219 protein-coding genes, 1 tRNA gene and 1 riboswitch (1 of these 221 running past the window's edge) are annotated in these 225636 nt (G+C 60.6%); of the genes, 107 read left to right on the top strand and 113 right to left on the bottom strand.

The genetic code is table 11. The features are described from left to right. Positions 1–559, top strand: the final stretch of a protein-coding gene (locus QO231_RS00270; protein ID WP_316771821.1) for an AAA family ATPase. The gene continues 1931 nt to the left of window position 1, outside the view; only the last 559 of its 2490 coding nucleotides appear in the window; its start codon lies beyond the left edge, outside the window; the stop codon is at positions 557–559. Positions 560–647: 88 nt separating this feature from the next. Here the strand turns inward: QO231_RS00270 and QO231_RS00275 are convergent, their stop codons facing one another. The 4 genes from QO231_RS00275 to QO231_RS00290 all read right to left on the bottom strand — a co-directional run bounded on the left by QO231_RS00275 (position 648) and on the right by QO231_RS00290 (position 5967). Beyond that, positions 648–1715 carry a TAXI family TRAP transporter solute-binding subunit gene (locus QO231_RS00275; protein ID WP_316771826.1) on the bottom strand — a complete coding sequence of 356 codons (1068 nt, stop codon included), beginning with the start codon at positions 1713–1715 and terminating at the stop codon, positions 648–650. 33 nt (positions 1716–1748) lie between these two features. Further along, a complete protein-coding gene (locus QO231_RS00280) occupies positions 1749–3713 on the bottom strand; it encodes a hypothetical protein (protein WP_316771827.1) in 1965 nt (654 codons plus the stop codon). 182 nt (positions 3714–3895) lie between these two features. Next, complete coding sequence (locus tag QO231_RS00285; protein WP_316771830.1) at positions 3896–5299, bottom strand: HAMP domain-containing sensor histidine kinase; 1404 nt, start codon at positions 5297–5299, stop codon at positions 3896–3898. Next, positions 5296–5967: a response regulator transcription factor gene (locus QO231_RS00290; RefSeq protein WP_316771833.1), complete on the bottom strand. Its 672-nt coding sequence runs from the start codon at positions 5965–5967 to the stop codon at positions 5296–5298. The genes QO231_RS00285 and QO231_RS00290 overlap by 4 nt, the downstream gene beginning before the upstream one ends. A 168-nt stretch (positions 5968–6135) precedes the next feature. Between QO231_RS00290 and QO231_RS00295 the strand changes: the two genes are divergently transcribed. The 3 genes from QO231_RS00295 to QO231_RS00305 all read left to right on the top strand — a co-directional run bounded on the left by QO231_RS00295 (position 6136) and on the right by QO231_RS00305 (position 9615). Then, a complete protein-coding gene (locus QO231_RS00295) occupies positions 6136–7242 on the top strand; it encodes a trypsin-like peptidase domain-containing protein (protein ID WP_394356556.1) in 1107 nt (368 codons plus the stop codon). A 289-nt stretch (positions 7243–7531) separates the two neighbouring features. Beyond that, positions 7532–8272 (top strand): porin family protein, encoded by a 741-nt coding sequence (locus QO231_RS00300; protein WP_316771838.1) that lies wholly within the window; start codon positions 7532–7534, stop codon positions 8270–8272. 119 nt (positions 8273–8391) lie between these two features. After that, the gene (locus QO231_RS00305; protein WP_316771841.1) at positions 8392–9615 is read left to right on the top strand and encodes a hypothetical protein; all 1224 of its coding nucleotides are present in this window, start codon (positions 8392–8394) and stop codon (positions 9613–9615) included. 95 nt (positions 9616–9710) lie between these two features. Here QO231_RS00305 and QO231_RS00310 read toward each other — a convergent pair whose 3' ends face one another. Continuing rightward, positions 9711–10463, bottom strand: a complete 753-nt coding sequence (locus QO231_RS00310; protein WP_316771845.1) for an SDR family NAD(P)-dependent oxidoreductase — start codon at positions 10461–10463, stop codon at positions 9711–9713. A gap of 268 nt (positions 10464–10731) precedes the next feature. Between QO231_RS00310 and parA the strand changes: the two genes are divergently transcribed. The 3 genes from parA (at position 10732) to QO231_RS00325 (ending at position 12211) form a co-directional block, all read left to right on the top strand. After that, positions 10732–11364 carry a ParA family partition ATPase gene (gene parA / locus QO231_RS00315; RefSeq protein ID WP_316771848.1) on the top strand — a complete coding sequence of 211 codons (633 nt, stop codon included), beginning with the start codon at positions 10732–10734 and terminating at the stop codon, positions 11362–11364. Positions 11365–11393: 29 nt separating this feature from the next. Beyond that, positions 11394–11714 carry an antibiotic biosynthesis monooxygenase family protein gene (locus QO231_RS00320; RefSeq protein WP_316771850.1) on the top strand — a complete coding sequence of 107 codons (321 nt, stop codon included), beginning with the start codon at positions 11394–11396 and terminating at the stop codon, positions 11712–11714. A gap of 89 nt (positions 11715–11803) precedes the next feature. After that, on the top strand, positions 11804–12211 hold the full coding sequence (locus QO231_RS00325; RefSeq protein ID WP_316771853.1) for a universal stress protein: 408 nt from the start codon (positions 11804–11806) through the stop codon (positions 12209–12211). Between the two features lie 112 nt (positions 12212–12323). Here QO231_RS00325 and QO231_RS00330 read toward each other — a convergent pair whose 3' ends face one another. The 9 genes from QO231_RS00330 to QO231_RS00370 form a co-directional block, all read right to left on the bottom strand. Continuing rightward, positions 12324–12827, bottom strand: coding sequence for a hypothetical protein (locus QO231_RS00330; RefSeq protein WP_316771856.1), 504 nt, complete (start codon positions 12825–12827; stop codon positions 12324–12326). Between the two features lie 62 nt (positions 12828–12889). Further along, entirely contained in the window at positions 12890–13579 is a 690-nt protein-coding gene (rpe, locus tag QO231_RS00335; protein WP_316771859.1) for a ribulose-phosphate 3-epimerase, read from the bottom strand. Positions 13580–13638: 59 nt separating this feature from the next. Beyond that, on the bottom strand, positions 13639–14115 hold the full coding sequence (locus QO231_RS00340) for a class I SAM-dependent methyltransferase (RefSeq protein ID WP_316771862.1): 477 nt from the start codon (positions 14113–14115) through the stop codon (positions 13639–13641). Next, entirely contained in the window at positions 14102–14890 is a 789-nt protein-coding gene (locus tag QO231_RS00345; protein ID WP_316771865.1) for a polysaccharide deacetylase family protein, read from the bottom strand. The genes QO231_RS00340 and QO231_RS00345 overlap by 14 nt, the downstream gene beginning before the upstream one ends. Beyond that, positions 14887–16023, bottom strand: a complete 1137-nt coding sequence (locus QO231_RS00350; RefSeq protein ID WP_316771868.1) for a glycosyltransferase family protein — start codon at positions 16021–16023, stop codon at positions 14887–14889. The genes QO231_RS00345 and QO231_RS00350 overlap by 4 nt, the downstream gene beginning before the upstream one ends. Further along, on the bottom strand, positions 16020–16601 hold the full coding sequence (locus tag QO231_RS00355; protein WP_316771870.1) for a histidine phosphatase family protein: 582 nt from the start codon (positions 16599–16601) through the stop codon (positions 16020–16022). Before QO231_RS00355 ends, QO231_RS00350 begins: the two co-directional genes overlap by 4 nt. Beyond that, a complete protein-coding gene (locus QO231_RS00360; RefSeq protein WP_316771873.1) occupies positions 16598–17689 on the bottom strand; it encodes a glycosyltransferase family 4 protein in 1092 nt (363 codons plus the stop codon). The genes QO231_RS00355 and QO231_RS00360 overlap by 4 nt, the downstream gene beginning before the upstream one ends. 2 nt (positions 17690–17691) lie before the next feature. Then, the gene (locus QO231_RS00365) at positions 17692–18927 is read right to left on the bottom strand and encodes a glycosyltransferase family 4 protein (RefSeq protein WP_316771876.1); all 1236 of its coding nucleotides are present in this window, start codon (positions 18925–18927) and stop codon (positions 17692–17694) included. Continuing rightward, positions 18924–20135: a glycosyltransferase family protein gene (locus QO231_RS00370; RefSeq protein WP_316771878.1), complete on the bottom strand. Its 1212-nt coding sequence runs from the start codon at positions 20133–20135 to the stop codon at positions 18924–18926. Before QO231_RS00370 ends, QO231_RS00365 begins: the two co-directional genes overlap by 4 nt. A 311-nt stretch (positions 20136–20446) precedes the next feature. Here QO231_RS00370 and QO231_RS00375 point away from each other — a divergent pair, with 311 nt between their 5' ends. Both QO231_RS00375 and QO231_RS00380 read left to right on the top strand, forming a co-directional pair. After that, on the top strand, positions 20447–22822 hold the full coding sequence (locus QO231_RS00375; RefSeq protein WP_316771881.1) for a mechanosensitive ion channel family protein: 2376 nt from the start codon (positions 20447–20449) through the stop codon (positions 22820–22822). A 17-nt stretch (positions 22823–22839) separates the two neighbouring features. After that, on the top strand, positions 22840–23529 hold the full coding sequence (locus tag QO231_RS00380; protein ID WP_316771884.1) for a TorF family putative porin: 690 nt from the start codon (positions 22840–22842) through the stop codon (positions 23527–23529). A gap of 15 nt (positions 23530–23544) precedes the next feature. Here QO231_RS00380 and QO231_RS00385 read toward each other — a convergent pair whose 3' ends face one another. The 6 genes from QO231_RS00385 to QO231_RS00410 form a co-directional block, all read right to left on the bottom strand. Further along, the gene (locus QO231_RS00385; protein ID WP_316771887.1) at positions 23545–23898 is read right to left on the bottom strand and encodes a hypothetical protein; all 354 of its coding nucleotides are present in this window, start codon (positions 23896–23898) and stop codon (positions 23545–23547) included. A gap of 147 nt (positions 23899–24045) precedes the next feature. Next, positions 24046–24384, bottom strand: a complete 339-nt coding sequence (locus QO231_RS00390; protein ID WP_316771890.1) for a hypothetical protein — start codon at positions 24382–24384, stop codon at positions 24046–24048. After that, complete coding sequence (locus tag QO231_RS00395; RefSeq protein WP_316771893.1) at positions 24374–25528, bottom strand: ABC transporter permease; 1155 nt, start codon at positions 25526–25528, stop codon at positions 24374–24376. The genes QO231_RS00390 and QO231_RS00395 overlap by 11 nt, the downstream gene beginning before the upstream one ends. Next, positions 25525–26553, bottom strand: a complete 1029-nt coding sequence (locus QO231_RS00400) for an ABC transporter permease (protein ID WP_316771895.1) — start codon at positions 26551–26553, stop codon at positions 25525–25527. The genes QO231_RS00395 and QO231_RS00400 overlap by 4 nt, the downstream gene beginning before the upstream one ends. Then, on the bottom strand, positions 26553–28481 hold the full coding sequence (locus tag QO231_RS00405; protein WP_316771899.1) for an ABC transporter substrate-binding protein: 1929 nt from the start codon (positions 28479–28481) through the stop codon (positions 26553–26555). Before QO231_RS00405 ends, QO231_RS00400 begins: the two co-directional genes overlap by 1 nt. Beyond that, complete coding sequence (locus tag QO231_RS00410) at positions 28474–30246, bottom strand: ABC transporter ATP-binding protein (protein WP_316771902.1); 1773 nt, start codon at positions 30244–30246, stop codon at positions 28474–28476. The genes QO231_RS00405 and QO231_RS00410 overlap by 8 nt, the downstream gene beginning before the upstream one ends. A gap of 208 nt (positions 30247–30454) precedes the next feature. Between QO231_RS00410 and QO231_RS00415 the strand changes: the two genes are divergently transcribed. The 5 genes from QO231_RS00415 to QO231_RS00435 all read left to right on the top strand — a co-directional run bounded on the left by QO231_RS00415 (position 30455) and on the right by QO231_RS00435 (position 35500). Then, positions 30455–30952 carry a class I SAM-dependent methyltransferase gene (locus QO231_RS00415; protein ID WP_316771905.1) on the top strand — a complete coding sequence of 166 codons (498 nt, stop codon included), beginning with the start codon at positions 30455–30457 and terminating at the stop codon, positions 30950–30952. A 150-nt stretch (positions 30953–31102) separates the two neighbouring features. After that, a complete protein-coding gene (locus QO231_RS00420; RefSeq protein WP_316771908.1) occupies positions 31103–32476 on the top strand; it encodes a bifunctional enoyl-CoA hydratase/phosphate acetyltransferase in 1374 nt (457 codons plus the stop codon). Continuing rightward, positions 32473–33615: an acetate/propionate family kinase gene (locus tag QO231_RS00425; protein ID WP_316771910.1), complete on the top strand. Its 1143-nt coding sequence runs from the start codon at positions 32473–32475 to the stop codon at positions 33613–33615. Before QO231_RS00420 ends, QO231_RS00425 begins: the two co-directional genes overlap by 4 nt. A 14-nt stretch (positions 33616–33629) precedes the next feature. Then, positions 33630–34259: a glutathione S-transferase gene (locus QO231_RS00430; protein WP_316771913.1), complete on the top strand. Its 630-nt coding sequence runs from the start codon at positions 33630–33632 to the stop codon at positions 34257–34259. 71 nt (positions 34260–34330) lie between these two features. After that, positions 34331–35500 (top strand): acetyl-CoA C-acetyltransferase, encoded by a 1170-nt coding sequence (locus QO231_RS00435; RefSeq protein ID WP_316771916.1) that lies wholly within the window; start codon positions 34331–34333, stop codon positions 35498–35500. 152 nt (positions 35501–35652) lie between these two features. Here the strand turns inward: QO231_RS00435 and QO231_RS00440 are convergent, their stop codons facing one another. Beyond that, positions 35653–39066 (bottom strand): indolepyruvate ferredoxin oxidoreductase family protein, encoded by a 3414-nt coding sequence (locus tag QO231_RS00440; RefSeq protein WP_316771918.1) that lies wholly within the window; start codon positions 39064–39066, stop codon positions 35653–35655. 138 nt (positions 39067–39204) lie between these two features. Here QO231_RS00440 and QO231_RS00445 point away from each other — a divergent pair, with 138 nt between their 5' ends. The 3 genes from QO231_RS00445 (at position 39205) to QO231_RS00455 (ending at position 42039) form a co-directional block, all read left to right on the top strand. Further along, on the top strand, positions 39205–39666 hold the full coding sequence (locus tag QO231_RS00445) for an Lrp/AsnC family transcriptional regulator (RefSeq protein WP_316771921.1): 462 nt from the start codon (positions 39205–39207) through the stop codon (positions 39664–39666). Between the two features lie 744 nt (positions 39667–40410). Then, a complete protein-coding gene (locus QO231_RS00450) occupies positions 40411–41223 on the top strand; it encodes a phytanoyl-CoA dioxygenase family protein (RefSeq protein ID WP_316771924.1) in 813 nt (270 codons plus the stop codon). Positions 41224–41250: 27 nt separating this feature from the next. Then, positions 41251–42039: a potassium channel family protein gene (locus QO231_RS00455; protein ID WP_394356551.1), complete on the top strand. Its 789-nt coding sequence runs from the start codon at positions 41251–41253 to the stop codon at positions 42037–42039. Between the two features lie 13 nt (positions 42040–42052). Here the strand turns inward: QO231_RS00455 and QO231_RS00460 are convergent, their stop codons facing one another. Beyond that, positions 42053–42922 carry a hypothetical protein gene (locus QO231_RS00460; RefSeq protein WP_316771926.1) on the bottom strand — a complete coding sequence of 290 codons (870 nt, stop codon included), beginning with the start codon at positions 42920–42922 and terminating at the stop codon, positions 42053–42055. Positions 42923–43046: 124 nt separating this feature from the next. On the opposite strand from QO231_RS00460, the gene miaB reads away from it, so the two are divergent. The 10 genes from miaB to QO231_RS00510 all read left to right on the top strand — a co-directional run bounded on the left by miaB (position 43047) and on the right by QO231_RS00510 (position 53210). Further along, positions 43047–44366 (top strand): tRNA (N6-isopentenyl adenosine(37)-C2)-methylthiotransferase MiaB, encoded by a 1320-nt coding sequence (gene miaB, locus QO231_RS00465; RefSeq protein ID WP_316771929.1) that lies wholly within the window; start codon positions 43047–43049, stop codon positions 44364–44366. A gap of 154 nt (positions 44367–44520) precedes the next feature. After that, entirely contained in the window at positions 44521–45528 is a 1008-nt protein-coding gene (locus QO231_RS00470; RefSeq protein ID WP_316771932.1) for a PhoH family protein, read from the top strand. Positions 45529–45914: 386 nt separating this feature from the next. Continuing rightward, a complete protein-coding gene (locus tag QO231_RS00475; RefSeq protein WP_316771935.1) occupies positions 45915–46919 on the top strand; it encodes a Bug family tripartite tricarboxylate transporter substrate binding protein in 1005 nt (334 codons plus the stop codon). 20 nt (positions 46920–46939) lie between these two features. After that, entirely contained in the window at positions 46940–47599 is a 660-nt protein-coding gene (locus QO231_RS00480) for a tripartite tricarboxylate transporter TctB family protein (protein WP_316771938.1), read from the top strand. Continuing rightward, entirely contained in the window at positions 47596–49107 is a 1512-nt protein-coding gene (locus QO231_RS00485; RefSeq protein ID WP_316771941.1) for a tripartite tricarboxylate transporter permease, read from the top strand. The genes QO231_RS00480 and QO231_RS00485 overlap by 4 nt, the downstream gene beginning before the upstream one ends. A 190-nt stretch (positions 49108–49297) precedes the next feature. Further along, positions 49298–50173, top strand: a complete 876-nt coding sequence (locus QO231_RS00490) for a TIGR01459 family HAD-type hydrolase (RefSeq protein ID WP_316771944.1) — start codon at positions 49298–49300, stop codon at positions 50171–50173. A 102-nt stretch (positions 50174–50275) separates the two neighbouring features. After that, positions 50276–50719 (top strand): MaoC family dehydratase, encoded by a 444-nt coding sequence (locus QO231_RS00495; RefSeq protein ID WP_316771947.1) that lies wholly within the window; start codon positions 50276–50278, stop codon positions 50717–50719. A 48-nt stretch (positions 50720–50767) separates the two neighbouring features. Beyond that, on the top strand, positions 50768–51700 hold the full coding sequence (locus tag QO231_RS00500) for a bifunctional riboflavin kinase/FAD synthetase (protein WP_316771950.1): 933 nt from the start codon (positions 50768–50770) through the stop codon (positions 51698–51700). After that, positions 51697–52167, top strand: coding sequence for a YcgN family cysteine cluster protein (locus QO231_RS00505; protein WP_316771954.1), 471 nt, complete (start codon positions 51697–51699; stop codon positions 52165–52167). Before QO231_RS00500 ends, QO231_RS00505 begins: the two co-directional genes overlap by 4 nt. After that, a complete protein-coding gene (locus tag QO231_RS00510) occupies positions 52167–53210 on the top strand; it encodes a threonine aldolase family protein (RefSeq protein ID WP_316771957.1) in 1044 nt (347 codons plus the stop codon). The genes QO231_RS00505 and QO231_RS00510 overlap by 1 nt, the downstream gene beginning before the upstream one ends. Before the next feature lie 8 nt (positions 53211–53218). Here the strand turns inward: QO231_RS00510 and QO231_RS00515 are convergent, their stop codons facing one another. Continuing rightward, positions 53219–54034, bottom strand: a complete 816-nt coding sequence (locus QO231_RS00515; protein ID WP_316771960.1) for an alpha/beta fold hydrolase — start codon at positions 54032–54034, stop codon at positions 53219–53221. After that, a complete protein-coding gene (locus QO231_RS00520) occupies positions 54031–54633 on the bottom strand; it encodes a 2-hydroxychromene-2-carboxylate isomerase (RefSeq protein WP_316771964.1) in 603 nt (200 codons plus the stop codon). The genes QO231_RS00515 and QO231_RS00520 overlap by 4 nt, the downstream gene beginning before the upstream one ends. Before the next feature lie 107 nt (positions 54634–54740). On the opposite strand from QO231_RS00520, the gene QO231_RS00525 reads away from it, so the two are divergent. After that, positions 54741–55760, top strand: coding sequence for a ribose-phosphate pyrophosphokinase (locus tag QO231_RS00525; protein ID WP_316771967.1), 1020 nt, complete (start codon positions 54741–54743; stop codon positions 55758–55760). A gap of 14 nt (positions 55761–55774) precedes the next feature. Here the strand turns inward: QO231_RS00525 and QO231_RS00530 are convergent, their stop codons facing one another. From QO231_RS00530 to QO231_RS00560, 7 genes are all read right to left on the bottom strand, one after another. Then, complete coding sequence (locus tag QO231_RS00530) at positions 55775–56125, bottom strand: H-type lectin domain-containing protein (RefSeq protein WP_316771970.1); 351 nt, start codon at positions 56123–56125, stop codon at positions 55775–55777. Positions 56126–56295: 170 nt separating this feature from the next. Next, positions 56296–56712, bottom strand: coding sequence for a F0F1 ATP synthase subunit epsilon (locus tag QO231_RS00535; protein WP_316771973.1), 417 nt, complete (start codon positions 56710–56712; stop codon positions 56296–56298). An 11-nt stretch (positions 56713–56723) separates the two neighbouring features. Beyond that, positions 56724–58148, bottom strand: a complete 1425-nt coding sequence (gene atpD, locus QO231_RS00540; RefSeq protein ID WP_316771976.1) for a F0F1 ATP synthase subunit beta — start codon at positions 58146–58148, stop codon at positions 56724–56726. 18 nt (positions 58149–58166) lie between these two features. Further along, positions 58167–59042 carry a F0F1 ATP synthase subunit gamma gene (locus QO231_RS00545; RefSeq protein ID WP_316771979.1) on the bottom strand — a complete coding sequence of 292 codons (876 nt, stop codon included), beginning with the start codon at positions 59040–59042 and terminating at the stop codon, positions 58167–58169. An 11-nt stretch (positions 59043–59053) separates the two neighbouring features. After that, a complete protein-coding gene (gene atpA, locus QO231_RS00550; protein ID WP_316771981.1) occupies positions 59054–60592 on the bottom strand; it encodes a F0F1 ATP synthase subunit alpha in 1539 nt (512 codons plus the stop codon). Then, positions 60593–61153: a F0F1 ATP synthase subunit delta gene (locus tag QO231_RS00555; RefSeq protein ID WP_316771983.1), complete on the bottom strand. Its 561-nt coding sequence runs from the start codon at positions 61151–61153 to the stop codon at positions 60593–60595. A gap of 288 nt (positions 61154–61441) precedes the next feature. Then, positions 61442–62209: a class I SAM-dependent methyltransferase gene (locus QO231_RS00560; protein ID WP_316771984.1), complete on the bottom strand. Its 768-nt coding sequence runs from the start codon at positions 62207–62209 to the stop codon at positions 61442–61444. A gap of 62 nt (positions 62210–62271) precedes the next feature. Between QO231_RS00560 and gloB the strand changes: the two genes are divergently transcribed. From gloB to QO231_RS00575, 3 genes are all read left to right on the top strand, one after another. Further along, complete coding sequence (gene gloB / locus QO231_RS00565) at positions 62272–63039, top strand: hydroxyacylglutathione hydrolase (protein ID WP_316771986.1); 768 nt, start codon at positions 62272–62274, stop codon at positions 63037–63039. 172 nt (positions 63040–63211) lie between these two features. Next, complete coding sequence (clpA, locus tag QO231_RS00570) at positions 63212–65533, top strand: ATP-dependent Clp protease ATP-binding subunit ClpA (RefSeq protein ID WP_316771988.1); 2322 nt, start codon at positions 63212–63214, stop codon at positions 65531–65533. Continuing rightward, a complete protein-coding gene (locus QO231_RS00575) occupies positions 65533–66495 on the top strand; it encodes a M23 family metallopeptidase (RefSeq protein ID WP_316771991.1) in 963 nt (320 codons plus the stop codon). Before clpA ends, QO231_RS00575 begins: the two co-directional genes overlap by 1 nt. Before the next feature lie 6 nt (positions 66496–66501). Here the strand turns inward: QO231_RS00575 and QO231_RS00580 are convergent, their stop codons facing one another. From QO231_RS00580 to QO231_RS00590, 3 genes are all read right to left on the bottom strand, one after another. Further along, positions 66502–68823 (bottom strand): peptidoglycan -binding protein, encoded by a 2322-nt coding sequence (locus tag QO231_RS00580; RefSeq protein ID WP_316771994.1) that lies wholly within the window; start codon positions 68821–68823, stop codon positions 66502–66504. Between the two features lie 3 nt (positions 68824–68826). Continuing rightward, on the bottom strand, positions 68827–70005 hold the full coding sequence (locus QO231_RS00585) for a biopolymer transporter ExbB (protein WP_316771997.1): 1179 nt from the start codon (positions 70003–70005) through the stop codon (positions 68827–68829). 69 nt (positions 70006–70074) lie between these two features. Then, on the bottom strand, positions 70075–70605 hold the full coding sequence (locus tag QO231_RS00590) for a gamma-glutamylcyclotransferase (protein ID WP_316771999.1): 531 nt from the start codon (positions 70603–70605) through the stop codon (positions 70075–70077). A 65-nt stretch (positions 70606–70670) separates the two neighbouring features. On the opposite strand from QO231_RS00590, the gene QO231_RS00595 reads away from it, so the two are divergent. Next, positions 70671–71672 carry a DUF2125 domain-containing protein gene (locus tag QO231_RS00595; protein WP_316772001.1) on the top strand — a complete coding sequence of 334 codons (1002 nt, stop codon included), beginning with the start codon at positions 70671–70673 and terminating at the stop codon, positions 71670–71672. A gap of 21 nt (positions 71673–71693) precedes the next feature. Here QO231_RS00595 and QO231_RS00600 read toward each other — a convergent pair whose 3' ends face one another. From QO231_RS00600 to QO231_RS00615, 4 genes are all read right to left on the bottom strand, one after another. After that, the gene (locus QO231_RS00600) at positions 71694–72521 is read right to left on the bottom strand and encodes an extensin-like domain-containing protein (RefSeq protein ID WP_316772004.1); all 828 of its coding nucleotides are present in this window, start codon (positions 72519–72521) and stop codon (positions 71694–71696) included. Beyond that, positions 72518–73441 carry a prephenate/arogenate dehydrogenase family protein gene (locus QO231_RS00605; RefSeq protein WP_316772008.1) on the bottom strand — a complete coding sequence of 308 codons (924 nt, stop codon included), beginning with the start codon at positions 73439–73441 and terminating at the stop codon, positions 72518–72520. The genes QO231_RS00600 and QO231_RS00605 overlap by 4 nt, the downstream gene beginning before the upstream one ends. Then, positions 73438–74523: a histidinol-phosphate transaminase gene (hisC, locus tag QO231_RS00610; protein ID WP_316772011.1), complete on the bottom strand. Its 1086-nt coding sequence runs from the start codon at positions 74521–74523 to the stop codon at positions 73438–73440. The genes QO231_RS00605 and hisC overlap by 4 nt, the downstream gene beginning before the upstream one ends. A 64-nt stretch (positions 74524–74587) precedes the next feature. Next, positions 74588–76018, bottom strand: a complete 1431-nt coding sequence (locus tag QO231_RS00615) for an aminotransferase class V-fold PLP-dependent enzyme (protein WP_316772014.1) — start codon at positions 76016–76018, stop codon at positions 74588–74590. A 101-nt stretch (positions 76019–76119) separates the two neighbouring features. Between QO231_RS00615 and QO231_RS00620 the strand changes: the two genes are divergently transcribed. After that, positions 76120–76581: an Lrp/AsnC family transcriptional regulator gene (locus QO231_RS00620; protein WP_316772017.1), complete on the top strand. Its 462-nt coding sequence runs from the start codon at positions 76120–76122 to the stop codon at positions 76579–76581. Here QO231_RS00620 and QO231_RS00625 read toward each other — a convergent pair. Together QO231_RS00625 and rpsD are read right to left on the bottom strand one after the other, a co-directional pair. Continuing rightward, entirely contained in the window at positions 76578–77999 is a 1422-nt protein-coding gene (locus QO231_RS00625; protein WP_316772020.1) for a homospermidine synthase, read from the bottom strand. The two genes, QO231_RS00620 and QO231_RS00625, sit on opposite strands and share 4 nt — an antisense overlap. Before the next feature lie 91 nt (positions 78000–78090). Beyond that, positions 78091–78711: a 30S ribosomal protein S4 gene (rpsD, locus tag QO231_RS00630; RefSeq protein ID WP_316772022.1), complete on the bottom strand. Its 621-nt coding sequence runs from the start codon at positions 78709–78711 to the stop codon at positions 78091–78093. A 217-nt stretch (positions 78712–78928) separates the two neighbouring features. Here rpsD and QO231_RS00635 point away from each other — a divergent pair, with 217 nt between their 5' ends. Beyond that, positions 78929–79831 carry a ribokinase gene (locus QO231_RS00635; RefSeq protein WP_316772025.1) on the top strand — a complete coding sequence of 301 codons (903 nt, stop codon included), beginning with the start codon at positions 78929–78931 and terminating at the stop codon, positions 79829–79831. Here QO231_RS00635 and QO231_RS00640 read toward each other — a convergent pair. From QO231_RS00640 to QO231_RS00655, 4 genes are all read right to left on the bottom strand, one after another. After that, complete coding sequence (locus QO231_RS00640) at positions 79828–82128, bottom strand: molybdopterin guanine dinucleotide-containing S/N-oxide reductase (RefSeq protein WP_316772028.1); 2301 nt, start codon at positions 82126–82128, stop codon at positions 79828–79830. The genes QO231_RS00635 and QO231_RS00640 overlap by 4 nt on opposite strands. Positions 82129–82205: 77 nt before the next feature. Then, positions 82206–83948, bottom strand: a complete 1743-nt coding sequence (locus QO231_RS00645) for a hydantoinase B/oxoprolinase family protein (protein WP_316772031.1) — start codon at positions 83946–83948, stop codon at positions 82206–82208. Beyond that, positions 83945–86005: a hydantoinase/oxoprolinase family protein gene (locus QO231_RS00650; protein WP_316772034.1), complete on the bottom strand. Its 2061-nt coding sequence runs from the start codon at positions 86003–86005 to the stop codon at positions 83945–83947. The genes QO231_RS00645 and QO231_RS00650 overlap by 4 nt, the downstream gene beginning before the upstream one ends. A gap of 60 nt (positions 86006–86065) precedes the next feature. Next, positions 86066–86857, bottom strand: coding sequence for a copper chaperone PCu(A)C (locus QO231_RS00655; protein ID WP_316772037.1), 792 nt, complete (start codon positions 86855–86857; stop codon positions 86066–86068). A 30-nt stretch (positions 86858–86887) separates the two neighbouring features. Here QO231_RS00655 and QO231_RS00660 point away from each other — a divergent pair, with 30 nt between their 5' ends. Both QO231_RS00660 and QO231_RS00665 read left to right on the top strand, forming a co-directional pair. Then, positions 86888–88303: a hypothetical protein gene (locus QO231_RS00660; RefSeq protein ID WP_316772040.1), complete on the top strand. Its 1416-nt coding sequence runs from the start codon at positions 86888–86890 to the stop codon at positions 88301–88303. A gap of 108 nt (positions 88304–88411) precedes the next feature. Further along, positions 88412–89704 carry an ABC transporter substrate-binding protein gene (locus tag QO231_RS00665; protein WP_316772043.1) on the top strand — a complete coding sequence of 431 codons (1293 nt, stop codon included), beginning with the start codon at positions 88412–88414 and terminating at the stop codon, positions 89702–89704. A gap of 42 nt (positions 89705–89746) precedes the next feature. On the opposite strand, the gene QO231_RS00670 is transcribed toward QO231_RS00665, so the two are convergent. Continuing rightward, entirely contained in the window at positions 89747–90556 is an 810-nt protein-coding gene (locus QO231_RS00670; RefSeq protein WP_316772045.1) for a hypothetical protein, read from the bottom strand. Positions 90557–90741: 185 nt separating this feature from the next. Between QO231_RS00670 and QO231_RS00675 the strand changes: the two genes are divergently transcribed. From QO231_RS00675 to QO231_RS00690, 4 genes are read left to right on the top strand one after another with little or no spacing between them, the layout of a single operon-like run. Next, positions 90742–91668 (top strand): branched-chain amino acid ABC transporter permease, encoded by a 927-nt coding sequence (locus QO231_RS00675; protein WP_316772048.1) that lies wholly within the window; start codon positions 90742–90744, stop codon positions 91666–91668. After that, positions 91665–92609 (top strand): branched-chain amino acid ABC transporter permease, encoded by a 945-nt coding sequence (locus QO231_RS00680; protein ID WP_316772050.1) that lies wholly within the window; start codon positions 91665–91667, stop codon positions 92607–92609. The genes QO231_RS00675 and QO231_RS00680 overlap by 4 nt, the downstream gene beginning before the upstream one ends. Then, on the top strand, positions 92606–93313 hold the full coding sequence (locus QO231_RS00685; RefSeq protein ID WP_316772053.1) for an ABC transporter ATP-binding protein: 708 nt from the start codon (positions 92606–92608) through the stop codon (positions 93311–93313). The genes QO231_RS00680 and QO231_RS00685 overlap by 4 nt, the downstream gene beginning before the upstream one ends. Next, complete coding sequence (locus tag QO231_RS00690) at positions 93313–94008, top strand: ABC transporter ATP-binding protein (protein ID WP_316772056.1); 696 nt, start codon at positions 93313–93315, stop codon at positions 94006–94008. The genes QO231_RS00685 and QO231_RS00690 overlap by 1 nt, the downstream gene beginning before the upstream one ends. 3 nt (positions 94009–94011) lie before the next feature. On the opposite strand, the gene QO231_RS00695 is transcribed toward QO231_RS00690, so the two are convergent. After that, entirely contained in the window at positions 94012–94443 is a 432-nt protein-coding gene (locus QO231_RS00695) for a MarR family winged helix-turn-helix transcriptional regulator (protein ID WP_316772059.1), read from the bottom strand. A gap of 103 nt (positions 94444–94546) precedes the next feature. On the opposite strand from QO231_RS00695, the gene QO231_RS00700 reads away from it, so the two are divergent. The 5 genes from QO231_RS00700 to QO231_RS00720 are packed head-to-tail and all read left to right on the top strand — an operon-like array spanning position 94547 to position 101007. Continuing rightward, complete coding sequence (locus tag QO231_RS00700) at positions 94547–95386, top strand: FAD binding domain-containing protein (protein ID WP_316772062.1); 840 nt, start codon at positions 94547–94549, stop codon at positions 95384–95386. Beyond that, positions 95383–98133, top strand: a complete 2751-nt coding sequence (locus QO231_RS00705; RefSeq protein WP_316772065.1) for a molybdopterin-dependent oxidoreductase — start codon at positions 95383–95385, stop codon at positions 98131–98133. The genes QO231_RS00700 and QO231_RS00705 overlap by 4 nt, the downstream gene beginning before the upstream one ends. Continuing rightward, positions 98126–99577: a 6-hydroxynicotinate reductase gene (locus QO231_RS00710; RefSeq protein ID WP_316772068.1), complete on the top strand. Its 1452-nt coding sequence runs from the start codon at positions 98126–98128 to the stop codon at positions 99575–99577. Before QO231_RS00705 ends, QO231_RS00710 begins: the two co-directional genes overlap by 8 nt. A 1-nt stretch (position 99578) precedes the next feature. Then, complete coding sequence (locus tag QO231_RS00715) at positions 99579–100433, top strand: UPF0280 family protein (protein WP_316772072.1); 855 nt, start codon at positions 99579–99581, stop codon at positions 100431–100433. Beyond that, on the top strand, positions 100426–101007 hold the full coding sequence (locus QO231_RS00720) for an amino acid synthesis family protein (protein ID WP_316772075.1): 582 nt from the start codon (positions 100426–100428) through the stop codon (positions 101005–101007). Before QO231_RS00715 ends, QO231_RS00720 begins: the two co-directional genes overlap by 8 nt. Here the strand turns inward: QO231_RS00720 and QO231_RS00725 are convergent, their stop codons facing one another. Then, positions 101008–102957: a multiheme c-type cytochrome gene (locus tag QO231_RS00725; protein WP_316772078.1), complete on the bottom strand. Its 1950-nt coding sequence runs from the start codon at positions 102955–102957 to the stop codon at positions 101008–101010. It abuts the gene before it with no gap. 89 nt (positions 102958–103046) lie between these two features. Further along, positions 103047–103730: a Crp/Fnr family transcriptional regulator gene (locus QO231_RS00730; RefSeq protein WP_316772081.1), complete on the bottom strand. Its 684-nt coding sequence runs from the start codon at positions 103728–103730 to the stop codon at positions 103047–103049. A gap of 256 nt (positions 103731–103986) precedes the next feature. Between QO231_RS00730 and QO231_RS00735 the strand changes: the two genes are divergently transcribed. Further along, complete coding sequence (locus tag QO231_RS00735) at positions 103987–105588, top strand: arylsulfatase (protein WP_316772083.1); 1602 nt, start codon at positions 103987–103989, stop codon at positions 105586–105588. Between the two features lie 56 nt (positions 105589–105644). On the opposite strand, the gene speB is transcribed toward QO231_RS00735, so the two are convergent. The 21 genes from speB to ffh form a co-directional block, all read right to left on the bottom strand. Continuing rightward, positions 105645–106619 (bottom strand): agmatinase, encoded by a 975-nt coding sequence (speB, locus tag QO231_RS00740; RefSeq protein WP_316772085.1) that lies wholly within the window; start codon positions 106617–106619, stop codon positions 105645–105647. Positions 106620–106809: 190 nt separating this feature from the next. Further along, a complete protein-coding gene (locus QO231_RS00745; protein ID WP_316772088.1) occupies positions 106810–107103 on the bottom strand; it encodes a hypothetical protein in 294 nt (97 codons plus the stop codon). Positions 107104–107117: 14 nt separating this feature from the next. After that, positions 107118–107753: a maleylacetoacetate isomerase gene (gene maiA / locus QO231_RS00750; protein ID WP_316772090.1), complete on the bottom strand. Its 636-nt coding sequence runs from the start codon at positions 107751–107753 to the stop codon at positions 107118–107120. Continuing rightward, entirely contained in the window at positions 107746–107943 is a 198-nt protein-coding gene (locus QO231_RS00755; RefSeq protein WP_316772092.1) for a DUF2783 domain-containing protein, read from the bottom strand. The genes maiA and QO231_RS00755 overlap by 8 nt, the downstream gene beginning before the upstream one ends. After that, entirely contained in the window at positions 107940–109559 is a 1620-nt protein-coding gene (locus tag QO231_RS00760) for an FAD-dependent oxidoreductase (RefSeq protein ID WP_316772094.1), read from the bottom strand. The genes QO231_RS00755 and QO231_RS00760 overlap by 4 nt, the downstream gene beginning before the upstream one ends. A gap of 133 nt (positions 109560–109692) precedes the next feature. Beyond that, positions 109693–110643: an MBL fold metallo-hydrolase gene (locus QO231_RS00765; protein ID WP_316772095.1), complete on the bottom strand. Its 951-nt coding sequence runs from the start codon at positions 110641–110643 to the stop codon at positions 109693–109695. Between the two features lie 78 nt (positions 110644–110721). After that, positions 110722–111978 (bottom strand): fumarylacetoacetase, encoded by a 1257-nt coding sequence (gene fahA / locus QO231_RS00770; RefSeq protein WP_316772096.1) that lies wholly within the window; start codon positions 111976–111978, stop codon positions 110722–110724. Between the two features lie 124 nt (positions 111979–112102). Next, positions 112103–113464: a homogentisate 1,2-dioxygenase gene (gene hmgA / locus QO231_RS00775; protein ID WP_316772097.1), complete on the bottom strand. Its 1362-nt coding sequence runs from the start codon at positions 113462–113464 to the stop codon at positions 112103–112105. A 101-nt stretch (positions 113465–113565) separates the two neighbouring features. Further along, a complete protein-coding gene (locus tag QO231_RS00780; RefSeq protein ID WP_316772099.1) occupies positions 113566–114375 on the bottom strand; it encodes a division plane positioning ATPase MipZ in 810 nt (269 codons plus the stop codon). A gap of 142 nt (positions 114376–114517) precedes the next feature. Beyond that, positions 114518–116149: a tetratricopeptide repeat-containing sulfotransferase family protein gene (locus tag QO231_RS00785; RefSeq protein ID WP_316772101.1), complete on the bottom strand. Its 1632-nt coding sequence runs from the start codon at positions 116147–116149 to the stop codon at positions 114518–114520. 151 nt (positions 116150–116300) lie between these two features. Further along, complete coding sequence (gene rpmE / locus QO231_RS00790; RefSeq protein ID WP_316772105.1) at positions 116301–116522, bottom strand: 50S ribosomal protein L31; 222 nt, start codon at positions 116520–116522, stop codon at positions 116301–116303. A gap of 11 nt (positions 116523–116533) precedes the next feature. Continuing rightward, positions 116534–116917, bottom strand: coding sequence for a 50S ribosomal protein L19 (gene rplS, locus QO231_RS00795; RefSeq protein ID WP_316772107.1), 384 nt, complete (start codon positions 116915–116917; stop codon positions 116534–116536). A 281-nt stretch (positions 116918–117198) separates the two neighbouring features. Continuing rightward, positions 117199–117621, bottom strand: coding sequence for a hypothetical protein (locus QO231_RS00800; RefSeq protein WP_316772110.1), 423 nt, complete (start codon positions 117619–117621; stop codon positions 117199–117201). A gap of 119 nt (positions 117622–117740) precedes the next feature. Further along, complete coding sequence (gene trmD / locus QO231_RS00805) at positions 117741–118568, bottom strand: tRNA (guanosine(37)-N1)-methyltransferase TrmD (protein ID WP_316772113.1); 828 nt, start codon at positions 118566–118568, stop codon at positions 117741–117743. A 51-nt stretch (positions 118569–118619) separates the two neighbouring features. Next, positions 118620–118781 (bottom strand): DUF1328 domain-containing protein, encoded by a 162-nt coding sequence (locus QO231_RS00810; RefSeq protein WP_316772115.1) that lies wholly within the window; start codon positions 118779–118781, stop codon positions 118620–118622. A 113-nt stretch (positions 118782–118894) separates the two neighbouring features. Next, positions 118895–119281: a hypothetical protein gene (locus QO231_RS00815; RefSeq protein ID WP_316772119.1), complete on the bottom strand. Its 387-nt coding sequence runs from the start codon at positions 119279–119281 to the stop codon at positions 118895–118897. Between the two features lie 39 nt (positions 119282–119320). Then, a complete protein-coding gene (locus QO231_RS00820) occupies positions 119321–119533 on the bottom strand; it encodes a hypothetical protein (protein ID WP_316772121.1) in 213 nt (70 codons plus the stop codon). 74 nt (positions 119534–119607) lie between these two features. Then, positions 119608–120114 carry a ribosome maturation factor RimM gene (gene rimM, locus QO231_RS00825; protein WP_316772123.1) on the bottom strand — a complete coding sequence of 169 codons (507 nt, stop codon included), beginning with the start codon at positions 120112–120114 and terminating at the stop codon, positions 119608–119610. A 228-nt stretch (positions 120115–120342) separates the two neighbouring features. Further along, positions 120343–120732: a 30S ribosomal protein S16 gene (gene rpsP / locus QO231_RS00830; protein ID WP_316772124.1), complete on the bottom strand. Its 390-nt coding sequence runs from the start codon at positions 120730–120732 to the stop codon at positions 120343–120345. 48 nt (positions 120733–120780) lie between these two features. Further along, positions 120781–121077, bottom strand: a complete 297-nt coding sequence (locus tag QO231_RS00835) for a chorismate mutase (protein WP_316772125.1) — start codon at positions 121075–121077, stop codon at positions 120781–120783. Positions 121078–121179: 102 nt separating this feature from the next. Next, positions 121180–122673 carry a signal recognition particle protein gene (gene ffh / locus QO231_RS00840; RefSeq protein WP_316772126.1) on the bottom strand — a complete coding sequence of 498 codons (1494 nt, stop codon included), beginning with the start codon at positions 122671–122673 and terminating at the stop codon, positions 121180–121182. A 190-nt stretch (positions 122674–122863) separates the two neighbouring features. Between ffh and QO231_RS00845 the strand changes: the two genes are divergently transcribed. Continuing rightward, a complete protein-coding gene (locus QO231_RS00845) occupies positions 122864–123490 on the top strand; it encodes a class I SAM-dependent methyltransferase (protein ID WP_316772129.1) in 627 nt (208 codons plus the stop codon). Between the two features lie 32 nt (positions 123491–123522). Here QO231_RS00845 and QO231_RS00850 read toward each other — a convergent pair whose 3' ends face one another. Beyond that, positions 123523–124110 (bottom strand): FMN-dependent NADH-azoreductase, encoded by a 588-nt coding sequence (locus tag QO231_RS00850; protein ID WP_316772132.1) that lies wholly within the window; start codon positions 124108–124110, stop codon positions 123523–123525. Between the two features lie 113 nt (positions 124111–124223). Here QO231_RS00850 and QO231_RS00855 point away from each other — a divergent pair, with 113 nt between their 5' ends. The 5 genes from QO231_RS00855 to QO231_RS00875 all read left to right on the top strand — a co-directional run bounded on the left by QO231_RS00855 (position 124224) and on the right by QO231_RS00875 (position 127780). Beyond that, positions 124224–125102: a LysR family transcriptional regulator gene (locus QO231_RS00855; RefSeq protein ID WP_316772135.1), complete on the top strand. Its 879-nt coding sequence runs from the start codon at positions 124224–124226 to the stop codon at positions 125100–125102. Continuing rightward, positions 125099–125980, top strand: coding sequence for a DMT family transporter (locus tag QO231_RS00860; RefSeq protein ID WP_316772138.1), 882 nt, complete (start codon positions 125099–125101; stop codon positions 125978–125980). Before QO231_RS00855 ends, QO231_RS00860 begins: the two co-directional genes overlap by 4 nt. Positions 125981–126154: 174 nt before the next feature. Beyond that, complete coding sequence (locus tag QO231_RS00865) at positions 126155–126412, top strand: ABC transporter permease subunit (RefSeq protein WP_316772141.1); 258 nt, start codon at positions 126155–126157, stop codon at positions 126410–126412. After that, a complete protein-coding gene (locus tag QO231_RS00870) occupies positions 126409–127287 on the top strand; it encodes an ABC transporter permease (RefSeq protein ID WP_316772144.1) in 879 nt (292 codons plus the stop codon). Before QO231_RS00865 ends, QO231_RS00870 begins: the two co-directional genes overlap by 4 nt. A gap of 130 nt (positions 127288–127417) precedes the next feature. After that, a complete protein-coding gene (locus QO231_RS00875) occupies positions 127418–127780 on the top strand; it encodes an ATP-binding cassette domain-containing protein (RefSeq protein WP_316772147.1) in 363 nt (120 codons plus the stop codon). Between the two features lie 97 nt (positions 127781–127877). Here the strand turns inward: QO231_RS00875 and QO231_RS00880 are convergent, their stop codons facing one another. The 3 genes from QO231_RS00880 to QO231_RS00890 all read right to left on the bottom strand — a co-directional run bounded on the left by QO231_RS00880 (position 127878) and on the right by QO231_RS00890 (position 130418). After that, entirely contained in the window at positions 127878–128213 is a 336-nt protein-coding gene (locus QO231_RS00880; RefSeq protein ID WP_316772150.1) for a hypothetical protein, read from the bottom strand. Between the two features lie 138 nt (positions 128214–128351). Continuing rightward, positions 128352–129224, bottom strand: a complete 873-nt coding sequence (locus QO231_RS00885; RefSeq protein ID WP_316772154.1) for a hypothetical protein — start codon at positions 129222–129224, stop codon at positions 128352–128354. Continuing rightward, positions 129225–130418 carry a tyrosine-type recombinase/integrase gene (locus QO231_RS00890; protein ID WP_316772156.1) on the bottom strand — a complete coding sequence of 398 codons (1194 nt, stop codon included), beginning with the start codon at positions 130416–130418 and terminating at the stop codon, positions 129225–129227. Positions 130419–130737: 319 nt separating this feature from the next. Between QO231_RS00890 and QO231_RS00895 the strand changes: the two genes are divergently transcribed. Then, the gene (locus QO231_RS00895; RefSeq protein WP_316772160.1) at positions 130738–131925 is read left to right on the top strand and encodes a tyrosine-type recombinase/integrase; all 1188 of its coding nucleotides are present in this window, start codon (positions 130738–130740) and stop codon (positions 131923–131925) included. Positions 131926–131939: 14 nt separating this feature from the next. Here the strand turns inward: QO231_RS00895 and QO231_RS00900 are convergent, their stop codons facing one another. The 4 genes from QO231_RS00900 to QO231_RS00915 are packed head-to-tail and all read right to left on the bottom strand — an operon-like array spanning position 131940 to position 139321. Beyond that, complete coding sequence (locus QO231_RS00900; RefSeq protein ID WP_316773045.1) at positions 131940–135083, bottom strand: type I restriction endonuclease subunit R; 3144 nt, start codon at positions 135081–135083, stop codon at positions 131940–131942. Next, the gene (locus QO231_RS00905; RefSeq protein WP_316772163.1) at positions 135080–136453 is read right to left on the bottom strand and encodes an FRG domain-containing protein; all 1374 of its coding nucleotides are present in this window, start codon (positions 136451–136453) and stop codon (positions 135080–135082) included. The genes QO231_RS00900 and QO231_RS00905 overlap by 4 nt, the downstream gene beginning before the upstream one ends. Further along, entirely contained in the window at positions 136450–137766 is a 1317-nt protein-coding gene (locus QO231_RS00910) for a restriction endonuclease subunit S (RefSeq protein WP_316772166.1), read from the bottom strand. Before QO231_RS00910 ends, QO231_RS00905 begins: the two co-directional genes overlap by 4 nt. After that, positions 137759–139321, bottom strand: a complete 1563-nt coding sequence (locus tag QO231_RS00915) for a class I SAM-dependent DNA methyltransferase (protein WP_316772170.1) — start codon at positions 139319–139321, stop codon at positions 137759–137761. The genes QO231_RS00910 and QO231_RS00915 overlap by 8 nt, the downstream gene beginning before the upstream one ends. Before the next feature lie 25 nt (positions 139322–139346). On the opposite strand from QO231_RS00915, the gene QO231_RS00920 reads away from it, so the two are divergent. The 5 genes from QO231_RS00920 (at position 139347) to QO231_RS00940 (ending at position 143516) form a co-directional block, all read left to right on the top strand. Then, entirely contained in the window at positions 139347–140711 is a 1365-nt protein-coding gene (locus QO231_RS00920; RefSeq protein ID WP_316772173.1) for a hypothetical protein, read from the top strand. Then, positions 140708–141523 (top strand): hypothetical protein, encoded by an 816-nt coding sequence (locus QO231_RS00925; protein ID WP_316772175.1) that lies wholly within the window; start codon positions 140708–140710, stop codon positions 141521–141523. Before QO231_RS00920 ends, QO231_RS00925 begins: the two co-directional genes overlap by 4 nt. An 81-nt stretch (positions 141524–141604) precedes the next feature. Further along, the gene (locus QO231_RS00930) at positions 141605–141820 is read left to right on the top strand and encodes a helix-turn-helix domain-containing protein (protein WP_316772178.1); all 216 of its coding nucleotides are present in this window, start codon (positions 141605–141607) and stop codon (positions 141818–141820) included. Between the two features lie 9 nt (positions 141821–141829). Next, on the top strand, positions 141830–142243 hold the full coding sequence (locus tag QO231_RS00935; protein WP_316772180.1) for a helix-turn-helix domain-containing protein: 414 nt from the start codon (positions 141830–141832) through the stop codon (positions 142241–142243). A 232-nt stretch (positions 142244–142475) separates the two neighbouring features. After that, positions 142476–143516 carry a tyrosine-type recombinase/integrase gene (locus QO231_RS00940; protein WP_316772183.1) on the top strand — a complete coding sequence of 347 codons (1041 nt, stop codon included), beginning with the start codon at positions 142476–142478 and terminating at the stop codon, positions 143514–143516. 98 nt (positions 143517–143614) lie between these two features. On the opposite strand, the gene QO231_RS00945 is transcribed toward QO231_RS00940, so the two are convergent. Together QO231_RS00945 and QO231_RS00950 are read right to left on the bottom strand one after the other, a co-directional pair. Continuing rightward, positions 143615–143704 (bottom strand) — tRNA-Ser (locus QO231_RS00945). Between the two features lie 173 nt (positions 143705–143877). Next, positions 143878–145071 carry an alpha-D-ribose 1-methylphosphonate 5-triphosphate diphosphatase gene (locus tag QO231_RS00950; protein WP_394356552.1) on the bottom strand — a complete coding sequence of 398 codons (1194 nt, stop codon included), beginning with the start codon at positions 145069–145071 and terminating at the stop codon, positions 143878–143880. Between QO231_RS00950 and QO231_RS00955 the strand changes: the two genes are divergently transcribed. Then, positions 145070–145741, top strand: coding sequence for a DUF1045 domain-containing protein (locus tag QO231_RS00955; protein WP_316772185.1), 672 nt, complete (start codon positions 145070–145072; stop codon positions 145739–145741). The two genes, QO231_RS00950 and QO231_RS00955, sit on opposite strands and share 2 nt — an antisense overlap. On the opposite strand, the gene phnN is transcribed toward QO231_RS00955, so the two are convergent. Together phnN and QO231_RS00965 are read right to left on the bottom strand one after the other, a co-directional pair. Further along, entirely contained in the window at positions 145723–146268 is a 546-nt protein-coding gene (gene phnN / locus QO231_RS00960; RefSeq protein ID WP_316772188.1) for a phosphonate metabolism protein/1,5-bisphosphokinase (PRPP-forming) PhnN, read from the bottom strand. The two genes, QO231_RS00955 and phnN, sit on opposite strands and share 19 nt — an antisense overlap. Further along, the gene (locus tag QO231_RS00965; RefSeq protein WP_316772190.1) at positions 146265–146651 is read right to left on the bottom strand and encodes a hypothetical protein; all 387 of its coding nucleotides are present in this window, start codon (positions 146649–146651) and stop codon (positions 146265–146267) included. The genes phnN and QO231_RS00965 overlap by 4 nt, the downstream gene beginning before the upstream one ends. On the opposite strand from QO231_RS00965, the gene phnF reads away from it, so the two are divergent. The 3 genes from phnF to QO231_RS00980 all read left to right on the top strand — a co-directional run bounded on the left by phnF (position 146640) and on the right by QO231_RS00980 (position 148378). Further along, on the top strand, positions 146640–147362 hold the full coding sequence (gene phnF, locus QO231_RS00970; RefSeq protein WP_316772192.1) for a phosphonate metabolism transcriptional regulator PhnF: 723 nt from the start codon (positions 146640–146642) through the stop codon (positions 147360–147362). The two genes, QO231_RS00965 and phnF, sit on opposite strands and share 12 nt — an antisense overlap. 304 nt (positions 147363–147666) lie before the next feature. Then, on the top strand, positions 147667–148071 hold the full coding sequence (mce, locus tag QO231_RS00975) for a methylmalonyl-CoA epimerase (RefSeq protein ID WP_316772195.1): 405 nt from the start codon (positions 147667–147669) through the stop codon (positions 148069–148071). A 31-nt stretch (positions 148072–148102) separates the two neighbouring features. Then, positions 148103–148378 carry a DUF1467 family protein gene (locus QO231_RS00980; RefSeq protein ID WP_316772197.1) on the top strand — a complete coding sequence of 92 codons (276 nt, stop codon included), beginning with the start codon at positions 148103–148105 and terminating at the stop codon, positions 148376–148378. Between the two features lie 14 nt (positions 148379–148392). Here QO231_RS00980 and QO231_RS00985 read toward each other — a convergent pair whose 3' ends face one another. Continuing rightward, positions 148393–148581, bottom strand: a complete 189-nt coding sequence (locus QO231_RS00985) for a hypothetical protein (RefSeq protein ID WP_316772199.1) — start codon at positions 148579–148581, stop codon at positions 148393–148395. A 121-nt stretch (positions 148582–148702) separates the two neighbouring features. After that, the gene (locus tag QO231_RS00990; RefSeq protein ID WP_316772200.1) at positions 148703–149284 is read right to left on the bottom strand and encodes a hypothetical protein; all 582 of its coding nucleotides are present in this window, start codon (positions 149282–149284) and stop codon (positions 148703–148705) included. Positions 149285–149387: 103 nt separating this feature from the next. Further along, positions 149388–149478, top strand: a riboswitch (glycine riboswitch). A 149-nt stretch (positions 149479–149627) separates the two neighbouring features. Between QO231_RS00990 and gcvT the strand changes: the two genes are divergently transcribed. The 3 genes from gcvT to gcvP all read left to right on the top strand — a co-directional run bounded on the left by gcvT (position 149628) and on the right by gcvP (position 154083). After that, complete coding sequence (gcvT, locus tag QO231_RS00995) at positions 149628–150752, top strand: glycine cleavage system aminomethyltransferase GcvT (protein ID WP_316772201.1); 1125 nt, start codon at positions 149628–149630, stop codon at positions 150750–150752. A 20-nt stretch (positions 150753–150772) separates the two neighbouring features. After that, the gene (gcvH, locus tag QO231_RS01000) at positions 150773–151132 is read left to right on the top strand and encodes a glycine cleavage system protein GcvH (RefSeq protein WP_316772202.1); all 360 of its coding nucleotides are present in this window, start codon (positions 150773–150775) and stop codon (positions 151130–151132) included. Positions 151133–151233: 101 nt separating this feature from the next. Next, the gene (gene gcvP / locus QO231_RS01005) at positions 151234–154083 is read left to right on the top strand and encodes an aminomethyl-transferring glycine dehydrogenase (protein ID WP_316772203.1); all 2850 of its coding nucleotides are present in this window, start codon (positions 151234–151236) and stop codon (positions 154081–154083) included. 206 nt (positions 154084–154289) lie between these two features. Here gcvP and truA read toward each other — a convergent pair whose 3' ends face one another. Further along, positions 154290–155057 (bottom strand): tRNA pseudouridine(38-40) synthase TruA, encoded by a 768-nt coding sequence (truA, locus tag QO231_RS01010; protein ID WP_316772204.1) that lies wholly within the window; start codon positions 155055–155057, stop codon positions 154290–154292. Positions 155058–155153: 96 nt separating this feature from the next. Here truA and QO231_RS01015 point away from each other — a divergent pair, with 96 nt between their 5' ends. The 5 genes from QO231_RS01015 (at position 155154) to QO231_RS01035 (ending at position 159705) form a co-directional block, all read left to right on the top strand. Beyond that, a complete protein-coding gene (locus QO231_RS01015) occupies positions 155154–156569 on the top strand; it encodes a YcjX family GTP-binding protein (RefSeq protein WP_316773051.1) in 1416 nt (471 codons plus the stop codon). Continuing rightward, positions 156566–157012 (top strand): GNAT family N-acetyltransferase, encoded by a 447-nt coding sequence (locus QO231_RS01020; RefSeq protein WP_316772207.1) that lies wholly within the window; start codon positions 156566–156568, stop codon positions 157010–157012. The genes QO231_RS01015 and QO231_RS01020 overlap by 4 nt, the downstream gene beginning before the upstream one ends. After that, positions 157009–158004: a YcjF family protein gene (locus tag QO231_RS01025; RefSeq protein ID WP_316772209.1), complete on the top strand. Its 996-nt coding sequence runs from the start codon at positions 157009–157011 to the stop codon at positions 158002–158004. The genes QO231_RS01020 and QO231_RS01025 overlap by 4 nt, the downstream gene beginning before the upstream one ends. 80 nt (positions 158005–158084) lie before the next feature. Continuing rightward, positions 158085–158915: a class I SAM-dependent methyltransferase gene (locus QO231_RS01030; RefSeq protein WP_316772213.1), complete on the top strand. Its 831-nt coding sequence runs from the start codon at positions 158085–158087 to the stop codon at positions 158913–158915. A 79-nt stretch (positions 158916–158994) separates the two neighbouring features. Then, positions 158995–159705 (top strand): VIT1/CCC1 transporter family protein, encoded by a 711-nt coding sequence (locus QO231_RS01035; protein WP_316772216.1) that lies wholly within the window; start codon positions 158995–158997, stop codon positions 159703–159705. Between the two features lie 11 nt (positions 159706–159716). On the opposite strand, the gene QO231_RS01040 is transcribed toward QO231_RS01035, so the two are convergent. Continuing rightward, a complete protein-coding gene (locus QO231_RS01040) occupies positions 159717–160349 on the bottom strand; it encodes a pyridoxamine 5'-phosphate oxidase family protein (RefSeq protein ID WP_316772218.1) in 633 nt (210 codons plus the stop codon). Positions 160350–160675: 326 nt separating this feature from the next. Between QO231_RS01040 and ileS the strand changes: the two genes are divergently transcribed. The 4 genes from ileS to QO231_RS01060 all read left to right on the top strand — a co-directional run bounded on the left by ileS (position 160676) and on the right by QO231_RS01060 (position 166151). Continuing rightward, positions 160676–163603, top strand: coding sequence for an isoleucine--tRNA ligase (gene ileS / locus QO231_RS01045; RefSeq protein ID WP_316772221.1), 2928 nt, complete (start codon positions 160676–160678; stop codon positions 163601–163603). Between the two features lie 103 nt (positions 163604–163706). Next, the gene (locus tag QO231_RS01050) at positions 163707–164159 is read left to right on the top strand and encodes a methylated-DNA--[protein]-cysteine S-methyltransferase (RefSeq protein ID WP_316772224.1); all 453 of its coding nucleotides are present in this window, start codon (positions 163707–163709) and stop codon (positions 164157–164159) included. A gap of 84 nt (positions 164160–164243) precedes the next feature. Beyond that, positions 164244–164708 carry a hypothetical protein gene (locus QO231_RS01055; protein ID WP_316772226.1) on the top strand — a complete coding sequence of 155 codons (465 nt, stop codon included), beginning with the start codon at positions 164244–164246 and terminating at the stop codon, positions 164706–164708. A 30-nt stretch (positions 164709–164738) separates the two neighbouring features. After that, positions 164739–166151 (top strand): alpha/beta fold hydrolase, encoded by a 1413-nt coding sequence (locus QO231_RS01060; protein WP_316772229.1) that lies wholly within the window; start codon positions 164739–164741, stop codon positions 166149–166151. A 9-nt stretch (positions 166152–166160) separates the two neighbouring features. On the opposite strand, the gene QO231_RS01065 is transcribed toward QO231_RS01060, so the two are convergent. From QO231_RS01065 to QO231_RS01075, 3 genes are all read right to left on the bottom strand, one after another. Further along, positions 166161–166871, bottom strand: a complete 711-nt coding sequence (locus QO231_RS01065; RefSeq protein ID WP_316772232.1) for a CDP-alcohol phosphatidyltransferase family protein — start codon at positions 166869–166871, stop codon at positions 166161–166163. A 76-nt stretch (positions 166872–166947) separates the two neighbouring features. After that, positions 166948–167868 carry a tyrosine recombinase XerC gene (locus QO231_RS01070; protein ID WP_316772234.1) on the bottom strand — a complete coding sequence of 307 codons (921 nt, stop codon included), beginning with the start codon at positions 167866–167868 and terminating at the stop codon, positions 166948–166950. Further along, on the bottom strand, positions 167865–168572 hold the full coding sequence (locus QO231_RS01075; protein ID WP_316772236.1) for a DUF484 family protein: 708 nt from the start codon (positions 168570–168572) through the stop codon (positions 167865–167867). Before QO231_RS01075 ends, QO231_RS01070 begins: the two co-directional genes overlap by 4 nt. 305 nt (positions 168573–168877) lie before the next feature. Here QO231_RS01075 and QO231_RS01080 point away from each other — a divergent pair, with 305 nt between their 5' ends. The 5 genes from QO231_RS01080 to QO231_RS01100 all read left to right on the top strand — a co-directional run bounded on the left by QO231_RS01080 (position 168878) and on the right by QO231_RS01100 (position 175156). After that, positions 168878–171073: a primosomal protein N' gene (locus QO231_RS01080; RefSeq protein ID WP_316772238.1), complete on the top strand. Its 2196-nt coding sequence runs from the start codon at positions 168878–168880 to the stop codon at positions 171071–171073. Between the two features lie 138 nt (positions 171074–171211). Next, positions 171212–172444: an MFS transporter gene (locus QO231_RS01085; RefSeq protein WP_316772240.1), complete on the top strand. Its 1233-nt coding sequence runs from the start codon at positions 171212–171214 to the stop codon at positions 172442–172444. A gap of 9 nt (positions 172445–172453) precedes the next feature. Beyond that, positions 172454–173848, top strand: coding sequence for an MATE family efflux transporter (locus tag QO231_RS01090; RefSeq protein ID WP_316772243.1), 1395 nt, complete (start codon positions 172454–172456; stop codon positions 173846–173848). Continuing rightward, the gene (locus QO231_RS01095) at positions 173848–174720 is read left to right on the top strand and encodes a 50S ribosomal protein L11 methyltransferase (protein WP_316772246.1); all 873 of its coding nucleotides are present in this window, start codon (positions 173848–173850) and stop codon (positions 174718–174720) included. Before QO231_RS01090 ends, QO231_RS01095 begins: the two co-directional genes overlap by 1 nt. Positions 174721–174811: 91 nt before the next feature. Next, positions 174812–175156: a hypothetical protein gene (locus tag QO231_RS01100; RefSeq protein WP_316772249.1), complete on the top strand. Its 345-nt coding sequence runs from the start codon at positions 174812–174814 to the stop codon at positions 175154–175156. Positions 175157–175236: 80 nt separating this feature from the next. Here QO231_RS01100 and QO231_RS01105 read toward each other — a convergent pair whose 3' ends face one another. Then, the gene (locus QO231_RS01105) at positions 175237–175455 is read right to left on the bottom strand and encodes a DUF1127 domain-containing protein (RefSeq protein WP_316772252.1); all 219 of its coding nucleotides are present in this window, start codon (positions 175453–175455) and stop codon (positions 175237–175239) included. Between the two features lie 347 nt (positions 175456–175802). Here QO231_RS01105 and ruvC point away from each other — a divergent pair, with 347 nt between their 5' ends. From ruvC to QO231_RS01185, 16 genes are all read left to right on the top strand, one after another. Next, positions 175803–176300 carry a crossover junction endodeoxyribonuclease RuvC gene (gene ruvC / locus QO231_RS01110; RefSeq protein WP_316772255.1) on the top strand — a complete coding sequence of 166 codons (498 nt, stop codon included), beginning with the start codon at positions 175803–175805 and terminating at the stop codon, positions 176298–176300. After that, the gene (ruvA, locus tag QO231_RS01115; RefSeq protein WP_316772258.1) at positions 176297–176965 is read left to right on the top strand and encodes a Holliday junction branch migration protein RuvA; all 669 of its coding nucleotides are present in this window, start codon (positions 176297–176299) and stop codon (positions 176963–176965) included. The genes ruvC and ruvA overlap by 4 nt, the downstream gene beginning before the upstream one ends. 41 nt (positions 176966–177006) lie before the next feature. After that, positions 177007–178026, top strand: a complete 1020-nt coding sequence (gene ruvB, locus QO231_RS01120; RefSeq protein WP_316772260.1) for a Holliday junction branch migration DNA helicase RuvB — start codon at positions 177007–177009, stop codon at positions 178024–178026. Positions 178027–178076: 50 nt separating this feature from the next. Next, complete coding sequence (locus QO231_RS01125; protein ID WP_316772264.1) at positions 178077–178700, top strand: hypothetical protein; 624 nt, start codon at positions 178077–178079, stop codon at positions 178698–178700. Beyond that, positions 178697–179083 (top strand): tol-pal system-associated acyl-CoA thioesterase, encoded by a 387-nt coding sequence (gene ybgC, locus QO231_RS01130; RefSeq protein ID WP_316772266.1) that lies wholly within the window; start codon positions 178697–178699, stop codon positions 179081–179083. The genes QO231_RS01125 and ybgC overlap by 4 nt, the downstream gene beginning before the upstream one ends. Before the next feature lie 104 nt (positions 179084–179187). Then, positions 179188–179883: a protein TolQ gene (gene tolQ, locus QO231_RS01135; protein ID WP_316772270.1), complete on the top strand. Its 696-nt coding sequence runs from the start codon at positions 179188–179190 to the stop codon at positions 179881–179883. Between the two features lie 3 nt (positions 179884–179886). Then, entirely contained in the window at positions 179887–180357 is a 471-nt protein-coding gene (gene tolR, locus QO231_RS01140; RefSeq protein ID WP_316772272.1) for a protein TolR, read from the top strand. Positions 180358–180369: 12 nt separating this feature from the next. After that, complete coding sequence (locus tag QO231_RS01145) at positions 180370–181386, top strand: energy transducer TonB (RefSeq protein WP_316772276.1); 1017 nt, start codon at positions 180370–180372, stop codon at positions 181384–181386. After that, the gene (gene tolB / locus QO231_RS01150) at positions 181383–182702 is read left to right on the top strand and encodes a Tol-Pal system beta propeller repeat protein TolB (protein WP_316772280.1); all 1320 of its coding nucleotides are present in this window, start codon (positions 181383–181385) and stop codon (positions 182700–182702) included. Before QO231_RS01145 ends, tolB begins: the two co-directional genes overlap by 4 nt. A gap of 78 nt (positions 182703–182780) precedes the next feature. Next, a complete protein-coding gene (pal, locus tag QO231_RS01155; protein WP_316772283.1) occupies positions 182781–183287 on the top strand; it encodes a peptidoglycan-associated lipoprotein Pal in 507 nt (168 codons plus the stop codon). A gap of 19 nt (positions 183288–183306) precedes the next feature. Continuing rightward, positions 183307–184140, top strand: coding sequence for a tetratricopeptide repeat protein (locus tag QO231_RS01160; protein WP_316773054.1), 834 nt, complete (start codon positions 183307–183309; stop codon positions 184138–184140). Then, positions 184137–185390: a tRNA lysidine(34) synthetase TilS gene (gene tilS / locus QO231_RS01165; protein WP_316772285.1), complete on the top strand. Its 1254-nt coding sequence runs from the start codon at positions 184137–184139 to the stop codon at positions 185388–185390. Before QO231_RS01160 ends, tilS begins: the two co-directional genes overlap by 4 nt. 75 nt (positions 185391–185465) lie before the next feature. Next, positions 185466–187382, top strand: a complete 1917-nt coding sequence (gene ftsH, locus QO231_RS01170; RefSeq protein WP_316772288.1) for an ATP-dependent zinc metalloprotease FtsH — start codon at positions 185466–185468, stop codon at positions 187380–187382. 134 nt (positions 187383–187516) lie between these two features. Continuing rightward, positions 187517–188101 carry an MOSC domain-containing protein gene (locus QO231_RS01175; RefSeq protein ID WP_316772291.1) on the top strand — a complete coding sequence of 195 codons (585 nt, stop codon included), beginning with the start codon at positions 187517–187519 and terminating at the stop codon, positions 188099–188101. Between the two features lie 71 nt (positions 188102–188172). Then, entirely contained in the window at positions 188173–188367 is a 195-nt protein-coding gene (locus tag QO231_RS01180; protein ID WP_316772294.1) for a hypothetical protein, read from the top strand. Positions 188368–188664: 297 nt separating this feature from the next. Beyond that, positions 188665–189192: a LytTR family DNA-binding domain-containing protein gene (locus QO231_RS01185; RefSeq protein ID WP_316772297.1), complete on the top strand. Its 528-nt coding sequence runs from the start codon at positions 188665–188667 to the stop codon at positions 189190–189192. 68 nt (positions 189193–189260) lie between these two features. On the opposite strand, the gene pdeM is transcribed toward QO231_RS01185, so the two are convergent. The 16 genes from pdeM to QO231_RS01265 form a co-directional block, all read right to left on the bottom strand. Further along, complete coding sequence (pdeM, locus tag QO231_RS01190; protein WP_316772300.1) at positions 189261–189929, bottom strand: ligase-associated DNA damage response endonuclease PdeM; 669 nt, start codon at positions 189927–189929, stop codon at positions 189261–189263. A gap of 45 nt (positions 189930–189974) precedes the next feature. Further along, positions 189975–192383 (bottom strand): ligase-associated DNA damage response DEXH box helicase, encoded by a 2409-nt coding sequence (locus QO231_RS01195; RefSeq protein WP_316772305.1) that lies wholly within the window; start codon positions 192381–192383, stop codon positions 189975–189977. Between the two features lie 64 nt (positions 192384–192447). After that, a complete protein-coding gene (locus tag QO231_RS01200) occupies positions 192448–193755 on the bottom strand; it encodes a P-loop NTPase family protein (protein WP_316772307.1) in 1308 nt (435 codons plus the stop codon). Between the two features lie 109 nt (positions 193756–193864). Further along, positions 193865–194359, bottom strand: a complete 495-nt coding sequence (locus QO231_RS01205; protein ID WP_316772309.1) for a prepilin peptidase — start codon at positions 194357–194359, stop codon at positions 193865–193867. A gap of 5 nt (positions 194360–194364) precedes the next feature. Next, positions 194365–195213, bottom strand: a complete 849-nt coding sequence (locus tag QO231_RS01210) for a tetratricopeptide repeat protein (RefSeq protein ID WP_316772311.1) — start codon at positions 195211–195213, stop codon at positions 194365–194367. Positions 195214–195245: 32 nt separating this feature from the next. Then, positions 195246–195836, bottom strand: a complete 591-nt coding sequence (locus QO231_RS01215) for a tetratricopeptide repeat protein (RefSeq protein ID WP_316772314.1) — start codon at positions 195834–195836, stop codon at positions 195246–195248. Between the two features lie 3 nt (positions 195837–195839). Next, positions 195840–196823, bottom strand: a complete 984-nt coding sequence (locus QO231_RS01220; protein ID WP_316772317.1) for a type II secretion system F family protein — start codon at positions 196821–196823, stop codon at positions 195840–195842. A gap of 10 nt (positions 196824–196833) precedes the next feature. Then, positions 196834–197802: a type II secretion system F family protein gene (locus QO231_RS01225; RefSeq protein ID WP_316772320.1), complete on the bottom strand. Its 969-nt coding sequence runs from the start codon at positions 197800–197802 to the stop codon at positions 196834–196836. Beyond that, positions 197802–199265 (bottom strand): CpaF family protein, encoded by a 1464-nt coding sequence (locus tag QO231_RS01230; RefSeq protein ID WP_394356553.1) that lies wholly within the window; start codon positions 199263–199265, stop codon positions 197802–197804. Before QO231_RS01230 ends, QO231_RS01225 begins: the two co-directional genes overlap by 1 nt. A gap of 21 nt (positions 199266–199286) precedes the next feature. Continuing rightward, a complete protein-coding gene (locus tag QO231_RS01235) occupies positions 199287–200525 on the bottom strand; it encodes an AAA family ATPase (protein WP_316772322.1) in 1239 nt (412 codons plus the stop codon). A gap of 201 nt (positions 200526–200726) precedes the next feature. Then, positions 200727–201359, bottom strand: coding sequence for an OmpA family protein (locus QO231_RS01240; protein ID WP_316772324.1), 633 nt, complete (start codon positions 201357–201359; stop codon positions 200727–200729). A 16-nt stretch (positions 201360–201375) separates the two neighbouring features. Continuing rightward, positions 201376–202800 (bottom strand): type II and III secretion system protein family protein, encoded by a 1425-nt coding sequence (locus QO231_RS01245; RefSeq protein WP_316773060.1) that lies wholly within the window; start codon positions 202798–202800, stop codon positions 201376–201378. Positions 202801–202993: 193 nt separating this feature from the next. After that, the gene (gene cpaB / locus QO231_RS01250) at positions 202994–203851 is read right to left on the bottom strand and encodes a Flp pilus assembly protein CpaB (protein ID WP_316772328.1); all 858 of its coding nucleotides are present in this window, start codon (positions 203849–203851) and stop codon (positions 202994–202996) included. 151 nt (positions 203852–204002) lie between these two features. Then, positions 204003–204188 carry a hypothetical protein gene (locus QO231_RS01255; RefSeq protein ID WP_316772331.1) on the bottom strand — a complete coding sequence of 62 codons (186 nt, stop codon included), beginning with the start codon at positions 204186–204188 and terminating at the stop codon, positions 204003–204005. 101 nt (positions 204189–204289) lie between these two features. Continuing rightward, positions 204290–204511, bottom strand: a complete 222-nt coding sequence (locus QO231_RS01260) for a hypothetical protein (protein ID WP_316772334.1) — start codon at positions 204509–204511, stop codon at positions 204290–204292. 396 nt (positions 204512–204907) lie between these two features. Beyond that, positions 204908–205099, bottom strand: coding sequence for a hypothetical protein (locus QO231_RS01265; protein WP_316772337.1), 192 nt, complete (start codon positions 205097–205099; stop codon positions 204908–204910). A gap of 350 nt (positions 205100–205449) precedes the next feature. Between QO231_RS01265 and QO231_RS01270 the strand changes: the two genes are divergently transcribed. Next, positions 205450–206373, top strand: coding sequence for a lytic transglycosylase domain-containing protein (locus tag QO231_RS01270; protein ID WP_316772340.1), 924 nt, complete (start codon positions 205450–205452; stop codon positions 206371–206373). A gap of 91 nt (positions 206374–206464) precedes the next feature. Here QO231_RS01270 and QO231_RS01275 read toward each other — a convergent pair whose 3' ends face one another. The 5 genes from QO231_RS01275 to tldD form a co-directional block, all read right to left on the bottom strand. Further along, complete coding sequence (locus tag QO231_RS01275; protein ID WP_316772343.1) at positions 206465–207091, bottom strand: 3-oxoacid CoA-transferase subunit B; 627 nt, start codon at positions 207089–207091, stop codon at positions 206465–206467. After that, on the bottom strand, positions 207091–207795 hold the full coding sequence (locus QO231_RS01280; protein ID WP_316772346.1) for a CoA transferase subunit A: 705 nt from the start codon (positions 207793–207795) through the stop codon (positions 207091–207093). Before QO231_RS01280 ends, QO231_RS01275 begins: the two co-directional genes overlap by 1 nt. Positions 207796–207890: 95 nt before the next feature. Next, entirely contained in the window at positions 207891–210500 is a 2610-nt protein-coding gene (gene topA / locus QO231_RS01285; protein WP_316772349.1) for a type I DNA topoisomerase, read from the bottom strand. Positions 210501–210733: 233 nt separating this feature from the next. Further along, on the bottom strand, positions 210734–211885 hold the full coding sequence (gene dprA, locus QO231_RS01290) for a DNA-processing protein DprA (protein ID WP_316772352.1): 1152 nt from the start codon (positions 211883–211885) through the stop codon (positions 210734–210736). Positions 211886–212144: 259 nt separating this feature from the next. Next, positions 212145–213566 (bottom strand): metalloprotease TldD, encoded by a 1422-nt coding sequence (gene tldD, locus QO231_RS01295; protein ID WP_316772354.1) that lies wholly within the window; start codon positions 213564–213566, stop codon positions 212145–212147. Between the two features lie 179 nt (positions 213567–213745). Between tldD and coxB the strand changes: the two genes are divergently transcribed. The 11 genes from coxB to QO231_RS01350 all read left to right on the top strand — a co-directional run bounded on the left by coxB (position 213746) and on the right by QO231_RS01350 (position 223503). Next, entirely contained in the window at positions 213746–214585 is an 840-nt protein-coding gene (coxB, locus tag QO231_RS01300) for a cytochrome c oxidase subunit II (RefSeq protein ID WP_316772357.1), read from the top strand. A 46-nt stretch (positions 214586–214631) separates the two neighbouring features. Continuing rightward, the gene (cyoE, locus tag QO231_RS01305; protein ID WP_316772359.1) at positions 214632–215573 is read left to right on the top strand and encodes a heme o synthase; all 942 of its coding nucleotides are present in this window, start codon (positions 214632–214634) and stop codon (positions 215571–215573) included. Then, the gene (locus QO231_RS01310; RefSeq protein ID WP_316772362.1) at positions 215570–215734 is read left to right on the top strand and encodes a hypothetical protein; all 165 of its coding nucleotides are present in this window, start codon (positions 215570–215572) and stop codon (positions 215732–215734) included. Before cyoE ends, QO231_RS01310 begins: the two co-directional genes overlap by 4 nt. After that, the gene (locus QO231_RS01315; protein ID WP_316772365.1) at positions 215734–216312 is read left to right on the top strand and encodes a cytochrome c oxidase assembly protein; all 579 of its coding nucleotides are present in this window, start codon (positions 215734–215736) and stop codon (positions 216310–216312) included. Before QO231_RS01310 ends, QO231_RS01315 begins: the two co-directional genes overlap by 1 nt. 23 nt (positions 216313–216335) lie before the next feature. Then, entirely contained in the window at positions 216336–217148 is an 813-nt protein-coding gene (locus tag QO231_RS01320; RefSeq protein ID WP_316772368.1) for a cytochrome c oxidase subunit 3, read from the top strand. A 93-nt stretch (positions 217149–217241) separates the two neighbouring features. After that, on the top strand, positions 217242–217922 hold the full coding sequence (locus QO231_RS01325; RefSeq protein ID WP_316772371.1) for an SURF1 family protein: 681 nt from the start codon (positions 217242–217244) through the stop codon (positions 217920–217922). Then, positions 217919–219307, top strand: coding sequence for a threonine synthase (gene thrC, locus QO231_RS01330; RefSeq protein WP_316772374.1), 1389 nt, complete (start codon positions 217919–217921; stop codon positions 219305–219307). The genes QO231_RS01325 and thrC overlap by 4 nt, the downstream gene beginning before the upstream one ends. Continuing rightward, a complete protein-coding gene (locus QO231_RS01335) occupies positions 219304–220566 on the top strand; it encodes a M16 family metallopeptidase (RefSeq protein WP_316772377.1) in 1263 nt (420 codons plus the stop codon). Before thrC ends, QO231_RS01335 begins: the two co-directional genes overlap by 4 nt. A 10-nt stretch (positions 220567–220576) precedes the next feature. Beyond that, positions 220577–221161 (top strand): GNAT family N-acetyltransferase, encoded by a 585-nt coding sequence (locus QO231_RS01340; RefSeq protein WP_316772380.1) that lies wholly within the window; start codon positions 220577–220579, stop codon positions 221159–221161. 77 nt (positions 221162–221238) lie between these two features. Beyond that, positions 221239–222066, top strand: coding sequence for an MBL fold metallo-hydrolase (locus tag QO231_RS01345; RefSeq protein ID WP_394356557.1), 828 nt, complete (start codon positions 221239–221241; stop codon positions 222064–222066). Between the two features lie 21 nt (positions 222067–222087). Beyond that, positions 222088–223503 (top strand): FAD-binding oxidoreductase, encoded by a 1416-nt coding sequence (locus QO231_RS01350; RefSeq protein ID WP_316772387.1) that lies wholly within the window; start codon positions 222088–222090, stop codon positions 223501–223503. 78 nt (positions 223504–223581) lie between these two features. Here the strand turns inward: QO231_RS01350 and QO231_RS01355 are convergent, their stop codons facing one another. The 3 genes from QO231_RS01355 to QO231_RS01365 all read right to left on the bottom strand — a co-directional run bounded on the left by QO231_RS01355 (position 223582) and on the right by QO231_RS01365 (position 225497). After that, a complete protein-coding gene (locus tag QO231_RS01355; RefSeq protein WP_316772389.1) occupies positions 223582–224061 on the bottom strand; it encodes a fasciclin domain-containing protein in 480 nt (159 codons plus the stop codon). Positions 224062–224259: 198 nt separating this feature from the next. Further along, on the bottom strand, positions 224260–224799 hold the full coding sequence (locus tag QO231_RS01360) for an adenine phosphoribosyltransferase (protein WP_316772391.1): 540 nt from the start codon (positions 224797–224799) through the stop codon (positions 224260–224262). A 68-nt stretch (positions 224800–224867) separates the two neighbouring features. Next, positions 224868–225497, bottom strand: a complete 630-nt coding sequence (locus QO231_RS01365) for a LysE family translocator (protein WP_316772394.1) — start codon at positions 225495–225497, stop codon at positions 224868–224870. Positions 225498–225636: the final 139 nt, after the last annotated feature.

Raw genomic sequence — 225636 nt, forward strand, 5'->3', positions numbered from 1 at the left:
GCCGTTGCTCGGTGGCCAACTTCCTGATGGCACGGCTGAATTCGTGTGGTCAGGTGGCGTCGGTGCGGCCCCGGAGTACTTCGTCGTCGAAATGGCTGCGGCACCCGATGCGCCCATCGTCCGGCTTGCGCCGACAGGGCTGACCGCCGTTTCGATTCCAGATATCGGCGACGAACAGGTCTGGCGCGTGTTGGCGGTCCGGCCTGCGTCGTCGGACTACGTCGTTTCAAACTGGTACGCCATGGGGCAGGCGGGTGAGCCGGTGTCAACAGATGCCGGTCCGGTCCGTCCGGAGGTTTCTGTCGGCGGAACGGAGGCGGATACGATCAATGCCGCCGTCGCTGCCCTCACCGCGGCGGGTATCTCCGTGACCAGCGAAAGTTTCCTTGATGCCGCCAATGAAGGGGGCGTCGTCAGGTATGCCTATGACGCCGATCGACCGGCCGCAGAACAGGTAATATCGCTATTGGGAAATGATCTGGAGCTGGAACAGATTCCAGCGGAGCCTACCGAAAACAGGCTGATATTGCCGGGTCAGTTGTCCGTGGTTCTTAATTGATTTGTTTCGATTTTTGAAACTCTGTCAACGCGGATCAGAGTGTCCCTGGCGTGCGGCGGAGAGATCGCTCTTTCCGCCGCACCATGTTTCAGCAGCCGATGGTGGCGCAGATCTGGCGGCGATAGGCCGAGTTCGCTTCGCTCTCCGATGGGGTCTCGCCGGTTGCGGCCGTTGGCTGATCGCCCTCGCAAACCAGCGGATAGTTTGGATCAAGACCCACATTCACGCAGGAGCCTATATTCCAGCCCGGGGGCAGGGCGGACGGATCAACCTGTTGCCACTTGGGATGGCCATTCGCCTGAAGGTCTCCAAACCGGGTGCTGATCAGGTGCGAAATATCCGAAACCGCCTTGCAGCTTTCGCGGTGATAGGCATTGCGGTTCGGATCGTATTCATAGGTCATCAGCACGGCCTTGACGGCGACGACATCCACCGCATCGCTCTGGAACGGATAGGCCCCTGCGGGGATCGTGGCCGGCTCGTAGACCGCCTGTAGTGTCGGATCGCTGATCGGAACCAGATGGAATCGCGCGGCATCGATTTCGGGAGACTGAAAAATCTTGGTCGGGGCACCCGCGACATAAAAGAAGGCGTCGATCTGACCATCCATCAGCGCCTTGAGCGAGTCATCGGCGTTGATCGTCAAACGATCTGCGGGATTGACCTGCGCAAGGTCCAGAACCAGCGATGCGGTGAGGAACGTGCCGCTGTCCTCGACGCCGACTGCGACGCGCTTGCCATTCAGATCCGCGAGAGAATTGATGTCATTTGTGCCCAGAACGTGCACTTCCTCGTTGTAGAGCGGAAACGCGATCCGCACGCCGAGGATGGCCCGCGCAACACCGGGATCGTCGGCGGCAAAGGTCTTGAGATACTCAAGAACATCCGATTGCACGATGCCAAACTGGGTGAAGCGCCGCTTGCGCACACCCAGGAAATTCTCCAGCGACCCGGCGCTTTCCTGCACTTGCAGATCCACCCCGCACTTGGCGGCGATTTCACTGACGTTGCGACCAAACTGAATGTATGTGCCGCTGGGCCCGCCTGTCAGGATGTTCTTTTCGAATACCTGCGCTTGCGCGGGCAGCGACATTCCGGTCAGCAAGACCGCAAGGGCGACGAACCGCGCCAGAATGGATTTCTTTCTTAACTTCATGTCATCTTCTCCAATTCAAACGATAAATGTTCGTCAGCATCCGCCCAGGGTCTTGATCAGATGCACCAGCGTATGCCGGTTGATTGCGCCAAAGGACTGCTGCAACGCATCGGTCGCGCAGCTGCCCTGAACCAACAGTTCATAAAGCTGGTTGACCTGGGGTGTCCGCTGGGACGGCAGGCCGGGTGCATTGCGGATCGCCGCGTTGACGGCACCGGGGGTGCGTGGGCTGCCTTGCTGCGCGGCGACAGGTTGTGGTGCTGCTGGCGCGGGTGCAGTTGCAGGTGCCTGCGTTGCGCTCCGGGCTGCAGCGACCTGTTCTTGCAATGCCGCGATGTCAGCTTCGCGTTCAGCCCTTGTCTGGTCTAACGCGGCAATTTCGGCCTGCATCTGTTCGCGCTGCTTGAGCAGATCTGCTGCAACAGATCGGTCTCCCTGGATCTGCGCCAGCAGCGCCTCGGCTTCCGTCTGTGCCTGTGACAGCGCGGCCTTTTGTGCCTCTTCCTGACTGTTCAGATCAGCCACACTGGCTTGCAGACGCGATTTTTCCGCATCTGTAGCCTGTCGGGCTTCGACCAGTGCGGCCTCTTGTGCTTTGGCCTGTTTGTTCAACTCTGCCACACGGGCTTCCAGCCGGGTATGTTCCGCTTCGGCTGCTTGCTGTGCCTCGGCCAGCGCAGCGCGGGCCTCGATCCGCTCTTCGAGTGCGGCTTTGCGGGCCTCGGCGTCACTGACCTGGGTCTCCAGATCCGTCAAGCGCGCACGCGCCGCATCGGTCTGTTCCGACAGGGTCTTGTCGGCATTGGCGACCGCAGTGTCCAGTTCAGCGGTTTTGGCGGCCAGCGAGGCGGATACCGTTTCCAATTGCGTAGTCGCGTCCGCCAGTTGCGTTTCCTTCTGCGCAATCTCGCTGCTCAAACCTTCCAGCTTTGCATCCAAGTCCGCTTCGCGCGCTTTGGACTCGGCCAGGGCGGCTTCAAGCGCCTCTTTCTGGGTCGCAAGTTCCGCATTCTGTGCCCGGCTTGCCTCGGCAGCGGTTTCGGCCGCCGCAATCTCTTCGGCCAGCGCCGCCTTGCGCGCTTCTGCCTCGCTCACCTCGGCTTTGGTCTTGTCAAGAGCCGCCTGCGCTTCGGTTTGCGCATTTGCCAGTTCCGCGGCCTTGGTTTCGGCCTGTGCAAGCTCTGTACTTTTGGCTTCCAGCTTGCCTGTGACTTCCGCAAGCTCGGTCTGGGCGGCATCACGTTGAGCCTCGGCGTCGGCACGTGCGGTGTCGGCCTCACGCGTGGCGCTCTGACTGGCGTCCAGGGCTGCCTGTGCTTCGGCTTGCGCGCTCGCCGTTTCGGCGGCCTTGGTTTCGGCCTGTGCAAGTGCTGCGCTCGCGGCCTCCAATTGATCGTTTATCTCTGCAAGCTCGGTCTGGGCGGCATCGCGCCTGGCCTCGGCATCTGCGCGCGCGGCCTCCGCCTCTGATTGTGCGGATTGCGCCTGCGCCAGAGCGGCCTCGGCCTGCGAAAGCTCCGCATCACCTGATTCGCCCTTGGTCGTCTGGGCGGCATCTGCCGTTTTGCTGGCCTCAGCAAGAGCGCCTTGCACGCGTTCCAATTCTGTACGGGCATTGTCGATCTCGGTCGCTAGCGAATCCTGCTGCGCCTGAAGATCGCTTACGGCGGCCTGGGCGGCGTCACGCTCTTGAATCGCGGCATCCCTCTCGGACGTCGCAGTCGCAAATGCCTCATCCAGTTCAGATTGCTTTGCCGCCGAGGAATTTTCGATTTCTGCGAGTGCCGCCTGCGCCTGCGCCAATTCGGCCTTTACCTCTTCGAGCCGCGCGGCTTCGGCATCGCGTTCATCGCCAATCTCGGCGATATCTGCCTCCAGCGCTCCAATGTCCTCTTCGAGCAAGCCTATGATCCGTCGGAAGGATTCTGCCTTTTGCGACAATTCGGCCGCATCGGATGCGGTCTCCTGCGCGTTCCCCGTTTCCGGATCAATACTCACCAGCCCGAAAATCATGGCACTACACACTAATATCCTGATGTGCCGCATGTCCAATTCGCCCCTCACAAATGCATTAGCTTCCAGCATACGCAAAATTTGGCACACTTGTCACGGTCGGTCGATTCCTCAATCGCAAGAGGCGTCGAATCTCTGGGGATTCTCATGGGAAGGCGTGAAAACGGTTAAGTCATGGCACTGGGCGCGATCTGCGCCGGGTCGGGAGTATCCACCGACTTGACCGGTTCAAAGGTGATTTCGATCCGCAATCCCGGTGCGTTGTCACCCAGAACCAGATCCGCCCCGTGCAAGCGGGCCACCACCGACACGAAATTCAGCCCGAGGCCACTGCCAGGGGTCATCCGGCTTCGGTCCAGCCGATACAGCCGCTGCAGGACGTTTTCGGTTTCCCCGTCAGGAATGCCCGGCCCGGTATCCGCGACACTCAGAACCACGCCCCGCGGTTGCCGGTGCAGTTCAACCGTGATCTCGCTTCCCTCGGGCGTATGGCGCAATGCATTTTCAATCAGGTTCGCAAGGAGTTGCAGCAACAGGTTGCGGTCCCCCAGGATCGGGGGCATCTCCGGGTCAATGCGGGTGCTCAGATCGTGACCACTATCGCTTGCCAACGGCTCGTAAAGCTCGGCACAGGTCTCGATCAACTCCGCAAGGTCCAGCGGTGCAAAGGTTGATTTCGGGGTACCGGATTCGATCTGGGCGATTTGCAGCAGCGACCGGAACACCGACACCACCCCATCCAGTTCGGTGCGTGCCCGATCAACCAACTCGCGGGCTGGGGGGGCTAGCTCCTCGCGGTTGGACAGGTCTTCCAGATGCACGGCGACCCGTTGAATCGGCGTTTTCAGGTCATGGGCAATGTCGGACGAGACCTGCCGGATTGCGGCGACAGAGCTTTCCTGCGCGCGTGCCATCTGGTCGATCTTGGTGCCAATTTCAGCGAGATCCTCGGACCAGCCCGGTCCCGGACGCACCCGTGCCTGCAGGTCACCCGAAGTCAGCCGGTCCACGGTCTTGCCAACGGCGGCGACGTTCCGCGCGCTGCGCCGTGCGAGATACAGGCCACCGGACAGCGCGATAAGGATCGTCGGCAGCAGGCTCAACCCGAGAATGTTCAAGAATACCGTTCGCAAGGCATCGATTTCCGACAGGCTGCGCGCGATTGTAAGCTGTCCCCCTTGCAGGGACGTTGTCAGCGCGAGGTAGTCGCCGCTCAGGTCCGGGCTTTCCTGTGACAAGGAGAGAACGTGGTACCCCTCGGCATCGCGGGCGATCACCGCGTTGCCATATTGCCTGCGGTTGGGTGCGAGATAGCTGAGGGCAAGCCGCTCGGGGTCGGTTTCCCGCGCCTCGGCTTCGACCAGCGTTGACAGGGCCGCTGCTGTCGGGGCTGCGCGAAACCCGGCAATGCGTTGGGTCAAATCCGAGCGGATCGCCTGTTCGAATGACCGTTCGGTGATCAGATAGCTCGCGGCAAGGCTGACCAGGCTCACCACGGAGAACAGCACCACCAGCCCGAGGGCCAGACGCAACGGCATGGATCGCCACAGGCCTGACAGGCGGGCGTTCACGTGTCGATCCGGTAACCTGCGCCGCGCACCGTCTTGATCAACTCCCCGTCAAACGGCTTGTCCACCTTGGCGCGCAAGCGGCTGATATGGGTCTCGACCACGTTGGTCATCGGATCGAAATTGATGTCCCAGATCGCTTCGAGCAACATCGTGCGGGTCTGAACGCGCCCCTTGCGCCGCAAAAGGTGTTCGAGAATGGCAAACTCGCGGGGCAAAAGGTCGATCTCGACCCCCTCCCGCGTGACCTTGCGGGCAATCAGATCCATTTCAAGCGATCCGGCACGCAACACCGTTTGCTGCTCGACGGCCGGGGGGCGTCGTGCCAGTGCGTTGACCCGCGCCGACAGTTCGCCAAAGGCGAAAGGCTTGACGAGGTAGTCATCTCCACCCGCGTTCAACCCGCCGATCCGGTCCTCTACGCCTCCCAGCGAGGTCAGAAACAGGACCGGTGTCCGGTTCCCGGCACCGCGCAATGTCTTGACCAGCGTCAGCCCGTCAATCTCGGGCAGCATCCTGTCCACGATCATCACGTCATAGCTGCCGCCGGTCGCCTGGATCAGCGCCTCGCGCCCATCCGCGACCAGATCAACCGAATGGCCCTCTTCACGCAATCCCCGCGTTATGAACGCGCCGGTGGTGGCATCATCTTCAACAGCCAGAATTTTCATCTACCCTCGCAACATCTGCGTCCGACAAGGCATAGTTATGCGATGCGGGAAGGCCCGCCAACCGCCGCGCCGCCCGATGACATATTTGTATAGTAAGCCAAAGACGCCTGTAAGGGCGGGGTCCCATCTGTTGCTCGTCAGTTAAATGAACGGAGCTACTCCATGACCATGACCTATTATGATAGCCGCCTTGCCAGTGTCACGCTGGTTGCGGCGCTCGCCACCACCAGCGTTGTCGCCCTGTCCCCCTCCACCGCGCTTGCGGTCCCTCCGGGTGGCTACGGCGATCTGGTCGAGGCGGTTTCTCCCAGTGTTGTCTTTATCGAAGTGACCGGCAAGGCGTCCGGTACGGGACCTGCCGGCGCGATGCCACAGGGGATGCCCGAAGAACTCCGCAAGCGCTTCGAAAAGATGATCCCGGGTGATCGCGGCGACGCACCGCACAAGGGCGTTGGTTCGGGCTTTATCATTTCCGAGGACGGCCAGATCGTGACCAACCATCACGTCGTCGACGGTGCCGACAGCGTTCTCGTCAAGCTGGCCGATGGGCGCAGTTTCGAAGCGACGGTGATTGGCAGCGACGCAATGACCGATGTTGCCCTGCTGCAGCTTGCGACCGATGAGTCGCTGCCTGTCGTTGCCTTTGGCGAATCCGACAGTATGCGCGCCGGCGACGAAGTGGTTGCGGTTGGCAATCCCTTTGGCCTTGGCGGGACCGTGACCTCCGGCATCATCTCGGCGGTCTCGCGCGACATTCATGCCGGTCCTTATGACGACTTCATCCAGACCGACGCGGCGATCAACCGGGGCAATTCCGGCGGCCCGCTCTTCAACAACGATGGCGAAGTCATCGGCGTGAACACGGCGATCTTTTCGCCCGATGGTGGCTCTGTCGGGATCGGCTTTGCTGTGCCATCTGACCTCGTGCAGACGGTTGTCGCCGATTTGCAGGATGACGGCACGATCACGCGCGGCTGGCTGGGTGTGCAGATCCGTCCGATGTCCGACGAAGTCGCTTCGGTCCTTGGATATGATGGACCAAAGGGCGCGGTTGTCGAAGCCGTCACAGAAGATAGCCCCGCCAACAAGGGTGGGCTTGAGAAGGGCGACATCATCCTGTCGTTCAACGGTACCGAGATCGTGGAACTGCGCGACCTGACCCGCGCCGTTGCCGATACAGCCCCCGACAAGTCTGCCGATGTCGAGATTCTGCGCAAAGGTGACAAGATCACCCGCCAGGTCACGGTAGGCACGCTGGGTCAACAGGACGCCTAGGGCAACTCCGGGTCAGGGTGAGGCAAGTTCATCCTGACCCGGAACGACGCTGACCTCCCAATTCATCGGCGGGCATCCGGCCCTCCGGTGGATAATCCCGTAAGACAAGGGATGTTGCGGTCCGGTGCAGGGGAGGCGCCGGGCCGCAATGCTGTTTGGCGGCATACGTCCGGTTGGCCCCTCGGCGCCGAACATTCAAGTCATATAAAAAAAGTTCCCACTTTTGGCCAAGCTCCCGTTATTAAAGAGATCAGTCGGATTCGCATGGAGTTCGAAATCAGGAGCGGACATGAAACGGACAGCTACGTTCTTCGCTGCACTAGCGCTCCTAGCTGGTCAGGCGAGCGCCCAGAGTTCCGATTGGAATTACACCGCGACTCTCTATGGCTGGTTCGCGGGGCTGGATACCTCCGTGGATACTCCGCGGGGTACGATCAACGCTGAGCTCAGCAGCAAGGATGTGTTAGAGGATCTGGACGCATCGCTTATGGCCGCTTTCGAAGCCCGCCGCGGGCCCTGGGGGTTTGTGGTCGACGGTGTCTACAGCAAGCTCTCTGCGGGAAAAGCCACTCCTTTCGGGCAGTCGTTTTCCGAAGCGGTTGTCGAGACCAAGCTGTCCCAGGTGACCGGGCTTGCCCTCTATCGCTTTCATTCAAGCCCGACGCTGAAATTTGATGCCGGGGCAGGATTTCGCTGGTTTGATGTCGATATGGGTGTGACGCTGACGCCGGGATCGCTGGGCGTCACGCGTACCTCTTCCATCGGAGACAGTTGGGTCGATCCGCTGCTCGCCGCGCGCGTTATCTTGCCGATCAATGATGTGTGGACGGCGACGGCGCTTGTCGATTTTGGCGGAACGGGTTCGGACGACAAGACCTGGCAGGCGCTGGCCAGTGTACAGTATCAGTTCAACGACAATTGGTCCGCCGCATTCGGATACCGCACGATGAATTTGCAGCATGACATTGGCGGGCGTCCGAACGAGATCACGCTTTCTGGCCCGTTCATCGCTGCCGGTTTCCGTTTCTGACCCGACAACGGCCAGATCCGGTGGTGCGGGCGCTTTGCAATTTGAAATTGTTGCAGAACCTCTGCTATTGAGCGACACACGCGATCACGTCCAAAACGAGCCACCCGCGAGGGATCACCATGACCAGCGGCCCGACGCTGTCCCTTAAGACGCCAATCAGGTTTCGCGCTGTCTGGTGGTCTGTGCTGTTGACCGCCCAGTCGATCCTCTTCGTGCAGGCACCGCTTCATGCAGATGAGAGAAAACTCGACCTGACGCCGTTTTCGGACGGAACCGACGACTGGCGAACCCGCCAGCTGTTTACCGGTGCCCTGGTGACTTTCTACGGCCAGTTCTCACCCGCGATCCTGAACTATGATGACGGAGCGCTCGGGCGTACCTATGCGCCGGTCGGAAACTCAAACAAGACGTCGCGCCTTGGTCTGCGATGGCATATCCGACAGCTTGGAAGCTGGAGCCCCATTTTCCGCGCCGAGATCGGTGTCACCCCGCGACCGTCGAACAGCGTGAACCTGAATACGTCGCAAAACGTCGACTGGCTTGCCGATGAAACCAACCTGCGCAAGCTCGAACTGATCCTGAAACACCCGAGGTTGGGCGTCCTGACCTTTGGGCAGGGCAGCATGGCCACGGACAGCATCACCGAGGTAGACTACTCCGGCACCAAGGTCGCGGCCTATTCCGATGTGGCCGCTGTCGCATCCGCACAATTCCTGCGCTTTGCCGATGGCACGCTTTCCATCGCGCAACTGGGTGAATTCATCGACAACTTCGAAGGCTCCAACATCACAGGCACCTACGCAGACGGGGACCGGAAGATGCGCGCGCGCTATGATTCGCCCGAGTTCAATGGGCTGATCTTTTCCGCAGCCATCGGCAACGAAGTGCTTCACGATGACGGAGGAACCAACGCGGACGCGGCGCTGACCTATGAAAGGGATTTGGGCGACTACAAATTTGCATCCGGAATTGGATACAGCTGGAAACCAGACGCAAGGGTTCTGTCCGGGTCGATGTCGGGCTTGCACAAGGCCAGCGGTCTCAACCTGACCGTTGCGGTCGGAGGGCAGGACGACGGCGGTGATTTTAGCTATGTAAAGCTTGGCCTGTTGCGGTCCTATTGGGCGGTTGGTGAAACTGCGCTGTCGATAGATTTCTATCAGGGGAATGATATCTATTCCGCCGGTTCCCGATCCCGTTCTGTCGGTCTTGCCTTCGTGCAATCCTTTGATCGGTTGAACGTTCAGGGTTTTGCCTTGCTGCGCCGGTATTCCTTTGATGCGCGCGATGCTGATTTTCTGGACAGCACCGCTATGATGACCGGTCTCCGTTGGGTCTTTTGACGGCCAGTCGGGCGAAAGAGCCACGAATTCATGCTCGATCCTGACAGATCGGTCACAAACGGTGCCTGATGCACATCCGGTCCATCCCACCGGACTTAGGTCCGCAGGGCGGGCAAACCAACGCCGGTGCTTTCAAATCCACCATCTGAGGCGATAATCTGACCGGTGACATAGCTCGCCTTGTCCGAGCAGAGGAAGGTGATCACCTCGGCAATCTCGCGTTCAGTGCCATAGCGATTGAGCGGGATCGCATCGTGGTAACTGGCGATGATTTCCGGCGAGTGAACCGCCATCGCCAGCTTGGTGCGGACCGGACCGGGGCAAACGCAATTGGCGCGAATGCCATATTCGCCCAGCTCGGCCGCTTGCTGTTTGGTCAACTGGATGACTGCGGCTTTGGAGGTTCCGTAGGCAACTCTCAGAGTCGAGGCTCGCAATCCCGAGATCGACGCGATGTTTACCAGTGCGCCGCGTGTGTCGCGAAGGGCGGAAATGCAGGCTTGCGACACCAGGAAGACACCGTCCAGATTGGTTGCCATAACTTCACGCCAGCGATCAAAGCCGGTGTCTTCGATCGGGCCGAAATCGGCGACGCCTGCATTGTTCACGACAGCATCGATCCGGCCAAAGGTCTGGCGGACACTGTCTACCATCGCGTCAACCTGTGACGGGATCGATACGTCGTACTCGAACGGGCTGACCTTGTTCAGTCCGGTGGACGCGTCGCTCAGAGCGTCTCCATCGCGGTCGACCATCGCGACGCGCCATCCGTGCTCGATGAACAACTGCGTGGTTGCAAGGCCAATCCCACGGGCGGCTCCGGTGACGAGGGCTACTTTTTCCGACATTCTGGACCTTCTTTTGGTTAGGGACTTCCGGTTGGGCTACTTTCGACCGGCAGTCGAGGGAAGCTCAATCCCTTTTTCCAAGTTCCCTGCGGGTCTCGCAATGTGCGATCTGGACGCGAACGATGGTGCGCGCCATTGACCAGCAAAGCCAGCCTTGCGCAGAAACGCGTTGCCGGCCCAAGGCTTGCATAAAATCAGCAACAGTGATTGCCCATTGCGCCCTTGGGGCAAGCGGGTAATCTGCGGCGCAGCACTTTGGGGGGCGTCCATGAGTCATATCATCGCTATCGCACAGCAAAAGGGCGGGTCGGGCAAGACGACGCTGGCTGTGAATCTCGCGGTCGGATTTGCGCGGGAGGGTAAATCGGTGGCCTTGATCGATACCGATCCGCAAGGCAGCGCCGGGCGCTGGTTCATGATGCGTGTGGAGATGATGGAGGAACCCGGAATCGAGTTTTCGACGGCCTCGGCCTGGGGCATTTCCTATGAGTGCCGCAAACTCGCGCAAAGCCATGACATCGTGATTATCGATACACCACCAAAGGCCGACAGCGATCTGCGCCCGGCCTTGCGGGCCGCCGACCTGGTGCTGGTACCGGTCGCAACGTCGCATGTCGATCTATGGGCAGTGGAAGCCGTTCTGGAGTTGGCGGAGCGCGCCGGAAAGCCGGCAATCATGGTGATGACCCGTGCGCGTGCCGGAACACGCCTCTCTGCGGATGTGGGCGAAAAGGCAGCCGCGATGGCGGCCGAAGTCGCCGAATCGCCGATGAACAACCGGGTTGTCTACGCGGAAACGCTGGGACAGGGGCGTGCCGCGCTCGAGGCCCCGAAAGGACCGGCACATGCCGAGGTACAAACACTCGTGCGTGAAATTGCGGCAAGGCTGTCGCAGGTATGATAGGCTGATCCCATAGCAAGGAAGAACCGATGCAAACCATCATCAAAGACAGCGGACACCAGACCGTCATCACCACATTCGAAATGTCACCGGGCACTTGCCAGGACCTGCTGGATGCGCTCGCCGACGCCTACGAGGCGTTTATCAGCAAGCAGCCGGGGTTCATCGCCGCCAGCCTGCATGTCAATGACGCCCAAACCCGGATTGCCAACTATTCCCAATGGCAGAAACGCGAGGATTTTCAGGCCATGCTGCGCAGCGACGAAATGCGCAAGCGCAACCGCAAGATAAACGAGCTGTGTCGATCGTTCGAGCCGGTGATGTACGAAGTGACGGGAACTTTTGGATAAAGGTGGGCGGCGTCCCGTTTCCTGATTTGGGTCAAGGACATATGTGACAAAATAGTGCAGCCTTTCTTTGAACCAATGGAGGGTTTCCCATGTATCAGAACATACTTGTACCGATCGCCTTCGACACCGACCGCGACACGTCCGGCCCACTCAAGCTGGCGCAACTGCTGGCCTCGCCAGAAGCAAAGATCACGCTGTTGCACGTGGTCGAGCACATACCGGGATATGCGATCTCCTATATGCCCCAAGACTATCTCAAAGCGGCCCGTGATGCCATTCAGGAGCAGCTTGATGACATGGCCGCGACAATTCCCAATGCCACGGGCGTGGTGATCGAAGGGCACTCGGGCCGGTCGATACTGGACTGGGCAGAAAGCAACTTACCGGATCTGATCATCATTGCGTCGCATCGTCCGGGAATGCAGGATCTGCTGCTGGGCTCGACCGCCTCGCAGGTGGTGCGCCATGCGGCCTGTGCCGTACATGTGGTGCGCTGAGCGGCAGGTCCAAAGCGTTTCGCGTTAAATTTGAATCGCCTAACGTTGCCTGAAATCGCAGTTTTCAACGCAATAGCCGATGCCAGATGACCCGGGCTTAGCGCGAAACGCTCTAGGACCGCAGGAACACCTTGTCGGAATCCAGAGCGCTGGCGATCCGGGCAAAGTGATCGCCACCGGAGTTGGCCGATCTGAGCAGTTGCGTCGTTGCCTCGTCGAGCGCGGCCGTAAAGGCCGCCTTGGAGCGCGGAACCGCAGCCTCGGATATCGCGGCAAAGCTCTTGCCCCGGCGTCGCATTGGTTTCGCCGCCGGGTCGGCGTTGGCGTTTACCACGTTGGCCAGCGTGTATTCCACATCGCGCAGAGCCTGTTGCGCAGGGGCATAGGCAGGGTTTCCTGCCAGTTGTTTACCGGCGGCCTGATAGTTCTGGCGATAGCAGTCATAGCGATAGACCGATTCCAGCGCACGGCATTGCCGCAACCCCTGCTCCAGCAGGCGTACGACGCGGTTGGTCGTGCGGTCGCTCAGGCCTGACTTGGCTTTCCCATAGCCCTGCGCAAGGACACCGGTTGCGGCGAGAACAAGGATCAGCAGGATAGGAAACAGACGGGTCATCAGTTGGGTCCTCCTCGGGTACGGGCGACAAGGGATAGCACGCCCATGCCGGAACCGTTTGATCAGGCATATACGCCTTCTGCGGCCTCGCGAATGGCGCGGATGTTGGTGCCATAGGGATCGGGGTTGCTGGCGGATCCCCCGCGAAACACCGCCGATCCGGCCACCAGCACATCGGCCCCGGCGCGTGCCACCAGCAGTGCGGTGTTCGGATCAACCCCGCCGTCGATCTCGATATGCACCGGGCGATCCCCGATCAGGGCGCGCAGGGCGCGAATCTTGCCGGTCATGTCGATGAATTTCTGCCCGCCAAAGCCGGGGTTCACCGTCATCACGCAAACCAGATCGATCATGTCGAGCAGCGGTTCAATCGCGCTCGCAGGCGTGCCGGGGTTGAGCGCGATGCCGGCCTTGGCACCGGCCGCCCGGATCGCCTGTAAGGTGCGGTGGATATGCGGGCCGGCTTCGGCATGGGCGGTGATCACATCCGCACCGGCGGCAGCAAAGGCATCGATATAGGGGTCGACCGGCGAAATCATCAGATGCACGTCCATCACACCCTTGATATGCGGGCGAATGGCGGCGCAGGTGGCGGGGCCAAAGGTAATGTTCGGCACGAAATGCCCGTCCATCACATCCACATGCACCCAATCCGCTCCCTGTGCTTCGATCGCCTCACACTCTGCACCGAAATTGGCGAAGTCGGCAGCAAGGATAGAGGGGGCGATCTTGATCTTGCGGTCAAATGACATAGGGCACCTTTAGGCTGAGTTGAGACCCATATAACCGCACGCAAGCGCAGGCGGAAGGGTCAGCTGCGATAGAACAGATAGCGGTCGGGCGCGATCGTGTCGGGGCCGGAGATCTGTTCGAACCCAACCAGTGGCTGTCCGGACACGATCAATCCGCCGGTGCGCATGACCCGCGCGAGCAGTGGACTGAGCCGCGCTGCCTCGGCCACGTCATCTGCCTTGATCCCCATGCCGAAATCATAATGCGCCAGAATGATCCGTGCACCGAGTTCGTTCAGACGGCGCAACATCGGCTCTGCCTCGCCTTCGAGAAAATCTTCGGCAGGCGGGGTGCAGGACGGGTGGCATTGCAGCACCCGGTCGATGACCCGGATGCGCCTTTCGGGCAGTATCTCGCGCAGATGGTCATAGGTGCGGCCATTGCCAAGCCCAAGGTCGAGCACATCGCCGGGCAGGCCAGCGATCTGGTCTGCGGCCCAGTTCAACCCGTCCCGCTGGGCGGTGAAACGGCGCAGCATCGAATCAAGTCGGCTCATGCGTGGTCTCCTTGGGGCGGGGTCGGTCCAGACAGGAATGGGCGGTCCAGATATGGGTGGGCCCTTGAAGGAGCCGCGACAGAAGCGCTTCGGTAAAGTTCCAGATTGCAGTGTCATGAACCAGATGATGGGTCAGGATGCCATAGGGTTCCTCGCGGTCTGCGCGGTTTTTGCGTCGGTCCGACAACTGGGTTGCGATCTGCCGGATCAGTATGTCGGGGTGGTGCAGGGTCTTGCCCACGCGCCAGTTGATCGGGTCCAGATGGGTGTTGATCTGGGTCAGACCCGGTGCGGCAAAGGCGTTGCTGCGCGGGGTGAAGGTCGACAGCATCCCAAAGCCCTGGACCGGCAAGGTGGGCAGCAGACCGGCGGCGACGCGGTTCCAGGGCGGAACGAACATCGGCACAAACGCGTCGCCAAAGAGGGTCCGCAGACAGTTCATGCCCTGCGCGGTTTCGGCGTGCATTTCTTCGATTGGACGGTGTGCACCGAACTCCGCCTTTTTCTCACCGTTTGGTGCGTGGTTGGTATGGGACCAGCCGTGGACCACAGGGATCATAAAGGGGTCAATGCTCTCGGCCAGCGACGTATCTGCTTCTGCCGGGATCACGGCCAGATGCAACGGGATCTCCAGTCGCCGGGCAAGATCCTGCAGGCGGTCCAGGGCAGGTGTCATGGCAATGGCGTCGTCATCGCGCCACCAGAGCGGCAGCGACAGACCCGCCGCACTCCAGCGATCGAGTTCAGTGTCCAGCGGCGTCCAGTTCGGTCTCATTTGCGTGCCTCTGCCATGCCGGTCGCGATTGCCACGGATTGCGCCGCCCCGTCAAACCGCAATCTGCCCTGCGCGCGCCTGGGAGCGTCCAGAACCTGCCGAACCGCAGAGCAGAGCGCGTCAGGGGTCAGGTTCTTGCTATGCAGGGTTGTGATGCCGGCCAGGCTCGACAGGCTGCGCGCGCGCAGGGATTGTTCGACTTCGTTGCCATCGTCAAAGGGTACAAACACAACGGGCGTGCGCGTTTGAAGCACATCCATCGCGGTGTTGTAGCCACACAGGCTGACCGAGGCGGCCGCCCCGGCAAGCATGTTGCGAAAATCCGAGCGGGCCGGCTCGACTATTGTCGCACTGTGATTTGCCAGATCGCGCAGCGTTGCCACGCGGTTACGATCGCCTGCGACCAGGAGCCGCCAGCGCCTCTCTGGCATATGCCGAGCCGCCGCAATCGCGGTTTCAAAGAGGTCGGTCCCGACGTTGCCACCCCCCGCGCTGACCAGAATTTCGCTTGCGCCTGTTCCCTCCGGGTGCGGAGTTGGGGGCGGCTGGGTGACATAACCGGTATAGTGCAGCTTTGCCGAAAGTGCGCCGCTGACCGGCCAGCTCTGATCGAGCGTGGTACTGTGGGGATCCGAGTGCACCAGAACGGCGTCATAAAGGTTGGTGATCAATTCCTGCGCGCGATCCGCCTTGGACGGTTTGGAGGGCGGGGCGAGGATATCGCGGATAGACGACAGGATGACCGGTCGCGGAGCCAGTGCATGCGCGGCGCCTAGCAGGGCGGAAAACTCCGCACTCAGAACACGGCGGCCAAACGGGAAGAGTTCGGTGATCAGGATATCGGGTGCGAAATCCGTCAACGCCTCGCAAAGCAGGGTCCGGCGTCGGGCGAACAGCGCCTCATCGGCGGGTCGACCGGCATCGTCCAGCAGCCGGGAAAAGTTGACCCCGTCGGAACGCAGTGGTGGCAGTTGCAAAATGCGGATTTTGGCGGGCGGGGTCACGTCCAGCGGCATCCCGCCGCTGGCCAGCAACACGCGGTGCCCGGCGGATGAGAATGCATCGGCCAGTACCAGGGCGCGGCGCAGATGACCGGTGCCAAGCAGATGCGTGACCACGATCATCACCTTCATGGCTGTTGTTCCAGCCGGACAGGATCGGGGTCTGCGGTCAGTGTTCCGTCAGACATCGTCAGCAGGAACAGCCGGTTGCGCTTGATACGAAAGGGGGCCGGACCCTCAAAATCCCAACCATAGGCGCGGGCGAGCAGCACCCGCATGACACCGATATGACAAACGACCACGGCATCGCGTTGCAGCCCTGCAAGCCAAGGTCGCAGCCGATGTTCGAGCTCTGCCGGGCTTTCGCCCCCCGGTGCGCGATAATCCCAGCCCCATTCCTCGATGTGCCGAAAGCCCGTGTCCGATTTCGCCAGCAGGTCCGCGCCGCGCAGCCCTTCCCAATCGCCCCAGTTCATTTCGGTCAGGGCGTCAGAAATGCGCGGCGGGCGTTCGGCGACGATCCGGGCGGTTTCGGCGGCACGGGCCAGCGGGCTGGACCAAAGCTCGGCACTATTCCACGGGACAGGCAGTCGAAACTGTTCCAACTCGCGGCGGGCATCGTCATCGACGGGAATGTCGCTGCTCCCCTGTATCCGACCCGCGCGATTCCAATCGGTGTGGCCGTGGCGCAAAAGGGCGATGCGGATCATGATATGCGCTCCATCAAGGGTGTTACAGCAGACCAGAAGGTGTAACGGGCGCTGCCGATAAGGTGGTCGCGGGCAATGGTGTGACGCGCGGTTGCGCCAATCTCGCGGCAAAGGTCGGCATCGCACAAGAGGCGCGTGATCTGCGATGCGAGGGCGGTGGCGCCATCCTCGGGCAAAGGATAGGTGCCGGGGGCGAGCACGTCGCGGACACCGGGGCGATCCTGTGCGACCACCGGTAATCCAGCGGCCTGCGCCTCTAGATAGACCATGCCAAAGCCCTCGTTCACCCCGGGCCAGAAGAACAGGGCGGCGTTAGCGTAGGCGCGGGCCATCTGCTCGGCGTCCAGTTGCCCGAGAAAGCGCACCTGATTGCCAAATGGCTCCATGAGGCGTTCGACCTCGGCCCGGGCCGGGCCGTCTCCTGCGACATCCAGCTGCCAGTCGGTGCCTTGCAGGTTGGCGAGTGTGTCAGCGATGATCTGGTAGGAGCCGAGCTTGTCGCCGTGCCGCATCATCCCTGCGGTCAGCATCTTGGGCAGATGTCGGGCTGGATCGGTGGCAGCGGGCAGGGCGCTACGGGGCAGGAATGGTCTCAGGTTGATCAGGCGCTGCCCCGGTGGCCTGTGCCGTTCGAGAGCTGTCAGATCGTGGTCGGTCAGACAAAAGACCACGTCGGCGGCATCGATGGCGGATTCGGCGGCGGCGGCGAACGCGCCCCACGGGCCAGTCAGACGCTTTTTTGCACGGCTCGCTTCGATCTGGATATAGGGCATCCCGAGGGCCGATGTGACCGCATGGCCGATGAAATCCGGTGCCTTGTAGTAGTTGTGATAGGTCACCCAGAGATCCGGCGGGTCGACTGCAAGCTGGTCAATCAGCCGCGCGGCGTCGGACATCGCTGCGGCGCGCAACTTCGTTTGTCGGGCGGCATTGCCCTTGCTGTCATGCGTCTGGACTGTCGACACCAGACTGACCTCTGTGTCGCCAGTTGCAATCGCGGCCATCAGCGCGCGCGCAAAGGCGCGATCACCCGACGGCACCGGGTGCGACGGCGGTTTCATCGGCGCATAAAAGGCCACGCGAGGCATGGTCAGGTGCCTTCGGTCAGACGGGTCAATCGGCGGGACAGCCGCTCGATGCCCGGTTCCATCACAAATTCGGCGCGCAGGCGGGCGAGCGCGGCATCGGCCATCGCCCGGGTCCGGGCAGGGTCCGCTGCAAGCCTCGTAATGGCGGCGGCGAATGCGGCTGGCGTGTCTTCGGACAAGGTGCCGTGCACGTCGTTTTCGATGAATTCGGGGATCGCGGATACGGCGGTGGTGAGGATCGGCAGGCGCTGGCTGGCGGCCTCCATCAACACGTTTGGCAAGCCATCCCGGTCGCCGTCCTCGGCAATGCGGCTGGGAAGCACAAACAGGTCGGCATTGCGCATCTGGTCGATGACCCGCGGTTGGTCGCAGGGACCACACCACGTGATCCGCCCGGCGATGCCTGCTGTTCGGGCCTGCTCTGCAAGCGGTTCTGACAACGGCCCACCGCCGATATGCGTCCAGTGCCAGTCCAGCGTGTCAGGCAGTTGCGCCAGCGCGGCGATCAGCCGGTCAAATCCCTTCTTTTCCACAAGCCTGCCGACTGAAACAAGGCGCAGCGGATCGCTGGCGTGGCGCGGGGCGTGGTCCGGCGGATCGGGAAAACGGCCGAGGTCGAGACCGTGATAGACCAGGTCGATCCGCGCAGGGTCGGCGGAGAGGCGGCGCAACTGTGCGGCGCCATAGGCCGTGCAGGTGGCCCCGAAAGTGGCCCCGGTGGCGTCATCCGCGAGCTTCTCCGCGATTTCCCAATCGGGCGAGGTCCAGATATCCTTGGCGTGGGCGGAAAAGCTCCAGGGAAGGCCGCGCATGATCGCCGCATAGCGCGCGACAGAGGCGGGAGTATGCAGAAAATGCGCATAGAGACCGCGCGTATCGGCCGGCAACTCGGCGGCCAGCACACAGGCCTGCCCAAACCGGCGGATGCGGTTCTTGTCAAGATCGCGGGCCAGATCGCGTCGCCAGATGGCATAGGCGGCGGCGTATCCGGGCAAGGTTCTGGCCTCGGCGCGGGCCTTCCAGACGCGGTTCGGATCGTGGTGGAGGTACTCCGGCAGATAGCGCACCTGTGCGTTCAGCCGATCATGCAGCGGATGGGTCTTGGTATCGGTCGGATGACGCAGGGACCAGATATCAAAGCTGTGGCCCGCCTCTTCGAGGGCCACCAGTTCCTGCGCAATGAAGGTTTCTGACAGGCGGGGCCAGCCCTTGACCACGACCGCGAGTTTCCGGGTCATTCTGCCGCCTTGTGCGCGTTTCGGGTCAACAATGCGGCAACACGCTCTGTGACATAGTCAAGCCCGTCCAGCAGCCCGTCCGAAGGCGCACTGGAGGGTTTCGGCTGATTGGGCAGGGCGTGAATCGCGTCGATCATCGATTGCGTATCCATTCCTTCGCCCGTGTCGCAGAGCATCCGAACAAGCCCCAGTTCTTCGGCGCGGCTGGCGCGGATGTACTGTTCAAGACGGGGCACCGTGCGCGGCACGATCACGGCACGCTTGTCAAACGAAAGTACCTCGCAAAACGTGTTGTATCCGCCCATGCAGACGACCCCGTCCGCTCCGGCAAACAGGGCTTCGATCTGGGATTCGAACCCGACAGCGGTCACGCGCCCGTCCAGGTTGGCAACACGGGCTTCGAAATCGGCGCGGGTGTCACCCGAGAGGAACGGCCCGTAGACCAGTATCGCACGGGGGCCAAGCGCCGGATCCTGTTCATAGGCGGACAGGACCAGATTGACCATGGATTGCCCGTCGCCACCGCCACCAGGCGTCACCAGGATATAAGGGTCGGTAACCGGGAGGCTGTCCGTGCTCAGTTCTCGGCGCAGATAGCCGGTCCAGTGCATGCGTCGCTTGACGCTGTCGCTCAGCGCGAGGCCGTCGGTCGGGTCATAGATCGAGCGCAGCCCATAGATCCAGAGTTCGTCATAGTAGCGCTCGGTGGCCTCGATCGCCCCTTTTCGGTCCCACTCCGTGGCAAGTACGGCTGGTTCATCCAGGACGTCGCGCAGGCCAAGAACCAATCGCGCGCGGCCTTGTTCGGACAGCAGGTCCAGCGTTGGCAGCAGCTCGCCGCGAAAGCCGTTTGGTTCCTTGTCGACGATCAGGATGTCGGGGTCGTACTGTTCCGCCGTTGCCCTGATCAGCCCGGCGCGCAACTCGGTGGTTTGTTCAATGTCCATGCCCAGCGTCTGGGATTCATAGCTGCCATCCCGCAGTTTGGTCACGCCCGGCAGCCGGACGTGATCGACGCGGGCCGGAAAGGTAAACCTCCCGGCCACCGGAGAGCCGGTGAGAATGAGTGCAGATGCCGTGGAGTTGGCGCGCGTGATTGCCTCGGCCAAGGCTCGCGATCGCCGCAGATGGCCCAGCCCGAAGGTATCGTGGCTGTAGAGCATGATGCGAGGAGGGCGGTTTGCCAGAGACGCGTCGGCTCGGGTCATGATCGCCACCGGTGCATCCGGACGGGCACCACGAGGCGCGCATGTGGGTAAAGTACCATGTCGTGTCTCATGCCTGCCCTTGCGGCCGACACCGGACGGCCACAACCTTGGTTTCGTATTTCCGAGCCGAACGTTGCGAAGAAGCCGGATTGGCTGTGCACGCAAGACCGCCCCGTACCTACTAGTTGACCTGCAGTTGATTGCAAACCACAAATTGCCCAAGAAATGCAGACCGTGATCGAAGCGGTTTGCACAGGGAAGGGCGGTCCTATAGCGTTTGCAGTCAAAACAACATTGGGAAATCATCGCGAATGAGCCGTGTCCTGCTTCAACTGGTGATGATCCTTTGTCTGGTTTGCGGTTTCGCAGTCTCCGGGGGCGCACAATCGCTGCCCGGATTTGGTGCCAGCAGTTCGTCCGGGGACGACAGCGCAGACAGCGGGCTGAGCGCGGCGATACGGCAGGCTGCGGAAAGCGGTGTGAATGTCGTCGTTCTGGATGGCAGCGGCAAGCTTGTGGCTGCGGCGACACCGACGGAACCCGGAACGTCCGCGTCCGCAACTGGTCAGCCGATGGATCATTCCTCCCCGCTGATGAAGGCACAGGCCGAGGTGAACCAGTTCCGCGAGACGTTGGCCAGCCGCCTCGCGGCACTGCCCAATTCGGTGAACGAGGTTGCGTTTATCCTGCGCGCCACCAGCCCGGACGGCCAGATCTCGACCTATCTTCGCGTGCTGTTGATAACGCTGGGACTGTTCGTCGTGGCATGGTTTGCGACGCGCGAGATCTATGGCAAGCGGATCGTGAGAAGTTTCGTGGTTGCGCGGATTTTGGAACACCCGCAGGGGTATCGCGAAAAGATGCCGTTCCTCGTCTTCCGCTTTGTCATGGGGATCGGTGGCACGCTGTTTGGCATGCTGGTCGCCTACCTGCTCGGAATACTGTTCTTCAGAGAGGAACCTGACCAGTCGATTCAGCTGACGGTCGCGGCGATCTTTCTGACGTTTTTCCTGGCCCGCACGTTGGCCGATCTTTGGCGAATGGTGCTGTCCCCGTTTCTGCCGCAATACCGTATTCCGGTTCTGTCGGACAAGGACGCCCTGCGGCTCCACCGCTGGGCGGTGATCCTGGGAAGTTACAGTATTGCCACCATCGTCTTCAGCACGTGGATCGCGGATTTCGGGCTGAACTACAATGTCTACGCCATCCTGTATGGGGCACTCGAACTGGTTGCCGCCTTGGGCAATATCGCAATGATCCTGTTCAACCGGCGCGCGATTTCGAATGCCATCCGGGGCGGGAGGACCATGAACGAGGTGTCCTGGTTGATCCGGACCCTGTCGGTGGCCTGGTCAGCCGTGTTGATCGGATATGTGATTTTCGGCTGGTTCGAACTCGCATTCGATCTCGTGATGGAAAGGAACGAGTCGATCCCGCTGGTTGCCGGCGCCTATGTCGTATTCCTGTCCATCATCGTGGTCTACGGCGGCATCAATTATCTGATCGAGCGACTGTTTGAGCGCATCCGCAACGTTGAAGAGATCAACAGCCAGCACGAAGCGGCCGAGGCGGAAGAGCGGGTTGCAGAGCTCCCGGATGACGATGATGAACCACGACAAGAGCCGGTAAGGCGGCATCTGATGACCTACGAGGCGCTGGCGCGCCGGGTGTCAGGGATACTGGCCTTTGTGGCAGGTGCCTATGCGCTGCTGCGGGTGTGGGACCCTGAAAACCTGTTGCTGCCGGATTCGGTGGTTGGCCGGTTGCTCGACGTCGTGAGCATTCTGTTTATCGGCTACATCGTCTATAATTTCTTTCGCATCTGGATCGACAGCAAGATTGCCGAGGAATCCGTAGACGAGACCGAGGCTGAACTTGGCGATGAAGGCGGGGCCGGAAGCGCCAGCAGGCTGGCAACCCTTTTGCCGCTGTTCAGAGGGGCGATCCTGGCGATTGTGATAGTGACGATCGCGCTGATCGCCTTGCTGGAACTGGGCATCAATGTCAGCCCGCTTTTTGCCGGTGCCGGTGTGGTGGGCCTTGCGGTCGGGTTTGGCGCACAGACGCTGGTGCGCGATATCTTCTCAGGTGCCTTCTTCCTCGTCGACGATGCGTTTCGCAAGGGCGAATACATCGATATTGGCGACGTAAAGGGGACGGTGGAAAAGATCTCTGTCCGCTCCTTTCAACTGCGCCACCACCTTGGGGCGCTGAACACTATTCCGTTTGGCGAAATCAAGGTGCTGACCAATTACTCCCGCGATTGGGTGATCATGAAGCTGCCTCTGCGGGTGACCTATGACACCGACGTGGAACATGTGCGCAAACTGATCAAGAAGCTCGGGCAGGAACTGCTCGAAGACCCTGTGATCGGCGACAACTTCATTCAGCCGCTCAAAAGCCAGGGCGTGATCGAAATGCAGGACAGCGCCATGATCATCCGTGTCAAGTTCATGACCAAGCCGGGCGATCAATGGCTGGTGCGCAAGAAGGTGTACGAAGACATCCGCGCACTGTTTGCGCGTGAAGGCATCCATTTTGCGCATCGGGAGGTGACGGTGCGGCTGGCGGATGCCAACCCGAATGACTTGACCCCGGCACAGAAAGAGGCGGTTGCGGCGGCGGCGCACGGTGCGATTGACGAAGACTATCTGGAAGATATCGGGCCGGGCGGGGACGACCGATAAGCGAGAGGGACACCAAGATGCGATCCAACCTTGCATGGGGCACTGTTGTTGCCTGCACACTCGGAGCGGCGGGGCATGCGCAGGCACAGGATGACGGCGGCGTAAGCTATCTGTTTGGTGTTGATGTTGTTTCCAACTACGTTTCAAACGGCGTTACCCAGTCGGATGGCAAACCGGCGATCCAGCCCTATTTCGAGATCGGTTTGAATGGGTTTTATGCGGGGACGTGGATGTCCAATGTCGACTTTGGAGACAATGACGACTGGGAGATTGACCTCTACGTTGGTTACCGAAACCTGTTCGAGAACGATCTCTTCGTCGATGTTGGCTATGCGCGATACTTCTACGATCATAGCGGCGATTGCTGCGGTGAGGCAAAGCTGACGCTGGGCTATCCGCTTGCGGATCAGTTCGGCGTGACGGGCTATGTCGCGTATGATCCGAAGTCAGAGAACTTTAACCGGAACATGACACTTGTTTATGAGCCGACCCCCGATCTCGGGATTGCAGCCATCTACGGCTACAGCGATTCCTATGCGCATGAGTATTGGAGCGTCGGAGCGTCCTTTAGCTTTGACGAGACATGGTCAGCCGGCCTCAAATACGAAGGCTCCGGATCCGGGGACGAGGGGTTCGTGTTTCGCATCTCGCTCGGCAACCTGCAAACCCCGCTGGTTCGCTTGCTGGGAGCGCCGTTCCAGCGCTAGCCTGACTGTTGTCGTCTATGCGTGAGGCCGCGGCATCAGTCGCGCGGTCGTTGCCGAGACACAGGGCTTGCCAAGACGGTCGGTCAGAGAGGCAAAGCTGTGGCCAAGAAATGCGCAGGTACAGAGATCGATACCCGTTTCTTCGTTCACGAGGATGAGACGGTCGCCCTGAAACACAAGTGCAAAACCCTGATCAGCCAGTTCCCGGATCAGGCTGCTCCAATCCGCAGCGTTCCTGAATGTCGGGCTGAGGTGGCAGGACAGAGACACAGCAGTCTCGCAATCCAACGCGCTTTCGTCATGTCCGCGGTTGAATTCCGTCCAGAGGTTGGGGAGAGGCCGGTCGGTCCGGTTGAAACGTTCACTCATTACAATGCTCATAATAACTTCCAATCGTTACGGTACAAACTGAACTAAAACATGATCATGTTACTACATGGATAAGAATCGGGCAAATTTTAGATGATCGCGTGAAACATTATTACGCGATTGTGATATCCGGGTCGGCTATTGTTCCTAATCCGGGCATCCAAACGGGACAAACGTGCTGGCCATGCCCTCGTTCATCGACAGGATGGTGAGGAGGTTCGCCAACTCGATTTCCTCGGGCGACACCGCGCAAACCCGCATGTCTGCGGGGCAACCCAAAGTTATGAAATTCTGATGTTTTTCCAGAAATTCTTCGCTGACGACCGACGTGTCAAAGGACGCTTGCACATCCTGCCACGCGGCACTGTAGAGATCACATTTCTGGCGGGTCCAGTTGTCGGCAACTGCGTCCTGTCCGGCCACTCCGTCAGCCCATAGGGCAAGCAGGACGGCCATGGTCACAAGGCGGTGCAAGTCAGTCCGCATAGGGATCAAGCGAATCCCTCAACCCGTCGCCAAGGAAATTGAACGCCAGAACGATCACGATGATCGGCAACATGGGAATCGCCGTCCAGGGATAGATTTCGATGCTCGCAAGGTTCTGGGCATCATTCAGCATGACCCCCCAACTCACCGCCGGAGCGCGCAGACCAAGGCCAAGGAAGGATAGCGCGGTTTCGCCAAGGATCATCGCCGGAATGGACAGCGTGGCCGACGCAATCAGATGCGAGGTGAAGTTCGGCAGCAGGTGTTTGCGGATCACCCGTCCCGAGCTGGCGCCCATCATTTCGGCGGCCCTGACATATTCCTCTTCGCGCAGCGACAGGAACTTGGCCCGTACCGCGCGGGCAAGCCCCGGCCAGTCGAGAATGCCCAGGATGATCGATATGATGAAGAACACCGAGACCGGACCCCAGTTCGACGGCACCGCCGCCGACAGCGCCAGCCAGAGCGGCAGTTCCGGCAGCGATCGCAAGATTTCTATGACCCGGTTTATGACCCAGTCGATGCTGCCGCCGAAGTAGCCCGCGATGCTGCCAAAGCCGATGCCAAGGATAAAGGACACGGAAATGCCGATCAGACCCACCGTCAGCGACAGTTGCGCGCCGTAGAGAATGCGCGAGAACACGTCGCGGCCCAGCCGGTCCGAGCCCCAGAGGAACACGGTCGCCCCGTCCGGTGCGCAGAACAGGTGCGTTTTTGACGGGATCAACCCGGCCAGCCTGTATTCGGATGCCTCGCAGAAGAACTCCAGCGGCAGCGGGCGTGTCGTATCAGTCACGAATTTCCATTGGAAGGTCTCGAGATCGGCCTCTGCCACCGTCGGGTAGACGTAGGGACCGATGTACTCGCCCTCGTGGAACCAGTTGACCGATTGCGGCGGGGCATAGAGGAAATCGGAATTGCGCTCGTTCGGGGTGTAGGGCGCGATGAAGCCCGCCACCGGCAGCATCAGATAGCAGATCAGCAGGAAGATGCCCGACACGAGGCCCAGCTTGTGTTTGCGGAACTTGCGCCAGACCAGCAGCCATGCCGGGGCGTCGAGATCCTTGCGCTCGAGCTCCTGTATGTTGGCGACGGGGTCGAACGGTTCATCATCGACATATCGGCCATCGGGCAACTGGGTCATGCTTCGCGCCCCTCGTACCGGATACGCGGATCAAGCAGCACCAGCATCACATCCGAGATCATCGTGCCAATCAGCGTCAAGAGCGCCACGAACATCAGGACGAACCCTGCGAGAAACTGATCCTGCGTCTTGAGCGCGGTCAGCAGTGTCGGCCCGATCGTCTGAAGGCCAAGCACCACCGACACCAGAACCGAACCGGAAATCATCGACGGCAGAAGGTTGCCGATATCGGCGACGAACGGGTTGAAGGCCATGCGCAGCGGGTACTTCGTCAGCATGCGCGGCGGACTCATTCCCTTGGCGATGGCGGTTTCCACATAGGGTTTGCCCAGTTCGTCCAACAAGTTGGCGCGCAGCCGCTGCATCATCGCCGCAGCCCCGGACGTTCCGATCACGAAGGTCGGGACGATCAGGTGTATCAGGATGGATTTAACCTTGTCCCAGGTCATTGGCTGACCTTCAAAAACCGGGTCCATCAGGCCGCCGATGGGCAGGTCAAAGTACTTGTGACCGTAGTAGAACATGATCAGCGCCAAGAGAAAGTTAGGGGTGGCGAGGCCCAGATAGCCGACAAAGGCCGATGTGTAGTCGACCCAGGTCTTGGACTTCGCCGCGGCCAGAACGCCAAGCGGCAAGGCGATCAGGTAAACGAACAGCACCGCCGCGAGGTTGACCAGCACGGTCAGCCAGAGGCTCTCGCCGACGATATCGGCAACCGGGCGGTCAAATTCAAAAGACCAACCGAAATCGCCCTGAACCAGCCCGGAGAACCCATTGGGTCCGGGAATGAAGCCGATCCAGATCAGGTATTGCTGGTAGAGCGGCCGGTCCAATGCGTATTCCTTGCGCAGGAATTCGGCCTTGTCGATGCCTGCGGACTGGCCGGTGGCGCGCAATTCGGCAATCTGGTTGGACAAGTAGTCGCCGGGGGGCAGGTTGATGATCAGAAACACCAGCGCCGACACCACCAGAAGCGTCAGCAGCATTGTGGCAAAGCGATAGAGCGCGTAGCGCAGAATGCTCATCAATCGGTCCCGTCAGGGGCAAAATAGAACTCGTCAGGCCGGTGAATGCCGAAATGCGCGCCCGGATCCCAGGCCCAAAGCGCCTTTTCCGGAACGTTGCGTAGCCGCTTGTTGACCACCACGGGCTGCGGTGCTTCGGAAAGCGTGCCGATGGCAAACACATTGTCGGCGTGGATTTTCAGCATCTCGACCCAGGCCGCGCTGCGTTCTTCGTCGTTGGTGGCAAGCTCCCAGTCATGGAGCAGTTCCATCAGGCGTATCGTGGGTTCCATGTCGGGCGCTTCGCCGGCCTCGTGATTGGTCTGATAGTATTGACCCCATTTCGGCCAGGCGAAAAACACCTGATCTGTGGGCGCGAGATAGGCAGGCGACGTATAGGGCCGCGGGATGCCATTGTCCCATCCGTACCAGACCGACGCCATCGTCTCGCCGGAATAGACGCGGTTGCGCAGAATATCCCGATCCAACGGTCGCATGATCAGCTTGACCCCGATGTCGCGCCAGTCATCGGTGATGATTTGCAAGGCGTTTTCAACCTCTTGGCGTTCGCCTGCGGTTTCGATCACGATTTCCATCTGCCGGCCATCCGGCAAGAGCCGGATGCCATCGCCCCCACGCTGATCCAACCCGGCCTCGTCGAGCAGCGCATTGGCCGCCTCGGGATCATGGGCGGCCCATGCGTCGCGGTTTTCCTGCGTGAAGAACGGACTGGCGGGCAGCACGCTCATCGCGCCGGGTTTGGCCAGGCCGAAGTAGAGCGCCTTGTTGATCGTGTCGCGGTCAATCGCCAGCGACAGGGCCCGGCGTACGTTCACGTTGCGCAGCACGTCGCGCCAGGCAGGATCGTTATAGTTCAGGTCGAGATAGATCGCGATCTGCGACGCTACGGCATTGCCCCAAAGCAACGTGCGGTAATTGCCGCCATCGGCCTCGCCCTTGCGCAGGATCGAAATGTCGCGAAAGTCGAGGCCGCGCGCCTGAAGGTCGGTCTCTCCGGCATTGGCTTTGGCCGCAATCAGACCCGGGCTGACAATTTCCATTTCGACGACGTCAATGTAGGGAAGCTGTATCCCGTTCGGGTCAATGCGGTGGTAATACGGGTTTCGGACAAACAGATGGCGGATTTTCTTGCCCGAGCTCGAGTTTATCCAGGGCTGTAGTGTTGGCAATTCGTGATTGTCGAACTGGTACATGTTGTCCAGCTTGTTGTGCAGCGACGCCCAACTGCGGGCGCGGACATCATCGATCGCCTCGGCGAGAGCTTCGGGATCGGCATAGTCACCGTGATACTGTTTCAGAAAATGCGCCGGGCGAAAAATGAAAGGCGGACGGGCCTGTGCCAGATTGGCGAGGAAACTCGGGTTCGGGCGCTCCCATTCAAAGACGATGGTCGTCTCGTCAGGAAAGGTGACGGTGGGCAGTTCGCCTTCGATGCGCAGGAAATCGGGCGGTCCCGACGGACTGAGCATTTCGTTATTGGCGACATCATTCCACCAGTACTCAAAATCAGCCGAGGTAAACGGCGCGCCGTCGGACCATTTGTGGCCCGGACGCAGGCGCAGGGTAAAGACCCTGTCGTCTTCGACGTCGTAGGACAGCAGCAGATCCGGTTGCAGTTGATAGTTCGCATCATAGCCGACCAGCCGCGAATAGCCGTAAACGACCATCTGGCGGATGTCCTTGCTGCGGCTGACGAGGGTCTTGAGCGTGCCACCCTGAATGCCCGGCGTTCGTCCGCGACTCTCCAGATCGACGATGAGCGGCTCTGACGGGAGGCGCTCGGCAATGGGCGGCAGATCGCCACGATCAACCTCAGCGGACCAGAAGGTGCTTTCGACCAGATCGGGAAGGGCTGGTGCGGCCAACACCGGCGCGGCCAACAGTGAAATCGCAGCCCCCAGCAAAAAGCGACGAGTTGAGTCAAACATGACAACGTACCTTGTGACCGGGTTCCATTTGCGTGAGCGAAGGTATCATGGTGTTCGAAAAACGAAAGGCCTCGGGCCATGACTCCGGCGAGCCGGCCCCTTGCGCCACGAGCTTGAGATTGATCGGCCGGTCTATGTCTGGTTCCGGCTGGGCCGCGATCAACGCTTTGGTATAGGGATGCTGCGGATTGTAGAACAGCGTCTCTGGCGGCGCCTGTTCCACCACCAGCCCCTGTCGCATGACGGCGACTTCGTCCGCGATCCGGGCGACCACCGCGAGATCATGGCTGATGAACAGATAGGACAGGTTCATCTTGTCACGAATATCCTCCAGCAACGTCAGGATCTGTTCCTGAACGCTCACGTCAAGCGCGCTGGTCGGTTCGTCGCATACGAGCAAGGCCGGGTCGAGCATCATCGCCCGCGCAATCGAAAGCCGTTGCCGCTGGCCGCCCGAGAAAGCATGCGGATAGCGTTGCAGCATGTCGGGGTTCATCCCGACCGCGCGCAACCGCTCTTCCGCCATATCGCGACGCTCAGATCGAGTTCCGATGTTGTGAATGTCCATCGGTTCGGTCAGGGCATCGAGAATGCGCATACGCGGGCTGAGTGAGGAATAGGGGTCCTGAAACACCATCTGCGCCTGTTTCTGGAACGCGACCCGTGCGGCCCTGTCCATCTTGTGAACGGCGATTGGCGCACTGTCGGGGCCGGCCCGAAACAGCACCTCGCCGCCCTCGTCGGGCGGTTCCGCCCCAAGCGCAATCCGAGCGGCGGTGGTTTTGCCTGATCCGCTTTCCCCGACAATCGCCAGAGTCTTGCCCCGCGGCAGGTTCAGATCAACCCCGCGGCAGGCATGGATCAGCAGGTCGGGTTTCCACATCGACTGGCTGCGCATTGTATAGGTTTTGGAAACAGAGTTCAGTTGTAGGATCAGATCGCCCTGCTCAAGCGGCGGCGCCAGTTTGGGTTCGCCCGGAATCATCGGCGCCGCGTCAAACAGCTGTTGCGTATAGGGATGAGCCGGGGCGCCCAGCAGGGCTACTGCAGAGCCGGATTCCATCACCCGGCCCTTGTTCATCACGACGACCTGTTCGGCCATGTTGGCGACAACGCCCAGATCATGGGTCACCAGGATCATCGCCATGCCCATTTCCGCCTGAAGCTCTTTCATCAGGCCAAGCACCTGTGCCTGTGTCGTCACGTCAAGCGCCGTGGTCGGTTCATCCGCGATCAGCAGATCCGGCTGGCAGACCATGGCCATTGCAATCATCGCCCGCTGGCGCATGCCGCCGGACATTTCGAACGGATAGGAGTCATAGGCGCGTTCCGGATCGGGAAATCCCACCCTTTCGAATTTTTCGAGCACGATACGTCGGGCCGCGCTTTCGCTGATGCTGTTGTGCAGCCAGAGAACTTCGCTGACCTGATTGCCGATCTTGTGCAACGGAGACAACGAGCGCATCGGTTCCTGAAAGATCATCGACACCGCATCACCACGAATGTCGCGCATCTTGCGCTCTTTCAGACTGGTCAGTTCCAGCCCGCCGCTGCGCCCGTTCAAAGTGATCTGGCCGCTGCGGATCTGGGCGATACGGGGCAGAATGCGGAGGATGGCGCGGCAGGTCACGGTCTTGCCCGATCCCGATTCTCCGACAAGGGCCAACGTCTGACCGGGCATCACGTCAAAGCTGACATTCTTGACGACATCCGGCCCGTTGCCAAAGCCAATGCTGAGATCCTTGACCGACAAGAGCGGCGTCATTCAGGCGTTTCCGTCTGGCTGTATCTGAACCGCATTATGTCCCTGTAAACCTCAACTCTGCTCCCAAGCTACTTTCACTTGGTGGAGTGTCAGTAGTCAAACATGAATTTCCCTCAAGACACCAGAGCGCGGGAAATCGCGGGCCGGGTCTACACATTGACGCTGTTCTTTGTCATGAGGGCAACAGCCGGATCAAAGAGGACATCCCATGACCAGCCGCCTGGACCTTTTCATCGACCGTATGGTGTCGCAACGCGCATGCCTTGACTTTGCGATCGCGGAAACCGCCGTGATGCAGGGACCGGTGTTCGAACTGGGTCTCGGCAACGGGCGGACCTATCATCACATGCGCAACCGCATTCGGTCACGGAATATTTACGTCTTTGAGCGCGCGGTGGCATCGCACCCGGACAGCACGCCGCCGGAAGAATTCACGATTCTCGGTGATGTGAACGCGACATTGCCCGAAACGTTGTCCCGGATGGGCGCGGTCGCAAGCCTGATCCATGCCGACCTGGGCGGGCATAATCGGGAAAAGAACGATATCTTCGCGCGCAAGGTTTCGCCGCTGATCGAGCCGCTGCTCGCACCGGGCGGCATGATGGTGTCCAGCGACAGAATGTACTTTGCCGACCTTGCCGAGGTTCCGTTGCCCGAAGGTGCGGTGCCGGAACGTTGCTTTGTCTATCAGAAACCGCACGGCTGAAGCTGGACCAGTCTGAGTTCCGATCCAGGGTCGTTGTGATGCTACAGAATGCGGCTGAAATGGTCTTGCCGGCTGGTGCTTGCCGCCAGGAGTGGCCTTGCGCGTTCAAACCCGCTAGGCCTTGGTAAAGCCAGTTCTTGCGGGGGGCTCATGAAGAATATTCCATATGACGATCTTGTCATCGGCATGGAGGCAGAGGTTTCGCGCCTGTGCCGTGCCGATGACCTCTATGTGTTTGCGAACGCGTCGGGAAACCTGAACCCGATGCATTTGCCCAAGGCCGATGGCGATGGCGATGGCGAGCCGGAATCCATCGCCCCATCGATGTGGGTCGCGTCTTTGATCTCGGGCGTTCTGGGGTGTCAGTTACCGGGGCCGGGCACGCTGTACCGTCGGCAAACCCTGCGCTTCGTCGGCCGCGCACGGGCGGGCGATACCCTGACGGTCAAGGTGCGTTTGGTGGCCAAGGGGGACGACCGCAGGGTTCGCTTTGACACATGGGTCGAGTCGGCGGATGGGTCGCGCATCGTCGAAGGCGAGGCCGAGGTGATCGCACCCGAAAGGTCCGTCCGGTTCGACGCGACGGATGTGCCGGGACTGACGGTTCAAAGCCACCGGCATTTCGATCGGCTGCTGGAACTGGCGGAACCCTTGCCCGCCATTCCCACCGCCGTGGTGGCGCCGGAGAAGCCTGATGCCTTGGGGGGCGCCATACTGGCCGCTCAACACACGCTGATCGACCCGATCCTGATCGGACATCCCGACCGGATCGCCGAAGCGGCAGAGGCCGAAGGCATAGACCTCGCGCCGTATTGCCTCGTCGAGGCCCGTGATCACCGGCTGGCGGCACAGGCGGCGGTCCGCATGGTGCTCGACAAACAAGCCGCTGCAATCATGAAGGGGCATCTTCATACCGACATCCTTCTGGGTGAAATCGTCAAGCGCGAAGGCGGCCTGCGGCGGGGCGGACGGCGGATCAGCCATGTATTCGTGATGGATGTGCCCGGTCTGGATCATATCTTGATGGTGACGGATGCGGCGATCAACATCGCGCCCGATCTCAGAACCAAGGCGGACATCATTCAGAACGCCATTGATCTGGCGCTGACGCTGGGCATTGAACAACCCAAGGTCGGTGTTCTGTCGGCGGTAGAAACGGTGAACCCCGCAATTCCGTCGACACTGGACGCGGCAATCCTGTCCAAGATGGCGGATCGGGGACAGATTACCGGCGGTTTGGTCGATGGTCCGCTGGCGATGGACAACGCGGTCGATCTGGGCGCGGCTGCGACCAAGGGGATCACCTCGCTGGTGGCGGGCCGCGCCGATATCCTCGTCGCGCCGAACATGGAAACCGGCAACATGCTGGCCAAGCAACTGACCTTTCTGGCCCAGGCCCGCGCCGGCGGTGTCGTCATGGGCGCCAAATGCCCGATCATCCTGACGAGCCGGTCCGACGATGAACAATCGCGCCTCGCATCCTGCGCCATTGCAGCGCTGAATGCATCGGGAGGTGCGGCATGAGCGCGGTCCTGACGTTGAACGCCGGGAGTTCGTCGTTGAAATTCGCACTCTATCGCGCGGCGTCGGAACCCGAGGTTCTGCGATCGGGACAGGTCGAAAATATTGGCCCGGTTGCACGCCTGTCGCTGCGGGGTGGTGCTCCTCGGGAAATCGGCCCGGCCGATCATGTGGTTGCGGTGCGCGCCATCTTCACCGCGCTGGAAGGTGCTCTGAAAGGGCAACAAGTCGAGGGCGTTGGTCATCGGATCGTGCATGGTGGCAAGGCGTTTGGTGCGCCTGTCGAGCTGACTGAAGAGGTGCTTGCCCAGCTTGAAGCACTGATCCCGCTCGCCCCGCTGCATCAGCCAAACAACCTCGCCGCAGTGCGCGCGGCGCAGGCCGCGTTTCCGGACGCACGGCAGATCGGCTGTTTTGACACCGCATTTCACAGAGGCCATCCTTTCGTCAATGATGCCTTTGCACTTCCCCGGCGGTTTTATGATCAGGGCGTGCGCCGCTATGGGTTTCACGGTCTGTCCTATGATTACATCGCAGGGGTTCTGAAACGCGACTGGCCCGAGCTGGCGCAGGGCAGGGTGGTGATCTGCCATCTTGGCAACGGGGCTTCGATGTGCGCCGTGGCGCAGGGACGCAGCCGGGGTTCGACCATGGGGTTTTCGGCTCTGGATGGCCTGCCCATGGGCACGCGCTGTGGCCAGCTTGACCCCGGCGTCCTGCTCTACCTGATGGCGCAGGGGATGACCCACGCCCAGATCGAACACATGCTCTATTCCGAGAGCGGCCTGATGGGCCTGTCCCAGATCAGCAATGACATGCGCATGTTGTTGCAGAGCGAAGATCCGCGCGCCGCAGAGGCGATCGACTACTACGTCTTTCGCATCCGGCGGGAAATGGGCGCGATGGCCGCCGTGCTGAACGGCTTGGACGGCGTTGTCTTTACCGGTGGCATTGGTGAGAACGCCGCCCCAATCCGGGCGCGCGTGGTCGAGGGGATGGACTTTCTGGGCCTGCGGCTGGACGCTGACGCAAACGCGGCGAGTGCCGTGTCTGTCGGCGCCGGGGCGGCCAAGATTCTAGTGATCAAGACCGATGAAGAGCGTGTGATCGCGCGCGCCGTTGCCGCCGCACTTGCCGCCTGAGTGAAAGGAAACACATGCTGTTCTACGACTGTTCGACCGCCCCCAGCCCGCGCCGCGCGCGCATGTTTCTCGCTGAAAAGGGGCTGGAACCAGAGACCCACGATATCAGCATTGCTGAGGGGCAGCAGCTGCAGCCGGAATTCCTCGTCGTCAACCCACGTGCGACACTGCCTGTTCTGGTGACCGATACCGGCACGACCCTGACCGAAAATCTCGGGATCGCCGCCTATCTCGAGGCCCAACATCCGGAACCTCCGCTGATGGGGCGGACGCCCGACGAAAAGGGACTTGTCCTGATGTGGAACGCGATCGCCGAACAACAAGGAGGCCAGCCAATCGCCGAGGCATTGCGCAATTCCAACCCGCATATGAAGGATCGTGCGATTCCGGGTCCGCAGAACTATGAACAGATCCCCGAGCTGGCCGAGCGCGGCAAGGCGCGCGTGGGCACGTTTTTTGATGTCCTTGAAGAGCGACTTCAGGAAAGCCCGTTTCTCGCCGCCAATCACTTTACCCTGGCCGATATCACCGCGTTCGTGTTTGTCGACTTTGCACGGGTCATCAAGATGCGTATTCCCGAGGTCAACACAGCGAGCCGCTCCTGGTTCGACAATATCGCCGCCCGCCCAAGCGCCTTGCAATAGGGTCGAGATGATCACGTCTGCAATCTGTGGGTTTCGGTCCGCAGAGCCACATTCCGGAGGAGAAATCGCTCATGCCCGAAGCCTATATCGTCAGCGCCACCCGCACCGCCGGAGGCAGGCGTGAGGGTCGCGTGTCGGGCTGGCACCCGGTTGATCTTGCCGCCGCCGTACTGGACGAGACCGTCGCCCGCGCAGGCGTTGCGCCCGATGCCGTGGATGACGTGATCATGGGATGCGTCAGCCAGGTCGGCGAACAGGGCCTGCATTTCGGGAGGAACGCGGTGCTCGCCTCGAGCCTGCCCGAAAGCGTGCCCGCCGTCACCATCGACCGGCAATGCGGCTCGTCCCAGCAATCCATCCACTTTGCCGCGCAGGCGGTCCTGTCGGGGACGCAGGACATGGTGATCGCTGCCGGTGCAGAGAGCATGAGCCGCGTGGCCATGGGGTCGACCGGGCGTTGGGCCCGCCGCGCCGCTCCGGGCAGCCCGACCAGCCCTAAACTCGCGCGCAATTACCCCGAGGTGATTTTCAGCCAATTCACCGGGGCCGAAATGATCGCCGGTAAATGGGATCTGTCCCGTGCCGATCTGGATGCCTATGCGTTGCAAAGCCACCAGCGCGCAGCACAAGCAACGGATGCCGGAGCGTTCAAGTCCGAGATCCTGCCGCTCCGGATTCAGACCGAGGGCGGTGCCGATCTGCACGACATTGACGAAGGCATTCGCCGCGATGCCACGCTCGCCAGCATCGGCGCGGTTCGGGCGCTCAGCGACGATGGCGTGATCACCGCCGCCAACGCAAGCCAGATTTGCGATGGTGCGGCTGGCCTGATGATCGCGTCCGAAGCGGCGGTGAATTTCCACAACCTGACGCCACTGGCGCGTATCCATGCGCTCACTGTCACGGCAGGCGATCCCGTGATCATGCTCGAAGAACCGCTCTATGCCACCGACCGTGCCCTGGCCCGTGCAGGGCTCACGATCGACGATATCGACCTCTTCGAGGTCAATGAAGCCTTCGCACCGGTCCCTCTGGCCTGGCTCAGACACACCGGGGCCGACCCCGACCGGCTGAACGTGAACGGTGGTGCCATCGCGCTTGGCCACCCGCTTGGTGCCTCGGGAGCAAAACTGATGACGACACTCATTCATGCCCTGCATGCCCGTGGCAAACGCTATGGGCTGCAAACCATGTGCGAAGGCGGAGGCATCGCCAACGTTACCATTGTCGAGGCGCTTTGAGCCTCCCATTTTCTTGCTGAAAATATCCCGGGGAGCGCGAGGGGCAGCGCCCCTCGCCCGTCGCGTCGCCATAGGCGGCGCAAGTCCTCTCGCCAAGTGATGGGATCCTTGCAAGTATCACATCACTTGGCTTTGAACGGCCGGTCCGGAGATCAGGACAAGGTCGCCATCAGGTCCGCCACTTCCTGTTTCGCAGTGGCGGCCGCTTGTTGGCGGACGGGACCATAACCGCGAATGTCGTCTGGTGCGGATAGAACCTGCATGCAGGCGGCACGCGTTTCGGCTGACCAGGCGGCTGCCACACGCGGCAGCAGGGTGTCGTACCAGGCCAGCAGGTCGCAATGCATACGCGCCTCCTCATGATAGCCAAACGGGTTGAGCACCGTCCCGCGAAGCCCTTTCATCCGTGCCAGCAGCTTCAGGCCGGGCGTCACCCAGGCCCCAAAGGCACGCTTCATCGGGCGACCGCGTGCATCGGTTCTGAGGCTGAGCAGGGGCGGTGCAAAGTGATAGCTGACCTTGAAATCACCCTCGAACTGCGCCTTCAACTCATCTGCAAACCGTGCATCGGTGTGCAGGCGCGCAACCTCGAACTCATCCTTGTACGCCATGAGCTTGAACAGGGATCGTGCGGCCGCGTGCAGGGCCTCCTCGGGCATCGCGGGACGAAGGGCGTCCAGCCGATCACGGTACCGCGCGGCGTAAGCATCATCCTGATAGGCGCTCAGGAACGCGGCGCGTCGTTCGATCACTGCGTCCAGCGTTTCTTCCTCGGGCGACTCTTCGCCGAGATGGGCTGCAAGTTGCTCGGGTGCCGCCGCCAGAACCCGGCCAAGCGCAAAGGCTGTCCGGTTCTGCTCGATCTGGACCCCGTTGAGCAGGATCGCCTGCTGCAAACTGCCATCGCTGACCGGGACCAGCCCTTGCTGCCACGCGTATCCAAGCATCATCACGTTGGCATAAACCGCATCCCCGAGCAGGCGTTCCGCCGCGCGATTGGCGTCGAACGCCGACAGGTTGGCAGTCCCGATGGTGCGCGCGATCAGGTCTTCACGCTCCTGTGTTCGCAACGAGGCATCGCGGTGCAACACCAGGTCGCCGGTCGGCATTTCTGCCCGGTTCAGAACCATGCGGGTCTGCGGCCCATAGTGCAGCGAGGCCTTGGGTGCCGAGCTGACCACGATATCGCAACCTATGACGGCATCCGCCGCACGCGCGTCGATTCGAACCTGATTGACCGCTTCGGGGCGGTCCGCCAGCCGGATATAGGACAACACCGTTCCAAATTTCTGCGCAAACCCGGTAAAATCCAACACCGATGATCCGCGCCCTTCCAGATGCGCCGCCATGGTGATCAGCGCACCGACCGTCACCACGCCGGTGCCGCCAACGCCTGTGACCAGCAAGTCGAAAGGCTCCTTCAGCGATGGCAACCTTGGCGCCAGCAACCCGTTTGTCAGCGCCGGAAGATCAAGATCGACCGCCTCGGGCTTGCGCCGTGTCGCACCGGTGACGGTGACAAAGCTGGGGCAGAACCCGTTGAGACAGGAGAAGTCCTTGTTGCAGGAATTCAGGTTGATCTTGCGCTTGCGCCCCAACGGCGTTTCGCGTGGCTCGACCGAAAGACAATTGGATTCAACCGAGCAATCGCCACAGCCTTCACAGACCAGATCATTGATCCAGGCGAATTTCGGCGGGTCCTCCAGCGTGCCGCGCTTGCGGCGGCGGCGTTTCTCGGTGGCGCAGGTCTGCTCATAGATGATGACGGTAACGCCAGGGATGTCGCGCAACTCCCGCTGCACGATGTCCAGTTCGGCGCGGTCGTGAAACGAGGTCCGGGACGGGAAGTCAGAGCGGTTGAACTTTTCGATGTCATCGCTGACCAACGCGATACGTTCGACCCCCTCGGCGCGACAGGTTTGCGCGATGCCGGTAACCGAAACCGGCCCATCGACAGGTTGCCCGCCGGTCATGGCGACCGCATCGTTATAAAGAATCTTGTAGGTGATATTGGTCTTCGCCGCGACCGCCTGCCGAATGGCAAGACTGCCGGAATGGTACCAGGTGCCCTCGCCGAGATTCTGGAAAATGTGCTTGCCGCCGTTGAACGTGCTGGCGGCAGTCCATGGCACGCCCTCGCCGCCCATCTGGGCATACCCGACGGTGTTTCGGTCCATCCAACTGGCCATGACATGACAGCCGATGCCGCTGGCAGCAGTGGACCCTTCGGGCACCTTGGTGCTGGTGTTATGCGGACATCCCGAACAGAAGTAAGGGGTACGGGTGGCACCCGGCACGTTCAGCAGAACCGGGGGTGTCTCGGTCAGCGCCTTTGCCTTTGCGGGCAGGTTTTCATCGGGAAAGAAGCGATTCAGCCGGGCGGCCACGATGGGCGCGAGCAACTGGGGCGACAGCTCGCCTGTCCACGGGATCAGCGGGTTCATATCGGCATCGTATTTGCCGACCATCTGCTCGGGCTTGGCGCCTGGCCAGTCATAGAAATGTTCCTTGAACTGGCTTTCTATGATGCCGCGCTTTTCCTCGACCACCAGCACCTCCTGTTTGCCGGACACGAAATTCAGCGCGTCGCGATGGGCGAGCGGCCAGACCATGCCCACCTTGTAGATGTCGATCCCAAGGCGGCGGCAGGCCGTTTCGTCCAGCCCCAGCAGACGCAGCGCCTCCATCAGGTCGAGATGCCCCTTGCCCGTCGACACAAAGCCGAACCTCGCATCCTTGATGTCATAGATGGCGCGGTCGATGGGGTTGGCTTCGACAAAGGCTTCGACGGCCTTCAGCTTGTGGCCGATGCGGGTCTCGATCTCCGGGCTGGGCAGATCTGCGCGGCGCACGTGCAGGCCGCCCGGCGGGCCGGTGAAGTCGGGTTGCGCAAAGACGCGGTCCGCCTGCAAGGCAACCGAGCGGGCGGATTCCACGGTTTCGGAGACTGCCTTGAAGCCCACCCACGTGCCGCTGAACCGGGACAGGGCGATGCCGTACTCGCCATATTCGAGGTATTCTTCGACCGAGGCCGGATTCAGCGTGGGCATGAACCACGCCATAAAGGCCACGTCGGACTGGTGCGGCATCGAGGATGACACACAGCCATGATCGTCGCCCGCAACCACCAGGACGCCGCCATTTGGGGCCGACCCATATGCGTTGCCGTGTTTCAGCGCATCACCTGAGCGATCCACGCCCGGCCCTTTGCCATACCACATCGAGAACACACCCTCGACCTCGCAATGGGGATCGAGAGTGGCTTGTTGAGCGCCCAGAACCGCGGTGGCGCCGAGGTCCTCGTTGACGGCGGGCATGAAGGTGATCCGGGCCTCCTGCATCCGCGACTTTGCGCGCCAGAGTTCGAGGTCTAGCGCCCCGAGCGGGGAGCCGCGATAGCCGGAGATGAAACCCGCCGTGTTGCGCCCGGCCGCCTTGTCGCGCCGTGCCTGATCCAGCATGATCCGCGCCAGCGCCTGGGTTCCCGTCAGAAAGACGCGCCCCTGCGTCTGTGCATAGCGGTCGTCGAGTTGGTAGGTAGAGAGATTCGGGTTTGGGTGGGTCACGGCAGCCTCCTGCGGTCTTTGACCCTGTACGATACCGCATTGTGTTTGAAAAATCCTGCCAGACTCGTGTGGAATGGCTTGTGTTTTCGGACAAATCTTTCAGTAGTTGCCGGACATGCGATAAACTGGACCAGAATGATGCAGATTGATGACCGGGATCAGCGAATTCTAACGCTCTTGCAGAAGGATTGCAGACTCTCCAATGCCGAATTGGCCGAAGCAGTCGGCATGTCGGCATCGGCGCTCTGGCGGCGCGTGCGTAGCCTGGAAGAGGCGGGTATCATCGAACGATATGGCGCACAGGTGAACCCGGCACAAATGGGGTTTGGGTTTCACGCCATCGTGCATGTTCATCTGACCCGGCATGATCACGAGGGAACAGAGGCGTTCATTGCCGCCGTACAGAACCGGGCAGAGGTACAGGAATGTTATGCCACAACCGGTCAGAGTGATTATCATCTGCGGGTGCTGTGCCGCGATCTGAATGGGTTCAACCGGTTTCTCGAAGAGTTCCTGTTTCGACAGCCGGCAGTGGCCAGTGCCCAGACAAGCGTGGTGCTGCGGACGGTCAAGCGCAGCGGGCCGGTGACGGCCTGCTGAATGTCTGACGCAACACGAAACCGGGCCCTGTCGGCAATCATCCTGTCAGATGTACTCTGCCGGACCCGGCGATGCACCGAGGGGCGGACAGGGTGGCAGACGGTCCGATTTCCTGCCGGGTCATCAGGTTGTCCTGTTGCAGCAGGCGCAGAATGGCAAGATCAGCGGACTAAACACCTAGAGTGAGGTCATGGCTGATGTACCATTTCTTCGGAAGCGCGAAAGACACCTGATGATGTGCCTGAAGACTGAAATGCGCGCCTGCCAGACGCTTTGCACCTGCGCGATGCATGTGAACGACGTGTGCAGCGTTTTGCCGACACTATCCGATAGGATCGAAGCCGAAATGTAACGCATTGCGGGCGGGCTTTGCGGCATGGGGTGAGGGCAGTGGTCTCCTATGTGCGAGAGTTTGTGCCGCTAATCGACGACGCGGACCTGACCCAAACAGCGGCAAAGGCGATGCGAACGGGTTCAGACGATGTAACAGGCATGTCAGCGACAAGCAGCGCGTCCGAGGATTTGCCCGCTGTTTGGACGATGTGCCGGGTTGTTTCATCTATGCGGACGCTGGCGAGGAATTGGCCCCCTGCACAGTCTGGCCTACGATTTCGACGATGACTCCAGATGCTTGAGATCCGGGTGTATTCGGCGATTGTACGTCATCGGCATGCGCCGAAGGCTTGATATTGCCCGCACGTGCCGCAATGCTGGGTCATGCACTTTCCGAACAGGAGCCCGGTCATGCCGCACCCGATGCTGACAGAAGAGGATATCGAGAGCTATCAGCGTGATGGGGTGGTCTTGATCCGGGGGCTGTTCGCCGATCATGTCGAGACCCTTCGCGCGGGCATCGCCGCCAACATGGCAGAGCCCGGCCCATATGCATCGGAGAACCGCAAGACCGGGCATACTGGTCTATTCTTTGATGATTACTGCAACTGGACCCGCATACCGGAATTTGCCGAGGTAATCCGCATGTCTGAGGCGGCGGCGGTGGCAGCGGATCTGATGGGCTCGGACAGCGTGCAGATGTTTCACGACCATGTTCTGGTGAAAGAGCCGGGAACCTCGATGGCGACGCCGTGGCATCAGGACGGTCCGTATTACTTTGTGCAAGGGCGGCAGACGGTCAGCTTCTGGTCGCCGCTGGACGCGGTCAGCGACGCCTCGCTGCGCTGTGTCGCCGGGTCTCATCACTGGCCCAAGGATGTCCTGCCGACGCGCTGGGTATCTGACGAAGGGTTCTTTGCCGATGAAGGGCAATACATGCCTGTCCCCGATCCTGAGGCCGAGGGGATGCGCATTGTCGAATACGCGATGCAGCCCGGAGATGTGGTTGCCTTCAACTACCGGACCCTGCATGGCGCGCGTGGCAATACCAGCAGTGCGCGTCGGCGGGCCTTTTCGCTGCGCCTGGTCGGGGATGATGCGCGTTACACCGAGCGTCCCGGTCCAACATCGCCACCCTTTCCGGGACATCAGATGAAACCGGGCCAGAAATTGCGAGAAGACTGGTTCCCGGTCATCTGGACGCGGCAGGGAACTGCGGCATGACCGCTTCGCGGTGTGCGGGTGGCATGGGTGTCTGACACGCGAATGGATGACCTGAAACAGTCTTTGACGGCTCTCTATACCGGCTCATCTCGGCGGGCCCAGATTTTTCGCTATTGCCTGATCGCATTTGATGCGGTCACAATCCTCTTCTTTCTCGTTTCTGCGCCCATGCGGCTCTCACCGGGCATGGAGATCTTCAGCGCATTGATCGGCGTTCTGATTCTCGCGGATTTTTCCGCGCGTCTCTGGATCGCGCCGAACCGGCGCCACATGCTGCTTCAGGTCTATGCGATCGCGGATGTGATCGTCATTGCCAGCCTTCTGCTTGCTCCTTTCTTTCACGAAGATCTGGCATTCTTGCGGGTCCTGCGGGCGCTGAGGTTGATCCAGTCCTACCACCTGCTGCATGACCTGCGCAGGGTCAGCACGTTTTTTCGGCGCAACGAGGACATGGTCATCGCCTTGATTAACCTGCTGGTCTTTGTGTTTTTCACCGCCTCGTTGGTCTTTGCCCTGTTCAGTGAGAGAGATGCCGGTTTCGAAGGTTACGTCGATGCGCTCTATTTCACGGTGACCACGCTGACGACGACCGGCTATGGTGACATCTTGCCAACAACAACGGGACAGAAGCTGTTGGCGGTGTTCATCATGGTCGTCGGTGTCGCGTTGTTCGTGCGGCTGGCGCAGGCTCTAATTCAACCGGCGAAGGTCAGCTACAAATGCCCGACCTGTGGCTTGCTCAAGCATGATCCCGACGCTGTCCATTGCAAGCATTGCGGCGAGACGCTGAAGATCGAGACGACCGGGATGAGCTAGGGGCTGACCGGCGCTAGAACCACTGCCCCGGCTCCATCAGCCCCAGATCCATCAACTGGCGAGACCGCCACTGAAACCGCTTGGAGTTGCGCCACTGAAAGCTGTGGATGACAAAGGCTGAACCGGGGTTGCGTTTCAGCGCCTTGGCCGCGCGAAACGAACAGATGGCGGCGGTCAGGTTGTGATGCCAGGGGCAGGAGACGGTGTTGTACTCAGCGTCATTGAACGTGTGATCCGGCAACAACCGCAACCCCTGTTGCGCACGAAACAAGGATACTCTGTCGATCTTGCGACTGCCCCAATCCACGTGTTCCTCAAAGCGCCAGCGCAATCCGCCAAAGAAATCCATTTGTCGCTCAAGCGGCTCACCGGTGTCCGGAGCGCAGCGCGTCAAGGCATAGTACCCCTGTTGATCCAGGCAGGATTCGTCACGCGATACAGCGTCAGGATACTTGCCGAGGTCTTCGGCGTAGAGATCCACCACATAGGTCAACATCGCATCCCGGCGTTCCTCGGCATGAAAGGCGAGCAATTCGCCCACGCTGCGCGATTCACAGAACGGATAGAACAGGTATTCAGCGTTGTAGCAGTAGAAGAACCATGTTCCCGGTGCGGCCGCGGCGATGATCTGGTTGATCGCGTCAAACACGATACCGGGAGTGGTACATTCAAAACTGATGCGCCGCACCCTGTCCTCGATCTCGGGCGGCAACGCAAAGGTATCGGGCATGAGGGCCAACACCGAACGGAACCCCTGGTCAAGATGATGGGACAGGGTGCTGGCCAACTCGGTATCATCCTCGGCAAAGATCAGCGCAATTGGTCCCATTGCCAGCGCATCCCTGTCGCCGGAAACAAACACATCCAGAGAAATATACGGCATGTTGGCAATCCCGGTGCGACCTGCTGGCAGATTTTCGCAGAATCGGTTAATTCCGCGTGCATTGCAAGGCGACAGCAAACCGTCTAATGCAGGCTGCTGAGCAAACCCTCAAAAGGCAACGCGCATGACGGCCCCCAAGAAACTGTTCATCAAGACCTATGGCTGCCAGATGAATGTCTATGACAGCGAGCGCATGGCCGAGGCCCTGGGCGGGCAGGGGTATATTGAGACTCAAAACGCCGATGATGCGGATATGATCCTGCTGAACACCTGTCATATTCGCGAAAAGGCGGCGGAAAAGGTCTATTCGGAATTGGGCCGTTTCAAGGGGCTGAAAGCGGAAAACCCGGATCTGAAGATCGGGGTCGCCGGCTGTGTCGCGCAGGCCGAGGGCGAAGAGATCATGCGCCGCCAGCCGCTGGTCGATCTAGTGGTCGGGCCGCAAAGCTATCATCGCCTGCCCGAGATGGAGGCACGGACCCGCACCGGGGAAAAGGCGCTGGATACGGACTTCCCCGAAGAGGACAAGTTCGAGAAACTGAAATCGTGGCCCAAGGCAGCGCGCGGGCCGACGGCCTTCCTGACCGTTCAGGAAGGTTGCGACAAGTTCTGCGCCTTCTGCGTGGTGCCCTATACGCGCGGGGCCGAGGTGAGCCGCCCCGCAGACCGCATCCTGACCGAGGCCCGCGATCTTGTGGAGCGGGGCGTGCGGGAAATCACCTTGCTGGGCCAGAACGTAAACGCCTATCATGGCGCGGGTCCGGGCGGAGACCTGACGCTGGCACAACTGATCTGGGAGTTGGACAAGATCGACGGGCTTGCGCGCATACGCTTTACCACATCGCATCCCAACGACATGGCCGATGATCTGATCGAAGCGCATGGAACCTGCTCCAAGCTGATGCCCTATCTGCATCTGCCGGTGCAATCGGGCAGTGACCACATTCTGAAACGGATGAACCGCAGCCACACCGCCGACAGCTATCTGCGCCTGATCGAACGCATCCGTACTGCGCGCCCTGATATCCTGTTGTCGGGTGACTTTATTGTTGGATTCCCCGAAGAGACCGAGGCCGATTTTCAGGCCACGCTCGATCTGATCGAAGAGGTTGGGTATGGCTATGCCTATTCCTTCAAGTATTCGACGCGCCCTGGAACACCCGCCGCAGAGCGGCCACAGGTGGAGGAGGACGTCAAATCCGACCGTTTGCAGCGCCTTCAGGCCCTGATCACCCACCAGCAACGCGCAGTTCAGGACAGTATGATCGACAAGGAGATCAGCGTATTGTTTGAGAAACCCGGGCGGCAAGAAGGGCAGATGGGCGGTAAATCCGAGTATCTGCACGCAGTCCATGTTGCCAACGCCAAGGTGAACGTGGGTGATATCCGCAAGGTTCGTGTCATCGGGTCCGGAACCAATTCGCTGAGCGGCAAACTGGTCTGAAAGGTTAACGGAAGTACCTTTTCTGCCCAGGTCGTGTGCGACGCACCGGTCGGATGTTACAATTGCATGAAATTCACGCGCAATCGCTTGCATGGGCGCACGGAACTTGGCACGTTTGAAGAGAACTGCCAGAGCGGCAAACGAGGAGAACTGATTGGCCACAAGTGCCCTGACCCCGCCCACGACCGATACGACACCTCCCGAGGTGCTGATCGAATTTCCGGACAATCGTCTGCTGATCGACCTTTGCGGGGAACATGATCGCAACCTCGTCGATATCGAAGCCAAGACAGGCGTACAGATCGTACGCCGGGGCAACCAGCTCTCGATCCTGGGGGATGCTGACAGCCAGAAACAGGCGTCTGATGTGCTGACATCGCTATACGCGCGGCTCGAGAGCGGGCGCGAGGTGGAAACCGGTGACATTGACCGCGAGTTTCGCATGGGTGGCTCGGACGAAGACACGGGCAGCCGCGACGGTGACCAACTCGAGATGTTTCGCGGTGGCAAGGTCGAAATCAAAACCCGCAAGAAACTGGTCGAGCCGCGCACTGCTGCCCAGAAGGACTATGTTCTTTCGTTGTTTGAAAACGAAATGGCCTTCGGGATCGGCCCTGCGGGCACCGGCAAGACCTATCTCGCGGTTGCGGTGGGCGTGTCGATGTTCATTGGCGGCGAGGTCGATCGGATCATCCTGTCGCGCCCGGCGGTCGAGGCGGGTGAAAAGCTCGGTTATCTGCCCGGTGATATGAAGGACAAGGTCGACCCCTACATGCAGCCGCTTTATGACGCGCTGAATGATTTTCTGCCGGACAAGCAATTGGCCAAGCTGATCGAGGACAAGCGGATCGAGATCGCGCCGCTGGCCTTCATGCGTGGGCGCACGCTGGCCAATGCCTTTGTGGTTCTGGACGAGGCGCAAAACGCCACGGCGATGCAAATGAAGATGTTCCTGACCCGCCTAGGCGAAGGCAGCCGGATGGTCATTACAGGTGATCGCAGCCAGGTGGATCTGCCGCGTGGCGTGCCATCGGGCCTTGCCGATGCAGAACGGTTGCTAAAGACGGTTCCCAAGATCAGTTTCAACTATTTCACGTCAAAGGACGTGGTACGGCATCCGCTCGTCGCTGCGATCATCGAGGCCTACGAGGCCGACACCTGAACAGCACCTCGATGACGCAGGCGGGTAGGAGCGCATCTGGTCAGGGTGCTTTCTTGATGTATCAGTCATTCAGTACCAAGACACCATGACGTCAGTGTGTGAAGAGGCGGTCGCCATAACCTTTCGTGTTGAACCAACATCACCGAACGCGCCCTGAAATCATGGATTTCAATGCGTTAGGGGATGTTGGATACGCCGGGTCAAACGCGAGACGTGCCAGATCGGTACTTTGGCGCCTTCACAATCTCGTCTGTTCGCTTTGCAATCCTGATTCAACCGGAATGAGAGAACGCGAGTATTTGACGTTCCCTCGCCCTCGGGTCACAGTCTTGGCAATGGATGGTTTGATTGCGATGCTGTCCATTTTGTCTTCAGGGAGGGACCAGATGAAGAATGTCGTTCTTGGCGCTATGTCCGCCATTGCGTTTGGCATGACCGGCGCGCTCGCCGATGATTACCCAAGCAAGGAAATCCAGGGTATCATTCAATGGGGTGCGGGAGGCTCTACCGATACCGTAATGCGCTCGGTTACGCCCCATGCCGAAGAGGCTTTGGGCGGCACGATTGTCATGCAGAACATGACCGGAGCGGTCGGAGCGATTGCGCTCAACCACGTCGCGGACAGCGCGGCTGACGGCTATACCCTGATGATGGGCGCGGAAAACCCCATGCTCTACAAGGTCATGGGTCTTGGCGACAAGGACTATGGCGATTTCATTCCTATCAGCATTCTGGCGCGCGGAACACCGATTCTGGTGGCCAACAAGGATGCGCCCTTTGACGATTATGCGGGTATGATGGAACATATCAGGGCCAATCCCGGCGAGGTGCGTTTCGGCGCGACCGGTCCCGGCGGCCTGCCGTCGGTGATCACCGCGATGATCAGCAGCGTTGAAGGCGAACTGGACGTTATTGCGGTTCCCTATGACGGTGATGGCCCGGCGCTGACCGCGCTGCAAGGTGGCGCAGTTGATGTGATGCCGGCTGTTCTGGGCATTGCCATCGAAGGTATCCGCGCCGGGAACATGAAGCCACTTGCGGTGTTTGATACGTCCAAGAGTGAATACCTGCCCGACACCGCAGCGGTCACCACGTTCAACGAAAGCTATGAAACCTACGTGCCTTGGGGGCCATTCTTTGGCGTATTCGTACCCAATGGCACGCCGGATGATGTGGTTGCCAAGCTGTCCGCCGCCTATGCCGAGGGCGCGAAGAACCCGGAATTCGTCGACCTGATGGAAGGCCGGGGTTTCACGTTGATGGGCATTTCGGGGGACGAGGCAACAGCGTTTCTGTCGAAATGGCAGCAGGGAACGGCATGGTTGATGCATGACGCCGGACTGACCAAGGCGTCGCCTGAAGAGTTCGGAATTTCACGCCCGGGCGAATAACACCTGACAGGCGGCCACGCATGCCGCCCTGGACAGGGAACGCCGCGTTTCCGGCCGAAGCGCGGCGTTTTCAATTGGCGGGTGCCGGCGGACGGCGCATCGGGGAATGGATGGACAGGATTGAAACGGAGCACCATGATGGCACGTCCGATGCGGCCCCCGGCGGCTATGGGGACTGTCGCCGCCCCGGCGAACTGGCTTTCGGACTGTTCCTGCTGATCGCAAGCTGCGGCCTTTTTTGGAATGCCTATGGCATAGCCGGTTTCGAGGCCTTGTCGTCACCCGGAGCGATCCCGATGGCGACGACCGTGGTGATGGTGATCACAAGCCTGATCGTGGTCTTGCGCACAGCGCGTCTGCCACTCACGCCGAATGAAACGCTGCGTCGCGATATTCTGCCCCTGACCGTGGTGCTGTTCACGGTCTTGCTGGTGATCTACGGCGTCTTGCTGAAACCGCTTGGCTTCCTGCCGACTTCAGCGCTGTTTCTGGTGGTTGCGATCAAGGTTCTGGCCAGGAGAGGCTGGGGCTGGACCATCCTGATCTCGCTTGGCAGCCTCTTGCTGATCTGGCTGATCTTCCGCATCGTGTTTTCCGTTCTGATGCCCTCGGGCATCGTCCCGGAGGCCGAGTTCATCCAGATTTTTCGCGTCATGTTCAGTGGCGGAGCCACTAAATGACTGTGTTTCTCGATTTTCTGACCGTCTTCACGCATCCACAACTGCTGATGCTGGTGGGGCTTGGGACATTTGCCGGTGTTTATGTGGGCGCGATTCCGGGCCTTTCGGTCACGATGGCCGTGTCGATCCTGATCTCGTTCACCTTTTCCTGGGATGTCTATCCCGCGATTTCGCTGATGATCGGGATCTACATGGGCGGAGTCTACGGCGGTTCGCGCACGGCGATCCTGCTGAACATCCCCGGTGCCCCTTCGGCGATTGCCACGGCGCTTGACGGCTATCCAATGGCCAAACGTGGCGAGGCAGGGACGGCGATCGGCGTCACCACGGTGATGTCGTTCCTTGGCGGATTCGTCGGCATTGGAGTCCTGGCACTCGCGGCACCGTTTGTCTCCGACTTCGCGCTCAGGTTCCAACCGCGTGACTACATGTTGTTGGCAGTGCTCGGTATTCTCCTTGTCGGCTCACTTTCAACGGGCAGTCTGGTCAAGGGCATTTTCGCCGGTGCGCTGGGGATCGCCATCGGTGCCGTGGGTCGCGATCCGCTGACCTTTACAGAGCGGTTCACCTTTGACTTCCAACTGATGCAAGGCGGGATTTCCTTTATTGCGGTGATGATCGGGATGTTTGGTGTGTCCGAGGCGCTGACGCAGCTGCACCATGTGAACAAGGACGCCGTTCGGCAAAAGATTGACCGGATCGTGCCGTCCTTTGCCACGATCAGGAAGTACCTGCCGCTGTCGCTTCAGACCTCGTCCATCGGCGTGATCATCGGTGCGTTGCCCGGCACTGGCGGCGATATCGCGGCGTTGATGGCCTATGACCATGCCAAACGTGTGACAAAAAATCCCGACCGGCCCTTTGGAACCGGCGCGATGGAAGGGCTGGTTGCGCCTGAAACCGCCAACAATGCCGCCGTTGGCGGAGCGTTTATCCCGATGATGACCCTTGGCATTCCCGGTGATGCGGTCACCGCCATCATGATCGGTGCCCTGTTCATCCACGGGCTGAATCCCGGACCGATGCTGATGATCGATCAACCGGACATGTTCTGGTTTATCGTGGGCGCGCTGGTCATGGCCAATTGCTTTATGCTGCTGTTCGGGCTGACGGGCATCAAACTGTTCACCAAGATCGTCGAGATGCCGCGTTCGGTGCTGATCCCGCTGATCTTCCTGTTGTCCATTGTGGGGGCATATGCGGTGAACAACTCGATCACGGACGTTTACTGGATGCTCGGTTTTGGGGTCTTTGGCTACTTCATGCGCCACTATGGCTATCCATTGGGGCCGGTGATTCTGGGGGTGATCCTGTCGCGGCTTCTGGACGACAACTGGCGTCGCGCAATCATTTCAGAGCGCGAGGATCTGGGGCGGTTCTTTGAAGGCATTCTCACCAGCCCGCTGTCGCTGGTGCTGTTCATCGCTGTCATCCTGATCTTTGTATCGCAAACCCCGATTTGGCGATGGGCCAAGGCCCGTGTTCTTGGCAAGCAAGAGAGCATCTGATCATCACGCAGAACCGTGGCCCCATCGGCGGCCATATCCAAACTGCGCGGTCAAATTGCGCCGATGGCGTCAACCAGACGCCTGCCCACAACAGGCGAGTTCATTCAGCCGTGCGACGAGATCGCAGCGGTTTCCGGCTTGCGGTTCCGGCGGCGGGCGGTCACGTTCAACCCAAAGCCATGAGGACACCATGACCCAGATCATTTCGACGCTCAGCGACGTTTCCGACCGTTACAAGGCCTTGTTCGTAGACCTTTGGGGCTGTGTTCATGATGGTGTAACGGCGCTTCCCGAAGCGGTGGCCGCATTGCAGGCCTATCGTCAGTCCGGCGGTGCGGTCGTGCTTGTGACCAATTCGCCCAAACCGCGCGCAGGGGTGCGTGATCAACTCGGGACATTCGGCGTTCCGGACGACGCATGGGACAGCATTGCCTCCTCCGGCGACAGCGCGCGGTCGGCGATGTATCGCGGTATTGTTGGCAACAAGGTCTGGTTCATGGGCGAAGAAGAGCGCGATGCGGGCTTTTTTGAGCCGATCCGTGTAGTGGAAGACCCGATGGATATCACACGCGTGCCGCTGGATCAGGCCGAAGGCATCGTCTGTTGCGGACCGTTCGATCCGCAGGCCGATCCATCGGTGAATCGCCCGGAATTTCTCTATGCCAAGCAAAAGGGGATGAAACTGCTCTGCGCAAATCCGGATATCGTGGTGGATCGCGGAGAGGTGCGCGAATGGTGCGCAGGAGCGCTGGCGCAGTTGTATACCGAGATGGGCGGAGAGAGTCTCTATTTTGGCAAGCCGCATCCGCCGATCTACGATCTCGCCCGGCGGCGGCTGGCCGAACTGGATCGGCTGGTTCCCGATTCGTCGATTCTGGCCATTGGTGATGGAATTCGAACCGATATTCTTGGGGCGATGGGCGAAGATATCGATTCCCTGTTCATTACTGGTGGTCTCGCCGCGGCAGAGACCAAAACGTCGCACCAGCCCGAAAAAGAGGCTTTGGCGACCTATTTGCAAGGGGAACAGGTCACTCCGACCTATGCGATTGGTAAGTTGCGCTGACCTGAATAAGATTTGACTTTCTGCGTCTGCAAAGTAATAAAGTTACGACCTGTGGTCGAATGTTGATCAAAAATTACTGAGCCGATGACGAACGAGGACCCCATGTTAGACAATTTGCCCCGTGGCACGATCTGTATCGAAGATATCGAGATGGGCATGTCGCGCCACCTGCGCAAGGTTGTGACCGATGAAGATATCGAGATGTTCGCACAGGTATCGACCGACCGGAACCCGGTGCATCTGGATGATGACTATGCGCGGGATACCATCTTTGAAGGGCGCATCGCGCACGGGATGCTGACCGCCGGGCTGATTTCAGCGGTGATCGGCGAGCAGCTTCCGGGCCATGGTACGGTGTATATGGGCCAGTCGCTGAAGTTCCTTGCGCCGGTTCGTCCGGGCGACACGGTCTATGCCGAGGTCAAGGTGATTGATATCGACATGGGCAAGCGCCGGGTCAAACTGGATTGCCATTGCGCCGTGGATGGCAAGAAGGTGCTGATCGGCGAGGCGATGGTGATGGCCCCGAGCCGCAAGTTCGACTAGGCCACCGGCCCACTTGCGCGCAGACGCATTGCCCGCTACGCAACGCAAATGCGGATCGTGCGTGACTATCAATTTGTCCAGGCAGCGGATCGCGGCGCAAGCGTCGCGATTGGCAACTTTGACGGTGTCCATCTGGGCCACCAGACGGTGATCGATATTGCCCGGCGGGCTGCCCCGGACGCGCCTTTGGGCGTGCTGACATTTGAACCACATCCCCGCGAATTCTTTGCTCCCGACGCGCCGCCCTTTCGTCTGATGGGGCGCGAGGCACGGACCAGCCGCCTTGCAAAGCTGGGTGTCGAGCGCCTGTATGAGCTGGCCTTCAACGCGTCGTTGGCCGCGCTCAGCCCCGACGCGTTTTCCCGCAATGTGATCCGGGACGGTTTCGGCCTGAAACACGTCGTCGTGGGAGATGATTTCTGCTTTGGCCAAGGCCGGGCAGGGACTGCAGCGGACCTGGTGCGCCATGGCAAGGAAATGGGCTTTGGCGTCACCATCGCCCCACTGCTTGAAAGCGCGGACCGGACTGTTTCGTCCACCGCGATCCGAACCGCGCTAGGCGAAGGTCGCCCACGGGATGCGGCGGCGATGCTGGGGCACTGGCATCGGATCGAGGGCGAGGTGATCACCGGCGAGCAACGCGGCAGGGAGCTTGGTTTTCCGACGGCCAACATGTCGATCGCCGGTATTCACCCGCCCGCCTTCGGGGTCTATGCGGTGCTGGTTGACGTGGTCGATGGTCCGCATGCCGGGAGCTATCACGGTGTGGCGTCGCTGGGCGTGCGGCCGATGTTTGGCAAGAACCAGCCAAACCTTGAAACCTACCTGTTTGATTTTACCGGTGATATTTACGGAGCGACCTTGTCTGTTGGACTGGTCGACTATCTGCGGCCGGAACAGAAATTTGACGGACTTGAGGGTCTGATTGCCCAAATGAAATCCGATTGCACCCGTGCACATGACATCCTGGCGGCCATATGAGCGATCCGATTGACCGCGCGGGCCTCGCGCCTCGATTCTGGGAACGCAAGCCGTTGCGCAAGCTGAACCAGCAGGAATGGGAGGCCTTGTGCGACGGCTGCGGCAAATGCTGTCTGAACAAGCTCGAAGACGAAGACACCGGCGATGTGGCGCTGACCCGCGTGGCGTGCAGGTTGCTGGATGATGCCAACTGCCGGTGTGCGCAATATGAAATCCGGCATCAGTTCGTGCCGGAGTGTATTGTGCTGAAACCCGACAACCTGGACAGCCACGCCTATTGGATGCCGCAGACCTGCGCCTACCGGCTGCTTTGGGAAGGCAAGCCGCTATACGATTGGCATCCGCTGCTTTCCGGCACCGCGCAGTCGGTGCATGACGCCGGTGTATCGGTTCAAGGCTGGACAGTGCCGGAATTCGAGATTCCCGAGGATGATTGGGAAGATCATATTATCGAGGAGCCGATCTGATGTTCTTTGCGTCTGACAATTCCGGCCCTGTCCACCCACAGGTGCTGGCCGCGTTGAGCGAGGCCAATGCCGGTTATGCCATGGGTTATGGGGACGACCCGCTGACGCTTCAGGTGCAGGAGCGGATTCGCGAGCTTTTCGAAGCCCCGCAAGCGGCGGTGTATCTGGTGGCGACAGGAACGGCGGCGAATGCGTTGGCGCTGGCGACCTTGTGCCAACCCTTTCAGACCGTGTTCTGCTCTCCGGTTGCGCATATCCACGAGGACGAATGCAACGCACCCGAGTTCTTTTCCGGCGGAGCCAAGCTGACGCTGGTGCCTGGCGGGGACAAGATGACGTCAGCAGCCTTGGCCGCGACAATTGCCAAGGAAAATACGCGCGGCGTGCATGGGCCGCAATGCGGGCCGGTGTCGATCACCCAGGTGACCGAGCGGGGATCGGTCTATTCACTGGACGAGTTGCGCAGCCTGACCTCTGTTGCGCGAAAGCACGACCTGCCGGTGCATCTGGATGGAGCACGGTTTGCCAATGCGTTGGTTCGGCTGAGCTGTTCGCCTGCCGACATGTCTTGGCGGGCTGGGGTAGATGCGCTTTCCTTCGGGGGGACCAAGAACGGGCTGCTCGGCGTCGAGGCAGTGCTTTTTTTTGACCCCGATAGAGCGTGGGAGTTTGAACTTCGCCGCAAGCGGGGCGGGCATCTGTTTTCCAAGGGTCGCTATCTGGCGGCGCAGATGGCGGCCTATTTGACAGATGATCTGTGGCTGATATCCGCCCGTGCGGCGAACGCCGCCTGCGACCGGCTGGCGGCAGGTCTGCGCGCTGCAGGGGCCGAGTTTGCACATGCGCCGGACGCCAATATGATCTTTGCCGCCATACCCCGTGCCGTGCATCAGCGGTTGCATGATGCCGGTGCGGTCTATCACCTCTGGGATGGCGCTCTGGACGGGGATGATCCTCAAGAGATGCTCACCGCGCGACTGGTCTGTGACTGGTCGATCAGCAATGCCCGGATCGACCAGTTTCTGAATGTGTTGAACAGCTGACGAACGCTCTATTCTGTGACCTGTGCAAAGTGCCGCCGCAGATGGGCCGCGGTTTCGTCTGGATGGGTGATCGGCAACATGTGCCCTGCACCCTGGACGACATCGGACTGCGCGTGCGGTATCCGCCGGGCGAGTCCGTCATTCACGGCAGTGATGATCTCTTCGGTTCGACTTCCACGAATCAAGAGCACGGGCATCTTCAACGCTTGCAGAACGCCGGGACGGAGCAGACCGGGCCGGTCGTCATAGATCGCAGAATTGCTCGCCGGGAGGATATGAATACCCCGTGTCATGGCCGCGCGGGTTTCCTCGCGCAGATCGGGCCATCGCGTTCCGCCATCCCCCCAGGCTCGATTGAACAGGCGCGCAGCAAGGGCCGAATCTCCGGCCTCCAGTGCCTCGAACACCGGGCGAACCCCTTGTGATTGCCGGGCCACGAGATCGGGTGCATCCTGCGCGGCAACGGCAAAAAACACCGGTTCGATCAGAGTCAGCGTCCGCACCAGATGCGGGTGTTCAACGGCAAGGCGCAGACCGATCAGCGCGCCGAAGGAATGGCCGACCACATCCATGGGGCTGTCCAAAAGCCTCGCAACCGCCTGGTTCATGAGGTCGGGAAAATCGCCCTTGCCATCCCAATCTGGACTGCGCCCATGTGAAAACATGTCGGGGGCAACAAAAGTCGCTTCCTTCTCCATCAACTTGGTGACACCCCGCCATGCGCCGGAGTGCGCTATGGTGCAATGCAAGGCCAGCACGCGCCGGGCGCCATGTCCAAAGCATCGGCTGTACACTGTGTCCGGATCGGTGGTTGTGACCGTCACGGGCGACTGGTCGTCAGATGCGCGTCCAGATCGTCAAGCCGGTCCTGTCCCCAGAAGCGCTCTCCATCCGCCGTGACATAGAAGGGCGCTCCGAAAACGCCTTTCTCGACTGCGTCTTCAAGATTGGCGGCATAGGTTTCGGCCCCCTGCAACAATCCGCTATCCGCCAGCGCCGGATCAAACCCGGCACCACTGAGGCAGTCACGAACCACGTCATCCTGGGCGATATCCTTTTCCTCGACCCAACAGGCGCGCAGAACGGATCGGACCAAGGCCCCGACATCACCACCGCCCGCTGCCTGCGCTGCGATGATTGCGTAGGAAGACGGGGCCATGTTGGTCGGAAAATGCGCGGGTTTCAGATTGAACGGCATATTCAGGCGTTTTGCCTGCCGCACAAGGTCCTGGCTGCGATACTGCATGCGCGAGGGGTGCCGGTCCTTCGGGGCGATTCCGCCGGTGCGGCCAAACAATGCCATGAGATCCAGCGGCTTGTAGGTGATGGATGCGCCATGCCGGGCGGCACTCTGTTCAAGCCGATCATCGGCCAGGTAGGTGAACGGCGATATTGTCGCAAAGAAGTAATCAATGTTGGCCATCTGCTGAATTCTCTCCGGCTATTTCTTTGCGGGACGGTAAGGCCATGCTAAGCGGTGTCAACATCACGAATCTGTCACAATTGCCTAACCCTCCGGGAACCCATGATATGCCTCAGTCGACCGAACCAAAGCTGATCGCCGGAAATTCCAACCTCCCCCTGGCCACCGGGATCGCAAAGCGGATGACGATGCACAGGGGAATCCACACCGGACTTGTGGATGCGCGGGTCGAACGGTTCAACGACGGCGAGATCTTTGTCGAAGTCTACGAGAACGTCCGCGGCGAGGATATGTTTATCATCCAGTCGACGTCGAATCCGGCGAATGACAACCTGATGGAACTGTTGATCATGGCGGACGCGCTGCGCCGATCGAGTGCGGCGCGCGTGACGGCGATTTTGCCGTATTTCGGCTATGCCCGTCAGGACCGTCGCACCAAGGCGCGTACGCCTATTTCGGCCAAGCTGGTCGCCAACATGATGGTCGGCACCGGGATCGAGCGGGTTCTGACCATGGATCTGCACGCCGCGCAGATACAGGGATTTTTCGACATTCCGGTGGATAACCTCTATGCGTCGCCGGTCTTTGCGCTGGATATCAAGACCCATTTCAAGGATCAGATGAGTGACCTGATGGTGGTGTCGCCCGATGTCGGCGGCGTGGCGCGGGCGAGGGAATTGGCCAAGCGCATCAACTCACCGCTGGCGATCGTGGACAAGCGGCGTGAAAAGCCCGGTGAAATCGCCGAAATGACGGTGATCGGCAATGTCGAAGACAAGATCTGCCTGATCGTTGACGACATGTGCGATACGGCCGGAACCTTGTGCAAAGCGGCCGAAGTCCTGTTGCAAAACGGCGCGCGCGAGGTGCATTCCTATATTACACATGGGGTGATGAGCGGGCCTGCGGTCGAACGCGTCACCAACTCGGTCATGAAGTCGTTGGTCTTGACCGATACGATTCAGCCGAGCGAAGCCGTACTTGCGGCAAAGAACATCCGCATCGTTCCCACCGCGCCGGTGTTTGCGCAAGCGATCCTGAACATCTGGAACGGCACATCGGTGTCATCGCTGTTTGAGGATGCGACACTGACCCCGATCTATGAGTCGCTCTACTCTGCCGCCTGACCGCGTCTTGCGGGTCAGTAAAGTTCCCAGTCGTCCCCGTGGGGAAGCGCACCGATTGCAGTCCAGGCGGCACGGATGCGGGCAATGCGGGTATCGGCCCAGGTTCTGAACACGATATCAAAGCCTTGTGCCGTCACTTCGCGCGCCACCACCTCGGCACGGAAAGCTGTCGTTGTTTTCACATCCCACAGCGAGACAGACACCTGTACGACTGGGGCTTCGCGGTAGGCCTGGCTGAATTCAACGTGCCTGCGGCATTCGCGGGGGCCGCTACCTGCCCACATTTCGCCATCGTCTTCGAAATCGGAAAACAGCACGACATCGCCCTGATCTATGCCAAGCGGATGTGATTCAAGTCGTTTCATACGGCCAATCTGGGACTCTGGTGTTTGAGACTGCAATAATTATCCGCGAATTCGCTCGATTGCTAGGCGATTGATGGGCGTTTGATGGGCAAAGGCGCGGCAAGAACAGGCAATGAAAAACCGGCCCCAAAAAGGCCGGTTCTAAATCTTCAGGGACTGGCTGAGCCGGATCAGACGTTGATGTGATCACCCAGAGCAACCATGTCCGCCAGCATCTTGGCTGCGTCGTCCACGGGGCCGGGCTCGTTCTTGAAGGTTTCCTTGGCCGCTTCATGCGTGGCGCGGGCTTCTTCGATCATCTCGTCGATCTGGGCCCGGGTCACTTCACCGATCGGCATCGCCTTTTCGGCAAGCACCGACAGGCTGGTCGCGTTGATCTCGGCAAAGCCGCCGGAAACCAGGTATTCCGCCTGCCCGGCGGGTCCGTCGATCCGCAGCACGCCGGGGCGCAGGGTGGTGATGACAGGGGCATGATCCGGCATCGCCGTCAAATCCCCGTCCGCACCCGGGATCAGGACCGAGGTCACCTCGAGCGAAGCGAGGCTTCGCTCGGGGCTGACCAGGTCGAATTGCATTGTATCTGCCATCAGGCTGCTCCTCAGGCTGCGTCTGCGGCCATACGCTCGGCTTTGGCCAGAACTTCATCGATGCCACCGACCATATAGAACGCACCTTCGGGCAGGTGGTCATACTCGCCGGCCACAACCGCCTTGAACGAGGCGATGGTGTCGTCAAGCGGAACCTGCACACCGGGCGAACCGGTGAAGACCTGGGCAACGTCGAACGGCTGCGAGAGGAAACGCTGGATTTTCCGGGCGCGGGCCACGGTCAGCTTGTCCTCTTCGCTGAGTTCATCCATGCCGAGAATGGCGATGATGTCCTGCAGCGATTTGTAGCGCTGAAGCGTTTCCTGCACATCGGTGGCGACCTTGTAGTGCTCTTCGCCAACAACCGACGGGTCTAGCAGACGCGAGGTCGATGCCAGCGGATCCACGGCCGGGTAGATGCCCAGTTCCGAAATCGCACGGTCAAGAACGGTGGTCGCATCGAGGTGCGCAAACGATGTTGCCGGCGCGGGGTCGGTCAAGTCGTCCGCGGGCACGTACACGGCCTGAACCGAGGTGATCGAGCCGGCCTTGGTCGAGGTGATGCGCTCCTGCATCGCGCCCATGTCGGTGGCCAGCGTCGGCTGGTAGCCCACGGCAGAGGGGATACGACCCAGAAGGGCGGACACTTCGGAACCGGCCTGGGTAAAACGGAAGATGTTGTCCACGAAGAACAGAACGTCAGCACCGGTCTCATCGCGGAACTGCTCGGCCAGGGTCAGGCCGGACAGGGCAACCCGCATACGGGCTCCCGGAGGCTCGTTCATCTGGCCGTAGACCAGCGCGATCTTGCTTTCTTCCAGATTGTCCGGGACGATAACGCCCGACTCGATCATCTCGTGGTACAGGTCGTTGCCTTCACGGGTCCGTTCACCCACGCCGGCGAACACAGACACACCCGAGTGCACCTTGGCGATGTTGTTGATCAGTTCCATGATGAGAACCGTCTTGCCAACACCGGCACCGCCGAACAGGCCAATCTTGCCACCCTTGGCGTAGGGCGCCAGCAAGTCGATCACCTTGATACCGGTGGTCAGAACTTCAGACTCTGTGGCCTGGTCCGCAAAATCTGGCGCTTCCTGGTGAATAGAACGGCGGGCGGTCGCATTGACCGGGCCTTTTTCGTCCACGGGTTCGCCGATCACGTTCATGATGCGGCCCAGGGTGGCGGTGCCGACGGGAACCGAAATCGGCTCGCCCAGGTCGGTGACTTCGGCGCCACGAACCAGGCCCTCGGTTGCATCCATAGCAACGGTCCGCACGGTGTTTTCGCCGAGGTGCTGCGCAACCTCGAGGATCAGGCGGTTGCCATTGTTGTCGGTTTCCAGGGCGTTCAGGATTTCGGGCAGCTGGTCGTCGAACTGAACGTCCACGACGGCGCCGATGACCTGGGTCACTTTGCCTTTTGCGTTTGCCATGTGTTTGTCTCCGGTTCTTTAGAGCGCTTCCGCGCCCGAGATAATTTCGATGAGCTCGTTGGTGATCACAGCCTGACGCGAACGGTTGTACTGAATGGTCAGTTTGTCGATCATTTCACCCGCGTTCCGGGTCGCGTTGTCCATCGCGGACATCCGCGCGCCCTGTTCGCTGGCGCCATTTTCGAGCAGAGCCGCAAAGATTTGGGTCGCCACGCCACGTGGCAGCAGATCGGCGAGAATCGACTGTTCGTCCGGTTCATAGTCGTAAACCGTGCCGTTTGCCCCATCTTCGGGCGCGTCGAAATCCGCAGGAATGATCTGTTGCGCGGTCGGGACCTGGGTGACAACGTTGACGAAGCCCGAATAGAAGATCGTTGCAACGTCGAATTCACCCGCATCGAACCGTGCCAGAACATCCTTGGCGATCCCCTGAGCGTCGGAATAGGCAACACGTTTGATCTCGGTCAGGTCCACGTGACCGACGAAGTTGTCCTTCAGGTCACGCTTCAATTGATCCCGGCCCTTTTTGCCGACGGTCAGGATCTTGACGGTTTTACCAGCCCTCTGCAGTTCCTGCGCCTTGGCCCGTGCCAGTTTCGCGATGTTGCCGTTGAAGCCGCCGCACAGACCGCGCTCGGCGGTCATGACGATCAGCAGGTGAACCTGATCACTGCCCGTGCCGCTCAGCAGCTTGGGCGCGGAATCAGATCCGCCAACCGACGCAGCCAGTTGTCCCATGACGGCATTGAACCGCTCCGTGTAGGGACGTGACTGTTCGGCACTCTCCTGCGCGCGGCGAAGCTTCGCCGCGGCAACCATTTGCATGGCCTTGGTGATCTTGCGAGTGCTTTTGACACTCGCGATCCTGTTTTTGAGAACCTTGAGGTTTGCCATCAGTCAGCCCCTCAAGCGAAATCGGCGGCGAATTCGTCGAGAGCTGCTTTGACTTTCTCTTCGGCGTCACCTTTGATCTTGGGATCTTCGTCGGTGATGTACTTCAGCAGTTCTGCCTTCTTGCTGCGCAGATGCGCCAGCAGACCGGCCTCAAAGCGGCCAACGGCGGAAACCGGGTGCTTGTCCAGATAACCCTTGGTGCCTGCATAGATCACGCACACGATTTCGGCGTTGGTCAACGGCGAATACTGGGGCTGTTTCATCAGTTCGGTCAGGCGTGCGCCCCGGTTCAGAAGCTGCTGGGTCGCGGCATCGAGGTCGGAACCAAACTGCGCAAAGGCCGCCATTTCTCGGTACTGCGCCAATTCCAGCTTGACCGGACCAGCGACCGACTTCATCGCGTTGGTCTGAGCGGACGATCCCACACGCGACACCGACAGACCGGTGTTCACCGCAGGACGGATGCCCTGATAGAACAGTTCGGTTTCGAGGAATATCTGGCCGTCGGTGATCGAGATCACGTTGGTCGGAATAAACGCCGAGACGTCGCCGCCTTGGGTTTCGATGACCGGAAGCGCTGTCAGCGACCCTGCGCCATTGTCTTCGTTCAGCTTGGCCGAACGTTCCAGCAGGCGGGAGTGAAGATAGAAAACGTCACCAGGATAGGCTTCACGTCCGGGCGGACGACGCAGCAGCAGGGACATCTGGCGATAGGCAACGGCCTGTTTGGAAAGGTCATCATAGATGATCAATGCGTGACGGCCATTGTCGCGGAAGTGTTCCGCCATCGCGGTCGCGGCATAAGGCGCGAGGAACTGCAGCGGGGCAGGTTCGGACGCGGTTGCGGCAACGACGATCGAATAGTCCATCGCGCCGTTTTCTTCGAGCTTTTTCACCAGCTGGGCCACGGTCGAACGCTTTTGGCCAATCGCGACGTAGACGCAGTATAGCTTCTTGCTCTCGTCATCGCCAGCGGCGTCATTGTAGGTCTTCTGGTTCAGAATGGTGTCCAGCGCCACGGCGGTTTTGCCTGTCTGGCGGTCACCAATGATCAGTTCCCGCTGGCCACGGCCGATCGGGATCATCGCATCCACGGATTTCAGGCCGGTTGCCATCGGTTCGTGCACGGATTTACGCGGGATGATCCCCGGTGCCTTGACGTCAGCAACGCCACGCTTGTCGGTATTGATCGGGCCCTTGCCGTCCAGCGGGTTGCCCAGACCGTCCACAACGCGGCCCAGCAGTTCGTCCCCGATCGGAACGTCCACGATCGAGTTGGTCCGCTTGACGGTATCGCCTTCCTTGATGTCCCGGTCGGACCCGAAAATTACGACGCCGACATTGTCGCTTTCCAGGTTCAGGGCCATGCCCTGAATGCCACCGGGAAATTCGACCATTTCACCGGCCTGTACATTGTCGAGGCCATAGACGCGGGCGATCCCGTCACCGACGCTTAGCACGCGACCGACTTCGGCCACTTCGGCTTCCTGACCGAAATTCTTGATCTGGTCTTTCAGGATCGCAGAAATCTCTGCTGCTTGGATACCCATTTATCCGACCTCTTTCATTGCATTCTGAAGGGAGTTGAGCTTGGAGCGGATCGAGGTGTCGATCATCTTCGAACCCACTTTGACGACAAGACCGCCGATGAGGGATTCATCGACGGTCGAATTTATAGTTACGGTCTTGCCAACCCGCTCCTTGAGCGTGCTTGCAAGCTTGTCAGACTGTGCCTTGGTCAGGGCCTTGGCGCTGGTGACCTCGGCAGTCACCTCGCCACGTTCCTGTGCGATTTGCTCTCGCAGGGCGCCGATCAACTGTGGCACGACAAACAGGCGGCGTTTCTGCGCCATCAACGACAGCGACTTGGCCAGCACCTCGTCGAGGCCCATTTTCTTGGCAATCGCGGTGATGGCGTTCTCCTGGTCACTGCGCGACACCAGAGGAGACTGGATCAGACTGCGCAAATCGGCGCTTTCGTCCACTGCGCTCGCCAGATCATTGACACTGGTTTCGAGGCTGTCGAGTTTTTTGTTCTCTTGTGCGATCTCAAAGATCGCTGTGGCATAGCGCGCAGCTATTCCTGTGGAAATCGAAGCTGTTTCGGACACGTCTACCCTTCCAATATTTGGCCTCGGTGTGTCGCGGTTTCCCGCGAATTCCGAGGGCGTGAAGAGACCTTGCGGTCCGCAAGGCGTCAAAATCAGCGTGGATGTAGCAGAGCGTACTCTCGCCCGCAACATGCTATAGCGATTCCAATACCACCGAATAATCGCCTATTTCTAGTATTTTAGCCTGCCTGCGACGGTTTGCGCCTCAATTGTTGAGCGAAATATGTAGGGTTTTGGCTCGGTTGTGCGATTCCTAGGCCCCAAATCTTGAATGTTCAGCATGAATACCTAATCAGGTCTCGGCCCTGGCAGCGTCATGGCGTTGGCGGGTTTTGCCAACCCTTCAAGCGCCTTGATCGGGCTCTTGGCGAGATCGCGTACGATGGTCCCGGTGGGCGGTTGTACGCGTTTGGTCGCCTCGACCATGAACGCGCCTCCGGGGAAAGCACGGGGCACGTGGCTGCCGTATTTCTCAAAAAGCGGTGCCGATTTCAGCCAGAAGCGTTTGGCTGATGGCGGTTGGTAGAGCGCCGCGCCATACCCTTCGGGCAGGAAATGATGGCGTTTGAGTTGCGTTTCCAGTTGGCTGAGCGTGTAGGGGCGGCCAAAGCCAAACGGAGTGCGGTCGCTGCGCGACCATAGCCCGGCCCGGTTGGGCACGACAAACAGCGCCTTGCCGCCCGGACCCAGGACCCGCCAGCATTCTTCCAGAAGGCGCGTGGGGTGTTCGGAGGTTTCAAGCCCGTGCATCACCACCAGCTTGTCCACATGCCCGGTTTCGATCGGCCAGAGCGTTTCCTCGGCCAGTACCGACACATTGGGAAATCCGGCGGGCCAGGGCATCACCCCCTGCGGTGCCGGCATCAACGCAATCACGCGGCGCGCATCCGACAGATAGGGCCGCAGCAAGGGTGCAGCAAAGCCGAACCCTACCACGGTCTGGCCCTTGGCTTCCGGCCACAGTTTCAGCATACGCCCGCGAATCGACGATTGCGCCGCACGTCCCAGCGTGCTGCGATAATAGAAATTGCGCAGATCCTGTACATCAAGGTGCATTGCGGGTGTCCGTCCGATCAGCCAAGACTGGGCGCAGTCTAACAATGAAAAGGCGAAACACCATGCCTCTTGAGATTTTCACGATCCCCTGTCTGAACGACAACTACGCCTTTGTCGCCCATGATGCAGGCAGCGGCGAAACCGCCCTGGTTGACGTACCCGAGGCCGCGCCGATCCTTGCGGTGCTAAAGCAACGGGGCTGGACCCTGAGCCATGTGCTGCTGACGCATCATCATCCGGATCATGTTCAGGGGCTGAACGAGGTGCTGACAATGCATCCGGCCAAGGTTGTCGGCGCTGCCGCCGACGCGCATCGACTGCCGCCCCTGGATATGGCAGTTGCCGAAGGCGATACCGTGCAGGTAGGCGGCGAGATCGGGCATGTGCTGGATGTGTCCGGACACACTGTCGGGCATATCGCCTTTCATTTTCCCGAAAGCCGGGCAGTGTTCACGGCGGACAGCCTGATGGCTCTGGGCTGTGGGCGGCTGTTTGAGGGCACTCCCGCGCAGATGTGGAACTCGCTCAGCAAGCTGGCGGCGCTGCCATCCGATACCGTGGTCTATTCCGGGCATGAATACACAGAGGCCAATGGGAGCTTTGCCCAGACCGTTGATCCGGACAATCCCGACCTTGCGGCGCGGATCAAGGATATTGCCGAGGCACGTGCGCGGTCGGAACCAACGGTGCCGTCGCTGTTGTCTCTGGAGCTGGCCACGAACCCGTTCTTGCGTGCGACCGACCCAAGGGTTCAGGAAAATGTCGGAATGTCGGGTGCGGATCCGGTTGACGCCTTTGCAGAGATTCGCAAGCGAAAAGACCGGTTCTGATGCTTGGATTGTGCACGCTTTGACAACGTTCACCCGGCAAATCGGTAAAAAAAGTGAGAAAAGCCTTGAAGCCGGGGCGCGATCAACCAAACTCTAACACTATGAGGACATGGTCGGTTCAGGGAGCAGCATTGCCTGTTTTCCGCCCGACCCAGATAAAAGGAGCGCGCGCGTGCCTTCATTCTCGAGCACACTGGAACAGGCCATTCACGCCGCGCTTGCGCTGGCGAACGAGCGGCGACACGAATTTGCAACGCTGGAACATCTGCTTCTGGCACTGCTGGACGAACCTGATGCAACCCGTGTGATGAAGGCGTGCAGCGTCGATATGGACGAGTTGCGCAGCACACTGATCGAATTCGTTGACGAGGACCTGTCGAACCTCGTGACCAATGTCGATGGATCGGAAGCGGTGCCCACGGCCGCGTTTCAGCGCGTCATCCAGCGGGCCGCGATCCACGTACAGTCTTCGGGGCGCACCGAGGTGACAGGCGCCAATGTTCTGGTGGCGATTTTTGCGGAACGCGAAAGCAATGCCGCCTATTTCCTGCAGGAGCAGGAGATGACCCGGTACGACGCGGTCAATTTCATTGCACATGGTGTGGCCAAGGACCCGGCCTTTGGCGAAGCGCGTCCCGTAAGTGGCGCACCAGAGGCCGAGGAAGAGCCGCAGGGTGTCACCGAGGGGGAAAAGAAAGAGAGCGCCCTGGCCAAGTATTGCGTCGATCTGAACGCCAAGTCGCGGGAAGGTGATATCGATCCGCTGATCGGTCGCGATGACGAGGTCGAGCGCTGTATTCAGGTGCTGTGTCGCCGCCGCAAGAACAATCCGTTGCTGGTGGGCGACCCCGGTGTCGGCAAGACCGCCATAGCCGAAGGGCTGGCTCGGAAGATCGTGGCGGGTGAAACCCCCGAGGTGCTTGCCGAAACGACGATTTACTCTCTGGATATGGGTGCACTGCTCGCCGGGACCCGCTATCGCGGCGATTTTGAGGAGCGCCTGAAGGCGGTCGTGACCGAGCTTGAGGATCATCCCGACGCGGTGCTTTTCATTGATGAAATTCATACCGTGATCGGAGCTGGCGCGACATCCGGCGGGGCGATGGATGCGTCCAACTTGCTGAAACCCGCGCTGCAAGGCGGCAAGTTGCGCACCATGGGGTCGACGACCTACAAGGAATTCCGTCAACATTTCGAAAAGGACCGGGCGCTGTCCCGCCGCTTCCAGAAAATCGACGTGAATGAGCCGTCTGTAGAGGATTCGATCAAGATCCTGCGGGGACTGAAGCCCTATTTCGAAGAACATCACCGGGTCAAATACACTGCGGACTCGATCAAGACCGCGGTGGAACTGGCCGCGCGCTACATCAATGACCGCAAGTTGCCTGACAGCGCCATCGACGTGATCGACGAGGCCGGTGCGGCGCAGCATCTGGTGATCGCTGCCAAGCGGCGCAAGACCATCGGCACCAAGGATGTCGAGGCCGTGGTCGCCAAGATCGCGCGTATTCCACCCAAGAACGTCAGCAAGGGCGATGCCGAGATCCTCAAGGATCTGGAAGCTTCGCTCAAGCGGGTCGTGTTTGGCCAGGATGATGCCATCGATGCCCTGGCCAGCGCCATCAAACTGGCGAGGGCCGGGTTGCGTGAACCTGAAAAACCCATCGGCAACTACCTTTTCGCAGGGCCTACGGGTGTCGGCAAGACGGAGGTCGCCAAGCAATTGGCAGATACGCTGGGCGTGGAATTGCTGCGTTTTGACATGTCCGAATACATGGAGAAACACGCCGTCAGCCGTCTGATCGGTGCGCCTCCGGGCTATGTAGGATTCGATCAGGGTGGCATGCTGACCGATGGTGTGGACCAGCATCCGCATTGCGTGCTGCTGCTGGACGAAATGGAAAAGGCGCACCCCGATGTCTATAACATCCTGTTGCAGGTCATGGATCACGGTGAATTGACCGATCACAATGGACGCACGGTAAGCTTCCGAAACGTGGTTCTGATCATGACCAGCAATGCGGGTGCAGCAGAGCAGGCGCAGGCCGCGATCGGCTTTGGTCGTGATCGGCGTGAAGGCGAGGATACCGCCGCGATCGAACGCACGTTTACGCCGGAATTCCGCAACCGGCTGGACGCGGTGATCTCGTTCGCGCCGTTGCCGAAATCGGTGATCCTGCAGGTGGTCGAGAAGTTCGTGCTGCAGCTCGAGGCGCAGTTGATGGATCGCAACGTCACCATCGAACTGACCAAACCGGCTGCCGAATGGCTTGCTGACAAGGGCTATGATGACAAGATGGGTGCGCGTCCGCTGGGCCGTGTCATTCAGGAGTACATCAAGAAGCCTCTGGCCGAGGAACTGTTGTTTGGCAAGCTGGCCAAGGGCGGCGTGGTCAAGGTCGGCATGAAGGATGGCAAACTGGACCTGCGCATCGATGGGCCGGACAAGCCGCGCCTGCCGGGAGACAAGCCGCCATTGCTGACCGCAGACTGATGCGCGCGGCGCTCGCCGCAGTGTTTCTCTCGCCCGCCGCTAGCGTTGCGGCGAGCGATTTTCGTCTGGACCTGCCGATTGACTGTGTGCCGGGCGAGACCTGCTATATCCAGCGATACGTGGACCACGATCCCGGCCCGGGTGTCCGCGATTTTCGCTGTGGCGCTCTGAGCGGGGACGATCACAAGGGGACTGACTTTGCCTTGCACACGCTCGCGGACATGCGCCGGGGTGTTGAAGTACGCGCAGCAGCGCCCGGTGAGGTTGTCGGGATGCGCGACGGAATGCCGGATCGGCTCTATACGCCCACGCATGCCGCCGAGATCGACGGTCTGGAATGCGGTAACGGCGTCGTCTTGCGGCATGACACGGGTTGGGAGACGCAGTATTGCCATCTGAAATCCGGATCGGTGCGTGTCGAGACAGGCGATCAGGTAGTGGCGGGCGGCGTGTTGGGCCAGGTCGGGCTGAGCGGGCTCACCAACTTTCCCCACGTCCATCTGAGCGTTCGAAAAGATGGAACAGAGATTGATCCCTTTCGACCGGAGGCCGGCGCAGGGTGTGCCGCGCCAACCGTTTCCCTGTGGCGCGAAACACCGGAGTACACGCCCGGCGGGCTGATCTATGCCGGATTTGCCGACCATGTACCCGACCTTGACGCGATTGCCGATGGTACGGCGGCGATGCCGGATATCGGGCCGGATGCGGATGCGCTGGTGCTGTTTGCCTTTGCCTATGCGGGGCAGGTGGATGACATTATCATGTTGTCGATCGAAGGCCCCGACGAGACTGTCATTAAAACCGACATGACGCTGGACAAGGCACAGGTTCGTTTTTTCCGCGCGGCGGGCAAGCGGTTGACGCGCCCGGAATGGCCAAGCGGTTCATACAGAGGTACGGCCATCTTGCTGCGGAACGACGAGGAACTGGACCGGCGCATCGTGCATTTGGTCCTTCCCTGAGCGACGTCACTTCTCGGTAAGTTTCAACTCGATCCGACGGTTCTGCGCCCGTGCGTCGGGCGTGTCATCCGTGTTCAGTGGCTGAAACTGACCAAATCCGTTGGCGGACAGGCGATCGGGCGCAATCCCGAGGAAGTCGACCATATAGCGCACCACTGACAGAGCGCGACCCTGACTGAGTTCCCAATTGTCACGATATCGCCCATAGCTGATTAGCGGTACATCATCGGTATGGCCATCGACGCGGATCACCCAGTCGATTTCAGGGGGGATATCAGCGGCGATGCTGCGCAGAATGCGGGCGACCTTGGCTATTTCGGCCTGGCCCTCGATCGACAGGTCTGCACCCCCGGGGGGAAACAGGACTTCGGACGAGAACACGAACCGGTCCCCCTCGATGCGCACACCGTCCTGGTTGCCGAGAAGATCGCGCAGCCGCCCAAAGAACTCGGACCGGTATTTTTGCAGATCCTGCGCCTGTGCTTCCAATTCCTGGCTTTTGGCTTGCAGGGCACGGGCTTCTTCCTCGAGCCGCTTGCGCTCGGCTTCCTCCAGAAGTCGGCGCCGGCGTTCCTCCGAGGCGGCGCGCGCCAATGCGGCGTTCAGGTCGGACCCGAGGTTTTCCAACTGGACCTTGGCGGCAGCATCGCGTTCTTCGTAGTCATCCAGCAGCGCCTGTAGGCCGCCCAACTGTGTGCGCAACGCGGCGATCTGCTGATTGAGAAGCGCAGTCTGGCGTTGCGCCCGCGCCGAAATTTCTTTTTGCTCCGACAGGGTTTCGCGGGCCTGTTCCAACAGTCCGGCGCGGTCAGATGACGTGGCTTCGGCCTGTTGCCGGGCGGCAAGGGCCGCCGCGAGCCGCGCCTGCAGAACCTCTTGATCGGTGGCGGCGATCTGGGCGCGTTCCAGGGCCTCCAGCGCCTTGAGCAGGCGTGCCTCGACATCGGCGCGGTCTTGCGCGGTTGTCGAAGCCGATTGACGCGTGGCGTTCAGGTCGGCCTGTGTCCGGTCAAGTTCTGCCTGCAAACTGTCGCGCACGCCATTGGCTTCTGCGAGTTGCCTGCGCAGCGCCTCTTGAGCCGTGTCGCTTTCCGATTGCAAGGCGGCAAGACGGGCTTCCAACCCGCGCCGGATTTCGGTGTTTTCCTGCTGTAGGCGGGCCAGTTCGGATTCGTATTGCGATTGGCTCTGCACGGTTTGCGCCCGCTGTCGCGCAAGTTCATTCTCCAGCGCATCGCGGGTGTCTGCGGCAAGCGCCTGTGCCGTCTCAAGTTGGGTGCGTAGTTCGGTCTCGGTGGCGGCACTCTCCTGACGAACACGGGCGAGGTCGCTTTCCAGCGCAGCCAGCGACCGGCTGTTCTCGGCCTGGCTGACCTCCATCTGGTTCAGCACATTGGTGAGACGGTCAACCAGCGCGTCTCGTTTTCCGGCTTCGGTCTGAGCGGCGGCGATCACAGCGAGCGCTTCGGTCAGTTCCGTGTCCAGCGTGGCGCGCGCCGCCTCGGCAGCGGCCAGCAGGGTCAGCGTATCCTCGGCTTCCCTGCGCTGTGCCTCAAGCGAGAGGGTCATCGCCGTCAGTTCCGCATCGGCATTCTGCAGGCGCTCGCGCAAGGCATTCGCGGCGGCAGCTTCGGCAAGGCGCGCGGTTTCTTCGTCGGACAGCTTTTGTTGCAGCGTTGTGATGTCTTTGACGCTCTGGTCGTTGTCGCGTTGCAGATCGGCGATCATCGCCTCCAGTGCGTTTCGCCGGGCGGCGGCGAGTCGGGCGGCTTCCGACTGGGCGTCGATCTCGCTGCGGCTCTGGGCAAGGGCGAGGTTCAGCGCCTCCTGGTCGGACAGCAGGTTGGCGCGATCCGCCGTCAATTCGGCGATGTTCTGTCGTGCGCGATCCTGATCAGCCAGCAGAGTCGCAACCTGCGCCTCAAAACTGGTGATCTGCGACCGGGCCTGTTGCAGCGCTGCGGCCTGACTGTCGCGCTGCGTCGTCAGTGCGGCGATGACAGAAGTTTGATTGGCGATCTGTTGTTGGGCCTGATCCAGAAAGGCTTGGGTCTGGGTCAGGGTCGCGTCCAGCGCACCGACACGTTCGGAAAGATCACTGGAACGACGTTCTTCAAGTCCCAGGGCATCGGCCAGCGCCGTCACCTCCGCAGAGAGGACATCAAGCTCGCTTTCCTGCCCGGAGATGGTTTCGCGTAAGACATATTGCACCACCATGAAGATGGTCAGCAGGAACATGAGAACCAGCAGCAGACCGGTCATCGCGTCGACAAAACCGGGCCAGATCGAGGCCTGAAACCGGGCTCCGGTGCGACGCGAGAGGGCCATGCTCTAGACCTCGCCGCTTTCGTTGCCGGCCTGCGGTCTGCGCCCGTCGCCGCGCGGACGATCCATCGCCTTGGCCAACAGCTCGATATCCTTGCGCAACTCGGCAAGGCTCTCCTGACGCCCGGCCGAGATTTCTTCGAGAATGCGCAACATCTGCACATCGATGGAGCGCAGGCGCATCCGGCTTTCGGCATCGATTCCATCGCCGGCCTGTTCGCGCAGGGTTTCGTTCAGGGTTTCCTGACCCGTCGCCATCCGGTCGAGCGCTGTACCGATCCGATCCGACGGGTCCTGACGCGCCATGCCGTCGAGCAACGCGGCGAGTTTCTGGTCAACCGCGACGCGGCTGGCTTCGGATCGTGTGACCACCTGTTGCAGGGTCTCCATCTGTTCGGCCATGTGATCCAGAACGCCGGTCATCGTCCCGGTATCGGACTGGCCGTCTTCGCCCGAGGAAAAGCCGACACGTGTAATCGAGGACAGCCATTCCTCAAGCTCGCGGTAAAACCGGTTCTGCCCGTGTCCTGCAAAGAGTTCCAGCAAACCTACAATCAGCGATCCGGCAAGCCCCAGGAGCGAACTGGCAAAGGCAACACCCATGCCGCCAAGCTGTTTTTCCAGACCGGTCATCAGCCTGTTGAAAACGTCCAGTCCCTGTTCGCCCTCTTGCGGCGCGAGGCTGCGAATGGTTTCGACCACGGCGGGGACGGTTGTGGCCAGCCCGTAAAACGTGCCCAGCAACCCGAGAAAGATCAGCAGGTTGACGATATAGCGCGTAATGTCACGCTCTTCGTCGATCCGGGTGGCGACCGAGTCAAGGATCGAGCGGGTCGAGGAGGAACTGAGCTGCATCCTTGCGCCGCGGGCGCGCAAGAGCGACGCGAGCGGAGCCAGAAGTTGCGGCGGCTTGACGGCGGTATCAGTCTGACCCGAAGCAAAGCGTTCGATCCAACGCACCGACCCGATCAGTTGCAGGACCTGAAAGAAGGTTGCCAGAACTCCGATGACGAAGACAAAGAAGATGAACCCGTTCAGGTAGGGATTGGCCTCAAACACAGGAAGCACACGGGGCAGGGCGACGAATACGCCGAAACCCGCCAGCCCAAGCGCTGTCAGCATCATCAAGATCTGTCGCACAGGCTGACTGAACTGCGGCCTGGGTTTGCGGTCTGGTTCGGCCATACGCCCCGGTCCTGACACTTATCTGCTCCCCGGCAAGACTATAGAAGAATTCGGGAGCGCGCCAAGGAATTATGCCGCAAGTGCACGGACCCGTTCAGCGAGCCAGTTCAGATCGGGATCATGCAGCCCGATTTCGGCCAGATGGGACGTGGTGTTGAACAGGTACTCGGTGTTCGGGCCGCGCCCGCCAACCGCGCGGGCGATGATCTGCGCCTGTTCCTCGAGCGGCAGCCCGCCACAGTATTGCACATGGTTCGGGTCGATCACGTAAGTGACGGCAGTGATGCGTTGCCCGTCCGCAAGCGTGACGGCAAGGTCTTTTTCCAAATAGGCTGATGAGATCAGTTCGCGTTCGCGCAGGCAGTCCAGCGTTTGCGCCTCTTCTCCGTCCTGAACCGCCAGCGCGATGCCCTGACAATGCGCACCCTGCACCTCGTCAAGCGCCAGAACAAGGCCAGGTTCTGCTTCGGTTCCGCGATGATGGATCGAGCGCATGCAGAACGACCGGGCATAGTCGTCAAGCGTTGCAATCATGCTGTGGGCCACCGGAAAGCCGGGGTTCCACAGTAAAGAGCCATATCCGAACACCCACATCGTCATCTTGCTGGTCCTTGCCGATTTCGCCCTATAAACAGCAAAGCAACGTCGGGGAAAAGGGGCAGGGCGTGATCCGATTGCTGAAAATTCTGCTGGTTCTGGGGCTTGTATGGTCGGCCTATTGGTACGGGGCTGGCTATGTCCTGCGCCAAAGCGTGACTGCGTGGTTTACCGCGCAGACCGAGCGTGGCTGGCAAGCGGACTATGCCGATATTTCAACGTCTGGGTATCCGACGCGCCACATCACGACGCTGACAAACCCGGCGCTGGCCGATCCCGCCACCGGGGCCGCGTGGCAGGCCGACTGGCTGAACATGGACAGCCCGGCGATCTGGCCCGGTCAGCAGACGCTGGTGTTTCCGGCCACGACGCAATTGTTATCCTATTTCGATCAGACCGTGGCGCTGCGCGCCGAAGGCATCGTGGCCGACCTGCATCTGAAGCCGGGGCGCGATCTGGCGGTGGAGTGGATGGCCCTGACCTCCGGCCCCTGGCAGGTCGATGACGCAACTGGTGAGGTTTTGGCCGCGGATGCGATTGTCCTGTCGATGCAGGGCACAGATCAGGCCGAAACCTATAAGTTCAACGTGGATGCGCCGCAGTTCGTGCCGGGGGCCGCATTGCGTCGATGGGTGCGGCCATCGGCAGCGCTGCCAGACAGCTTTGATACGCTCGAACTGGACATGAAAGTCCGGTTTGACCGCCCGTGGGATCGCCGCGCGCTCGAAGATCGCCGCCCGCAGCCGGTGGAAATCGACCTCAAGCTGGCGCAGGCGAAATGGGGCGCATTGGCGCTTTTGGCGGCGGGTCAGGTGACGGTTGATGGACGTGGTGTGCCGACCGGAGAATTGTCGATCAAGGCCGAGAACTGGCGCGACATGCTGGCGATTGCACAAGGGTCGGGCGCGGTGCCGGACTATGCCATTGGCCCGACCGAGCGGATTCTGAACCTGTTGTCCAACATGAGCGGCAACCCGGAAACGCTGGACGTCACGCTCAGCTTGCGCGACGGGATGGTCACTCTTGGGCCGTTTCCGCTTGGACCGGCCCCGTACCTGTATCTGCGCTAGCGCCATGGCACGAGGCCACTGCTAGCGGCAATAGGGTCCGCTGCGATAGCTGGCCGTATCAAAGTGGAAATGATCGCGGTGGTATCCGTCCGATCCCGGCCCCAGCGTGGTGCCGAAAACCCCGCAGGCACGCTTGTAGGCCTTGCGCAGGGGTTTGCGGGTCGTGCCCTGCCCCCAACCCTTCAGAACGGTAATCACTTCGCCGTCCATCATCGTAAAGGCCGACAGATCGATGGCGTTGCCCTTGCCATGTTCGGAGATCCGAGCGCCCCGCTTGTTGTTGCGGGTGCGGCAGGCATAGTGGGCGGCCACCTTCACTTCGACGACGGGGCCACGTTGGCGAAACGCGGGCTTCAACCCCAGTTCCGTCCATTGCCGCAGGGCCGTGGCGGTCCGGCAGTTCATCAGCGCGGGCGGGTTCAGGCGCACACCCGCCACCGTGTTGACACGGACTGCATCCTTGATGCCGCAGGCCTTGATCCGACCAGGGACATAACCGACGTTCTCGCCCTGAATCTTGAGATCCCCGCATACCGCGCCCTTGCGGCGCAGCTTCCGTTTCGCCATCGCCTGACTTTCGATCGACGGTGGCCGAGGCCAGGGGCGCGCCGAGGTATCGGGTGACAGAAACGCGAGGCCCTCGGGGCGGGACGCCGCGATGATCGTTTGCTCTGACGCCGGGCGCAGATGGGGGCGCATCCGGGCGACGGCGAGCAACTCGGTCGCGGCCGCCGCGGCATCGGGGTTCGGGCGCGACTGCGGGCGCGGAGATGTTTCTGGCGCGGCAGCGGCAATCGGCAAACCCCAGATCACACAGGCGAGTGTTGTGAACCAGCGGCGCAGCATCATCTGGGCGTCTTCTTTCGGCCAAAGTCGGGGGCATCAGTATCCTGCCCTGCCTCGATGATGCTTCGCCGGATTGCACGGGTACGGGTGAAATAGTCATGCAGGTGATCGCCGTCGCCCCTGCGGATGGCACGTTGCAACGCAAACAACTCTTCGGTGAATCGGCCCAGAATTTCGAGCGTTGCATCCCTGTTGTTCAGGAATACGTCGCGCCACATCGTTGGGTCGCTGGCTGCAATGCGCGTGAAATCGCGGAATCCCGCCGCAGAATACTGGACAACTTCCCTGTCGGTCACGCGGCGCAGGTCGTCCGCGACGCCGACCATTGTATATGCGATCAGGTGCGGCGCATGGCTGGTCACCGCAAGCACCAGATCGTGGTGATCGGAGTCCATGATTTCGACGTTTGAGCCAAAGCCCTGCCAAAGGCTCTTGAGGCGCGCAATCGCGGCCTCATCGGTATTGTCGACCGGCACAAGCATACACCAGCGGTCCTCGAACAGTTCGGCAAAACCGCTCTCGGGGCCGGAATGCTCGGTCCCTGCCAGCGGATGGCCGGGCACAAAATGCACACCGTCCGGCAGGTGCGGGGCAACCGACTGGATCACCGCACGCTTGACCGAGCCGACATCGGTCACCGTGGCACCCGGTTTGAGGTGCGGACCGATCGCGCGCGCGACCTCTTCCATCGCACCGACCGGCACCGCCAGCACGACTAGATCGGCGTCCTTGACGGCCTCAGCGACGCTGTCACAGACGCGGTCGCACAGGCCGATCCGGCGGGCGGTGCCGCGGGTTTCCTGCGACCGGGCATATCCGGTGACCTCGCCGGCCAATCCGGCCCGCTTGATCGCCCAGTACATCGAAGACGCGATCAGGCCCAGCCCGATCAGCGCGACGCGGTCATAGATGACCCCGCTCATGTCGCACCACCTTTGAACGCGGCAATGGCCGCGACTACGCGCCGGCAGGCGATTTCGTCTCCTACCGTGATGCGAAGTGCCCGTGGCAGCTTGTACCCGGCGACGCGGCGCACGATCAGGCCCCGGGCCTGCAGATAGCTGTCACAGGCTTCGGCCTCGGCCTGATCGGCGAACCGGGCGAGGATGAAATTCGCGCAGGACGTGTCTGACGGCACGCCGATTTCGGCCAGCGCCTCGGCCAACCAGGTGCGCCACCTGGCGTTCTGGGCGCGGCAATATTCGACATAGGCGGTATCGTGAATGGCGGCCTCGGCGGCGGCAAGTGCACTGCTCGACAGGTTGAACGGACCGCGCACGCGGTTCAGCACATCGATGATGGCCTGCGGGCCATAGCCCCAGCCGACGCGGAGCCCGCCCAGCCCATAGAGCTTGGAAAACGTGCGGGTCATGACCACGTTGTCGCGCTCGGCGATCAATGCGGCCCCGCCGTCAAACCCTTCGACAAACTCGGCATAGGCCCCGTCCAGCACGAGAATCGCCTGCGATGGCAGCCCCTCAGCCAGCCGCGCAACTTCACTCGCGCCGATCATCGTGCCAGTCGGGTTGTTGGGGTTGGCAATGAACACCAGCCGTGTCCGGTCGGTACAGCCCGCCAGAATTGCATCCACGTCGGTCACGCGCTCCCGTTCGCGGACTTCGACCGGGGTGGCCCCGGCGGCCAGTGCACTGATCCGGTACATGGCAAAGCCGTGCTCGGTATATATGACCTCGTCCCCCGGCCCGGCATAGGTCTGGCACAGAAAGGTGATGATCTCGTCACTTCCCACGCCGCAGATGATCTGTTCCGGATTCAGCCCGTGGACCGCGCCGATCGCCTGGCGCAGGGCACCGTGATCGGTGCAGGGGTAGCGGTGGATCTGTGCGGCGCTGTTCTGAACCGCTGCGATGGCCTTTGGGCTGGGACCGAGCGGGTTTTCGTTGCTCGACAGCTTGATGACGTTGCTGACACCGGGCACATGCGCCGCGCCGCCCTGATACAAGGCGATGTCCATGATGCCGGGTTGCGGCGTGATCAGGCTCATGTCGGGGCTCCCAGAAAATTGCCCCCTCATAGCGTCAGAGCGGCCCGGAGAAAACCCGCAAAGATCAGGCGGCGCGTGTCCCCTGCCGGAACCGCGCGGTTGCCGGATCGACGTGGTAGCGATGTGCGTAGTCCGCGGTGGATCGGCTGAGTGTGCAGACGCTGTCAATGATGTACTGAACGGTGGACTCCTCCATCAGGTAACTGAAGTTGAGTCGCACCCAGCCCGGTTTGCGCAACTCCTTGCCGGCCAGCAATTCGTCATGCAGCGCCTTTGACTCGGTTTCGTCGATCCCGAGCAGCCGATGCGCGTATGGCCCCGCACAGGCACAGCCGCCGCGCGCCTGGATGCCGTAGATGTCGCTCAGCATCCGGGTGAAAAGTTGTTGGTGAACCGGTGCGCCATGCGCATCCCGCACCATGAAGGAAAAGATCGGCAAGCGATGTTCCTTGTCCACACCCAACAGGGTCAGATGGGGGTTCTGGCTCCAGGCGTCCAGGGCCATCTGATTGAACCTCGCCTCGCGCGTCGCAATGGTTTCGGTTCCTACGGCATCCTTGACGATAAACGCCAGCGCCGCGCGGATGTCGCCGATCACATTGGGCGTTCCCGCCTCTTCACGGGCGGCGAGGTTGGTGGAATAGTCATGCCCCCAGGGGGAAACAAAACTGACCGTGCCGCCCCCGGGCCAGCACGGGGTCTTGCGCCGGACGGCTGCGGTGTTCACGACCAGAATACCAGAGGCACCCGGTCCGCCGGGAAACTTGTGCGGCGACACGACGATGGCATCCTTGCGGACCGTCTCGCCGTCAGCCATGTCGATCGGCAGGTAAGGTCCGGCCCCGGCAAAGTCCCAGACCGCCAACGCGCCGCGCTGTTTCAAGAGGCGTGTGACAGGGCCGGTTTCGGTCACGATGCCGGTGACGTTGGAAGCGGCGGAAAAGCTGCCGATCATCAGGTCACTGCCCGCGTGCCGCGCAAGCGCATCCGCCAGACTGGTCAGATCAGGCCCGCCATCGGCTGCCTCGGGGATTTCGACGATCGTCGCCTTGCTTTCACGCCACGGCAGGATGTTGGAGTGGTGTTCGTAGGGGCCGATGAATACGACCGGATCGACGGCCTCGTTGACACCGAACAGGCCGACCAGCCGGTTCAGACCGGCCGTTGCCCCGGAACCCGCAAAGATCACCGCGTCATCCGGCCCGGCCCCGACCTGCACGGCAATCTCGGCCCGCGCGTCGGCGCGCAGACGGGTCATGTAGGCTCCGCAATAAGAGGCCTCGGTATGGCTGTTGGCATAGTAGGGCAGCACCCGGGTCGAGATGTAATTCTCGACCTGGTGCAATGCCCGGCCCGATGCGACGTAGTCCGCATAGACCAGCGGTACGTCCCCGTTCAATCCCGGTATCAGGATATTATCCCCGATCACGCTCTTTCGCAGGCTGTCGTCGTGAGTGGCGGCTTGGATCGTTGTGCGAAGGTCGGTCAGTGACATGATCAGGCCTCTGGTTGCGAGACCATTATGATGGGGGGTGGATCAATAATCCGTACCATTTTTTCTGGATTATTCCAAGATATTGGGACATGTAATCGGAAATGAAGGAAAAGATAGATCAGATCGACCTGCGGATCCTGCGCGAACTGCAAATGGACGCGTCGGTGTCGCAGCGCGATCTGGCGGACCGGGTCGGGATTTCGCAGAACGCCTGCTGGCGGCGGCTCAGGGCCCTGACCGATAGCGGTGTGCTGGGCAGATCGACCGCGCGCGTTGACCGCAGGAAACTCGGGCTGAGTCTGGTGGTCTTCGTGATGCTGCGCACACGGCACCATTCCGTAGACTGGCTGCGCGCCTTTCGCCGCCATGTCCTGACCATTCCGGAAGTCGTGGATTTTCACCGGATCGGCGGGGATTACGACTATCAGCTGAAGGTCGTGACCGAGGACATGGCCAGCTATGATCAGGTCTATCAACGCCTGATCGCAGGCGTGGAACTGGACAGCGTGACCTCGTATTTCGCGATGGAGGCCATCGCCGAGAACCGTCCGTTGCCGCTCTAGGTGGCGAGCACGTTCCTGAACTGCCACGGGTCGGTTTCGTCGATATCCTCGGGGAAATGCTCCCACCGATCCTTAAGCGGGGTCCAGTCAGTGTAATGCGCCTCGACGGGTCCGAGATAGGGGCGTTGCACCTCAAGACAGCGGGCATGGTCCATCTCGTCGGTCTCGACGATCCCGGCCTGCGGGTTTTCCATCGCCCAGACCATCCCGGCGAGAACAGCGCTGGTCACCTGCATTCCGGTCGCATTCTGGTAGGGGGCAAGTTTGCGGGTTTCCGCATTGGACAGGCGAGAGCCGTACCAGAGCGCGTTCTTTTCGTGGCCGTACAGCAGTACACCAAGTTCGTCGATGCCCTCGACAATCTCGTCCACGTCGAGAATTTCGAAGTCGGTCTGCTGGCGACCCGAGCCGAACATTTCATGCAACGACAGCACCGCGTCATCGGACGGGTGATAAGCATAGTGGCAGGTCGGGCGGAAATCCGGGTTGGCCGGATCACCGACAGTGTAATAGTCGGAAATCGAGATCGCCTCGTTATGGGTGACGAGAAAGCCAAATTGCGGCCCCGGTGTCGGACACCAGGAATGTACGCGTGTGATCGCGCCGGGCCGATCCAGCCATATCCCGGCCATGCAGCCTGTGGTGGGGCGGTGGCCGTTTTCCGGGAACCAGGTTTCGTGGGTGCCCCAGCCAAGCTCGGCGGGCTGGAACCCTTCGGCGATGAAACCCTCGACGGACCAGGTGTTTACGAATGTGCCACGCGGGCGCGGCTGGCGGCGGGCCTGGGTATCGCGCTCGGCGATGTGAACGCCCTTGACGCCAAGCTCTTGCATCATTGCGGCCCAGCCGGCCTTGTCCGTGGGAGCAGTGACCTCGCGGCCCGTGTCCTGTGCCAGCGTGAGCAGCGCTTCCTTGACGAACCAGCTGACCATGCCGGGATTGGCCCCGCAGCAGCTGACCGCCGTGGTGCCGCCGGGATTGGCCGCCTTTTCATCCCGCACCTTCTGGCGCAGCGCATAGTTGGTGCGTTCGGCGTTGTCCTCTGTGTCAAAGTAGTACCCGGCCCAGGGCTCGACCACCGTGTCGATGTAGAGAACCCCAAGCTCGCGGCAGAATTTCATCAGGTCCAGCGACGAGGTGTCTACGCTGAGATTGACGCAAAAGCCCTTGCCGTCCGGAAACTGGCGGCCAAGCACGTCCTTGTAGTTTTCCAGCGTGATGGCGATCTGTTCGTGCCGGACATTGTGTTGGGACAGAAACAGATGGGTGTCGGGGTTGGGGTCGATGACGACGAGCTTGTCCGAATCGTGATCGAAATGTCGCTGGATCAGTGGCAAAGTGCCTTTGCCGATCGAGCCAAAGCCGATGATGACGATGGGGCCGTCGATACGGCCGTAAACAGGGTGCGATTTGGGCATCGAAGGCTCCATCATTTCCAGTCAAAGGAGGGAACAAGAAAGGGGCTGCACCGATTCGGTACAACCCCCTGCAGTTGATATCGGTGGTGCGTCAGTTCTTGGCGTAGAATTCGACGACCAGGTTCGGTTCCATCATCACCGGATACGGCACATCGCCCAATTGCGGGGTGCGCACGAAGGTGGCGGTCATTTTCGAGTGATCCGCGTCGATGTAGTCGGGAACGTCACGCTCGGGCAGGCCGACGGCTTCGAGAAGCGCTGTCATCTGCTTGGAGCGGTCCCGAACCTCGATCACGTCGCCTTCCTTGACACGATAGGAGGGGATGTTGACCTTCTGGCCGTTCACACGGACGTGGCCGTGGTTCACGAACTGGCGGGCGGCAAAGACAGTTGCCACGAATTTGGCACGGTACACAACCGCATCCAGACGGCGCTCGAGAAGACCGATCAGGTTTTCACCGGTGTCGCCCTTGACTCGCTCCGCTTCGGAGTAGATGCGGCGGAACTGCTTTTCGGTCAGGTCGCCATAGTAGCCCTTGAGCTTCTGCTTGGCGCGCAGCTGGATACCGAAGTCGGACAGCTTGCCCTTGCGGCGCTGACCGTGCTGGCCGGGGCCATATTCACGACGGTTGACGGGGGATTTTGGGCGGCCCCAAATGTTCTCGCCCATGCGGCGATCGAGTTTGTACTTGGCAGACGTGCGTTTGGTCACGGCTGATCTCCTTCCTGAAACGAAGCCCGGATGGGCCACTATGAAGGGCGTTGTCCTCTGGATTGCTCCTGACAGGCATCCCCTTGCAGGGGCCACCAACACCAATGAAGCCGCGCTTATAGGCGTGCATGGGACCGTGTCAACCGGTTTCGTCACGGCTTGACACGGCCAGAGTGCGCCGACCAACTGCAACGGCCAGACAGGGAAAGGGCGCGGTATGGGCAATGTTGTCATTCTGGGGGTCTTTGTTGCGGATGCGGGGTTCAGGGCCGACCGGATGCCGCGCATGGGGGAAACCCTGCTGGGCAATTCGTTTTCGCTCGGCCCCGGGGGTAAGGGATCGAACCAGGCGGTGGCCTGTGCCCGCAGCGGAGTCGAAACGCATTTTATCACCAAGCTGGGTCAGGACGATTTTGCCGGGATGGCGGAGACTTTGTGGGAGGGGGCAGGGGTCACGGCCCATGCCGAGCGGTGTGCGGACAGTTACACCGGGGCGGCGTTCATCTTTGTGCAGGAGAGTTCGGGCGACAATGCGATCATCATTGCACCGGGAGCGGGGGCGCAGATTGCGGCGGCGGACATGGATGCGCAGGCCGACCTGATCCGGGACGCCAGCGTTTTTGTCACCCAGCTTGAACAACCGATGGATGCCGCGGTGCGCGCACTGAGCATCGCGAAAGAGGCCGGTGTTACCACGATCCTGAACCCGGCCCCTGCCGCCCAATTGCCGGATGGGATGCTGGCGCTTTGCGACTATGTGACCCCCAACGAGACCGAGACCGAAGCACTCACCCGAATCGCCGTTGCGACCCCCGATGATGCGGCGCGCGCGGCCGACCGGTTGTGCGAACTGGGCGTTGGTACGCCGATCATCACCATGGGCGAGCAGGGGGCGTATCTGCACGGTCATGGGCTTGTGCCCGCCGTGCGCGCCGGGAAGGTTGTTGAAACAACCGGTGCCGGGGACGCATTCAATGGCGGACTTGCCGCCGCCTTGTCGCGCGGCGAATCCCCGTTGCGCGCGGTCCAGATCGGATGTGCCACGGCGGGCCTGTCGGTCACACGTGCCGGGGCGGCGGCGTCGATGCCACATTGGGACGAGGTTGCGCGGCTGCTTTAGCCCTTGCGTCTCCGGATGACCGGGGGCTCAAAGGCGCGGACCGGCGGAGGCGTGCCGGAAAAACGTTCGACCTCGATCAGGCAGCTATGCGCGGTTGGACCCTGACCAAGTGATGAGGTGCCGATGTCGCGGGTCAGCACATTGGGGTTTCCGTGACGGCACATCCCGTCGTCATCCGGATCCCACCATGATCCGGTGCTTATCTGTACTACGCCGGGGCGGATGTGGTCCGACACTTGCGCCACACCGAGACAGGCACCCCGCCCGTTGAACAGGCGCAGCAGGTCGCCTTCACGGATGTCGCGCTGTGCCGCGTCGGCAGGGTTCAGCAATACGGGTTCGCGCCCGTCGATCTTGCCGCGACGGCTGACAGAACCCTGATCCAATTGTGAATGGAGCTTGTTGGATGGCTGGTTTGAGATCAGGTGCAACGGATACTTGCCCGCGTTCCCCAGCCATTCATAGGGCTCCATCCAGGTCGGATGTCCGGGACAGTCGGCATAGCCGAAATCGGCAACGGTCTTGCAATACACCTCGATCTTGCCCGAGGGGGTCGCGAGCGCACGTTCCTCTGGATCCTCGCGAAAGGCCCGCATCTTCACGGTGGCCGTGACGGGCGGCGGAGTGCGATGCCAGCCCTTGTCCTGCAACTCCTGCCAGTCGGGCAGGCCAAGTCCTTCGGCAGCGGCACTTTGGCGGGTCTTGTCATAGAGCCAGCGCAGCCAGTCGGCTTCGTCCATCCCGCCGGTAAACGCCTCTTCAAATCCCATGTGCGCTGCAAGATTGCGAAAGATTTCGTGATCATTGCGCGCCCCGTCCGGTGGTTCGGCGGCCTTTTCCATCGCGATGACGTAGGGATCGCGCAAGGACATCATCAAATCGTCGCGCTCCAGGTGGGTGGTGGTCGGCAGAATGATGTCGGCGCGTCGCGCGGTCGCGGTCCAGCACCAGTCGTTGACGATCACCGTCTCGGGCTTTTCCCATGCACGTGCAAGCCGGTTCAGATCCTGATGGTGATGATAAGGATTGCCGCCGGCCCACCAGATCAGCCTGATATCGGGATAACGCAGGACCTGTCCGTCAAAATGAAACCGTCCGCCGGGGTTTTCCAGCATATCCGCAATCCGCGCGACCGGGATGAACCGGTTGACCGGGTTCTGTCCCTGCGGCACCGACGCGCCGGGCATCTGTCTGTAGTCGCCGCCGATGCTGTTGCTGGCGGCATAGCCAAAGGTGATGCCACCACCGGGCAACCCGATTTGTCCGAGCATCGCGGCAAGGGTAATTCCCATCCAGAACGGTTGCTCCCCGTGATGGGCGCGGGTCAGGGACCAGCTGACCGAGATCATCGTGCGTTGCCTCGCCATGCGCCGCGCCAGCGCGCGGATATCCCCGGCGGAAAGTTCGCTGACCTCTGCGGCCCAGTCGGCAGTCTTGGGCTGCCCGTCCGTTTCCCCGGTCAGATAGGGTAGAAACCGGTCGAAACCCACACAGTAACGCTCCATGAAATCCGGATCATGCAGGCTCTCGGTATAGAGAGTATGGGCGAGACCCAGCATGATCGCCACATCGCTGTTTGGTCGTGCGGGCAACCATTGGGCGTTCAGCTCCGGGATCATGTCACTGGACAGCGGGCTGACGTTCACGAAGGCGACCCCGGCCTCACACGCGCTGTGCAGCCCGTCGCGTTGTACATGGGAACCGACGCCGCCGCTGTCGATCTGTGCGTTCTTGACCGGAATGCCGCCAAAGGCGACGACAAGTTCGCCTGAATCCGCAACCGAACGCCAGCTGGTCGTGGTGTTCATGAACTCGCGATAACTGCCCAGCACATGCGGTACCATCGCCTCGGCGGCGGCAAAGGAATAGGTATAAAGTGATCGGGTAAATCCGCCTGCACAGTTCAGAAACCGTTTCATCTGGCTCTGAGCATGATGGAACCGCCCGGCGCTGGCCCAGCCATAGGATCCGGCATAGATCGCCTGCGCCCCGTGGGTGTCGTGCACGCGGGTCAGCTCATCGGCGACCATCCGCGTGGCCTCTTGCCAGCTGACCTCGACAAACGCCTCCTTGCCGCGTTGATCGGTGCGGGCACCTGGCCCGTCGTTCAGCCAGCTTTCACGCACCATTGGCGCGGTAATCCGGCTGGGCGCGGTCAGCGCATCGACGATCCCGTGGCCGATTTCAGATGGATCGCTGTCGTGTTCGAAATTGTGCAGCGCGGTGACGCGGCCATCGGTCACTTCGGCACGGTAGGTGCCCCAATGGGTGGCGGTCAGGGGCAGTCCCCGGGTCATCTGGGCCTCGATCCTGTGATCTTTGTTGGTCGAGTTTCAGCGGTTCGCCTGTCGGTTGTCCAGCGGTTTCGGCAGGATCAGCGGTTTGCGCGGCAGTTTGCAGTTTCGCCTTCGTCCACGACTGGCGGCGATCCGTGCAGCACGACGCCAAACAGATCCCGAGCCTGTTCGGGCGTATAGCGTTCCAGTTCTACGTCCCGCCGGACCGCCTCGGGCGGGCGGGCAAGCGGATCGCCATAGCCGCCGCCGCCAGGCGTGCGCACATGCACGCGGTCGCCGGGTGACATCGGTATGTCCTGTTCCTTGGACAGGTGCGCGGGTGTGTAGGGGACGCCCGATTGCCAGACGATCACCTGATTCACACCGCCATCGCCACCGCCCCGCGCCCCTTGCGGACCAAATCGGCCATGGTCCATCACAAAGCTTGCGGTTGCCGCGCCACGTCGCAGCTCCACCTCGTAGTCAAGGCCGAACCCACCCCTGTGCAGGCCCGCGCCGGCCGATCCGTTGTGCAGGGCGTAGTGATGATAGAGCACCGGAAACGCCTGCTCCATGATCTCGATCGGCGGCGCCTTGGAGATGCCGATGGTGGAACAGCCATTGGACAGCCCGTCATGATCTGCATTGCCGCCATAGCCGCCACCGGAAATCTGGTACATGACAAAGCCGCGCCCCGTGGCCGGATCATGACCGCCAAGCGCAAAATTTCCGCTCGTGCCCGCAGGCGCCGCAGTGACACGGTCGGGCAGAGGCTCAACCAGTGCTGCAAACACCGCTTCGGCGATTCGCTGGCTGACCTCCGCGGCACAGCCGGACACCGGGCGTGGATATTGCGCATCCAGAAACGTGCCTTCGATGCCGGTAACGGTCAGAGGCTCAAACGCCCCGGCACTCATCTGAACTTCGGGAAAAATATGGCGCATGGCCAGGTACACGGCGCTGAGCGTGGTGGCCCGGACCGAGTTCATGGGCCCTGCACAGGGCGCGCTTGAGCCGCTGAAATCAAAAGTCAGCCCGCTTTCGTCCCGTTCGATCGCCAGCCGGATGGCCAATGGTTCGTTGACCACGCCGTCGCTGTCGATCCACGCGGTTGCTTGATATGTCCCTGCCGGGATTTCTTCGATAAAGGCGCGCATTTGCGTTGCCGCGCGGCGACGCAGCTCGGCAATCGCCGCAGCCACGGTGTCATCGCCATACCGGTCCATCAGCGCATTCAGCCGGTCCTCGCCGACCAGAAGCGCGGCGGCCTGCGCCTTGACATCGCCAATCCGCTGATCGGCGACCCGGATGTTGGACGAGATAATCGCCATGATTTCCGGATCAAGCTTGCCCTGTTTGAACAGCCGCACCGGCGGCAGACGCAGGCCTTCCTGTTCCACCGCAGTGGCACTGGCAGAGAAACCACCGGGCACCGCTCCTCCGGTATCGGGCCAATGGCCTGTGTTGGACAGCCAACAGAATATGCGCCCGTCACGGTAAAATGGCCGGGCAAACCGCACATCCATCAGATGAGTGCCGCCCAGATACGGATCGTTGACGATGTAGATGTCGTCGGGCTGCGGCTCGGCGGCCTTGCCCGTGCGGATCATGTCGATCAGAATCCGGGTGGATTCCTGCATCGTTCCGACAAAGACCGGCAGCCCGCCGGCACCCTGCGCGATCAGCGCGCCGTCATCGGCGGAATAGATGCCATCGGAGCGGTCGTTGGCTTCGGCAATCACCGGCGAAAAGGCAGCACGGGAAAACGACAGGTCCATTTCATCGCAGACCTGCTGCAACCCCGCCTGAATGACCGACAGGGTGATGGGATCAAGACTCATGCGCGTGCTCCGATACCGATCAGGATGTTGCCGTCCGCGTCCCCGGTGGCGGTGTCGCCGGGTTCGATCAACAGCGTCGTATCCATCTGCTGGATTATTGCGGGACCGGGCAGGGTGAAATCGGCGGGCAGGTGATCGCGCCAATAGATCGGCGTGTCGCGCCATTGATTGTCGAAATAGACCGGTCGCACGCCGGTTTGCGCCTGTTCCAACGTGCTCTTGCGCCCCGCCGGGTCGATCAGCGCGCCAAGGTCCAGTTCCGCCCGTTTGCCGATGACCGAGGTGTTGGCGTTCACCAGATTTGCGCGGATGTCATCCAGTTCGACGCGGAAGCGACGGAAATATGCCGCCTCGAACAGGGTCTGCAATTCTTCTGCGGTGACGTCCGGGCGGCCCAGCGGAACGCGCAGCAGGTGGGTTTGCCCGACAAACTGCATATCGACACTATAAAGATGCCGAGTGGCCGTGATGTCGATGGCTTCGCGCGCGATCAGGTCCTCGCCCTCGGCGATTTGGGCGGCAAAGACACCAGCCAGTTGACCGGGCTCAAGGCTGTCCAGCGCTGTGTTGATGGTGTTCACGAAATCATGCCGCAAATCGGCCACGACACAGCCGATCGCATTGGTGATACCGGGGCGGCTTGGCACCAGAATGCGGGGGATATGCAGTTCTCGCGCCAGTGCCGCCGCATGCAACGGCCCCGCACCGCCAAAGGCAAACAGCGCAAAATCGCGCGGATCCGCCCCCAGCGAGATTGATACCATACGGATCGCCCCGGCCATTTTCATATTGGCGATTTCGATCACGGCCGCCGCCGCCTCATCCGCGCTCAGACCGAGCGGGTCGCCCAGCTTGCGGGCGAAAACCTGCCGGACATGATGCAGCGATACGCCGCCCTTGACCGCATTCAGCCGCGCCGGGTCGAGCCGCCCCAGCAGCAGGTTGGCGTCGGAGATGGTTGGTTCTGCCCCGCCCTTGCCGTAACAGATCGGCCCTGGATCGGCCCCTGCACTGTCCGGCCCGACCTCCAGCAACCCGGCGGGATTGACCCGCGCGATCGACCCGCCTCCGGCACCTACGGTGCGCACATCGACCATCGGCACATGGATCGGCATGGCATATTCGATCTCTATCTCGTTTGAAACGGACGGTTCGGCATCGCGGATCAGGGCCACGTCGGTCGAGGTGCCGCCCATGTCATAGGTAATCAGGTTGCCGATGCCCGCCTTGCGCCCGGAATAGGCCGCCGCCATCACGCCCGACGCCGGGCCGGACATCACTGTCTTTGCCGCCTCTTTGGCCACCCGCGTGGAACTGACCATGCCGCCATTGCCGTTCATCACAAGAACGTCGCCCGCATATCCCCCGGCCTGCAATTCCCGCACCAGTCGGCGGATGTACCGGTCGAGCAACGGCTGTACCGCCGCATTGGCCGCCGCCGTGACTCCCCGTTCAAACTCGCGACTCTCCGACAGCAGGGCGTGGCCCATCGTGACGTGATCATTGGGCCAGAGATGAGAAACGATCTCGGCCGCACGGCATTCATGCGCGGGATTGGCATAGGCGTGCAGGAAATGGATCACGACCGATTCACATCCTGCGTCAAGCAAGGTCTGCGCGGCCTCGTGCACCGCGTTTTCGTCCAGCGGCACGACCACTTCACCCGACGCATCCATGCGTTCTGGCACCTCGAGCCGCAGGTTGCGCGGGATCAGCGGCGTAAAGGTGCCGGTCATGCCATAAGGTTGCGGGCGAGTGCGGCGGCCAAGTTCGAGCACATCGCGAAAACCCCGCGTGGTGATCAGCCCTGTTCTGGCGAGCTTGCGTTCCAGGACCGCGTTGGTGGTCGTGGTCGTGCCATGCACGATCAGGTCAAGTGCGGCCAGATCACACCCGGCCTCGTCCAGCGCCGCAAGTACCCCATAGGCCTGATTGTCGAGCGTACTGGGCACCTTGGCCAGCCGCACGCGCCCCGTGGACGGATCCAGTTCCACCAGATCGGTAAATGTGCCGCCGACATCGACACCCACGACCGCGCCCGAAGATTTGCCCGTCATCCGCTTTTCGGCTCCCGAACTTGTTTGTGTACAAATGGTGTTCGCAAGCGTGCCGGCTTGTCAACGCACGATGATCTCGGCGGTGGCAGAGACAGGGCGATCATCGACCACGTAAGCGCGGTGGTCGTTAGTGTTCAGCGTCACCCGGACCTGGTGCTTGCCCGGCGGCAGGGCCCCGATCCGGGCCTCTGGTTCGTAGAGTCGCTGCAGCTTGAGCCCGCTCAGATAAAGATGACCATGGCCGGTGCCGGGCACATGCACGCCATCGGCCGCATCATTGGCAAATGTGAAATCCTCGGTCAGCACCCTGACCGTCCATCCATCGCCATCCGGTTCCACCTCAATCGCGATGCTGGGGGCTGGTTCACCGTCCTGGACCGTGCAGATGTCGCCCAATCCCAACAGGCCGTAGTCACGGGCCTTTCCACGCCTCTGTGGTGTGACCAGACGTGCCTGCGTGCGAAATTCCCCGGCTGTCTCAAACCTCAGGGTGACCGGGATCATCCGGCCTTCCTGGAGGTCGCCGCCGATCCCGTCCATCAGGATGAACGCACCGTCAGGTGCCAGCGCAGGCTCGCTGTCGGCCGGGATTGCAAGGCCCGCATCCGCGACGGCATGATCAAGACGCGCGCGCTGCGCTACGATGGAGCGGGCCGAAACGAGCCGGTCGGGGCCGCCGGAATTGCGGATTGTCATAAAGACGCCAACGCTGCCGGGGGCGTCTTCAATCGGGGCGGCGGTGACGTTGGTCAGCAAGAGATCAGTCTGCACCGCCCGCGAAACAAGCAGATACGCAGCAGTGGCAACGATCATCAATATCGCGATCGCGACAATGGGTTTTGCAGCTTTCATCCGGACCTCCTCCGGGTATCATCGCACCAAATGAAGATGTTGCAATATAGGCCTCGAAAACTCTGGCTGGCAAATCCGGTTTTCGCCATGATGTCCTGCGCCACGCAGGCCGATGCACATGCGTCGGAACAGGGCTTCGTGCTGCTGCTTCCGACCGATGTCTATATCACGGCGGGCGTGGCAAGCGTTGCCCTGACGGTTCTCCTGCTGACCGTGCTTCCCGCCCGCGCATTGCGATCGGTCTTTCGCCCCATGCCCTTGGTGCGATGGAAGACCCTTGCCGCCGCGAGAAATCTGACAAGCTGCCTGTCCTTACTTCTGCTGTGTGCGCTTGTCTGGCTTGGGATGACCGGTCCGCGTGACCCGCTCACCAATCCGTTGCCGCTGGCGATCTGGACGCTGTGGTGGATCGGGCTGGTCAGCCTTCAGGGGCTGATTGGCGACCTCTGGCGCTGGATCGATCCGTGGCGCGGGCCGGTGACCCTGACCCGCCACCTGTTGTGGCAGGGCGCGCTCTTGCGGTTGCCAGCGTCGCTGGGGCACTCCTGCGCGATCCTGACCTACCTTGGGTTCGTGATCATTCTGCTGGCCGATCCGGCCCCGTCCGATCCGGCGCGGCTGGCCCGATACGTGGGTCTCTACTGGCTATTCACCTACCTGGCCTTGCTTATCTTTGGTCCGCGCTGGCACCTGCGGGGCGAAGGGATCGCGATGCTGATGCGCTGCTACGCGACGGTGGGCGTGTTCGGGCGCTATCGCAATCGCATCGCCTTGGGGCTCACTGGCTGGCAGGCCGCGCGGAATCGTGCGCCTGCCATCGGCGCAGCGGTCTTCATGCTCGTCCTGCTGGGCTGCGGCAGCTTTGATGGCCTGAACGAAACATTCTGGTGGCTCGGTCTGCTGGGCATCAACCCGCTCGAGTTCCCCGGACGCTCGGCAGTCGTGACGCAAAACATCGTGGGGCTGCTCGTCGCCAATATGGCGCTGATCGCGGCCTATGGAATTGCGATCTGGCTGGGATTGAGACTTGCCGGGAATAGCCTGCGCTGGACGCGGGCGTTTCGCATCTTTGCGCCCACGATTCTGCCGATCGCATTGGGCTACCACGTCGGCCATTATCTCACGAGCATGCTGGTCAACGGGCAATACGCGCTCGCCGCCCTGAATGATCCGCTGGCGCGTGGTGACAGCTTGCTGGGTCTGGGTACATTCTATGTCACCACCGGGTTCTTTAACGCGCAGGATAGCGTTCGGGTGATCTGGCTGTGTCAAGCAGGCGCGGTGGTGGTCGGGCATATCCTTGCGATCCTGATGGCACATCTTGTTGCACTGCGGCAGTTTGAAACACCGCGTCAGGCCACGTTGAGCCAGTTGCCCCTGGCAGTTTTCATGGTGTGTTACACAGTGTTCGGGCTCTGGCTGCTGGCCGCTCCGCGCGGGCTATAGCCATTGCCGCGCTCTTGAAAATACTGGACAAAGTGAAGGCAGGTCCGCACTCTTGCGGCAAAAAGGGAACGGCCAAACGGCCAGTTTGAATTTCACAGGGGGTATTTCATGACCAAAGACACCACTCATCCGGCTGCCACGACGCGGCGCGGCGCGCTGAAAACGCTGGCAGCCGGGGCCGCAGCAGGATGCCTGCCGCTCTGGGCGCGCTATGCGCAGGCACAAACGTCCGAACCGATTCGCGTCGGCTTTCAGGTGCATCGCACCGGGATCGGCGCGGCTTATGGGCGCTGGTATGACCGGACCACCAATGCCGTCGTCCAGCAGATCAATGAAGCTGGCGGAATCAATGGGCGCATGGTCGAGATCGTGGCCGAGGACGATGGCACCGATCCCAAACGCGGGGCCGAGATGGTCGAGAAATTCGCCACCCAGCACAATTGCGATATCGGCTTTGGCACCCTGTTTTCCCATGTCGTCATTGGCTCCGCACCGCGCGCGGGCGAATTGAAACTACCTTACTTTGTGGTCTCCGAGGGGCATCACGTCGCCAGTGGCATGCTCAACCGCTACACGCTTCAGCCGGGCATCACCGATGTCAAGAGCCAGGTCCAGGCGATGGCGCCCTACGTATCGTCGAGTTTGGGCAAGAAGGTTACAATGATCTTTCCGGATTTTGCATTCGGCCATGATCATCGCGACTATTTTACCGAAGCCCTTGCCGCGCAGGGCGGCGAAGTGGTGGCGCAGATTGCCATTCCGCCGACAGAGACCAGCTTTACCAAGTATTTCCCCAAGATCCCGCGCGAGACCGAGGTGATCTATCACGTCATGGTGGGGCCGGCGGTGCTGACCTTTGTCAAGGAATTGGGCGAGTTCTTTGGCCCGAGCCGACCCGAGATGTTCGGGTTCATCGACTCGCTCGAAGCCGTGGAACTGGCCAGCCCTGGTCTGGAGTTTCTCGAAGGCACCTATTTCTGGGAGGGCAACCCGCGCTATGCGCAAGCCGAACAGACCGAGTTTGACAAGCACTACCGCGCCGCCGTGGGTGTCGACGCAAACGGCGCATCGGTCAGCGATCCCAAGGATATCTCGACCTATGCGCATATGTTCGGCTGTTGGGAAACACTCTATACCGTGAAGGCGGGAATGGAGGCCGCAGGCTACCAGGGGCCGGGTGATCGGGCGGCGCTGATCGAGGCGGTCGAGGCGATGACCGATATCCCGGCGTCAAACGAACACCCGCAGGGGGCCAAGCTGTTCAACGGCAAGACGCACCAGGTGTTTGGCCATCAATACATCAGCAAGGTCGTCGACGGAAAATTGGTGCTGCAACACACCACGTCGATTGAAGATACCTTCTATCCCGACGAAGTTGACTACACGACACAACCGCTCTGATTTCGACCCGGTGGACGGCATTGTGTCGTCCGCCGGACCTCTTCAATGTCGGGGCATCTGGGCGCAGTCGATTTGCGTACTTCGCGCAAATTGCAGCCCGTCGATCACCGCACGCTGGCCGCAATGTCCTTGCTTGCACCGGTGATCCGGGTCGCTCAGGCGGATGCCGCCATCGGGCGCCACCATGATCCCCAAACGACAAGCGCTGCCGAATTCGCTGCTTTCGTACAGCCAGCCGCCATCGACGGCCCGGGCCAGACCACGCGCACCGCAGGTATGCCCATTTGCCTGCCAGCTTATGAGGTCAAACGACGCGCCGCTGTCGCCGTGCAGATCGAGCCGCAGCGTGTCATCGCCTGACATGTAGCAATAGCCGCCACTTGCAGGCGCCGGCGAGGCGCTGGCGGCGGGTTTTGGGGCGCAGGGCATCAGGGAAACGCGCCAGCCGGGGCCTGCAATGTCGTCGATCCGCATGAATCCGCCCTCGGAGATGAAATCATAGATGATCTGTGCCGGTTGACCAAAGGTGGTGAACGATGCCGTGACGCTGGTCTGTTCCGCATCACCGGTGCTTGACACCGACAGAGTGCGCGCGATCTCCTGCGCGTCGAAATCATTGCCTGGAATATCGAGGGCGAAATCCAGACAGGCGCTGGCAAGGTCATTGCCATAGCTGTCATTGGCCTCAAAGAAAGCCACCATCCGCCGCGAAAAGAACTGAGCGCGCTGTGCGGGGGAGGCGAGGTGATGGATCCCGCTCTGCGGCCCCGTCTGGGTGTGAGACTGATACACCCAGCGGATGATGTCTTCGGGTGTTTGTGCCGGTGCTGCCGTCGCCAATTGGCCAGCCAATAAAACAGCTGCAACGAGTCTCAATTTACACCACATCCCGGACTGTCTCCTGGCTTCAATTAGGACAGAATAGCCCGGCCCATGGCCCGGGCAAGCGCTTCTTTGCGGGCAAGTTTCGCTTTTCTCGCATTGAAACGGTGACGCACTCTTGCCCGCGCGGCGTTCCTGGGCAATCGTGCGCGGCAATGGAAATCGGTCCGTATCTCTTGCTCGCCTCGCTGGAAGGCGCGGTCACCGCCGCAGTGCTTGCCCTGACGGCGGTCGGCCTGTCGCTGGTCTTTGGCGTCATGCGGGTGGTCAACGTGGCACATGGCGAGTTTTTCATGCTGGGCGCGGTGCTCGCGTGGTGGGTGACCAGCATGATCGCCGGGCATCCGGCGCTTGGTTTCGCGGTTGCCATCGTTGTGGTGCCGGTTCTGGTCGGCGGGCTGGCGGCGCTGGCGGATATGACGATCCTCAAGCGCATCACCTATGATCCCGAGCGTACTATCGTCGCAACTATCGGGATTCTATATATTATTCAGCAGGTTACCTTGATGACTTACGGCCCCGATGCGCGCCCGGTCGAACCACCGTTCAACACGCGCCTTGCGATTCCGTGGTTTGAAATTGTGGACGGAAAACCGCAACTCTATTGGCCTTGGGGGCTTTCGACGACGACCTACAAACTGGGCGTGATCGCGGCTGCGGCGCTGGTTTTGATCGGCGTCTGGCTGGTCATGGCGCGCACCAAGATCGGCCTGATCATGCGCGCCACGCAGCTTGACCGTGACATGGCGCTGGCCTTTGGCATCCCGGTCGAGCGTGTCTATGCGCTGGTGTTTGGTCTGGGGGCCGCGCTGGCGGCGTTGGCGGCGGTGCTGATCGTACCGATCCAGCAGGCGCATTATCTGATGGGGGGTGATCCGTTGCTGCTCTCGTTCATCGTGGTGATCATCGGCGGTCTGGGCAGCCTGCCGGGCACCGTCGTCGCGGCGATTCTCATCGGGCTGTCGGACGGCATCATATCGGTGTTCTTCTCGCCGACACTGGCCAAGATTCTCGCCACGCTGCTGGTGGCGCTGGTGCTGGTCTTTCGCCCGCAGGGTCTGTTCGGAGTGCGCCGGGCATGAACGACGCCACCAAGACGCTGATCCTGCATGGCGGGTTGCTGGTCTTGCTGTTCGCGCTGCAATTCGTGCTGCCCGCCTATCATCACGGCAACCTCGCGCGGATCATGGTGCTGGCCAGTTACGCGATCGGGTTCAACGTCCTCTTCGGCTACACCGGCCTGCTCAGTCTCGGGCATGCACTGTTCTTTGCCGCCGGCATGTATGGAATGGGGCTCGCAGTCCGCCACTTTGGTTTGTCTCCGGCGCCGGCGCTGATCTGCGGCGTGCTGGTCGGGTTGGCGGTGTCCGCCATCGCCGGTTTGCTGGCCTTGCGCACCGTCGGGGTCGGTTTCATGATCGTGACGCTGATGTTTGCGCAGGCGGGGTATCTCACGGTGCTCTATTTCGGCGAATACACGCGCGGTGACGAAGGTTTCGTGATTCAGCAGGCCGAGCGTATTCTCTGGGGTCTGGACCTGTCGGACCCGACCAATCGCTATTTCGCGGCCTTTTGCCTGTTCGCCCTGTGCCTTCTTCTAACGCTCTGGCTGGTGCGGGCGCCGTTTGGCAAGGTTCTCGTGGCGATCCGGGAAAACGAGGAGCGGGCGCGCATGCTGGGCTACGATGTGTTCGCGCACAAGCTGGCGGCGGTCGTGGTGTCGGGCACGCTCTCGGCGGCGGCGGGGGCGGTCTATGGCCTGCTCTTTGGCTATGTAGGGGCTAGCTTTGCTTCGGTGCAATATTCGATTTTCCCGCTGCTTTGGGTGCTTCTGGGCGGCGCTGGCACGGTGCTCGGCCCGTTCATCGGCACGCTGTTCATGTTCTATCTGATCGACCTCTCAAGCGGCGTCACCACGGCCTATATGCTGATCGCCGGTGTGGTACTCGTGGCGCTGACCCTGTTCGCGCCGCAAGGGCTGGCGGGTGAAGTGCGCAAGCGTCTCTGGCGGGGGCTGCCATGACCCTTCTGGCGACACGCGGCCTGTCCAAGCAATTTGCCGGGCTGCATGCGGTCGAAGATGTGGATTTCGATCTGCCAAAGGGTCAGGTCCGGGCGCTGATCGGCCCGAACGGTGCGGGCAAGACCACCTTTGTCGGCATGCTCTGCGGGCGGATCGAGCCATCGGCGGGCACGGTTCGGTTTGATGATCACGATATTTCTGCGCTGCCGGCGCACAAGCGCATCAATCTGGGCATGGCCTATACGTTTCAGATTACGTCGGTTTTTGCCAACCTCACGATTGCCGAGAACGTTGCGCTGGCGGCGCGGCGACGGCTTCGCGGGGCAGAGGTCGAGTCCGCAGTGGCAGAAGCGCTGGCACATGTTGGCCTGCGGGAGCCGCCCGACAGGGCCGCCGGCGATCTGTCCTATGGTCATCAGCGCCTGTTGGAAATCGCGATGGGATTGGTGCAGAAGCCGCGCCTGCTCATACTGGATGAACCGACGCAGGGGCTCGCCGACAGCGAGATCGAGGCGTTCAAGGCGCTGATCCGCGAACTGTCCGCCAGCGCGACGATCCTGCTGATCGAACACAATATGGCGGTGGTCATGGAAACGGCTGACCGCATCACGGTTCTGAACTTCGGTCAGGTTCTGGCCGAAGGCACGCCGGCCGAGATCCGCGCCGACAGGGCGGTACAGGCCGCCTATCTGGGAACCGGCTGATGCTCGAGGTGTCCGCCATCAATGTTGCCTACGGCCACGCCCAGATCCTGCGTGATCTGACCTTTTCTGTCAAAGCAGGCGAAATTCTCTGCCTGTTGGGGCGCAACGGGGCGGGGAAGACCACGACGATGAAGGCGATCATGGGCCTGCTGCCGCTGCTTTCCGGTGAGGTCCGCCTTGATGGGCAAAAAATCAGCAGCCTTCCCGCGCATCAAATCCCCAAAGGCGGGATCGGGTATATTCCGCAGGGTCGCAGACTGTTCACTGAGCTAACCGTGGCGCAGAATATCGAGATCGGGTTGATGGCGCGTGGCTCAGGCCGCGAGGTGCTTCATGATGTGCTGGCATTGTTTCCCCGATTGCGTGAACGCTTTCACCAGCGGGCCGAGACCCTGTCCGGTGGCGAACAGCAGATGCTGGCCACCGCTCGCGCCCTGTGTCTGCGGCCCAAGGTCCTCTTGCTGGACGAGCCCACCGAAGGGTTGCAGCCTTCGATGATCGAGGCGATCCGCGAGGTCATCACCGTGATGCGCGACCGGGGCGTTGCGATCCTTCTGGTCGAGCAACGGGTGGATGCGGTGCTGTCTGTTGCCGACCGCGTGGCGTTCATCGAGAACGGCCAGAACCTCGAAACGCTGGACGCCGACGTTCTGCGCGCCGATCACACGATACTGGAGCGCCACCTCGGCGTCTGACGTTCAGATCAACTTGGACAGCAGTCGCAGGAAGTCTGCCTGTTCCGCATCGCTGAGCGGTGCCAGTGTTTCCGCCGTAGTGCCATGCGCGCGCGGGGTCAGTGTGCGAAATGCCGCCAATCCGTCAGGGGTTGCCGTCAGGTGCACACGCCGCTGGTCGTCCGGATCCGGTGCCGAGGCGACATAGCCCTTGCGCCGCAGTCGGTCGATAACCCCTTTGATCGTCGCCGCATCCATTGCCGTCGCCCGCCCCAGAGCATTCTGCGACACCCGTCCCAGGGCGCAAAGCTGTGCCAGCGCGGCAAACTGCATCGGGGTCAGGTCGGGGACGTGGCGGGCAAAGATTGCAAGATGCCGCTGATTGGCTTGCCGCATGATGAAACCGACCTGTTGGTCGAGCACGTAATCCGCATCTTTTGTCGACGGTTGATCCATTGGTGCCCTCTCCGCAGGGGTTTTGATTGACAGGTCGCGGATGCATCCGCAAAATCCGTTTGTATACTAACAAGATTGCGATCCCAACAGCCAAGGATTTCTCGTGCCCAGCTATTACCGGCCCGCCACACTCACCGATGCGCTTGCCGTGCTGGCTGATACGGGCGCGGTGGTTGCCGCGGGCTGCACCGATCTGTTCCCGGCGACGGACCGGCAGGAGTTGGCGGGGCCGGTGCTCGATATCACGGGGATCAGCGGGCTGCGCGGCGTGTCGCGGACGCAGGAGGGCTGGCGTCTTGGCGCGACAACGACATGGAGCGATCTGCTCGACGCTGAATTGCCGCCAGCCTTTGACATGCTGAAACAGGCGGCGGCAGAGGTCGGTTCGGTACAGATTCAGAATGCTGGAACGGTTGCGGGCAACCTCTGCAATGCATCCCCTGCGGCGGATGGGGTGCCCCCATTGCTGGCGCTGGACGCCGAGGTGGAATTGACCGGCCCGGAAGGCACGCGACGCTTGCCGCTGGCGGGTTTCCTCACTGGCGTGCGCCAGACGCGTCGCCACGCGGATGAATTGCTGACGGCGGTGCATGTGCCGGACTTGGCCTGTCGGGGGGCGAGCCGGTTCCGGAAGCTGGGCGCGCGAAAGTACCTGGTCATTTCCATCGCCATGGTCGCCGTGAGACAGCATGTCGTGAACGGCGTCGTTGCCGACATGGCGCTGGCGGTGGGATCTTGCAGCGCCGTGGCTGTCCGATTGCGCGATCTGGAGCGCGCATTGATTGGTCAACCGATTGAAGGATTGTCCGATCATCTGACCGACGCGGGTGTCGCGTCGTGTCTCTCTCCGATTTCCGACATCCGCGCGGATGCGCCCTATCGGGCGGGCGCCGCCACCGAACTCCTGCGTCGTGCCCTTACCGATCTGGCGGACACGTCATGAAAGACGCCACAAGCCCGCAAATGACCGTCAACGGAACGCCGGTTGCACTCGAGTTTGCCCCGGGACGTCGCCTTTCCGATGTGCTGCGCAGCGATCTGGGCCTGACCGGCACCAAGGTTGGCTGTGACGCGGGCGATTGCGGGGCCTGCACCGTGTTGGTGGATGGCGCACCGGTCTGTGCCTGCCTGACCCCCGTGGCGCAGGCGCATGGTGCGTACGTCGAAACCGTCGAAGGCCTGCCGCGCGATGGCACGCTCTATGCGTTGCAGCAGTCGTTCCTGCGGCACGGAGCGGCGCAATGCGGCATCTGTACGCCGGGCATGTTGATGACGGCCACCGCACTCTTGCGCAAACGGCCAGACCCGACCCGGCTTGAGGTCGAAACGGCCCTTGGCGGTGTTCTCTGCCGTTGCACGGGCTATGCCAAGATCATCATGGCCGTGATGGACGCAAACCGGCAAGAGACAACCGTTTCGCCCGCCTCCGGTGCGGCTGTCGGGGCGCGGCTCCCACGGCTTGACGGATTGGCGAAGGTCGCGGGAACCGAGGTATTCGGGGCTGATCATGTTCCGTCCGGAGCGCTGATGGTGCGCGCTATCCGATCCCCACACGCCGCTGCGAGGTTCCACTTTGGCGACATCGCGGGCTGGGCGGTGGCACAATCCGGACCGGTACATGTCTTCACAGCCGCCGATATTCCCGGCGAGAACCGGTTTGGGGTGATTCCTCACTTTGCCGATCAACCCGCGCTGGCCGTGAGCCATGTGCGGATGCGGGGAGAAGCCGTGGCGATCGTCGGGGCAGAGCCTGCCGTGATGGAAGCCCTCGATCTCACTGGGTTCCCGGTGACATGGCAGACGATGGAGGGACTTGCCTCTGCCAAAACGTCGCGACAGCCGGGGGCCGATATGGTTCATCCGGACCGCGAGGGCAACATCCTGATCACTGGAAAGGTTTGCCGGGGCAATCCCGAGGATGCCATCAGGAAGGCGGTACATGTGGCGGCGGCCGATTTCCGGACCTCGCATGTAGAGCATGCCTATATCGAACCCGAGGCTGGTGTCGCCTGGATGGAGAAAGACACGCTGGTCATTCTGGCCTGCACCCAGGCACCGGTCCTGGATCGTGACGACACGGCCCGCGTGCTCGGCCTTGCACCCGAGCAGGTGCGTATAATTCCCTCTGCTGCCGGGGGTGGCTTTGGGTCCAAGCTGGACCTGTCGCTGCAACCGTTGATCGGTCTGGTTGCGCTGAAGACCGGCCAGCCTGCGCGTATGGTGTATACCCGGGGGGAAAGCATGCGCTCGACCACAAAGCGCCATCCGGCCACGATGTCGGCCCGGATTGCGGCAGACGCGCAGGGACGTCTGACCGGAATGCAACTTGACGGTGATTTCGATACCGGTGCCTATGCCAGCTGGGGTCCGACCGTCGCCGTCCGGGTGCCGGTACACGCGTCAGGCCCTTACCGGATACCGAATTATCACGCCGAGGCGCGCGCCGTGCACACCAACGGGCCGGTGTCCGGCGCGTTTCGCGGTTTTGGCGTGCCGCAGGCGGCAATCGTGCAGGAAACACTGTTTGATGACCTGGCTGAAATGGCAGGCATCGATCGTCTCGCATTCCGGCGTCTCAACGCATTGCGGGATGGTGACCTGTCGGTGTGTGGCCAGGAACTGCATGGTGTTGGAATTTCCGACTGTCTCGACGCGCTGCATGACCCTTGGGCGGATGCGGTCCGCACGGCGGCAGAACGGAATGCACGCGCGGGTCATGTCAGGCGCGGCATAGGGGTGGCTTCCTGCTGGTATGGCTGCGGCAATACGGCTCTGCCAAATCCGTCAACCGTTCGCCTGGGGATTACGCCCGACGGGCGGCTGGTCTTGCATCAGGGGGCGACAGATATCGGGCAGGGTGCGAATACGGTGATTGCCCAGATATGCGCCGATGCGCTTGGCCTGCCGGTGGATCAGGTCGATCTGGTTGGCCCGGATACCGCGCTGACGCCCGATTGTGGCAAGACCTCGGCGTCGCGTCAGACGGTGATCACCGGCAAGGCGGCGATGCTGTCCGGGGCGGCGCTGCGGGCCGATATTCTGGCGCGCAGCAACATGGGCGATGATGCGCGGATTTCACTCGTCGGTATGACGCTGCGGGTGACGGATGGCGAGGGTCGGCGGATCATTGATCTGGCAGAACTGCCGGTGGATGCGCATGGCTATGTGATCATGACCGAGCAAAGCTATGACCCGCCGACGCAGCCGCTGGATGAAAATGGGCAAGGCAAACCCTATGCGGTCTATGGCTATGGCGCGCAACTGGTGGAACTGGACGTGGACATGATGCTGGGCACCGTGCGGGTGCAACGGATCACGGCGGCGCATGATCTGGGCCGGGTGATCAATCCGCTGCTGGCCGAAGGGCAGATCGAAGGTGGAATTGCGCAGGGGCTGGGCATGGCATTGATGGAGGAGTACATTCCGGGCCGGACCGAAAACCTGCATGACTATCTGATCCCGACCACGGGCGACATGCCGGAAATCCGCTCGATCCTGATCGAGAAACCCGATCCCGAAGGCCCAATGGGGGCCAAGGGATTGGGCGAACATGTGCTGATCCCGACTGCGCCCGCGATCCTGAATGCGATCCGCGATGCGAGCGGGGCGCGGCTCTCGCGGTTACCCGCGCTGCCGCACCGGGTGCTGGCGGCAATCCGGGCCGCGCAGCAGGAGGCGCGCGATGGATAGGAACCGGACGAAACCGGCGGACAAGATACGCTGCGATGCCTGCCCGGTCATGTGTTACATCGCCGATGGCAAGATCGGGGCATGCGACCGCTATGCGAACCGGGGCGGCCGGATCATTCGTTGCGATCCGCTGACCGTGCTGGATCGTCGGATCGAGCAGGGCGGCGAAATCCGCCCGTTTCTGAAGGCCGATTGGGATGGCGATCTGGTCGCGGGGGATGATCTCTTTGTGACGGCCGTGGGATCGGGCACCACCTATCCCGACTACAAACCCGCACCGTTCATCGTCAGCCGCGAGATTGACGGGGTGGATTTTGTCACCGTCGTGACCGAGGCGATCTTTTCCTATTGCGGGGTCAAGGTGAAGATCGACACCGACCGGCATTTGGGGCGAGAAGGTGCCGTGGTGCGGGCCAAGGGCGAACCTGTCGGTCTCATGATTACCTCTGAATATGGCAGCCAGATGATGAGCCTTGGTGGCGTCGATCACCTGACAGGGGGCAGCAAACCCGAAGGCCGCGTGACCTGTGACACGCTGTTGCGCCTGTGCAACCGCGAGCCGGTCGAATTGTCGGTGGATGGCGGCGCATCGGCGATCCTGCAGGCGGGGCAGGCCCCGGTTGTTGACGGTCACCGGGAAGAACGCATGCGGGTCGGGTGTGGGTCGGCCACCATTGGCATGTTTGCCGTGCAATGGCAGGGGCTGGTCGACGAAGTGGTCGTCGTGGACGATCACATCACCGGCGTGGTCAGCGAACATCAGGCTGGCAAGGTCCTGGGCTGGCCCGACACCGGTATTCGCATCAAGGGGCGGCGCTCGACTCCCGGACGGTATTTTCAGGTGGCGGACCCGGGGCTCGGCTGGGGCGGAACGGATGTGCAGGATCCGTTGACCATACTCGGCGACTGGAACCCCAAGAAAGGCGCGCGGCCCGGTTTGACCCTGTTGATGGTGTCTACCACGGGCGAGCAATACGGATACTATGTTCTGGATGACGATCTGGTGCCGCAACCCGCACCCTTGCCAGAGGCGTTGTGCCCGTCGGTGGATCTGATTGCAGAGAATTGCGAACCGGCCTTGTGCACGGTGATGTTCATGGGCGGCGCGGGCGGCTCCCTGCGGTCGGGCGTGACGAAGAACCCGGTAAAGCTGACCCGCTCCGTTCAGGCGCTCGAGACACGGGTGACGGTCGGCGGCGCACCCGCCTATGTGTGGCCGGGCGGGGGCATTACCCTGATGGCGGATGTAACGCAGATGCCGGACAATGCCTTTGGCTATGTGCCGACCCCGGCGATCGTGGCGCCGCTGGAATTCACGGTGAGCCGCGCCGACTTTCGGGCGTTGGGCGGGCATGACGGATCGGTCCGGACTGTTGATGATGTGCTGGAACATGGTGGCGAATACGGGTCAGCGACCCGCGCCGTGGCCAAGGATCGCGGCTGAGATGCAGACGCCGCAGATATCGATGCTGCTCGACGGGCAAAGGCTGCATTTCCATCATGGACCAATTGACCTGATCGTCGATGCGACGGGACCGGGGCGCGACCTGGGGCTGCGGCGTGCGGCGGACCGGTTTGATAGCGTCTTGTCGGAACTGGCGTCGGAACTGCATGCCTTGCGTCGCCCGGTTGAGGACTGTCATCCCCTCAGGGGCAAAGTCGCGTCGGCCATGCAGCGCGCGGCGGCGGCGCATCAGCCGGGTTTCGTTACGCCGATGGCGGCAGTTGCGGGCGCGGTTGCGGATGAGATCCTGCACCAGATTTGTGCCGCAGGCGATATTCGCCGCGCCTATGTGAACAATGGCGGCGACATCGCCCTTCATCTCACGTCGACAGAAACGTTTGCCGCAGCCATCGCCACCGGACCCGCGCCGCGCATCACTCTGACTTTCGATAGTCCGGTGCGTGGGATCGCCACTTCGGGCTGGCGCGGGCGCAGTCATTCGCTGGGCATTGCCGACAGCGTGACGGTGCTGGCCACGACAGCCGCGCAGGCGGATGTGGCGGCCACCCTGATCGCCAACGCGGTGGATCTGCCCGGTCATCCGGCAATCCGCCGGGCACGCGCCTGTGATCTGGCCCCGGACAGCGATCTGGGCGCGCGGCTTGTGACCGTGGATGTGGACGCGCTTTCTCCCGAGGATGTAGCAAGCGCGCTGGATGCCGGCGCGCGTTATGCGGCACGTTGCCTGTCGCGCGGGCATATTATCGCGGCCTATCTGCGACTTGGCGAGACGTACCGCGTCATTGGAGCGCCCGAACACCTGACACAGCCTGAAAAGGACAGACTGCATGCCTGATTTCACTCTGCGAAAGACGATGCTTTTTATCGAGGATATTCACCACGATGGCGGGCCAGCGCCTGCACAGCCCAGACGCCGCGCGGCGATCGTGGCGTTGGTCCGCAATCCTTTTGCCGGGGGCCATACCGCCGATCTGCAATCGGCGATGGATGATCTGAAGCCGCTGGGATTGCAGATGACGGACCGCCTGATCGAGGCGATGGGCGGGCCTGACGGCATAGATGGCTATGGCAAGGCGTCCTTGGTCGGTGAGGGGGGCGAGTTGGAGCATACGGCGCTGTGGCACGTGCCCGGCGGCTATGCGATGCGCGAACGGCTGGGCGAGGCCAAGGCGATTGTGCCGTCGTCGATGAAAATGGGCGGTGTTGGTACAAGGATCGACATTCCGCTGGGCCATATCAATGCCGCCTACGTGCGCAGCCATTTTGACGGCATGGAAGTAGGCGTACCCGATGGGCCGCGCGCGCAAGAGTTGCTGTTTGCGCTGGCCATGGCGCGCGGGCCGCGCATCCATCACCGGATGGGTGGCCTGCAAGCCGAGGAGGTCAAAGGTGAGGACGGCCTGCGGTGATCAGCCTTTGATATCGGCCCGCATCAATCCGAGCGATACATCCTCGGGGTTCGCGGCAATCGCCCGGTTCACCGTGTCCAGAGCGGCCTCACGGTCGCCCAGGGCTGCATGGATACGCACCATCATCGTCCAGGCCTGAACCAGCTGCGGATCCATTTCGACCGCCTCACCAAAGGCTTCAAGCGCTGCGGGCATGTTGCGTGTGGTCAGGCCAATGCCGGCAAGAACCATTTGAATCTCGGGAAAATCAGCGTTGGAATAAAGCGCGCGCTGCCACTCGGTCATCGCGCTGTTCAGCGCCCGGGTATAGCTGTCAGGCATATGCGCGACGCGCAAGGCGAGGAATTCGCGGGCGGCGGCAATGCGAACCGATTTCACCGGATCACTCAGCAGATCGACGATGCGGCTCAGAATATCGGTCTGCCCTGCGGCGCGTTGCAGCGGTATGGCAGCGGCACGCACAAGCGGATCAGGGTCGGACAATCCGGGTATCATCCGCTCCGCGATCTCCGGGGTCGCGACCTCGGCGAGCAGATCGAGCGCGCTGGCACGGACGATGCCGGGGAGATCTTCATGCTCGACGATACCGATCAGCCCCTCGATCTGACCCACCGGATTTTGGCGCGCCGGGGCGATCACCTGCGAGAAATGCGGGCCTCGGTGGGGGCTGTCAGGATACCATTGGGCAATGGCCTTTGCGGCCCATGTCGCGGATTTCTCCTGGTGGCAATCGTTGCAGGCGTTTGGCGCGTCCGTTTCGGCGGTGAGATCCGGGCGTGGCACGCGGAACGAATGATCCCGACGCCCGTCGATGCCCATATAGACACGTTCGATCATATGGCAGCTCTTGCACTGCGCACCCTCGCTGCCGGATTCGTGGAAATGGTGGCTGGGGTCGTCGTAGAGCGCAGGGCGCAGCGACGGAAATCGATCGTTGCCAGTCGGCGAATGGCATTGCGTGCAAACGGCGTTGCCCTCGGCTACGCGTTCGGCGGTGTGGGGGTTGTGACAATCAGTACAGGCGACGCCATTGGCGTACATTTTGGACTGCAGAAACGAGCCATAGACATAGACCTCGTCGCGTATCTGGCCATCCGCATGGTACTGCCCGGGCCGAAGCGGCGATAGGCGATAGGCATCGTGAAACGGTGTGCCGGGCAAGGGATTGCCCTGGGCAAAGGCCTCGCGCCGGGAATGGCAGCCCGCGCATTGCTGAATCTCCGCCTCGGCCCCGGCGTTGAAATCCATGGTCAATCCGGTTTCGGACAGGTGTTGCCACTGCGCCGGGTCATAGCTTCCGTTCGCCAGCGCCCATTCCCTATGTGCTGCGCCAGGTCCGTGGCAGGCTTCGCAACCGACGCCGATCTCGGACTGGGTGCTGGCATAGGTCTTGGTGCTGGCATCATAGTTCTTTTCAAACCCGGTCGCATGACATTCCGCACAACGACCGTTCCAGTTCTTGTAGGGGCCGGTCCAGTGCAGCCCGTCTCCGGCGGGCAAATCCTGATCCGGGTAGAGATCATACCAACGCTTGCCCTCCACATCCCAGACCAGATCCGAAGATTGCAGTCGGCCCGGTTCGGTTTCGAGCAGATATTGTTGCAGCGGCGCGATTCCGACAACTCCGGCGACAGCAAAGGTCGCGAGTTGGCCATCTGGTCCCTCTGTTTCGATGGCGGGTCCGGTCGGTCCGGTCAGAAACCGGGACTGCAATTCGCCGGGCGCGGCGGTGTCGCCGCTGAAATCGCCGAGAATATGGTCCCCGTCTGGCGCGGTCCAGGCCAGTTGGTGATGAGAACCTGCCCATGCTTCGGCCTCTTCGGCATGGCAATCGGTGCAGGCGTCGCTGCCAATATAGGCGGGATGATCCGCGATTTGCTGCGCAATCACAGAATCCGGACCGATTGCAATCATCAAGACCGCAAACGTCCATGGGAAAATGTCTCGCATCGCCGTCCCTGCCTGTTTTGGTCGTTATCCGTTTTCTGACCTATCGGCACAACCCGGTTCTTGTCTTGTGGGCGTGGGTCTCATCGTGGTCACGCTCTGCTGAACGCGAGCAACCTGTCGTGGTTCGCCACACGTACCTTGCCATACCTCAACTCGATCAGGCCCTTTTCCTGGAGGCGCCTGAGCAGACGGCGTACGGTTGGCGGCGATACGATGTTCTGCATCGCGATTTGTTCCTGCGAGGCTTCGATCCAGCATCCGGTCGACGGCATCTGATCGTCCTGGAACAGCAACCACGCGGCCAGACGGCGCGCATTGTCGGGTATCGTGAGGTTCGCCATGATCCGCATCGTTGTGGCCATGTTTCTGTGGGTCAGCGCGTAGAACAGGCAGATCAGATCCGGATCGGCCCTGATCAGATCATGCAGGCGAGTCTGCGGCAGGAACCAGCAGGTCACATCCGTTTCGGCCGTTAGCGAGACGAGCCGGGTTGACTTGGAAAATAGCGCAAGATCACCGATCCAGAAGCCGGGCCTGCCGATGTAGCAATCATAGATTGTGCCGGCATCGCTTGGGATCGAGACCACGACCCTGCCTTCGACGATACCGTATACGCCGTCGGAGATCTCGCCGAGCCGGTAGAGCGTTTCAGAGGCCGCGAACCGGCGCACACGACCCGTCTCCAAGACCTTGCGGCGCACGGACTCCGGACAGGTTGCAAGCCATCCATGGCTTTTGAAGATACTGTCAGCGGTCTTAAGATCCAGTTGCACAAACTTTTTTTGCCAGAAACCGCTCAAATGATCAATTCACGAAATTGCATTCCGTGCCACAATGAGCAGGGGAGTTCGCAAGTCGATGACTTTGTGTAAGGTGAAGCTTGGGGTGTCTGACGGAAATTGGGACAGATGCGATCAGGGTTGGCTAAACTGGCATGATTTGCTGGACATGCGTGAAATCCGAACTCAGAACATGGAGTGCCTCGTAGCGGCGCTCGAATTGTAAAATCAACCAACAGGAGAATTGTTAATGTTAACTGAAACCTCTGTTCCCGGGCGCTGGTTACGCCCGCTAAAGCAAGCCGCCGCAGTTGCGTGCGCCGTGACCCTGGCCGCGCCTGCCTGGGCACAGGATGAAAAACCGAATATTCTCGTGATCTGGGGCGATGACATCGGCCAGTCCAACATCTCGGCCTATACGATGGGGTTGATGGGGTATCAAACACCGAACATCGATCGCGTCGCCAAGGAAGGCATGATCTTTACCGACTATTATGCAGAGCAGTCCTGCACCGCCGGACGGTCGAGCTTTATCACCGGGCAATCGGTGTTTCGTACCGGCCTGTCCAAGGTTGGCATGCCCGGCGCCAAGGAAGGTATGCAGATCGAGGACCCGACCATCGCCGGCCTGCTCAAGGCGCAAGGCTATGCGACTGGCCAGTTCGGCAAAAACCACCTGGGTGACCGCGACGAGATGCTGCCGACAAACAACGGCTTTGACGAGTTCTTTGGCAATCTCTACCACCTGAACGCCGAAGAAGAACCCGAGCTCGAGGATTACCCGAAGAACCCGGAATTCCGCGAGATGTTCGGACCGCGCGGCGTTGTGCATTCTTTTGCAGATGGCGAGATTCAGGATACCGGCCCGCTGACCAAGAAGCGGATGGAAACCGTCGATGAGGAAACCCTGGGCGGCGCGATTGATTTCATCAAGCGCAAGGAAGCTGAAGGTACACCCTGGTTCGTGTGGTGGAATGGCACGCGCATGCACTTCCGTACCCATGTAAAGGAAGAAATGCGTGAGAAGGCCGACGAGATTGTCGGCAGCCACGTGGATGAGTATCGCGCCGGCATGATCGAGCATGACATGCAGGTGGGGCAGCTTCTCGACCTGCTGGACGAGCTCGACATCGCCGACAAGACCTTCGTGATGTACTCCACCGACAATGGTCCGCACATGAACAGCTGGCCCGACGCTGCCATGACCCCGTTCCGCGGTGAAAAGAACACCAACTGGGAAGGCGGCTTCCGTGTTCCCGCGATGGTGCGCTGGCCCGGCAAGATCGAAGCCGGTCAGGTGTCCAACGAGATCATGCACCACATGGACTGGTTGCCGACCTTCGTTGCGATGGCGGGCGTGCCTGACATCAAAGAACAGCTACTGGAGGGTGTCACCGTGGCCGAAGTGGGCGGCGGTCGTGATTACAAGGTGCATCTGGATGGGTACAACACCTTGCCCTATCTGCTTGGCGAAGAAGAGGAATCGCCCCGAAAGGAAGTGTTCTACTTCTCCGATGACGGCGATCTGACGGCGCTGCGCTATGGCCCCTGGAAGGCGATCTTCCTTGAGCATCGTTACCCGCAAACCCTGCGTGCCTGGGCAGAGCCCTGGACGGAGCTTCGGATTCCGTTGCTGTTCAACCTGCGTCAGGACCCTTACGAGCGGGCGACAATCACCTCGAACACATATTACGATTGGTATCTGAACCATGTGTTCCTGCTGCTGCCGGCAGCGAATTATGTGGCCGAGTTCCTTGCGACGTTCGAAGAATACCCGCCACGGCAGGCACCGGGCAGCTTTACGATCGGCGACGCCAAGGCAAAAATCCTGGGGTCGCTCGGCTCCAAGTAAGCCATTGAAAATCTTGGCGGGCCGTCCCTTTTGGGCGGCCCGTTTTCGGTTTGCACCTACGGATTCCCGTTTTGCTTCCCGCGATGAAACAGCACGCGGCCGATGGTGTTCATCAACAGCTGTGCGGCCAGGATCGCGGTGGTCGCGGTCTGATCGTAATCAGGGGCGACCTCAACCAGATCGATGCCGACGATGTTGCCCCGCCGCGCCAGACCGTCAATCAGTTCGAGCACTTCGTAGTAGAGAAAGCCGCCATGGCTCGGCGTACCGGTGCCCGGTGCGATGGAGGGATCGAAGGCGTCGATATCTATCGTCAGATAGTAGCGCGCACCCGCCGGGATGCGATCCAACATCGCCGCCGTGCCCATACGTCTCACGTGACGCACCGACTGGATGTCGGACCCCATGCGTCGTGCATCGACATAGCCGTCGCGCGCGGTGGAGGATACGTTGCGGATACCGATCTGGCTGAGACCGGTGACATATGACTTTTCCGCCGCACGTCGCATCGGGTTGCCATGGCCAAACCGCACGCCATGGCGTTCGTCGACAAAATCAAGATGCGCGTCGATCTGCACCACGTGGATCGGATCCTGATTGTCAAAGGCATTGATGCAGGGAATGTTGATCGAATGGTCGCCGCCAAGAACCACGGGCAGGGCCCCGGAAGCGAGTATCTTGCGCACGCCGAATTCGATATTCGCATGGCTTTGAATCGTATCGGTGTGGATAATGTCGGCGTCACCGATATCAACGATGCTCAGCTCTGACGGATCGAGATAGGTGATGTCGTCCTCGAAATCATAGGCCCCGGCATGACCGAATGAGAACAGGGTCGAGGCCTCGCGGATCGCGCGCGGCCCCATACGGGCACCGGAGCGCCACTGTGCCCCAAAATCAAACGGCGCGCCCATGACCGCAGCGTCGGCCTTGATCGCATCCCAGTCCTGGATGTAAGGGTATTTGCCAAAGGTGCAGATGCCGACAAACGGCAAGTTCAGCCGCCCGCCCTCGTAGCCATGTTCTGACATGCTGATGCTCCCGTTTGAATTCAGTATCAGTGGCACGGATGCCACCGCGTCGCAACGCGGCGGCGGTCGTCTCAATATAGAGCGACGGGATTGATGATCATCTGCACCCAGCTGCGACTCCGGGCCTGCCCGAGAGCAAACCTGCATTCGTTCACGCCTTCGCGCAAATGCGGTCCGGTGTTCATGGTTTTCAGCGGATACCCCCGTTTTCCTTCAGCAGCACGACATGGTCATCAAACGCGCCGTCGCCCTCGGCCGGCGGAGCAATTTCGAATTTCCAGGGGGCGGCACCCACGGCTCTCGGATCAAGTGATGCGAGATAGCGCGCGTCTTCGACGTCCAGCCCCGGTTCACCCGAGACCGAAGCGGTTGGGCCGCTGGTGTCGTTGCAATGTTCGTCCTCCGGATTTTCCCGTATCGCGCGAAGACTGGAGCCACCGAAAACCGGAGGTGAACACGGCACGGTGAACAGTGAATGCCCCATGTTTGCCTTGCGGCTTAGGCGGGTTTGCACGTGTCCGGATAGGCGGCCGCAAAGGCCGGGTGAATGGCGCAGGTCCGTTCAACAGCCGTCGTCCGCGCCAGATCGTCTATCTCGACACCCCAGCGGCGGGCATTGTAGATCTGTGGCATAAGGCAGATATCGGCCAGCCCCGGCGTGGTGCCGCAGCAGTATGGCGATTGGGTGAACGCGCCCATCATGGTTTCGAAGGCCTGCATCCCAGGTCGGATGAAACGCTGCATCCAGCGGTCAACGGCATCCTCGCGCCCGGAGATTTCGCGCGCATGTGCGGCCACTGATGCGTTGCAGACCGGATGAATGTCGATCGCGATCGCATAGGACAGGGCGCGGGCTTTTGCGCGCTGGATCGGGTCTGTGGGGAGCAGGTCCAGCCCGCGGGTTTCATCAAGGTAGGCGATGATCGCCAGCGATTGGGTCAACCGCACCCCGTCGATGTCCAATGCCGGTACAAAGCCTTGCGGATTGCGGGCCAGATGCTCTGGCGAACGTTGTTCGCCCTTGACCAGATCGACGGGGACGGTCGAATAGGCGACCCCGGCGAGGTTCAGCGCGATGCGGACCCGATAGCTGGCAGAGGACCGCCAGTAGTCGTAGAGAACGGTCTCAGTCATCGGAATAGCGACGCGCTGTCTTGATCAGGTCGGTCAGAACACCCAGATCGCCGATCCGGTTCGCCATCAGCAGGACAAGCCGGGCATTCAGGGCGTGGCTTTCCTCGATGCCCAGGCCGTCATGCGCATGAATCAGCGTGTTGTAGAAATCGTCCTGGTCCGGGCTCAGCCTGTCGGGTGCGATACTCATGCTGCGTCCTCCTCAAGTTCGGCGCCCAATGCCCGTTCCCTGGCGGCCAGAACGGCCTGTTCGGTGGGATTGTCAAAGACCGCACAGACATGGCCGTCCGGACGGAACAGATAGGCCTTGGCCGATCCGTAACGACGGATTGCATGGCCGCCCGCCGCTGTGAAACAGGGATAGTCAGCACGTTGATTGATGCCGATCCGGCGCACGGATGGCAGGTCTGGCAACAGCACGTCGCCAAAGCCTACAAGCGTGAAATGACCCTGTACCTCGTTCAGGAGCCAGCTGTTTCCGGTCTCGCTTGCCAGAGGCGCGTCCAGCATTGCACGGCCCGGCGCGACCTGCGCCGTTCCGGGCGTTTGCAGGTCCATGCCCTCAAGCGAACAAGGGACCGAGAGACGCCCGGAATTCAACAGCTTCTGTGCAAAGGGCTGATCCCTTGCCAACCGCAGCGCCTCGGCCCGAAACACCGCTTCGACCGGGGTTTTTGGTGTCATGAAGTTGGTGGAACGGGAGGAATTCATGATGTTTTCGGCGGCCCCATGACTGCGCTCCTGATGATAGGTTCTGATCAGGGCCGGTGGGGCATCGCCGGTCAGGACGGCGGCGAGTTTCCAGGCCAGGTTGTCCACATCCTGAATGCCGCCATTGCCGCCCCGCGCGCCAAAGGGGCTGACGACATGGGCGCTGTCTCCGACAAAGATCACCCGGTTGTGCACCATCTGGTCGAGTTTGATACAGCGGAATTTGTAGACGCTGACCCAATCGAGTTTGAACGGCTTGTCCCCGACGATCGCCTTTATCCGCGGGATCACCTTGTCTTCGGCGGCCTCGGCCTTGCCATCGGCATCAGCGTCCAATTGCAGGTCGATGCGGTATATATTGTCGGGTTGCATGTGCAGCAATGCCGATTTGCCCGTGTGGAAAGGCGGATCGAACCAGAACCACCGTTCGGGCACGTCCTCGTCGCCAAAGGGGCTTTGCTCCATTTCGATGTCGGCGATCAGGAATTGTTCCTCAAAGGTCTGGCCCTTGAAATCAAGCCCCATGCGCTCGCGCGTCGCCGATCCGGCCCCGTCGCAGGCGATGAGATAGCCGGCTTCGATCTCGTAGACACCATCGGGGGTTTCCACCTCCAGAGTGACAAAATCGCCGTTATCCCGGTGCCCGATGACCTTGTTTTTGAACCGCAGGTCAATCATCTCGGGGAATTCACGGGCGCGGTCCACGAGGTACTCTTCGACATAGTATTGCTGAAGGTTGATAAAGGCCGGATACTTGTGGCCATCCCCCGGCAGCAGGTCAAAGCTGTAGACTTCATTGTCGCCGTAGAATTGCCGCCCGACCTTCCATGTGACGCCTTTCTCGAGCATCCGCTGACCGATCCCAAGGCGGTCAAAAATCTCAAGAGTCCGCTTGGACCAGCAGATCGCCCGGCTGCCGACTGACACCACATTGTTGTCATCCAGCACCACCGACTTGATACCACGCTGCGCCAGGTCGATGGCCATGGCGAGGCCGATGGGCCCGGCCCCGACAATGGCAACCGCGTGGCGCGGTTCGGTCCCGATCAGCCCGGGAGGGGCGACGTAGGGAAAAGGCGTATAGTCATAAGCCATCGGTTTCCTCCATTCCAATGGGTGCCATCCGCAGACAGCCTTTGCCGAGATCGCCCATTACACCATGATCCCGATCAAGGTTGATGGCCGGGCGAGACGTTTCTTGGTTGCGCCGGCCATCGAACGGCCATTCCTATCCCTGCAGCGCCTCCCACATCTCGATATCGCGCTGTGCGGTCCAGATGCGTGGCGTGTCGATGCCGCGGGCCTCGTCATAGGCGCGGGCGACGTTGAAGGGCAGACAGTGTTCGTAGATCGCGTAGTCGGAATACTTCGGGTCGCATTCGGCGCGCACGGCATCCCATGCCTCCTTGAGGCTGCCTCCGCGTGCCGCTACCCGGGCGGCGGGGCGATAGGTGCTGTCCACGAAGTCCCGTGTATTTTCGATCGCGGCATTGACCATGTCCGGTCCGACCAGTGCATCGCCACGGCCCGGCGCGATGGCGTCCACGTCGAACCACTTGATCGCGTCGAGCGTATCGCTCCAGTCGGAAAAATGCCCGTCGCCGCAATAGCAGGCGCTGTGGTATTCGACGATATCGCCGGTGAACATGACGTTCTGGTCGGGGACATGGATGACGATGTCTCCGGCGGTATGCGCCCGGCCGACATGCATCAGGTCGACACGACGGTTGCCGAGATAGACGGTCATGCTGTCGCTGAAGGTGGTGGTGGGCCAGGTCAGCCCCGGAATGCTCTCGTGGCCTTCGAACAGGCGCGGGAAACGCTGGAATTCGCTGTCCCAGTCTTCTTGTCCGCGTTCGACGACCATGGCGCGGGCAGTGTCGGACATGAGAATCTGGCTGGCGCCAAAGGCCGACGCGCCCAGAACGCGCACAGCGTGGTAATGGGTCAGCGCGACGTGGCTGATCGGTTTGTCGGTGATCTCGCGCACCTTTTCGATGACCTTGTTGGCCAGGCGCGGCGTGGCCTGCGCCTCGACGATCATGACGCTGTCATCTCCGATGATGACGCCGCTGTTTGGGTCGCCCTCGGCGGTAAAAGCCCAGAGCCCGTCGCCTATTTCATCGAAGGTGATCTTCTTTTCAGTCATGTCCCCTTGGGATGCGAATGCCTTGGCCATGTGTAGTGTCCTCTCAGGGTCTGTACCGGAGGCAAGGGCGTGCGCCTCCGGCGGAAGTATTTTTGCAAAGATGAAATGTCAGCGCGCGTAAGGATCGGCCAGCGCAGCTAGGATCTTGCCGCTGCACGCGCCGAAACCGATGCGATAGCCGTCGCCTTGGGCGTGGCCGGACAGGGTGAGCGTGTCACCGTCCAGCAGGAAGCTGCGCTCATCCCCGGTGTCGAGCGTCAAGGGCTCCTTGCCGCCCCAGCTGAGTTCCAGCAGGCTGCCCCGTTCCGACTTGGCGGGTCCGGAAATGGTGCCCGAGCCGAGCAGGTCGCCGACATTCATCGGGCAGCCCGAAGTGGTGTGATGCGCCAGTTGCTGGGCCGAAGAATAATACATCTGGTCAAAGTTGGTGCGGGCGATGGTCGTTGCATCCTTGCCCTCAGGGGCCAGCGAGACCGACAGGTCGATGTCATAGAGCATCGGGCCGCAGTCCTTCAGGTGATCGAGCAGTTCGAATTCACGTTCGGGCGTATCGGTGCGGAACGGTTCAAGTGCGAGTTTGGTGACGATCCAGGGGCTGATCGAAGTCGCGGTGGCCTTGGCCTGAAACGGTCCCAGCGGCTGATACTCCCAGGCCTGAATATCGCGGGCGGACCAGTCATTGAGCAGGACATAGCCGAATATGGCATCATCGGCCTCTTTCACTGTGATCGGCCCGTCGCTGGCGACGCCGACGATGGCCCCCATCTCGAGTTCAAGATCGAAGCGACGGCAGGGAAGGAAGGCGGGCAGATCGTGATCCGGTGATTTCAACTGCCCCCAGGGACGGCGGATATCGGTGCCGGAGACCACCACCGAAGAGGCACGACCGTTATAGCCGATCGGAATATGCAGCCAATTTGGCGGCAGCGCGTTTTCCGGGCCCCGAAACATCGTGCCGACATTGAAGGCATGGTTTCGGCCGGCATAAAAATCGGTGTACTCGCTGACCATGAAGGGCATGTGCAGCGCGGCCTGGCCCATGGGGACCAGAAGCGGTTCGACCTTGGACTGCTCTGCGGAACCTTCCGCGAGGAGCGCGGTCAACCGTTCGCGCAGCGCGCCCCAGACGGCAGGGCCTTCCTCCATCAGGTCGTTCCAGAAGGGCACGTCAAACAGGGCCACATCGCCGAGGTCGATAAGGCCGGAGTGCTCTGCGGCCTGCATGTCGAGGATCATCTCGCCAATGGCCACGCCACAGCGCGGGTCGGTGTCTGCCGTCGAAAAGACGCCATAGGGCAGGTTGTTCAAGGGGAAGGGGTGATCGGCGGAATTGGCCGAACTTACCCAGGATTTCAAGAGCGTCATGTGGTGTCCTGTATCTGGTTGGCGTCCGCAGGTGCGCGCGCCCTGATCAAGGGGTGCATCTTGCAAGGTGCAAGGTCAACAGCGGGGCGATCCGATTTGTACGGCCGCCCCGTTGGTCCGTCTGTCATTTCTTGCCCGGAGTACCGTCGAATTTCTTTTCGATGTCTTCCCAGCAATCGATGTAATCGTCCTGTAGGGGCGCTTCTTTCGCGGCAAAGGCGGTGAGGTGCTGCGGAAAGCGGGTTTCGAACATGAACGACATGGTGTTGTCGAGCTTTTCGGGTTTGAGATCCGCATTGCTGGCCCCTTCAAAGGCGTCCTTGTCGGGGCCATGGGGCAGCATCATGTTGTGCAGACTCATGCCGCCGGGCGCAAACCCTTGTGGCTTGGCGTCATACTGGCCGTAGATGTTGCCCATCAGTTCGGACATGATGTTCTTGTGATACCAGGGCGGTCGAAATGTGTTTTCCATCGTCATCCAGCGTTCGCGGAACAGCACGAAATCGATATTCGCAGTCCCCGGCACTCCGCTGGGCGCCGTCAGCACCGTAAAGATCGACGGGTCGGGATGGTCGAACAGGATCGCGCCGATGGGGCAGTAGTTGCGCAGGTCGTATTTGACCGGTGCATAGTTGCCGTGCCAGGCCACCACGTCGAGAGGGCTGTGTCCGATCTTGGTCTCGTGAAACTGGCCGCACCATTTGATGGTTACGGTGCTGGGGGCATCGCGGTCTTCATAGGCAGCAACCGGCGTCTTGAAGTCGCGCCGGTTTGCCATGCAGTTGGCACCGATCGGGCCGCGGCCCGGAAGTTCGTATTTCTGCCCGTAGTTCTCGCAGACAAAGCCGCGCGCGGGGCCTTCGAGCACTTCGACCCGGTAAAGCAGCCCGCGAGGTATGATCGCGATTTCCTTGGGTTCAAGATCGATGATCCCCAGTTCCGTGCAAAAGCGCAACCGGCCTTCCTGTGGCACCACCAGCAATTCGCTGTCGGCGGAATAGAAATAGGCATCCTGCATCGACGCGGTCACGAGATAGATATGGCTGGCCATGCCGACCTGGGTGTTCACATCCCCTGCGGTGGTCATGGTGCGCATCCCGGTAAGCCATGTCAGCTCTTCATCGGAATGAGGCACGGGATCCCAGCGGTACTGACCAAGGGAAATCACGTCAGGATTGATATCCGGAGCCGATCGCCAATAGGGCAGATCAATCTTTTCGTAACGCGCCGAATGTTTGACCGATGGCCGGATGCGGTAGCACCAGGTCCGTTCGTTCTGATGGCTGGGCGCGGTAAAGGCGGTGCCGCTCAATTGTTCGCCATAGAGGCCATAGTTGCATTTCTGCGGACTGTTCATGCCCTCGGGCAGGGCACCCGACAGTGCTTCGGTTTCAAAGTCATTGCCAAATCCGGGCATGTAGCCGGGTGTCGTTCCAGTCGGACTTGCAGCCTGGATCATCGTTTGCGTGTCGGTTGGACGATTCATTGCGGTTCCTCCGTGTTTCGAAGGCAGAGGTAATAGTTGATTTTGTAACTAACAACGCAAAATTTCGCCATGACCGGAAAATTGCAGTGCGATCACGGCGTTCAGATTTCGGCGGTGACACCGGGCAGTTTGAGGGTCTTCATCATGTCGCGGAGTTCCTGACGGGCGGCGACATTGGAGATATTGAGCTGCTTGACCCCGATGTCCTTGAGGTCGAGCAGGGTCAGGCCACGTGGGAACAATTCGCGAAAAACCACCCGCTCGCTAAATCCGGGCGCGATGCGAAAGCCGATGCGTTCGGACAGCAGGCGCAAGGCGCGTTCCATCTTTTCCTTGTTGACCATGCGTTGGGTGCCAACGCGGTTGCGCATGACAATCCAGTCGATCGGCTGCAGCCCTGCCTGCGCGCGCAGTTGCCGGGACTTCCATACCATTTCCGAATAAACGGAAGGGCCAAGGATTTTTTCGCCATCCGAGTCGATCCGCGCCAAGAGATCGAAATCGACAAAACTGTCATTCAGCGGTGTGATCAGCGTATCTGCAAGCGAATGGGCGACCTGGCTGAGGCGAGTGTGCGAGCCGGGACAGTCGATGAGGATGAAATCACTTTCCGGTTCAAGCTCTGCAACGGCGACAGACAGGCGATGGTCATAGATGTTTTCGCTTGGATCAATTGTGTCGGCGTCGATCTGTGGCAGGTCGCGGCAAGCAGGGCCAGGTAGTTCCAGGCGGGACTTGGCCATGAAATCACGCCGGTTTTCGACATAGCGCCCCATGGAACGTTGCCTGAGATCGAGATCCAGCGCGCTGACCCTGTGGCCCATGCGTGCCAAGGCGGTGGCGACATGCATCGAAACCGTCGACTTGCCGGCCCCGCCTTTTTCGTTTCCGACGACGATGATGTGCGCCATGCCCGATCCTTCCGGTGCCGCTTGTCGCGGCTTAGAATTTACTTGGCACTCTATATGTTGAGGGTGTCGCGATGGAAAGCACCCGAGACGAGAATTCCGCCCTTGCCCAGACAGTTTCCTGTCTGCGCGTCGTCGAGTGGTTTCAGGTCAGGCCCGCCGTGTTTAGCGCCGCCGCGAGCGGAGACAGATGGGCTTCGTATCGCCGCCAGTCATCGTCGCTGCCGCAGTAAATCTTGCGGCGCACCTGCGTGGCACTGGCCGTCAGAACGGGTCCGCCTGCCGCTTGCGGGTTGAGACAGGCCTCCGACCATTCCAGATCGCACGCATCGATGAGTTCGCGTAGCGTGTCCTCTGTTTCCGAGACCAGCGCGGCGTAGTCGAGCGAAACGATCTGGCTCGCAAAGCGGGTCGACCAGAACCGCATCATATCCCGGTGCAGCAGCATGTAGGCCGCGATGTCGGCCATGTCATAGGCAAACCCGTTGCCATGCGAGGAAAACAGATGGCGAAACAGGGACCATGCCACCGGCATGGGCGCGCGGGACAGCGAGACAACGCGCGCCTCTGGCATCGCCGCGCAGATCAACCCGGCCCAGCGAAAATTCAAAGGCATCTTGTCGATCAGGATGGGGGAGCCGTCAGAATGACGTTTGATGCCAGAAAGCAATCGGTCGCGAAGTGTCTGAAGGTCCTGTCGTGTCGGCGCGGAGCGGCCTTCGGTTTGCAGCCGTCGCAGCAGGGGCGAAACGGCGTTGGAAACGACTGAAAGTTCGCCGGCTGTCTGCGCACCGGGCGTCTGCCCCAGAATGCGCTCTGCCAAGGTGGTGCCGGAACGCGGCAAACCAACCACATAGACCGGGCGCGGTTCACATTCATTGGTGATCTGCATCGGCGCGGGAGGCTCTGCGAACAGAGACTTGTACCATGCAAACCGATAGGCCTCGCGCGCGATATCGAAATTTGAGCTTGCCTTGCGCAAGTGGTTGCCGCGCAGCAGATGCGCAAAAGCACCGTCCCGATCGTCGGTCTCATCCATGGCTTTGAACAAGGCAAAATGCAGCGGTGCCTGACGGGGATCGCTGCTGGAGTGGTCCGCAAGTTGATCCTGCATTTGTCGGATATGGGCGTCACCGGCGCGATAGGTGGTGCAGCCCGCCAGATTGTGGTGCAGTGACGCGGTGCCGGGACTCGCCGTGATGGCCTGGCGAAAGAAATCGGCGGCCTTGTCCGTGTCGCCAGTCGCACGCGCCAGAACCCCGAGGTGGTTGAGTGGTCCGGCGGTGTTTCCCCCGTGTTTCAGTGCCTCGCGGTGACAGGCCTGGGCGGCATCCATCTGCCCGAGATCGCGCAAAACACATCCCTTGGTGTCCAGCGCCAGCGCACTGTCGGGGTTGTGCCTGAGCGCTTCGTTGACCGCATCAAGTGCTGCGTGATTGCGGCCCATATCGCTGAGGCAGCGACACAGCGACAGGCACAGTGCGATATGACCGGGACAGAGCGCAACCGCATCCGCCCAATGCTGCACCGCCTCGTCAAGTTGGTGAGCGGCCTCACATGATTTTGCCATGTCAGCCAGTGCCGAGGCGGCAGAGGGGCCGATCGCGGCCAGCGCCTTGCGCGCGCGCGGATTGCCCGGAAACCGTGCGAGCACGGCCCCATAGTCGCGCGCCGCCCCGGTAATGTCGCCGGCACGCCTGGCACCGTCAGCGCGCGCAAGTGTTTTGCGGACGTCAAGTGTGGGGGGCTCTGCGAAAGTTGTTGTCTGGGAAGGCATGTACGGACCGCTGTTGCATCGGATTGACATCCATCCTTGCAGCAAAGCCTTTCCAAATTGTCACCGGTTCCGGCTGTTCCCTGCGTTGCACAAACGAAAAACGCCGCGGCAGGAGCCGCGGCGCTTGATAAGTAGGGTCTGATCGCTTTGATCAGAAACCAAGACCTTCGTATTTCTTCTTGAACTTGGACACGCGGCCGCCGGTATCCATCAGGCGGGTGCCGCCACCGGTCCAGGCAGGGTGCACGCTGGGATCGATGTCCAGCGACAGCGAGTCGCCTTCCTTGCCCCAGGTGGATTTCATCTGAATCACGGTGCCATCGGTCATCTTGACGTCGATGATGTGATAGTCGGGGTGGGTATCTTTTTTCATGATTCCGCTCCTTAGGCCTGAGCGCCGGACTTGGGCTTGTAGTGCGAGTCTTCTGCGATCCGCGCGGATTTGCCACGGCGCGAGCGCAGGTAGTAGAGCTTGGCGCGGCGCACGCGGCCACGGCGAACCACGGTGATGCTTTCGATGTTGGTCGAGTACAGCGGGAACACACGTTCCACGCCTTCGCCAAAGGAAATCTTGCGTACGGTGAACGCGCCGGCGATGCCGTCGCCGCCTTTGCGGGCGATGCAGACGCCTTCGTAGTTCTGCACACGGGTACGCGACCCTTCGGTCACTTTATAGCCGACACGAATGGTGTCTCCGGCTTTGAAATCGGGGAGGTCTTTCCCCAAGGTGGCGATCTGCTCCGCCTCCAGTTGCGCGATCAGGTCCATCGCATGTCTCCTAACTGTGCTCGCGGTTTTTCCACGAAGATTTGCGCGTCCTCAGAGCTCTTGGTCTTCACCGGGTCCACCGCAGTGCCCGCCAGAGATCAGGTCGTCATTCCTTTGTCAGTTCCTTGCTGCCGGATCCCGCGTGAGCCGAAGAAGACGAGCGGTACATCGGACAACCAAAGACGCCGAGTCGCTTTCGCGATCCGGAATTCGCGCGGTATAGGGCCGAAGAGCCATGCAATCAACCCCAAACAGTGGTTGCGCATGCCAAAGTCCGGCAGTCAGGCGCTGGCTGCCCCGAAAGTTGTGAGCGTACCACCGTTGATCAGATGATCCAGAAAACGCTGCCGTTGGTCGTGGGTCGCCTTGTTCAAAAAGTCGATCTCGGCCTTCGTCAGGTCGCGACGACGAAAGCCCCGTTCGGCGAGGCAGCGATCCACTGCGCTGTATTCTCCATGCGCGCGGATCTCATCTTCATTCGCCGCCACGATAATCGGTCCAAGAAGGATGCCACCCAGCAGGACGCCGCCCACATAGCCGCCAGCGACAGCGCTGCTGCCGCCCTTGGGCGCGTCGGCAGAACAGACTTGCACCGCGGCGCGTGCGGATTGCAGAGTGTGCCCGGTCTGTTGCGGCACCGATGGTCCGGGCAGCGGTGCACAGGCCGAAGCGCAGAGCGCCAGTGCTGGTAATAGCGCCTTCATACGGCCCCTCGAATCGCGTCGTCAGTGAACCACTGGTTTAATGGCATCGGGTAGTCATAGGGTAAACGACTGACACCCAGTCGCTTGTGCGGGCAGGCCCGTCTGCTCCGAGACGCACATCAGCTCTCACCTGGGTCGGTCGGCTTGTGTTGGCGCGCCCACAAATCAGGACGGCGTGCGCGGGTAATGTCGTTGGAGCGTGCTTGCCGCCATTCCGCGATTTTTCCGTGATGCCCTGACATCAGGACCTCGGGGATCGGACGGCCTTTCCACTCGGCAGGGCGGGTGTATTGCGGATGCTCAAGCAGTCCGTGGGAAAAACTCTCGTCTTCGGTCGACGCATCATTGCCCAGCACGCCGGGAAGCAGCCTCACGGTGGCGTCGATCAGCGCCTGAGCCGCGATTTCACCGCCGGTCATGACAAAGTCCCCCAGGCTGACTTCCTGCACGCCGTATTCCTCAAGCACCCGTTCGTCGACACCTTCAAAGCGCCCACATAGCAGAGTGACGCCATCGGCAGCCGCAAGGGTTTGCATGAGCGCCTGGGTCATCGTGCGTCCGCGTGGAGACAGGTAGATCAGGGGCCAGTTCGCGGTTGCATGATGCTGCGCCGTCTCGATCGCCGGGCCGACCACATCGGCCCGCAAGACCATCCCCGCGCCGCCCCCTGACGGCGTGTCATCGACATTGCGGTGTTTGCCAATGCCAAAACCGCGCAGGTCAATGGCCTCCAGTTGCCAGCGTCCTTCCTGCAGCGCCTTCCCGGTCAGGCTTTCGCCCAGTACGCCGGGAAAGGCGGTCGGAAACAGCGTGATGACCTTGGCCTTCCAGACGCCTTTGAGGTCCGGGGTCGGGGTCATCAGTTCGCGCGGTTGCAGCGAGGCCCGGATGGTCTTGCGGCCAAGGGACCTGGGTTTTGCGACGGGTGGGGTGGTTGGGTCTGTCATGGCCGCGTCTTAGGGGAACGAGGCGGCCATGAAAACGGAAATCTCCGGAGGTCAGGCGATCGCAAAGACGCCGAGCAGCATCAGCAGGAAGAGAACAAGGGCGATCACGATGAGAATTTTTGCGCCCGATAATGCAACGCCGGACAGTCGCCCAAACCCAAGAAAAGCGGCAATTGCCGCGACGACCAGAAGAATGAGGATCCATTCGAGCATTTTTGTACCTTTCTGTTGCCAGGCCAGGCCCGGACTTCTCCAGAGATAACCAGGCGTAGGCCGAAAGGTTCCGTCGATCTGCAGTTCATGTTCGGGCTCGTCGCTGAGACGGGCTACCGGCGTTCCTCGCCTTGCACGGCGGACAGGATCGCGCGCTTTGCCGCCTTCAATGCGGACAGGCCGGCGTGGCTGCGGTTGGCGTCCAGCAGGTCGGGCAGAGGATCGAACGGCCCAAGCCTGCGGGGTGAGGTGGCTTTGAGACTACAGTGGTTGACCGGCATCGGCGAAACAGCTTTGGCCAAAGCTTCGATCACAGAATCCAGATCGGCAGAGGTGCGGAAGGTTTCCGCGTAGGTTGCGCCATCCAATACCATACGGACAACGTGCAGATGTTGCGCATGGCAACTGGCATGCCAGGGTTCGGCAGTGGGCGTGGAAAAATAGAGGCGAATGTCGGCACTCGGATGTACGTGGATGAGGGCGTCGACCAGAGAGCGCATGAGGGGAGACGCGGCATCATAACCGGTCAGCTTGCTCCGTCAGGGCATCCGCCCGACAAGGTCTTTGGTCGCCAGCACAACCGGGCGCGCATCGCTCTGGTTCCAACCTTTGGCAAGCGTGGCGGCCTCGTGACGCAAGCGGGCCTTGTCCGCAGCACTGCGCGAGACCGACCAGACCTGTGCGCTGTCACAAAGCGCCCGCATCTGAGGACGCAGGAACACCCCTAGATGCGGTTTCAATAAGGCGGGCATTGGCGCGCAGCGTGTTCTGCACCGTCGTCGTGCCGGTCTTGTGGAACCCGGCATGAACGACAATTCGGAACATGTCAGAAAAGGCCCTCGGGTGGGTCGGCGATGATCCGTCCGGCGGCAAGATCGACGGTGGGTACGGCAGCCAGGGTGAAGGGCAACAGAACGCTCTCCTTCAGCCCGGGTCCGTGAATCTCGAGAAGGTCGCCGGCACCATGGTTCATGACCGATTTGACCGTACCGAGCGTCTGGCCACCAGTATCGAGCACCGTCAGCCCGATCAGGTCGGCGTGGTAATACTCATCGTCAGGCAGCGAAGGCAGCTGCCCGCGCCGCGCAAACAGGCGCAGCCCGCGCAGGGCGTCGGCCTGTTCCTTGGTGGTGATGCCGCCAATGCGGGCAGTAAATCCGTTCTGTGCAACGCCGGTCAGAGACAGCGTAAAGCTCTGGCTGCCGTCTTCGGTAGACAAAGGGGAATAATCGGCAATGTCTTCGGGTACGGCGCAAAAGCTTTTGAGGCGCACTTCTCCCTTGACGCCAAAGGCACCTGCAAAGGCGCCGATACAGACCAGATCATCAGACATTACGATCCTCCGCCCGCATAACATATGCCGTCGTCGATCTGACCACCACGATCATGACATCGTTCCGTCTGGTTGCTACGCTCGTAAAAGACCCCCGCAAGAAAGGCGAAGGCGATCAAAATGAGAGTGCGGACGGGACGAAACATGGCAGCCTTGTCGTCAGACAGATGACGCGACCCCAGATGAAAGCAGGGTCGCGCCGATAGTCAAGCGATTGAAATGGCGCAGTTATTCCGCGGCTTCTTCGGCTGGGGCCTCTTCGGCGGGTGCCGCTGTTGCAACGGATGCCTTTTCGGCCTTCTCTTCGGCGCGCGCCTTGGCCTTTTCACCGGGCGTACCCTTGTTCGGGTTGTTGCGCTCGGCCTTTTCACGGACGCCGGCGGCTTCGAGCATGCGGGCGATCCGATCGGTGGGCTGTGCGCCCTGACCCAGCCAGTACTGAACGCGTTCCATATCCATTTTCACGCGCTCTTCGCTGTCTTTGGGCAGCAGCGGGTTATAGGTGCCCAGCTTTTCGATAAAGCGACCATCGCGCGGCATGCGGCTGTCGGCCGCCACGATGCGGTAAAAGGGGCGTTTCTTGCTGCCGCCGCGAGCGAGTCTGATCTTCATGGCCATTGGTTGTTTCTCCTGTGAATGGCAGTGCACCAAAGGTGCATGTCGTTGTTACAATTTGTGCTTTTCATGGTGGTGGATGACTTCCTGAATGATGAAGTTCAGGAAAGCCTTGGCGAATTCAGGGTCCAGGTCGGCCTGTTTCGCCAGGTCTTCTAGACGTGCGATCTGATGCGCTTCGCGGGTCGGATCGGACGGGGGAAGGTCGTGTTCGGCCTTGAGCCGGCCAACCGCCTGTGTGTGCTTGAACCGCTCGCCCAAGGTATAGACGAGGATCGCATCCAGACGATCAATGCTCTCGCGGTGCTCTTTCAACAGCGCGGCGGCGCGGGCAACGGTGTCAGTCAAGAGCCCATCCTTTCGGTTGGAACAGGGGATCGCGGCAATGCCCGATCTCCATGTCGGTGCCACCCGGGAACAGGCGCTCGGTATCAAGGGCGGGAATCGGTGTCATTTTTTCTTGCCGAAACCAGACAATCCGGGGGGCAGGCCCATGCCGCCACCCAATCCGGGCAGACCGCCGGGCATCTTGCCGCCCATCTGCTTGGCAGCAGCCTCGAGCGCCTTGGGGTCCATGTCGGCAGGCATGCCGCCCTTGCCGAACATGCCCTTCATGGCCTGTTTCAGCATGCCGCCTTTGCCCATCTTGCCCATTTTCTTCATCATATCGCCCATCTGGCGATGCATCTTCATCAGCTTGTTGAGGTCGGACACCTGCATGCCCGATCCTGCGGCGATGCGTTTCTTGCGGCTGGCGGCGAGGATCTGAGGGTTGGCGCGTTCCTTTTTGGTCATCGACTGGATCATGGCGATTTGCTGTTTCAGGATCTTGTCGTCAAATCCCGCTTCTTCGACCTGTTTGGCCATCTTGCCCATGCCGGGCATCATCCCCATCATGCCCTGCATGCCGCCCATCTGGATCATCTGCTCAAGCTGCATCTTGAGGTCGTTCATGTTGAACTGACCCTTCATCATGCGCTTCATCATCTTTTCGGCCTGTTCGGCCTCGATGGTTTCCTGGGCCTTTTCCACCAGCGACACGATATCGCCCATGCCCAGGATCCGGCCCGCGATGCGGTCGGGTTCAAAGGTCTCGATGGCGTCCATCTTTTCGCCAAGACCGACAAAGCGGATCGGCTTGCCGGTGACGGCGCGCATCGACAGGGCCGCACCGCCGCGCCCATCGCCGTCCATCCGGGTCAGCACGACACCGGTAACGCCGATCTTGTCGTCGAACTCGGTCGCGACATTGACCGCGTCCTGACCGGTCAGGCCATCGACCACCAGCAGTGTTTCGCGCGGATTTGCGACGTCGCGGACATCTGCTGCCTGCTGGATCAGCTCTGCGTCGATATGCAACCGGCCCGCGGTGTCCAGCATATAGACGTCATAGCCACCAAGACTGGCCTGTGTCTTGGCGCGTTTGGCGATCTGAACGGGATTCTCGCCCTTGACGATGGGCAGGGTATCGACACCGATCTGCACGCCGAGGATGGCCAGCTGTTCCATTGCCGCCGGGCGGTTGGTGTCCAGGGACGCCATCAGCACGCGCTTGCCGTCTTTCTCTTTCAGACGCTTGGCCAACTTGGCGGTGGTCGTGGTCTTGCCCGAGCCCTGCAAACCGACCATCAGGATCGGCGCGGGCGGGTTGTCGATCTTGAGATTGCCGGGATCATCCGCGCCGCGCAGCACATCGACGAGCGCGTCATGCACGATTTTGACGACCTGCTGACCCGGCGTCACCGACTTCGTGACCGCCTGTCCGGTGGCCTGCTCCTGCACCTTCTTGACGAAATCACGGGCAACCGGCAGCGAGACATCCGCCTCGAGCAGGGCAACGCGGACCTCGCGCAGGGCGGTCTTGACGTCCTCGTCAGACAGCGCACCCTGTTTGGTCAGCCGGTCGAAAACGCCGGATAGCCGCTCGGATAGGTTCTCAAACATGGCTTTTCAGCCTCCGTACCGGTTGTCATCAGCCCCAATGTGGGTAGGGCCGGGTGAATGCGCAATTGCCCCCACGGGCGTAAAACGCTGGTGGAGGGCGATCCCCTTGGTCGGGGACCGGAAGCAGTGACTCTTCCGGATGTGTTGTCGGGGCGATAAACATGGCTGAGGCCGGAGTCAAGGATGCGGGATGAAAAGCAATGGTGTCATCGATGGCTACGCGGCGGTGGCAGAGTCCTTGATCGCCCGGTACGAGGCCCTGTCGTGCGAAGAGATCTATCAGCATGTCATGGACATGTTCCCGCAGGCACCCGCCCGAATCATTGATATTGGCGCGGGCACCGGCCGGGATGCGGGGTGGCTTGCGGCGCGTGGATACACAGTAACGGCAGTCGAGCCGGTGCCGGCGTTCCGCGCGGCGGCGCGGCAGTTGCATGCCGGCAAAGGGATCGTTTGCGTGGATGATCGGTTGCCCGCGCTGGCATCGGTCCGGTCCATGGGCGAACAGTTCGATGTGCTCCTGCTCGGGGGTGTGTGGCATCACCTGCCGGTGACGGAGCAAGATACTGCATGGGTAGCCTTGGCCGATTTGATGGCGCCGGGTGCGGTCGCAATCCTGTCGCTGCGCCACGGGCCGGGTGTGCCGGGGCGTCCCGCCTTCGAGGTAGATGATGACCGGTTGGCGCGGTCCGCGGGTAGGCAGGGACTTTTCGAGGTGCGGCGCGTACCCGCCGATTCCATCCAGGCCGGCAATCGCGCCGCAGCGGTGTCATGGACATGGCTTGTTCTTCAGATGAAGAGAGCGGGCAGTCCATAGTTCTGCCCGCAGGTCGGATCAGGCGGCCAGAATCAGGCGGCCAGTGCCGCAATTGCTTCTTGCGCGGAATGCTCCGCTGCCTTGGCATCAATGGCCATTCGGTCTGCGGCTACGAGCGTGACATCGGTAATGCCGACGAAACCCAGCATATGGCGCAGGTAGGGCCATGCGAAATCGACAGGGCTTTCCGCCGGGGTGCCACCTGATGCCATCGCGATAATCGCGCGTTTGCCGGTCAGCAACCCTTCGGGGCCTGCTTCGGAATAGCGAAACGTGACCCCGGCGCGGGCGATCTGGTCCAACCAGTTCTTGAGTTGGGCGGGCACGGAGAAGTTGTACACGGGCAGGCCGATCACCAGTGTGTCGGCACGACGGATCTCGTCGATCAAAGCGTCTGAAACATTGACCAGGGCTTGCTGCGCTGCGCTCGGCGATTTCGGTGTCTGGCGCACGGCGGCGAACCAGTCGCCATCGATTGCCGGAACGCCGGTCGTCACATCCCGATACAGCATCTCGGTGTCCGGAGCGGAAATCCGGTTGACGATTTCGGCGGTCAGGCGGCGCGTGACAGACTGGCTGCCGGTGATGGAACTGTCGATATGAAGAATGGTCCGGGGCATGGGGAGTATCCTTGACTTGGGCGTCTGAAGGGATAATTGGTCCTTGCGAATTCGAACGCAACGGGCGAAGCTCCACCGATACTGTTGAAATTTGCACATAAAAGCTGGTGACAATGGAAAACTGGGACGAAGTTCGTACCGCCTACCAAGTGGCGCGCATGGGAACCGTGAGCGGGGCGGCGGACGTGCTGGGCGTGCACCATGCCACGGTGATCCGCCATATCGACGCAATCGAGGGGCGTTTGGGGGTCAAGCTGTTTCAGCGCCACGCGCGCGGCTATACGCCGACAGAGGCCGGTACCGATCTGCTCAGGGTAGCGCAGGCAACGGACGATCAGCTAAACCAGCTCGCCGGGCGTCTGAAGGGGCAGGGGGATGATGTCAGCGGTGAACTTGTGGTCACCTCTCTGGGCGCGCTGTCAGGGTTGCTGGTGCCGGTCCTGACCGAATTCCAGCAGGCGCATCCCGACCTGATCGTGCGCTTTCTCACCGGCGATCGCCTGTTTCGACTGGAGTATGGCGAGGCGCATGTAGCCATCCGCGCCGGCTCGCCGCCGGATCAACCGGACAATGTCGTGCAGCCCTTTCTGTCGCTGAATGCCGGTCTCTATGCCAGTGCCGGCTATGCCGCCGCACATGGCGTGCCGGACGGACCCGGGCAGTTCGGCGGGCATCGTTTTGTGGCCCATGACGACGAAAACAGCCGCGCACCGTTCTTTCAGTGGTTGCGAAAAAATGCCCCGGCCGAGGCCGTAACCTTTCGGGCGACCGATCAGAAGGCCATGCATGACGCTGTGTTCGCGGGTGCGGGCATCGGCTTCCTGCCGATATGGATGGCGGCGCTGCGCGACGATCTGGTCCCGGTGATGCCGCCTCAGCCGGACTGGGCGTCAACGCTGTGGCTGGTCACCCATGTGGATCTGCATCGAACGACCAAGGTGCAGACCTTTACCAAGTTCCTGAAACAGCGCGCATCGGACTGGCGGTTGTGACGCCGCAGGCGCAGGGGCATGCCTGCATGTTGCTGTTCTCGGTACTGGTGGCGGGCTCGTTCTCGCTCGGGTCGCAGGTGGCCAATGACATCGCACCGATGGCGCTGACCGCGCTGCGGTTTGCCCTGGCATCGGCGATCATGGGCGCACTGGCGCTGGCCACCACCGGCATGCCGCGCAGCACGTTCGACGCGCCTTGGCGCTATCTCGTGCTGGGCGGGCTCTACGTCATCTACTTTGTGCTGATGTTCGAAGGGTTGAAAACCGCGCCGCCGGTCAGCGCTTCCGCCGTCTTTACCCTGACCCCGATCATGGCAGCCGGGATCGGCTGGCTTGTGCTGCGCCAGGTCACGACTCCGCGAATGGCGCTGGCGCTGGCCATTGGTGCCGCAGGCGCGCTGTGGGTGATCTTTCGCGCCGATTGGGTGGCGGTGCGCGCCTTTGATGTCGGCGAGGGGGAGGCGATCTTTTTCTGGGGTTGCATCGCCCATGCGGCCTATCCACCGGTGATGCGCAAGCTCAGTCGCGGAGAACCCGCGGCTGCGTTCACCTTCGCCGTGATCTCTGCGGGATGCCTCATTCTGACGGTGGTCGGCTGGAGCGACATCCGCGCCACCGACTGGGCCGGTTTGCCGGCATTGGTCTGGATCACGATTGCCTATGTCTCGATTTTTGCGACCGCCGGAACGTTCCTGTTGGTGCGCATCGCGGCGCTTCGGCTGCCGTCGGCCAAGGTGATGGCCTATACCTATCTTACACCTAGCTGGGTGATCCTGTGGGAAATCGCACTGGGCAATGGTAAACCAAGCGGAATGGTCTTGGTTGGGGTTACAATGACGGTGGTGGCTCTGCTGCTGCTGCTCAGGAATGAAGACTAACTTCAAAGCACCGGGTCTGCCGTGCGGACGATGCGATCTGATGCATCTGCTGCTATTGCTGACGCAGCATCCGTTCACGGTGCAGCAGCGCACCTTTGGCAATGCGAATTTTTTTGCCAAGGCAGCTGTTCAGCCTGGTCAACAGCGTCGGGTTTCAAACTGACAACCAGGAATATGAAAACCAGATCCGCCGCCAACCTTCAAACCGCCCAAACACCAGATTCAGTCATAGCTCTCTCGGGCGCGGTGCTGGTCGAGACGGTCTTTGCATGGCCCGGTCTTGGGACTCTGGCGTTTCAGTCGATCCTCGCGCGGGACACGCCGACCATTTTGGGCATTCTGTTCTTTTCTGCGCTCATCGTGATCACAGGCAACCTGTTGACGGACCTTGTGTTGCGCCTCGTCGATCCACGGATGAGGGCACACTCATGACCGATCAAAGTACAGACAGCCCAATCGAAAAGGCGCGCTCGCCCTTCTCGGAAGCCTGGGAAATGTTCCGCGGCAACTACGCGGCCATGGCCGGGCTGGGCGTTTTGATCCTGATCGTGGTTGGGGCTGTTTTCGGGCCAATTCTATATCCCACCGACCCGTTTGACATGGTCTGGGCGCCGTTTTCCCCGCCCGGACAGGACGGATTCCTGTTCGGCACGGACTATCTGGGGCGCGATCTGCTCGCGCAGATTCTGAACGGAGGACGGGTCACGCTGATCATTGGCCTGTCAGCCGCGATCCTGACCATCATCATCGGGGTCACAGTCGGCGCGCTGGCCGGATTCTACGGTGGCATCATCGAAGAATTCCTGATGCGGATCACTGAATTCTTTCAGGTTCTGCCAACGCTTCTGTTCTCGATGGTGATTGTCGCGCTTTTTGGAGCCAGCTTGCCGATGATTACCCTCGCTATTGGCCTTGTCAGCTGGACTGCCGTGGCACGTATCACTCGTGCCGAGTTTCTGCGGGTGCGCGAATTGGAATATGTCTTGGCCAGCCGCGCCTCTGGTGCGTCTAACATGGCGTTGATGTTTGGGGTTATTCTGCCCAACGCGTTGCCGCCCATTATCGTGCAATCTGCGCTGATGGTCGGATCTGCGATCCTGTTCGAAGCCGGGCTCAGCTTTCTGGGACTCACCGATCCCAATATCACCAGTTGGGGACAGATCATCGGATCGAACCGCCAATACATTCTGGAATCCAGCTTTACAGTAACCATTCGGGGCCTCGCCATTTTCACAACGGTGTTGGCCATTAGTCTGGTGGGCGATGGTCTGAACGATGCCCTGAACCCGAAACTGAGAAAACGCTGATGGCCCCATTGCTGCAAGTTGAAAACCTCCGCGTTGAGCTGGCGATCCGTGGCGGTGTAGCCCCGGTCATTGACGATCTCAGCTTTACCCTAGACCACGGCGAGAACATCAGCTTTGTCGGTGAATCTGGATGTGGGAATCGATGACGGCGCTTGCGATCATGGGCTTGCTGCCCGAGGGAATCGGCCGGATCGCGTCGGGTCGCATTGTGTTTGACGGCGAGGACCTTGCCATCGCGTCAGAAGCCCGCCTGCGCGATATCCGCGGCAACCAGATCAGCATGATCTTTCAGGAGCCGATGACCTCCCTGAACCCGGTCTATACGGTCGGAGAGCAAATTGCCGAAGTCTTGCGCGCGCATCAAAACCTTGGGCGCAAGGCGGCGCTTGATATGGCGGTGGAACTGCTGGATGCGGTCCGCATCCCCAATGCGCGCAGCCGAGTGAACGACTACCCCTTTCAGATGTCCGGCGGGCAACGGCAATACATCTGATCCACGGCCATTTTGACCGATCTCTTGGCTTGCTTGTCCTCAATGTACCGGATCAATTCAGCGCCCAGAATGTAATGCGGGGTGGTCGCCGCCATCACTACCAAGCCACTAGCGCGCCAAGCTCGCACGGTATGCGGAGTGACGCCCAGCGCAACGCCCGCTTCATCATAGTCATAGAGCCGGTGCTTTTTGATTTTGCGTGTCGAAACACGCTTGGCCATCTGGCTTGTCCGCCCTTGGAGGGCTCAACGCGCTGGGCCTCTGCCCATGCGTTCAGGTCAGCACCGCGATAGATGACCTTGCGGCCCAGCTTGTAGAATGCTGGTCCAACGCCCTTGTGCCGCCATTGCGCCAGCTTGTACCGGTCGCCGATGATGTCCAGTTCCTCGTCGCCGAGGACATAGTTGCGGTTTTGCTCGAATAGGTTTGGCATTTGATTGCGCTCCATTGTTATCAATGGCTACCTATTCAGCGCAGTTTGTCTGGATTGGAAACAAGGGAGAAAAGGGAGAAAGTCAGACGCCCAAATTCCCCGGTTCTTCCCCGTTTATTCCCCGGGAACATCGTTCAGCTACTCCGATGCTTTGTATTGATCGCGCCAATTTCGCAGGGTTTTATGGCTTGGCTTTTTGCCGGTTTCATGTTGAATTTTTCGTGCGACTTGCTCCCAAGACAAAGCGCCCTTATCACAATTCATGGCGCGGAAGGCAGTACGGGCGGCCTTAAGTCCTGGACGGCCTGTGCTGTTGAGACGTGAAATCGTTGTGTCGTGATCGAAAACCTGCTTGCGTCCCTTCAAATAATCTTGCCAGACACTTTCGTAAGATGCTGCATCAATGCACATTGACCATCCAGAAAAATGAGCGAGTATCGGAGCAACCGTTGATTTCCTGCTGCTGACGATTGCCCAAGGCGGAACCTCCGTCGCAATTGTATAGACGGGTCGAACAAAGTGGTTTGGCAGATCGTGGTGCTTTAGGCCCAAATCAGGTTGTTTCTGAAAAGCAATTTTGCGTTCGGAGATCTCCGAATACTCTTTTGACCAGCGCTTCTCATCCGACGGGGAATACCTCCAATCGACGTACCTAAAACCCTTGAAAGCCTGCTCAAAATACGAGTTTTCCAACTCGCTGTCATCCATCACTCCTTGCCAGACTGATTCATATGGCCCCAGCACCGATAACAGGCTTGCGAAGCCATCCTCCAACTCTATGTGCACTCGGACAACTTGGCCCGTCGGTGAAGCCAAGTGAATGCCCACGACACAGAGTGTTTTCAGAAATGAATGCTCGCAAACATCGAGTGGCGATCCCCGGACGAAATCCGCGACCATTTCCGGATCACCATAATCCGAAACCACCGACTCGTAGATGATCTCCAGCCTTTGATCTCGGTATTCAGCCCAGAGTTCGGCTGCTGGTCGATACCCAACGGGACAAAACATCTAACCCAACCTCACAATTTGGCCTTGCTGTCCAGAGACGAACTGCGACCACCGATCCATCAACAACCGCCGTTTCTCCAATAGGTCGGACCGGGCATAAGCCCGCTCTACGTTCGACCCGATCTTATGCGCCAGACTCTTTTCCGCAACCTCACGCGGCGCATTGGCGACCTCGGACGCCCAATCACGGAACGTCGAACGGAAGCCGTGCACTGTGACGCCTTCAACCTGCATCCTGCGCAGGAGCATCAACATCGACATGTTGGACAGCGGGTGGTGGCGTTTCTGGCCCTCAAACACATAGTCAGACTGCATCTTGCGCAGCGGCTCGATGATCGACAGCATTTCATCCGTCAGGGGAACCCGATGATCTTCACCTGTTTTCATACGCTCCTCCGGACAGGTCCAGAGCCTCGCGTCAGTGTCGATCTCGTCCCACTGCATCCCGAGAACTTCGCCCGTGCGTGATCCGGTAAGGCAGGTGAACATCAGCGCCTTTGCGGCCATCGCGTTGCGGGATTTCAGATCACCGTAGAAGGCAGGAACGTCCTGCCATCGCATCGCCTTGTGGTGCTTCACTTTCTTGACGACCTTCGGGAGAACCTGCGCATCCTTGATCGCTGTCACCGGGTTTTCGCCGGATCGGAAGCCTTTGGATTTTGCCACATCCAGCACGGTCTTGATCCGTTGCGCCAGTCGTTTCGCTGTTTCGTGTTTGTCAGTCCAGATCGGCGACAGGCACATCAGGACTTCCGGCTGGTCAATGCTATCGACCGGCATGCGCCCGATTTTGGGAAACGCGTAGTCGCGCAGTGTGTTGATCCACTGCTGGCCGTGTTTGGCATTCTTCCATGTGGGCATTCGGTCGATATGGACCTGCTGCGCCACTTCTTCGAAGGTTGGAATCTCTTGCCGGGCGTTGAAACGCGGGTTAAGCCCCTGCTTGGCCATGCGACGATATTCCAGCGCCCGTTCGCGCGCTTGGTTCAGTGTAACGATGTCTGCGCCACCCAAACCAAAATCCGTGCGCAATGGAGCGCCCTTCCTGTTCTTCTGGCCTTTGACGACCACCCGCACGATCCAGCGCCGCGCGCCAGACGGGTCGACCACCAGATAGAGGCCATTGCCGTCTCCGTGCCGCCCAGCGCCGAGGTTCTCAACCAGTTTCTTAGTTAGCTTGCCGGATATGGCCATCTGAAAAATACCACAATTCATACCACTCAATGAGTGAGTATAGACGCCATCGAAAGAAACTCAAGGCAATCGGCGAGTGGTCGCAAACCTAAGGATACAAAGAGAAAAGGCCGCTCAAGGCGTCTCTTGCAAATTCGAGACAATGCGGAATTGGCGGATCGGGTGTCCGTCGAACCAGTGTTCTCTTGGAGTTTTCGAGGTTCGCGTGCGTTCATTTTAATGGCTCAATTACAAAGCATTAAGTTTGCGCCTGCCTCTTGCAGTTCGTAGCCGTTCGCCTTAAATCAAGATAAAGTGTGGGAACATATGTGGGAACAGCATGGCCTTGAATGCGCGGAAGGTGGACACGGCAGGCTCCGGTCGGCACGGCGACGGGCGGGGGCTATTTCTCTACGTCAAACCCTCGGGCGCGCGCTCTTGGGTTCTGCGCTACCAAGTCAAAGGACGCCGCCGCGATCTGGGTCTTGGGCCATACCCGGACGTTAGTCTCGCCATGGCGCGTGACCGCGCGGCAGAAGCGCGGCGACTGATTGCCGAAGGCGAAGACCCGATCACCAAGAAGCAGCAGGCCAAGCCCAAGACCTTCCGCGAAGCCGCGCTGGAACTAATCGAAAGCAAACGCCCTGGCTGGAAAAATGCCAAGCACGCCGCGCAATGGACGTCCACGCTTGAGGCTTACGTTTTCCCGAAGATCGGCGCGGTACAGGTGGCTAAGGTCGAGACTGCGGACGTAATTGCCGTGCTTACCCCTATTTGGGCAGCGAAACCCGAAACTGCCAATCGCGTGCGCCAGCGCATCGAAGCGGTGATCGACTATGCCTCCGCACTTGGCATTCGCAGCGGAGACAACCCGGCGCGTTGGCGTGGGCATCTGGATCACCTCTTGCCCAAGCCCAAAAAGGTGCGGGCGGTCAAACACCACCCAGCGCTGCCCCATGCTGAGATTGCCGAGTTCATGACTGACCTCGCCCAGCGTGAAGGCGTCGCCGCGCGGGCGCTGGCCTTTACCATCCTCACAGCGGCGCGCTCTGGCGAGACACGCGGCATGACGTGGGGCGAAGTCGATCTGGAGGCCAAGGTCTGGACCATCCCAGCGGGGCGGATGAAGGCGGCAAAGGAACACCGAGTGCCATTGACCGATGCAGCCTTGGTTCTGCTTGGACAACGCACCGAAGACATCTCCGACGAGAACCTGATTTTCGGCAGCGAAGCAAAACCCGGCAAACCGATTTCTGACATGAGCATGACCGCCGTCCTGCGCCGCATGGACCGCACCAACATCACCGTTCACGGTTTCCGCTCCACCTTCCGCGATTGGGCGGGCGAGACGACCGGCTTTCCCCGCGAGGTGATCGAAGCGGCGCTTGCCCACGGCATCAAGGACAAGGCCGAAGCCGCCTATGCCCGGTCTGATTTGTTCGACAAGCGGCGGAAGCTGATGGAGGCATGGACTGTGATTGCCTTGGCGCAGACCAACACCGACAATATCGTCGCTTTTTCGAAGTGAATTTTTATCTGCTACTATGGAGCTTGCCAGCGCAATAGCGTTTCGGCTTGGCTAAGAACCAAGTTGATGGCCGCCGGTGCCAAGTCCGGCGGGTAGCCGTACTTTTTCAAAATGCGCCGCACAAGAATCCTGAGCTTGGCGCGCGCGCTTTCTTTGCGCTGCCAATCCACGGTGACGTTCTTCTGGAGTTGTTCAACGAGCACGTGAGCGATTTTGCGCAGTTCGTCATTTCCGAGGACATCCATCGCACTTTCGTTCTGCGCGAGTGCATCATAAAATGCCAGTTCTTCTTCACTTAGGCCAAGGTCATCGCCGCGTTGCACCGAGACCTTCATGTCTTTAGCCATGTCGATCAGTTCTTGGATCATTTCAAGACTGGTGATGGCGTTGGCATGGTAGCGCGCGACCGCTGCCTGTAGGCGCTCGGAAAATGCCTTGGCCTCAACCACATTGCGCTTTTCACGGGCTTTGATTTCGCCCGACAAAAGCTTTTTCAACGCTTCCAGCGCGAGGTTCTTTTGATCCATGGTCTGGATTTCTGCGAGGAACTCTTCGGACAGCACAGAAATCTCAGGCGTTTTCAATCCGGCAGCCGCGAGTACGTCGATGATCGTCGCGTCTGCGATGGCCTCGGAAATTAGTTGCCCAACGGCAAACTCTTTCTCGCGTTTGCTTATGCCCGTTTTGGGGGAAGTCTTGGACAAGGCAGCGCGGATGGCTTGAAAGAACCCCACCTCCTCTTTGACGGATTGCGCGTAGTCACTGGCGGATGCCAAGGCAAACGCCTTTGACAGGTTCGCCACAAGATCGGCATAGTAGCTCAGCTCGGCTTTCTTTGCCTTGACATCTGAGGCTTGATCGGCTCGGGCTTTTTGCTTTTCCAATGTCCACTCGATGGCTCCGGCGAGGGCTTGCAAGCGTTCATTCGGCAGGCCAGAAATTCCAGACTGGTAGTCAAAGCCAGAAAAGAAGTCCCTGCACCTTTCGACAAGCTCTTGGAGGGCAGCAACCGCTTCTTCTTCGTCTATGCCTGTTTGTTCGCGGTCTGTGGCTGTATAGTTTTGCAGAGCCTTTTTGAGGTTTTGGCCGATCCCGATGTAATCGACCACCAAGCCACCCGGTTTGTCTTTGAACACTCGGTTCACGCGCGCAATGGCCTGCATTAGGCCGTGGCCGCGCATCGGTTTATCAATATACATCGTATGCATACTTGGCGCATCAAAGCCGGTCAGCCACATATCGCGTACGATGACCAGTTTCAGCGGATCGTCAGGGTCGCGCGCCCGCTTGGCCAACAGATCACGACGCGCCTTGCTGCCAATATGAGATTGCCATTCCAAAGGGTCCGAGGCCGCCCCGGTCATCACAACTTTGACTTGGCCTTCTTTGTCGTCGTCTGAATGCCAATCTGGGCGCAGCGAGGTAATTTTCTGATAAAGGTCCACGCAAATTGAGCGGCTCATGCAAACTACCATGCCCTTACCCGTCAACACCTCCAGCCGGTCCTCAAAGTGCGAGACGATGTCCTGCGCGACCTTCTCAAGCCTTGGAGGCGCGCCGACAAGCCTTTCGACGCTCGTCCAGCTCGACTTGGCTTTTTCCTGCTCCGATAGCGTTTCGTCGTCGAACAGCGCATCAACAGCAACGTCTATCTCGGGGAGCTTCTCTTGCTCCAGTTCGACACGCGCAAGTCGGCTTTCATAGTATATCGGGACCGTTGCCTTATCCTCGACGGCACGGCTGATGTCGTAAATATCAACATACTCGCCGAAAACCGCAGGCGTGTTTACATCGGCGGCTTCAATTGGCGTCCCCGTAAATCCCGCAAACGACGCGTTCGGCAAAGCCTGCCTCAAATAGTGCGCATAACCATATTTGCGTGCGCCAGTGGAGCGATCCAGTTTTGCATCAAACCCATATTGGCTGCGGTGCGCTTCGTCCGCGATCACAATAATATTCCGCCGGTCCGACAGCTTGGGGAAATCTTCTTCCCCTTTCTCGGGCGAGAACTTTTGCAGTGTTGAAAAAATCACGCCACCCGATTGCCGGTTCAGCTGTTCGCGCAAGTCGTTACGGTCCGCGATCTGGTCTGGGGTTTGACGGATAAGGTCGCGGCAAAGCGAAAACGTCCCAAAAAGCTGGTCGTCCAGGTCGTTCCTATCTGTAACCACAAGGATCGTCGGGTTCTGCAACTCGGGCGCACGCACCATAAGCCCCGCAAAGAACGCCATCAAGAAGCTCTTTCCCGACCCTTGCGTGTGCCAGATCACCCCGACCTTGCGGTCCCCCTCAGCGCTTACTGCGTCAATCGCTTTGGCCAGCGCCTTTCGCGCGCCGTGAAACTGGTGATAGCCGCCGATGATCTTGAACACACCGTCGCCCTTGTCGCCGAACACGGTGAAATCGCGCACGAGCTGCAACAGACGTTCGGGCTGCATCATGCCGCGCAGCAGCGTGTCCATTTCCTTTGGGCCTTCGGGTGTGAAATCGTCCTGCGCGCCCGTCACGGTACGCCATGGCATGAAACGATCCTCTCCGGCGCTCAGTGATCCAGCACGCGCCAGAAGCCCGTCAGATGTGATCAGCGCCGCATTGGTGCGGAAGAGCGACGGGATTTGCGCCTTGTAGGTCTGGAGCTGGTTGAACGCGTCCTCAATCGTCGCATTTTCGCTGGCCGCGTTCTTCAGCTCGATCACCACCAAAGGCAGACCATTGACAAAGGCCACCACGTCCGGGCGGCGATTGTGGCCCGTCTCGACCACGGTGAACTGATTGGTCACCATGAAATCATTGTTGGCGGGCGTGGCAAAATCGATCAGCCGGACCTTGTCGCCTTTGATGGACCCATCAGGGCGGCGGTATTCCACGTCGATGCCATCGACCAGCATGCGATGAATGCGTCTGTTTTCTTCGATCAGAGAGGGAGTTTCGATGATCTGCACCTGTTTCAACGCGGCCTGCAAGGCCTCCTCGGGGATGTCGGGATTCAGGCGCTTTGCGGCCTCCTCCAACAGGCTCGGTAGAACCACATCCCCGTTCGACACCCGCTGCCGCTCCGGCCCATCGGGGGCGATGGAGACCGGGTCTTCATACCGCCAACCAAGGTCTTGAAGGATGCCAAGGGCGACTTGTTCGACGAGGTCTTCGGTGAAGCTCAAGGCGTTGTCTCCTCGGCGCTGGAATATTTCTTCAAAAGCAAGTCGATCAAATCGTCGATCTTTCGATCTGCCTTGATGTCGCCCGGTCCTCGGGCAATAGCTTGGGCTATCGCGCGTTTGACGACAATGCGTTTGCTTGGGAACTTTTGCCAATCCAATGAAGATGCCTGCTGGACCGCGTTCTCAATCCCTTGCGCAAAATCCCTCTCTTCGCCCGTTTCCAGCACCAAAAAAGCGCTCAATAGATTGGAGACGTCGCCTGCAATGTCGACCGTTCTCTCAGTCTTCAAAGCAGCCGCAATTTTGCGATCATCCTGCTTTTTTTCTTCTTCGGCGACTTCAAACTTCTCATCCTCCAACAAGCGTTCAAGCCAATCATTGCAGAACTCAGACGCTCCACCGGGATCAGGAAACAGGTTGCCGTGGTGAATGTTCATCTGCCTCAGCGCTTCGAGGCACCCTTTTCGATCATTGATCGAATTGGGGATGTGAAGTTTGAAGACATAGCGAGCAAGCAATTTGGCCCGCTTTCGGTCGCTAACGGAAAAGGTGATTTGCGGTGTATCGGGACCTTCGACAGTCGTTTGACTAAGCGCTGCATCGGCAGCCGCAATAAAATCAGTCATCCCGTCGTCAATTGAGGTCTCATCGACCGATCCCAACAACTCTGCGTCATCCAGCCTGTTGACGATCAATGACACCAAGTTGTCCTGGCCGTCCGGCGCAATGGTGAAGAGGCCCGACTGGTTAACCAACCGAGAGTTGCGGTGGTCTTCCGGTTCCAAGAATAACTCGTCGACAAAATCTTCGCCCAAGTCCTCTTCCAGCTTCGTTTTGTTCATGCAGAAGAGTGCGCGAGACGGATTGTTTTCCGTGTCTGTCTGGTTTTGATATTTGGAAAAGGCGAAAAACAATGCCACGAAAGGCGACCTCGTCCAGTCAAGCAGCGGCGTTTTCAACCCATTGTGCTGCCCTACCGCCCAAATCTCCTCCTCGGTTTGGAGCGGCCCAAGGTCATACCCGCGCCCGCGCATCGACAACTTGAATTGACGGAGCAGCTTTGTGCGTTTGTCCGAAGGAATGTCGCCTCCATCAAACAATCGGCCAAGGGTCGAGGACAGCTGCCAGTCATGGCCAGCATGGCCCCGGTAGACGAGATCGTTCTTTGTTTTCTTGAAGTCTGGGCCTTGCAGGATTTTCAGGAGTTCTTCCCAACTAACGACTTTTGCCGACGGGAGAAGTCCGTCAATCTTGTCATTGGGAAGCACAAACTCAGGATGCTTTGGCAACGCATCCAAGTAGGCGCGTTTGGCTGCGCGCCTACGCCTCTCTTCTGCCGTTTCCATGGACGGCCTTTCAGTCCTGCTCATTCCGCGCATTCCTCGGCATCTTTCAGGCGGATTTCGCCGGACATGAGTTTGGGCAGGAGGAGGTCGCGCATTTCGGCGAGGGTTTGGTTTTCTTGTTCGTTGGCCAGAATTTTCTCAAACAACGGTCCAACCACTCCATCAAACACCGCTAGGACTTGATCGGGCGGGAAGACAAACTTTTGGCGTTTCAAGACGTCGGTCTTTAGGTTGTTAAAAACGCTCCCTGTAGCTTGCGAGACGATTGCTTCTTTGAAGTGCAAGAAAGCAAGGTAGAGGAACTCGTTAGACAGACCTCCGGTGTCCGGGAAATAAAGCCAACCATCGTGAATGCAGGCGCGAAGCCTGAGGAACTTGGGCAAGCCGGGTGTGGCGCTGTTCGATAAAATCAATGAGCCGGGCTGCAACTCTACCGTTTTCTTGAGACCCTCTTCCTTGATGAACTCTCGCGTTACGAAAAGGTTGGGGCCATTGCACCTAGTTGCATCTGCAATTTTGACCCATGGTATACCCGAAGGTCGAATGAAGTCCTTGATCGGGCGAGGAGAACCACCTCGTTTAACCGTTACCGTATCGCCCAGCGCTCGCGAAACCCACTCCTCTGGCAAGCCATCCTCCCCCAGCTTTGCGGGGAAGAGGGGGGCGAGTTCAGCCGCTCTTGATGCGGGGAAGGCGTGGCCCATGATGGCGGCGGGGTCGGGTGCGCCTTCCATCTGGCGGCGGGTGGGGCCGAAATCGACGAACCAATCCCGGAACAACGCCCGCGCCATCTCTTCCAACGTCTCATTCATCCGCCGGTTCAGCTCGATTTTGTCATCGACTTTGGCAAGCAAGCCGCCAATTCTTCGTTGCTCAGCAAAATCAGGAAAGGAAATCTCAATGCGCCGAAGTGCCTTTTGGCTAATCCCAAGAACAGTTGTTCCTGTGGCGCTAGCAGCCAGATTGGCTTGTTGCTGTGGAGACACGAGAGCATAGCGAAGATAGGTACTATCGAGGACGCCTTCTTTTCCTCGCATACAGACGATCCGCTGACCAAGCGCGTAGGTGGCACTCTCGTCGTCCAGTTGGATAACCTCGCCCAACGGGGCTTCGGTGGTCATCACCACGTCGCTAACAGCAGGAAGCCCTCGGACCATCCATTCTTTATAGTAATCGGGCGCGATTGTCTGTTCTATTGGTCGAAGGAGACCATCGGTCTTTACCACTTTGGCAGAGAGTACAGGAATGCCTGTGGGAGCCTTTTTTGGGCTTTTGCCCCGATAGTCGAGCAAAGCATCAAGGCAGTCTTCTAGGTATGCAGTTGTCCAACTAGTCATTTTCTTGAACGCCCGCCAACCCTAGCCGTATATCGGCCTCTAAACTCAGAGCTGTTGAGAATTGCCGATCTAGTTTGGCGCTCAAGGACTGAAAACGATCCGCAAACGGCACATTATCCGCTTCGACCTCGGCAGCGCCGACATACCGTCCCGGCGTCAGCACATGGTCATATTTCCTTATGATCTCCAGATCTTCGGATTTGCAGAAACCCTGAACGTCGGCATAGGCCTCCCAGCCTTTCTCCTCTAACGTCTCGGGCTTGGCGCGCCAGCGGCGATAGGTGCCTGCGATCTTTTCGATGTTCTCGTCCGAGAACTCGCGCCGCACACGGTCCACCATATGCCCTATGTTGCGGGCGTCGATGAACAGCACCTCTCCGCGCCGGTCGCGAAACCCATTGGCTGATTTGTCTCGGCTTAAAATCCAGAGGCAGACGGGAATCTGCGTGGAATAAAACAGCTGCCCCGGCATGGCGACCATGCAATCGACGCGGTCTTCCTCGATCAGGTGTTTCCTGATCTCGCCCTCGCCGCTCGCTTGTGACGACATGGACCCATTGGCCAGCACCACCCCGGCATGGCCGCGCGGGGCGAGATGGTGGATGATGTGCTGTATCCACGCGAAGTTGGCGTTGCCCTTGGGTGGGATGCCGTATTGCCAGCGGTCGTCCTCGGTCAGCCGGTCGCCGCCCCAATCCGAGATGTTGAAGGGCGGGTTGGCGAGGATGTAGTCGGCCTTTAGCCCCGGATGCGCGTCCTTATGGAAGCTGCCCGCGCTGTCCCATTCGATGGCGGCGTCAATGCCATGAACGGCAAGGTTCATCTTGGCGAGCCGCCAGGTGGTGTGGTTGATCTCTTGCCCGTAGACTGAGAGGTTCAGCGGGTTGCCGCCGTGTTCCTCGATGAACTTCTCGGATTGGATGAACATGCCGCCGGAGCCGCAGCACGGGTCGTAGACGCGCCCCTGATAGGGTTCGAGCATTTCAACGAGGGTGCGCACGACGGAGCGGGGCGTGAAGAACTCGCCGCCGCGCTTGCCTTCGGCGCTGGCGAACCCGCTGATGAAGTATTCGTAAACCCGGCCCAAGAGGTCGCGCGCGCGGTCCGCGCTGTCGTGCATTTTGATGTTTGAGAAGAGGTCCACCAGCTCGCCCAGCATGGTCTTGTCCAGTGTGGGACGGGCGTAGTTCTTGGGCAGGACGCCCTTGAGGGTTTCGTTGGTGGGTTCTGCCTCGATGGCCTCCATCGCGTCGTCGATGATTTTGCCTATGTTCTCAGACCGGGCATTTTTCTGGATGTGCGACCAGCGGGCAGTCTCCGGAACCCAGAAGACGTTTTCAGCGAGGTATTCCTCGGGGTCTTCGGGATCAGCAAATTCATCTTCGCTGAGTTGATCGTACATCGCCTGGAAGGCTTCGGAGATGTATTTGAGGAAGATCAGGCCCAGCGCGACGTGTTTGTATTCCGACGGCTCAAGGCCACCGCGCATTTTGTCGGCGGCTTTGAAAAGGTCAGCCGCAAAATCGAGATCTGCGGAGCGGGTATTTTGGGCCATGTGAAGGGGTTCTTTCAATTTCTATTTGGTGCAAAAAGTAACAGAGGAATTTGACGGTTCACAATGCCTCTTGATAGTTTTGGGTGTCATTTTTGAACGCAAACAACTTGCGCAGGACGCCTGCGAACCCCATATTTCGGGAAAGTTATTTGATCAGGCGCAAGATATGGCTTCATTTAGTACTTTCATTCGGAAATCTCCTTCGGGGCGGTTGAGGGCTTTTCTAGCTGCGCGCGGCGTTCATGCGGAAGGCGATTTCAATTGGACCAGTGATGGGCGCGGCGCGGTATTTGTACGCTCGATTGAAGCGCTGATAGCAGGCCTGCCTGACGCGCAACAAGACGCTGTGAAAGCTGAGTTGGAGCTTTTGGCCGAACTTGCTTCTGACGATGGTATGAGCGGCGTGGCGCATGTTTGCGCCGGGGAAGGCGTCGATCTGGAGGGCTGCGAGGGCGTGGAAGACGTCTTGTTGATGCTTGTGACTGAGTATAACCGCGTGATGATCGAACGGGTTCAGGTGCAGGCGTCCTACCTGCGCAAATCCGGTGGCAAGCAATGGGCGCGCTTCCAATTCCTCGATGATGGCAAGCCTTGGGTTCTCGATCAACAAAGTGCGCAAAATGCGTTCTTGGACGAAATGATCGATATTCTGAAATTGCCCCCGCATCGAAAACGCGATGCTGATTGGTTTCACCCGGTGCGAATTGATCCGGCAACCGGCGCGGAGATAAAACTGACCCAAGCCACCATTTATGTTGAGGATCATGCGGAAAGCGAATTGGCGTTTGGCGAAACAAGCCTTGAGCGGCACACGCGGCAAAAGGTTCTTGAGGTCGGTGTTGTTTGTGATCCCAAGGAACGGATCGTCGAGATTTGCGCCAAAGGTGGCCACAAAATCCGCGACAAGTATCTGCAAGCCTTTTCCAAACACTTTGCGCCGCAGTCCAAGCCGCCCGTCCAAGTGCCCCGTCGCAATGTTCGTCTAGAAGTGCTGCGCAGCGCGCCGGAATTGACGACCGTACCGGCGGATGGAATTGAACGTGTCGAGGTGTCTTCGCTGTCTTTTCGGTCAACGGATGGGGCATTCTTGATGGCCGAAAAGCGCGGTGAGGATGAGTCTCTCTATCAATTCCTGAAACGACGGTTTGGGGTAGCGTCGCCATTGCAGGCCGCAGGCTGGCAGATTGTTGCGGCAACCTTGCGCATTTTCAAAGCGCCTCGCGATGGCAAAAAGGGCCATGTTCTGACTGTGACCCTGCGCACGCCCAACACGACGAGCGTACCGAACAAGACCGAGGCGGAGCGGGCATTTGTTTTTGACCTGTTGGAACGCTGGGAGTTGTTGGACCCGCCACCGACCAAGGCCGAGTTGTTTGAGGTAATCGAGTGACCGCAACGACGCGGCTTTGCGAGATTATTGCCCAAGGCGGTAAAGTTTCCACAGATTTTGGCGACGACGATGGCTTTGCGGTTCTGGTCCGCCATGGTTATCTTAGCGAAGCGGGCGTTTTGACTTCGGTGGTTTGCGATGAGTGTGACGCGCCGCATTCCGCGCCGGTTGTCTATGAGGCGGATATGTATGGGTATTACTGCCCGGACCTCGGTTTCCTGCCCCTCGTCGCCGCGCGTTTAGCCGTGTTTTCGCCGGACATTCCAAAGTTGATTGACCGCTTGGCCGAAGCCCTTGGATGTCGGCAACGCAAATCGTCCAGCATTTTTGGTGAGACGTGGCGGATCGGCGCGGCCCAAACCGACGCTGCGACGGTGATGCTCTACTTTCACCCGACCTTAGAGACTGAAGACGATGCGCGCGTGTTACAAGATGCCTTGGGGCGTGAAGCCCGGTCGGAATGGCGGCTTGTGGTGACGGCTCAGGGGGCTTTGCCGATGGCTGGCTTGGCGACGGTGCGCTTTGATGACCTTACCGAGATTGACATCACAACTGGCGCGCTAAGCGTTATTGCCGATCCCGGCGTTTTGGCAGGCTCGCCCCGCAAGAACCCTGGTGGACGTCCGAGCGCGCATGGGGACTTGCTCAAGCCCTTGATCGTAGGCCGTATTAGCGATGGTACGGCGGTTGAAGGTGTCAACGCCGAAGCTGGCGAAGTGCGAACCGCATTCAAGGCCAAATATCCAAATCGTTCCATACCGTCAGGCTCCGCAATAAAGCGCTACATCAGAGAAGCGCGCGGGGGTTCATAACTGGTTCAAAACCTCATCTCTGTTTTGAACCACCACGCGTCCGGCAACGTCCGCTCATGCTCTTACAAAGGAGAATGAGCTATGACGAACACACCGGAATTGATCAACCAAGCCGCGCAAATCCTTGCGGTTTCCCCCAACGAGGCCGCGCGCCTTTGCAGCATCGGACGCACCACACTTTATGCCGCGCTGTCGTCAGGTGAGCTGAAAAGCGTCAAGATCGGCACGCGCCGGTTGATTACCCTGGACGCCCTGCGGGATTGGCTGAAACGCAACGAAACCCCGGCGAGCGAGTGAGGGCGCGATATGCCGAAAAAAGCGCGCCTTAACGGGATTAAGGCCTTCCGCTGTTACACTTTCGAGGAGGCGGCGGAGGCATCCGGCGTCACCCCTCGCACCATCCGAAATTGGGCGGCGGACGGCCTTCCGGTCATGGACGGTGTGCGCCCTGCGCTCATCCGGGGCGACGACCTGCGCGACCACATCAAATCGCAACGCGGCAAGCGGTCGGTCAAAACCCGGATCGACACATTCTATTGCGTTTGTTGCCGGGCAGAACGGAGGGCGGCGGAAGGCATGGCTGACTGTGACGTCGCCAGTGGCCGCGCAAAGATGACAGCGCTCTGTGAGGCCTGCGGAACGGTTGTTTCCAAGCCCGTCTCCCAAGCCTTGATTCCCCAAATTGCCCGGACACTCGACCTCAAAATTACGCGGCACTAGGACACATTAAGGAGGTGGACAGATGCCCCCGTGTTTTTCCTGTTCAAGGCAGGCGGCGGTGCGCTGCGGAATGCGCCCAAATCGTGCGCCGTTTCGGAAGGCGGGCGGTGCAAAGTTCAGGGGTTCAGGTCCGGGAACCCGTCGCGTCCATGCTTTCGAGAAATCCACTCACAAAAACCGGGGTGCGGCTGCGCTCCCCATCTTCCGCACGACCAACTGAACGGAGGCCATCATGGGCAAACGACCGAATGAAAAGAACGAACGCCTGAAGCGTCAGTTCATCGACTATCGCAAATATGCGCGCCAACTGTCCGATAAATCGCTGGATCGGGAATTGGCGGCGTTGGAGCGCTTCGACGTCTGGAACGGGCGAAAGGATTTCGCGCGGTTCCACATCGAGTGGGCCATGGGCTTTCGCACGCATCTTGAGACAGCGAAGGGCGCGAGCGGTAGCCCTTTGAGCAAATCGACATTGCGCGCCATTCTGGCGACGATGCGCGAGTTCACGCTCTGGCTGTCGCAGCAGGACGGTTTCCGCAGTCGGATCAGGGCGGTGGATGCAGACTATTTCAAGCTGTCGCGCCGGGACGAGGCCGAAGCCCGCGCCGCCCCGCCACGCGCTGCACCGGGCATCAAACAGGCCAAACGGGCGCTGGCCTTGATGCCCGACACGACCCCGCGCGAGAAGCGCGACAAGGCGATCTTCGCGCTGCTCTGTCTGACGGGCGTGCGCGTGGGGGCGCTGATTTCATTGCGGCTCAAGCACGTTGATCTGGAGGAAAAATCCGTCACGCAAAACCCGCGCGAGGTTGCGACCAAATTTGGCAAAAGCCTGCACACCTTCTTTGCCAAGGACTTCTCGGAGGCCGAAGCCGCGCTGGCTGCATGGATGACCCACCTCGAAGACGAGGCGCTGTTCGGGCCTGACGATCCGCTCTTTCCGGCAACAGCGATTACCCCCCAGTCCAACACGGGATTCGCTGCGCATGGATTCGAGCGGCGCGCTTGGAAGACCTCGGAACCCGTCCGCAAGATCGTCAACGGAGCCTTTGCGGCGGCCAAACTCCCAGCCTTTGGCCCGCACGCCTTCCGTCACATGCTGGCCCGCCACGGCGCGAAAACCAGCAAGTCGGTGGCGGAATTGGTGGCCTTGTCGCAAAACCTCGGCCACACGGACGTTTTGACGACCCTGCGCAGCTACGGCCAAATCGACCGCGACACCCAGCGCCGCCTGATCACCGGCGAAAGGGATGGCGATTTGCTGGAGGATTGAGGGCCTTGAAACGCGCGACATGTGTGGGAATGGATGTGGGAACACCAGGGCAAGACCGCAAAAATTCTATGATAAAACATAGATTTAGAGGGGCATTGTGGCGGATCGGGTGGGATTCGAACCCACGGTACGCTTTCACGCACGCCAGTTTTCAAGACTGGTGCCTTCGACCGCTCGGCCACCGATCCGCGATGCTACGGCTCTTATACATCTCGTTCTGAAGGCACAACAAGGAGAACAGCCATCTCGGGCAAAACATTGGCCGCAGTCGCAGTGCTGCTGTGTAGGGGAGGTTCTCAGGTGCCAGTCGAGACAGGTCGGTTCGGCGTTGGCAGTATTGACCTGCGGGCCTTGGGCTGTCTCAGCTGACGCGCTGGCCACGGCTCCAGACCGCGCGCACCAGTGGCGCTTTTCCGGCCAGGCCGACTCGCACGACGTCGCCGCGCAACCCGGATTCCAGCCGCCCGCGATCGGTCAGGCCCGCGGCTTTGGCCGGGTTCTGTGTTACGCAGGATAACGCTCGGGGCAAATCCTGCCAAATGTCAGCCAGCCGGAATGCGGAAAGCAGAAGGGCTGATGGTACGTAGTCGGATGAGACGATATCGAGAAGCCCCGCCTCGGCCAGTTCACATGCGGCCACATTGCCGGAGTGTGATCCGTTGCGAATGATGTTCGGCGCGCCCATCATCACCGCCATGCCGTGCTCCCGACAGGCCGCCGCTGCCGCGCGCGTTGTGGGAAATTCGGCAAAGCCGACACCATGGCTGCCCGAGACCGCGACCTGCTCTGCGGTCGTGTCATCATGGCTGGCCAGAGCTGCACCCAGCCGGCGCGCTTCGGTCACCGCTCCGGCCAGGTGCTTTTCGCCGTGAGTCTTCTGGAGCGACTTCAGGTTCGCCACATGCTTTGCAAACGCGGCATCGTCGAAACCGCGCTTTTTCGAGAGGTATGTTTTCAGCGCGATGAGGTCGCGGAACTGTCGCTGACCTGGCGTGTGATCCATCAGGCTCAGGATACCGACGCGGTCTTCCGGGCCAAATTCGGCCAGTTCCTCCAGCAGCGTTTGCGAACAGATTTCGGCACGCAGGTGCAGGAAATGGCTGATCTTCAGGTGGCCCGCTGCCTGTGCCTCCAGCAACTCGTTGGCGAGGGTTCGGGCATAAGGAGCATAGCGCACCTTTCCGCCGTGGATAGACCCGACGCGCAGCGCATCGAACACTGTGGTGATCCCGGTCGACGCCAATTCGCTGTCGTGGGCCAGGATCGCGGGCAAATGCGGCCAATCGACTTCGGGGCGTGGTTCGATATGGCGCTCGAGGTTGTCGGTGTGCAGTTCGACCAGCCCCGGTATGACAATATCGCCACGGCAGTCGATGGCTCCGTCAGGCAACGCGCCGTCTTCGGTGATTTGGGTGATCTCCCCATGTTCGATCGTGATGCTGCCGGTAATCACGGCATCGCGCAGAACGATACGGGCATTGGCAAGGCATAGATCGTCTGACATGGAACCGTCACCAGCATCTGGCAAGGCTGTCGGATCAAGAGGAGAGTTCATGTCATATTCTCGTTTTGCGATTTACTTCGTTCCGCCCGAAGGCGCGTTGGCGGATTTCGGGGCGCGTTGGCTGGGGTGGGATCTGGTGTCTGGTCGTGCAGTTGATCAGCCACACCTGCCAGGACTTGACGGCATTTCGGCGGCACCGCAAAAATACGGCTTTCACGGCACATTGAAAACGCCTTTCCGATTGTTGGAGGGGTGTGGCCCGGACAGGCTCGCGGCGGCGGTTGAGACGATGGCTGTATCCTGTGCCCCTGCCACATGCGATGGATTGCAGTTGTCGCGGCTCGGGCGGTTTCTGGCGCTGACGCCCAAGGGCGATAGCGAGGGGATCGCGCGTATCGCAGCAACCTGTGTGCGTGAACCCGACAGCTTGCGCGCGCCTGTAACCGAGGTCGAGCTTGCGCGTCGCCGCAGGTCGCGGTTGTCCGCGCGGCAGGACAAGATGCTGGTTCGATGGGGCTATCCTCACGTGATGGACGAGTTCCGTTTTCACATGACGTTGACCGGCCGGCTTTCGCCCGATCAGGTCGATCGCTGGCAGGGCATTCTCGCCGAGCACCTTCCCGCCTTGCCCGAGCCTTTCGTGATGGACGCGATTGCGTTGGTGGGCGAGCGGGCGGATGGGCGGTTCGAGATGATCCAACGCTATGCCCTCACCGGATAAAGTGCTGCAAGTGCCATCGCCACCGTTTCAGTCAACAGACCGTCATTGCGGATTTCGGCAACGTCGATGCCATCCGTAAGCGGCTTTTCGGCCTGCGCAAGCCGGCGCTTGATTTCACCTTCGCTTTCGCGGCCGCGTTTGGTCAGCCGGCTGGCCAGAACCGAGGGGCTGGCGGTTATGTTGAGCACGCGCAGATCAGGAAAGATGCGCACCGCCTGGGTCAGCGCGGACCGTGATAAATTAGCGATGCATGTTGCCCCCAATCCAACATCCGTCAGAACATCGGCGGGAATGCCGTAAAGCAGCCCGTGCGCTTGCCAGGTCAGGCAAAACGCGCCGCTTTCAACCCGTATGCCAAACTCTTCGGCTGTAACAGAGTCGTAGTCCTCGCCTCCGAGCTCCGGCGCACGGGTTATGACCCTGCGCACGAGCCGGATGGCCGGCTTGGCGGCCGCGATACCGGAAAGAACACTGTCCTTGCCCACAGCGGATGGCCCGACGATCACGATGAGGCGCCAGTTGCTCATGCGGCTTGCTCTGGTGTGGACTGCCGGGCACCAAACTCACGCCAACGAACACAGGCTCGTGCTGCGACGTCAGGTCGAGACAATGCCATTGTGTTGCGGATTTTCAGGGCGCTGATGGTGCGGGTGCCGCTGGTCAAGGTTTCGACATTGACGATGAATGTCGCCCAGCGGTCAGGATGTACGGGTGTGCCGTTGGGCCGGGGTCCGCTCTGATCGAAAAGACCCGGCAGACACCCGTTGATCGCTTTGACCGTCAGGGCCATCCGGCATTCGCGCTCGGCCTCTTCCATATCGACAACTTTTCTGAATACTATACAACTAGACATATCATAACAGATTCGACGATTTTGGACAGCGGAGTTTTCGAGAGTTTGGTTGAACATGACCGTCCACGCACACCTGTCTGGCGCGCGATTGCCAGTGCCTTGCTGGGCGATATTACCGAGGGCCGCTATGGGCCGGGTGACAAGCTGCCGACCGAAGCCACGCTGGCGGCGCGTTTCGGGGTCAACCGCCACACGGTGCGCCACGCTCTTTCAGACCTGGTAAAGGCCGGGTTTGTCCGGACGCGACGCGGTTCCGGTGCATTCGTGGCGGCGGCACCGGCCACTTATCCGATCGGGCAGCGGGTCCGCTTTCACGAAAACCTTCTGGCGGCAGGGCGAATTCCACGCAAACGTGTCCTTCAGATCGAAATACGCGCGGGCACGATGGGCGAGGCGGATGCGCTTAGAATTGTCGCCGGGAAAAATGTCTGCGCCTACCACGGTCTGTCGCTTGCCGATGGATTGCCTGTGGCGGTGTTTGAGAGCGTGTTTCCGCTGGAGCGTCTCGAGGGGATCGACGGCGCGCTTGGCGAGACAAGCAGCGTGACCGATGCGCTGCGCCGGGTTGGCATCCTGGACTACACGCGTGCCGCCACGCGGCTGACCGCTGTGCTGGCCGATGCCACGCAAGCCCTGCATCTTCAGGTGAGGGAGGGCGACCCGCTGCTGCGTACAACCAGCGTGAACATCGATGGCGCGGGGGTTCCGGTCGAATATGGCAGGACGTGGTTTTCCGGTGACCGGGTCACGCTGACCTTCGAGGCGTAGTGGTGCCGGCACCGATGCGCCGCGCAGATGTTGTATCGATCAATAAACGCTTCGGCCGATAAGCTGCGCAAGTCTTGCGGGGCAGGGCGCAGAGGGTCTTGTGAGCAATCCATCCATCCATGCAAGTGCGATCGGGCCTGCGGCAATCTCTGTCGGTTGGCATGGGCGCCAAGGCCTGCCAGTGCACGGAGGCGATGATCGCGCTAACGCGTTTTCCATCTGGTTCAATGGGCGATTTGGTCCCATTGCCCTTGACGATAGACCAACGCATAAGGTCTGCACCACAGCAGATGAGGAAAGACCCATGATTGGACGCCTGAACCATGTCGCCATTGCCGTACCGGATCTGGAGGCCGCGTCATCGCAATATGCCAACGCCCTTGGTGCCAAAGTCGGCGCGCCGCAGGACGAACCCGACCACGGGGTGACCGTGGTGTTTATCGAACTGCCCAATACCAAGATCGAACTTTTGTATCCGCTGGGTGACGACAGCCCGATTCAGGGATTTCTCGACAAGAACCCATCAGGCGGTATTCACCATGTGTGCTATGAAGTCGACGACATCCTGGCGGCGCGCGATCATCTGAAATCGACAGGCGCACGGGTGTTGGGCGACGGAAACCCCAAGATCGGGGCCCATGGCAAGCCCGTCCTGTTCCTGCACCCCAAGGATTTCAACGGGTGTCTTGTCGAACTGGAACAGGTCTGAGTCGCGACTTACCAAAAGCACGGAGCCCTGCATGGCCATCACATCAGCAATTGTTCTATTTGCGGTCATCTGGTTCATGACGTTCTTCATCGCCTTGCCGATCCGTGTGCGGACTCAGGGTGATGAAGGCAAGATCGAACCGGGAACTCATGCAGGGGCACCCGAAGTCCATAATTTGAAGAGAAAGGCGTTGATCAGCACGGCGGTTGCGCTGGTGATCTGGGCGATCGTGGTAACGATCATCTTGTCCGGGGTGATCAGCGTGCGTGATCTGGACTGGTTTAACAGGATGGGGCCGGAAGGCTAGGCTGGCCCGCGGTTTCAGCGTTCAATCGGAAGAATGTTGTGAAGGCGGTGATAAGGTGCCGATTCGACACTCTTGCCGACATCCGGCACAGCCTCGGCCTGACGGGCACGGAAACTCATGTACGAGGCCGCACCCAAGCCGATCAGGCCGACGCAAACGCTGGTTCCGAGTATAAGACTGTCCAAACCAAGGGTCTCGAACATCACGGTTCTCCTTCTCTGAATCCAATATAGTCGATTCTGGTGAAAATTCCACCTTCGATGCATTCGAAAGCGACTACAGTTCGCATTGAATCAACCGCATCTGCCGGGAACGAGCCATAATCTAACGTAATTTCAGGGCTTCCAGCGCATACCGCAGCAGGTGTTCGGTTTCTTCACGTTCCCGGCAAAGCCCGGCTTGTCCGCGTCGCAGCCGCAGCCTGCCGAGTGCAACCGCAATGCCTCCGATGGTCGGCACGGCCAGCGCGGCAATCGCCGCTTCGCCGGCGAGGGCGCCGGCAATCGTTGCGCCCGCTGCGGCCAACAGCGCTCCGGCACTCAGCCGCTGTGTCCAAACTCCGACCACTTCGTCGAGATCCCGCAACCCGCTTTCCCGCTCGCGCAACCGGGCGATCCGTCTGCCGAGCAAATCGGTGATCACGAGCGTAAGTTCGTCATGATTGACCTGTTGGAGCGCCGAGACAAGCGAGATGCGCTCGGCCGGGTCAAGACAGACGGAATCGACCAGATCGTCGACTTCGTCATGTTCAACGGGCTCCTCCATCGAAAGAGCGCGCGCGAATGCGATCAGCGCAGTGGCAGGGCGGCGTTTCTTGGGAGGCGTCTGGGGCATGCGGCCATCCTCGCCAACGAACGCGATCTCGGCAACCGGATTTTGGGCCAGGCGAACAACTTGTTTCGTCATGCCGGAGCCGCAGGCACCCTTGCCCTCTCGATGCGCCCACCCGATGCGCAATCGCCTCCCCACGCAGGGGCTTGCCCGAATTTCGCAGGGGCGCTACCGTATACCAGTGCATGCGGGAGAACCGGTCGAATCGTCCGGTGCCGAAGGAGCAACCGCCCCGGAAACTCTCAGGCAAAAGGGACCGTCTGCATTTGAAGCTCTGGAGAGAGGCGCACCGCGTCCGCCGAAGGGATAGCGATCTCAGGCGAAAGGACAGAGGGGGCATCGTGCCGCGCGATACCGCGCGATTTTGGGGTGCCGGGATGATTTTAGAAAATCGCATCGGCCTGTGACAGGAGCAGGTATGACCGATCTGAAAAGAACACCATTGCACGCGCTGCATGTAGAATTGGGCGCGAGGATGGTTGGCTTTACCGGCTATGACATGCCGGTCCAGTTTCCCGACGGAATCATGGCCGAGCATAGCTGGACACGCAGCAATGCCGGGCTTTTCGATGTGAGCCATATGGGGCAGGTGATCCTGTCCGGCGCGCCGATTGTGGATATTGCCGCTGCCTTCGAGACGCTCGTCCCGATGGATGTGGCCGGTCTGGGCGAGGGACGACAGCGCTATGGCCTGTTTCTGAACGACAGCGGGGGCATTCTTGACGACCTCATGTTCGCGAACCGGGGTGACCATCTTTATGTGGTGGTCAATGCCGCTTGCAAAGCCGCCGACATCGCCCGCATGAAAGCGGCACTGGAGCCGGGCATCACCGTGACCGAGGTGACGGATCGGGCACTTCTGGCGTTGCAGGGGCCGCAGGCGGAAACCGTGCTGGCCGGTCTCAATGCAAGCGTGATCGACATGGCGTTTATGGATGTCGCAACCGTGGCTCTGGACGGCGTGGAATGTTGGGTGTCGCGGTCGGGATATACCGGTGAAGACGGATATGAGATTTCGGTGCCCGACCGTCATGCCGAAGCGCTGGCGCGCTTGCTGTTGTCACAAGATGCCGTGGCCCCCATCGGGCTGGGCGCGCGCGACTCTCTGAGGCTCGAGGCCGGGCTCTGCCTCTATGGTCACGACATTGATGAATCCACCCTGCCTGCCGAGGCAGGTCTGAACTGGGCGATCCAGAAGGCGCGCCGCGCGGGCGGAGCGCGCGAGGGCGGCTTTCCCGGTGCCGATGCGGTCCTGGCGCAAATGGCAGCGGGGCCAGCCCGCAAGCGGGTCGGGCTGCGGCCCGAAGGCCGGGCGCCGATGCGCGAAGGTGTTGCGCTGTTCGCCGGGGCAGAAGGTGGCGATCAGGTCGGCACGATTACCTCGGGCGGCTTTGGCCCGACAGTCGGTGGGCCGGTTGCGATGGGCTATCTCCCGACCGAGCTCGCCGCGCCCGACACCACGGTTTTCGGCGAGCTGCGCGGCAAGCGCCTGCCGCTCACAGTCGCAAAGCTGCCGTTCGTGGCAGCCAATTTCAAGCGTTAGTCCAAGAGGGAAATCCGGACATGAAATTTACTGAAGAACATGAATGGCTGCTGGAAGAAGGTGAACTGATCGTGATCGGGATCACCGAGCACGCGGCGGAACAACTGGGCGACGTGGTGTTCGTGGAGCTGCCCGAGGCAGGCACCGAGGTGACCAAGGACGACGAGATCGTGGTGATCGAAAGCGTCAAGGCGGCCAGCGACATTCTCGCGCCGCTGGATGGCGAGATCGTCGAGGTGAACGCGGCCCTTGCAGACAATCCGGGACTGGTGAACGAGGATGCGCAGGGCGCGGCTTGGTTCATCAAGCTCAAACCGTCTGATACCGGCCCGATGGCGGATTACATGGACGAGGCGGGCTACAAGGACTTCATCGCCTAGAGCCAGCGCCAGAGGCGGCTGCGTCTGGCGCAAACATTCTGACAAGAAGAATGACAGGGGGGCGCCACGTGATGCGGCCCCGCCATTACCGGAGACACGCGATGCCTTTTGAGCCGACCGACTATCTGCCATATGACTTTGCCAATCGCCGTCACATCGGCCCGTCACCCGAAGAGATGGACCAGATGCTGGCGACGGTGGGGGCCGCAAGCATCGAGGCGCTGATTGATGATACGGTGCCTGCCGGGATCCGGCAGAAAGAGAAACTGGATTTCGGTCGTGCCAAATCCGAACGGGAACTGCTGCACCACATGCGGCTCACGGCGGCCAAGAACAAGGTTCTGACGAGCCTGATCGGGCAAGGCTACTACGGAACCGTGACGCCCCCCGCGATCCAACGCAACATTCTTGAGAATCCGGCGTGGTATACCGCCTATACGCCCTATCAGCCCGAGATCAGCCAGGGACGGCTGGAAGCGTTGCTGAACTACCAGACCATGATCAGCGATCTGACGGGACTTGAGATCGCCAACGCCTCGCTGCTGGATGAGGCCACTGCCTGTGCCGAGGCGATGACGATGGCGCAACGGCTCGCCAAGTCCAGGCAGAAGGCGTTTTTCGTCGACCGCGATTGCCACCCGCAGAACATCGCCGTGATCCAGACCCGCGCCGCGCCGCTGGGGATCGAAGTGATCGTGGGCAACCCTGACAAGCTTGAGGCCGACAAGGTCTTTGGCGCGCTGTTTCAATACCCCGGCACCTACGGGCATGTGCGCGATTTCACGGAACAGATTGCGGCGCTTCATGAAAGCAATGCGATTGCGGTCATGTCCGCCGACCCATTGGCGCTGACCCTGCTCAAGGAGCCGGGCGCGATGGGTGCGGATATCGCGGTGGGAAGCACCCAGCGTTTTGGCATTCCGCTGGGCTATGGTGGGCCCCATGCCGCCTATATGGCGACAAAGGCCGAGTATGCCCGCGCCATGCCGGGACGTCTGGTCGGGGTCAGTGTCGACAGCCATGGAAACCGCGCCTATCGCCTGTCGCTGCAAACCCGCGAACAGCATATCCGCCGCGAAAAGGCGACCAGCAATGTCTGTACCGCGCAGGCGCTGCTGGCAGTCATGGCGTCGATGTACGCCGTGTTTCATGGTCCCAAGGGGCTCAAGGCCATCGCGCAACGGATTCACCGCAAGACGGTGCGGCTCGCCAAGGGATTGGAAGAAGCCGGGTTCAAGGTCGATCCACAGTCGTTCTTTGACACGATCACGGTTGACGTGGGACCGTTGCAGGCCGCTGTTCTGAAATCGGCGGTAGACGAGAACATCAACCTGCGCCGCGTCGGTGAACACCGGGTCGGGATCAGCCTTGATGAATGCACCCGCCCCGAGAATGTCGAGGCGGTCTGGCGCGCCTTTGGTATCATCCGGACCGATGACAAGTTCGACCCGGAATACCGGGTGCCTTCGCAATTGCACCGCACGAGCGACTATCTGACCCATCCGATCTTTCACATGAACCGCGCCGAAACCGAGATGATGCGCTACATGCGTCGCCTCGCGGACCGTGATCTCGCGCTCGACCGGGCAATGATCCCGTTGGGCAGCTGCACGATGAAGCTGAATGCCGCCGCCGAGATGATGCCCGTCAGCTGGCGCGAATTCTCCCGGTTGCACCCGTTCTGCCCGCCAGATCAGGCCCTTGGGTATCACGAACTGATCACCGATCTGTCCGACAAGCTGTGCCAGATCACCGGTTATGACGGCTTGTCGATGCAGCCGAATTCCGGTGCACAGGGCGAATATGCGGGCCTTTTGACCATCGCGGCCTATCACCGGGCCAACGGCGAAGGGCACCGCAACATCTGTCTGATTCCGATGAGCGCGCATGGCACCAACCCCGCCAGCGCCAACATGGTCGGCTGGAAGGTCGTGCCGGTCAAATCGGCGGCGAACGGCGATATCGATCTGGAGGACTTCCGGGCCAAGGCAGAAAAACACGCTGCCGATCTGGCGGGCTGCATGGTGACATATCCCTCGACCCACGGGGTGTTCGAGGAAACCGTCACAGAGGTCTGCAAGATCGTGCATGATCATGGCGGTCAGGTCTATATCGACGGGGCCAACATGAATGCCATGGTCGGTCTCAGCCGGCCGGGAGATCTGGGCGGTGATGTCAGTCACCTGAACCTGCACAAGACATTCTGCATCCCGCATGGCGGCGGCGGACCCGGCATGGGACCGATCGGGGTCAAGGCGCATCTTGAACCGCATCTGCCCGGCCATCCGGCGACCGGCGGACAGGAGGGGCCTGTTTCGGCGGCGCCCTTTGGATCGCCGTCTATCCTGCCGATCAGCTGGGCCTATTGTCTGCTGATGGGCGGCGACGGGCTGACCCAGGCGACACGGGTGGCGATCCTGAACGCCAACTACATCGCCACGCGGCTTGAAGGCGCCTATGACGTGCTCTATCGGGGCAAGACCGGTCGCGTGGCGCATGAATGTATCCTTGACACGCGCCCCTATGCCGACAGTGCAGGTATCACTGTAGATGACATCGCCAAGCGGTTGATAGACAATGGTTTTCATGCTCCGACGATGAGCTGGCCTGTCGCCGGAACCCTGATGATCGAGCCGACCGAAAGCGAAACCAAGGCCGAGCTGGACCGGTTCTGCGACGCGATGCTGGCGATCCGCGAAGAGATCCGCGAGATCGAAGAAGGCCGGATCGACAAGGAGAACAACCCGCTCAAGAACGCGCCGCACACGATGGAGGACCTGGTGAAAGACTGGGATCGCCCTTATTCGCGCGAACAGGGCTGTTTCCCGCCGGGTGCGTTCCGGGTCGACAAATACTGGCCACCGGTGAACCGCGTCGACAATGTCTATGGCGACCGCCACCTTGTCTGCACCTGCCCGCCGATGGACGAGTACGCGGAAGCCGCTGAATAGGAGTGACGACAGGTTCATTCATCAGCTGATCATCGGATCCGCTCTCTCTTCATCTTTGTGCAAGTACTCCGGGGAGTGTGAGGGGCAGAGCCCCTCACCCCTTCCATGGCTCCGCAGAGATGCCATTGGATGAATCGTCCAGCCGTGCAGGGTAACCCGGCAAGTCTCTGAAACGATGTCGCTCCGTTCGTCATTTGCGGTGAAACTCAGGCGAACGGGTCTTCCGGATAGCGCACCGCCGCCAGATACAATCCCTGCGGCGGGCAGACGGGCCCGCAAGCCGCGCGATCACGGGTGGCCAGAGCCCTGCCCACATCGTCAGGAGTCCACGCTCCGGCCCCGACGCGTTCCAGCGTGCCGACAAAGCTGCGCACCTGATTGTGCAGGAACGATCGCGCGCGGACGTGAAATTGTACCTCGCGTCCAAAAAAGCTCTCGACGTCCTCGATGCGCAATTCATCCAGCGTCTTGAACGGGCTTGCCGCCTGACAGATCGTGCTGCGGAAGGTGGTAAAGTCATGTCGTCCGATCAACTGATCGGCTGCGGCCTGCATTGCCCCGACATCCAGCGCATGTTTGACCTGCCAGACCTGCCCGGCCTCATGCGTCGCCGGAGCGCGCCGCATCATGAGGCGAAACAGATACCGGCGTTCGACGGCTGAAAAGCGTGCGTGCCAGTCGTTCGAAACCTGTGCGCAGGCGACGATCGCCACCGGTGCGGGCTTGAGATGATAGTTCAGCGCTTCGGACAGGCGAAACGGATCCCAGTCGCGCGACAGGTCGCAATGGGCCACCTGACCAAGCGCGTGCACGCCGGCATCGGTCCGTCCGGCGGCAGCGATCGTGTGCTCGCGCGGCTCCAGCCGGGCCAGGGCGGTCTCAATCGCGCCCTGCACCGACGTCTGCTCCTTTTGCCTTTGCCATCCGGCAAAGGGCGCACCTTGGTATTCGACTTTGAGAGCGTAACGTGGCATGGCGCGCTGCTACCCTGCAGCGCGCGAAACGGCAAGACTGGTAACACCTGCCTCCGCCCCCTATCTTGGGGCAAAGACGTGGGGCAGGGTACAGGTTTGGTCATTTCATCCATAGCCGACGGTCTGGTGCGCAGCATCGAAACCGTGGGCGACACAATCAGCGAAACACTGTTTGAACCGGTGATCCGACTGGGCGTGACCGGTTTGGCCCGGTCCGGCAAGACCGTGTTCATCACCTCGCTTGTCGCCAACCTGATGGATCGGGGCCGAATGCCGGGGCTGGCCGCCGCACAAGAGGGGCGGATCGAAGCCGCCTTTCTGCAACCGCAGCCAGACGATACCGTGCCCCGATTTGACTATGAAACCCATCTGGGCGCGCTGACCGCAAAAGACCCGCACTGGCCCGACAGCACCCGCGCGATCAGCGAGTTGCGCCTGTCCTTGCGAGTGCGCCCCACCGGCCTTCTGGCGGGACTGCAGGGGCCGCGGACAATCCATCTGGATATCGTCGATTATCCCGGCGAATGGTTGCTGGATCTGGCTCTGCTCGACAAGACCTATGCGCAATGGTCCGAGGAAACGCTTCAGCGGCTGCAAGGTCGTCCCTCCGCAGCAGAATATCGCGCCAGCCTGGCCGAGGTGGATCAGAACGCACCGCTCGAAGAACCCGTGGCGCAGAAACTGGCGCGCGCGTTTACCGACTATCTGCAGGCTGCGCGGATCGCGGGGTTCTATGATTGCACGCCGGGGCGTTTCTTGCTGCCGGGTGATCTGGCCGGGTCACCGGTTCTGACTTTTGCGCCCCTGCCCGCAGAAGGCAGCGCCCCGCGCCGTTCGCTGGCACGCGAGATGGAACGGCGGTTCGAGTCCTACAAGTCCGAAGTGGTAAAGCCGTTCTTTCGTGACCATTTCGCTCGGATTGACCGGCAGGTGGTTTTGGTCGACGCGCTTGGCGCGATCCACAAGGGGCCGCAGGCGGTCGAGGACATGCGCGGCGCCATGGCCGATATCCTGGGCGCGTTCCGCCCCGGCAGAAACGCGTTTCTGACCAGGTTGTTGCTCGGGCGACGGGTCGAGAAAATCCTGTTTGCCGCAACCAAGGCCGACCACCTGCACCACCTGCAACACGCCCGCCTGACCGCGATCATGGAAGCGCTGACCCGCGAGGCGCGGGACCGCGCGCAATTCGCCGGGGCCGACACTGTCGCGATGTCCATCGCCGCCTTGCGGGCCACCACCGAAGAGGTCCGTGCACATGCCGGGCGCGATCTGAGCTGTGTCCGCGGGCGTTTGCTGGACACCGGCAAGGCAGCAGCGTTCTATCCCGGTGAACTGCCAAAGGACCCGGCGCAATTGCTTGGCCCGGCACGGGCCGGGGCCGAGGGCTGGCTGGATGCGGACTACCAGGTGATGTCCTTTGCGCCTGCGCCGCTCGACCTGCGGCCCGGCGACGGCCCTCCGCACATCCGGCTTGACCGTGTCGCCCAGTTTCTGATCGGTGACCGGCTGTGACGGTCGTATTGCGTGCAGCGACGCCACTGGATGCAGGGGCAACCGGGAACATTCTCTGGCAATCGTTGCGAAGAGCTCCGAATGCAGAGGTCTTTTCGGCAGCAGAGGCCATCGGCTACTGTGGTGTGATGATAGAGCGAAACTGGGTCACGGTTGCCATGTCGGGGACCGGTGTGCAGGGTTTTCTGGCACGGGACGGACAGGAAATCTGTGCGCTCTATACCGCCGCGACCGCGCGCGGGCAGGCAATTGGACGTCGACTCGTCGAGAAGGCCAAATGCGAGGTATCGCGCCTGCATCTGCAAACATCCGGTGCAAACACCCGTGCGCGGCGGTTTTACGCGCGGGCGGGGTTCGTGCCCGTCCCGCCCGCACATCGCGCCCGGCCTGATGCAACACAGCCCGCCTGGACCTATGTCTGGCAAAAGGAGATCGCCGCATGACACATGGGCCCGTTCTGATTGATCTGGAAGACCGCGAGCCGCCGGTATCGGTTGTCGACGCGCCACCGGTGCCGGATATGCCTGCGCCGGACGGGCAGGCCATGCAGATGGCGGCGCGACTGGCGGCGCGGCGACCCTCGCGGCTGGCGCGGTGGTTCTGGGGGCTGGCCAGCGCGGTGATCGGCGCGATGATTTCGGTGGCAGCCTGGGATTTCGTGACAGGCTTGCTGGCGCGCGCGCCGGTGCTGGGCTGGATCGTCACAGGGCTGATTGCTGCGATGCTCCTGGTGCTGCTGGTGATTGCGCTGCGCGAGATGGCGGCGATTGCCCGATTGGGCCGCATCGACACGCTGCACCGTGCTGCCGACGCGGCGCTGGCAGAACGTGATCTGAGCCAGGCGCGCGTGGTCACCAGGCGATTGCTCGCCTTTTACGCCGGGCGGGATGACACCCAGTGGGGCCGACAAAAGCTGACCGAACGGATGGATGAGCAATTCGATGCCTCGGGCCTTCTGAACCTTGCCGAAACAGAGCTTCTGGCCCCGCTGGATGCCGCTGCCAGCCGTGAAGTCGAAGCTGCTGCGCGGCAGGTGGCTACGGTGACCGCGCTGGTGCCGCTGGCGCTGGCCGATGTGATAACCGCGCTCGCCGCAAATCTGCGGATGATCCGGCGCGTGGCCGAGATCTATGGCGGGCGCTCGGGTCTGATCGGAAGCTGGCGGCTGACACGGGCGGTGTTCACGCATCTTGTTGCCACCGGGGCCGTGGCTGTGGGCGATGATCTGCTGGAACCGATTCTCGGCGGCTCGATCCTGTCCAAGCTGTCGCGTCGCTTTGGCGAAGGGCTGGTGAACGGTGCCCTGTCTGCCCGGGTCGGAGTCGCCGCGATGGAGGTCTGCCGCCCGCTGCCGTTCACCCCAGGGCGCCGGCCCTCTGTACGCGGCATCATCAAGAACGCACTTGGCGGCCTGTTCCGCGCGAAAGACGGCTGAAATCGCGCGAAACATTTCTTTTGTTGACGTAGGGTAATCTTGCAGCGCTATGATGGCCTATCACCGCGAGGAGGCGTGCAATGTCGGAAGCGTCCGAAGTTGCCGAACACTACTCCAGCAGATCGCTGCTGGACCGGATCGAGGCAGCACTGGCCAAGGCTGGCGCAAAGCGGCCTCTGGATCTTGAAACCCTTGCGCTGTTTGATGAATTCCATATTGGCGGCCGGCAGGCGACCGAGCATCTGCTCAAGCGCCTCGATATCTCGGCGGGAAACCGGGTATTGGATCTGGGCTGTGGTCTGGGTGGGCCGGCGCGATACGTCTCCAAGGTCAGCACCGCGCGGGTGACGGGGCTTGATCTGACCGAAGATTTTGTCACGGCAGGCAATGCGCTCACCGGTCAGGCATTGATGGTGGACCTTGTCGATTTGCGGCAGGGCAGCATTCTGGACATGCCGTTTGACGATGATCAGTTCGATGTTGCGTACATGATCCATGTCGGGATGAACATTGCCGACAAGGCCGCGTTGGCCGCCGAAGTGGCACGGGTATTGAAGCCGGGCAGCCTGTTCGGAATTTACGATGTCATGGCAGTGGACGAACCGGAACTGACCTTTCCCGTTCCATGGGCAAGCGGGCCAGAACAAAATGCCCTGAGCGCGCCACAGGTCTATCGGGATGCATTGACCGGGGCGGGATTCAGAGTGCTGTCGGAGACCGACCGGACCGAGTTTGCTAGGGCGTTCTTTGCCCGCCTGTCGGACCAGCAAAGCAGGGCCGCATCGCCGCCGGTCCTTGGTCTGCATCTGGTCATGGGGCCGGACACAGCCACCAAGATCCGCAATATGGTAGCGGCGCTTCACGGACATCAGATCGCGCCTGTCGAGATGATCGCGCGCGTCGGTTTCTGAACAGGCGGATTGATCTGAGACAAGGCACAGGGCCGAGGGGCCGGGCACGCTGTCGGCAACAACGACAGGAGCCATAGCCATGCCGGATCACGGGCACAGCCAGCAAGAGATCGCCAGACGCATCGGGTCGCCACCGGGGCGGGGCGTGCTGCGCGATCTGGTCTACGGCGCGATTGACGGCTCTGTCACCACCTTTGCGATCGTCGCCGGTGTCGCGGGGGCGGGGCTGTCGCCCTTTGTCATCGTGGCGCTCGGCATCGCAAACGTGCTGGCCGACGGTTTTTCGATGGCGGCGGGCAACTACTCGGGCACCAAGGCAGAGCGTGACAACATTCGTCGTGTCCGCGCCATCGAGGAGCGCCATATCAAACGATACCCCGACGGAGAACGGCGCGAGGTGCGTGAAATCCTGTTGCGGATGGGGCTGAACGGAGCCGTTCTAGAAGACGCGACACAGGCGATCACGGCAGATAGAGAAAGCTGGATCGACCTCATGGTGCAGGGCGAGTACGGACTTGGTGGTGTCGATCCGCACCCCATGCGTGCCGCAATGGCGACGTTCATGGCCTTTCTTGCCGCCGGTTTCATCCCGCTCTTGCCGTTCATGCTGGGGCTGGAGAGAGCATTTGAATTGTCAGCTATGATGACGATGGCGGTGTTCTTTGCCATCGGCGCGTTCAAGAGCCGATGGTCGCTTGCGCCCTGGTGGTGGTCCGCCCTGGAAACTCTCCTGATCGGCGGCGTGGCGGCTGCGATCGCCTATGCGGTCGGCACGCTGTTTCATGCCTGACTGTCAGGTGATTATTCGTCATACATCCGGTTCTCGTCGTTCTTGAGAACCCGGATCTCCATTTCCTCCAGTGAAATCTCATGTGTGGCATGGGCAACCAGCGCCTGGGCGTAAGTTGGCAAATCCTTGGAGGCATCCTGGGTCTCGGGCGACCACAGGCGCGATCGCAAAACGGCTTTGCCGCAGTGAAAAAACGCCTCCTCCACGCGCACGACCACAGCGAAATCCGGCACCCGGCCCTTGATCGCCATCGTCTCGCGCAACTCTGCGTCGCGCACGATCTGCGCGCTGCCGTTCACGCGGATCACCTCGTTGCGGTTGGGCACAAGGAACATCAACCCGACCCGCCCTGTTTTAAGAATGTTCAGAAATCCGTCAAAGCGATGGTTTCCGGGCCTGTCCGGAATGGCGAGGGTCTTTTCATCGACAATCCGGACAAACCCCGCCGGGTCGCCTTTGGGGGAAACATCCACGTTGCCCGCGGCATCAAAGGTCGCCATCACCAGAAAGCTTGATCGTTCGATCCAGGCCCGGCAAAGCGGATCAATGTGATCGATGATCTTTGTCTTTTGCGAGTCGTATTCGCCTTTGATGACCGCCCTGATTTCCTCTTCACGCGTCACGATATCCTTGGGTTGGTACATGGCCATCTCCTGTTCCGCGCGTTCGACGGGTAATCTGGCACCCCGGTACCCGTGGCAGAGTGTAGCATATTTGCGGGCTTCCGTCTGTCGTGGCACAAACATTGACAGGTTCAAGGGCAGGGCGATCCGTCGGTGGTGCGCTGCGAGAGGCTCTGGACCATCCCCGCAGCCCGCCCTATAAGCCGGGCCATGATGCGGACTGATCGGATCATTATTCGAATTATGTCCCCGGCGCTCTGACCATGAGACGCCGGGCAAAGGTGTTTGAGTGCTCACACCGACCGCTTGCAACTTTTCCGCCATGACTGATCCAAAGGACGCCTCCCATGTGCGCCGATACGACGACGACCGAAACGACTGACTACAAGTCCACGCTCAATTTGCCGAAAACGGATTTCCCGATGCGCGCCGGCCTGCCCAAGCGCGAGCCTGCCTGGCTGGACCGTTGGGAGGACATCGGGGTTTACGACCGGTTGCGCAAAAAGCAGGGCCGCACGCCGTTTACGTTGCATGACGGGCCGCCCTACGCCAACGGTCATCTGCATATCGGTCACGCGCTGAACAAGACGATCAAGGACATGATCGTACGCAGCCACCAGATGATGGGGTTTGATGCGCGGTATGTGCCGGGCTGGGACTGTCATGGCCTTCCGATTGAATGGAAAATCGAGGAACAATACCGCAAAAAGGGTCGCGACAAGGACGAGGTTCCGGTGCTCGATTTCCGTCAGGAATGCCGCAAGTTCGCCGAGGGCTGGGTCGATATCCAGCGCGAGGAGTTCAAGCGCCTGGGCGTGACCGGCAACTGGCCTGATCCTTACCTGACAATGGATTTCCACGCCGAGGCGGTGATCGCGGCGGAGTTCCAGAAGTTCCTGATGAACGGCACGCTGTACCAAGGCAGCAAGCCGGTGATGTGGTCGCCGGTCGAGCAAACCGCCTTGGCCGAAGCCGAGGTCGAGTATCATGACAAGGACAGCTTCACGATCTGGGTGAAGTTTGCAGTCACTGAGGCGCAGGCCGAGGACCTGAACGGCGCACATGTCGTGATCTGGACCACGACCCCCTGGACCATCCCGTCCAACAAGGGCGTCGTCTATGGTGCGGAGTTCAACTATGGCCTCTACGAAGTCACCGGCACCCCCGATGAATCCTGGGCCCATGTCGGCGACCGTTTCATCCTTGCCGACAATCGTGCCGAGGACGTGATGCATCACGCGCGGTTAGAAACCGGAATGTGGCGGCGCGTTCGGGATGTGCCGACGGAGGACTTGTCCGGTGTCTTCCTTGAGCATCCGCTCAAGGGTGCGGAAGGGGCAAACGGCGAATGGGACCAGCCGCGCGACTTTCGTGCCGCGCCTTTCGTGACGGATGAGGATGGCACCGGCTTTGTGCATTGCGCGCCCAGCCATGGGATGGATGAATTCGAACTCTATCGCGACGCCGGAATGCTGGAACAGGTGATCACCTACAACGTGGACCCGGATGGCCGGTTCCGTGCTGATCTGCCGCTGTTTGGTGGCAAGGCCATCCTCAAGCCCAACGGCAAGGAGGGCGACGCCAACAAGGCGGTGATCGACAAGCTCGCCTCAGTCGGTGGGTTGCTGGCGCGGGGCAAGATCAAGCACAGTTATCCGCATAGCTGGCGGTCCAAGGCACCGGTGATCTATCGCAACACGCCGCAATGGTTCGCGGCCATTGACCGAAAGGTTGGTGACGGACAGGACACCTATGGCACCACCATCCGGGAACGCGCGCTGACCAGCATCGATGAACTGGTGAAATGGACACCAAAGAGAGGGCGCAACCGGCTGTTCTCGATGATCGAAACCCGGCCTGACTGGGTGCTGAGCCGCCAGCGCGCCTGGGGTGTTCCTCTGACCTGTTTCGTCAAGAAGGGCGCGCTGCCCACGGATGCCGATTTCCTGCTTCGCGACGAGACGGTGAACGCGCGCATCGTCGAAGCATTCGAGGCCGAAGGCGCGGATGCATGGTACAAGGATGGTGCCAAGGAGCGGTTCCTGTCCGGTGTGGTTGATCCAAACGCCTATGAGCAGGTGTTCGATATTCTGGATGTGTGGTTCGACTCGGGATCGACCCATGCCTTCGTGCTGCGCGACCGGGCGGATGGTTCCGCGGACGGCATTGCCGATGTCTATATGGAAGGCACCGACCAGCATCGCGGTTGGTTCCACTCCTCGATGCTGCAGGCCTGTGGCACCATCGGACGCGCACCCTATCGGAACGTGGTGACACACGGGTTCACGCTGGACGAGAAGGGCAACAAAATGTCCAAATCGCTCGGCAATACCATCGTGCCGGAAAAGGTCGTGCAGCAATATGGTGCCGATATCCTGCGCCTTTGGGTGGCACAGGCCGATTACACAGCGGACCAGCGGATCGGTCCCGAAATCCTGAAAGGGGTCGCCGACAGCTATCGCCGCCTGCGCAACACGCTGCGGTTCATGCTTGGGTCTTTGGGGGAGTTTGACAGCATCGAACCGGTGCCCCATGCCGACCTGCCGCCTCTGGAAAAATGGGTGGCGCATCGGCTTGCCGAACTGGATGGCGAGGTGCGTGCAGGCTATGCGGCGTTTGATTTCCAGGGTGTGTTCCAGAAGGTGTTCACCTTTGCCACGGTGGATCTGTCGGCGCTCTATTTCGATATCCGCAAGGATGTGCTCTATTGTGATGCCGACGACAGCCTGTTCCGCCGCGGGGCGCTCACCGTGCTGGACATGGTCTTTCACCGGCTGACGACGTGGCTTGCCCCGATCCTTGTCTTTACGACCGAGGAAGTCTGGCTGGAGCGCTTTCCCGGAGAGGGCAGCTCGATTCACCTGCAGGACATGCCGCAGACCCCGGATGAATGGCTACAACCGGAACTGGCGGCTGTCATCGAGCGGGTGCGCAATGTGCGCCGAGTGGTCACGGCGGCGCTGGAAGTGCAACGCCGCGACAAGGTCATCGGGTCCAGCCTGGAGGCAGCGCCGATCGTGTATCTTGAAAACGCGGAAATGGTCGGGATGTTGCAGGGTGTGAACTTTGCCGACGTCTGCATTGCTTCGCAGATCGCGTTGACCACCGATCCCGCACCCGAGGGCGCATTCGCGCTCGAAGACGTGCCGGGCGTCGCAGTGGTGTTTGCACTTGCCGTGGGCGAGAAATGCCAGCGTTGCTGGAAGATCCTCCCCGATGTCGGCACCCATACACATGCCGGCGTCTGCGCTCGCTGTGACAATGCGCTGAGCTAGCGACTATTCCGGTCCCGCCTCGGGGCCGGAATTCGCGATCATCCATTGAGTACAGGCAGCTTCCGGGGCAGGGTGGCATCATGGACAATGTCAAGAACATGCAATGCGTCGCCTGACGGTTCAAACACCGACGGGCGACGTGACGCTGACCGAAATGGGCGGCGCGATCACCCTGGTGATTTGGGGCGGAAGCGGCCAAGATCACACAGCGCTGCTGGACCGCGCGGCGCAGCAACTGATGGCCTATTTCGAGGATCCCACCAACGATTTTGACGTGCCGCTGAAGGTCGAAGGCAGCGCATTTCAGCACGCAGTCTGTGATGTGATGCGGGCGATCCCGGTGGGTCACACCCGGACCTATGGCGACATTGCCCGCGATCTGAACGCCCCGCCCCAAGCGGTCGGCCAGGCCTGTGGCGGCAACCCGATTCCGATCATCATCCCCTGCCACCGTGTTCTCGCGGCGTCGGGGCTGGGTGGGTTCTCGGGCGCAGGCGGTGTTGAAACCAAGGTTGCCTTGCTGCGTCACGAGGGTGCGGCAGGATTGCTGATCTGACGGGCCTATGCGGCTTTCCGATTGCAAGTCAGACGCGTTCTGATCAGTCTGTCGTGAAGACCTGTCAAAAGGAGAAGACCGGCGATGACATCTGAGAAGAGAGCAGCACTCAAACAGGCCGTGCATGACAAACTTATGTCGCTTGAAGAGACCGAACTGGCTGCAGCAATAGCGCACTACGAAAACTACCTGCGGGACTCTCAGCTGGACGACCGCGAGGCACATGACAAGGATGATATCGCCGAGGCACGCGAGAGCGCCGATCTGGCGGCGGCATTTGACCATCCGGTGCACACGCATCATTCCAAGATCGAAGCCATCGAGAACACCGATTTTTCAGTGACCGATACGGTGCAGCCGGGCGCGGTGGTCTCGTTCAACGGGCGTCATTTCGTGGTCGTGGTGTCGACCGTCAAGTTTGATTGCGATGGGGTGACGTACATGGGCATTTCGACACAAAGCCCGATCTTCAAGGCGATGGACGGGCTGAAAAAGGGTGACAGGTTCACCTTCAACGGGCGCGAAATCGTTCTGGATGACGTGATTTAGGCGACGGCCCATTCGTGATATGCCCATGACATGACACGCAATCAGCACTCTGACCCGGAAAGGCGGCTTGCGGCCATTCTTGCCGCCGACATGGTTGGATTTGCCCGGCTGATGGAGTTGGAAGAGTCCGCCCTGCTTGCGCGGCAAAAGCGGCATCGGGCAGAGTTGATAAACCCGCAGATCGCGGCCCGCCGGGGCCGTATGGTCAAGACCAGCGGCGATGGCATGCTTGTCGAGTTCGCTTCGGCCAGCGACGCGGTGAGATGCGCCATCGATATCCAGTCCGGGATGATCCGGCGAGAGGTGAATTGCAAGCCCGACCGCCGAATCCAGTATCGCATCGGCATCAATATCGGTGACGTAATTCCGGATGATGGCGACATTTTCGGCGACGGGGTGAACGTTGCGGCGCGGCTGGAGCAACTGGCCGAACCCGGTGGAGTCTGCATCTCGGACATCGTGCACCAGACGGTCACCGACGGGATCGGCGAACCCTTCCGGAACCTCGGTCGTCAACGTGTCAAGAACATCACCCGACCTATCCGGGTCTGGCAATGGACCGCCGATCCGCCCGATCTTCCCGAGGCGCCCGCCTTGTCACACCAGCAGCATGTGCGTTTCTGTACGTCTGCGGACGGCACCCAGATCGCCTGGGCCTCGGTCGGCAACGGGCCGACGGTGTTGCGTGCGCCGCACTGGATCAACCATATCGAATACGAATGGCAGAACCCGCTATATGGCCCGTTCATAGATAGGTTCGCACAAGCGACGACCTTTGTGCGGTTTGACCAGCGGGGCAACGGGTTGTCGGACCGGAAGGTGTCTGAAGTTTCCTGCGACGCGATCCGGCAAGATATGGAAGCAGTCGTTGATGCCTCCGGGCTTCACAAGTTCGTACTGGTTGCCAAGAGCCAGGGGGCCGGATTTGCGGTGGACTATGCAATTGCCCATCCCGACAAGGTCAGCGCGATTGTCTTTCTCGGCGGCTATCTGCGCGGTGCGCTGCGACGAAACAGCCGCGAACAGGAAGTGCTGAGCGAGACCGGACGTCGCATGATCAAGGACGGTTGGGGATCGCCTAATCCGACCTTCCGACAGTTCTTTACCTCGGGGTTCGTGCCGGACTCAGGCCCGGACATCCAGGAGACCTTTGATGAGATGCATCGGCTTGCAACCGACAAGGAGGATGTTCTGCGAATCTACGACCTGATATCACAGTTCGATTTTGTTGAGCTGGCCCGTCAGCTTGATCTGCCGGTTCTGGTCGCCCACGTGCGGGGAGATCGGCGCGCGCCGCTTGACGAAGGGCGCTTGATTGCGCGTACGATTCCCGGCGCTCGTTTCATAGAACTGCCCGGCAACAACCACGTGCTGACCGAGGGTACCCCTGCCTTCGATCTGTTTTTCGAACACGCGATACCTTTTGTTCACCAACACGGTTGAGTGAATTGCCTAACTGCTGGACCCGCCGTCGTCGCGCAAGGGTATGATCTGCTGCGCGATCCCGGCGAACAGCAGGTAGACCGAAGTAACGATCAACCCCCAATGCGCCCAGCTTTGTGGGTGAAAGTCGACCCAGGCAGCCCAGCCCGCAAAAAAGGTCCAGGCCAGCGCCATCGGCAGCGTCACCGGCCGCCAGCGTTCGGTGCGCACGGGATGCACGAATTTGAGCGGTGTGAACATGGTGATGGCCAGGGCTGTGACAAGTGCGAGGATCACCCAGAAATTCGGTTGCAGTGCAAATACGACCAGCACCACCATGTTCCAGCAACCGGGAAAGCCGGAGAAAGAATTGTCTTTTGTTTTCATCCGCGTGTCGGCGAAATACAGAGCGCTGGTAAAGGTAATGACGATGATCGCCACCCAGCCCGTCCAGCCATCCATCAGCCCGGATTGAAACAAGGCAAAGGCCGGGATGAACACGTAGGTCAGATAGTCTATGATCAGGTCGAGCAGCACCCCGTCAAATTCCGGTGCATAGTGTTTGACGTGGTATCGGCGCGCCAGTGGTCCATCGATACCGTCAACGAAAAAGGCCACCACCAGCCAAAGGAACATCAGACTCCATTCGGTTTGGGCCGCGGCGAGCATGGCAAGCATGGCAAAAACCGCGCCGGTTGCGGTGAACAAATGGACAAGAAGGGCGCTGACATTCGGACTCATGGAGATGCTTGTGCCGGATGTGCCGATGGGATGCAAAGCAAAACCTGCCCCCGTGGGTTGTGCATCGGGTGAGGTTTCATGCCTTTGGGTGGGTGCGGTCGTAAACCTCCATGAGGCGCGCGGTATCGACGGCAGTATAGGCCTGCGTCGTGGACAGCGAGGCGTGGCCGAGCAGTTCCTGTATCGCGCGCAGATCGCCACCCGCGCTCAGCAGATGCGTGGCAAAGCTGTGTCGCAGGGCGTGCGGCGTGGCGGTCGCGGGCAGGCCAAGCTGCATCCGCGTGCGCGCCATGACCCCCTGTATCAGGCGTGCATGAAGAGGGCCGCCCCGCACGCCGCGAAACAGCGGGGCCGCTGCTTCCAGCGGGTAGGGGCATAGTCTGACATAGGTGGCAACCGCGTCGCGTGCTGCATCCAGAACCGGCACCATCCGTTCCTTGCCACCTTTGCCGATGATCCGAAGCGAGGCAGGCAGGGGGCTGTCCGCCCCTTTGAGGCCAAGTGCCTCGGAAATGCGCAGACCGCAGCCGTAGAGAAGCGTCACAACAGCGACGTCGCGTGCGCCAACCCAGTTGCTTGTCGATTGCATTTCGACCGTATCCAGCACCGCCCGCGCGGCGTCTTCGGCCAGTGGTCTTGGCAATTTCTTTTGAAACTTGGGCGACCGGGTGGCGAGCACGGCTGTCGGCTCGAACCCGGCGCGCTCGGCAAGCCACCGGTAAAAGCTCTTGACCGCCGACAGCTTGCGCGCGAGCGAACGCGCGCCCGTTCCGCCCGCGCGCGTTTGGGCCATCCATGCACGCATGTCGGAGATGGAGATGCGTTCCAGCGCACCCAGACCCTGCGAATTGCCGTGGTGGAGGGTCATGAACGACAGGAATTCGCCCACATCACCGCGGTAGGCGATGATGGTGTTTTCCGACGCCCCGGCCAACGCCCTTTGTCCGTCCAGCCAGTTTTGCAGAGCATCACGGCAGGCAGGGGAGATCAGGGTCATGACAGCCAGCGGCGCATGGTTCGTTCAAATACGCCGGTGAAGAACGTCAGAATGTCCGTGGCCTGTTGCGGCGCGAAATGGGTGGGGTCCGCAGAGCCCATGACCAGAAGGCCCGGCAATTTGCCTTCGCCAAAATCAAGCCGCATGCACGCCTCCGACCGGATGCGGTCGGACTTTTCACCATAGACGCGGGGATCTGTCTCGGGCACCGCGCGCAGGCTGACTTGACGGGGAGCGCCCCTGCGCCCGCGCGCCAGATAGTCTTCGACAAATCCGGGTTCGGTCAACGTCAATGCGCCGTTGAGGTGCTGCCCGCCGGTGTCGTGATCACCCTGCGCCGTCTCCAGGACCAGCGTGATCGCCTCGACCCGCAGGATACTGGCGACCGGGCCGGCGAGATCGCGCAGAAATACCTCGAACTCGGTTGCATCGAGCATCCGCAGAATGGCCCGATGCACCTGGTTGGTGCTCGACAGGTTTTCATAGGCGGCTTCGATCACACTGCGATGGGTGTCTTCGAGCCGGTCAAGCCGCGCTTCCAGCCGCTCCATCGCGACACCGCGCAGGTCAATGATATTGTCGCCCTTGGATCGGTCGTCAGCGGCAATCAGCGCCTGCATCACGGCCTGATCATCCAGGATTGCATCGGGCTTGGCGATAATCGCATCGCGCAAGGTTTCTTCCAGCTTGGGGTTGCTGCTCATGTGTGCCTCGTCGTTTTTTTGTTGCGTATAGCACGCATGGCGGGTGTGTTGTGCTGAAAAAGCAGCGGTGGCACGGAAATTCTTGTTCACTGTGGCCCGACAGTTCTGGCCCTCGGTCCGCGTCAGGCCATAGGTCGCGCTTCTGATGATGTCAGGCCCAGGTCTGCACAGAAAATTCCTCAAGTCCCCGCTTTGATGGGTTGGCCTTGGCGTGGCTTGGCTTTACCTCATAGGGACCGGTGCGGGCTGCCCGCGCCCCGGGTATCGCTCCACTACAAGAGAGGTCCGATCTGTTGCCGCCTCCGATGGCCACCAAGAGCTTTTTCGACCAGGGCGATCTGGTTGCGGTGCTGACCACGCAACCGCTGGATCGGCTGCTGGACTACAAGGCCCCGGAAGGCGGGTGCTTTGCCGGGGCGTTTGTCGAGGTTCCGCTGGGGCCGCGCAAGGTGCTGGGCGTGGTCTGGGGATCGGGGCAGGGCGATTATGATCGCAGCAGAATCCGCGCAGTCATCCGGGTGCTTGACGTTGCCCCGATGCGCGAAGAGATGCAGGTCTTTCTGGGGCGTGCGGCGGATTATACGCTGACCCCGATGTCCGCGATGTTGCGGCTGGCGACCCGCGCGCCGGGTCTGAGCGACCCGCCATCGATGCGCAAGGTCTATCGTCTTGGTTCGGGCACGGCCGAGCGGATGACCGACGCGCGGCGTCGGGTTCTGGACACGTTGAAGGACTATGGCGGCCTGTCCTTTACACTGAAGGAACTGGCCGAAATGGCGGGGGTAACGCCGTCTGTCGTCAAGGGGCTGGTCAAGCTGGATGCCGTGCGCGAAGAGGACAGCCCCCGCGACCTGCCATTGCCGCCGCTGGACCCGTCGCGCAGCGGCAAGGCGTTGACCGGGGATCAGGCCGCCGCCGCCGCGCATCTGGGCGCGGTGATTGGCGAAGGACACTATGGCACGACGCTGCTCAAGGGCGTCACCGGGTCCGGCAAGACCGAAGTTTATCTCGAAGCGGTGGCCGAAACGCTGAAACGCGGGCGGCAGGCGCTGGTGCTCTTGCCCGAAATCGCCCTCACCGCAGAATTCCTGACCCGCGTCGAGGCACGGTTCGGCGCGCGCCCCGCCGAGTGGCATTCCGGCGTCACGATGACCGAGCGGCGGCGCATCTGGAAGATGGTCGGACAGGGCGACGCGCAGCTTGTCGTGGGCGCCCGGTCGGCTCTGTTCCTGCCGTTTCGGGACCTGGGTTTGATCATCGTCGATGAAGAGCATGACACCTCTTACAAACAAGAGGACGGCGTTCTTTACAACGCCCGCGACATGGCGGTGCTGCGCGCCGCGATCTGCGGTGCGCGGGTGGTTCTGGCCAGTGCGACTCCCAGTCTTGAAAGCTGGACGAATGTGCAGGCCGGGAAATACGACATGGTCGAATTGACATCGCGTTTCGGTGACGCGGTGATGCCCGATATGCGCGCCATCGACATGAGGGCAGAGCAGATGCAGGCGGGCCACTGGGTCTCTCCCACGCTGCGCTCGGCCATCGAAGACCGGCTTGCCAAGGGCGAACAGGCGATGTTGTTCATCAACCGGCGAGGGTTCGCGCCGGTCACGTTGTGCCGGGCCTGCGGGCAGCAGATCGGCTGTGCGCACTGCGACGCGCGGATGGTCGAACATCGGTTCCTGAAGCGGTTGATGTGCCACCAATGCGGCGAGACCACGCCTATTCCCACGGCCTGCCCTTCCTGCGGGGTCGAGGACAAGCTGGCACCGGTGGGGCCGGGTGTCGAGCGGATGGGCGAAGAGGCGGCGGCATTGTTCCCCGATGCACGGATCGCGGTGCTGAGTTCCGATCTGTTCAGCAGCGCGCGGGCGTTGAAGGAAGGGATCGAAAAGATCGCCCAGGGCGAGGCCGACATCATTATCGGTACGCAGCTGGTTGCGAAGGGGCATAATTTCCCGCTGCTGACGCTGGTGGGTGTGATCGACGCCGATCTTGGCTTGCAGGGGTCGGATCTGCGCGCGGCAGAGCGGACGTTCCAACTGATGCGGCAGGTCGCCGGGCGGGCCGGGCGGGCGGACAAACCGGGCACGGCGCTGTTGCAGACCTTTCAGCCCGAACATCCCGTGATCCGCGCGATCCTGTCGGGCGACGAGGAAGGATTCTGGCGGGCCGAAGCGGCAGAACGCGAGGCGGCGGGCGTGCCGCCATTCGGGCGTATGGCCGGGATCATTCTGTCCGGGACAGACGTTGCGCAGGTTTTTGATCTGGGCAACGCGCTGGCGCGTTCGGACGCGCCGCTGCGCGAGATCGGCGCTCAGGTCTTTGGCCCCGCCCCTGCACCAATCGCACGGATCCGGGGGCGGCATCGGGTGCGGTTGCTGGTCAAGGCGGCCAAGGGCGTGCCACTGCAGGAGGCGCTGGCGCGCTGGACCGGATCGCTGCGGCTGAAGGGCGATCTGCGCCTCAGCGTGGATATCGACCCGCAGAGTTTTTATTGAAGTCCTGCAAATGTGCAGCGACAGCTGCCGGAACTACCACATATGGAGTGGTTCAGGCGGCGGTGCGCAGATGCAGATCGTTTGTGCGGTTGCCGCTTTTGTCTCGCCAATTTCATTCAACGGGCGTATGCCCGACAGATGACCCGCTACGTAGCCATTTCAGAAGCGCGGAGCATGCCGCTCTGGCGACGCCCCACAACCTTGCTGTTTGTGATGGCGATGACGATGCCCGTGGCGTTTTACACCTGGTACGCGTTGCTTAACAACTTTGTCGTTGAAGTTGCTGGTTTTGACGGCGCGGATATCGGCTTGCTGCATACGGTGCGCGAGATTCCCGGCTTTCTCGCCGTTGGTGTCATTGCGATCATCATCTTTGTCCGCGAACAGGTTCTGGGGCTGATCTCGCTTGCCCTCCTGGGGGTCGCCACGGCGTTTACCGCTTGGTTTCCCAGTCTGGGCGGCCTGCTGTTCCTGACGTTGCTCAGTTCGATCGGCTTTCATTATTACGAAACGGTGAACCAATCGTTGCAACTGCAATGGCTGCCCAAGGAGCGCGCGCCACAGATTCTGGGCTGGATCATGGGGGCCGGTTCGGCTGTGACGCTGGTTGTCTTTATCCTGATCGTGCTGATGTGGGAGCCGCTTGGCCTGACCTATAACCTGGTTTTCATGGTTGCCGGCGGTGTGACATTCGGTCTGGCGGTGTTGTGCATGATTGCCTATCCGCAATTCGAAGCGCCGCATCCCCAGATCAAGAAGATGGTGCTGCGCCGCCGTTACTGGCTTTACTACGCGCTGCAGTTCATGTCCGGTGCCCGGCGACAAATCTTTATGGTTTTTGCCGGGTTCATGATGGTTGAACGCTTTGGGTTCGAGGTGCATGAACTGACCGGGCTCTACCTGATCAACCTTGTCGTCAACATGCTGGTCGCGCCGTTTCTGGGCAAGGCAGTCAGCCACTTTGGCGAACGCCGCACGCTGATCTGGGAGTATGTCGGTCTGGCGACTATTTTCACGATGTATGGCGGCGTCTACTGGTTCGGCTGGGGGGTGGCATTGGCCGCAACGCTCTACGTGGTCGATCATATTCTGTTCGGCCTCGCGCTGGCGCTCAAGACCTATTTCCAGAAGATCGCGGACCCGCGCGATATCGCCCCGACCGCAGCGGTGGCGTTTACCATTAATCACATTGCGGCGGTGTTCCTGCCTGTCGTGCTGGGCCTGCTTTGGGTCATATCTCCGGCGGCTGTGTTCGGGCTGGCTGCGGGCATGGCGCTGATTTCGCTGTCGCTGTCCTTGATGATCCCGCGCGACCCTCAACCGGGGTATGAAACCATCTTTGCGCGCGGCCTGCCTGCGCCCGCCGAATAGGCGACGGGTTTGGCGGGCAGGGGTCGGTTCCTGACCGGATCAACCATGGGCCATGTGGTGCGTATGACGATGGCCGGGGCCATGGGCATCACCTTTGTATTTATCGTGGATGCGGCGAACCTCTACTGGATCGCTCAACTGGGGGATCCGCAACTGCTGGCCGCTGTTGGCTTTGCCTTTGCTGTCCAGTTCTTTTCGGTCTCGTCAGGCATCGGCCTGATGATTGCCTCCACCGCCCTGATTTCGCGCAGCATCGGCGCGGGCAATCGCGACACCGCGCGCAGGCAGGCGACAAGCGCCGCAGTGATTGCAGGGTTGTGGCAGTTTGCGGTCGCCGCGCTGATCATCGCCTTTCGGCATGATATCATCGCCTTGATCGGTGCCACTGGCGAGACAGCCGCATTGGCCGCCCGGTATCTGGCGATCTCTCTGCCCTCGCTCGGCATCATGGCGGTCAGCATGATCGCCAATGGCGCGCTGCGCGCCGAGGGCGATGGACGCCGCTCCATGATGGTCACGCTGCTTTCCGGAGCGGTGGCGATGGTGGTGGACCCGTTCCTGATCTACGGGCTGGGGATGGGATTGGACGGTGCGGCCATCGGGATCACCTTGTTTCGCTTTGTGATGCTGGGGCTTGCGTTGCGGTTTGCCATCGGCACCCATGATCTGATGGCGCGGCCTGCGCTGGCGGATATCAGGATGACGCTCGGCCCCTACCTCATGATTGCTGTGCCGACGATCCTGACCCAACTGGCGACTCCGGTCGGGAACTTCCTGGCCACAACGGTGATGGCCCCCTACGGCGACGATGCGATGGCGGGCTGGGCGGTGGTCGGGCGGCTGACCGTTGTGGCCTTTGGCGGAATATTCTCGCTTGCCGGTGCGATTGGCGGGATATTTGGCCAGAACTTTGGAGCCTGCGAATACGACCGCGTCCGGACCACCTATCGCGATGCAGTGGTGTTCGGTTTGGCCTATACCATGGCGACCTGGGCGCTGCTGGCAGTTTTGGGACGCAGCATTGCCGGAGTCTTTGAACTCACCGCACAAGGCACCGAGGTCGTGCTTGCCTTTACCAGCGTCGGCGCAGGCGGTTTCGTGTTGGGCTCGGCCCTGTTCGTGGCGAATTCGGCTTTCAATTCGCTTGGCAAACCGACGCGCTCAACCCTGACCAACTGGCTGCGGGACGGGGTTCTGACCCTGCCGCTGGCGCTGCTCTTTGCCGCGTGGTTTGGCGCGAACGGTGTGATTTATGCGCAGGCGGCAGCGGGGGCGGTGGTTGGTCTGATTGCCGCGATCTGGGGCTGGCGCTATGTCGTGGGTCTGCATCGGCGCAACCTGCCCCCGCTTGACCTTGCGCCGCCGCGCCCCTACGCGCATGCGGACCGATTCAGGAGACGATGATGCCAACCTTTACCGCGCTGACCACGTTGATGGGCAAGAAAGACGCCGAGGCCCTGGGCGAAGCGATGGAACGGATGACGCCCGAACCCACCGGGATCGGGGTGTTCGAGGTCGAGGACGGGTCGGGCCTGTGGGAAATCGGCGGCTATTTCGAGAATGCCCCGGACGAGGCCGCTCTGGCCCTCTTGGCGGTGGCGTTCGGGGCCAAATCCTTTGTCGTGTCCGAATTGCCCGAAACCGACTGGGTTGCCCATGTGCGCCGGGAACTGGCCCCGGTGCGGGCCGGGCGGTTCTTTGTCTATGGCAGTCACGATGCCGACAAGGTGCCGGATGACGCCGAACCCCTGTTGATCGAGGCGGCGATGGCCTTTGGCACGGGCCACCATGGCACGACGCTGGGCTGTCTGCGGGCGCTTGAGATATTGATCACGCGCGGTGTACAGGCCCAAAGCGTGGCTGACATCGGCTGCGGCACTGCGGTTCTGGCGATGGCGGCGGCGCGGGTCTGGGACGCAAAAATTCTGGCGAGCGATATTGATCAGGTTGCCGTCGATGTGGCCAAGGCCAACCTGCGTGCAAACGGGATCGACGGCGGGGTCGACTGTGTCGAGGCGGCGGGATTTGATCACCCGGCATTACATGAAAGCGCGCCCTATGACGTGATCTTTGCCAATATCCTGAAAGGTCCGCTGGTGGCGCTGGCCCCGGACATCGCGGCGCATCTGCGACCCGGCGGGTTTGCGATCCTCTCCGGGATACTGAACGAACAGGCTGCCGAGGTGATCGCCGTTTACCTTGAAAACGGAACCAATCTGGTCTCGCACGAAGAGATTGGTGACTGGTCCACGCTCATTCTTCAAAAAATCGCCTAAAACTCGTCGCAAATTCCGACCGATTGCCGATGTATTGTAAGGGAAGTCTTAGTTTTTAGCGTTGGTGGGGGCCAGCCTATCGGAGCTTCCAGTGAACGAGAGCCAATCCCAATTTGATCAACGCCTGCGCCGTCTGGACCACAAACACAAGGCCATGGCGCGGGGACGCGAGAGCGTGATGCGCCCGGACGGGCTCATCATGACGGCACCACTTGCGGCGCGCAGCCGCGGGCCGATCAGGCCCGTTGTGATCCTGATCGTCGCGCTTTTTCTGTTCAAGGCCATTCTGATCGTCAATGTCGGCGAAGCGACCTACAAGCAGCGTGTTCTGGAACTCCGCCACGGCAATCTGATCGAACATGCGGGCGCGGTCGTGATGCAACTCGATCCGATCTCGGATTTCATTGCGCTTCAGTTGCGGCCATATCTGCGCTGAAACGGAGATTGCGACGTGTGAAAAAAGCCGCGACCCGGATGGGGCGCGGCTATGTGGTCGCAATGAGTGGTCGTGAGCGATCAGTGGCGGCCGGTGCGCATCGCAACGGAATCGATATCGCCACGGACAAGGCCAATATCCTCAAGCTCGCGGTTGCTCAGACCAGACAGTGCATTGCGGGTCATGCGCGCGTCATTCCACGCGATGAGGGCGTCGCTCGCGGATGCGATAAGAGAGCCGATACGGCCGATCAGGCCGAATGAGCCGTGGGTGGTGCGGTTGGTGTCAAAAGCAGCCATATCCTTGTCCTCTGATTTGATGGTTCAATTGCTCGTTTCGTCCGAACGCAAATATGAAGCGATTCTCGGGGGCGCAAGCCTCAAAAATGCATGGTTCCTATGCGTTTCCTGCATGTGTCCCTATCCGTGTAAATCTTTGTAAAAGAACACAAATATGCCATTTTTTCGCGTCGCTTTCGGATCGTCGAATGTCGGTAATCTACTGCCTGGTCGTACGCGGATTCACGGATGTCGTTTTTGCACGTCGACGCAAAACGCGTGGACCATGTTCGCGTTTCGTGCTAGTGCATCAAAAAAGCAACAAGACCGCGCGTCGGCGCGGGCGCACAGGCAGGAACGGGCAGGGCATGCGGATTTTGGGCATTGATCCGGGGCTTCGAACCCTTGGGTGGGGAATCATCGACTCGCAGGGGTCGAGACTGAGTCACGTTGCAAACGGACAAATTCGCTCCGAAGGGCAGGCCCTGTCGGTACGGCTGTTGTCGCTCTATGATCAGTTGTTCGAGGTTGTGCGTCGTTTCGCGCCCGAGACTGCGGCGGTCGAGCAGACCTTTGTCAATAAGGACGGGGCCGGAACGCTGAAGCTTGGACAGGCACGGGGGATTGCCATGTTGGTTCCGGCGCAAGCGGGACTTGAAATCGGAGAATATGCCCCGAACCGGGTCAAGAAGACGGTTGTCGGCGTGGGACATGCGGACAAGGCACAGGTGTTGCACATGGTTCGCCTGCAATTGCCCGGTTGCGAGCCGGCGGGGCCGGACGCGGCAGATGCACTGGCGATTGCGATCTGCCATGCCTATTACGGTCCGGCGGCCGCGATCGTGGAACGAGAGGTACGGGCATGATCGGTCACTTGCGCGGGCGGCTGCAGTATCGCAGCACGGATCACATCCTGATCGATGTGCAGGGGGTCGGATACATCGTGTATTGCTCTGAGCGAACGCTTGCGACGCTGCCCGGGCCGGGCGCGACCGTGGCGCTGTTTACCGATCTCGTGGTGCGCGAAGACCTGATGCAGCTCTTTGGCTTTCCCAGCCTGATCGAGAAAGAGTGGCATCGTCTTTTGATGAGCGTACAGGGGATCGGGGCGAAAGCATCGCTGTCCATCCTCGGCGCGCTCGGTGCGGATGGCGTTGGCCGGGCGATTGCCATGGGCGACTGGAAAAGTGTGACAGTGGCCAAGGGTGTCGGTCAGAAGACCGCGCAACGGGTGGTTCTGGATCTCAAGGACAAGGCCCCCGGCGTCATGGCGATGGGAGGAACCGTGGTCGAAGCCGTAGAAGGCCCGGCCCCCGTTGCCGAGGCGGATCCTGCGCCGGTTGCTCCGCAAGCGGCGCCACCTGTGAGCGTGATGTCGGCGCAGGCGGATGCGTTGTCGGCGCTGTCCAACCTGGGGTATTCGCCCGGGGATGCGGCGGGGGCCGTTGCCGAGGCCGCGGGGGCCGCTCCCGAGGCGGGGGAGGCAGACCTGATCCGGGCGGCCTTGAAACTGCTGGCACCAAAAGGCTAAGGCGGAATGACTGAACCCATGCGTCGCCCCGGAGGACAGACATGATGGACGCGGACCCGACAGTCCGGCCAAATCCGTTGCCCGAAGACAATGACCGGGCTTTGCGGCCACAGGCGCTGGATGAGTTCATCGGGCAGGCCGAGGCCCGTGCCAACCTCAAGATCTTCATCGAATCTGCGCGTCGGCGTGGCGAGGCGATGGATCACACGCTGTTTCACGGCCCGCCAGGGTTGGGCAAGACCACATTGGCGCAGATCATGGCGCGTGAACTGGGCGTCAGTTTCCGCATGACCAGCGGCCCGGTGCTGGCCAAGGCCGGAGATCTGGCGGCGATCCTGACCAATCTGGAAACGCGGGACGTGTTGTTCATCGACGAGATTCATCGCCTGAACCCGGCAGTTGAAGAGGTTCTATATCCGGCGCTCGAGGATTTCGAGCTGGACCTGGTGATTGGCGAAGGCCCTGCCGCGCGCACCGTGCGCATAGAGTTGCAGCCCTTTACGCTGGTTGGAGCAACGACGCGGATGGGGCTTCTGACCACGCCGTTGCGGGACCGGTTCGGGATTCCGACCCGGTTGCAGTTCTATACCGTGGACGAGTTGCATGAAATCGTCAGCCGCAATGCCCGCAGGCTGGGCGCACCGGCGGATACCGACGGCGCGCGCGAGATCGCACGGCGGGCGCGGGGCACACCGCGGATCGCCGGGCGGCTGTTGCGCCGGGTGGTAGATTTCGCGGTGGTCGAGGGCGACGGGACGATCACGCGGGAGTTGGCGGATGGTGCACTCACCCGGTTGGGTGTGGATCACCTGGGACTTGATGGTGCCGACCGTCGCTATCTGCAGTTGATTGCCGAGAACTATCACGGAGGTCCGGTAGGGATCGAGACCCTGTCTGCCGCCCTGAGTGAAAGCCGTGATTCACTGGAAGACGTGATCGAACCGTTCCTGCTGCAGCAAGGGTTGATTCAGCGTACTCCACGCGGCCGGATGCTGGCGCATAAGGCGTGGGATCATCTTGGCATGGCCCCGCCCAAGGGGCAGAGCGATCTGTTTGCCTGAAGGTGGGACGCCTCCGGCGCGAGTATTTGGACAAGGATGAAGGAGCTGGCGTGACACCAGACGAGATCGAAGCGCTGTTTGTGACAAGCGCGGGCGAATACAGGTTTGCGCGTTGGGGGCGACCGATTGTGCCGGTGATTTTCGGCGTGGAGGATGAGACCCTGCCGGTGATCAAGGGCGCGTTCGAAGCGGTTTGCACGCTTGCACGCCACGAGATGGCCGAGACGGATCCGGAACTGGGCACCAATTGCATGGTGTTCTTTTTTCGGGCGTGGTCAGAATTGCTCGAGGTGCCTGACCTTGATCGGCTGATTCCCGAGATCGCGCCGCTGGTGGCGCGCTTGCAGGAGGCTGACGCAAATCAATACCGGCAGTTCCGGTTCGATGATGCGGGAGCGATCAAGGCTGCGTTTGTATTCTTGCGCATGGATAAAGCTCTGTCCGCGCTTCCAGCCGAAACGCTGGCGCTAGGCCAGGTTGTGCAGGTTGCGCTGTTGTGGTCAGAGCGCGCGTTCAGAGCGCGGTCACCGCTGGCGATGGCGGCAGACAAGACGATCCTGCACCCTGACATCGCGCGTGTGATTCGTGCCGCCTATGATCCGGTCCTGCCGCCCGCGGCACAGGACAGGGCGCATGCCTTGCGTCTTGCCGCCCGAATGGAGCGAGAGGAATGAGCCACCAGTTTCCAATCCGTGTCTACTATGAAGACACCGACATGGGCGGAATTGTCTATCACGCCAATTATCTGCGCTATATCGAGCGGGCGCGCAGCGCGTGGGTCCGGGATCTGGGCAATGACCAGAATGCCATGCGAGACGGTGGGTTGGTCTGGGTGGTGCGCCGTATCGAGGCGGAGTATCTGGCAACGGCGCGGTTCGACGACGACTTGATGGTGGAAACGACTGTTCGCAAAATCACACCGGCCCGGTTGGTGATGGAGCAGGTTGTCAGGCGCGCGGAAACGCCGATTTTTACGGCCGTGGTGACGGCGGTGTGCATGAATGCCAAGGGTCAGCCGGTGCGGTTGCCAGCGGAGATTCGCGCATTGATGCGATGATGCATTTGTGAACGCCGGTTCTGTTGGCAATCCCCGTTCATTTCGGATAGCATCGCCGCAAGAAAAAGGCCGCATGGGAACGGTCGCGAGCAAAGAGCAGGCAGATGGAAGCAGAAACCCTTGCGCTGGCGCAGGAGATTGATTTCTCCCTGTGGGGCCTATTCGCGCGTGCAACCTTTACCGTCAAACTGGTTATGCTGCTGTTGATCGCAGCTTCATTCTGGTCATGGGCGATTATCATCCAGAAATTGATCGCCTATCGGGCGGCGCGGGCCGAGGCGCGCATTTTTGACCATGCCTTTTGGTCGGGCGAGCCGCTGGACGGATTGTTCGATCAGATTGGTGCACAGCCGGACGGCAGTTCGGAGAAGGTTTTCGCGGCGGGAATGATCGAGTGGCGGCGCAGCCATCGCAGCGATGGGGGCCTGATCGCAGGCGCACAGTCCCGCATCGACCGGTCAATGGATGTCGCGATCAACAAGGAAGCCGAGGCTCTGCAAAAGGGGCTGCCGATCCTGGCCACGGTTGGCTCGACGGCACCGTTTGTGGGTCTGTTCGGAACCGTGATGGGCATCATGAATGCCTTTATCGAGATCGCCGAGCAGCAGAATACCAACCTTGCCGTTGTCGCGCCCGGAATTGCAGAGGCGTTGCTGGCCACCGGGTTGGGCCTCTTGGCGGCGATCCCGGCCGTGATCTTTTACAACAAGCTGAGCGCTGACAGCGAACGTATCATTTCGGGGTACGAGGCGTTTTCCGACGAATTCGCAACGATCCTGTCACGCCAGTTGGACACCTGAGACATGGGCGCGGCAGTTCAACCATCGGAGCGGGGCGGACGCCGCAGAGGGCGCGGACGCAGCCGGGTGCGACCAATGTCGGAAATCAACGTCACGCCATTTGTGGATGTGATGCTGGTGCTCCTGATCATCTTCATGGTTGCTGCTCCGCTGCTGACCGTTGGCGTTCCCGTCGAATTGCCGAAGACTGCGGCAAATGCACTGCCAACCGATTCCGAAGAGCCGCTGACAGTCACGATCACGGCGTCGGGCGACGTGCAGATTCAAACCACTCCGACCCCGCGCAGCGAGTTGGTCGGCAAGTTGCGGGCGATCGCGGCAGAGCGGCAGACCGACCGGGTTTTTCTGCGGGCGGATGGGGCAATCCCCTATGAAAGCGTGATGCAAGTCATGGGTGCGCTGAATGCGGGCGGGTTTTCCAACGTCGGTCTGGTGACCGATGTCGGTGGTCCGACGCTGGATGACGACAAGTAGTGAGGTGGCGGATTGCAGACCGGCACCAAGATTTCGGGCATTGCCCATCTGGGACTGATCGCGGTCGCCATCTTTGGCGGCGCGTTTCGCAGCGAACCCTTGCCGTTTGAAGTGCACGAGGTCTCGGTGATTTCATCCGAGGACTTTGCAGCGCTGTCGGTGCCGCGCCAACCGCCCCAGATTGCGGACGAACCGGCGGCACCCGAGCCGCCGGAGCCTCTGGCCGAAACACCCAAACCCATCGCGCGACCGGAACCCGAACCGGTGCAGGCCGAGCCTGAGCCGGTCCCGGAACCTGCGGAGCCGGATGATGCCGTTGTGCCAGAGCCGACCGCCACACCGGAAATTGACAGGGTTGCGCCGGAGCCTGTTGTCACACCGCCCGAGGACGCCAGACCCGATGTTATCGAGCAGGCCGAGGTGACGCCGGACGAAGGGGCCGAGACGCCGCAGGAGGCGCAGGAGGCCACTGCCCCTGAACAGGCCACGGATCGGATCGTGACCGAAGCGGTCGAAACGGCGCGTCTGGCGCCGCTGCGTTCGCCGCGTCCACCGAGATCGCGCCCGACGCCTCCGGCCCCGACGCCCGTTGCAGAGCCCGCGCCCGAAGCAGAACCCGCGCCAGACACATCCACCGCCAGCGCCGTTGATGCAGCCGTGGCAGCGGCGCTGGCCGGACCCGCGACAGAACCTGATGCGCCGGTTGGTCCGCCCTTGTCCGCCGGTGAAAAGGATGCGCTGCGCGTGGCGGTGTCACAATGTTGGAACGTCGATGTTGGTGGCAAGTCTTCGCAGGTTGTCGTGACCGTGGCGATGTCGCTGGATCAATCCGGCAAGGTGATCGGAAACAGCGTGCGGCTCCTCGGGTCCGAGGGCGGCAACGAACAGTCCGTGCAGACCGCGTTTCAGGCGGCGCGCCGTGCCATTCTGCGATGCCAGAAGACTGGCTATGAACTGCCGGCAGACAAATATGCCCAATGGCGTGATATTGAGATGACATTCAATCCCGAAAGGATGCGGATCAAATGAAGAGATTTCTGGCCAGCCTCCTGCTTGGTGCGGCACTGTATTCGGCACCGGTGATGGCGCAAGACGGGCCGTTGCGGATCGAGATTACCGAAGGCGTTATCGAACCGTTGCCGTTTGCCGCCCCTGTATTCGTACCCGATACACCCGCAGCTGCGGCCCAGGCGACGCAGCTGACACAGGTTGTCGCCGCCGATCTGATCGGCACCGGGTTGTTTCGGGAAATCACTGCAGATGCGCATATCGGGACGGTCAGCGATTTTTCGGCACCGATCCAATATGCCGACTGGAAGGCGATCAATGCGCAGGCACTCATCACCGGAGCGGTGGCGGTTGACGGTGATAAGTTGACGGTGCGCTTTCGGGTCTGGGATGTGTTTTCCGGTGCGGAACTGGGAAGCGGGCTGCAATTTGTCGGCTCGGCCGAAGGCTGGCGGCGCATGGCGCACAAGGTCGCGGATCAGGTTTACAGCCGGATCACCGGCGAGGGCGGGTATTTCGACAGCCGCGTGGTCTTTGTCTCGGAAACGGGGCCAAAGGACGACCGTCGCAAGCGGCTTGCAATCATGGATTATGACGGTGCCAATGTTCAGTATCTGACCGACAGTTCGTCGATCGTTCTGGCCCCCCGGTTTTCGCCGAACGGCAAGCAGGTGCTTTACACCAGCTATGAAAGCGGATTTCCGCATATCCATGTTCTGGATGTCGGGCTGGTCCAGCAGCGTGTGCTTGAACAATCCGAAGGCACGATGAGCTTTGCACCGCGTTTCGCACCGGATGGCCGCACCGTCGTGTTTTCACTTGAGCAGGGTGGCAACACAGACCTCTATGCGCTTGATCTTGCAAGCGGAAGCCGCACCCGGCTGACCAATGCGCCGTCGATCGAAACCGCGCCCAGCTTTTCACCGGATGGGTCGCAGATCGTGTTCGAAAGCGACCGGTCAGGCAATCAGCAGCTCTATGTCATGCCTGCGAACGGGGGCGAAGCCCGCCGCATCAGTTTCGGTCAGGGCCGCTATGGCACCCCGGTCTGGTCGCCGCGCGGTGACCTGATCGCCTTTACCAAGCAGAACAATGGCCGGTTTCACATCGGTGTTATGCGCGTAGACGGCAGCGAAGAACGTCTGCTGACAGCCTCATTCCTGGATGAGGGGCCGACCTGGGCACCAAACGGTCGTGTGATCATGTTCGCGCGCGAAACACAGGGCGCTGCGGGACGATCAGCGCTGTACTCGGTTGATATTTCCGGCCGAAACCTGCGGCCCGTGCGCACACCGGATGGCGGTTCTGATCCATCCTGGTCGCCGCTGCAGGACTAGGCGAGGCTGTCGCGCGTTCACAACGGAATCGAGCTGTGATAGAAAGTGTTAACAAAATAAGATGGTGAGGCATCGGGCATGAATTTTCTGAAAAAGTTTCTGACAGCCGGCGTGCTGCTGGCGTTGGCGGCGTGTAACGATCCGTCACAACTCGGCGGCGGTGCGGGCGGCGCAGGCAGTGGCGGAATCGGTGGTGCCGGATCCGCGTCCGATCCTTCATCAGTCGCATTTTTCCAGCAGGCGGTCGGGGATCGAGTGCTGTTCGCCGTGGATCAGTCTACCATCTCGCCCGAAGGGCAGGCGACGCTGGATGCGCAAGCTAACTGGTTGACCACAAACGCGGATTACTCGGCAGTCATCGAAGGCCATGCGGACGAGAAGGGGACCCGTGAATACAACCTCGCCCTCGGAGCGCGGCGCGCAAACGCTGTACGAGAGTATCTTGTCTCGCGCGGGGTCGCCGGAAACCGTCTGAAGACAGTGACCTATGGCAAGGAACGTCCGATCGAGATTTGTAGCGAGGAAAGCTGCTATACGCGAAACCGTCGCGCGGTGACCGTGCTCGCGGGCGGCTTGACCGGGTAGGGCGGAGCAGGTGCGTATGATGCGAGTTCTGAGAGTTGGTGTTGCGGTCGCGTTGATAACTTCGGCGCTTCCAATGGCTGTGCAGGCGCAGGATCAGCAGACACTTGCCGATGTGCGGCAGGAACTGACGGTCCTCAATGTCGAGGTGCAAAAGCTCAAACGTGAGCTTTCGACGACGGGCGGGCCATCGGTAGATGTGACCGGAGACAGCGTTCTGGACCGGGTTGCGGCCATCGAAGCCGAGTTGCAGCGCCTGACGGCCAAATCGGAAGAGCTGGAGAATCGGGTCAACCGCGTCGTATCGGACGGAACCAACCGGATCGGTGATCTGGAATTCCGGCTTGTCGAACTCGAAGGCGGCGATGTCAGCCAACTTGGAGAAGCCACAACGCTGGGGGGAGGACCCTCGGCCCCGGTCACTGCCACTCCGGTGCCTGCCGATCCCGCAACCAGTTCCAGCGGCGAATTGGCGGTCGGTGAAGAAGCGGATTTCCAGATTGCGGCACAGGCGCTTCAAGAGGGTAACAATAGCCGGGCCGCCGAGTTGTTCGCGCAGTTCAACCAGTCTTATCCGGGCAGTCCGCTCGCGGCCCAGGCAGACCTGAATCGTGGACGCGCCCTGGCGGCGGCCGGGGATACCCGCGAGGCGGCGCGTGCCTATCTGGCGAGTTTCTCGGCTGACAGCACGGGGGCCGATGCTCCGGTTGCGCTCTATGAACTCGGTGCAGCCCTGGGTCAGTTGGGACAAACCAGTCAGGCCTGCCTGACGCTTGCCGAGGTCGCGGTTCGGTTTCCATCGTCAGGGATGGTCTCTTCGGCGCAACAGGAAATGGCGAACCTGGGCTGCTCTTGAACAAAGCTGACGCCGATATTCTGGCGCAGGTCAGGGCAGCCTTTGGCAACGCACCGCCGGCCAGGCTTGGAGTTGCCGTGTCTGGCGGCGGTGATTCGATCGCACTCTTGCACATACTTTCGCGTTGCTTTGTACCGGGATCGGTCGAGTTGTTCGCGGTAACCGTTGATCATGGTCTGCGCCCCGAAGCGCGGGAGGAGGCGGTGCAGGTCAAGGCGTTGTGTGCCAATCTCATGGTGCCTCATACTACGCTGCGCTGGACGTCATGGGATGGGGTTGGCAATCTTCAGGAGCGCGCACGCGAGGCGCGATACCAGTTGATCAGCGAGTGGGCAAAAACCCAGGATATCGCCGTTTTCGCCGTAGGTCATACCGCGGATGATCAGGCGGAAACGATGCTGATGCGGCTGGCCAGAACTTCGGGCGTTGATGGGTTGGCGGCGATGCCGCTCAACCGTACAATCTTTGGCATAACCCTCGTTCGCCCGCTGCTTGGAGTGACACGACAGGAACTGCGCGCCTATCTGAATCGCCACGAAGTCGACTGGGTGGAGGATCCGTCCAACGAGAATGCGGCCTATGAACGGGTCAGAACGCGCGAGGCGCTCAAGCTGCTGGCTCCGCTGGGGATCACGGCAAAGGTGCTGTCGGGCGTTGCGGGCAACATGGAACAGGCGCGCGAGGCGCTGGACTGGTACACCTTTCTTGCCGCCAGAGACCTGGCGGTCGTCAATGGCGGCGATGTCATCTTTGACTTGCGTCAGTTTCGGGCCTTGCCCGGCGAAATTGCCCGCCGGTTGCTGGTGCGATCCGTCGCGTGGATCGGCGGCACGGTTCGGGGTCCGCGCAGGACGCCGGTGAACCTTACGCTCGAAAGCATACGCGCGGGTCGCTCCAGTACGCTGGGGGGCTGCAACGTGTTGCGGCACGACAACCGGGTCTGGGTCTGTCGGGAATACAAAGCAATTCAATCAATGCGCTGTTCCATTGATGCATCCTGGGATCACCGCTGGCAACTGGTTGGTCCCGATGTTGAGGGTCTGGAGGCGCGCGCGCTTGGTCAGGAGGGGCTGAAAGAATGCCCGGACTGGCGGGCGACGGGTCGCCCGCTCGCCTCGCTGATCGCTTCGCCTGCGGTCTGGCGGGGTGACCTGCTGATCGCCGCTCCGCTCGCTGGCAAGGCGGCGGGCTGGACTGCGCAATTGGTTGCCGGTGAAGAGGAGTTCTTTGCGACGCTAATATCGCATTGAACCTTGGCGTTTCATCTCTATTTTATACACAAGCGGATCGTGAGCCTGTCCGATCCAAAATTTAGGAGAGTTTCCTTGGGAAATGCACGTAATATCGCCTTTTGGGTCGTCCTGTTTCTGTTGATCCTGGCGCTGTTCAATCTGTTCAGCGGCTCAGGCGGCACGATGCAAAGCCGTGAAATCCCGTATTCTCAGTTCGTTGCGTCGGTTGAATCGGGCGATGTCAGCCAGGTTACGCTGGATGGCGAGCAGATTCGGTTCCGCGGGGCGGATGGCAGCGACTATGTTGCGATCAAGCCGGAAGATGCGGGAATCACCAATCTGCTGATCGAAAACAACATTCCGGTGCGCGCGGAAAAACAGCAGCAGTCCGGATTTCAGTCGTTTCTCGTGACGCTGTTGCCCTTCCTGTTACTGATCGGTGTCTGGGTCTATTTCATGAACCGGATGCAGGGTGGCGGCAAAGGCGGTGCCATGGGCTTTGGCAAATCCAAGGCCAAGATGCTCACCGAAAAGCACGGGCGCGTGACATTTGACGATGTTGCGGGCATCGACGAGGCCAAGGAAGAGTTGGAAGAAATCGTCGAATTCCTGCGCAACCCGCAAAAGTTCAGCCGCCTGGGCGGCAAGATCCCCAAAGGCGCGCTGCTGGTGGGCCCTCCGGGCACCGGTAAGACGCTTCTTGCCCGCGCGATTGCCGGTGAGGCGGGGGTGCCGTTCTTTACCATTTCCGGTTCCGATTTCGTCGAGATGTTCGTGGGCGTCGGCGCAAGCCGCGTGCGCGACATGTTCGAACAAGCCAAGAAGAATGCGCCCTGCATCGTGTTCATCGACGAGATAGACGCCGTGGGCCGCCACCGTGGCGCCGGCTATGGCGGCGGCAATGACGAGCGTGAACAGACATTGAACCAGTTGCTGGTGGAGATGGACGGGTTCGAGGCCAATGAAGGCGTCATCATCCTGGCCGCCACCAACCGCAAAGACGTTCTGGACCCCGCATTGTTGCGTCCGGGCCGCTTTGACCGGCAGGTCACCGTCGCCAACCCCGACATCAAGGGGCGCGAGAAAATTCTGCACGTTCATGCCCGCAAGACCCCGCTGGGCCCGGACGTGGATCTGCGGATCATTGCACGCGGCACACCGGGTTTCTCAGGCGCCGATCTGGCCAACCTCGTGAACGAAGCCGCGCTGATGGCTGCGCGGGTCGGACGCCGGTTTGTCACGATGGAGGATTTCGAGAACGCCAAGGACAAGGTGATGATGGGCGCCGAGCGCCGCTCCATGGTGTTGACCGCTGAACAGAAGGAAAAGACCGCCTATCACGAAGCGGGTCACGCGGTGGTCGGAATGGCCTTGCCCGAGTGTGATCCGGTGTACAAGGCCACGATCATTCCGCGCGGCGGGGCCTTGGGCATGGTGGTGAGCCTGCCGGAAATTGACCGGTTGAACTGGCACAAGTCCGAATGTGAACAGAAACTTGCCATGACCATGGCCGGCAAGGCGGCCGAGATCCTCAAGTGGGGCGAGGGCAATGTGTCCAACGGACCTGCGGGAGATATCCAGCAGGCCAGCGCGCTGGCGCGCGCAATGGTACTGCGGTGGGGCATGTCGGATAAAGTCGGCAATATCGATTACGCCGAAGCGCATGAGGGCTATTCCGGCCAGACCCCCGGGTTCTCCGTCTCTGCCAGCACCAAGGAGATGATCGAAGAAGAGGTCAAACGCTTTATCGAAGAAGCGTATGTGCGGGCCTATTCGATCCTCGAGGAAAAAAACGAAGAATGGGAACGGCTTGCGCAGGGGTTGCTGGAATATGAAACGCTGACCGGTGACGAGATCAAACGTGTGATGGCCGGCGACCCGCCGCATGCGGATGACGATGGTGATGACGCACCGGATGAGGGTAACGCGCCGAGCGTCACTGCGATCCCCAAAACAAAGCCCAAGAAGTCGCCGCCCGAAGCGGGACTGGAGCCTGAACCCTCTGCCTGAGCGACCAATCATGTAGCGACCATCGCACCCGGATACCCTGAACGGCGTCCGGGTGTTTTCATGTCAGCACGACCGCGCTTGTCTTGCTGCTGACGATTTGGCAGGGTCGCCGGACCCACCGCAAGGAGCTTCAGATGACCACCATGACATTGACAGCCCATGAGGCCGAAGTCACCTGGCTGGGCATGGTGCCGGCGGGCATTGCCGAGGATCGTATCTATGCACAGCCGCGGGATCGGCTGGAGTTTGACATGGGCGGGGCGCGTGGTGAACACCACTACGGGGAAACCCGTGCGTCCTGTGTTCGGGTGACGATGCTCTATGCCAAAGGGACCGAAATCAGGAACGTACGGCAATTGTCGATTCTGGCGCAGGAAGACCTGGACGTGATCGCTTTGGAAATGGGGCTGGAGGCGCTCGACCCTGCATGGCTCGGCGCGTCGGTGGTGGTCAGGGGCATTCCGGATTTCAGCCATGTGCCGCCATCCTCGCGGCTGCAGGGCCCCTCTGACCTGACTTTGACAATCGACATGGAAAACCTGCCCTGTATCTGGCCAGCCAAGGAAATCGAGCGCGATCATCCGGGATATGGCAAAGCGTTCAAAGCCGCGGCAGACGGGCGTCGGGGTGTCACCGCATGGGTCGAGCATCCGGGTCAGTTGTCAATCGGCGACCGCCTGCGCCTGTTCGTCCCGACGCAAAAACCCTGGTCCCCCTGACCGCCAGACCCCGCAGTTCGAATTCCAAGGGTCGTTGGACACCTGCGCGTAGTCAGGGATGTGGACGCGCCGTGCAGCGACTGGACACTTGGAATGTGTTCGAAATTGCCAGAGATCATGAGCGCATCGGCGATTTTTCACACAAGTTTGGCAAGATCGCCGCAACCGGTTTGCGCTTCACCAGTGAATTGCATAATCTGATTTTCAGTTTTCCTAAAGGGGGGAAAGTCAGGGGATATTGCCCCGTGACATTCCGGGTCAACTAAATTTAGGATCCATTGCAGTTATTGCCGAGTTACGAAGAATCAGATTTCTAGATGAGCAGTATTTTCAAAGAGTTATTCATGCCGTTGACGACGCGTTTCAATCTCTCTGTATTGATACTTGTTTCCTTTCTTGGAGCGACGATGGGTCCGTTTGGGACCTATGAAGCCCATCCATTCCTGCATCGGCTTTTTTATTGGACGACCGTGTCCACAGCTTCAATTATCATCGGTAGAGCGTGCTACAATCTATCGCGCCGATATGTTCCACAGAGCCGCCCGGTCTTGCAGGATCTGGCGATGATCGTCTTGACGGTCTTGTGCTTTACACCCCCTCTCTGGTTCCTGACCCGCCACCTTGCGGTCCAGGAACCATCACTCGGACCTTCTATCCTCAAGATGAGCTATTATGTGGCGGCAATCACGCTCAGTATATGTGCGCTGAGACGGATTATTCCGGGCTTTGAGCCGGTGGGCTATCTTGGCGAGAAGTCACCGCAACAATCGCAAGGCCCGCGATTGATCCGCAGGCTTTCCCCCGGTTTTGAGGGTCCGATCCTGCGCCTGTCCGTGCGGGATCACTATGTCGATGTCATATCCGGAACGGGAAGTGAGACCATTCGCATGCGGTTTGCGGACGCAATTGACGAAATGGATACTGTGAAAGGGCATTGCACCCATCGGTCGCATTGGGTTGTGGAGGAAGCCATTGTCGACGCAGGCCGCGATGGCAGCAAGGTATTTCTCACGCTGACGAATGGCGATCAGGTTCCAGTGAGCCGAAAATACAAGCCTGACTTGGAAGAGGCTGGGATTCTCAAGCTCTGATACGTCGGTCCCACCTGAACTCGACCACGTGAAGACACGGCTGGACGCAGATGCAACAAGGCAGCTGCTCAGGCGTTTCGTGGCATCGGCACTGCGTGCACTGACTTGCCCGTCACGAGGGCGACCGTCTTTGGCTGCATGAGATCGAGCAAGATGGGCGCGTTGCTGCGCAGCCCGCCAGTATAGGTTCCATAGGCAGGCAGGATCACGCGATTGGCATCCACAAGAAACGCAGGGCGCGATACGGTACGGCCGCGCAGGCGCAACTGGACCTTGGGATGATAATGTCCGGATACCTCTGCCTGCGATCCGGGGTTGGCGATGTGACGGAATGTGAGGGGCATGGCGGAGAGTTCCGCGAGATGTGTGCCGCCCAGTCCCACGGGGCCGGGATCATGATTTCCTTCGATCCACACCCATCTTCGTCCGGCTTGCAGGCGGGTGATCCACAGCCGTTCGTTATCGGGCAGCGCGTTTGCCGCATCGAGATCATCAAAGCTGTCTCCGATGCAAACCACGGTCTCGGCGCTGCAGCGTTCGAGGTCATCGGCAAGACGGTTGAGCGTGTCGTGGGTGTCATAGGGGGGGAGCGGGCCACCGCCGCGCCGTGCGATGCGTTCGGACTTGCCCAGATGCAGGTCTGATACGCAGAGCAGCCGCTGTTCGGGCCACCAGAGCGCGCCCGACGCCATGGCAACCAGATTGACGCCAGAGAATAGGAAGGAGTGACCGTTCATGAATGGCTGTCTAGCGAATGTGCGGCCACTGACAAGGCGGATTGCTCAGATGGCGGCAAGGCCTGCGTCCTGCATCAGTCGTTGCGTTTCCTCGGCGAGAAGGCGTTCTTCTGCGGCACCCTTGATTGGTACCTTGCCTACTTCGAGCAGAAGCGGGGCCGCAAGGGGCGTTACCCGGTCAAGCCGCAACAGGTCGAGCCGGTCGCCGACGCGATCGAGCAAATCTTCAATGCGTCCGAAATCGACAAGTCCCCGATGGGCCTCTGCGCGGGTAATGTCGAGGATCAGGTGATCCGGGTCATATTTATGCAATGTGTCATAGAGGATATCCGAAGAAAACGTCGCCTGCCTGCCGGTCTTGCGCACCTGCGGCGTGTTGCGTTGTATCAACCCCGCGATCGTTGCGCTGGCGCGAAAGGTTCGCTTCATGACGGCGTTTCCGGCCAGCCAGTTTGTCAGGCCATTGCGCAGCGTGTGGCGGTCAAACAGCGGTGCGGGATCACGCAATGGCTCCAGCCCCCAGATCAGCGTGGCGTAATCGGTGGCGACAAAGCCCAGGGGGAACAGGCCGCTTTCCTCCATCTGCTTGGTCAGCAGCAGACCCAGAGTTTGCTGCGCATTGCGCCCTGCAAACCCATAGACACAGCAATGTTCGCGGCCATCGTGCGGAAAGCTCTCGATAAGCAGTCGACCGGGTTCGGGCAATCGGCTTCTGTGGCGTTGCAGCGCCAGCCAATCGGCGGTGTGCGGCGGCACGTATGGCCAGTTCTCTTGCGAGAATATCTCTAGAATGCGCGCACTCAATTGTGTCGACGTGGCGAACTTGGTGCCGGAAAAGGTCGCAACTCGAGGTTTGCGCGCCGCGTTTCGACTGACTTCGACGGTCATCTCGCGCAAGCCTTCAAAGCGCACGATCTGCCCGCCAATGAGAAACGTGTCGCCCGGCGTGAGGCTGGCGGCAAAGGCCTCTTCAACCTCGCCCAGCGGCTTGCCGCCCCGGCTGCGCCTGAGGCGGACCTTGAGTGTATCCGTGTCCTGAATCGTGCCGATGTTCATGCGGATGTCACGGCTGGCGCGCGGATCGCGCAGTTGCCATTGTCCATCCGGTCGCTGTTGCAACCGCTGCCACCGGTCATAGGCGCGCAAGGCGTATCCGCCGGTGGCCGCGAAATCGAGACAGCGGTCGAACTGGACCCGCGTAAGATCGGCATAGGCGCCTGCGCTCGTGACTTCGGCAAAGAGGTAGTCTGCATCAAACGGGCCAGAACAGGCCGTGATCAATAGATGCTGGCAGAGTACGTCCAGAGGCCCCGGACCGCGCGGTTCGCCATCCAGCGCGCCTTCCTTCGCCGCCTGGAGCGCGGCGATGCATTCCACCACCTCGAACCGGTTTGCGGGCACAAGCAGCGCCTTGGAAGGGGCGTTGTACTGGTGATTGGCGCGCCCGATCCGCTGCACCAGCCGCTTGACGTTCTTCGGCGCTCCGATCTGGATCACCAGGTCCACATCTCCCCAGTCAATGCCAAGATCAAGGCTGCCCGTGCAGACGATGGCCCGCAACTCTCCGCGCACCATCGCGGCTTCGACCCGTTTGCGTTGCTGCCGGTCAAGGCTGCCGTGATGAATGCCGATGGGAAGGCCATCGGAGTTGGCAAGCCACAGATTGTGAAAGAAGATCTCGGCCTGCGCGCGGGTGTTGTGAAAGATCAGCGTGGTGTTGTGATGCTTGATCTGTTCCATGACCGCCGGAATGGCATAGGCGGCACCACCGCCGGCCCATGGCGGGTGTTCGGCGGTTTCGAGCATGGCGATGTCAGGCGCAGGGCCGGGATCGGCCACGAGGATGTCACAGCGATCCGGATGGCGGGCAAGCAATCGCGCGAGGGCAGAGGGGTCTTCAACCGTGGCCGACAGACCTACGCGGCGCAGATCGGGGCACAGGGTGTTCACCCTTGCGAGGGCAAGCATCAGTTGGTCGCCCCGCTTGCTCTCGGCGAGCGCGTGGATTTCATCGACGACAACCCGTTTCAGACCCTTGAATATGTGTGGCGCGTCTTCGTAGGAAATCAGCAGCGCGAGGCTCTCGGGCGTAGTCAGCAGGATATGGGGCGGGTCGGCGCGCTGGCGCTTTTTCTGCGTGGCCGAAGTGTCGCCGGTGCGGTCCTCGATCCGGATGTCCAGACCGATCTCTTCTACCGGCGCGCGCAGGTTGCGTTTGATATCGGCCGCCAGCGCCTTGAGCGGGCTGATATAGAGCGTGTGAAGCCCCTCGTGCGGCGACCGGGCGAGATCCGCAAGGGTTGGCAGAAATCCCGCGAGCGTCTTGCCGCCGCCCGTTGGGGCGATCAGCAGGGTAGCGGGCTCTTTCGCCCGCTCCAGCATCGCCACCTGATGCGGATGCGCGGACCAGCCCTTGGTCCTGAACCAGGTCTGAAGCTGTGGCGGAAGAGTCATGCTTCGCAGTCTAGCGCCGCGTGGGGCAGGGGCCAGCCCACAGATTCCGGCGCGGGCGTTTATCCTATTTGACGATCTTTTCGTCCCTCACGAACATGTTGGCCCAGGCCCGGTCTATCAATGCCGGGCTCATCTGATAGGGGATCCCTTCGAATTCACAGATCGCGATCATCTGCTCGATCAGGAACACGGGCTGATAGTTTGCGTAGATATTATTGATCGTCGGATATTTCACCTTGAGAAGATGCAGCAGCGTTGCCTCGTCAAGCGGCACGCCCTTCTTGCGTGCGACGAGGGCAAAGATTTTCAGAAAGTTCTCCTGACTCGGCCCGTCGATCTTGATCTTGAAAAAGATCCGGCGGAGCGCGGCCTGATCGAAAATCTCGTTGGGATGGAAGTTGGTGGAAAAAATCACCAGCGTGTCAAACGGTACTTCGAACTTTTCACCCGATTGCAAACCCAGGATATCCTTGCTCTCTTCCAACGGTACGATCCAGCGGTTGATCAGGGCCTGCGGTGGTTCTTCCTGGCGTCCAAGGTCGTCGACAATGAAAATGCCGCCCGTCGATTTCAGTTGTAGCGGGGCCTGATAGGTGCGGGCCGTCGGGTTATAGACGAGGTCGAGCATCTTCAGCGAAAGTTCCCCGCCCGTGACCACCGTCGGGCGCACGCAACACACATACCTTGTGTCGAACCGTCTGGCCCGGCGCAGGGAGTTGGGATCGTCTTTTACCTCTTGGACCGCGCTATGAACGATCGGATCGTAGACCGTAATGACCTGGCCGGAATATTCGATGGCGCGTGGCACATAGATCCGGTCGCCAAGCGCGTCGCGGATGCCGTTGGATATCGAAGACTTGCCGTTGCCGGGCGGGCCATACATCAGGATCGAGCGGCCGGCGCTGACGGCCGGACCAAGGTGATCAAGCAGCGTATCGGGCAGGATGAGGTGGCCCATGGCATTGGTCAGCTGATCGCGGGTGATCTGGATATTGCGAATCGACTGGCGCTTGACCTGTTCGCGGTAGACATCCAGGGGCACCGGCATCGCACCGAAATACTCCGATTGCGACAGCGCATCCAGTGCTCGGGATTTGCCGGCATCCGTCAGTTGGTAGCCCATTTCGTTCCCGCTGTTGGCATTCAGCGTGCCGGTCGCCTCGAGCAGACGCTGTTCGCGCGCGAGATCGACTAGTTCCTGCGTGGTCTGCATAGGTAGGCAGATCGCAGCGGCAATTTCAGATACCGTTTCCAGGTTCTTGCGAAAAATTGTCTTGAGCAGAATGTCACGCATCATCACCAATGGCAGTCGCATGTCATCAATGCTGGTTGGACTTGGTGGCGCGCTGACCGCGCTTGCCTGCATGTTCATCTGGTTTGCCTGTGTTGAGATTGTTGCCAACGACTAGCGATTGTTTCTGGCAAGATTTGGGCGACCGTCAGGTTGATTGCCGAGGATTACAGGTATTTGGCACCGCGTGTCAGGCCCCGAACATCGAGCCGAGAATCAGGTAGATGGCCAGCGTTCCGCCCAAGGACAGGCCCATCGGGAATTTCCATCCGACATTCCAACTCTTCCACTCCGGCGCGATCCTGCGAAGCGGGGTGTATTTGGCTAATCGATGCGTTGCAAAGGCGGCGAGCAGATTTGCGGCAAAGATCGCGATCAACAGGCGCAGGTCACCAACGGCAACATAGGGCGCCGCCGCTGCCGCGAATTTGGCATCACCCGCGCCAACCGCACCGGCCGCGTTCAGAACGATCCCGATAATCAGGACCAGACCAAGCTGGATCAGCCGTGTGCCGTATGTCGACAGCGGCATGACGATGAGACCAACGATCAAGAAGACCGCCACCAACAACAGGACCGCCTGATTGGTGATGCGCATGTCCTTCAGGTCGGTGAGCGCCACGTAGAAGCAGATCGGAAGCACAAAGGGCAGAAACCAGAATGCCGACTCCGCAGATACCGACATCCGATCTAGCCGTTTTCGATGGCGCGCAAGGATCGCGAGGCTTCTTCAAAATGCTGGGGGTGGGTGTCGATCGCCTCGCGCAACAGGGCTTCTCCGGTCTGGACGTCACCCTGTTTGATCGCGGTCAACGCCATGGTATGCAGCAATTCCGCTCTTTCGGTCTGATCCATCGGAATGACGGGAAGCGAATAGGTGCGCTGTGCCCCGCGTGCCAGAACCAGATTGTTCTTGGCGGTGAACAGGCTGGGGTCTTGGCGTATTGCCTGCCCAAACAGACGCTCGGCACCCGAAAAATCGCCGCGCGACAGCTTTGAATATCCCCAGTTATTCATGACACCGGCGGGCTTGGTCGTCAGCCCGAGCGCTGTTTCATAATAGCTGTCCGCCTTGGTCCATTCCTTGTTGGCATCGGCGACCATGCCTTCAAGGCGATAGCGTTTGAAGGTTTCGTGGGTCGGTGGAACGCTGTCGAGCGTCTTTTCCGCAGCAGTCCACTCTCCGACGCGAATCTGCGCATCGGCAAGGGCGACCTTATCCTCTGATGTGGCACCGCTCATGCCGACAACCTTTTTCCAGGCAGCGACTCCTTCGACGTTTCGCTTGGCGCGGATCAAGGACAGCGCAAGACCGCGTTGCAGGTCGATCCTGTTGGGGAATTGCTTGGTGCTGCGGCTGAAGTAATTGACCGCTTCATTCGGGTCGGCGACGGTGAGCATGACATCGTTCAGGTCATTCTCGTCGACAACGTTGACCTCTTGAAACGCGCGTTCGACAGTCTCGTCCGGCTTTTCGGCACAGGCCGAAAGGGCCAAGCTCCCGACAAGCGCGACCGGAATCAGGGTGAGATGGCGCATTTTTTGCGTCCTTTACTGCTCTCTTGCCTCTGTCATGGTGTCTTGCGGATCAGGTAGTCGCTGCTGCCCCGCCGCACCACTTTGTATTCTTGATTTTGTCCATCATTATGACCGATGTTTTCCGATTTTGCGAGCGCTAAGCGCAAATTGTCGCGGATTGAGTCACTTTCGCCATTGTCCAGCGCATAGGCTTTTCGGAATACCTGCTCCGCCTCTCCGAATTTGCCTTGTTCGAGCAAGACGACGCCAAGATTGTTCCATGCCTCTGGCCAATCCGGTGCCGCATCCACGGCCCGGCGAAGCAGTTCTTCGGATTGACCGAGCCGACCCAGTCCAAGATTTGCGGTTCCCATTCCGGTCAGGACATCGGGTGTAAGCCCCTGATCGAGGGCTGCGCGTGTAAAGGCATCAAGCGCCAGCTCGTATTCGGATGCCGCCAGCAGGCGATTGCCGACTTCGAGACCGTCTGCGGAATCTTTTCTCAGATCAACACCAGGCGCATATACGGAATCGGCTTCCCCAGCCCTGCCGAACGTGTCGCAAGCCGCCAGCGCCGCTGTCGCTGCGATGGCAAGAACCAGCTTGCGGGTCGTTTCGGCGCGCGTCGAACGCGGTGAAGCCATGCGCTATTTGCTCATATTGCCCAAATTGGCGATGCCTTGCGCCGATGGACCGACGAGGATGATCAGGAGCGGGGGCACCGTGAGGGTCATAGTCGCAAGTGTCATTTTGGTTGGCAACTTGTTTGCGGCTTCTTCCGCGCGCATGATCCGCTTGTCCCGCATTTCACTCGCGTAGACACGCAATGCTTCGGCGATTGACGTGCCGAAAGAGGCGGACTGGATCAACACCGTCACAAAGGAAGAAACATCCTGAACACCACAGCGAATGCCCAGGTCCCGCAGGACCGCTGACTTTTCCTTTCCGGCTTTCATTTCATAGGCGACGACTTCAAACTCTTCGGCCAGTTCCGGATAGGATGCATGCAGTTCCGCAGCCACTCGGATGATCGACTGATCCAACGATTGTCCCGCTTCGACACAGACGAGCATCATGTCGAGGGCATCCGGGAATGCGCGAACGATTGCCTCCTTGCGGGCCTGAACGCGCCGGGTAACCCAATATTTCGGGAGCAGGTAACCTGCGCCGCCAGGTCCCAGTACGTATAGGATCATCTGCTGGTTTTCCACATCCTGACCTTGCGATGTCAAGAGGATCACATAGGCGGTGCCGGCGATGAGTCCGAAAATGCCAAGTGCGAACTGCGCAAAATGATAGAGGCGCACGGCGTCCTTGGATTGATAACCGGCCTGGCGCAGCTTTAGCTGGACGGCCGACAATTCCGCCTGGTTCTTTGGCTCAAGGAAGGTTGCGAACTTGTCGAGCTGGACGTTTCGCCCGCGCTGCCTGAGCCGCTCCTTTTGCGGTGTGCCGCGTTTCTCTGGCGAGTTTGCACGCTTGAGCTTTTTGAGCGGGTCCTCAGGCTGGTTCAGGATCAGCGGTATCGCCAACAATACCATGAACAATCCGAGGACTCCGATCACGATCACCGGGCCAAAATCACCGAGCGTATCGGTGAGCAGTGTCTGGATCTTGGTGAAGAACTCCATCAGATCCTCGCTATACCTTGATGTCAGTCAGAATGCGCATCACGATCAGGTTTGCTGTCAGCAATATGCCGACCAGAAAACAGGCCGGAATGAACCAGGGGTGGTCCACGACCTGATCATAATACTGGGGGTCTTTCACCGTGATTGCAATCAGGCAGAAAACCGGGAAACCCGACAGGAACTTTCCCGACCATTTCGCCTCGGCCGTGATCGCATTGACCCGTCGGAACAGACGGAACCGCGCGCGGATCACTTTGGCGAGACCTGCGAGGATCTCGGCCAGATTGCCGCCGGACTGCTGCTGGATCGACACGGCCACCGAAAGGAAGCGCAAATCCTGCATATCCAGGCGTTCGGCCATTTCTTTAAGGGCCTCGCCGATGTCGCGGCCATAAGAGTTTTCGTCCGCGATGATGCCGAACTCTGTCGCCAGCGGGTCTTCGATTTCTTTCGAGACGATTGAAACCGCCGAGGAAAACGGATGCCCAACGCGCAGGCTGCGTACCATAAGCTCGACGGCGTCGGGCAATTGCTCTTCGATCATTCCCAGGCGTTTCTTGGCCTTGGAGTTGATCCAGAAATAGACGGCGCCCACGCCAATTACGATGGACGCGACGACACGCACGCCGGTCTCTGCCGCTGTGCCGATGCTCAGGCCGATAAAGGCGATCACCGCAAGCGCCGCCATGATCATGACCAACTGCCTCGGGGTAAAGGCAATGGCGGCCTTTTGCGCCTTGTCTGCCAGCAGCGAATAGAGCGGAATTGACCGCGACTTCATGTGCTGCTGCATTTCCTTGCGCAGCTGCTCCAGCACCTGTTCGCGCCCGGCTCCCTTGTCCAGCATCTCCAGTCGCCGGTTGACCTTGCTGTTCAGGCTGATGGATTTGCCGAAAGCCACCAGGTAGATGCCTTCGACAAGCACCAGCACACCGACAAAAATCAGGGCATAGATGATCGGTTCGGCGCTGATCTGCATCAGAAACTCTCCATCACCGTGGGTTCGTAGATGGCCGCTGGCAGATCATACCCCCACATCCGAAAGCGCTCTGAAAAGTTGCTGCGGACACCGGTGGCGGTGAAGTGGCCCACGATCTTGTTGTCCGGAGTCAGACCAACGCGCTGGTATTTATAGATTTCCTGCATCGAAATCACATCACCTTCCATGCCGGTGATTTCGGTGATCGAGGTCATGCGGCGGCTACCGTCCTGCAGACGAGATGCCTGCACGATCACGTTGACGGCGGATGCGATCTGGCTGCGCACCGCCTTGAGGGGCATTTCGATGCCTGCCATGGCGATCATGTTTTCCAGACGGCTGATTCCATCCCGCGCGCTGTTTGCGTGGATCGTGGTCATCGAGCCGTCATGGCCGGTGTTCATCGCCTGCAGCATGTCGATGACCTCTTCGCCACGGGTCTCGCCGACGATGATGCGATCCGGGCGCATCCGCAATGCGTTCTTGAGGCAATCACGCGGGCTGACTTCGCCCTTGCCTTCGACGTTTGGCGGTCGACTTTCCATCCGGCCCACATGGGTCTGCTGAAGCTGCAATTCGGCGGTGTCCTCGATCGTCAGGATACGTTCCGCATTGTCGATGAAGGATGACAGCGCATTCAGGGTGGTGGTCTTGCCAGACCCTGTACCGCCCGACACGATGATGTTCAGCCGGGTTGCCACGGCGGCTTGCAGATAGGCGGCCATTTCCTCGGAAAAGGCACCGTAACTCACCAGATCGTCAATACCCAGCTTGTCTTTGCGGAACTTCCGGATCGACACGAGACTGCCATCCACCGCGATTGGCGGCACCATCGCGTTGAAGCGCGAGCCGTCGGCGAGGCGGGCGTCGACGTAGGGATTGGACTCATCGACACGGCGACCGACGGCGCTGACGATCTTGTCGATGATCCGAAGAAGGTGACGTTCGTCCTTGAAGGTGACCTCGCTTAACTCGAGCCGACCATCGCGTTCGACAAAGACCTGCTGCGGTCCGTTCACGAGGATATCGTTGATCGAATCGTCTTGTAGCAGGGCTTCCAGCGGGCCAAGTCCTCTGACCTCGTCATAGAGTTCCTTGTTGAGGGTTTGCCGATCCTCGCGGTTCAGAACAATGCCTTGTTCCTCGAGAATTTCGCCGGCGATGCTGCCGATCTCGTTTCGCAACTCCGTTTCGCTGGCCCGATCCAGTGCTGCGAGGTTCAGGTTGTCTAGCAGCGAGCGGTGTAACTCGATCTTGATTTCGCCAAGCCGCTCCTTGCGCTTGCGGTCCTTGTCCGGCATCCCGGCCTCGGCGGGTTTTGTCGGCATCGGACGGCGCAACGATACAGCCTCCGGCGCCGGTGTCGCAGCGGAGTCGGATTTCACATCGGCAAGGTTTGTAACCTTCGCCGTTGGTTTCGGGATCTTCTTGGCCGCATTGGGCTTCTTATACTTGGAAAACACGCGCGTTAGTCCTCCGGTCTATCAAGCAGCTTCGGCCTCGGCCTGGCCGAGTTGGTGCAGGGATTGTGCGAGTTTGGCAATTTCCTTGCGCAACGGATTCTTGGCGGCAGACAGAGCCAGAGGGTGACCGTGGTCGCCGCATTGCGTGACTGGCTTGCCGCCGTCAGGCAGTTGCAGGTCAATCGAGATACTCAGGCTTTCCGCCATGCGTTTCACCCGGCCCTTGCCTGAGAGGTCGGTGAATTTCGGCGCACGGTTCAGTGCGAACCGCAGTTTTTGCAGGGGCAGATCCTCGGATTGCAAGGCGCGTTTCATCCGCAAGGCATTCTGCGCCGACCGCATATCAAGTTCAATCAGGGCAAAATAGACATGCGCGGCCTGCAGTACGGTTTCTGTCCACTGTACCAGCGTCGATGGCATGTCGATGATGACATAGTCAAAATGGCTGCGCGCCAACGCGATGACACGCTCGATATCTTCACTCGATACGATGTCGAGGGGCACGATATCCGAGGGTGCCGTCAACACCTGCAACTTGTCCTCAAAGCTCTGCAATGCGTAGCCGAACACCTCTTCGTCCATATTCTCTGTATCGGTGAGCATCTCGAAAACGGCTTCGCGGCGTGGAAGGTCGAGATAGGTCGCGATTGTGCCAAACTGCAGATCGAGATCAAGCAAGCAGACACTTGGTGCCTCTTCGCCGCCGGTGGTCGCCAGTTCCCAGGCCAGGTTCACCGCCAACGTTGTCGAGCCGACACCGCCGGCAAGGCCATGCACTACGATGACGGCGCCCTCACGCGATGTGCCGGATTGCAAATGTGTCTTGTGTTGACGCACCGGATCAGCCTGCGGCGGCGGTGCGTTCAGACGATCAATGGCCGATTGCAATTCGTTTTCCGGGAGCGGGTAGGGCACGAATTCATCCGCGCCCTGCCGCAGCAGTTGGTGCAGGGACGCGGGCGTTACATCCTCGGCTATCAGGATCACGCGCAGCCCCTGTGCCTTGGCCTGCGTGATGATTTCCCCGACCAGCGCCAGATTGTCTTCATCCTGCGCATCAAGCGCCAACGCCAGAAAGTTGAGTGACTCTGCTTCCGGCTGGCTCAGAAAGGTGAGCGCCTCGGCAAATCCCAAATCCCCCCAGCTTTCACCAAGCGCGGATTCCATATCCTCGATCAACAGATCGAAGTTTTGAACATTCCTGCTGACCGTGCACGCCACGATCGTGCTTGTTTCGGTTTGTGGCATTCGACTGCTCATTGCCGTGATCCTTACGTTGCGGCTTGGACCAGCGCGCAATACGGGATGCCTCCCGTCCGTTGTGCCCCGCCATCACCAGCGTGCGTCCGGAACCGGGCGCACGTCTCCTTCTCATGATGAATATCGCCGATAATCTAGGCAAGAGTTAGGCCAAAATGACCTAATTGTAGGAAATCGGGACACGATCAACAATAAAATGATCTATTGTACGTTGCCAAACCCGCCGGTGTTGCTGCGCCGGGTCAACCCATCAACGGGTTGGGCGCTCACGATATATTCCCGGTAAACGATCTCGGCATATTTGCCATCCAGCACCGTGGGGTGGCGCGCAAGGAAGCCGCCGACCTCGGTCACGCTGCGCCGGTTTACCCGTTCCGGGGCGGGTGTGTTGATCACCGGTCGGGTTTCTCCATAGGACACAAGCGCCTGAAGGCGCGAAGAACTGATGCCGCGGGTGGACAGATATCGGACAACGGCACGGGCGCGTCGTTCGCCAAGGCCATAGTTGTAGGACGCAGAACCGACGAGATCGGTGTACCCGTACACATTGAACCGCACCTCGGGGAACTGACGGATCCAGTCCGCTTGCCGGTCCAGGATCTGTCGCGCGGTCGAGTCGAGCACGTCACTGTTGAAAGCAAAGTTCACCGTGCTCGGGATTTCCCGGGCAAAGCGCTCGCCCAACGCGACCGCATAGCTCAGGTCTCCCTGCATAACGAGCGAGTTGTTTTGTGTCGCCAGGCCAAAATCCCGAGTGGTTACGGAATCGCCAGCCGTTTGGTCGCACCCGGAAAGCGCGGCAGCCAGTCCCGCGACAAGGATCAATTCTCTCATGGTCCTGTCCTTCCGCCTAGTCCATCACATAGCCGTAAGAGCCGCTGAAGTCCTGTTTTGCGACCTCTTGCGCACCCCTGGCCGCGCCGCTTGCTTCCTTGCTCATCCTGCCAAACAGGAACAGATCGCTTTCGCTGGGCGGCGTGATGCGATCAGTTGGCAAGGCCAGCGCCTCGCCGAGAGTGGGCGAAACAAGATGCGCCGTCACGATAATCACCAGTTCCGTTTGCTTGCGCTCGTACTCGGCACTGCGAAACAGCGCACCCAGCACCGGAACATCGCCCAACCAGGGCATCTGGGCGGCGTTGTCCAGAAATTCATCCTGAATAAGTCCGGCAATCGCGAAACTCTCGCCGTCCCGCATTTCGACCGTCGTGGATGTTTCGCGACGCGAGAAGGCCGGAACATTCAGATCGTTGATAATCGCACCTTGCGACGGGTCGATCGCCGAAACGGCCGCCATGAGTTCGAGGTTGATCACCCCTTTGTCCACAACACGCGGCACGAAGTTCAGTTCGATACCAAAGGGTTTGTATTCAACCGAGAACAAGCCGTCCCGTTGCGCAACGGGGATCGGAAACTCGCCGCCTGCGAGGAACTTGGCTTCCTGGCCGGAAAGCGCGCTGAGGTTTGGTTCTGCGAGTGTGCGCACGACGCCCTTTTGCTCCAACGCTTCGATCAGCAGTCCGACCTGGACCGAGCCTGCGTTGAATCCGAACAGGACCGCACCGGTGTTGTCGTTCGCGAGAGGGATGTTGCCGTTCTGTGAGTTCGTCAGTGCGGGTTGGTTGTTCAGCGTGCCGATGCCGCCGTTCAGCCCGGTGTCGCCACCAAAGATCGACCCGCTAAAGCCCAGTGATGAACTCAGGGATTTGGATACGGAGCGTTGCATCTCGGCAAAGCGGACCTTGAGCATCACCTGCTGCACTCCCCCGACGCTCATCAGGTTCGAGACCCGTTCCGGGGCGTACCGTTCGGCGAGGTCGAGGGCGCGTTGAAGTCGGGCCGAACTTGACACCACACCCGAAAGGACGATTCCGTCATTGGCCGTGCGCACTTCGATCTTTTCGCCGGGCAGGATCTGGCGCAGCCGTTCCTTGAACTCGGTGACATCCGCCGCGACTTTCACATTCACGTTGGTGATCAGCCGCCCCGTCGCATCCAGCAATGTGAGGGTCGTCAGCCCGGGTGATTTTCCGAGGACGTAAATCGTTCGATCCGACAGCGACGAAATATCGGCAATACCCGGGTTCGCGATGCTGAGTTCGGCGAACGGAACATCGCTCTCGACCACGATCGCGCGGTTCATCGGAATGTCCAGTGTGGTCTCCGAGCCGTTCTTGACGACGGTCAGAGCCTCGGCCTGCAGGGCGCTGCCAAGAGCGGTGCAGGTCAGCGCAACCCCTAAGACTGCCGCCTTCAGGAACTCTTCGAATTTCATGTGACCTGCCTCTCCGATCACGCCTCGTTGCCGGGTCTTGTCGCCCGAAATTTGAGCCACTGTGCGCCAGTTCCCATTTTATTTCAAGAATCAATGGTTTCCGCCGCCTTCCGAATGTGGATATCTGGCAACAAATGTACAGCCCGGAGGCTAGGCGGGACGGTCGGCTTGTACCTAAGGTGTTGCGATCACACTAGTTTGTGCAGGGGATCGGAATATCAACCACTTCCGCGCCACGGCGTGTTCGGATCGTACAAACCTTTTCTTCCACTGGCTGAGGTGCGGCTTCGATGGCGCCGAGGCCCAGAAGCGAGCGTTGATTGACCTCGACCGCAGAGGCAACCGTGTCGTCGCGCGCTCCGACCAGCGACAAGGACAATCTGCCCGTTGACTGCGCCTGCGCCAGTCCGGCCACCTGTTCAGGGCGCGCAGCCACGGTTACGGTTCTGGCGATGGTCGCCCCGTCCAGATCACCGCTCGCGGTTTGGTCGACCGCGATCAGGGGAACGTTGGCCTCGATCAGATAGGTGACGTCGCCCCGTACGCCTTCGATGTTTCCGTTGACACTGCCGGTCCAGTACACGTCGACCCGGTCGCCCGGACGCAGAAAGCCGGACACGCCGGACGCCACGTCAACTCTGATCGCAAAGGCGCGCATCCCGCGCGCCAGCCGCGACGTCAGACCGGCATCCTCGCCGGGATCCGTAACCTTGAGCGCAAGAATCGCCTCGTCCTTTTCCATGGCACGAAGAACCACGCGATTGTCGCTCACGTCCGGTGGAAACAGTTTGTTGATATCGGTGAACGCACCATCTGGGATGGCGTCCTCGGGCCAGCGCACCTTGCGCACATCATCCTTCTTGAGAGCCTCACCGTATTTCAGGGGGTGGGTGGCGACATAGACGTCAACGGTTGGCACGACGGCGGCGCGCGCCTGGCGTTCTTTCTGCAATTCGACCTGATAGGCCGAGATATATTTCTTGGCCATCATGACCGCGCCGCCCGCAAGGACGATGCCGACAATCAGAACCAAACCGAACATCGCTCGCATCGTTTCGACCTCTCCAAGAACCAACAGCCCTTGATGTTGACCGCACCTATTTATGCACGATCGGTCCGATTTACAAAGATTGTGTCACAAACCGCGACGGAAAATGCATCACATTTGACACATATCCGGTTCAGGCAGAGAAGGTTGCGGTCTACTGCTCGCCCACCGGAAGTGTCGAGAGGTATTCGCCGAGGCTGGCGCCGACGCCGCCGGACGCGGATTGCAGCGAGGCGAAGGCCACCACCGCCAGCGCGACGACGGCTGCGGTCAGGACAACCCAATCGACAGTCACCGCGCCGCATTCATCCCGAAGGACTTTCTTTATACTGTTTCGCATGGAAACCTCATGGTTTGCTGCGGCGGGGCCTTTTTCGAAAAAAGGCCGCGCCTCACGTAAAAGACGCAGCCCCCACATATTCGTTGTTACTTAAGTGGTTGTTAGCCACCGTCACCGCCGCCGCCACCGCCGTCACCACCACCAGCTTCCGGAGCCAGATTTTCAATGGCTTGCTGCGTAGACTCGGTCAGATTGACCGCGCCATCTTCGATCGCAACGTATGCAGCGCCTGCAAGTGCTACGACAGCTGCAGTCAACACAACCCAGTCGACAGTGACAGCACCGTCTTCGTCCTTGCGGAAATTCTTGAACACTCTGATCATGGCTTTGTCCCTTCAAAGGATCACTGTTAGAGTTTGCATCCGTACCATTCGTGTGTGCTTTGGTTCAAACGGCTCGGGTCTTCATTTGGCTGACTCTAATAAAGCGGCGGAATAAGGCAGCAATTTGACTACAATCCACCATTTTGATGCTTTTGAAGGTTATTTTGCTATTTTTTCAAGAATTTTCTCCGTGTTGTTGCCGCAAAAGCCATTTGACGCCCGAAAGCGATGGGAAACGATGATCCCGATTCTGGTGCTTCGGTCATGCCTGGCATTGCTCTGACCGCCTGCTGACCAGAAGGCCGTGCGGCAGGAAGACGGGCGAAACCCACACAACGGGGAACCGCCTCTATTCCTTGCGAGGCGGCTCCACCACTGTGGCTATACGTCAGACACCTATTCTTCTTCTGCCGTCGGTGCCTGATCGGAAATGAACGTGCCGGTCGATGCCGTCAGCGCCGAGGAACCGTCTTCAATCGCCTGGTAGGCTGCGCCTGCCAGGAGGACGACGGCCGCGGTCAGCACGACCCAATCAACGGTTACGGCACCGTCTTCGTCTTTGCGAAAGGTTTTCAAGAGTTTGATCATGGTTTTGTCCCTCCAAAGGATCACTAAAATTCACAAACAGGCATTCTTTCGATCGGGCCGTCTCTCACCTGGCCCATGTCTGCCGTTGTGTAGAAAAACTTAACCAATGAGCAATGTCAGGAATTGGGCGAACGAGTGATTTCCCCGGAGATGGTTAACTCTCTGCTAAAGATCGTGGTAAGCATATGAGATTTAACATCTTTCATAGGATCTGACGACTTTCTGGTCGCTCACACCCGATGCAAATCGGAGTCAAATCGGGCAAAAATGCCAGATTTCGGGCATCAAATCTGGCATTGTTCCGCCCGGCAGTGAACACTGGCCAAAAAACAGAGCAGTGAGACGAGAAAATGAACAGGCGTGTGCTGATCGCACCGATTTTGGCGTTGGCGCTTCAATATCCCGAGGCCGCAGTTGCAGAGCGACTGGTGTTTCGCGATGCCTCCAAAGACGTGGCCGAGACCAATCTGGCGGCAGAGGCACCAGCTGATGTGGTGCAGCCCAAAACCCGTGCTGCTCCGCGACAGTTTCACACGTTCACCGCGCGCAGGGTGAAGCCCCCCAAACCGGGCACCGTCAAGCGTATCACGATCCAGATTGATCCGGATGAACAATGGCGCCCACCGCCACCTGCGCCAGTCACGAAACCAGAGCCTGCGGCAACCGCGCCTGTGTCTCGCTCTGAGCCCATCGGGAAATACACGTGGTTCTGGGATCGCATTTCCCCGGCCATCGCCAGCACCGGGCCCGGACGCCTGAACGAAGCGCTTATCACGCTGAACACTGCCGGAGAGATTTCGGCCCCACGGCTCCAGGCGATGCAGGATATCGCCAAGGCGCAGGGCGTTTCCATTCTGCGGTCTACCGTCGGAACGCGCGTCTCGCCTGCGCTGGTGCTGGCCGTTATCGCTGTTGAGTCTTCCGGTCGTACCAGCGTGACAAGCCATGCCGGGGCGCAGGGATTGATGCAATTGATGCCCGATACCGCGGCGCGGTTCGGTGTGACCGACAGCATGATTCCCGCCGACAACATATCGGGGGGGGTGAAATATCTCGACTGGCTGATGGGCAAGTTCAACAACGATCCGATTCTCGTGCTGGCGGGCTACAATGCCGGAGAGGGTTCGGTGATGAATCACGCGGGCGTGCCACCCTATGCCGAGACGCGCGACTATGTGCCCAAGGTGCTGGCGGCATTTCAGGTCGCCAGCGGGCTCTGCACGACACCCCCGGAACTGATCAGCGACGGCTGTGTGTTTCATACGATGTACTGACCTTTTCCGTTTCAAGGCCGCACAACAAGACTGGCCGGGCAGTTTCCCGCCCGGCCAGTCGCATTTTTCTGCAGATGTCAGATCAGCCTGATCACCCGACGATCGTGGCCTCTGTCGCGGCGCGCAGCTCCTCTTCGGTGACTCCATCGGCGCATTCGACGATCCGGAGACCACCTTCAACCACGTCCAGCACACCGAGATTGGTGATGATCCGGTCGACCACGGCCTTGCCGGTCAGGGGCAGGGTGCATTCCTTGAGAACCTTGCTGTCGCCGTGCTTGTTGGTGTGATCCATCACCACGACAACGCGGCCGACGCCGGCGACGAGATCCATCGCGCCGCCCATGCCCTTGACCAGCTTGCCGGGGATCATCCAGTTCGCGAGATCTCCGTTCTCGGCCACTTCCATCGCGCCCAGGATCGCCGCCGCGATCTTGCCGCCGCGAATCATGCCAAAGCTGGTTGCGCTGTCGAAATAGCTGGTGCGGGCCAGCTCGGTGATGGTCTGCTTGCCGGCATTGATCAGGTCGGGGTCTTCTTCGCCCTCGAACGGAAACGGGCCCATGCCCAGCATGCCGTTCTCCGATTGCAGGGTGATGTCCTTGTCGCCCACATAGTTCGCCACCAGCGTGGGAATGCCGATGCCCAGGTTGACATACATGCCGTCTTCAAGCTCTTCGGCGGCCCGTGCGGCCATCTGGTTGCGGTCCCAGCCCATTATGCGTCCTCCCGCTTGCGCGTGGTGCGTTGTTCGATGCGTTTCTCGTGATCGCCCTGGATCAGGCGGTGCACATAGATTCCCGGCAAATGGATGTTGTCGGGATCCAGGCTGCCACGCGGCACGATCTCTTCGACCTCGGCGACGCAGATCTTGCCGCACATCGCGGCGGGCGGGTTGAAGTTGCGTGCGCTCTTGCGGAAAATCAGGTTGCCCGTGTCGTCCGCCTTCCACGCCTTGACGATCGCGAGATCCGCGACGATGCCACGTTCGAGGATGTATTCCTCGCCATCGAATTCCTTGCTGTCCTTGCCGTCGGCAATCACGGTGCCAACGCCGGTCTTGGTGTAAAAGCCCGGAATGCCACAGCCGCCGGCGCGCATCCGCTCTGCCAGGGTGCCCTGCGGATTGAATTCGAGTTCCAGTTCGCCGGAAAGATACTGGCGCATGAACTCGGCGTTTTCCCCGACATAGGAGCTGATCATCTTCTTGACCTGCCGGGTTTGCAACAGCACGCCAAGGCCAAAATCGTCCACGCCGGCATTGTTGCTGGCCACCGTCAGATCCTTGGTGCCCGCATCCCGGATGGCTGCAATCAGCAGTTCCGGAATGCCGCAGAGACCAAAGCCCCCGGCAGCGATGAGCATGCCGTCAAACAGCACACCATCAAGCGCCTCTGCGGCGCTGTCATAGACTTTCTTCATGAAGAACTCCCTTAATGCGGTGTTGCAGCGCTTTTGACGCGCTGCAGCAATAGAGTCAACAAAGGCGCGCGAGTGGCGGTCGGCCAGCTTGAATACTACTCGGCCGCCGACTTCTTGGATGTTGTCGTTTTCTTGGTCGCGGCCTTTTTGGCAGGGGCCTTCTTTGCCCTGGCCGCCGGCTTCTTGCGCTTGCCTTTGGTCGCGGCCTTTGCCGCAATCAGTTCGATCGCCTGTTCCAGCGTGAACGCATCCGGGTCGGTGTCTTTTGGCAAGGTGGCATTGATCTTGTCCCATTTCACATAGGGGCCATACTTGCCTTCCATGATGTCGACCGGCCCGCCTTCGTCAGGGTGATCGCCCAACGAGCGCAGGGTCTTGGCCGCACCCCCCCGGCGTCCGCGGCTTGCGACCTTTTCCGCCAAGAGCTGCACCGCGCGGTTCATGCCGACGGTGAACACCTCGTCGAGGCTTTCCAGATTGGCGTTTGTGCCGCCGCGATCCGAGGTGCTCTCGGCGTGTTTCAGGTAGGGGCCATAGCGACCGATATTCGCCCAGACCATGACGCCATCCTCGGGGTGTGGCCCGATCTGGCGCGGCAACGACAACAGCATCAGCGCACGGTCCAGTTCCAAATCTTCTGCGGGCCAATCCTTTGGCACCGACTGGCGCGGCGGTTTCTTGTTCTCTTCGGTCACGGCACCGCGCTGGACATAAGGCCCGAATCGGCCCTTGAAGACGCGAATTTCGTCGCCACCATCTTCGCCCAACAGTTTGCCGTCGGGCGGAATCGCGCCGTCGTCCTCCGCGCCCGGGGGTCCGAAGGCACGGGTATAGCGGCATTCCGGGTAGTTCGAGCAGCCGATAAATGCCCCGCCGGAGCGCGCGGTCCGCATGCTGAGACGGCCGGCGCCGCAGTTGGGGCACAGGCGTGGGTCGCTTCCGTCTTCGGTCGGAGGGAACAGGTGCGGCTCCAGGACCTCGTTGATCTTTTCCAGCACTTCGGTGATGCGCAATTCGCTGGTTTCGGCGATTGCGGCGGAAAAGTCGCGCCAGAACCGGTTCAGCACGGCCTTGTAGTCGGATTCACCGGCACTGACCTGATCCAGTTCGTCCTCGAGACCGGCGGTAAAGTCATAGCCGACATACTTGCGGAAATAGTTCTGCAAGAAGGCGATCACCAATCGACCCTTGTCTTCGGGGATCAACCGGTTCTTCTCCTTGAGCACATAGCCCCGGTCCTGGATTGTCGTGACAATGCTGGCATAGGTCGACGGCCGGCCGATCCCCAACTCTTCCATCCGCTTGACCAACGTCGCCTCGGTATAGCGGGGCGGAGGCTGGGTGAAATGCTGCTCGGGAGTCACGCTGCGCTTGTCGGCGGGCTCTCCGGCCGTGATCTGTGGCAACCGTTTGTCATCATCATCGACGACCGCGTCATCGCGCCCTTCTTCATAGACCCGCAAGAACCCGTCAAACAACAGGACCTGCCCGGTGGCGCGCAATTCGACCTGGCCGTCCTTGCTGCCGATATCCACGCTGGTCCGTTCCAGCCGGGCCGCGGCCATCTGGCAGGCCAGCGTGCGTTTCCAGATCAGATCATAGAGCTTGCGCTGATCCGCATCCGTCAGCCTTAGCCCCGCAGCGTCCTGGGTCATATCCGTCGGGCGGATACATTCATGCGCTTCCTGCGCATTCTTGGCCTTGTTCTTGTACATGCGCGGGCTGTCGGGCACGTATTCCTTGCCAAATCGATCCTTGATCGCATCCCGCGCCGCGTGCACGGCCTCGGGGGCCATGTCGATCCCGTCGGTCCGCATATAGGTAATGTGTCCGGCCTCGTAGAGCCGCTGCGCGACGCTCATCGTTTGCCGCGCGCCCATGCCGAATTTGCGGCTGGCTTCCTGCTGCAGGGTCGAGGTCATGAACGGCGCGCTCGGATTGCGGTTCGCCGGTTTCGCTTCGACCGAAGTGATGCTCAGATCACGGCTGCTGATGGCCTGAACCGCCAGTTCCGCCTGTGTTTCATTCTCGATATCGAACTTGTCGAGCTTCTTGCCCGCAAGGACCGTCAACCGGGCCTCGAATTCCTGCCCACGCGGCGTGGCGAGCAGCGCCTTGACCGACCAGTATTCGCGGGCGCGGAACGCCTCGATCTCCATCTCGCGCTCGACGATGAGACGCAGGCTGACCGATTGCACGCGGCCAGCGGATTTCGCGCCGGGCAGCTTGCGCCACAGCACCGGGGACAGGTTGAAGCCCACGAGGTAATCCAATGCGCGGCGGGCAAGATAGGCCTCGACCAGCGGCATGTCGACCTGACGCGGGTTTTTCATCGCCTGGGTGACGGCATCCTTGGTGATCGCGTTGAAGGTGACCCGCGATACGGCGGTGTCCTTCTTGATCGACCGGCGCTTGGTGAGCGCTTCCTGCAGGTGCCAGCTGATGGCTTCCCCCTCGCGATCCGGGTCGGTTGCGAGGATAAGGGCGTTGTCTTCCGCGAGCGCATCGGCGATGGCCTTGACGTGCTTCTTGCTGTCGCTGGCCACCTCCCATTTCATCTCGAAATCATGCTCGGTATCGACCGATCCATCCTTTGGGGGCAGGTCCCGAACATGCCCGTAGGACGCCAGAACCGTGTAGTCAGAGCCTAGATATTTATTGATCGTTTTCGCTTTGGCTGGTGATTCTACAACAACTACAGGCATTTACACAGTAACCTCATGCGGCGAAAGATGCGCGTTCTATGGCGAGGCAAGATGTGGGGTGCAAGACCTGATTGTCAATCCGCGTGATTTGGGCGCATGAAAATCGACCTGCGCGGTGCCGTCCAAACGGGTAGGGTGGGTCGCCGAAAGCGGATGATTGTCAAGGCGCATGCGATCACCACGGGGCTTGCTGTTTCGGGCGTGACGGTGCGCCATTCGACCGTGACCCGCAGTCAGGAGCCGAGCGATAGAAGGCCACCGGATTGGCGTCGGATCTTGCCGTCAAGTTCCAGATCAACCAGAGCCGGGCCGACATGTCCTGCGGACACCTCAAGATCGCGAATCAACTGGTCTTCGGCGACAGGGGAAGGGCCGAGTCGCGAGAGGATCTGCTGGTGCAGCGTCGCCGTTTGCGCCAGTGTCCTGCGTTCCGGCGGCGGCGGGGGCAGATCGGTCAGCATATCGCGCTGAACCGGGGTTGCCGGCGTGATCAGGGGCGGAAGGGCGGCTATGACGTCATCCGCATTGCGCACCAGGGTCGCGCCATCCCGGATCAGCATGTTGCAACCCGAGGCGCGCGCATCAAACGGATGGCCTGGCACGGCGAACACTTCGCGTCCCTGGTCCAAGGCGTCGCGCGCAGTGATCAGGCTGCCCGACTTCACCGCAGCTTCGACCACGACAACCGCCTGCGCCACGCCGGAAATGATCCGGTTTCGGCTGGGAAAATGGCGGGCTTGCGGCGTGGTGCCTATGGGTTGTTCAGAGATCAGCAAACCGGCGCTTGCGATATCCTGTGCCAACCCGCCATTCTCGGCTGGATACACAACATCGACCCCGCCAGCCATGACGGCGATGGTGCCGGTGCCGATCGCGGCGACATGCGCAGCCGTATCAACGCCGCGGGCAAGGCCGGAGGCGATGCAATACCCTTTTTCGCCGAGTTCATGGGCCAAGGCCCGCGCCATGCGGGTGCCCAATGACGACGCGTTGCGCGCACCGACAAGCGCGACGGTCGATCGTGACAAGAGGGAGGTGTCGCCAACCGCCCACAGCATGGGGGGCGCGTCGGAAATATCAGTCAGATGGACAGGGTAGTCCGGATCGCCAAGGCACAAAAGCCGCGCACGCGCGGCTTTTGCGGCCTTGATTTCGGCTTCGATTACACCGGCAGGGCATATTTCATAGCCCTGAACCCCGGCGGCGCGCGCCACTTCGGGCAACGCGGCCAGCGCCTTCTGCGCTGTGCCATGCTCTGCCAACAGGCGGTAGAATGTTGTGATACCGACCCTGCGCGAGCGCAAAAGGCGAAGCCACGCAAACCGATCGTCTTCCGTGGTGGGTAGGAGTGGGGGGTGAGTGGAAGAATTGCTTTCCTCGGTCATCCGTTGCTCCGCCTTGTTGCCAGACCGGTGTAGCGTCGCGTCAGTTAACAGGACGTAAAGCGTGGAAAATTCTTTTCGGATTTTCGAGAAAATGCAGTGATGGGCGGATTGGCACCGCCAAGGCGTCCGATGGCAACGGATGACGACGATTGATATTGACGATCATCTCAGCACTGAGATCGTCTCAACATGATCTGTGCGCGTCCGGTCTGCGAGTTTTCGGGGCAGGGCCGGCAGGTGCGGCCGACGGATGGCCTGTTCAGGCCGCCGAGCCTCCCACGGTCAGCCCGCCGATCAGGACGGTAGGCTGGCCCACGCCAACCGGAACCCATTGGCCTTCCTTGCCGCAATTGCCCATGCCCGGATCAAGCTGCATGTCATTGCCAAGACCCCGGATCCGGGTGAGCGCCGTTGCCCCGTCACCGATCAGCGTCGCGCCCTTGACCGGCGCGCCGACCTTGCCGTTTTCGACCCGATAGGCCTCGGTGCAGGAAAACACGAACTTGCCGCTGGTGATGTCGACCTGGCCGCCGCCAAAGCCAACGGCCCAAATGCCATCCTTGATTTCGGACACAAGGTCAGCGGGGTCCGCCTCTCCGCCCATCATGTAGGTGTTGGTCATCCGGGGCATCGGCGCATGGGCATAGCTTTGCCGCCGTCCATTCCCGGTGGCGGCAACGCCCATCAGCCGGGCGTTCTGGCGATCCTGCATATAGCCCACCAAAATGCCATCCTCGATCAGGACATTGCGCCGCGACGGCGTGCCCTCGTCATCGACCGTGATCGAGCCGCGCCGGTCCGGTATCGTGCCATCATCCAGCACGGTCACGCCCCGTGCGGCGACTTGTTTACCCATCAGCCCGGCAAACGCGCTGGCACCTTTGCGATTGAAGTCGCCCTCCAAGCCGTGGCCGATCGCCTCGTGCAGCAGGATGCCGGGCCAACCCGGGCCAAGCGCCACATCCATGACACCGGCGGGTGCCGGAACTGCATCAAGATTGACAAGCGCGATGCGCAATGCCTCGCGCGTTTTCGCCTGCCAGTCCTCCGGAGCGATCAGCCCTTCAAGCCCGATGCGCCCACCGCCTCCGGCGCTGCCGGTCTCGCGGCGGCCATCCTGCTCGACGATCACCGAGACATTGACCCGCGTCATCGGGCGGACATCGCGGACCTGTACACCGTCGGGCCGCAGAATTTCGACCTCTTGGCATGTTGCGGCAAGCGTCGCGGAGACCTGCACCACACGCGGATCGAGATCGCGGGCAAAGGCGTCGATCTCGCGCAGGGTGTCGATCTTCACCGGAAACGGCTGTCCGGTTGTCGGGTCCACGTCTGTATAGAGCCGCGCGTTCGTCGGTGCGGGCGCGTCTGCCATGGTACCGCCGCCGGCGCCAACGGCCAGACGCGCGGTCCGGGCCGCGCGTTTCAGGGCGCTCAGGTTCATCTCGGTGGAATGGGCATAGCCGGTGACTTCGCCATTGACCGCCCGCAGGCCGAATCCCTCGGATGCGTCATAGCTTGCGCTGCGCAGGCGACCGTCATCAAACACCAGGGCCTCGGATTTGCGGCGCTCGGCAAAGATCTCGCCGTCGTCGGCGCCATCGGTTGCGGCCCGCAGTTCGCGCAGCGCTTCGTCCCTCGGCAGGGTGGTCTCAAACGGGCGAAACGGAGTGTTTTGCATGTGCGGCTGGCCTCGTAATATGATCTGAATCAAAAAAAGCGGCTGTTTGACGCAATCTGATGGGTTTATCTGCTTCGCGGAATATGATTTCTACAGGCAGCAAATACAACGGGTCAGGTGCGCTCCGTGATTCATACCTGTACCAACCCCACAATTCGATCAACCGATCAGGATAGAACATGAAGAACGCTTTTACGCTCGCCGGGCTTTTTACTTCTCTATCGGTCCTCCCCGCGATGGCGCAGGACGGGCTTGAGATCATCGGCGCGCCGGTCGATGGTGCGACGGGCTTTCAGCCTGCCGTGACGGAACTGGCGCACGATTTGCAATCCCTGGACTGGCTGATCCTGGTCATCATCACCGTGATCTGCGTCTTTGTGACAGCGCTGCTGCTCTACGCGATCGTGCGGTTCAACCGCCGCGCAAACCCGACGCCGGCCAAGTTTACCCACAATTCACCACTGGAAGTGGCGTGGACGGTCGTGCCGATCGTGATCCTGATCTTCATCGGTGCATTCAGCCTGCCGGTTCTGTTCAAACAACAGGAAATCCCCGAGGCCGACATCACCATCAAGGTGACCGGATATCAGTGGTACTGGGGCTATGAATACGTCGATCACGAATTTGGCTTCGAGAGCTTCAAACTGGAACGTGACGAACTCGAAGAATACGGCTATGGCCAGGACGAGTATCTGCTGGCCACGGATACCGCCGTTGTTGTGCCTGTCGGCAAGACTATCGTGATGCAGGTCACCGGTGCCGATGTGATCCACGCGTGGACCATCCCGGCCTTTGGCGTCAAGCAGGACGGGGTTCCCGGTCGTCTGGCCGAACTGTGGTTCGCGGCCGAAAAAGAAGGTATCTACTTTGGCCAATGTTCGGAACTCTGCGGCAAGGACCATGCCTATATGCCGATCACCGTAAAGGTGGTTAGCGAAGAGGCGTATGAGGAATGGCTGACCGGTGCCATCGAAGAATATGCCGGCGCGCCTCGCAGCGTGACACTGGCATCCAACTGAGAGTGAAGGGCGGGGTGTTCCCGCCCGCTTCGGCAAGGGGCCCGCGATGAGCGACGTCAGCATCAATAGTGCCATCCGCGAGGACGAGGCCAGCTTTGGTGACTTCTTTGCGCTGCTAAAGCCGCGTGTGATGACGCTCGTCGTGTTCACGGCCTTTGTCGGTCTGCTTGCAGCACCTGTTCCCGTTCATCCGATGGTCGGCTTTTGCGCGATCCTGTTCATTGCCCTGGGCGGAGGCGCATCCGGCGCGCTGAACATGTGGTGGGACGCGGATATCGACAGCGTGATGAAGCGGACCCGCAAGCGTCCGATCCCGTCCGGCAAGGTCACCGGGTCCGATGCCCTTGCCATTGGTCTTGCCCTGTCGGCGCTGTCGGTGACGATGCTGACCCTGGCAACCAACCCGATGGCCGGTGCCATGCTGGCCTTCACCATCTTCTTTTATGTCGTCGTCTATTCCATGTGGCTCAAGCGGCTGACACCGCAGAATATCGTCATCGGCGGTGCTGCGGGTGCCTTCCCGCCGGTGATCGGCTGGCTGGCCGCAACCGGAACGATGGCGGTCGAGCCCTGGCTGATGTTTGCGCTGGTTTTCATGTGGACTCCGCCCCATTTCTGGGCGCTCGCGCTGTTCATGCGCAGCGACTATGACGATGCGGGTGTGCCGATGTTGACCGTCACCCATGGCCGCCGGGCCACACGACAGCATATTCTGGTCTACACCGTTCTGTTGTCGGTGCTGGCGCTCGGTGCGGCCTTTACGGCCATCGGCGGCCCGATTTACCTGGCGACATCGGTTGTTGTGAACCTGATGTTCCTGCGCGGTGCGCTGCGCATCTGGCGGCGTGACGAAGATGCGTCAGAAGCTGACAATTTCGCGGTGGAGCGTGCGTTCTTCCGGCTGTCGCTCTGGTATCTGTTCGTGCATTTCGGGGCGATCCTGATCGAGGCGCTGCTGCGTCCATATGGTCTGGGAGGCTGGGGATGAGTATTCGGACAACCCACGAAATTCACCAGCGCCGGTTCGGTCGGAACCTGGGTGTCGGGCTCGCCCTTGTGGCGTTTGTCGTGATCGTGTTCGGCCTGACGGTCGTCAAGGTAACACGTGGCGATTTCGAGCCCGTGACCGCGTCGGAGGGCCAGAACTGATGGCACTGGCGGCCCCGCAGAAGACCGTCGTGCAACTGGTGGCAGTCGTTGTCACCATGGGCGCGCTTTCCTGGGCGTCGGTGCCGTTCTACGACTGGTTTTGCCGTGTCACCGGGTTTGGTGGGACCACCGTTGTCGCCAGCGATGGATCACAGGCCATTCTGGATCAAACCATCAAGATCAAGTTCGACGCGTCGCTTGAACGCGACATGCCGTGGATCTTCAAGCCGGTCGAGCGGGAGATGGAAATCAGGATCGGCGAAACCGGCCTTGCGTTCTACGAGGCCTACAACCCGACCGACCACCCGGTTGCGGGGCAGGCGAGCTACAACGTCTTCCCCTTTGAAGCCGGTGGCTTCTTCAACAAGATCGACTGTTTCTGTTTCACGGAACAGGTACTGGAACCCGGTGAACGGGTGCAGATGCCGGTGACATTTTTTGTCGATCCGGAAATCGTCACGGATCGGGATGCAAAATACGTGCATTCGATCACGTTGTCGTACACTTTCTACGAAATCGACCTGCCCGAGGGCTATGCCGCCCTCGCGACCGAGGCAGGCACCAACAATACGAACTAACGCCGCAAGGTAAGGGACACTCAATGGCACACGCAAAGAATCACGACTACCACATTCTGCACCCTTCCATCTGGCCGCTGCTGGGCGCCCTGTTCGGGTTCGCCATGTTGTTTGGCGCCGTTCTGTGGATGCACGCGGTCACGCCGTACCTGTTCTGGATCGGCCTCGTTGGCGTTCTCTACACAATGTTCGGCTGGTGGTCCGAAGTGGTGCATGAGAGCCATATCGGTGATCATACCCCGGTGGTCCAAATCGGCCTGCGCTATGGGTTCATCCTGTTTATCATGTCCGAAGTGATGTTTTTCGCGGCGTGGTTCTGGTCGGTGTTCAAGCACCTGATCTATTCGATGCATGAATATGAGGGCAGCGAATACGTCATTCCCGCCATCTACCCGGTTGACCCGTTCAGCCTGCCCCTGATCAACACCGTTGTCCTGCTGCTGTCGGGCTGCACGGTGACCTGGGCGCACCACGCGCTTGTGCATGGTAATGTGCGCAAGGATTTGATCGCTGGCCTGGCACTGACCGTCGTTCTGGGTATCGCATTCACCGGACTGCAGGCTTATGAATACATGCACCTGCTGCATGAAGGCTGGAAGTTTGGCGAAGACATCTTCTATTCGAACTTCTTCATGGCGACTGGATTTCACGGCTTTCACGTGATCATCGGCACGATCTTCTTGTTCGTTTGCCTGATCCGTGCAATCCGCGGCGATTTCACTCCGAAACAGCATGTCGGGTTCGAGGCCGCAGCCTGGTACTGGCACTTTGTGGACGTGGTTTGGCTGTTCCTGTTCTTCGTCGTCTACATCTGGGGCACTGCGCACCTGGGCTAGGTCGATTGCGGTTGAAAATCCGCTGACAGAACGTAACAAGCATGGCGCGCGGGTGATCCGCGCGCCATCTCGTTTTCGAGGGTGTTCGCGGCAATGGCTCGTGCTGTCTTTCTGGTGTTCTTTGGCTTGGCCGGGTTCGGAATCCTGATTTCGCTCGGGACCTGGCAGATTCAGCGGCTGAGCTGGAAGCAGGATGTTCTTGCCGAGATCGACAGCCGTATTTCAGCGGAGCCTGCGTCATTGCCAATGACCCCGGACCCCGAAGCAGATAAATACATGCCGGTGATGGTATCCGGCACGATGTCCGACGCCGAACTGCATGTGCTGGTGTCGGTCAAACATGTCGGTCCCGGCTATCGCATCATTGCTCTGTTTCAAACCGACGATGGCCGCCTGATCCTGCTTGATCGCGGCTTTGTCGCGACCGAAGACAAGACTGCGACCCGCCTGACCGGCCACATGACCGTTGTCGGCAACCTGCATTGGCCCGATGAAATCGACAGTTACACGCCCGAGCCTGACGTGGCCGGAAATACCTGGTTTGCGCGCGATGTTCCACGCATGGCGGCGGCACTGGGCACCGAACCTGTTTTACTGATTGCGCGATCTGTTTCCGATCCAGACATCACGCCGCTGCCCGTTGATACCGTGGGAATTCCCAACGATCACTTGCAGTACGCCATCACCTGGTTTTCACTGGCCCTGATCTGGGCTGCGATGACCACCTATTTCCTGTGGCGCACCCGCGCGAAACCCGAGAGCCGAGGCCAATGAAATACATCTCCACGCGCGGCACCGCGCCTGAACTGAGCTTTGAAGAGGCAATGCTGTCTGGTCTGGCCCGCGATGGCGGTCTCTATGTACCGGCCAATGTGCCGCAGATGACGCCAGAGGAGATCGCCGCCCTTTCCGGCCTCAGCTATGAAGAAACCGCGTATCGCATCATGCGGCCGTTTATCGGTGACACGTTCACCGACGCGGAGTTTCGCGCCATCATCGACCGTGCCTATGCCGGGTTCGGTCACGCCGCACGGGCACCGCTGGTGCAACTCGCGCCCAACCATTTCCTGCTCGAACTGTTTCACGGCCCGACCCTCGCCTTCAAGGACTTTGCGATGCAGTTGATCGGTCAACTGTTTCAGGCGGCGCTGACGCGGCGCGGTGATCGGGTCACGATCGTTGGCGCCACCAGCGGCGACACCGGCTCTGCGGCCATCGAGGCGTTCAGGGGCCTGTCCAACGTGGATGTGTTCATCCTGTTCCCGCACGGTCGCGTCAGCGAAGTGCAGCGCCGTCAGATGACCACGCCGACCGAGGCAAACGTGCACGCGCTCGCGGTGGATGGCGATTTTGATGATTGCCAGGCCGCGCTCAAGGATATGTTCAACGATTTCGACTTTCGCGACAGAGTCAAACTTGCCGGTGTCAATTCGATCAACTGGGCGCGGGTTCTGGCGCAGGTGGTCTATTATTTCAGTTCTGCCGTCAGCCTGGGCGCACCGCAGCGCAGGATCAGCTTTACCGTTCCAACCGGAAACTTTGGTGACATCTTTGCGGGCTACATCGCCAAACAGATGGGCCTGCCCATCGACCAGCTGGTCGTCGCGACCAACCAGAACGATATCCTGCACCGCTGCCTTGGCGGGCAGGGCTATCACAAGGGGCCGACTCATCCGTCGATCAGCCCGTCGATGGATATCCAGGTCAGTTCCAATTTCGAACGCGTTCTGTTTGACGCCTATGGCCGCGATGGGGGTGCCGTGTCGCAATTGATGGAAGAGCTCAAGCAAGGCGGTTTTGATGTATCCCAGGGCGCGCTTGGCTTTCTGCAGGAGCAATTCGCATCGGGACGCGCGTCGGAAGACGAGACACTGCAGACCATCAAGGCAACTCTTACCCAAAGCACCGAGCTTCTGTGTCCGCATTCCGCAGTTGGGGTGAAGGTCGCCAACGAACACCGCGCAGTGGATGTGCCGATGATCACGCTCGCCACCGCGCATCCAGCGAAATTCCCCGCTGCTGTCGAACAGGCCAGCGGCATTCATCCACCTCTTCCCCCGCGCATGTCGGATCTGTATGACAGGCCCGAACGGGTGACCCGGATCGCCAATGATCTGGGTGCCATGAAGGACTTTATCAAAGGACATATCGCCAAGTGACGGTTGAGCAACACACCATGGCCAACGGCTTTCGCATTGTCAGCGAACACATGCCGGGCCTGCAATCCGCCGCCATCGGTATCTGGGTGTCCGCTGGCGGACGTCACGAGCGGATCGAACAGAACGGCATCGCGCATTTCCTGGAACACATGGCGTTCAAGGGCACTCGCAGGCGTACAGCGGTACAGATCGCCGAGGCCATCGAGGACGTGGGCGGCTATATCAACGCCTATACCAGCCGCGAAGTCACGGCTTATTACGCCCGGGTCCTGCAAAACGACGTACCGCTGGCGATGGATGTAATTGCCGATATCGTGCTGAATCCGATCTTTGATCCGAACGAGATCGAGGTCGAACGCGGCGTGATCCTGCAAGAGATCGGACAGGCCCACGACACGCCCGACGACGTGATTTTCGACTGGTTGCAGGAAGAGAGCTTTCGCGATCAGCCATTGGGCCGCACGATCCTGGGGCCGGCTGAGCGGGTCAGCAGTTTCTCGCGCGAGGACCTGTCTGATTTCGTTGCGGAGCATTACGGACCCGGCCAGATGATCCTGTCAGCGGCCGGTGCGGTCGATCATGCCGAAATCGTGCGCATGGCAGAAGAGCTGTTCGGTCACCTGCAGCCGAAACCGGATATTGCCGCCGAAACCGCGCGGTTCACCGGCGGCGAGACCCGACGGTCCAAGGCACTGGAACAGGCACATTTTGCGCTCGCCTTCGAAAGCCCCGGCTACCGGGACGACGCGATCTATACGGCCCATATCTATTCCAGTGCGATGGGCGGCGGAATGTCTTCGCGCCTGTTTCAGGAAATTCGGGAAAAGCGCGGACTCTGCTACACGATCTTTGCCCAGAACGGTGCCTACGCCGATACCGGAACGACCACGATCTATGCAGGAACAAGTGCAGCGCAGATTGGCGAACTGGCGCAGATCACCTTTGACGAGATGAAACGCGCCACCGAAGACATGAGCCCTCAGGAAGTCGCGCGTGCCCGTGCCCAGATGAAGGCCGGGATGCTGATGGGGCTGGAAAGCCCCTCCAACCGGGCTGAGAGATTGGCGCGGCTGGTCCAGATCTGGGACGTGGTGCCGCCACTGGATGACACCGTTGCCCGCATTGATGCGGTATCCACCGGCGACGTCCGCGAGTTTGCCGAATCCATCGCGGCGAATGCCCCGGCGGCGCTTGCACTCTACGGGCCGATCGACAGCGCGCCGACATTGGCGGATCTGCAGGGAAGGCGCGCGGCCTGATGCCGGTCTGATGCTTCTGGTCAAACGCAAACTTAAGCTCGAGACCGAGCGTCTGACCCTGCGCCCCCCGGTGCATTCGGATTTTCGCGACTGGGCCGCGATGCGTCAGGACAGCCGTGAATTTCTGGCACAGTGGGAACCGGTCTGGGCCACCGATCATCTGAGCCGCAAGGGCTTTACCAACCGCGTCTATTGGGCACAGCGGTCCATCGGCAACGGATCGGCGGTGCCGCTGTTCCTGTACCGGCGCGACGATCAATGTCTGGTCGGTGCGATCACTCTGGACAATATCAGGCGCGGACCTGCACAGGCCGGGACGCTCGGCTACTGGACCGGTGCGCCATTCGCGCGACAGGGATACATGCGCGAAGCCATCGGGGCGGTGGTGCACTATGCGTTTTCGCAACTGGATCTCAGCAGGATTGAGGCCGCCTGCCTGCCCGAGAACGCCGCCTCGCGCGGGCTGCTTGAAAAATCCGGGTTCAAATACGAAGGCGTGGCGCAGTCGTATCTACAGATCAACGGGCGATGGCGCACCCACGTGCTGTATGCATCCCTGCGCAGTGATCGGCGCGGGCGAACCGACGCGGGTTAAAGTCAGGTTCCTTTCCTCCGAAAACTCCGCGCAGGGGGCTGACTTTCGGCGATCACGGTCTATCCTCTTGGGTCATGATGGTCATGCGCGCTCTTCTGTTCATGCTTGTGCTTTCAGGCATTGCGCCGCTGCAGGCGCAAGAGCGGCGCCCGAGTCACTGTGTCGCCATCGCGGATGCGACGCCCGGCGTGACTTTCGTGCACAGGGCGGCCTGGCAAGAGCCGGTGCCCGAATATTCGGTACGCCTGACCTATATCGCCCACGCCAGCTTTCTGTTGCAAACGCCCGGAGGGCTGAATGCGGTCACGGATTTCACCGGCTTTGTCGGCAGTGCCAACATGATTCCCGATGTGGTGACCATGAACCACGCCCATGAAACCCATTGGACCGCGTTTCCCGACCCGGCGATACCGCATGTGCTGACGGGATGGGGGCCGTTCGGAGAAGGGATCGAACACTATCTCGATCTCGACGAGATGCTGGTGCGCAACGTCTCGACCGATATCCGCTCGCAATTCAGCGGTATCGAAGAAAAGGGCAACTCGATCTTCATTTTCGAGGTTGCGGGGCTGTGCATCGGCCACCTGGGCCATCTGCATCACGTTCCGAATGAGAAGCAATTCGCGGCAATCGGGCGTCTGGACGTGGTCATGGCCCCGGTCGATGGCGGTATGACATTGCCGCTTCCCGAGATGATCAGTATCCTGAAACGGCTCAAGTCCTCGGTGGTAATCCCGATGCACTGGTTCAACGGTTTCACGCTCGACTCATTTCTAGGTGGCATGACAGATGAATTCACGATCCAGCGCCCCGGTAAGTCCCATATCGAACTTTCGCTGCGGGATCTGCCGGACCGACCGACGGTCGTGGTCCTACAATCGGAGTACCTGTCCGATCAGAATTGATTCGACCACTGGACGCGCCGGATGAGCCTCAATCCCGCCGATGAAAGTTTTGTGGCGTCTCTGAATGGTGTGGTGCCAACCTCGGTGTTCCGCCCGGTTGAACCGCGTTATCTGGAAGAACCGCGCGGGCGTCTGAACGGGCAGGGTGGTCTGCTCGCCTGCCCGCACAACACGCATGAGGTCTCGGCGCTGATCAAGGCCGCCAATGCGGCGCGCGTCGGTGTCGTGCCCTATGGTGGGGGAACCGGGCTTGTCGGGGCGCAGGTGATGCCCGAAGGGCCCGCCCCCCTGATCCTGTCGCTGGAACGCATGGCGCACATACGCGCGGTCCATCCCGAGGAAAACGTGATTGTCACCGAAGCCGGTGCAGTTCTGGCCGACGTGCAGGCAGCGGCGCGCGGGGCGGACCGGCTGTTTCCTCTGTCGCTCGCCTCGGAGGGCTCTGCGCGGATCGGGGGCAATCTTGCGACCAATGCCGGCGGTGTGAATGTTCTGCGCTATGGCAATGCCCGCGACCTGTGCCTTGGCCTTGAGGCCGTCTTGCCGGACGGGTGCATCTGGAACGGGTTGACGCGTCTGCGCAAGGATAACACCGGCTATGATTTGCGCAATCTGCTGATCGGGTCCGAAGGGACACTTGGGGTGATTACCGCCGCTGCGCTCAAACTTGCTCCGATCCCTGCGGCAACCGGCACCGCGATCCTTGTCGTTCCGTCGCCGCGCGCTGCGATTGATCTTCTGTCGCTCGCGCGTGACATGCTTGGCGAGGGCATCAGCGCCTTTGAACTCCTGCACCGGCAAGGTTTGGAATTTCTGAGCGAAACACTGCCTGACATTCGACAGCCGTTCCCCGATCCGCCAGAATGGTCTGTGTTGATCGAGCTTGGCCTGATCGCGGCGCTGGATCCGCGAGAGCAGTTGGCCAATCTGTTTGAAGTGGCGCTCGGACAGGGCCTTGTGTTGGATGGTCTCATTGCACAGTCGGAGGCGCAGCGCGATGGCTTCTGGGCCGTTCGCGAACAAATGCCCGAGGCCAATCGCCGGATCGGGTCGGTGTCGAGCCATGATGTTTCCATCCCGCTTGGGGCGCTGGCGGGTTTCATCGAGAAAGGCCGCGAGACAATAGCCGGGTTCGGAACCTTCCGCATCAACTGCTTTGGGCATGTCGGGGACGGCAACCTGCATTACAACGTATTCCCGCCAAAGGGTGCCGACCGGGCGGATTACTCGCATCAAGGCGGCGCGATCAAGCGTGCGGTCCATGACCTTGTCGCGGATTTTAATGGCTCCATCAGTGCCGAACACGGGATCGGGCGGATCAAGGTCGATGATCTTGAAAGATACGGCGATCCGGTCAAGCTGTCGGCGATGCGCGCGATCAAGATGGCGCTTGACCCACAGGGCATCATGAACCCCGGTGCGGTGCTGCGCATCTGACGAAACCGGCGACCCATACGGATCGCCGGTCAATCGTGCGTGACGAGATGAGGGGCCGTCACACGACGATGTGCGCATTCACTTAGGCATGATGACCTTGTCGATGACGTGAATGACGCCATTCCCGGCTTCGATGTCCGCCGACACGACGGTGGCGTCGTTGACCATGACGCCATTGTCGAGGTCGATCATGATATCGCTTCCCTGCACGGTGGTGGCCGTCATGTCGTCACTCAGATCACCGGACATGACCTTGCCTGGCACGACGTGATAGGTGAGGATTGCCACCAGCTGGTCCTTGTTTTCAGGTTTGAGAAGGGTTTCGACCGTGCCTTCGGGCAGCGCTGCAAACGCCGCGTCAGTTGGGGCAAACACCGTGAACGGTCCTTCGCCCTTCAGGGTATCGACCAGACCTGCGGCCTCAACCGCGGCGACGAGCGTGTTGAAATCATCGGCACCAATGGCTGTATCGACGATATCCTTTGAATGGCCGTCAGCAAAGGCGGCACCGGCCATCATCATGGCGGCGGTCAGGGTGAGAGCTGTCTTGCGAAACATGGGCGTAAACCTCTGGCTATGGATCAATGCCGGACGTGACATTGAAGGGTTTACGCCTTGCCACCAGATCTGGATCAACCACTTTCAGATGCGGTGTGGCTTGACCTGGTGCTATTCACGCCTAAGCAGCGGGGCCATTTCGTTTCCAATCAAGAAACTGTGATTGAGTGTCTCCAATTTCGTCCGGATCGGGTGCGATCAATCGCCTTCAAACGCGCAGAGCGCATGCACATCCATGCCGAGTTCTTCCAGAATTTTGCGCCCACCAAGATCCGGCAGGTCGATGATAAAGGCGCAACTGATGATCTCTCCACCCAGCCGCTCGATCAGTTTGATGCCCGCAGCCGCAGTTCCGCCGGTGGCCAGTAGATCGCCGACCACGAGGATCTTTTCCCCCGGCTGGATCGCATCGTCGTGGATTTCGACAATCGCCTCGCCGTACTCCAGCTTGTAGTCTTGGCTGATCGTGGTGCCGGGCAGCTTGCCCTTCTTGCGGATCGGCACAAAGCCCACGCTGAGCTGATGTGCAATTGCGCCGCCGAGGATGAAGCCCCGCGCCTCGAGCCCGACAACCTTGTCGATCTGCTCGCCCGCATAGGGGTGCAGCATCTGGTCGACCGCCATTCGAAACCCGCGCGGGTCGGCAAACAGCGTGGTCACGTCGCGAAACATGATCCCTTCCTTTGGGAAATCGACGATTGTCCGGATGTAGTCGCGGACAGTGGTGTTTCTGGGCATGACGGCTTCCGTTTTCTCTGGGTCGCCACGCGTTTGGCCTATTGCGCGGCCCGGTGCAACCGGGGGGTTCAGGTCGGGCGGCGCAGAAGCGCGGTAAACAGGCCCATCCCGATCAGTGTCACGCCGCCACTTCGGGTCAGGGCGGTGATCACCGCCGGCTTGCGCACGGTTTGCCGCAGCTTGTCCGCCAGCAGCGCATAGGCAAGTGCGTTGATGGCCGCGAGGATGACGAAGGTGCTGATGAGAATGGCAAACTGCGGAAGCATGGGCGCTCCGGTCTGCAGGAACTGCGGAACAAAGGCGATGAAAAACGCGATGGATTTCGGGTTCAACGCCGTAACGCCTGCAGCGTGGGCAAAGACACTGCGCGGCGTTACCTCGCGTTCGGTCTTGATGGTATCGAGCCCCTCGGTTGGCGCACTGCGCAGGAGTTTGATGCCCAACCAGACGAGATAGGCCGCGCCGACCCATTTCAGGATCGAGAACAGGGTCGCCGAGGTTGCCACAAGTGCGCCCAGACCGGCGAGCGAGGCGCTCATCGCGATGAGATCACCCAGGGCAACACCGCTCGCCGAGGCCAGCGCGACGCTGCGCCCCTTGGACAGGGCGTAGCTCAGCACCAGCAGAACGGTCGGGCCGGGAATCAGCAACAATGCAGTGGAGGCCGCAGCAAAGGCGAGCCAGAGATCGAATGGCAAGGTCTTCTCCATGTCAAGACGAGACAAGGCACCACGCCAGATCGGAATTGTCCAGTGATTCAGCTCAGTTTCACTGCCTGCGCATGCATCCAGTCGAATTACTTCAGCCGCCCCAGCGTGCTCCAGCCTTTGGCTTCCC

Source organism: Sedimentitalea todarodis, from assembly GCF_032595355.1.
Lineage (GTDB): Bacteria > Pseudomonadota > Alphaproteobacteria > Rhodobacterales > Rhodobacteraceae > Sedimentitalea > Sedimentitalea todarodis.

What these genes read in the sequence shown, in the direction of transcription:
- rimM (WP_316772123.1), bottom strand. Translation starts at nt 120,114, where the DNA reads ATGTCTGATGATCTGGTCTGTATCGGCGCCTTTGCAGGTGCCTTTGGC.
- speB (WP_316772085.1), bottom strand. Translation starts at nt 106,619, where the DNA reads ATGTCAGAACATGGCTACGAGGGCGGGCGGCTGAACTTGCCGTTTGTC.
- QO231_RS00370 (WP_316771878.1), bottom strand. Translation starts at nt 20,135, where the DNA reads ATGACCCGAGCCGACGCGTCTCTGGCAAACCGCCCTCCTCGCATCATG.
- QO231_RS00450 (WP_316771924.1), top strand. Translation starts at nt 40,411, where the DNA reads ATGCCGCACCCGATGCTGACAGAAGAGGATATCGAGAGCTATCAGCGT.
- QO231_RS00410 (WP_316771902.1), bottom strand. Translation starts at nt 30,246, where the DNA reads ATGACGCCGCTCTTGTCGGTCAAGGATCTCAGCATTGGCTTTGGCAAC.
- QO231_RS00505 (WP_316771954.1), top strand. Translation starts at nt 51,697, where the DNA reads ATGAGCGATCCGATTGACCGCGCGGGCCTCGCGCCTCGATTCTGGGAA.
- QO231_RS01030 (WP_316772213.1), top strand. Translation starts at nt 158,085, where the DNA reads ATGTCGGAAGCGTCCGAAGTTGCCGAACACTACTCCAGCAGATCGCTG.
- QO231_RS00710 (WP_316772068.1), top strand. Translation starts at nt 98,126, where the DNA reads ATGGATAGGAACCGGACGAAACCGGCGGACAAGATACGCTGCGATGCC.
- ruvB (WP_316772260.1), top strand. Translation starts at nt 177,007, where the DNA reads ATGATGGACGCGGACCCGACAGTCCGGCCAAATCCGTTGCCCGAAGAC.
- tolQ (WP_316772270.1), top strand. Translation starts at nt 179,188, where the DNA reads ATGGAAGCAGAAACCCTTGCGCTGGCGCAGGAGATTGATTTCTCCCTG.
- QO231_RS00650 (WP_316772034.1), bottom strand. Translation starts at nt 86,005, where the DNA reads ATGACGGGCAAATCTTCGGGCGCGGTCGTGGGTGTCGATGTCGGCGGC.
- pdeM (WP_316772300.1), bottom strand. Translation starts at nt 189,929, where the DNA reads ATGAACGGTCACTCCTTCCTATTCTCTGGCGTCAATCTGGTTGCCATG.
- QO231_RS00480 (WP_316771938.1), top strand. Translation starts at nt 46,940, where the DNA reads ATGCCGCCCTGGACAGGGAACGCCGCGTTTCCGGCCGAAGCGCGGCGT.
- QO231_RS00940 (WP_316772183.1), top strand. Translation starts at nt 142,476, where the DNA reads ATGGGCAAACGACCGAATGAAAAGAACGAACGCCTGAAGCGTCAGTTC.
- QO231_RS01350 (WP_316772387.1), top strand. Translation starts at nt 222,088, where the DNA reads ATGAGCCTCAATCCCGCCGATGAAAGTTTTGTGGCGTCTCTGAATGGT.
- gcvT (WP_316772201.1), top strand. Translation starts at nt 149,628, where the DNA reads ATGACCGATCTGAAAAGAACACCATTGCACGCGCTGCATGTAGAATTG.
- QO231_RS01315 (WP_316772365.1), top strand. Translation starts at nt 215,734, where the DNA reads ATGGCACTGGCGGCCCCGCAGAAGACCGTCGTGCAACTGGTGGCAGTC.
- QO231_RS00755 (WP_316772092.1), bottom strand. Translation starts at nt 107,943, where the DNA reads ATGAGTATCGCACCCGACAGGCTGAGCCCGGACCAGGACGATTTCTAC.
- QO231_RS01175 (WP_316772291.1), top strand. Translation starts at nt 187,517, where the DNA reads ATGACCACCATGACATTGACAGCCCATGAGGCCGAAGTCACCTGGCTG.
- QO231_RS00535 (WP_316771973.1), bottom strand. Translation starts at nt 56,712, where the DNA reads ATGGCAGATACAATGCAATTCGACCTGGTCAGCCCCGAGCGAAGCCTC.
- QO231_RS00685 (WP_316772053.1), top strand. Translation starts at nt 92,606, where the DNA reads ATGACCCTTCTGGCGACACGCGGCCTGTCCAAGCAATTTGCCGGGCTG.
- QO231_RS00445 (WP_316771921.1), top strand. Translation starts at nt 39,205, where the DNA reads ATGCAGATTGATGACCGGGATCAGCGAATTCTAACGCTCTTGCAGAAG.
- QO231_RS01195 (WP_316772305.1), bottom strand. Translation starts at nt 192,383, where the DNA reads ATGACTCTTCCGCCACAGCTTCAGACCTGGTTCAGGACCAAGGGCTGG.
- QO231_RS01185 (WP_316772297.1), top strand. Translation starts at nt 188,665, where the DNA reads ATGATCGTCTTGACGGTCTTGTGCTTTACACCCCCTCTCTGGTTCCTG.
- QO231_RS00680 (WP_316772050.1), top strand. Translation starts at nt 91,665, where the DNA reads ATGAACGACGCCACCAAGACGCTGATCCTGCATGGCGGGTTGCTGGTC.
- QO231_RS00850 (WP_316772132.1), bottom strand. Translation starts at nt 124,110, where the DNA reads ATGCCCCGGACCATTCTTCATATCGACAGTTCCATCACCGGCAGCCAG.
- QO231_RS01210 (WP_316772311.1), bottom strand. Translation starts at nt 195,213, where the DNA reads ATGCGCCATCTCACCCTGATTCCGGTCGCGCTTGTCGGGAGCTTGGCC.
- QO231_RS00855 (WP_316772135.1), top strand. Translation starts at nt 124,224, where the DNA reads ATGGAAAACTGGGACGAAGTTCGTACCGCCTACCAAGTGGCGCGCATG.
- QO231_RS00520 (WP_316771964.1), bottom strand. Translation starts at nt 54,633, where the DNA reads ATGGCCAACATTGATTACTTCTTTGCGACAATATCGCCGTTCACCTAC.
- rplS (WP_316772107.1), bottom strand. Translation starts at nt 116,917, where the DNA reads ATGGACCTGATCGCGCAACTGGAGGCGGAGCAGATCGCCACCTTGGGG.
- QO231_RS00865 (WP_316772141.1), top strand. Translation starts at nt 126,155, where the DNA reads ATGAAAACCAGATCCGCCGCCAACCTTCAAACCGCCCAAACACCAGAT.
- QO231_RS00890 (WP_316772156.1), bottom strand. Translation starts at nt 130,418, where the DNA reads ATGGCCATATCCGGCAAGCTAACTAAGAAACTGGTTGAGAACCTCGGC.
- QO231_RS00340 (WP_316771862.1), bottom strand. Translation starts at nt 14,115, where the DNA reads ATGAGCCGACTTGATTCGATGCTGCGCCGTTTCACCGCCCAGCGGGAC.
- QO231_RS01280 (WP_316772346.1), bottom strand. Translation starts at nt 207,795, where the DNA reads ATGAAGAAAGTCTATGACAGCGCCGCAGAGGCGCTTGATGGTGTGCTG.
- QO231_RS00980 (WP_316772197.1), top strand. Translation starts at nt 148,103, where the DNA reads ATGGCCATCACATCAGCAATTGTTCTATTTGCGGTCATCTGGTTCATG.
- QO231_RS00490 (WP_316771944.1), top strand. Translation starts at nt 49,298, where the DNA reads ATGACCCAGATCATTTCGACGCTCAGCGACGTTTCCGACCGTTACAAG.
- QO231_RS00600 (WP_316772004.1), bottom strand. Translation starts at nt 72,521, where the DNA reads ATGATGCTGCGCCGCTGGTTCACAACACTCGCCTGTGTGATCTGGGGT.
- QO231_RS00485 (WP_316771941.1), top strand. Translation starts at nt 47,596, where the DNA reads ATGACTGTGTTTCTCGATTTTCTGACCGTCTTCACGCATCCACAACTG.
- thrC (WP_316772374.1), top strand. Translation starts at nt 217,919, where the DNA reads ATGAAATACATCTCCACGCGCGGCACCGCGCCTGAACTGAGCTTTGAA.
- QO231_RS00300 (WP_316771838.1), top strand. Translation starts at nt 7,532, where the DNA reads ATGAAACGGACAGCTACGTTCTTCGCTGCACTAGCGCTCCTAGCTGGT.
- QO231_RS00580 (WP_316771994.1), bottom strand. Translation starts at nt 68,823, where the DNA reads ATGGCCCTCTCGCGTCGCACCGGAGCCCGGTTTCAGGCCTCGATCTGG.
- QO231_RS00950 (WP_394356552.1), bottom strand. Translation starts at nt 145,071, where the DNA reads ATGAACTCTCCTCTTGATCCGACAGCCTTGCCAGATGCTGGTGACGGT.
- coxB (WP_316772357.1), top strand. Translation starts at nt 213,746, where the DNA reads ATGAAGAACGCTTTTACGCTCGCCGGGCTTTTTACTTCTCTATCGGTC.
- QO231_RS00575 (WP_316771991.1), top strand. Translation starts at nt 65,533, where the DNA reads ATGCGCGCGGCGCTCGCCGCAGTGTTTCTCTCGCCCGCCGCTAGCGTT.
- QO231_RS01225 (WP_316772320.1), bottom strand. Translation starts at nt 197,802, where the DNA reads ATGCAGATCAGCGCCGAACCGATCATCTATGCCCTGATTTTTGTCGGT.
- phnN (WP_316772188.1), bottom strand. Translation starts at nt 146,268, where the DNA reads ATGAGCAACTGGCGCCTCATCGTGATCGTCGGGCCATCCGCTGTGGGC.
- QO231_RS00720 (WP_316772075.1), top strand. Translation starts at nt 100,426, where the DNA reads ATGCCTGATTTCACTCTGCGAAAGACGATGCTTTTTATCGAGGATATT.
- pal (WP_316772283.1), top strand. Translation starts at nt 182,781, where the DNA reads ATGAATTTTCTGAAAAAGTTTCTGACAGCCGGCGTGCTGCTGGCGTTG.
- QO231_RS00375 (WP_316771881.1), top strand. Translation starts at nt 20,447, where the DNA reads ATGAGCCGTGTCCTGCTTCAACTGGTGATGATCCTTTGTCTGGTTTGC.
- rpsP (WP_316772124.1), bottom strand. Translation starts at nt 120,732, where the DNA reads ATGGCCATGAAGATCAGACTCGCTCGCGGCGGCAGCAAGAAACGCCCC.
- QO231_RS01215 (WP_316772314.1), bottom strand. Translation starts at nt 195,836, where the DNA reads ATGGCTTCACCGCGTTCGACGCGCGCCGAAACGACCCGCAAGCTGGTT.
- atpA (WP_316771981.1), bottom strand. Translation starts at nt 60,592, where the DNA reads ATGGGTATCCAAGCAGCAGAGATTTCTGCGATCCTGAAAGACCAGATC.
- QO231_RS01340 (WP_316772380.1), top strand. Translation starts at nt 220,577, where the DNA reads ATGCTTCTGGTCAAACGCAAACTTAAGCTCGAGACCGAGCGTCTGACC.
- QO231_RS01240 (WP_316772324.1), bottom strand. Translation starts at nt 201,359, where the DNA reads ATGAGAGAATTGATCCTTGTCGCGGGACTGGCTGCCGCGCTTTCCGGG.
- QO231_RS00560 (WP_316771984.1), bottom strand. Translation starts at nt 62,209, where the DNA reads ATGCACCTTGATGTACAGGATCTGCGCAATTTCTATTATCGCAGCACG.
- QO231_RS00615 (WP_316772014.1), bottom strand. Translation starts at nt 76,018, where the DNA reads ATGTCACTGACCGACCTTCGCACAACGATCCAAGCCGCCACTCACGAC.
- hmgA (WP_316772097.1), bottom strand. Translation starts at nt 113,464, where the DNA reads ATGAATCGTCCAACCGACACGCAAACGATGATCCAGGCTGCAAGTCCG.
- QO231_RS01220 (WP_316772317.1), bottom strand. Translation starts at nt 196,823, where the DNA reads ATGGAGTTCTTCACCAAGATCCAGACACTGCTCACCGATACGCTCGGT.
- maiA (WP_316772090.1), bottom strand. Translation starts at nt 107,753, where the DNA reads ATGACTGAGACCGTTCTCTACGACTACTGGCGGTCCTCTGCCAGCTAT.
- QO231_RS00895 (WP_316772160.1), top strand. Translation starts at nt 130,738, where the DNA reads ATGGCCTTGAATGCGCGGAAGGTGGACACGGCAGGCTCCGGTCGGCAC.
- truA (WP_316772204.1), bottom strand. Translation starts at nt 155,057, where the DNA reads ATGCCACGTTACGCTCTCAAAGTCGAATACCAAGGTGCGCCCTTTGCC.
- QO231_RS00690 (WP_316772056.1), top strand. Translation starts at nt 93,313, where the DNA reads ATGCTCGAGGTGTCCGCCATCAATGTTGCCTACGGCCACGCCCAGATC.
- QO231_RS00475 (WP_316771935.1), top strand. Translation starts at nt 45,915, where the DNA reads ATGAAGAATGTCGTTCTTGGCGCTATGTCCGCCATTGCGTTTGGCATG.
- QO231_RS00420 (WP_316771908.1), top strand. Translation starts at nt 31,103, where the DNA reads ATGAAGAATATTCCATATGACGATCTTGTCATCGGCATGGAGGCAGAG.
- QO231_RS01270 (WP_316772340.1), top strand. Translation starts at nt 205,450, where the DNA reads ATGAACAGGCGTGTGCTGATCGCACCGATTTTGGCGTTGGCGCTTCAA.
- QO231_RS00290 (WP_316771833.1), bottom strand. Translation starts at nt 5,967, where the DNA reads ATGAAAATTCTGGCTGTTGAAGATGATGCCACCACCGGCGCGTTCATA.
- QO231_RS01245 (WP_316773060.1), bottom strand. Translation starts at nt 202,800, where the DNA reads ATGAAATTCGAAGAGTTCCTGAAGGCGGCAGTCTTAGGGGTTGCGCTG.
- QO231_RS01060 (WP_316772229.1), top strand. Translation starts at nt 164,739, where the DNA reads ATGACACGCAATCAGCACTCTGACCCGGAAAGGCGGCTTGCGGCCATT.
- QO231_RS00745 (WP_316772088.1), bottom strand. Translation starts at nt 107,103, where the DNA reads ATGGGGCATTCACTGTTCACCGTGCCGTGTTCACCTCCGGTTTTCGGT.
- QO231_RS00905 (WP_316772163.1), bottom strand. Translation starts at nt 136,453, where the DNA reads ATGAGCAGGACTGAAAGGCCGTCCATGGAAACGGCAGAAGAGAGGCGT.
- QO231_RS00530 (WP_316771970.1), bottom strand. Translation starts at nt 56,125, where the DNA reads ATGAAACGACTTGAATCACATCCGCTTGGCATAGATCAGGGCGATGTC.
- QO231_RS00400 (WP_316771895.1), bottom strand. Translation starts at nt 26,553, where the DNA reads ATGAGCATTCTGCGCTACGCGCTCTATCGCTTTGCCACAATGCTGCTG.
- QO231_RS01050 (WP_316772224.1), top strand. Translation starts at nt 163,707, where the DNA reads ATGCGTCGCCTGACGGTTCAAACACCGACGGGCGACGTGACGCTGACC.
- mce (WP_316772195.1), top strand. Translation starts at nt 147,667, where the DNA reads ATGATTGGACGCCTGAACCATGTCGCCATTGCCGTACCGGATCTGGAG.
- QO231_RS00800 (WP_316772110.1), bottom strand. Translation starts at nt 117,621, where the DNA reads ATGAAGGCGCTATTACCAGCACTGGCGCTCTGCGCTTCGGCCTGTGCA.
- gloB (WP_316771986.1), top strand. Translation starts at nt 62,272, where the DNA reads ATGCCTCTTGAGATTTTCACGATCCCCTGTCTGAACGACAACTACGCC.
- ffh (WP_316772126.1), bottom strand. Translation starts at nt 122,673, where the DNA reads ATGTTTGAGAACCTATCCGAGCGGCTATCCGGCGTTTTCGACCGGCTG.
- QO231_RS01325 (WP_316772371.1), top strand. Translation starts at nt 217,242, where the DNA reads ATGGCTCGTGCTGTCTTTCTGGTGTTCTTTGGCTTGGCCGGGTTCGGA.
- QO231_RS00875 (WP_316772147.1), top strand. Translation starts at nt 127,418, where the DNA reads ATGTGGGAATCGATGACGGCGCTTGCGATCATGGGCTTGCTGCCCGAG.
- QO231_RS00385 (WP_316771887.1), bottom strand. Translation starts at nt 23,898, where the DNA reads ATGAGTGAACGTTTCAACCGGACCGACCGGCCTCTCCCCAACCTCTGG.
- QO231_RS00590 (WP_316771999.1), bottom strand. Translation starts at nt 70,605, where the DNA reads ATGACGATGTGGGTGTTCGGATATGGCTCTTTACTGTGGAACCCCGGC.
- QO231_RS00390 (WP_316771890.1), bottom strand. Translation starts at nt 24,384, where the DNA reads ATGCGGACTGACTTGCACCGCCTTGTGACCATGGCCGTCCTGCTTGCC.
- QO231_RS00910 (WP_316772166.1), bottom strand. Translation starts at nt 137,766, where the DNA reads ATGACTAGTTGGACAACTGCATACCTAGAAGACTGCCTTGATGCTTTG.
- QO231_RS00990 (WP_316772200.1), bottom strand. Translation starts at nt 149,284, where the DNA reads ATGACGAAACAAGTTGTTCGCCTGGCCCAAAATCCGGTTGCCGAGATC.
- parA (WP_316771848.1), top strand. Translation starts at nt 10,732, where the DNA reads ATGAGTCATATCATCGCTATCGCACAGCAAAAGGGCGGGTCGGGCAAG.
- QO231_RS00380 (WP_316771884.1), top strand. Translation starts at nt 22,840, where the DNA reads ATGCGATCCAACCTTGCATGGGGCACTGTTGTTGCCTGCACACTCGGA.
- gcvH (WP_316772202.1), top strand. Translation starts at nt 150,773, where the DNA reads ATGAAATTTACTGAAGAACATGAATGGCTGCTGGAAGAAGGTGAACTG.
- QO231_RS00880 (WP_316772150.1), bottom strand. Translation starts at nt 128,213, where the DNA reads ATGCCAAACCTATTCGAGCAAAACCGCAACTATGTCCTCGGCGACGAG.
- QO231_RS00545 (WP_316771979.1), bottom strand. Translation starts at nt 59,042, where the DNA reads ATGGCAAACCTCAAGGTTCTCAAAAACAGGATCGCGAGTGTCAAAAGC.
- QO231_RS00675 (WP_316772048.1), top strand. Translation starts at nt 90,742, where the DNA reads ATGGAAATCGGTCCGTATCTCTTGCTCGCCTCGCTGGAAGGCGCGGTC.
- QO231_RS00930 (WP_316772178.1), top strand. Translation starts at nt 141,605, where the DNA reads ATGACGAACACACCGGAATTGATCAACCAAGCCGCGCAAATCCTTGCG.
- QO231_RS01360 (WP_316772391.1), bottom strand. Translation starts at nt 224,799, where the DNA reads ATGCCCAGAAACACCACTGTCCGCGACTACATCCGGACAATCGTCGAT.
- QO231_RS00935 (WP_316772180.1), top strand. Translation starts at nt 141,830, where the DNA reads ATGCCGAAAAAAGCGCGCCTTAACGGGATTAAGGCCTTCCGCTGTTAC.
- ileS (WP_316772221.1), top strand. Translation starts at nt 160,676, where the DNA reads ATGTGCGCCGATACGACGACGACCGAAACGACTGACTACAAGTCCACG.
- QO231_RS00430 (WP_316771913.1), top strand. Translation starts at nt 33,630, where the DNA reads ATGCTGTTCTACGACTGTTCGACCGCCCCCAGCCCGCGCCGCGCGCGC.
- QO231_RS00310 (WP_316771845.1), bottom strand. Translation starts at nt 10,463, where the DNA reads ATGTCGGAAAAAGTAGCCCTCGTCACCGGAGCCGCCCGTGGGATTGGC.
- QO231_RS00305 (WP_316771841.1), top strand. Translation starts at nt 8,392, where the DNA reads ATGACCAGCGGCCCGACGCTGTCCCTTAAGACGCCAATCAGGTTTCGC.
- QO231_RS00780 (WP_316772099.1), bottom strand. Translation starts at nt 114,375, where the DNA reads ATGGCGCACATCATCGTCGTCGGAAACGAAAAAGGCGGGGCCGGCAAG.
- QO231_RS01310 (WP_316772362.1), top strand. Translation starts at nt 215,570, where the DNA reads ATGAGTATTCGGACAACCCACGAAATTCACCAGCGCCGGTTCGGTCGG.
- QO231_RS00460 (WP_316771926.1), bottom strand. Translation starts at nt 42,922, where the DNA reads ATGCCGTATATTTCTCTGGATGTGTTTGTTTCCGGCGACAGGGATGCG.
- QO231_RS01200 (WP_316772307.1), bottom strand. Translation starts at nt 193,755, where the DNA reads ATGAACATGCAGGCAAGCGCGGTCAGCGCGCCACCAAGTCCAACCAGC.
- QO231_RS00965 (WP_316772190.1), bottom strand. Translation starts at nt 146,651, where the DNA reads ATGTTCAACCAAACTCTCGAAAACTCCGCTGTCCAAAATCGTCGAATC.
- QO231_RS01065 (WP_316772232.1), bottom strand. Translation starts at nt 166,871, where the DNA reads ATGAGTCCGAATGTCAGCGCCCTTCTTGTCCATTTGTTCACCGCAACC.
- QO231_RS00435 (WP_316771916.1), top strand. Translation starts at nt 34,331, where the DNA reads ATGCCCGAAGCCTATATCGTCAGCGCCACCCGCACCGCCGGAGGCAGG.
- QO231_RS00845 (WP_316772129.1), top strand. Translation starts at nt 122,864, where the DNA reads ATGAAAAGCAATGGTGTCATCGATGGCTACGCGGCGGTGGCAGAGTCC.
- QO231_RS00350 (WP_316771868.1), bottom strand. Translation starts at nt 16,023, where the DNA reads ATGAAGGTGATGATCGTGGTCACGCATCTGCTTGGCACCGGTCATCTG.
- QO231_RS00525 (WP_316771967.1), top strand. Translation starts at nt 54,741, where the DNA reads ATGCCTCAGTCGACCGAACCAAAGCTGATCGCCGGAAATTCCAACCTC.
- QO231_RS00765 (WP_316772095.1), bottom strand. Translation starts at nt 110,643, where the DNA reads ATGGCCAAGGCATTCGCATCCCAAGGGGACATGACTGAAAAGAAGATC.
- QO231_RS00815 (WP_316772119.1), bottom strand. Translation starts at nt 119,281, where the DNA reads ATGCGCTCTCTGGTCGACGCCCTCATCCACGTACATCCGAGTGCCGAC.
- QO231_RS01080 (WP_316772238.1), top strand. Translation starts at nt 168,878, where the DNA reads ATGGCCACCAAGAGCTTTTTCGACCAGGGCGATCTGGTTGCGGTGCTG.
- ybgC (WP_316772266.1), top strand. Translation starts at nt 178,697, where the DNA reads ATGAGCCACCAGTTTCCAATCCGTGTCTACTATGAAGACACCGACATG.
- QO231_RS01265 (WP_316772337.1), bottom strand. Translation starts at nt 205,099, where the DNA reads ATGATCAAACTCTTGAAAACCTTTCGCAAAGACGAAGACGGTGCCGTA.
- QO231_RS00870 (WP_316772144.1), top strand. Translation starts at nt 126,409, where the DNA reads ATGACCGATCAAAGTACAGACAGCCCAATCGAAAAGGCGCGCTCGCCC.
- QO231_RS00365 (WP_316771876.1), bottom strand. Translation starts at nt 18,927, where the DNA reads ATGACCCGGAAACTCGCGGTCGTGGTCAAGGGCTGGCCCCGCCTGTCA.
- QO231_RS00360 (WP_316771873.1), bottom strand. Translation starts at nt 17,689, where the DNA reads ATGCCTCGCGTGGCCTTTTATGCGCCGATGAAACCGCCGTCGCACCCG.
- QO231_RS00725 (WP_316772078.1), bottom strand. Translation starts at nt 102,957, where the DNA reads ATGCGAGACATTTTCCCATGGACGTTTGCGGTCTTGATGATTGCAATC.
- QO231_RS00625 (WP_316772020.1), bottom strand. Translation starts at nt 77,999, where the DNA reads ATGCCCAAATCGCACCCTGTTTACGGCCGTATCGACGGCCCCATCGTC.
- QO231_RS00510 (WP_316771957.1), top strand. Translation starts at nt 52,167, where the DNA reads ATGTTCTTTGCGTCTGACAATTCCGGCCCTGTCCACCCACAGGTGCTG.
- QO231_RS00885 (WP_316772154.1), bottom strand. Translation starts at nt 129,224, where the DNA reads ATGTTTTGTCCCGTTGGGTATCGACCAGCAGCCGAACTCTGGGCTGAA.
- QO231_RS00345 (WP_316771865.1), bottom strand. Translation starts at nt 14,890, where the DNA reads ATGAGACCGAACTGGACGCCGCTGGACACTGAACTCGATCGCTGGAGT.
- QO231_RS01055 (WP_316772226.1), top strand. Translation starts at nt 164,244, where the DNA reads ATGACATCTGAGAAGAGAGCAGCACTCAAACAGGCCGTGCATGACAAA.
- QO231_RS00645 (WP_316772031.1), bottom strand. Translation starts at nt 83,948, where the DNA reads ATGAGTCTTGATCCCATCACCCTGTCGGTCATTCAGGCGGGGTTGCAG.
- dprA (WP_316772352.1), bottom strand. Translation starts at nt 211,885, where the DNA reads ATGACCGAGGAAAGCAATTCTTCCACTCACCCCCCACTCCTACCCACC.
- QO231_RS00395 (WP_316771893.1), bottom strand. Translation starts at nt 25,528, where the DNA reads ATGACCCAGTTGCCCGATGGCCGATATGTCGATGATGAACCGTTCGAC.
- gcvP (WP_316772203.1), top strand. Translation starts at nt 151,234, where the DNA reads ATGCCTTTTGAGCCGACCGACTATCTGCCATATGACTTTGCCAATCGC.
- QO231_RS01040 (WP_316772218.1), bottom strand. Translation starts at nt 160,349, where the DNA reads ATGTACCAACCCAAGGATATCGTGACGCGTGAAGAGGAAATCAGGGCG.
- atpD (WP_316771976.1), bottom strand. Translation starts at nt 58,148, where the DNA reads ATGGCAAACGCAAAAGGCAAAGTGACCCAGGTCATCGGCGCCGTCGTG.
- rpmE (WP_316772105.1), bottom strand. Translation starts at nt 116,522, where the DNA reads ATGAAAAAAGATACCCACCCCGACTATCACATCATCGACGTCAAGATG.
- QO231_RS00275 (WP_316771826.1), bottom strand. Translation starts at nt 1,715, where the DNA reads ATGAAGTTAAGAAAGAAATCCATTCTGGCGCGGTTCGTCGCCCTTGCG.
- QO231_RS00705 (WP_316772065.1), top strand. Translation starts at nt 95,383, where the DNA reads ATGAAAGACGCCACAAGCCCGCAAATGACCGTCAACGGAACGCCGGTT.
- QO231_RS00955 (WP_316772185.1), top strand. Translation starts at nt 145,070, where the DNA reads ATGTCATATTCTCGTTTTGCGATTTACTTCGTTCCGCCCGAAGGCGCG.
- QO231_RS01355 (WP_316772389.1), bottom strand. Translation starts at nt 224,061, where the DNA reads ATGTTTCGCAAGACAGCTCTCACCCTGACCGCCGCCATGATGATGGCC.
- cyoE (WP_316772359.1), top strand. Translation starts at nt 214,632, where the DNA reads ATGAGCGACGTCAGCATCAATAGTGCCATCCGCGAGGACGAGGCCAGC.
- QO231_RS01320 (WP_316772368.1), top strand. Translation starts at nt 216,336, where the DNA reads ATGGCACACGCAAAGAATCACGACTACCACATTCTGCACCCTTCCATC.
- QO231_RS01025 (WP_316772209.1), top strand. Translation starts at nt 157,009, where the DNA reads ATGACACATGGGCCCGTTCTGATTGATCTGGAAGACCGCGAGCCGCCG.
- QO231_RS00715 (WP_316772072.1), top strand. Translation starts at nt 99,579, where the DNA reads ATGCAGACGCCGCAGATATCGATGCTGCTCGACGGGCAAAGGCTGCAT.
- QO231_RS00325 (WP_316771853.1), top strand. Translation starts at nt 11,804, where the DNA reads ATGTATCAGAACATACTTGTACCGATCGCCTTCGACACCGACCGCGAC.
- hisC (WP_316772011.1), bottom strand. Translation starts at nt 74,523, where the DNA reads ATGAGCCTGATCACGCCGCAACCCGGCATCATGGACATCGCCTTGTAT.
- rpe (WP_316771859.1), bottom strand. Translation starts at nt 13,579, where the DNA reads ATGTCATTTGACCGCAAGATCAAGATCGCCCCCTCTATCCTTGCTGCC.
- QO231_RS01255 (WP_316772331.1), bottom strand. Translation starts at nt 204,188, where the DNA reads ATGCGAAACAGTATAAAGAAAGTCCTTCGGGATGAATGCGGCGCGGTG.
- tolR (WP_316772272.1), top strand. Translation starts at nt 179,887, where the DNA reads ATGGGCGCGGCAGTTCAACCATCGGAGCGGGGCGGACGCCGCAGAGGG.
- fahA (WP_316772096.1), bottom strand. Translation starts at nt 111,978, where the DNA reads ATGACGCTCTTGAAATCCTGGGTAAGTTCGGCCAATTCCGCCGATCAC.
- QO231_RS01205 (WP_316772309.1), bottom strand. Translation starts at nt 194,359, where the DNA reads ATGTCGGTATCTGCGGAGTCGGCATTCTGGTTTCTGCCCTTTGTGCTT.
- QO231_RS01075 (WP_316772236.1), bottom strand. Translation starts at nt 168,572, where the DNA reads ATGAGCAGCAACCCCAAGCTGGAAGAAACCTTGCGCGATGCGATTATC.
- topA (WP_316772349.1), bottom strand. Translation starts at nt 210,500, where the DNA reads ATGCCTGTAGTTGTTGTAGAATCACCAGCCAAAGCGAAAACGATCAAT.
- QO231_RS01345 (WP_394356557.1), top strand. Translation starts at nt 221,239, where the DNA reads ATGGTCATGCGCGCTCTTCTGTTCATGCTTGTGCTTTCAGGCATTGCG.
- QO231_RS01275 (WP_316772343.1), bottom strand. Translation starts at nt 207,091, where the DNA reads ATGGGCTGGGACCGCAACCAGATGGCCGCACGGGCCGCCGAAGAGCTT.
- QO231_RS00640 (WP_316772028.1), bottom strand. Translation starts at nt 82,128, where the DNA reads ATGACCCGGGGACTGCCCCTGACCGCCACCCATTGGGGCACCTACCGT.
- QO231_RS01085 (WP_316772240.1), top strand. Translation starts at nt 171,212, where the DNA reads ATGACCCGCTACGTAGCCATTTCAGAAGCGCGGAGCATGCCGCTCTGG.
- QO231_RS00415 (WP_316771905.1), top strand. Translation starts at nt 30,455, where the DNA reads ATGACCAGCCGCCTGGACCTTTTCATCGACCGTATGGTGTCGCAACGC.
- QO231_RS00425 (WP_316771910.1), top strand. Translation starts at nt 32,473, where the DNA reads ATGAGCGCGGTCCTGACGTTGAACGCCGGGAGTTCGTCGTTGAAATTC.
- QO231_RS01260 (WP_316772334.1), bottom strand. Translation starts at nt 204,511, where the DNA reads ATGATCAGAGTGTTCAAGAATTTCCGCAAGGACGAAGACGGTGCTGTC.
- QO231_RS00785 (WP_316772101.1), bottom strand. Translation starts at nt 116,149, where the DNA reads ATGCCTTCCCAGACAACAACTTTCGCAGAGCCCCCCACACTTGACGTC.
- QO231_RS00660 (WP_316772040.1), top strand. Translation starts at nt 86,888, where the DNA reads ATGAAGATGTTGCAATATAGGCCTCGAAAACTCTGGCTGGCAAATCCG.
- QO231_RS00655 (WP_316772037.1), bottom strand. Translation starts at nt 86,857, where the DNA reads ATGAAAGCTGCAAAACCCATTGTCGCGATCGCGATATTGATGATCGTT.
- QO231_RS00320 (WP_316771850.1), top strand. Translation starts at nt 11,394, where the DNA reads ATGCAAACCATCATCAAAGACAGCGGACACCAGACCGTCATCACCACA.
- QO231_RS00760 (WP_316772094.1), bottom strand. Translation starts at nt 109,559, where the DNA reads ATGGCTTATGACTATACGCCTTTTCCCTACGTCGCCCCTCCCGGGCTG.
- QO231_RS01035 (WP_316772216.1), top strand. Translation starts at nt 158,995, where the DNA reads ATGCCGGATCACGGGCACAGCCAGCAAGAGATCGCCAGACGCATCGGG.
- QO231_RS00810 (WP_316772115.1), bottom strand. Translation starts at nt 118,781, where the DNA reads ATGCTCGAATGGATCCTCATTCTTCTGGTCGTCGCGGCAATTGCCGCT.
- QO231_RS00735 (WP_316772083.1), top strand. Translation starts at nt 103,987, where the DNA reads ATGTTAACTGAAACCTCTGTTCCCGGGCGCTGGTTACGCCCGCTAAAG.
- tolB (WP_316772280.1), top strand. Translation starts at nt 181,383, where the DNA reads ATGAAGAGATTTCTGGCCAGCCTCCTGCTTGGTGCGGCACTGTATTCG.
- QO231_RS01235 (WP_316772322.1), bottom strand. Translation starts at nt 200,525, where the DNA reads ATGAGCAGTCGAATGCCACAAACCGAAACAAGCACGATCGTGGCGTGC.
- miaB (WP_316771929.1), top strand. Translation starts at nt 43,047, where the DNA reads ATGACGGCCCCCAAGAAACTGTTCATCAAGACCTATGGCTGCCAGATG.
- QO231_RS01095 (WP_316772246.1), top strand. Translation starts at nt 173,848, where the DNA reads ATGCCAACCTTTACCGCGCTGACCACGTTGATGGGCAAGAAAGACGCC.
- QO231_RS00500 (WP_316771950.1), top strand. Translation starts at nt 50,768, where the DNA reads ATGCGGATCGTGCGTGACTATCAATTTGTCCAGGCAGCGGATCGCGGC.
- QO231_RS00695 (WP_316772059.1), bottom strand. Translation starts at nt 94,443, where the DNA reads ATGGATCAACCGTCGACAAAAGATGCGGATTACGTGCTCGACCAACAG.
- QO231_RS00665 (WP_316772043.1), top strand. Translation starts at nt 88,412, where the DNA reads ATGACCAAAGACACCACTCATCCGGCTGCCACGACGCGGCGCGGCGCG.
- QO231_RS00405 (WP_316771899.1), bottom strand. Translation starts at nt 28,481, where the DNA reads ATGTTTGACTCAACTCGTCGCTTTTTGCTGGGGGCTGCGATTTCACTG.
- QO231_RS00330 (WP_316771856.1), bottom strand. Translation starts at nt 12,827, where the DNA reads ATGACCCGTCTGTTTCCTATCCTGCTGATCCTTGTTCTCGCCGCAACC.
- QO231_RS00915 (WP_316772170.1), bottom strand. Translation starts at nt 139,321, where the DNA reads ATGGCCCAAAATACCCGCTCCGCAGATCTCGATTTTGCGGCTGACCTT.
- cpaB (WP_316772328.1), bottom strand. Translation starts at nt 203,851, where the DNA reads ATGCGAGCGATGTTCGGTTTGGTTCTGATTGTCGGCATCGTCCTTGCG.
- QO231_RS01070 (WP_316772234.1), bottom strand. Translation starts at nt 167,868, where the DNA reads ATGACCCTGATCTCCCCTGCCTGCCGTGATGCTCTGCAAAACTGGCTG.
- trmD (WP_316772113.1), bottom strand. Translation starts at nt 118,568, where the DNA reads ATGACAGACCCAACCACCCCACCCGTCGCAAAACCCAGGTCCCTTGGC.
- QO231_RS00585 (WP_316771997.1), bottom strand. Translation starts at nt 70,005, where the DNA reads ATGGCCGAACCAGACCGCAAACCCAGGCCGCAGTTCAGTCAGCCTGTG.
- QO231_RS00635 (WP_316772025.1), top strand. Translation starts at nt 78,929, where the DNA reads ATGGGCAATGTTGTCATTCTGGGGGTCTTTGTTGCGGATGCGGGGTTC.
- QO231_RS01160 (WP_316773054.1), top strand. Translation starts at nt 183,307, where the DNA reads ATGCGAGTTCTGAGAGTTGGTGTTGCGGTCGCGTTGATAACTTCGGCG.
- ruvA (WP_316772258.1), top strand. Translation starts at nt 176,297, where the DNA reads ATGATCGGTCACTTGCGCGGGCGGCTGCAGTATCGCAGCACGGATCAC.
- QO231_RS00495 (WP_316771947.1), top strand. Translation starts at nt 50,276, where the DNA reads ATGTTAGACAATTTGCCCCGTGGCACGATCTGTATCGAAGATATCGAG.
- ruvC (WP_316772255.1), top strand. Translation starts at nt 175,803, where the DNA reads ATGCGGATTTTGGGCATTGATCCGGGGCTTCGAACCCTTGGGTGGGGA.
- QO231_RS01105 (WP_316772252.1), bottom strand. Translation starts at nt 175,455, where the DNA reads ATGGCTGCTTTTGACACCAACCGCACCACCCACGGCTCATTCGGCCTG.
- QO231_RS00605 (WP_316772008.1), bottom strand. Translation starts at nt 73,441, where the DNA reads ATGAGCGGGGTCATCTATGACCGCGTCGCGCTGATCGGGCTGGGCCTG.
- QO231_RS00985 (WP_316772199.1), bottom strand. Translation starts at nt 148,581, where the DNA reads ATGTTCGAGACCCTTGGTTTGGACAGTCTTATACTCGGAACCAGCGTT.
- QO231_RS00820 (WP_316772121.1), bottom strand. Translation starts at nt 119,533, where the DNA reads ATGCCCGCCTTATTGAAACCGCATCTAGGGGTGTTCCTGCGTCCTCAG.
- QO231_RS00355 (WP_316771870.1), bottom strand. Translation starts at nt 16,601, where the DNA reads ATGATCCGCATCGCCCTTTTGCGCCACGGCCACACCGATTGGAATCGC.
- tldD (WP_316772354.1), bottom strand. Translation starts at nt 213,566, where the DNA reads ATGCAAAACACTCCGTTTCGCCCGTTTGAGACCACCCTGCCGAGGGAC.
- QO231_RS00620 (WP_316772017.1), top strand. Translation starts at nt 76,120, where the DNA reads ATGAAGGAAAAGATAGATCAGATCGACCTGCGGATCCTGCGCGAACTG.
- QO231_RS00295 (WP_394356556.1), top strand. Translation starts at nt 6,136, where the DNA reads ATGACCTATTATGATAGCCGCCTTGCCAGTGTCACGCTGGTTGCGGCG.